This window comes from Pantoea sp., from assembly GCF_032114055.1.
In the GTDB taxonomy this organism is placed as follows: Bacteria; Pseudomonadota; Gammaproteobacteria; order Enterobacterales; family Enterobacteriaceae; genus Pantoea.
This window is the reverse complement of sequence record NZ_DAMCTB010000001.1, coordinates 652,590-883,275: the sequence shown is the minus strand read 5'-3', so window position 1 is coordinate 883,275 and position 230,686 is coordinate 652,590. Positions and strand designations below refer to the sequence as shown.

General features: G+C 57.5%; 199 protein-coding genes, 1 pseudogene and 1 riboswitch. Of the genes and pseudogenes, 116 read left to right on the top strand and 84 right to left on the bottom strand.

From position 1 onward, the window contains the following. Positions 1 to 62 precede the first annotated feature (62 nt). Complete coding sequence (aroG, locus tag RT657_RS04140) at positions 63 to 1,115, top strand: 3-deoxy-7-phosphoheptulonate synthase AroG (protein WP_313652660.1); 1,053 nt, start codon at positions 63 to 65, stop codon at positions 1,113 to 1,115. An 82-nt stretch (positions 1,116 to 1,197) separates the two neighbouring features. On the opposite strand, the gene gpmA is transcribed toward aroG, so the two are convergent. The 6 genes from gpmA to modE all read right to left on the bottom strand — a co-directional run bounded on the left by gpmA (position 1,198) and on the right by modE (position 7,876). After that, entirely contained in the window at positions 1,198 to 1,950 is a 753-nt protein-coding gene (gene gpmA / locus RT657_RS04135) for a 2,3-diphosphoglycerate-dependent phosphoglycerate mutase (RefSeq protein WP_009091367.1), read from the bottom strand. Positions 1,951 to 2,101: 151 nt separating this feature from the next. Further along, complete coding sequence (gene galM, locus RT657_RS04130) at positions 2,102 to 3,136, bottom strand: galactose-1-epimerase (RefSeq protein WP_313652659.1); 1,035 nt, start codon at positions 3,134 to 3,136, stop codon at positions 2,102 to 2,104. After that, a complete protein-coding gene (gene galK, locus RT657_RS04125) occupies positions 3,130 to 4,278 on the bottom strand; it encodes a galactokinase (RefSeq protein ID WP_313652658.1) in 1,149 nt (382 codons plus the stop codon). Before galK ends, galM begins: the two co-directional genes overlap by 7 nt. Continuing rightward, entirely contained in the window at positions 4,275 to 5,321 is a 1,047-nt protein-coding gene (gene galT, locus RT657_RS04120) for a galactose-1-phosphate uridylyltransferase (protein ID WP_313652657.1), read from the bottom strand. The genes galK and galT overlap by 4 nt, the downstream gene beginning before the upstream one ends. Before the next feature lie 230 nt (positions 5,322 to 5,551). Beyond that, a complete protein-coding gene (gene modF / locus RT657_RS04115; protein WP_313652656.1) occupies positions 5,552 to 7,024 on the bottom strand; it encodes a molybdate ABC transporter ATP-binding protein ModF in 1,473 nt (490 codons plus the stop codon). Between the two features lie 69 nt (positions 7,025 to 7,093). Then, positions 7,094 to 7,876 carry a molybdenum-dependent transcriptional regulator gene (gene modE / locus RT657_RS04110; RefSeq protein WP_313652655.1) on the bottom strand — a complete coding sequence of 261 codons (783 nt, stop codon included), beginning with the start codon at positions 7,874 to 7,876 and terminating at the stop codon, positions 7,094 to 7,096. Between the two features lie 136 nt (positions 7,877 to 8,012). Here modE and RT657_RS04105 point away from each other — a divergent pair, with 136 nt between their 5' ends. The 4 genes from RT657_RS04105 (at position 8,013) to modC (ending at position 10,831) form a co-directional block, all read left to right on the top strand. Further along, positions 8,013 to 8,168, top strand: coding sequence for an AcrZ family multidrug efflux pump-associated protein (locus RT657_RS04105; protein WP_098051177.1), 156 nt, complete (start codon positions 8,013 to 8,015; stop codon positions 8,166 to 8,168). A gap of 145 nt (positions 8,169 to 8,313) precedes the next feature. Continuing rightward, entirely contained in the window at positions 8,314 to 9,087 is a 774-nt protein-coding gene (gene modA / locus RT657_RS04100) for a molybdate ABC transporter substrate-binding protein (RefSeq protein WP_313652654.1), read from the top strand. Further along, positions 9,084 to 9,773 (top strand): molybdate ABC transporter permease subunit, encoded by a 690-nt coding sequence (gene modB / locus RT657_RS04095; protein WP_313652652.1) that lies wholly within the window; start codon positions 9,084 to 9,086, stop codon positions 9,771 to 9,773. The genes modA and modB overlap by 4 nt, the downstream gene beginning before the upstream one ends. Beyond that, entirely contained in the window at positions 9,773 to 10,831 is a 1,059-nt protein-coding gene (gene modC, locus RT657_RS04090; RefSeq protein ID WP_313652650.1) for a molybdenum ABC transporter ATP-binding protein ModC, read from the top strand. Before modB ends, modC begins: the two co-directional genes overlap by 1 nt. On the opposite strand, the gene RT657_RS04085 is transcribed toward modC, so the two are convergent. After that, entirely contained in the window at positions 10,832 to 11,650 is an 819-nt protein-coding gene (locus RT657_RS04085) for a pyridoxal phosphatase (RefSeq protein WP_313652648.1), read from the bottom strand. It abuts the gene before it with no gap. 155 nt (positions 11,651 to 11,805) lie between these two features. Here RT657_RS04085 and pgl point away from each other — a divergent pair, with 155 nt between their 5' ends. Beyond that, the gene (gene pgl, locus RT657_RS04080; protein ID WP_313652647.1) at positions 11,806 to 12,807 is read left to right on the top strand and encodes a 6-phosphogluconolactonase; all 1,002 of its coding nucleotides are present in this window, start codon (positions 11,806 to 11,808) and stop codon (positions 12,805 to 12,807) included. 141 nt (positions 12,808 to 12,948) lie between these two features. On the opposite strand, the gene RT657_RS04075 is transcribed toward pgl, so the two are convergent. Both RT657_RS04075 and bioA read right to left on the bottom strand, forming a co-directional pair. Continuing rightward, a complete protein-coding gene (locus tag RT657_RS04075; RefSeq protein ID WP_313652645.1) occupies positions 12,949 to 13,425 on the bottom strand; it encodes a kinase inhibitor in 477 nt (158 codons plus the stop codon). A 76-nt stretch (positions 13,426 to 13,501) separates the two neighbouring features. Next, positions 13,502 to 14,806, bottom strand: coding sequence for an adenosylmethionine--8-amino-7-oxononanoate transaminase (gene bioA / locus RT657_RS04070; protein WP_313652644.1), 1,305 nt, complete (start codon positions 14,804 to 14,806; stop codon positions 13,502 to 13,504). A gap of 86 nt (positions 14,807 to 14,892) precedes the next feature. Between bioA and bioB the strand changes: the two genes are divergently transcribed. Genes bioB through bioD form a run of 4 tightly spaced genes read left to right on the top strand, consistent with a single transcriptional unit; the run spans position 14,893 to position 18,482 of the window. Beyond that, positions 14,893 to 15,924, top strand: a complete 1,032-nt coding sequence (bioB, locus tag RT657_RS04065; RefSeq protein WP_313652643.1) for a biotin synthase BioB — start codon at positions 14,893 to 14,895, stop codon at positions 15,922 to 15,924. Then, entirely contained in the window at positions 15,924 to 17,075 is a 1,152-nt protein-coding gene (gene bioF, locus RT657_RS04060; protein WP_313652642.1) for an 8-amino-7-oxononanoate synthase, read from the top strand. Before bioB ends, bioF begins: the two co-directional genes overlap by 1 nt. Continuing rightward, positions 17,059 to 17,814 carry a malonyl-ACP O-methyltransferase BioC gene (gene bioC, locus RT657_RS04055; RefSeq protein ID WP_313652641.1) on the top strand — a complete coding sequence of 252 codons (756 nt, stop codon included), beginning with the start codon at positions 17,059 to 17,061 and terminating at the stop codon, positions 17,812 to 17,814. Before bioF ends, bioC begins: the two co-directional genes overlap by 17 nt. Further along, a complete protein-coding gene (gene bioD, locus RT657_RS04050) occupies positions 17,811 to 18,482 on the top strand; it encodes a dethiobiotin synthase (protein WP_313652640.1) in 672 nt (223 codons plus the stop codon). The genes bioC and bioD overlap by 4 nt, the downstream gene beginning before the upstream one ends. A 96-nt stretch (positions 18,483 to 18,578) precedes the next feature. Here bioD and RT657_RS04045 read toward each other — a convergent pair whose 3' ends face one another. Further along, entirely contained in the window at positions 18,579 to 19,301 is a 723-nt protein-coding gene (locus tag RT657_RS04045; RefSeq protein WP_313652639.1) for an ATP-binding cassette domain-containing protein, read from the bottom strand. 893 nt (positions 19,302 to 20,194) lie between these two features. Between RT657_RS04045 and uvrB the strand changes: the two genes are divergently transcribed. Beyond that, the gene (gene uvrB, locus RT657_RS04040) at positions 20,195 to 22,216 is read left to right on the top strand and encodes an excinuclease ABC subunit UvrB (RefSeq protein ID WP_313652638.1); all 2,022 of its coding nucleotides are present in this window, start codon (positions 20,195 to 20,197) and stop codon (positions 22,214 to 22,216) included. Between the two features lie 5 nt (positions 22,217 to 22,221). Here uvrB and yvcK read toward each other — a convergent pair whose 3' ends face one another. Then, entirely contained in the window at positions 22,222 to 23,124 is a 903-nt protein-coding gene (gene yvcK / locus RT657_RS04035; protein ID WP_313652637.1) for a uridine diphosphate-N-acetylglucosamine-binding protein YvcK, read from the bottom strand. Positions 23,125 to 23,328: 204 nt separating this feature from the next. Further along, positions 23,329 to 23,462: riboswitch (molybdenum cofactor riboswitch) on the top strand. Here yvcK and moaA point away from each other — a divergent pair. The 5 genes from moaA (at position 23,452) to moaE (ending at position 26,157) form a co-directional block, all read left to right on the top strand. Next, positions 23,452 to 24,438, top strand: coding sequence for a GTP 3',8-cyclase MoaA (gene moaA / locus RT657_RS04030; RefSeq protein WP_313652636.1), 987 nt, complete (start codon positions 23,452 to 23,454; stop codon positions 24,436 to 24,438). (Overlaps the previous riboswitch by 11 nt.) 14 nt (positions 24,439 to 24,452) lie before the next feature. Continuing rightward, on the top strand, positions 24,453 to 24,968 hold the full coding sequence (gene moaB / locus RT657_RS04025) for a molybdenum cofactor biosynthesis protein B (protein WP_313652634.1): 516 nt from the start codon (positions 24,453 to 24,455) through the stop codon (positions 24,966 to 24,968). An 11-nt stretch (positions 24,969 to 24,979) separates the two neighbouring features. Continuing rightward, positions 24,980 to 25,465, top strand: a complete 486-nt coding sequence (gene moaC, locus RT657_RS04020) for a cyclic pyranopterin monophosphate synthase MoaC (RefSeq protein ID WP_313652633.1) — start codon at positions 24,980 to 24,982, stop codon at positions 25,463 to 25,465. After that, positions 25,458 to 25,703, top strand: coding sequence for a molybdopterin synthase sulfur carrier subunit (gene moaD, locus RT657_RS04015; protein ID WP_313652631.1), 246 nt, complete (start codon positions 25,458 to 25,460; stop codon positions 25,701 to 25,703). The genes moaC and moaD overlap by 8 nt, the downstream gene beginning before the upstream one ends. A 1-nt stretch (position 25,704) precedes the next feature. Beyond that, complete coding sequence (gene moaE / locus RT657_RS04010) at positions 25,705 to 26,157, top strand: molybdopterin synthase catalytic subunit MoaE (protein WP_313652629.1); 453 nt, start codon at positions 25,705 to 25,707, stop codon at positions 26,155 to 26,157. Between the two features lie 66 nt (positions 26,158 to 26,223). Here the strand turns inward: moaE and RT657_RS04005 are convergent, their stop codons facing one another. Next, positions 26,224 to 27,009 carry an OBAP family protein gene (locus tag RT657_RS04005; RefSeq protein WP_313652628.1) on the bottom strand — a complete coding sequence of 262 codons (786 nt, stop codon included), beginning with the start codon at positions 27,007 to 27,009 and terminating at the stop codon, positions 26,224 to 26,226. 105 nt (positions 27,010 to 27,114) lie between these two features. On the opposite strand from RT657_RS04005, the gene RT657_RS04000 reads away from it, so the two are divergent. Together RT657_RS04000 and RT657_RS03995 are read left to right on the top strand one after the other, a co-directional pair. Continuing rightward, positions 27,115 to 28,209, top strand: coding sequence for a DUF1615 domain-containing protein (locus RT657_RS04000; RefSeq protein WP_313652627.1), 1,095 nt, complete (start codon positions 27,115 to 27,117; stop codon positions 28,207 to 28,209). Positions 28,210 to 28,401: 192 nt separating this feature from the next. Further along, positions 28,402 to 29,109, top strand: a complete 708-nt coding sequence (locus tag RT657_RS03995) for a Bax inhibitor-1 family protein (RefSeq protein WP_111139831.1) — start codon at positions 28,402 to 28,404, stop codon at positions 29,107 to 29,109. 47 nt (positions 29,110 to 29,156) lie between these two features. On the opposite strand, the gene RT657_RS03990 is transcribed toward RT657_RS03995, so the two are convergent. From RT657_RS03990 to RT657_RS03980, 3 genes are read right to left on the bottom strand one after another with little or no spacing between them, the layout of a single operon-like run. Continuing rightward, entirely contained in the window at positions 29,157 to 30,122 is a 966-nt protein-coding gene (locus tag RT657_RS03990; RefSeq protein ID WP_313652625.1) for a lysylphosphatidylglycerol synthase domain-containing protein, read from the bottom strand. Then, positions 30,122 to 31,366, bottom strand: coding sequence for a cardiolipin synthase ClsB (clsB, locus tag RT657_RS03985; protein WP_313652624.1), 1,245 nt, complete (start codon positions 31,364 to 31,366; stop codon positions 30,122 to 30,124). Before clsB ends, RT657_RS03990 begins: the two co-directional genes overlap by 1 nt. Further along, positions 31,363 to 32,124, bottom strand: a complete 762-nt coding sequence (locus RT657_RS03980) for an endonuclease/exonuclease/phosphatase family protein (RefSeq protein WP_313652623.1) — start codon at positions 32,122 to 32,124, stop codon at positions 31,363 to 31,365. Before RT657_RS03980 ends, clsB begins: the two co-directional genes overlap by 4 nt. 179 nt (positions 32,125 to 32,303) lie before the next feature. On the opposite strand from RT657_RS03980, the gene RT657_RS03975 reads away from it, so the two are divergent. The 4 genes from RT657_RS03975 to RT657_RS03960 all read left to right on the top strand — a co-directional run bounded on the left by RT657_RS03975 (position 32,304) and on the right by RT657_RS03960 (position 36,487). Further along, on the top strand, positions 32,304 to 32,696 hold the full coding sequence (locus tag RT657_RS03975; protein WP_313652622.1) for a YbhQ family protein: 393 nt from the start codon (positions 32,304 to 32,306) through the stop codon (positions 32,694 to 32,696). Between the two features lie 215 nt (positions 32,697 to 32,911). Continuing rightward, positions 32,912 to 34,273: an ATP-dependent RNA helicase RhlE gene (rhlE, locus tag RT657_RS03970; protein WP_313652621.1), complete on the top strand. Its 1,362-nt coding sequence runs from the start codon at positions 32,912 to 32,914 to the stop codon at positions 34,271 to 34,273. A gap of 2 nt (positions 34,274 to 34,275) precedes the next feature. After that, complete coding sequence (gene dusC / locus RT657_RS03965; RefSeq protein ID WP_313652619.1) at positions 34,276 to 35,226, top strand: tRNA dihydrouridine(16) synthase DusC; 951 nt, start codon at positions 34,276 to 34,278, stop codon at positions 35,224 to 35,226. A gap of 70 nt (positions 35,227 to 35,296) precedes the next feature. Then, positions 35,297 to 36,487, top strand: a complete 1,191-nt coding sequence (locus RT657_RS03960; RefSeq protein ID WP_313652617.1) for an MFS transporter — start codon at positions 35,297 to 35,299, stop codon at positions 36,485 to 36,487. A gap of 19 nt (positions 36,488 to 36,506) precedes the next feature. Here RT657_RS03960 and RT657_RS03955 read toward each other — a convergent pair whose 3' ends face one another. The 4 genes from RT657_RS03955 to RT657_RS03940 all read right to left on the bottom strand — a co-directional run bounded on the left by RT657_RS03955 (position 36,507) and on the right by RT657_RS03940 (position 42,188). Continuing rightward, complete coding sequence (locus tag RT657_RS03955) at positions 36,507 to 38,108, bottom strand: inorganic phosphate transporter (RefSeq protein ID WP_313652616.1); 1,602 nt, start codon at positions 38,106 to 38,108, stop codon at positions 36,507 to 36,509. 174 nt (positions 38,109 to 38,282) lie between these two features. Further along, positions 38,283 to 39,401, bottom strand: coding sequence for a L,D-transpeptidase family protein (locus RT657_RS03950; RefSeq protein ID WP_313652615.1), 1,119 nt, complete (start codon positions 39,399 to 39,401; stop codon positions 38,283 to 38,285). A gap of 214 nt (positions 39,402 to 39,615) precedes the next feature. Beyond that, positions 39,616 to 41,430 carry a glycoside hydrolase family 15 protein gene (locus tag RT657_RS03945; RefSeq protein WP_313652614.1) on the bottom strand — a complete coding sequence of 605 codons (1,815 nt, stop codon included), beginning with the start codon at positions 41,428 to 41,430 and terminating at the stop codon, positions 39,616 to 39,618. Between the two features lie 179 nt (positions 41,431 to 41,609). Beyond that, complete coding sequence (locus RT657_RS03940; protein ID WP_313652613.1) at positions 41,610 to 42,188, bottom strand: DedA family protein; 579 nt, start codon at positions 42,186 to 42,188, stop codon at positions 41,610 to 41,612. Between the two features lie 203 nt (positions 42,189 to 42,391). Between RT657_RS03940 and RT657_RS03935 the strand changes: the two genes are divergently transcribed. The 3 genes from RT657_RS03935 to RT657_RS03925 all read left to right on the top strand — a co-directional run bounded on the left by RT657_RS03935 (position 42,392) and on the right by RT657_RS03925 (position 46,761). Beyond that, on the top strand, positions 42,392 to 42,979 hold the full coding sequence (locus RT657_RS03935; protein ID WP_313652611.1) for a Yip1 family protein: 588 nt from the start codon (positions 42,392 to 42,394) through the stop codon (positions 42,977 to 42,979). Between the two features lie 178 nt (positions 42,980 to 43,157). Beyond that, positions 43,158 to 44,105 (top strand): D-alanyl-D-alanine endopeptidase, encoded by a 948-nt coding sequence (pbpG, locus tag RT657_RS03930; RefSeq protein ID WP_313652609.1) that lies wholly within the window; start codon positions 43,158 to 43,160, stop codon positions 44,103 to 44,105. Between the two features lie 220 nt (positions 44,106 to 44,325). Further along, positions 44,326 to 46,761: a DUF3772 domain-containing protein gene (locus tag RT657_RS03925; RefSeq protein WP_313652608.1), complete on the top strand. Its 2,436-nt coding sequence runs from the start codon at positions 44,326 to 44,328 to the stop codon at positions 46,759 to 46,761. Between the two features lie 34 nt (positions 46,762 to 46,795). Here the strand turns inward: RT657_RS03925 and RT657_RS03920 are convergent, their stop codons facing one another. From RT657_RS03920 to dld, 3 genes are all read right to left on the bottom strand, one after another. Then, the gene (locus tag RT657_RS03920) at positions 46,796 to 49,486 is read right to left on the bottom strand and encodes a beta-N-acetylhexosaminidase (protein WP_313652607.1); all 2,691 of its coding nucleotides are present in this window, start codon (positions 49,484 to 49,486) and stop codon (positions 46,796 to 46,798) included. 45 nt (positions 49,487 to 49,531) lie between these two features. After that, complete coding sequence (gene chiP / locus RT657_RS03915) at positions 49,532 to 50,899, bottom strand: chitoporin ChiP (protein WP_313652708.1); 1,368 nt, start codon at positions 50,897 to 50,899, stop codon at positions 49,532 to 49,534. A 323-nt stretch (positions 50,900 to 51,222) separates the two neighbouring features. Then, complete coding sequence (gene dld, locus RT657_RS03910) at positions 51,223 to 52,926, bottom strand: D-lactate dehydrogenase (RefSeq protein ID WP_313652606.1); 1,704 nt, start codon at positions 52,924 to 52,926, stop codon at positions 51,223 to 51,225. 155 nt (positions 52,927 to 53,081) lie between these two features. On the opposite strand from dld, the gene bglX reads away from it, so the two are divergent. From bglX to idi, 5 genes are all read left to right on the top strand, one after another. Continuing rightward, positions 53,082 to 55,379, top strand: a complete 2,298-nt coding sequence (gene bglX, locus RT657_RS03905) for a beta-glucosidase BglX (protein WP_313652605.1) — start codon at positions 53,082 to 53,084, stop codon at positions 55,377 to 55,379. A 96-nt stretch (positions 55,380 to 55,475) separates the two neighbouring features. Then, positions 55,476 to 56,348, top strand: a complete 873-nt coding sequence (locus RT657_RS03900; protein WP_313652603.1) for an oxygenase MpaB family protein — start codon at positions 55,476 to 55,478, stop codon at positions 56,346 to 56,348. A 666-nt stretch (positions 56,349 to 57,014) separates the two neighbouring features. Next, on the top strand, positions 57,015 to 58,124 hold the full coding sequence (locus RT657_RS03895) for a suppressor of fused domain protein (RefSeq protein ID WP_313652601.1): 1,110 nt from the start codon (positions 57,015 to 57,017) through the stop codon (positions 58,122 to 58,124). Between the two features lie 190 nt (positions 58,125 to 58,314). Continuing rightward, positions 58,315 to 60,210 carry a methyl-accepting chemotaxis protein gene (locus RT657_RS03890; RefSeq protein WP_313652599.1) on the top strand — a complete coding sequence of 632 codons (1,896 nt, stop codon included), beginning with the start codon at positions 58,315 to 58,317 and terminating at the stop codon, positions 60,208 to 60,210. Between the two features lie 145 nt (positions 60,211 to 60,355). Beyond that, positions 60,356 to 60,898, top strand: a complete 543-nt coding sequence (gene idi / locus RT657_RS03885) for an isopentenyl-diphosphate Delta-isomerase (protein ID WP_313652598.1) — start codon at positions 60,356 to 60,358, stop codon at positions 60,896 to 60,898. 102 nt (positions 60,899 to 61,000) lie between these two features. Here idi and RT657_RS03880 read toward each other — a convergent pair whose 3' ends face one another. Further along, a complete protein-coding gene (locus tag RT657_RS03880; protein ID WP_313652706.1) occupies positions 61,001 to 62,476 on the bottom strand; it encodes an MFS transporter in 1,476 nt (491 codons plus the stop codon). A 312-nt stretch (positions 62,477 to 62,788) separates the two neighbouring features. Between RT657_RS03880 and RT657_RS03875 the strand changes: the two genes are divergently transcribed. Genes RT657_RS03875 through RT657_RS03860 form a run of 4 tightly spaced genes read left to right on the top strand, consistent with a single transcriptional unit; the run spans position 62,789 to position 66,538 of the window. Then, positions 62,789 to 63,700 (top strand): ABC transporter substrate-binding protein, encoded by a 912-nt coding sequence (locus RT657_RS03875; protein WP_313652597.1) that lies wholly within the window; start codon positions 62,789 to 62,791, stop codon positions 63,698 to 63,700. A 3-nt stretch (positions 63,701 to 63,703) separates the two neighbouring features. Further along, positions 63,704 to 64,879 (top strand): ABC transporter permease, encoded by a 1,176-nt coding sequence (locus RT657_RS03870; protein ID WP_313652596.1) that lies wholly within the window; start codon positions 63,704 to 63,706, stop codon positions 64,877 to 64,879. Next, on the top strand, positions 64,872 to 65,819 hold the full coding sequence (locus tag RT657_RS03865; protein WP_313652595.1) for an ABC transporter ATP-binding protein: 948 nt from the start codon (positions 64,872 to 64,874) through the stop codon (positions 65,817 to 65,819). The genes RT657_RS03870 and RT657_RS03865 overlap by 8 nt, the downstream gene beginning before the upstream one ends. After that, the gene (locus tag RT657_RS03860; RefSeq protein ID WP_313652594.1) at positions 65,807 to 66,538 is read left to right on the top strand and encodes an ABC transporter permease; all 732 of its coding nucleotides are present in this window, start codon (positions 65,807 to 65,809) and stop codon (positions 66,536 to 66,538) included. Before RT657_RS03865 ends, RT657_RS03860 begins: the two co-directional genes overlap by 13 nt. A 175-nt stretch (positions 66,539 to 66,713) precedes the next feature. On the opposite strand, the gene RT657_RS03850 is transcribed toward RT657_RS03860, so the two are convergent. Then, positions 66,714 to 67,448, bottom strand: a complete 735-nt coding sequence (locus tag RT657_RS03850; RefSeq protein ID WP_313652592.1) for a MerR family transcriptional regulator — start codon at positions 67,446 to 67,448, stop codon at positions 66,714 to 66,716. Positions 67,449 to 67,597: 149 nt separating this feature from the next. Between RT657_RS03850 and RT657_RS03845 the strand changes: the two genes are divergently transcribed. From RT657_RS03845 to ybiB, 4 genes are all read left to right on the top strand, one after another. Next, positions 67,598 to 68,161, top strand: a complete 564-nt coding sequence (locus RT657_RS03845; protein WP_313652591.1) for an XRE family transcriptional regulator — start codon at positions 67,598 to 67,600, stop codon at positions 68,159 to 68,161. Further along, positions 68,158 to 68,676, top strand: a complete 519-nt coding sequence (locus RT657_RS03840) for a GNAT family N-acetyltransferase (protein WP_313652589.1) — start codon at positions 68,158 to 68,160, stop codon at positions 68,674 to 68,676. The genes RT657_RS03845 and RT657_RS03840 overlap by 4 nt, the downstream gene beginning before the upstream one ends. Before the next feature lie 141 nt (positions 68,677 to 68,817). After that, the gene (gene dinG / locus RT657_RS03835; protein ID WP_313652588.1) at positions 68,818 to 70,986 is read left to right on the top strand and encodes an ATP-dependent DNA helicase DinG; all 2,169 of its coding nucleotides are present in this window, start codon (positions 68,818 to 68,820) and stop codon (positions 70,984 to 70,986) included. A gap of 23 nt (positions 70,987 to 71,009) precedes the next feature. Next, positions 71,010 to 71,978, top strand: a complete 969-nt coding sequence (ybiB, locus tag RT657_RS03830; RefSeq protein ID WP_313652587.1) for a DNA-binding protein YbiB — start codon at positions 71,010 to 71,012, stop codon at positions 71,976 to 71,978. Position 71,979: 1 nt separating this feature from the next. Here the strand turns inward: ybiB and RT657_RS03825 are convergent, their stop codons facing one another. The 3 genes from RT657_RS03825 to hutH all read right to left on the bottom strand — a co-directional run bounded on the left by RT657_RS03825 (position 71,980) and on the right by hutH (position 76,586). Then, positions 71,980 to 73,137, bottom strand: a complete 1,158-nt coding sequence (locus RT657_RS03825; protein ID WP_313652586.1) for a M20 aminoacylase family protein — start codon at positions 73,135 to 73,137, stop codon at positions 71,980 to 71,982. 197 nt (positions 73,138 to 73,334) lie between these two features. Continuing rightward, positions 73,335 to 75,020: a urocanate hydratase gene (gene hutU / locus RT657_RS03820; protein ID WP_313652585.1), complete on the bottom strand. Its 1,686-nt coding sequence runs from the start codon at positions 75,018 to 75,020 to the stop codon at positions 73,335 to 73,337. A gap of 15 nt (positions 75,021 to 75,035) precedes the next feature. Further along, complete coding sequence (gene hutH, locus RT657_RS03815) at positions 75,036 to 76,586, bottom strand: histidine ammonia-lyase (RefSeq protein WP_313652584.1); 1,551 nt, start codon at positions 76,584 to 76,586, stop codon at positions 75,036 to 75,038. A 325-nt stretch (positions 76,587 to 76,911) separates the two neighbouring features. Between hutH and hutC the strand changes: the two genes are divergently transcribed. After that, positions 76,912 to 77,667, top strand: coding sequence for a histidine utilization repressor (gene hutC / locus RT657_RS03810; RefSeq protein WP_313652583.1), 756 nt, complete (start codon positions 76,912 to 76,914; stop codon positions 77,665 to 77,667). Here hutC and RT657_RS03805 read toward each other — a convergent pair. Beyond that, positions 77,651 to 78,193, bottom strand: coding sequence for a HutD family protein (locus tag RT657_RS03805; protein ID WP_313652581.1), 543 nt, complete (start codon positions 78,191 to 78,193; stop codon positions 77,651 to 77,653). The two genes, hutC and RT657_RS03805, sit on opposite strands and share 17 nt — an antisense overlap. Next, positions 78,190 to 79,545: a formimidoylglutamate deiminase gene (locus tag RT657_RS03800; RefSeq protein ID WP_313652580.1), complete on the bottom strand. Its 1,356-nt coding sequence runs from the start codon at positions 79,543 to 79,545 to the stop codon at positions 78,190 to 78,192. Before RT657_RS03800 ends, RT657_RS03805 begins: the two co-directional genes overlap by 4 nt. Before the next feature lie 81 nt (positions 79,546 to 79,626). Between RT657_RS03800 and hutI the strand changes: the two genes are divergently transcribed. Continuing rightward, entirely contained in the window at positions 79,627 to 80,844 is a 1,218-nt protein-coding gene (hutI, locus tag RT657_RS03795; RefSeq protein WP_313652579.1) for an imidazolonepropionase, read from the top strand. After that, positions 80,841 to 81,632, top strand: a complete 792-nt coding sequence (gene hutG, locus RT657_RS03790) for an N-formylglutamate deformylase (RefSeq protein ID WP_313652578.1) — start codon at positions 80,841 to 80,843, stop codon at positions 81,630 to 81,632. The genes hutI and hutG overlap by 4 nt, the downstream gene beginning before the upstream one ends. A gap of 131 nt (positions 81,633 to 81,763) precedes the next feature. On the opposite strand, the gene RT657_RS03785 is transcribed toward hutG, so the two are convergent. Continuing rightward, complete coding sequence (locus RT657_RS03785; protein WP_313652577.1) at positions 81,764 to 82,396, bottom strand: flavin reductase family protein; 633 nt, start codon at positions 82,394 to 82,396, stop codon at positions 81,764 to 81,766. A 140-nt stretch (positions 82,397 to 82,536) separates the two neighbouring features. On the opposite strand from RT657_RS03785, the gene rlmF reads away from it, so the two are divergent. Beyond that, complete coding sequence (rlmF, locus tag RT657_RS03780; RefSeq protein WP_313652576.1) at positions 82,537 to 83,496, top strand: 23S rRNA (adenine(1618)-N(6))-methyltransferase RlmF; 960 nt, start codon at positions 82,537 to 82,539, stop codon at positions 83,494 to 83,496. A 61-nt stretch (positions 83,497 to 83,557) separates the two neighbouring features. On the opposite strand, the gene glnQ is transcribed toward rlmF, so the two are convergent. The 5 genes from glnQ to rhtA all read right to left on the bottom strand — a co-directional run bounded on the left by glnQ (position 83,558) and on the right by rhtA (position 87,820). Beyond that, entirely contained in the window at positions 83,558 to 84,280 is a 723-nt protein-coding gene (glnQ, locus tag RT657_RS03775; protein ID WP_293773823.1) for a glutamine ABC transporter ATP-binding protein GlnQ, read from the bottom strand. Then, positions 84,277 to 84,936 carry a glutamine ABC transporter permease GlnP gene (gene glnP / locus RT657_RS03770; RefSeq protein ID WP_111140568.1) on the bottom strand — a complete coding sequence of 220 codons (660 nt, stop codon included), beginning with the start codon at positions 84,934 to 84,936 and terminating at the stop codon, positions 84,277 to 84,279. The genes glnQ and glnP overlap by 4 nt, the downstream gene beginning before the upstream one ends. Positions 84,937 to 85,013: 77 nt before the next feature. After that, positions 85,014 to 85,760: a glutamine ABC transporter substrate-binding protein GlnH gene (glnH, locus tag RT657_RS03765; protein WP_313652574.1), complete on the bottom strand. Its 747-nt coding sequence runs from the start codon at positions 85,758 to 85,760 to the stop codon at positions 85,014 to 85,016. Between the two features lie 317 nt (positions 85,761 to 86,077). Then, positions 86,078 to 86,581: a DNA starvation/stationary phase protection protein Dps gene (gene dps, locus RT657_RS03760; RefSeq protein WP_313652573.1), complete on the bottom strand. Its 504-nt coding sequence runs from the start codon at positions 86,579 to 86,581 to the stop codon at positions 86,078 to 86,080. Between the two features lie 324 nt (positions 86,582 to 86,905). Continuing rightward, complete coding sequence (rhtA, locus tag RT657_RS03755) at positions 86,906 to 87,820, bottom strand: threonine/homoserine exporter RhtA (RefSeq protein WP_313652572.1); 915 nt, start codon at positions 87,818 to 87,820, stop codon at positions 86,906 to 86,908. 366 nt (positions 87,821 to 88,186) lie between these two features. Between rhtA and ompX the strand changes: the two genes are divergently transcribed. Beyond that, entirely contained in the window at positions 88,187 to 88,699 is a 513-nt protein-coding gene (gene ompX / locus RT657_RS03750; RefSeq protein ID WP_313652571.1) for an outer membrane protein OmpX, read from the top strand. Between the two features lie 225 nt (positions 88,700 to 88,924). Here the strand turns inward: ompX and RT657_RS03745 are convergent, their stop codons facing one another. After that, positions 88,925 to 89,116, bottom strand: a complete 192-nt coding sequence (locus RT657_RS03745) for a hypothetical protein (protein WP_313652570.1) — start codon at positions 89,114 to 89,116, stop codon at positions 88,925 to 88,927. Between the two features lie 249 nt (positions 89,117 to 89,365). On the opposite strand from RT657_RS03745, the gene mntR reads away from it, so the two are divergent. The 7 genes from mntR (at position 89,366) to RT657_RS03710 (ending at position 98,387) form a co-directional block, all read left to right on the top strand. Further along, complete coding sequence (gene mntR / locus RT657_RS03740; RefSeq protein WP_313652569.1) at positions 89,366 to 89,824, top strand: manganese-binding transcriptional regulator MntR; 459 nt, start codon at positions 89,366 to 89,368, stop codon at positions 89,822 to 89,824. Positions 89,825 to 89,844: 20 nt separating this feature from the next. Beyond that, complete coding sequence (locus tag RT657_RS03735; RefSeq protein WP_313652568.1) at positions 89,845 to 90,954, top strand: SLC13 family permease; 1,110 nt, start codon at positions 89,845 to 89,847, stop codon at positions 90,952 to 90,954. Positions 90,955 to 91,103: 149 nt separating this feature from the next. Next, the gene (locus tag RT657_RS03730) at positions 91,104 to 92,249 is read left to right on the top strand and encodes an HlyD family secretion protein (RefSeq protein ID WP_313652567.1); all 1,146 of its coding nucleotides are present in this window, start codon (positions 91,104 to 91,106) and stop codon (positions 92,247 to 92,249) included. Continuing rightward, a complete protein-coding gene (locus RT657_RS03725; protein WP_313652566.1) occupies positions 92,246 to 93,814 on the top strand; it encodes a DHA2 family efflux MFS transporter permease subunit in 1,569 nt (522 codons plus the stop codon). The genes RT657_RS03730 and RT657_RS03725 overlap by 4 nt, the downstream gene beginning before the upstream one ends. A gap of 1 nt (position 93,815) precedes the next feature. Then, on the top strand, positions 93,816 to 95,345 hold the full coding sequence (locus tag RT657_RS03720; protein WP_313652565.1) for an efflux transporter outer membrane subunit: 1,530 nt from the start codon (positions 93,816 to 93,818) through the stop codon (positions 95,343 to 95,345). An 871-nt stretch (positions 95,346 to 96,216) separates the two neighbouring features. Continuing rightward, positions 96,217 to 96,618: an H-NS family nucleoid-associated regulatory protein gene (locus RT657_RS03715; protein ID WP_111140558.1), complete on the top strand. Its 402-nt coding sequence runs from the start codon at positions 96,217 to 96,219 to the stop codon at positions 96,616 to 96,618. 176 nt (positions 96,619 to 96,794) lie between these two features. After that, positions 96,795 to 98,387 carry an ABC-F family ATPase gene (locus tag RT657_RS03710; protein ID WP_313652564.1) on the top strand — a complete coding sequence of 531 codons (1,593 nt, stop codon included), beginning with the start codon at positions 96,795 to 96,797 and terminating at the stop codon, positions 98,385 to 98,387. 216 nt (positions 98,388 to 98,603) lie between these two features. Here RT657_RS03710 and moeB read toward each other — a convergent pair whose 3' ends face one another. Then, positions 98,604 to 99,362, bottom strand: coding sequence for a molybdopterin-synthase adenylyltransferase MoeB (gene moeB / locus RT657_RS03705; RefSeq protein ID WP_313652563.1), 759 nt, complete (start codon positions 99,360 to 99,362; stop codon positions 98,604 to 98,606). Continuing rightward, entirely contained in the window at positions 99,363 to 100,598 is a 1,236-nt protein-coding gene (gene moeA, locus RT657_RS03700) for a molybdopterin molybdotransferase MoeA (protein WP_313652562.1), read from the bottom strand. It lies immediately after the preceding gene. A 254-nt stretch (positions 100,599 to 100,852) separates the two neighbouring features. Here moeA and RT657_RS03695 point away from each other — a divergent pair, with 254 nt between their 5' ends. From RT657_RS03695 to RT657_RS03660, 8 genes are all read left to right on the top strand, one after another. Continuing rightward, entirely contained in the window at positions 100,853 to 101,812 is a 960-nt protein-coding gene (locus RT657_RS03695; protein WP_313652561.1) for an isoaspartyl peptidase/L-asparaginase, read from the top strand. Between the two features lie 9 nt (positions 101,813 to 101,821). After that, positions 101,822 to 103,678 (top strand): dipeptide ABC transporter ATP-binding protein, encoded by a 1,857-nt coding sequence (locus RT657_RS03690; RefSeq protein WP_313652560.1) that lies wholly within the window; start codon positions 101,822 to 101,824, stop codon positions 103,676 to 103,678. Positions 103,679 to 103,732: 54 nt separating this feature from the next. Then, on the top strand, positions 103,733 to 105,265 hold the full coding sequence (gene gsiB / locus RT657_RS03685; RefSeq protein ID WP_313652559.1) for a glutathione ABC transporter substrate-binding protein GsiB: 1,533 nt from the start codon (positions 103,733 to 103,735) through the stop codon (positions 105,263 to 105,265). A 46-nt stretch (positions 105,266 to 105,311) separates the two neighbouring features. Continuing rightward, the gene (gene gsiC / locus RT657_RS03680; RefSeq protein WP_313652557.1) at positions 105,312 to 106,241 is read left to right on the top strand and encodes a glutathione ABC transporter permease GsiC; all 930 of its coding nucleotides are present in this window, start codon (positions 105,312 to 105,314) and stop codon (positions 106,239 to 106,241) included. After that, positions 106,238 to 107,143 (top strand): glutathione ABC transporter permease GsiD, encoded by a 906-nt coding sequence (gsiD, locus tag RT657_RS03675; RefSeq protein ID WP_313652555.1) that lies wholly within the window; start codon positions 106,238 to 106,240, stop codon positions 107,141 to 107,143. The genes gsiC and gsiD overlap by 4 nt, the downstream gene beginning before the upstream one ends. A gap of 2 nt (positions 107,144 to 107,145) precedes the next feature. Continuing rightward, complete coding sequence (locus tag RT657_RS03670) at positions 107,146 to 107,595, top strand: DUF4385 domain-containing protein (RefSeq protein ID WP_313652704.1); 450 nt, start codon at positions 107,146 to 107,148, stop codon at positions 107,593 to 107,595. A 508-nt stretch (positions 107,596 to 108,103) separates the two neighbouring features. After that, positions 108,104 to 108,739 carry a carbonic anhydrase gene (locus RT657_RS03665; protein ID WP_003852320.1) on the top strand — a complete coding sequence of 212 codons (636 nt, stop codon included), beginning with the start codon at positions 108,104 to 108,106 and terminating at the stop codon, positions 108,737 to 108,739. A gap of 118 nt (positions 108,740 to 108,857) precedes the next feature. Continuing rightward, complete coding sequence (locus tag RT657_RS03660) at positions 108,858 to 109,994, top strand: PQQ-dependent sugar dehydrogenase (protein ID WP_313652554.1); 1,137 nt, start codon at positions 108,858 to 108,860, stop codon at positions 109,992 to 109,994. A 125-nt stretch (positions 109,995 to 110,119) separates the two neighbouring features. Here RT657_RS03660 and RT657_RS03655 read toward each other — a convergent pair whose 3' ends face one another. Continuing rightward, positions 110,120 to 110,776, bottom strand: a complete 657-nt coding sequence (locus tag RT657_RS03655; protein ID WP_313652552.1) for an HAD family hydrolase — start codon at positions 110,774 to 110,776, stop codon at positions 110,120 to 110,122. 271 nt (positions 110,777 to 111,047) lie between these two features. On the opposite strand from RT657_RS03655, the gene RT657_RS03650 reads away from it, so the two are divergent. Next, a complete protein-coding gene (locus RT657_RS03650) occupies positions 111,048 to 112,250 on the top strand; it encodes a serine hydrolase (RefSeq protein ID WP_313652551.1) in 1,203 nt (400 codons plus the stop codon). Positions 112,251 to 112,476: 226 nt separating this feature from the next. Here the strand turns inward: RT657_RS03650 and ybjG are convergent, their stop codons facing one another. Further along, entirely contained in the window at positions 112,477 to 113,082 is a 606-nt protein-coding gene (gene ybjG / locus RT657_RS03645) for an undecaprenyl-diphosphate phosphatase (protein WP_313652550.1), read from the bottom strand. A 413-nt stretch (positions 113,083 to 113,495) separates the two neighbouring features. Continuing rightward, positions 113,496 to 115,184 carry an aspartate:alanine antiporter gene (locus RT657_RS03640; protein WP_313652549.1) on the bottom strand — a complete coding sequence of 563 codons (1,689 nt, stop codon included), beginning with the start codon at positions 115,182 to 115,184 and terminating at the stop codon, positions 113,496 to 113,498. A gap of 258 nt (positions 115,185 to 115,442) precedes the next feature. Between RT657_RS03640 and ybjM the strand changes: the two genes are divergently transcribed. Further along, entirely contained in the window at positions 115,443 to 115,808 is a 366-nt protein-coding gene (gene ybjM / locus RT657_RS03635; RefSeq protein WP_313652548.1) for an inner membrane protein YbjM, read from the top strand. 74 nt (positions 115,809 to 115,882) lie between these two features. Here ybjM and RT657_RS03630 read toward each other — a convergent pair whose 3' ends face one another. Next, positions 115,883 to 116,146 (bottom strand): GrxA family glutaredoxin, encoded by a 264-nt coding sequence (locus RT657_RS03630; protein WP_111141213.1) that lies wholly within the window; start codon positions 116,144 to 116,146, stop codon positions 115,883 to 115,885. A gap of 254 nt (positions 116,147 to 116,400) precedes the next feature. Here RT657_RS03630 and RT657_RS03625 point away from each other — a divergent pair, with 254 nt between their 5' ends. The 10 genes from RT657_RS03625 to rlmC all read left to right on the top strand — a co-directional run bounded on the left by RT657_RS03625 (position 116,401) and on the right by rlmC (position 125,160). After that, entirely contained in the window at positions 116,401 to 116,652 is a 252-nt protein-coding gene (locus RT657_RS03625; RefSeq protein WP_313652546.1) for a DUF1418 family protein, read from the top strand. A gap of 16 nt (positions 116,653 to 116,668) precedes the next feature. Then, positions 116,669 to 117,391 carry an oxygen-insensitive NADPH nitroreductase gene (nfsA, locus tag RT657_RS03620; RefSeq protein ID WP_313652545.1) on the top strand — a complete coding sequence of 241 codons (723 nt, stop codon included), beginning with the start codon at positions 116,669 to 116,671 and terminating at the stop codon, positions 117,389 to 117,391. 20 nt (positions 117,392 to 117,411) lie between these two features. After that, positions 117,412 to 118,314 carry a 30S ribosomal protein S6--L-glutamate ligase gene (gene rimK / locus RT657_RS03615; RefSeq protein WP_313652543.1) on the top strand — a complete coding sequence of 301 codons (903 nt, stop codon included), beginning with the start codon at positions 117,412 to 117,414 and terminating at the stop codon, positions 118,312 to 118,314. Between the two features lie 87 nt (positions 118,315 to 118,401). Continuing rightward, the gene (locus tag RT657_RS03610) at positions 118,402 to 118,881 is read left to right on the top strand and encodes a YbjN domain-containing protein (protein ID WP_313652542.1); all 480 of its coding nucleotides are present in this window, start codon (positions 118,402 to 118,404) and stop codon (positions 118,879 to 118,881) included. Between the two features lie 383 nt (positions 118,882 to 119,264). Further along, positions 119,265 to 120,374 (top strand): spermidine/putrescine ABC transporter substrate-binding protein PotF, encoded by a 1,110-nt coding sequence (gene potF, locus RT657_RS03605; RefSeq protein WP_313652540.1) that lies wholly within the window; start codon positions 119,265 to 119,267, stop codon positions 120,372 to 120,374. A 123-nt stretch (positions 120,375 to 120,497) separates the two neighbouring features. Then, positions 120,498 to 121,631, top strand: coding sequence for a putrescine ABC transporter ATP-binding subunit PotG (potG, locus tag RT657_RS03600; protein WP_288475903.1), 1,134 nt, complete (start codon positions 120,498 to 120,500; stop codon positions 121,629 to 121,631). A 9-nt stretch (positions 121,632 to 121,640) separates the two neighbouring features. Next, positions 121,641 to 122,603: a putrescine ABC transporter permease PotH gene (gene potH / locus RT657_RS03595; protein WP_111141219.1), complete on the top strand. Its 963-nt coding sequence runs from the start codon at positions 121,641 to 121,643 to the stop codon at positions 122,601 to 122,603. Further along, the gene (gene potI / locus RT657_RS03590) at positions 122,600 to 123,445 is read left to right on the top strand and encodes a putrescine ABC transporter permease PotI (RefSeq protein WP_313652538.1); all 846 of its coding nucleotides are present in this window, start codon (positions 122,600 to 122,602) and stop codon (positions 123,443 to 123,445) included. Before potH ends, potI begins: the two co-directional genes overlap by 4 nt. 75 nt (positions 123,446 to 123,520) lie before the next feature. Next, complete coding sequence (locus RT657_RS03585) at positions 123,521 to 123,988, top strand: YbjO family protein (RefSeq protein WP_313652537.1); 468 nt, start codon at positions 123,521 to 123,523, stop codon at positions 123,986 to 123,988. A gap of 41 nt (positions 123,989 to 124,029) precedes the next feature. After that, positions 124,030 to 125,160 (top strand): 23S rRNA (uracil(747)-C(5))-methyltransferase RlmC, encoded by a 1,131-nt coding sequence (rlmC, locus tag RT657_RS03580; RefSeq protein ID WP_313652535.1) that lies wholly within the window; start codon positions 124,030 to 124,032, stop codon positions 125,158 to 125,160. Positions 125,161 to 125,197: 37 nt separating this feature from the next. Here rlmC and RT657_RS03575 read toward each other — a convergent pair whose 3' ends face one another. The 6 genes from RT657_RS03575 to RT657_RS03550 all read right to left on the bottom strand — a co-directional run bounded on the left by RT657_RS03575 (position 125,198) and on the right by RT657_RS03550 (position 129,673). Further along, complete coding sequence (locus tag RT657_RS03575; RefSeq protein WP_313652534.1) at positions 125,198 to 125,929, bottom strand: arginine ABC transporter substrate-binding protein; 732 nt, start codon at positions 125,927 to 125,929, stop codon at positions 125,198 to 125,200. A 116-nt stretch (positions 125,930 to 126,045) separates the two neighbouring features. Beyond that, complete coding sequence (artM, locus tag RT657_RS03570) at positions 126,046 to 126,714, bottom strand: arginine ABC transporter permease ArtM (protein ID WP_313652533.1); 669 nt, start codon at positions 126,712 to 126,714, stop codon at positions 126,046 to 126,048. After that, entirely contained in the window at positions 126,714 to 127,430 is a 717-nt protein-coding gene (gene artQ / locus RT657_RS03565; RefSeq protein ID WP_313652532.1) for an arginine ABC transporter permease ArtQ, read from the bottom strand. Before artQ ends, artM begins: the two co-directional genes overlap by 1 nt. Before the next feature lie 6 nt (positions 127,431 to 127,436). Beyond that, entirely contained in the window at positions 127,437 to 128,168 is a 732-nt protein-coding gene (artJ, locus tag RT657_RS03560; RefSeq protein ID WP_313652531.1) for an arginine ABC transporter substrate-binding protein, read from the bottom strand. Positions 128,169 to 128,183: 15 nt separating this feature from the next. Then, positions 128,184 to 128,912, bottom strand: coding sequence for an arginine ABC transporter ATP-binding protein ArtP (artP, locus tag RT657_RS03555; protein WP_313652530.1), 729 nt, complete (start codon positions 128,910 to 128,912; stop codon positions 128,184 to 128,186). A 221-nt stretch (positions 128,913 to 129,133) separates the two neighbouring features. Continuing rightward, a complete protein-coding gene (locus tag RT657_RS03550; protein ID WP_313652529.1) occupies positions 129,134 to 129,673 on the bottom strand; it encodes a lipoprotein in 540 nt (179 codons plus the stop codon). A gap of 106 nt (positions 129,674 to 129,779) precedes the next feature. On the opposite strand from RT657_RS03550, the gene RT657_RS03545 reads away from it, so the two are divergent. Continuing rightward, positions 129,780 to 130,100, top strand: a complete 321-nt coding sequence (locus RT657_RS03545; RefSeq protein WP_128085259.1) for a heavy metal-binding domain-containing protein — start codon at positions 129,780 to 129,782, stop codon at positions 130,098 to 130,100. Continuing rightward, entirely contained in the window at positions 130,097 to 130,921 is an 825-nt protein-coding gene (locus tag RT657_RS03540) for an N-acetylmuramoyl-L-alanine amidase (protein WP_313652528.1), read from the top strand. Before RT657_RS03545 ends, RT657_RS03540 begins: the two co-directional genes overlap by 4 nt. A 5-nt stretch (positions 130,922 to 130,926) precedes the next feature. Here the strand turns inward: RT657_RS03540 and ltaE are convergent, their stop codons facing one another. The 3 genes from ltaE to RT657_RS03525 all read right to left on the bottom strand — a co-directional run bounded on the left by ltaE (position 130,927) and on the right by RT657_RS03525 (position 134,896). Beyond that, complete coding sequence (gene ltaE / locus RT657_RS03535) at positions 130,927 to 131,931, bottom strand: low-specificity L-threonine aldolase (RefSeq protein ID WP_313652527.1); 1,005 nt, start codon at positions 131,929 to 131,931, stop codon at positions 130,927 to 130,929. A gap of 65 nt (positions 131,932 to 131,996) precedes the next feature. After that, entirely contained in the window at positions 131,997 to 133,718 is a 1,722-nt protein-coding gene (poxB, locus tag RT657_RS03530; RefSeq protein ID WP_313652526.1) for a ubiquinone-dependent pyruvate dehydrogenase, read from the bottom strand. A gap of 278 nt (positions 133,719 to 133,996) precedes the next feature. Next, on the bottom strand, positions 133,997 to 134,896 hold the full coding sequence (locus RT657_RS03525; protein ID WP_313652525.1) for a lysine exporter LysO family protein: 900 nt from the start codon (positions 134,894 to 134,896) through the stop codon (positions 133,997 to 133,999). A gap of 127 nt (positions 134,897 to 135,023) precedes the next feature. Here RT657_RS03525 and RT657_RS03520 point away from each other — a divergent pair. Beyond that, positions 135,024 to 136,661: pseudogene (locus tag RT657_RS03520) on the top strand (DUF2813 domain-containing protein). 71 nt (positions 136,662 to 136,732) lie between these two features. Here RT657_RS03520 and cspD read toward each other — a convergent pair. Beyond that, the gene (gene cspD / locus RT657_RS03515) at positions 136,733 to 136,957 is read right to left on the bottom strand and encodes a cold shock-like protein CspD (protein ID WP_313652524.1); all 225 of its coding nucleotides are present in this window, start codon (positions 136,955 to 136,957) and stop codon (positions 136,733 to 136,735) included. A gap of 311 nt (positions 136,958 to 137,268) precedes the next feature. On the opposite strand from cspD, the gene clpS reads away from it, so the two are divergent. Together clpS and clpA are read left to right on the top strand one after the other, a co-directional pair. Then, positions 137,269 to 137,589, top strand: a complete 321-nt coding sequence (gene clpS / locus RT657_RS03510) for an ATP-dependent Clp protease adapter ClpS (protein WP_313652523.1) — start codon at positions 137,269 to 137,271, stop codon at positions 137,587 to 137,589. Between the two features lie 51 nt (positions 137,590 to 137,640). Further along, positions 137,641 to 139,917, top strand: coding sequence for an ATP-dependent Clp protease ATP-binding subunit ClpA (gene clpA / locus RT657_RS03505; RefSeq protein ID WP_313652522.1), 2,277 nt, complete (start codon positions 137,641 to 137,643; stop codon positions 139,915 to 139,917). Positions 139,918 to 140,002: 85 nt separating this feature from the next. Here clpA and infA read toward each other — a convergent pair whose 3' ends face one another. From infA to trxB, 5 genes are all read right to left on the bottom strand, one after another. Continuing rightward, a complete protein-coding gene (gene infA, locus RT657_RS03500; RefSeq protein ID WP_002211347.1) occupies positions 140,003 to 140,221 on the bottom strand; it encodes a translation initiation factor IF-1 in 219 nt (72 codons plus the stop codon). Between the two features lie 343 nt (positions 140,222 to 140,564). Beyond that, complete coding sequence (gene aat, locus RT657_RS03495; protein ID WP_313652520.1) at positions 140,565 to 141,257, bottom strand: leucyl/phenylalanyl-tRNA--protein transferase; 693 nt, start codon at positions 141,255 to 141,257, stop codon at positions 140,565 to 140,567. Between the two features lie 33 nt (positions 141,258 to 141,290). After that, a complete protein-coding gene (cydC, locus tag RT657_RS03490; RefSeq protein ID WP_313652518.1) occupies positions 141,291 to 143,021 on the bottom strand; it encodes a heme ABC transporter ATP-binding protein/permease CydC in 1,731 nt (576 codons plus the stop codon). After that, entirely contained in the window at positions 143,021 to 144,790 is a 1,770-nt protein-coding gene (cydD, locus tag RT657_RS03485) for a heme ABC transporter permease/ATP-binding protein CydD (protein WP_313652516.1), read from the bottom strand. Before cydD ends, cydC begins: the two co-directional genes overlap by 1 nt. A gap of 143 nt (positions 144,791 to 144,933) precedes the next feature. Continuing rightward, the gene (gene trxB / locus RT657_RS03480) at positions 144,934 to 145,902 is read right to left on the bottom strand and encodes a thioredoxin-disulfide reductase (RefSeq protein ID WP_313652514.1); all 969 of its coding nucleotides are present in this window, start codon (positions 145,900 to 145,902) and stop codon (positions 144,934 to 144,936) included. Between the two features lie 520 nt (positions 145,903 to 146,422). Here trxB and lrp point away from each other — a divergent pair. The 6 genes from lrp (at position 146,423) to RT657_RS03450 (ending at position 155,768) form a co-directional block, all read left to right on the top strand. After that, a complete protein-coding gene (gene lrp / locus RT657_RS03475; RefSeq protein WP_006118610.1) occupies positions 146,423 to 146,917 on the top strand; it encodes a leucine-responsive transcriptional regulator Lrp in 495 nt (164 codons plus the stop codon). Between the two features lie 118 nt (positions 146,918 to 147,035). Further along, entirely contained in the window at positions 147,036 to 150,773 is a 3,738-nt protein-coding gene (locus RT657_RS03470) for a DNA translocase FtsK 4TM domain-containing protein (protein ID WP_313652512.1), read from the top strand. A gap of 178 nt (positions 150,774 to 150,951) precedes the next feature. After that, on the top strand, positions 150,952 to 151,563 hold the full coding sequence (lolA, locus tag RT657_RS03465) for an outer membrane lipoprotein chaperone LolA (RefSeq protein WP_313652511.1): 612 nt from the start codon (positions 150,952 to 150,954) through the stop codon (positions 151,561 to 151,563). A 7-nt stretch (positions 151,564 to 151,570) separates the two neighbouring features. Beyond that, a complete protein-coding gene (locus RT657_RS03460; protein WP_313652510.1) occupies positions 151,571 to 152,914 on the top strand; it encodes a replication-associated recombination protein A in 1,344 nt (447 codons plus the stop codon). A gap of 91 nt (positions 152,915 to 153,005) precedes the next feature. Further along, entirely contained in the window at positions 153,006 to 154,298 is a 1,293-nt protein-coding gene (serS, locus tag RT657_RS03455) for a serine--tRNA ligase (protein WP_313652508.1), read from the top strand. 318 nt (positions 154,299 to 154,616) lie between these two features. Continuing rightward, entirely contained in the window at positions 154,617 to 155,768 is a 1,152-nt protein-coding gene (locus RT657_RS03450; protein WP_313652507.1) for an MFS transporter, read from the top strand. Between the two features lie 51 nt (positions 155,769 to 155,819). Here RT657_RS03450 and pflA read toward each other — a convergent pair whose 3' ends face one another. The 4 genes from pflA to ycaO form a co-directional block, all read right to left on the bottom strand. Then, a complete protein-coding gene (gene pflA / locus RT657_RS03445) occupies positions 155,820 to 156,560 on the bottom strand; it encodes a pyruvate formate lyase 1-activating protein (protein WP_313652506.1) in 741 nt (246 codons plus the stop codon). A gap of 162 nt (positions 156,561 to 156,722) precedes the next feature. Further along, the gene (gene pflB / locus RT657_RS03440; protein WP_313652504.1) at positions 156,723 to 159,005 is read right to left on the bottom strand and encodes a formate C-acetyltransferase; all 2,283 of its coding nucleotides are present in this window, start codon (positions 159,003 to 159,005) and stop codon (positions 156,723 to 156,725) included. 71 nt (positions 159,006 to 159,076) lie between these two features. Continuing rightward, positions 159,077 to 159,937 (bottom strand): formate transporter FocA, encoded by an 861-nt coding sequence (gene focA, locus RT657_RS03435; RefSeq protein ID WP_313652503.1) that lies wholly within the window; start codon positions 159,935 to 159,937, stop codon positions 159,077 to 159,079. A 375-nt stretch (positions 159,938 to 160,312) separates the two neighbouring features. Next, positions 160,313 to 162,076, bottom strand: a complete 1,764-nt coding sequence (gene ycaO / locus RT657_RS03430) for a 30S ribosomal protein S12 methylthiotransferase accessory factor YcaO (RefSeq protein ID WP_313652502.1) — start codon at positions 162,074 to 162,076, stop codon at positions 160,313 to 160,315. A 312-nt stretch (positions 162,077 to 162,388) separates the two neighbouring features. On the opposite strand from ycaO, the gene serC reads away from it, so the two are divergent. From serC to RT657_RS03370, 12 genes are all read left to right on the top strand, one after another. Beyond that, positions 162,389 to 163,474 (top strand): 3-phosphoserine/phosphohydroxythreonine transaminase, encoded by a 1,086-nt coding sequence (gene serC, locus RT657_RS03425; protein ID WP_313652501.1) that lies wholly within the window; start codon positions 162,389 to 162,391, stop codon positions 163,472 to 163,474. A gap of 82 nt (positions 163,475 to 163,556) precedes the next feature. Next, a complete protein-coding gene (aroA, locus tag RT657_RS03420) occupies positions 163,557 to 164,843 on the top strand; it encodes a 3-phosphoshikimate 1-carboxyvinyltransferase (RefSeq protein WP_313652500.1) in 1,287 nt (428 codons plus the stop codon). A gap of 197 nt (positions 164,844 to 165,040) precedes the next feature. Then, positions 165,041 to 165,727, top strand: a complete 687-nt coding sequence (gene cmk, locus RT657_RS03415; RefSeq protein ID WP_313652499.1) for a (d)CMP kinase — start codon at positions 165,041 to 165,043, stop codon at positions 165,725 to 165,727. A 108-nt stretch (positions 165,728 to 165,835) separates the two neighbouring features. Further along, the gene (gene rpsA / locus RT657_RS03410; RefSeq protein WP_313652498.1) at positions 165,836 to 167,509 is read left to right on the top strand and encodes a 30S ribosomal protein S1; all 1,674 of its coding nucleotides are present in this window, start codon (positions 165,836 to 165,838) and stop codon (positions 167,507 to 167,509) included. Positions 167,510 to 167,591: 82 nt separating this feature from the next. Continuing rightward, complete coding sequence (ihfB, locus tag RT657_RS03405; protein WP_003849360.1) at positions 167,592 to 167,876, top strand: integration host factor subunit beta; 285 nt, start codon at positions 167,592 to 167,594, stop codon at positions 167,874 to 167,876. 204 nt (positions 167,877 to 168,080) lie between these two features. Beyond that, on the top strand, positions 168,081 to 170,336 hold the full coding sequence (locus RT657_RS03400) for a DNA internalization-related competence protein ComEC/Rec2 (protein WP_313652496.1): 2,256 nt from the start codon (positions 168,081 to 168,083) through the stop codon (positions 170,334 to 170,336). A 34-nt stretch (positions 170,337 to 170,370) separates the two neighbouring features. Beyond that, the gene (gene msbA, locus RT657_RS03395) at positions 170,371 to 172,119 is read left to right on the top strand and encodes a lipid A ABC transporter ATP-binding protein/permease MsbA (protein WP_313652495.1); all 1,749 of its coding nucleotides are present in this window, start codon (positions 170,371 to 170,373) and stop codon (positions 172,117 to 172,119) included. Continuing rightward, a complete protein-coding gene (gene lpxK, locus RT657_RS03390) occupies positions 172,116 to 173,102 on the top strand; it encodes a tetraacyldisaccharide 4'-kinase (protein WP_313652494.1) in 987 nt (328 codons plus the stop codon). Before msbA ends, lpxK begins: the two co-directional genes overlap by 4 nt. Before the next feature lie 39 nt (positions 173,103 to 173,141). After that, positions 173,142 to 174,356: a winged helix-turn-helix domain-containing protein gene (locus tag RT657_RS03385; protein WP_313652493.1), complete on the top strand. Its 1,215-nt coding sequence runs from the start codon at positions 173,142 to 173,144 to the stop codon at positions 174,354 to 174,356. A gap of 102 nt (positions 174,357 to 174,458) precedes the next feature. Next, positions 174,459 to 174,641: a Trm112 family protein gene (locus RT657_RS03380; protein WP_009091101.1), complete on the top strand. Its 183-nt coding sequence runs from the start codon at positions 174,459 to 174,461 to the stop codon at positions 174,639 to 174,641. Next, positions 174,638 to 175,387: a 3-deoxy-manno-octulosonate cytidylyltransferase gene (gene kdsB / locus RT657_RS03375; RefSeq protein WP_313652491.1), complete on the top strand. Its 750-nt coding sequence runs from the start codon at positions 174,638 to 174,640 to the stop codon at positions 175,385 to 175,387. The genes RT657_RS03380 and kdsB overlap by 4 nt, the downstream gene beginning before the upstream one ends. Before the next feature lie 106 nt (positions 175,388 to 175,493). Beyond that, complete coding sequence (locus RT657_RS03370) at positions 175,494 to 176,387, top strand: hypothetical protein (RefSeq protein WP_313652490.1); 894 nt, start codon at positions 175,494 to 175,496, stop codon at positions 176,385 to 176,387. Here RT657_RS03370 and elyC read toward each other — a convergent pair. After that, positions 176,367 to 177,152 (bottom strand): envelope biogenesis factor ElyC, encoded by a 786-nt coding sequence (elyC, locus tag RT657_RS03365; RefSeq protein ID WP_313652488.1) that lies wholly within the window; start codon positions 177,150 to 177,152, stop codon positions 176,367 to 176,369. The two genes, RT657_RS03370 and elyC, sit on opposite strands and share 21 nt — an antisense overlap. A gap of 125 nt (positions 177,153 to 177,277) precedes the next feature. Here elyC and cmoM point away from each other — a divergent pair, with 125 nt between their 5' ends. From cmoM to RT657_RS03330, 7 genes are all read left to right on the top strand, one after another. Beyond that, positions 177,278 to 178,063 carry a tRNA uridine 5-oxyacetic acid(34) methyltransferase CmoM gene (gene cmoM, locus RT657_RS03360; protein WP_313652487.1) on the top strand — a complete coding sequence of 262 codons (786 nt, stop codon included), beginning with the start codon at positions 177,278 to 177,280 and terminating at the stop codon, positions 178,061 to 178,063. Next, entirely contained in the window at positions 178,060 to 179,382 is a 1,323-nt protein-coding gene (gene mukF, locus RT657_RS03355; protein ID WP_313652486.1) for a chromosome partition protein MukF, read from the top strand. Before cmoM ends, mukF begins: the two co-directional genes overlap by 4 nt. Next, positions 179,363 to 180,088 (top strand): chromosome partition protein MukE, encoded by a 726-nt coding sequence (gene mukE / locus RT657_RS03350; RefSeq protein ID WP_313652485.1) that lies wholly within the window; start codon positions 179,363 to 179,365, stop codon positions 180,086 to 180,088. The genes mukF and mukE overlap by 20 nt, the downstream gene beginning before the upstream one ends. Beyond that, on the top strand, positions 180,085 to 184,572 hold the full coding sequence (mukB, locus tag RT657_RS03345; RefSeq protein WP_313652484.1) for a chromosome partition protein MukB: 4,488 nt from the start codon (positions 180,085 to 180,087) through the stop codon (positions 184,570 to 184,572). Before mukE ends, mukB begins: the two co-directional genes overlap by 4 nt. A gap of 149 nt (positions 184,573 to 184,721) precedes the next feature. Beyond that, the gene (ldtD, locus tag RT657_RS03340) at positions 184,722 to 186,533 is read left to right on the top strand and encodes a L,D-transpeptidase (RefSeq protein ID WP_313652483.1); all 1,812 of its coding nucleotides are present in this window, start codon (positions 184,722 to 184,724) and stop codon (positions 186,531 to 186,533) included. A 176-nt stretch (positions 186,534 to 186,709) separates the two neighbouring features. Further along, positions 186,710 to 187,258 carry a YcbK family protein gene (locus RT657_RS03335; protein ID WP_313652482.1) on the top strand — a complete coding sequence of 183 codons (549 nt, stop codon included), beginning with the start codon at positions 186,710 to 186,712 and terminating at the stop codon, positions 187,256 to 187,258. A gap of 39 nt (positions 187,259 to 187,297) precedes the next feature. Continuing rightward, positions 187,298 to 187,927, top strand: a complete 630-nt coding sequence (locus tag RT657_RS03330) for an MBL fold metallo-hydrolase (protein WP_313652481.1) — start codon at positions 187,298 to 187,300, stop codon at positions 187,925 to 187,927. Positions 187,928 to 187,994: 67 nt separating this feature from the next. Here the strand turns inward: RT657_RS03330 and RT657_RS03325 are convergent, their stop codons facing one another. From RT657_RS03325 to pncB, 4 genes are all read right to left on the bottom strand, one after another. Further along, positions 187,995 to 189,185 carry an amino acid aminotransferase gene (locus RT657_RS03325; RefSeq protein WP_313652480.1) on the bottom strand — a complete coding sequence of 397 codons (1,191 nt, stop codon included), beginning with the start codon at positions 189,183 to 189,185 and terminating at the stop codon, positions 187,995 to 187,997. 232 nt (positions 189,186 to 189,417) lie between these two features. Then, positions 189,418 to 190,587 (bottom strand): porin OmpF, encoded by a 1,170-nt coding sequence (gene ompF / locus RT657_RS03320; RefSeq protein WP_313652479.1) that lies wholly within the window; start codon positions 190,585 to 190,587, stop codon positions 189,418 to 189,420. Between the two features lie 300 nt (positions 190,588 to 190,887). After that, positions 190,888 to 192,288: an asparagine--tRNA ligase gene (asnS, locus tag RT657_RS03315; protein WP_313652478.1), complete on the bottom strand. Its 1,401-nt coding sequence runs from the start codon at positions 192,286 to 192,288 to the stop codon at positions 190,888 to 190,890. Between the two features lie 156 nt (positions 192,289 to 192,444). Further along, on the bottom strand, positions 192,445 to 193,650 hold the full coding sequence (pncB, locus tag RT657_RS03310; RefSeq protein ID WP_313652476.1) for a nicotinate phosphoribosyltransferase: 1,206 nt from the start codon (positions 193,648 to 193,650) through the stop codon (positions 192,445 to 192,447). Between the two features lie 243 nt (positions 193,651 to 193,893). On the opposite strand from pncB, the gene pepN reads away from it, so the two are divergent. Next, positions 193,894 to 196,509 carry an aminopeptidase N gene (gene pepN, locus RT657_RS03305; protein ID WP_313652474.1) on the top strand — a complete coding sequence of 872 codons (2,616 nt, stop codon included), beginning with the start codon at positions 193,894 to 193,896 and terminating at the stop codon, positions 196,507 to 196,509. A 47-nt stretch (positions 196,510 to 196,556) separates the two neighbouring features. Here pepN and ssuB read toward each other — a convergent pair whose 3' ends face one another. Genes ssuB through ssuE form a run of 5 tightly spaced genes read right to left on the bottom strand, consistent with a single transcriptional unit; the run spans position 196,557 to position 200,816 of the window. Further along, positions 196,557 to 197,345 carry an aliphatic sulfonates ABC transporter ATP-binding protein gene (ssuB, locus tag RT657_RS03300; RefSeq protein ID WP_313652472.1) on the bottom strand — a complete coding sequence of 263 codons (789 nt, stop codon included), beginning with the start codon at positions 197,343 to 197,345 and terminating at the stop codon, positions 196,557 to 196,559. Next, entirely contained in the window at positions 197,342 to 198,133 is a 792-nt protein-coding gene (gene ssuC / locus RT657_RS03295; RefSeq protein WP_313652471.1) for an aliphatic sulfonate ABC transporter permease SsuC, read from the bottom strand. The genes ssuB and ssuC overlap by 4 nt, the downstream gene beginning before the upstream one ends. A gap of 10 nt (positions 198,134 to 198,143) precedes the next feature. Then, complete coding sequence (gene ssuD, locus RT657_RS03290) at positions 198,144 to 199,292, bottom strand: FMNH2-dependent alkanesulfonate monooxygenase (protein WP_313652470.1); 1,149 nt, start codon at positions 199,290 to 199,292, stop codon at positions 198,144 to 198,146. Positions 199,293 to 199,301: 9 nt separating this feature from the next. Further along, positions 199,302 to 200,255 (bottom strand): sulfonate ABC transporter substrate-binding protein, encoded by a 954-nt coding sequence (locus RT657_RS03285; protein WP_313652469.1) that lies wholly within the window; start codon positions 200,253 to 200,255, stop codon positions 199,302 to 199,304. A 9-nt stretch (positions 200,256 to 200,264) separates the two neighbouring features. Then, positions 200,265 to 200,816, bottom strand: coding sequence for an NADPH-dependent FMN reductase (gene ssuE / locus RT657_RS03280; protein ID WP_313652468.1), 552 nt, complete (start codon positions 200,814 to 200,816; stop codon positions 200,265 to 200,267). Between the two features lie 747 nt (positions 200,817 to 201,563). Here ssuE and RT657_RS03275 point away from each other — a divergent pair. The 4 genes from RT657_RS03275 to RT657_RS03260 all read left to right on the top strand — a co-directional run bounded on the left by RT657_RS03275 (position 201,564) and on the right by RT657_RS03260 (position 205,788). After that, a complete protein-coding gene (locus RT657_RS03275; protein WP_313652467.1) occupies positions 201,564 to 202,544 on the top strand; it encodes a glycosyltransferase family 2 protein in 981 nt (326 codons plus the stop codon). A gap of 101 nt (positions 202,545 to 202,645) precedes the next feature. Further along, positions 202,646 to 203,947: a flippase gene (locus tag RT657_RS03270; protein ID WP_313652466.1), complete on the top strand. Its 1,302-nt coding sequence runs from the start codon at positions 202,646 to 202,648 to the stop codon at positions 203,945 to 203,947. A gap of 134 nt (positions 203,948 to 204,081) precedes the next feature. Beyond that, positions 204,082 to 205,092 carry a quinone-dependent dihydroorotate dehydrogenase gene (gene pyrD, locus RT657_RS03265; RefSeq protein WP_313652465.1) on the top strand — a complete coding sequence of 337 codons (1,011 nt, stop codon included), beginning with the start codon at positions 204,082 to 204,084 and terminating at the stop codon, positions 205,090 to 205,092. A gap of 153 nt (positions 205,093 to 205,245) precedes the next feature. Further along, a complete protein-coding gene (locus RT657_RS03260) occupies positions 205,246 to 205,788 on the top strand; it encodes a cell division protein ZapC (RefSeq protein ID WP_313652464.1) in 543 nt (180 codons plus the stop codon). Here RT657_RS03260 and RT657_RS03255 read toward each other — a convergent pair whose 3' ends face one another. After that, entirely contained in the window at positions 205,789 to 206,898 is a 1,110-nt protein-coding gene (locus tag RT657_RS03255; RefSeq protein ID WP_313652463.1) for a YcbX family protein, read from the bottom strand. It lies immediately after the preceding gene. 111 nt (positions 206,899 to 207,009) lie between these two features. Between RT657_RS03255 and rlmKL the strand changes: the two genes are divergently transcribed. The 6 genes from rlmKL to rmf all read left to right on the top strand — a co-directional run bounded on the left by rlmKL (position 207,010) and on the right by rmf (position 214,973). Continuing rightward, positions 207,010 to 209,124: a bifunctional 23S rRNA (guanine(2069)-N(7))-methyltransferase RlmK/23S rRNA (guanine(2445)-N(2))-methyltransferase RlmL gene (gene rlmKL, locus RT657_RS03250; RefSeq protein WP_313652462.1), complete on the top strand. Its 2,115-nt coding sequence runs from the start codon at positions 207,010 to 207,012 to the stop codon at positions 209,122 to 209,124. Positions 209,125 to 209,130: 6 nt separating this feature from the next. Beyond that, on the top strand, positions 209,131 to 211,047 hold the full coding sequence (locus tag RT657_RS03245) for an ABC transporter ATP-binding protein (RefSeq protein WP_313652461.1): 1,917 nt from the start codon (positions 209,131 to 209,133) through the stop codon (positions 211,045 to 211,047). Positions 211,048 to 211,061: 14 nt separating this feature from the next. Then, entirely contained in the window at positions 211,062 to 212,330 is a 1,269-nt protein-coding gene (pqiA, locus tag RT657_RS03240) for a membrane integrity-associated transporter subunit PqiA (protein ID WP_313652459.1), read from the top strand. Beyond that, a complete protein-coding gene (gene pqiB, locus RT657_RS03235) occupies positions 212,317 to 213,960 on the top strand; it encodes an intermembrane transport protein PqiB (protein WP_313652457.1) in 1,644 nt (547 codons plus the stop codon). Before pqiA ends, pqiB begins: the two co-directional genes overlap by 14 nt. Beyond that, positions 213,957 to 214,526, top strand: coding sequence for a membrane integrity-associated transporter subunit PqiC (gene pqiC / locus RT657_RS03230; RefSeq protein WP_313652455.1), 570 nt, complete (start codon positions 213,957 to 213,959; stop codon positions 214,524 to 214,526). Before pqiB ends, pqiC begins: the two co-directional genes overlap by 4 nt. 279 nt (positions 214,527 to 214,805) lie before the next feature. Next, the gene (gene rmf, locus RT657_RS03225) at positions 214,806 to 214,973 is read left to right on the top strand and encodes a ribosome modulation factor (RefSeq protein WP_008925875.1); all 168 of its coding nucleotides are present in this window, start codon (positions 214,806 to 214,808) and stop codon (positions 214,971 to 214,973) included. A gap of 66 nt (positions 214,974 to 215,039) precedes the next feature. Here rmf and fabA read toward each other — a convergent pair whose 3' ends face one another. Further along, on the bottom strand, positions 215,040 to 215,558 hold the full coding sequence (gene fabA, locus RT657_RS03220) for a bifunctional 3-hydroxydecanoyl-ACP dehydratase/trans-2-decenoyl-ACP isomerase (RefSeq protein WP_313652453.1): 519 nt from the start codon (positions 215,556 to 215,558) through the stop codon (positions 215,040 to 215,042). Positions 215,559 to 215,626: 68 nt separating this feature from the next. Beyond that, positions 215,627 to 217,495 (bottom strand): Lon protease family protein, encoded by a 1,869-nt coding sequence (locus tag RT657_RS03215; RefSeq protein WP_313652452.1) that lies wholly within the window; start codon positions 217,493 to 217,495, stop codon positions 215,627 to 215,629. A 53-nt stretch (positions 217,496 to 217,548) separates the two neighbouring features. Between RT657_RS03215 and matP the strand changes: the two genes are divergently transcribed. Further along, positions 217,549 to 218,016: a macrodomain Ter protein MatP gene (gene matP / locus RT657_RS03210; RefSeq protein ID WP_313652450.1), complete on the top strand. Its 468-nt coding sequence runs from the start codon at positions 217,549 to 217,551 to the stop codon at positions 218,014 to 218,016. A gap of 96 nt (positions 218,017 to 218,112) precedes the next feature. Here the strand turns inward: matP and ompA are convergent, their stop codons facing one another. Continuing rightward, on the bottom strand, positions 218,113 to 219,183 hold the full coding sequence (gene ompA, locus RT657_RS03205) for a porin OmpA (RefSeq protein ID WP_313652448.1): 1,071 nt from the start codon (positions 219,181 to 219,183) through the stop codon (positions 218,113 to 218,115). 351 nt (positions 219,184 to 219,534) lie between these two features. After that, positions 219,535 to 220,026, bottom strand: coding sequence for an SOS-induced cell division inhibitor SulA (sulA, locus tag RT657_RS03200; RefSeq protein WP_313652447.1), 492 nt, complete (start codon positions 220,024 to 220,026; stop codon positions 219,535 to 219,537). A 210-nt stretch (positions 220,027 to 220,236) separates the two neighbouring features. Here sulA and RT657_RS03195 point away from each other — a divergent pair, with 210 nt between their 5' ends. Then, the gene (locus tag RT657_RS03195; protein WP_313652446.1) at positions 220,237 to 220,866 is read left to right on the top strand and encodes a TfoX/Sxy family DNA transformation protein; all 630 of its coding nucleotides are present in this window, start codon (positions 220,237 to 220,239) and stop codon (positions 220,864 to 220,866) included. Here RT657_RS03195 and yccS read toward each other — a convergent pair. Beyond that, entirely contained in the window at positions 220,818 to 223,022 is a 2,205-nt protein-coding gene (gene yccS, locus RT657_RS03190) for a YccS family putative transporter (RefSeq protein WP_313652703.1), read from the bottom strand. The two genes, RT657_RS03195 and yccS, sit on opposite strands and share 49 nt — an antisense overlap. After that, positions 223,006 to 223,446 (bottom strand): YccF domain-containing protein, encoded by a 441-nt coding sequence (locus RT657_RS03185; RefSeq protein WP_313652445.1) that lies wholly within the window; start codon positions 223,444 to 223,446, stop codon positions 223,006 to 223,008. Before RT657_RS03185 ends, yccS begins: the two co-directional genes overlap by 17 nt. Positions 223,447 to 223,569: 123 nt before the next feature. Here RT657_RS03185 and helD point away from each other — a divergent pair, with 123 nt between their 5' ends. After that, positions 223,570 to 225,624, top strand: a complete 2,055-nt coding sequence (gene helD / locus RT657_RS03180) for a DNA helicase IV (RefSeq protein ID WP_313652444.1) — start codon at positions 223,570 to 223,572, stop codon at positions 225,622 to 225,624. Between the two features lies 1 nt (position 225,625). Here helD and mgsA read toward each other — a convergent pair whose 3' ends face one another. Together mgsA and RT657_RS03170 are read right to left on the bottom strand one after the other, a co-directional pair. Continuing rightward, positions 225,626 to 226,084 carry a methylglyoxal synthase gene (mgsA, locus tag RT657_RS03175; protein WP_313652443.1) on the bottom strand — a complete coding sequence of 153 codons (459 nt, stop codon included), beginning with the start codon at positions 226,082 to 226,084 and terminating at the stop codon, positions 225,626 to 225,628. A gap of 67 nt (positions 226,085 to 226,151) precedes the next feature. Next, a complete protein-coding gene (locus tag RT657_RS03170; protein ID WP_313652441.1) occupies positions 226,152 to 226,793 on the bottom strand; it encodes a DUF2057 family protein in 642 nt (213 codons plus the stop codon). A 175-nt stretch (positions 226,794 to 226,968) separates the two neighbouring features. On the opposite strand from RT657_RS03170, the gene RT657_RS03165 reads away from it, so the two are divergent. Further along, positions 226,969 to 227,382, top strand: a complete 414-nt coding sequence (locus tag RT657_RS03165) for a CoA-binding protein (protein WP_313652439.1) — start codon at positions 226,969 to 226,971, stop codon at positions 227,380 to 227,382. A gap of 35 nt (positions 227,383 to 227,417) precedes the next feature. Here the strand turns inward: RT657_RS03165 and hspQ are convergent, their stop codons facing one another. Next, positions 227,418 to 227,735 carry a heat shock protein HspQ gene (hspQ, locus tag RT657_RS03160; RefSeq protein WP_313652437.1) on the bottom strand — a complete coding sequence of 106 codons (318 nt, stop codon included), beginning with the start codon at positions 227,733 to 227,735 and terminating at the stop codon, positions 227,418 to 227,420. Between the two features lie 59 nt (positions 227,736 to 227,794). Beyond that, positions 227,795 to 228,985, bottom strand: coding sequence for a 23S rRNA (cytosine(1962)-C(5))-methyltransferase RlmI (gene rlmI / locus RT657_RS03155; RefSeq protein ID WP_313652436.1), 1,191 nt, complete (start codon positions 228,983 to 228,985; stop codon positions 227,795 to 227,797). Between the two features lie 85 nt (positions 228,986 to 229,070). Here rlmI and yccX point away from each other — a divergent pair, with 85 nt between their 5' ends. Next, on the top strand, positions 229,071 to 229,349 hold the full coding sequence (gene yccX / locus RT657_RS03150) for an acylphosphatase (protein ID WP_313652435.1): 279 nt from the start codon (positions 229,071 to 229,073) through the stop codon (positions 229,347 to 229,349). Here the strand turns inward: yccX and RT657_RS03145 are convergent, their stop codons facing one another. Together RT657_RS03145 and yccA are read right to left on the bottom strand one after the other, a co-directional pair. After that, a complete protein-coding gene (locus RT657_RS03145; RefSeq protein WP_111141657.1) occupies positions 229,350 to 229,676 on the bottom strand; it encodes a TusE/DsrC/DsvC family sulfur relay protein in 327 nt (108 codons plus the stop codon). A 103-nt stretch (positions 229,677 to 229,779) separates the two neighbouring features. Beyond that, positions 229,780 to 230,433, bottom strand: a complete 654-nt coding sequence (gene yccA, locus RT657_RS03140) for an FtsH protease modulator YccA (RefSeq protein WP_313652433.1) — start codon at positions 230,431 to 230,433, stop codon at positions 229,780 to 229,782. Positions 230,434 to 230,686: the final 253 nt, after the last annotated feature.

Here is a 230,686-nt window from a genome sequence, read left to right as displayed (position 1 = left end):
TCGGGCTACATTGGGCGGGTTGTGTCCGGCGGGCGCCGGGCCAGAAATAATATGGAATCAGTATGAATTACCAGAACGATGACTTACGCATCAAAGAAATTAAAGAGCTGTTACCTCCGGTTGCGCTGCTCGAAAAATTCCCGGCGACCGATCGTGCTGCACAGACCGTCTCACAGGCCCGTCAGGCGATTCACCAGATACTGCAGGGCAGGGATGATCGCCTGCTGGTGGTGATTGGCCCCTGTTCTATTCACGATCCTGACGCGGCCAAAGAGTATGCCGGTCGCCTGCTGGCGCTGCGCGATGAGCTGAAGGGCGAACTCGAAGTGGTGATGCGCGTCTATTTCGAGAAGCCACGCACCACCGTGGGCTGGAAAGGGCTGATCAACGATCCCTATATGGACAACAGCTATCAGCTTAACGATGGCCTGCGCCTGGCGCGCAAACTGCTGCTGGATATTAACGACAGCGGCTTACCGGCAGCGGGCGAGTTTCTGGATATGATTACCCCGCAGTATGTGGCTGACCTGATGAGCTGGGGCGCAATTGGTGCGCGAACCACTGAATCTCAGGTACACCGCGAGCTGGCTTCGGGTCTCTCCTGTCCGGTCGGTTTCAAAAACGGCACCGACGGCACGATCAAAGTGGCGATTGATGCGATAAACGCAGCGGGTTCGCCGCACTGCTTCCTCTCTGTAACCAAGTATGGCCACTCCGCAATTGTCGAAACCGGCGGTAACGGCGACTGCCATATCATCCTGCGCGGCGGCAAAGAGCCGAACTACAGCGCGCAGCATGTGGCCGCGGTGAAAGAGGGGCTGGCGAAAGCGGGTCTGCCTCAGCAGGTGATGATCGACTTCAGCCACGCTAACAGCAGCAAGCAGTTCAGGCGTCAGATGGATGTCGCAAATGATGTCGCGCAGCAGCTGAGTGGCGGAGAGCAGGCGATTATCGGTGTGATGATCGAGAGTCATCTGGTGGAAGGCAATCAGAGCCTGGAGAGCGGTGAGCCGCTGGTCTATGGCAAAAGCGTCACTGACGCCTGCATCGGCTGGGAAGACACAGACAACGTGCTGCGTCAGCTGGCGGCAGCGGTAAAACAGCGTCGCGGCTAGGCCATCGGCGTTCAGGCGCCTGCATGCTGCCCAATAAAAAAGGCCAGACGACAGTCTGGCCTTTTTGCCTTTCAGCGCAGAATTACTTCGCTTTACCCTGATTCGCAACGGCTGCGGCTTTTGCGGCAATCTCGTCCTGGTCGCCCAGATAGTAACGTTTCAGTGGTTTGAAGTTTTCATCGAACTCATACACCAGCGGAACGCCGGTCGGGATGTTCAGTTCGAGGATCTCATCTTCGCTCAGGTTATCCAGATATTTTACCAGCGCGCGCAGGGAGTTACCGTGTGCAGCGATAATCACTTTCTCACCGCTTTTGATGCGCGGCAGAATTGTGTCGTTCCAGTAAGGGATCACGCGGTCGATGGTCAGCGCCAGGCTCTCGGTAGTAGGCAGCTGCTCCGGCGTCAGTTTCGCATAACGCGGGTCATGGCCAGGGAAGCGCTCATCGGCACGATCCAGCTCTGGCGGAGTAACGGCAAAGCCGCGACGCCACTGCTTAACCTGCTCATCGCCATATTTCGCAGCGGTTTCCGCTTTGTCCAGACCCTGCAGCGCACCGTAGTGACGCTCGTTCAGACGCCAGGTTTTCTCAACCGGCAGCCAGGCCTGATCCAGCTCATCCAGCACGTTCCACAGCGTGTGAATTGCACGCTTCAGTACGGAAGTGTAAGCAAAATCAAAAACAAAGCCCTCTTTCTTCAGCAGCTGTCCCGCTGATTTGGCTTCGCCACGACCTTTCTCAGAAAGGTCAACATCATACCAACCGGTAAAGCGGTTTTCGTTGTTCCACTGGCTTTCGCCGTGTCGCACCAGAACCAGCTTAGTTACAGCCATAGCTTAACTCCTTAATACTGTGATGTTTCTGTGAGATTGGAAACCTGCTGCTGCCCGCCTGACACACGAGCTGATAGCGCCATACCATAACGGAAAAGCGGGCAGCGCGTAAGCCTGTGTGTGACGCACTGCGCGTTTTTCAGCCGGCCGCTCAGCGTGGCGTGAAGCGATAACGCGTCACGGATTCCCAGCGGTCTCCCGGCTGCAGCCAGCAATCGGGCTGAGGCCACTCAGTGTGATTGGGCGAATCCGGTAAAAATTCGCTCTCCAGCGCGATGCCCTGAAAGGCAGTATAGCGCCCCTGTTCGCGGGCACGCGTCCCGGCCAGATAGTTACCGGTGTAGAACTGCAATGCCGGCGCCGAGGTGGTCACGCTGAGCTGTAATCTGCCATCTTCCGACCAGAGTTCCGCTGCGGGCTGGGTGGCATCGCCTGCGCTGTTCAGCAGGAAGGCGTGATCGTAGCCCTTCACGGCCCGCTGATCTTCGTCTGCCAGGAAATCCTGCGCGACAACTTTGGCGTGGCGGAAATCGAAACTGGTGTCGGCAACCGCTTTCAGCGGCGCATTCGGAATGCCTTCGCTGTCGACCGGCAGATAATGGTCGGCGTGCAGTTGTAAGCGATGCTGGCGGGCGTCGCCATGATGCGCATCAAGGTTGAAGTAGGCATGGTTGGTCAGGTTGACCGGGCAGGGCTGATCGCAGCGCGCTGCATAGTGGATACTCAGGCAGTTCTGATCATCCAGCTGATAGCGTAAATCGGCAATCAGATTACCCGGATAGCCCTGATCGCCATCCGGCGAATCGAGGCGGTAGTGCACCTCGCTGTCGCTCTGACTGACGATCTGCCAGCGGCGCTTATCAAATCCCTCGGGGCCGCCATGCAGCTGATGCGCCCCCTGGTTTGGCACCAGCTGGCGATTCATTTTACTGAGCTTCGCCCCGGCGATACGGTTTGCATAGCGGCCCACCGTCGCGCCCAGATAGGCATCCTGATGAAGGTAGTCAGAAGGGGTGGCGCAGCCGAGCAGGGCTTCACGCACCGTGCCATCCTGCATCGGCACACGGGCAGAGAGCCAGGTGGCCCCCCAGTCCATAAAGGTCACGAGCATACCCTTGGCATTGCGCAGCACCGTGATACGCCACGGCTGACCGTCGGGCGCGTGGGAATTGACGTCATTCAGCATGGGCCAGCTCCTTCGGAGGCTTTACAGACGTAGAAGGTTTCTTTAATGCCGGTCTGCGCTTCATACTGCTCCGCCACGGCTGCTTTCACCTGCTCAACCCGATCCTGCGGCATCAGGGCAACGATACAGCCACCGAAACCGCCGCCGGTCATGCGGACGCCGCCATGCTCGCCGATCTGCGCCTTGACGATCGCGACCAGCGTATCGATTGGCGGCACGGTGATCTCAAAATCGTCACGCATTGAGGCGTGCGATTCAGCCATCAGCTCGCCCATGCGCGTCAGGTCGCCCCGGGTCAGCGCATCGGCCGCTTCCAGCGTGCGGGCGTTTTCGGTCAGGACGTGACGCACACGTTTTGCCACCTGTGGATCGAGCTGCGATTCTGCTGCCTCGAACTCCGCCAGCTCAACGTCACGCAGCGCCTTTTTATTAAAGAAACGCGCCCCCGCCTCGCACTGTTCACGGCGGGTGTTGTATTCGCTGCCGACCAGGGTACGACGGAAGTTAGAGTTGATAATCACCACGGCGACATCATCGGGCATCGAAACCGGACGGGTGCCGAGCGTGCGGCAGTCAAGCAGCATCGCATGATCTTTCTGGCCCAGTGCGGAGATCAGCTGATCCATGATGCCGCAGTTACAGCCCACGAACTGGTTCTCGGCTTCCTGGCCATTGACTGCGATTGCTGCGCCATCCAGCGGCAGGTTGTAGAGCTGCTGAACCACGGTGCCGACCGCCACTTCCAGCGAGGCGGAGGAGCTGAGGCCTGCACCCTGCGGGACATTGCCGCTGATCACCATATCGATGCCGCCAAAATCGGCATGACGCTGCTGCAGATGTTTCACCACGCCGCGAACATAGTTGGCCCACATTGGCGCCTGCACGCTGACGATCGGCTCATCCAGTGAGAAGGTGTCCTGCGCATTCTCATAGTCTGCGGCGACAACGCGGATCTGACGGTCGTCACGACGGGAGCAGGCGATCACGGTCTGATAGTCAATGGCGCACGGCAGCACAAAGCCATCGTTGTAGTCGGTATGCTCGCCAATCAGGTTAACGCGGCCCGGCGCCTGAATGGTGTGCGTGGCGGCGTAACCAAAGGTGTCAGAGAAAAGCTGCTGCGTGATGGTTTTTAAGCTCATTGTTGTGCCTCACGGAAGTGAACGTCGCTGACAGAACGCAGACGTTCCGCCGCCTGTTCCGCCGTTAAATCGCGTTGGGTTTCGGCCAGCATCTCATAGCCGACCATAAATTTACGCACCGTTGCTGAGCGCAGCAGCGGCGGATAGAAGTGCGCATGCAGCTGCCAGTGGTCGTTGGCTTCGCCGTTGAACGGCGCACCGTGCCAGCCCATGGAGTAGGGGAAGGAGCACTGGAACAGGTTGTCATAGCGGCTGGTCAGCTTCTTGAGTGCTAAAGCCAGGTCAGTGCGCTGCGCCTCGTTAAGGTCTGTCAGACGTCTGACGTGCGCTTTGGGCAGCAGCAGCGTTTCGAATGGCCAGGCGGCCCACCACGGTACCACGGCCAGCCAGTAGTCCGTTTCCACCACGGTGCGGCTGCCATCCCGCCGCTCACGCGCGAGATAATCGACCAGCATCGGTGAGCCTTTTTTAGCGAAGTAGTCGCGCTGGTGGTCATCTTCGCGCTGCGCTTCGTTCGGCAGGAAGCTATTGGCCCAGACCTGACCGTGTGGATGCGGGTTAGAGCAGCCCATCGCCGCGCCTTTGTTCTCGAAAACCTGCACCCACGGATAGTGCTGACCCAGTTCGGCGGTCTGCGTCTGCCAGGTGCGCACCACCTCTTCCAGCGCGCTCAGCGACATCTCCGGCAGGGTTTTGCTGTGATCGGGTGAGAAACAGATGACCCGACTGGTGCCACGGGCGCTTTCACAACGCATCAGCAGATCGTCGCTCTCCGGCGCGTCGGGCGTGTCGGTCATCAGCGCCGCAAAGTCATTGGTGAAGACATAGGTGCCAGAATAGTCCGGATTTTTGTCGCCGGTAATGCGGGTGTTGCCGGCACACAGGAAGCAGTCGGGATCGTGGCTCGGTAACGTATTCACCGCCGGCGTTTCCTGCGCACCCTGCCACGGACGTTTTGCCCGATGCGGTGAAACTAAAATCCATTGATCAGTCAATGGGTTGTAACGGCGATGCGGATGATCGACCGGGTTGAATTTGTCCATGTGAGATCCTGGTAAGCGTCAAAAGCCAAAAAAGCATCCATAAAAAATAACATATCAGCACGCCCGAAAGCGTGATCAAGTCTGGATAAATGGTATCGTTTACACAAGCTGACTATTCTTATTTTATGGCATTGCGCGGGTTTCTGGCACGCCAAAAGCGAGGCTCAATGGTAACGCTTACATTCAGGCGGGGCAGAACGCCGCTGCTGCGGCGCGCATAAGGCGGGGCGTTAGCGCAACGTCTCCTGCCGGTAGTGATAGCCCTCGTCGTGCGGCACAAAGCTCAGGCGATGGGTTATGCAGCCGGGCGCATCTTCGGCATGATGAGAAACAAACAGCAGTTGCGTGCGTCCTTCGCCAATCAGCACATCGACAAAGCGTCGCACCAGCTGGCGATTAAGCGGATCCAGCCCCTGCAGCGGCTCATCGAGAATCAGCAGCGTTGGATGTTTCACCAGCGCGCGGGCAATCAGCACCAGCCGCTGCTGTCCCCATGACAAAGAATGGAAAGGCGCATCGCCCAGACGGTCATCCATCCCCAGCAGCGTCAGCCACTGCTGCGCCAGCGCCTTCTGCCGGTCAGAGGCGGCCTGATAGAGGCCGATCGAGTCAAAAAAGCCTGACAGAATCACGGTCCGGACATTGGTGCTGACGCGGTAATCAAGATGCAGACTGCTGCTGACATAGCCAATATGCTGCTTAATCTCCCAGATGGTTTCGCCGCTGCCGCGACGGCGACCAAACAGCGTGAGATCGTTGCTATAACCCTGCGGATGATCGCCGGTGACCAGGCTTAACAGGGTTGATTTTCCGGCACCGTTCGGCCCAACGATCTGCCAGTGTTCACCTGCGCTGACCTGCCAGTTCAGCCCGCTGATGACGGGGATGTCGTGATAGGCGACGATGCCGTCGCGCAGGATCACGCGCGGCACCTCATCCCCCAGACCGGGCAGCTGATCCGGCACATCCGCCTCCGGCAACGCCATTCCCATCAGCTGTTCACTGTGTGCCAGCTGCGCCACCAGCGCCTCGGTGAGAATGGCCTGGCGCGGCCCGCTGTGGGTCAGCGTACACTCTGCCAGCACACCCACCTGCTGAATGAAGTCGGGGATGTCATCGAAGCGATTGAGCACCAACACCAGGGTAAAGTCAGGCTGTTGCAGGCTGCGCAGCGTGTCGGTCAGGCTGGCGCGCGACGTCACATCCAGACCGTCAAACGGCTCATCGAGGATCAGCAAATCGGGCTGGTTCATCAGCGCCTGACAGAGCAGGGTCTTGCGGGTTTCACCGGTTGAAAGGTATTTAAAGCGACGCGACAATAGCGGTCCGATACCAAACTGGTGGGCAAGCTGTTCGCACCGGCCTGGATCGCTGACCTCCGCCTGAATGACCTCTGCCACGGTCAGTCCGGTGTCCTCTTCTCCTTCACTGAGCATGTCGGTGTTGTTGCGCTGCCACTCCTGCGCCACCAGCGTCTGCAGCTGCTCCAGCGACAGCCGTACCGGCCGGACGAACGTACTGCGGACAGAACCGCTCAGCGGCGGAAGTTCACCGGAAAGAGCACGGGCCAGCGACGATTTGCCGCTGCCGTTGGCGCCGACAAACGCCCAGCTCTCGCCACGCTGGAGATTCAGCGTATCGAGACGCAGCACCCGGGTATCACTCAGACGAAACGTGCCTTGCGAAATGTGCAATGAAGCCATGATATGTTCCATTTTTTGCATCGTATGAGTGAGTTGTAACCATTGCCCGTGGTGAAGTCAAATCAGGCGTCAGAGCAGGGTGGCGACGATCGCCTCCTCCGCATTAAAACTGGCGAACACGGCGTCGCCAGGCTGCAGCGCCAGCTCATGAAGCCGGTCGTTGCTCAGGGTCGCACACAGGGTTTCGCCGCTGGCGAGCTGCATCAGCAGTTCGCTTCTCTGCTCACCAGGCTCAATGGCGGTCAGGGTGGCCGCCAGCTGATTATCCTGCTCTGTGGTGTCGCGACTGACCCGGATCCACGGGGCCTTGATCAGCACCAGCACTTCTTTACCCGTGGCCAGCTGCAGGCGATCGGCACTGCGCTGGGTCAGCGCCACGCTGAGTTGCGTCACGCCATCGGCCAGCTGAATGATCAGATGCTGCACGACCTGGCGGGCATCGTTGCTAATGACGGTACCAAAGAGCTGATTGCGGGCGCTGGTCTGCAGCGAGAAACGGGCGATGGCGGCCAGCATACTGTCAAGCGGCAGCGTATCCTGCTGCAGGGCATCGAAGGCTTTCTGCTGAATCTGCTCCATCAGCTGGAACAGCTGAATCAGACGCTCACCGTAGCGGGTCAGCGTGGCGCCGCCGCCGCCTTTACCGCCGGTGGCTCGCTCGACCAGGGTTTCATCCGCCATCTGGTTCATCTCATTGATCGCATCCCAGGCACTTTTGTAGCTGATGCCGGCCAGCTTTGCGCCCTGACTGATCGATCCTGTCTGCTGAATCCGTTTCAGCAGCGCAATACGTCGCGGATCGGCAAACAGTTTCTGGTGTAAACGGATATGAAGGGACAGTTCGGCTTCCATGACGGCTCCGGCAAAGGGTTAAGGCGAAGGCCGATGATAGCGGCGTTTTGTGACCAAAGTAAAAGCACGAAAAGGGCTGCGCAAAATTTTACTGACCCGTTACAATCACTTCTTTGTTCGCAGAGTGAGACTCTCCATGCTGGAATTACTGAAAAGCCTCGCCGTGGCGATCCTGATGGTCCCTGTGGTAATGGCGCTGATGCTGGGTATGATTTATGGCCTGGGTGAAGTGTTCAATATCTTCTCGAAAGTGGGTCATCGCGAAAAATCTTCCGCCCGTTCGCACAACTGATATCTGCCACGCCTGCCGTCTGTGCGGGCGTGGTCGTTTCTGCCTCGCTTCTGCTCAATCTTCTCTCTCTTTTGCCGATAATTGCATGACGCTGCCCGAACCGGCGTTGTATCATCCGCTACACAACGAATAGCCGGAGAGCATCATGTCATTATCGCTACATCGCTGGGGCCTGGCGGCGCTGGTCACCGTTTCGCTGGCCGGGCAGGCCGTGGCGGCCGATAACATTACCCTGTTTGCGGCGGCTTCCCTGACCAACGCCGTTCAGGACATTGCGACTCAGTATCAAAAGGAAAAAGGGGTGAAAGTCGTCGCCGCTTTTGCCTCCTCGTCAACGCTGGCGCGGCAGATTGAGCAGGGCGCGCCTGCCGATCTCTTTATCTCTGCCGATCAGCAGTGGATGGACGATGCGGTGGCGAAAAAAAGTGTCATTACCCGCAGCCGCGTTACCCTGCTGGGCAACGATCTGGTGCTGGTTGCGCCTCGCAGTGCTGAAGCCCGCGCGGTCACGCTGAACGCAAAGACCGACTGGAAAACGCTGCTGCACGGTGAACGGCTGGCGGTCGGTGATCCGGACCACGTTCCGGCGGGGATCTATGCGAAAGAGGCGCTGCAGTCGCTGGGGGCCTGGCCGGTGGTGGCGCCGCTGTTAGCGCCTGCCAGTAACGTACGGGCGGCGCTGGCGCTGGTCGAGCGTGATGAAACGCCTTACGGCATTGTCTACGGCTCCGACGCGGTCGTCAGTGATAAGGTTGCGGTCGTGGGGCGTTTTCCGGCCACCAGCCACAAGCCCGTGGAATATCCGCTGGCGATTGTGAAGGATCGCGACACGGCCAGCGTGAAAGCGTTTTATGATTATCTGAAAGGGCCGCAGGCTGCGGCGATCTTCAAACACTACGGGTTTACACCGACGAAATGATACTCAGCGATCCCGAATGGCAGGCGGTAGTGCTTAGCCTTAAAGTCTCTGGCATAGCCGTGCTTGGCAGTCTGCCGTTTGGCATCCTGATGGCGTGGATTCTGGTGCGCTGCCGTTTTCCCGGTAAGGCGCTGCTCGACAGCCTGATCCACCTGCCGCTGGTGCTGCCGCCGGTCGTGGTGGGCTATCTGCTGCTGATTACCCTTGGCCGCCGTGGCATCATCGGAGAAAAGCTGTTCGACTGGTTCGGGTTCAGCTTCGCATTCAGCTGGCGCGGGGCCGCACTGGCATCGGCTGTGATTGCGTTTCCGTTGATGGTGCGCGCCATCCGTCTGGCGCTGGAGGCGGTGGATATCCGGCTGGAGCAGGCGGCACGCACGCTGGGCGCTGGGCGCTGGCGGGTCTTTCTGACCATCACGCTGCCGCTGACCCTGCCGGGCGTAATCGTCGGCACGGTGCTGGCCTTTGCCCGCTCGCTGGGCGAGTTCGGCGCCACCATCACCTTTGTCTCAAATATTCCCGGCGAGACGCGCACGCTGCCGCTGGCGATGTATACCCTGATTGAAACGCCTGGCGCGGAAGGGGCGGCGGCGCGGCTCTGCGTTATCGCTATCGTGCTGGCGCTGGCCTCGCTGCTGGCGTCGGAATGGCTGGCACGGCAGGGCCGTAAGCGGATGGGGAACTGATGCTCTCACTTAACGTTATTCAGCAGCAGGGCGACCACCGGCTGGAGGTTGACCTGCAAATCCCGGCCAGGGGGATCACCGCCATCTTTGGCGTCTCCGGTGCCGGGAAAACCTCCCTGATCAACGCCATCAGCGGCCTGACGCAGCCGCAGCACGGACGCATTCAGTTAAACGACCGTCTGCTGTTTGACGCCGATCAGCACGTATCGCTGCCGCCGGAGAAGCGGCGCATCGGCTACGTGTTTCAGGATGCGCGGCTGTTTCCACACTATCGGGTGCGGGGCAACCTGCAATATGGTATGGCCCCGGCAATGAAAGCGCAGTTCGATAACCTGGTGTCGCTGCTGGGTCTGGAGGCGCTGCTGCCCCGTTTCCCCTCGTCGCTGTCGGGCGGTGAAAAACAGCGGGTGGCGATAGGCCGTGCGCTGCTGACCGCACCGGATATGCTGCTGCTGGATGAGCCGCTGGCGTCGCTGGATCTGCCACGCAAACGGGAACTGATGCCCTATCTGCAAAAGCTGGCGAAGCAGGTCGATATTCCCATGCTCTACGTTTCGCACAGCCTGGAGGAGATCCTGCAGCTGGCCGATAACGTGCTGGTGCTGGATGCGGGCAACGTTAAAGCTTTTGGTCCGCTGGAGCGGGTCTGGAGCAGCAGCGCGATGCGGCCGTGGCTGCCGGTAAGCGATCTGACCAGCGTGCTGCGGGTACAGGTGCTGGAACAGCATCCCGACTATCCGATGACTGCACTGTCGCTGGGCGATCAGCACATCTGGGTCAGCCGGGTGAATCAGCCGGTTAAAACCCCCCTGCGTATTCGCATCGCCTCGGCCGATGTCTCACTGGCACTGCAACCGCCGCAGCACAGCTCTATCCGCAATATCTTACCGGCACAGGTGGTGGAGCTGCTGGAGGTCGGGGATCAGGTCGAGGTAAAACTGCGTATCGGTATCAGCGAACTCTGGGCGCGCATCACGCCGTGGGCGCGTGATGAGCTGGGCATCCGGCCCGATCAGTGGCTGTATGCCCAGATAAAGAGCGTCTCGGTGACGCCCTGATTACAGCACGTACTGATAGAGGGTGTCGGCAATGCCGGGTTCCAGGTTGGTGCCGATAACCTTTTTCGCCCGTGCCCGGATGGCCTCATCAGCATTGCCCATCGCCACGCCGAGTCCGGCCGTTTCCAGCATGCTGAGGTCGTTATAGTTATCCCCGAACGCAATCACATCATCCATGGTGAGGCCCAGTGATTCGACCCACTGCGCCAGCCGTCTGCCTTTGCTGTTGCCGCCTCTGGCGATATCCACCTGATCATGCCAGGACCACTCACACGCCAGGCCCAGCTCCGCTTCAACCAGGCTGGCAAACTGCTGCAGTTCCGGAATATTTTGGTGTGACAGGGCAAACTTCCAGATCGCACCGGCGTCACGCGCGGCCTGCGCTAAGTCGGGCACCTGACGGAACAGCGGACGCTGGTGCGCAGGCAGCGATTCAGCCCATTTCAGCGTGCGCGTCACATGGCCGGTGGGCGTCTGATAGAGCATCGCATCATCCACATAGAGCAGCCCGTGGATCTGCTGACGGTCCAGCATCTCAATGACCTGTAAGGCCTGCGCCGGTTCCAGCGGGTCGGCGGCCAGCACCTTTTTCGCCTGATAATCATACAGGTAAGTACCATTACAGCAGATGGCGGGTGTATCCAGTTGTAATGCCTGATAAAAAGGGTGAATGGCGCAGTGATGGCGTCCGGTAACGATAGCCACATGCACACCCGCCTGGCGTGCCTGGTTCAGGGCGTCAACAGACTGTGGCAGAATCGTTTTAGCGGGGGTCAGCAGGGTGCCGTCGAGGTCGAGGGCAATGACACGGTAGCGCATTAATCCTTCCATTTTTCCAGGTTTGCAGGAGGCAGAGTCTACACCTGACTACGGCCCGGAGACAAAAAACCGGACACAAATGATTTCAGCGCAGGGTAGTAAAACACGCTACAGTGATTCACAGTTCATGATCAGGCAGCAAAAAAGGAGAATGCATGAAACAGGTTGTTTACACCGCCAGTCCCGAGAGCCAGCAGATTCACGTCTGGCAGATGAATGAAGAGGGCGGACTGACGTTGCTTCAGGTGACGGATGTCGCCGGCCAGGTTCAGCCGATGGTGGTGAGTCCGAAACGCGATTTTCTCTATGTCGGTGTACGTCCTAACTTCCGCGTGCTGGCGTTCCGTATCGCCGCCGATGGCACACTGACCGAGGCAGGCCAGGCGCCGCTGCCCGGCAGCCCAACCCACATCTCCACCGATCATCAGGGCCGGTTCCTGTTCTGCGGCTCTTACAATGATGCCTGCGTCAGCGTCAGCCCGATCGATGAAGCGGGCATCCCGCAGGCACCGCTGCAGGTCATTAACGGCCTGGACGGCTGTCACTCCGCCAATATTGATAATGACAACACGACGCTCTACGTTCCGGCACTGAAGCAGGACCGCATCTGCCTGTTTGCCCTGAGTGAAGCAGGTGAACTGACCCCGCGCCCGCAGGCACAGGTAACGACGGTGGAAGGCGCAGGCCCGCGCCACATGCAGTTCCATCCGGGCGGTCAGTACGCCTACTGCGTGAACGAGCTCGACAGCACGGTTGAGGTCTGGGCGCTAAATAACGGTGAAGGTGAAGCCGAAAGTGTGCAGACACTGGATATGATGCCGCCGGACTTTAGCGGCACGCGCTGGGCCGCCGATATTCATCTGACGCCTGATGGCCGCTTCCTCTACGCCTGCGATCGCACCAGCAGCACGCTGGCGATCTTCAGCGTCAGCGAAGTGGGGGACGAGCTGACCCTGGAAGGCTTCCAGCCAACTGAAACCCAGCCACGCGGCTTTAATATCGATCACAGCGGACGTTTTCTGGTGGCCGCAGGGCAGAAATCTCACCACATCGAAGTCTATGCGATTAGCGAACCGAAAGGGTTGCTGCAGCCGCTGGGACGCTATGCGGTAGGGCAGGGGCCGATGTGGGTGGTGATCCACGCGCTGCAGGCGTAAGCCGCCACAAAAAATGCCACTCCCGGCCGGGAGTGGCGTGAAGGTCTGCTGCAGACACCGCGAACAACGTCAGATTCAGACGTCCAAATCGCCATTTCTGGCTCGCGGTGCCTTCCTCCTCCAGCCCTGTTCCCGGCTCAATTACTGATAGTTCACGGTCAGCGAGGCGCTCGCCAGCGCGTGGAAATGCACATTAAAGCCGACCATCGCGCCGCTGGCACCCTCATCCACCTCAATCGTCTCCACATCCAGCGCATGTACGGTGAAGATGTAGCGATGGGTTTCGCCCTGTGGCGGCGCGGCGCCACCGTAGCCCGCCTGACCGAAATCGGTACGGGTCTGGATCGCCCCGGCAGGCAGGGAGGCCTTGCCGGAACCGGCGCCCTGCGGCAGCGTCGTGGTGCTGGCCGGAATATTGGCTACCACCCAGTGCCACCAGCCGGAGCCGGTCGGCGCATCAGGATCGTAGCAGGTCACCACAAAACTTTTGGTGCCTTCGGGTGCTTCTTCCCAGGCCAGATGGGGAGAGATATTCTCGCCCTGATACCCCATGCCATTGAAAACATGCTTTTCAGGCATCTTCTCGCCGTCATTAAAATCCTGACTCACAATGCGCATTACATCTCCTCAATTGTCGATGAATAGTCTTTCATCATAACCAAAAGCGCCATCTGTGCCAGGGGGACCACCCGCCTCAGCCGCTAAAATGTTGCGTATGCGCCAGCGCACCACCGATCGCCTGCACCAGCTGACTCAGCGCCTGCGGAGTAATGATGTAGGGCGGCATCAGGTAGATCAGTCGGCCAAACGGCCGGATCCAGACGCCCTGTTCCACAAAGAACTGCTGCAGCGCCGCCATATTGACCGGCTGATGCGTCTCCACCACGCCAATCGCGCCCAGTACGCGAACATCGGCCACCTGCGGTGAGCTGCGCAGCGGCAGCAGTTCAGCCCGCAGCTGCTGTTCGATACGCGCCACCTGCTGCTGCCAGTGCCCCTCCGCCAGCATGGTCAGACTCTCTGCCGCCACCGCGCAGGCCAGTGGATTGCCCATAAAAGTCGGGCCATGCATAAAGCACCCGGCCGCGCTGCGGCTGATGGTATCGGCCACCTCACGGGTGGTCAGCGTCGCGGAGAGCGTCATCATGCCGCCGGTCAGGGCTTTGCCGACGCAGAGAATATCCGGCGTGATGCCCGCATGTTCACAGGCAAACAGTTTGCCGGTGCGGCCAAAACCGGTGGCGATCTCATCAGCGATCAGCAGCACGCCGTAGCGGTCGCACGCCTCCCGCACCTGCTGCAGGTAGCGCGGATGATAGAGCCGCATGCCGCCTGCGCCCTGCACGATCGGCTCCAGGATCACCGCCGCCAGCTGCCGGTGATGCGTTTCGATAAGCCGGGCGAAATCGTCGAAATCAGCCGGATTCCACGCCTCATCAAAGCCGCAGGCCGGGGCCGTGGCAAAGTGATGCTCGGGCAGATAGCCGCGCCACAGACTGTGCATCGAGTTTTCGGGATCGCACACCGACATCGCGGCAAAGGTATCGCCGTGATAGCCGCGTTTCAGCGTCAGAAACTGCTGACGGGTCTCGCCCCGTCCCAGCCAGTACTGCAGCGCCATCTTCATCGAGACTTCCACCGCCACCGAGCCGGAGTCGGCCAGGAAAACGCATTCCAGCGGATCGGGCGTCATTGCCACCAGCTGGCGGCAGAGCGCCACCGCCGCCGGGTGGGTAATGCCGCCAAACATAACGTGCGACATCTGCGAAGCCTGCGCCGTCAGCGCCCGGTTCAGGCGCGGATGGTTGTAGCCGTGGATTGCCGCCCACCAGGAGGACATGCCGTCTACCAGCTCACGCCCATCGGCCAGCTGCAGCTGAAAACCGTGCGCGGCGACCACCGGAAAGCAGGGCAGCGGATCCTGCATCGAGGTGTAGGGATGCCAGATATGCTGGCGGTCAAAGCGGGCATCATCTGCCGAAAAAACGGGGATAGTCATCGGAGTTGTAAACCAAAATAAAAAAATATAGTTTACAAGTATAACCCTGCTTTTCGTCGGGATGACACCCTTTTCTGGAGTAAGTAATGGCCCAACGCTGGACAATTGCACAGGCGCAAGCCCTGTTTGACGCACCTTTTCTTGAACTGATGTTTAAAGCGCAGCAGGTGCATCGTGAGCACTTCGATCCGCGCCAGGTGCAGGTCAGCACCCTGCTGTCGATCAAAACCGGCGCCTGTCCGGAAGATTGCAAATATTGCCCGCAGAGCGCGCGCTACAAGACCGGTCTGGAGTCGGAACGTCTGATGGAAGTCGAGGAGGTTCTGACCTCTGCGCGTCAGGCGAAAGCCGCCGGATCCACCCGTTTCTGCATGGGCGCGGCGTGGAAAAATCCTCACGAGCGCGACATGCCCTATCTGGAAAAGATGGTGGAAGGCGTGAAAGCGATGGGGATGGAAACCTGCATGACGCTGGGCACGCTCAGCGAGCAGCAGGCGCAGCGGCTGGCGGGCGCGGGCCTGGATTTCTACAACCATAATCTCGACACCTCGCCGGAGTTCTATGGCTCCATCATCACCACCCGCAGCTATCAGGAGCGACTGGATACGCTGGGCAAAGTGCGCGATGCCGGAATTAAAGTCTGTTCAGGCGGCATCGTCGGCCTGGGCGAAACCGTAAACGACCGCGCCGGGCTGCTGGTGCAGTTAGCCAATCTGCCAACGCCGCCGGAGAGCGTGCCGATCAACATGCTGGTCAAGGTCAAAGGCACGCCGCTGGCTGATAACGACGATGTGGAGCCGTTCGATTTTATCCGCACCATCGCGGTGGCGCGCATCATGATGCCGACCTCGCACGTCCGTCTGTCGGCGGGTCGTGAGCAGATGAGCGAGCAGACCCAGGCGATGTGCTTTATGGCCGGGGCTAACTCGATTTTCTACGGCTGCAAACTGCTGACCACGCCGAATCCGGAAGAGGATAAAGACCGTGTGCTGTTCCGCAAGCTGGGGCTGAACCCGGAGCATACGCATACTCCGCACGGCGATCAGCAGCAGGCGCAGCAACTCAGCGAGCAACTCTCTCATGCCGACACCGAACAGTTCTACAACGCGGCGCTGTAATGAGCTGGCAGCAACGACTCCGGCAGGCGCTGGCGCAGCGCCGTGCGGCGGACGGCTGGCGGCAGCGTCAGGTCATTGAGCAGCAGTCGACCCGCACGCTGCGGAGCGGTGGCCGCGACTATCTCCACTTCTCCAGCAATGACTATCTTGGCTTAACCCGGCATCCGGCGGTGATTGCCGGCTGGCAGCAGGGCGCGGCGCTGGCAGGCGCAGGCGCGGGCGCCTCAGGGCATGTCACCGGCTATCACCGCCAGCATGCCGATCTGGAGGCGCAGCTGGCGGCGTGGCTCGGTTATGACCGGGCGCTGCTGTTCATCTCCGGTTTTGCAGCGAATCAGGCGGTGATCCATCTGCTGGGGGAGAAGGACGACCGTATCCTGGCAGATAAGCTCAGCCACGCCTCGCTGCTCGACGCCGCCAGCCACAGCCCGGCTCAGCTGCGCCGCTTCACCCATAACGCACCGGAGAGTCTGGCGGCCCGGCTCGCCGCCCCCTGCGCCGGTGAGACGCTGGTGGTGACGGAAGGGATCTTCAGCATGGATGGCGACAGCGCGCCGCTGGCCGCCCTGACGCAGTTGACGCAGCAGGCCGGAGGCTGGCTGCTGGTGGATGATGCGCACGGCATCGGCGTGGTGGGTGAGCAGGGGCGCGGGAGCTGCTGGCAGCAGGGCGTAAAACCGGCACTGCTGGTGGTCACCTTTGGCAAAGCGTTTGGCGTCAGTGGCGCCGCGCTGCTCTGTGATGCCGACACCGCCGACTACTTTTTACAGTTCAGCCGCCATCTTATCTACTCAACGGCGATGCCCGCAGCCCAGGCGGTCGCGCTGCAGGCGGCGCTGCGCGAAATTCAGCAGGGCGACGCGCTGCGTCAGCAGCTGCAGCAGAATATTGCGCATTTCCGGCGCGGGGCGGCGTCGCTGCCCTGGCAACTGATGCCGTCCGCCAGCGCGATTCAGCCGCTGCAGGTGGGGGAAAACAGCGAGGCGCTGGCGCTCTCCCGGCGACTGGCGGAGGCGGGCTGCTGGGTCAGTGCGATCCGGCCGCCGACTGTGCCGCCGGGCACGGCGCGGCTTCGTATCACCCTGACGGCGGCACATCGCCCGGACGATATCGATCGGTTACTGGAGGCGCTGCATGACGCTGCGGGTTGATAAGCAGGCGGTGGCGCGCGCCTTTGGCCGGGCGGCGGGCGGGTACGATGTCCATGCTGCGCTGCAGCGCCTTAGCGGGGATGCGCTGCTGGCGCGTGCGCCTGCACAGCGCGGTCTGCACCTGCTGGATGCCGGCTGCGGCACCGGCTGGTACAGCCGGCTGTGGCGTGAACGCGGCAAACAGGTGACGGCACTGGATCTCTCTGTTCAGATGCTGCAACAGGCCCGGGAAAACGATGCCGCGCAGCACTATCTGGTCGGAGACATCGACGCGCTGCCGCTCGCGGATAACACGATGGATCTGGTGTGGAGCAATCTGGCGGTGCAGTGGAGTGACGATCTGCCCGGCGCGCTGAGCCAGTTCCGGCGGGTAGTGCGGCCCGGCGGCACGCTGCTGTTCTCTACCCTTGGCGACGGTTCACTGCAGGAGGTGCATGAAGCCTGGTCGCATCTGGATGCCATGCCGCACGCCAACCGCTTTCTCAGCGAGCCGCAGGTTGCCGCAGCCTGTCACGCTCAGCAACTCTGCTGCTCCTCAGAGCGGGTGACGCTGCACTTTCCCGACGCGCTCAGCGCAATGCGCTCACTGAAGGGCATTGGGGCAACTCATCTGCATCAGGGGCGTAACGGACAGATCTTAACCCGACAACGGCTCAGCCAGCTTGAGGCGAACTGGCCGCGCGATCGGTACGGCTATCGCCTGAGTTACCATTTAATCTACGGAGTGAGTACATCATGAAACGCCTGTTTATTACCGGGACTGACACCGAAGTCGGTAAAACGGTCGCCAGCGGCGCTCTGCTGCAGGCCGCTGCCGCCGCAGGCTTCCGCTGCGCAGGCTATAAGCCGGTGGCTTCGGGCTGTGAACTGACGCCGGAGGGCATCCGCAACAGCGATGCGCTGGCGCTGCAACGCTACAGCAATGTGCCGCTGACCTATCAGCAGGTCAATCCGCTGGCGTTTATGGAGCCCACCTCGCCGCATATCGTCAGTGCCGAAGAGGAGAGGCCGATCACCCATCTGGCCATGTCGGCAGGTCTGGCGGCGCTGGAACCCCTGGCGGACTGGATTCTGGTTGAAGGCGCGGGTGGCTGGTATACGCCGCTGTCTGAAACGCACACCTATGCAGACTGGGTGGTCAGCGAACAGCTGCCGGTGGTGCTGGTGGTGGGGATTAAGCTGGGCTGCATCAACCACGCCCTGCTGACCGCAGAGGCGATACGGGCACGCGGTCTGCCGCTGGTGGGCTGGATTGCCAACACCGTCGAGCCGCCGGGCAAGCGTTATACGGAGTATCTTACCAGCCTGAAAAACCGCCTGCCTGCACCCTGCCTGGGCACACTTCCCTGGTTCACCAGGGCGGAACAGCAGGCCGACTGCGGTCACTATCTGACGCTGCCGGACTAAGCGTCAGGCCACGCTTTCCATCCTAATCCGGACCGCGCAGCACAGGCTGATGAACACACTGTCCGCCAGGGTGCTGCGCTGTCCGGCTCCCGCCTGTCAGGCTACGGTCAGCCATTTATCGACGGTATGATCATCGAGTTGCGCCATGCTGCCCTGCGCGACGTTGCGGCCACGGTGCAGCAGCAGAAAGTAGTCAGCCACCCGACGGATCAGCGACAGACGCTGCTCCAGCAGCAGGATGGTCAGCCCGTAGTCGAGGTTAAGCCGACGGATCAGGTTGCCCATCTCCTCTTCCAGCCATGGCGACATGCCGTCGGTTGGCTCATCCAGAATCAGCAGCTTGGGCTGCAGAACCAGCGCGCGCGCCAGGGCCAGTTGCTGCTGTTGATCGATAGGCAGATTGCCACTGCGCTGCTGACGCAGTGAGTAGAGCGCGGGAAAGAGGTCAAACACCATTTCAGGAATAGCGCGATGGCGTTCCTGCTGGCTGGCACCGGCCAGCAGTGCAATCAGGAGGTTATCTTCCACACTCATCTGGGTAAAAATGTGACGCCCCTGCGGAACATAGCCAATGCCCATCTGCGCCCGCTGTTCAGCAGGTTGCAGCAGCAGATCCTCTGGCGGTGAGCCATCCTCTTTCCAGGAGATGGAGCCGCTATTAATCGGCAGCCTGCCCATGATGCAGTTCACCAGCGTGGTTTTACCCATGCCGGGCCGACCCAGAATGCCGGTGCAGGTGCCAGGCGACAGATCCAGGTCCACATCCCACAGGATATGGTTCTGACCGTAAAATTGATTGACCGAACGTAAACTCAGCATCTGACACTCTCCTTCCCGATCATTAGCCTGATTGCTTCCGCTCTCTGTCGTCTGGCAACCCATTCATCGGCAATGGTCGTCTCGCCATTGCCTCTCAGTGCGCACAACATCCGGTGACGCAATGGAGTGCTGCAATTACCAGGCCAGATCCGAAAATGGTCCTGTTTTACGGCTGCAGTAACCTGCTACAGGTGAAAAAAGGTGAGAAAAACTTATCAATTCTCCACGGCAACTACGCACCTGCACTTTTGCAGTGCTGAGAAGCACTGTTTCTGGTGCAGGCGGGCAATAAGGAAGCAGGACAGCTGATTAAGAATTTTAGTGGATGGGTGAAATTTTGCGTGGCGGGGCAGGTGAGAGTCTGAAATTGCAGAATTATCCGTCATGCGCGGCCCGAAATTTAACGGAAAAAAAATTATTTTTAGCGCGACGAGAGAACAGGGAAAAATTATACACAGCTGATGGCGGCGGGGCTGCCATCACTTATCCACCATTCCTGTGGATAAACTTGTGCATTAGGTCATGAAAACCAGTTGGAAGCGAGGAAATACGGGGCCTGGTAACATAATGATGAGAATCTGGCCTTTCAGGCTTTTTCCATTAAAAACAACAGGTTATTAAAAAACAAGCCTGCGAATTCTCTGCCGGGTAACCAGACTGTAATTTTATGACGCTCTATTGACAAATGTTAAATCCGATCCTCGCCTGGGGATAACATTGCGCAATATCGTTAACACAAATTCAGAATGTCTGGCGAAGCGGCAGAGAGTACGCCTGCACACTCCACATTGCACCATTACTGTTTTTATATCCAGTATTTTTTTCTGGCAAAATCACCATAGCGGAGTAAAATAAGTGCCTGCCCGCCGATTTCTCCAGCAGGAACTGCATTCATGAGTAAAGTCTTTAAATTAAACTCCGCTTTTAAACCGTCAGGCGACCAGCCTGAGGCGATACGTCGTCTGGAAGAGGGGCTGGAGGATGGACTGGCCCATCAGACGCTGCTGGGCGTGACCGGCTCCGGTAAAACGTTTACCGTCGCCAACGTGATTGCCGACCTCAATCGCCCGACGATGGTGCTGGCGCCGAACAAGACGCTGGCGGCCCAGCTTTACGGCGAGATGAAAGAGTTTTTCCCGGATAATGCCGTGGAGTTTTTCGTTTCCTACTACGACTACTATCAGCCGGAGGCCTACGTTCCCAGCTCCGACACCTTTATCGAAAAAGATGCGTCGGTGAACGAGCATATCGAACAGATGCGTCTCTCGGCGACCAAGGCGCTGCTGGAACGGCGCGATGTCATCGTGGTGGCTTCAGTTTCAGCCATTTATGGTCTGGGCGATCCCGATCTCTATCTGAAAATGATGCTCCACCTGACACGCGGTATGATCATCGATCAACGCAGCATCCTGCGTCGCCTCTCTGAATTGCAGTACACCCGCAACGACCAGGCGTTTCAGCGCGGCACCTTCCGGGTGCGGGGCGAAGTGATTGACATTTTTCCGGCGGAATCGGACGACATTGCCCTGCGGGTTGAACTCTTTGATGAAGAGGTGGAGCGGCTTTCACTGTTTGATCCGCTGACGGGCCAGGTCGAATCGGTGGTGCCACGCTTCACGATTTATCCCAAGACGCACTATGTGACGCCGCGTGAACGCATCCTCCAGGCGATGGAAGAGATAAAGGTAGAACTGGCGGACCGTCGCCGGGTGCTGCTGGAGAACAACAAGCTGCTGGAAGAGCAGCGCATTACTCAGCGAACCCAGTTTGACCTGGAGATGATGAGCGAGCTGGGTTACTGCTCGGGCATTGAAAACTATTCGCGCTACCTGTCCGCGCGCGGACCGGGTGAAGCACCGCCGACGCTGTTTGATTACCTGCCTGCCGATGGCCTGCTGGTGGTGGATGAGTCCCACGTCACCATCCCGCAGATTGGCGGCATGTACAAAGGGGACCGTGCGCGTAAAGAAACACTGGTGGAGTATGGTTTCCGCCTGCCATCGGCGCTCGATAACCGTCCGATGAAGTTTGAAGAGTTTGAGGCGCTGGCTCCGCAGACCATCTATGTCTCGGCGACGCCGGGCAAATATGAGCTGGAGAAATCGGGCAACGAGGTGGTGGATCAGGTGGTACGTCCCACCGGCCTGCTGGATCCGATCATCGAAGTGCGTCCGGTGGGCACTCAGGTCGACGATCTGCTGTCAGAGATCCGCCAGCGCGTGGCCATCAACGAGCGTATTCTGGTAACGGTGCTGACCAAGCGCATGGCGGAAGATCTCACAGAGTATCTGACCGAGCACGGCGAGAAGGTGCGCTATCTGCACTCGGATATCGACACCGTCGAGCGTATGGAGATTATCCGCGACCTGCGTCTCGGGGAGTTTGATGTGCTGGTGGGCATCAACTTACTGCGTGAGGGACTGGATATGCCCGAAGTGTCGCTGGTGGCGATTCTGGATGCGGATAAAGAGGGCTTCCTGCGCTCTGAGCGCTCGCTGATCCAGACCATTGGTCGTGCGGCACGTAACATCAACGGTAAGGCGATTCTCTACGGCGATAAAATCACCCCGTCGATGGCGCGTGCGATTGAAGAAACCGAACGCCGCCGCGAGAAGCAGCAGCTGCACAACGAGAAAAATGGCATCGTGCCGCAGGGCCTGAATAAGAAGATCACGGATATTCTGGAACTCGGCAACAATGTGGTGAAAACCCGCGGCAAAGCGAAGCCGGCCCGTCCAGGCGAAGCACAGGCGCAGACCGATCTGCTGACGTTAACGCCGCAGGCGTTGCAGAAGAAGATCCACGAACTGGAAGGGCAGATGCAGCAGCATGCGCAGAACCTGGAGTTCGAGCAGGCGGCCAGCGTGCGCGATCAGCTGCATGAGCTGCGCACGCTGTTTATTGCCGCCTCGTAGCGGCGTTAAACGCCCTGAATGGCGTGTTCCAGCGCCACCCGTAACAGCTGGCGGTCGTGACGATAGCGAATGTCGGCGGCCTCCAGCGGTTCACGGACAATCAGGCGGTTTTCAATACCCTGGGTTGCCACCGCAGGCCCGACGACGACGGCATCAATGACCCGCTTACCGATATAACGCTCCATCATCTGCAGCTTGTCGGCGACCGTCAGGCTGGCAGCGGCCGGGCTCAGCTCGCGCCCCAGATTGCCGATAAACACCATGGTTGCAGGTGTGCGACGCAGCGCCTGCGCCATCTCCTCCATTAACAGGATCGGCATCAGGCTGGTGTAAAAGCTGCCAGGCCCGATCAGAATCAGATCCGCGTCACCAATCGCCTGCAGCGCCTCGCGCGTGGGCTGCACGTTAGGGTGCAGCATCAGTTCCTGCGGCGGCTGCTTCATCTCGTCGATCGCGGTTTCGCCGTAAACCATGTTGCCTTCGGCATCCATCGCCACCAGGTCAACCGGCTGCTCGGACATCGGGATCAAAAAAGCATCCACCTTCAGCAGATTACGGATGATATTTATCGCCTCCAGCGGACGCACGCTCAGCTGATCCAGCGCCCGCAGCATCAGGTTGCCGAGGTTATGTCCGGCCAGTTCGCCATTGCCCGAAAAACGGTATTCAAACATGGCCGATGCGACACTGGGTTCCGCAATCAGCTGATTGAGACAGTTGCGCATGTCGCCCCAGGCGATGCCGCCCTCGGCGCGCCGGATACGGCCGGTTGACCCGCCGTTGTCGGTGGTGGTGACGATCCCGGTCAGACGCGAGCCCAGCGGGGAGAGGGCAGACATGACGCGGCCTAAACCATGTCCGCCACCCAGTGCCACAACGCGATCAAGATCGGCCAGTGTGCGATTCATACTTCTCCTTAAAATCCGTTCGCGTGGCGAGGCTCTAAACGCTAAGCCCGCGCGAATGACTTGCGTCAAAATCTGGCGGGTATTTTAACGTATCCTGTCGTGAAAATGCGGTGAAAATTCGATATGTATAAGGTTATATAGCGAAAACAGCACATGGAAGAGTGGCGTAAATCACGCTACCATCATGGTTACCGCGCTGATCAACGGGTCAGCGTACACTCAAGCCTGAATGCCTACGTCTGCGGATAGGGGATTCAGGCCGTAGCCTTCGAGCTGCCAGGGTGCAGGAAGAAATGACTGCATCTCCCAATCTGGAAAGGTGTTCTGGTGTCACAATTTACTGATGCATACGCGCGTAAGTTCTATTACCTGCGCCTGTCGGTCACGGATGTCTGTAATTTCCGCTGTACCTATTGTCTTCCTGACGGCTACAAGCCGCAGGGAATTCGTAACAAAAGCTTTCTCTCACTGGATGAAATCCGTCGCGTCACGCGCGCCTTTGCTGCCGCCGGTACGGAAAAAGTGCGGCTCACTGGCGGCGAGCCGTCGCTGCGCCGCGACTTCACCGACATCATCGCTGCCGTGCGTGAAAATGCCGCGATTCGTCAGATTGCGGTGACCACCAACGGCTACCGGCTGGCACGTGATGTGAAGCAGTGGCGCGAGGCGGGGCTGACTGCGCTCAACGTCAGCGTCGACAGCCTGGATGCCCGTCAGTTTCACGCCATCACCGGCCAGGATAAATTCCATCAGGTGATGAGCGGCATTGATGCCGCGCTGAACGCTGGCTTCCGCCAGGTCAAAGTCAACAGCGTGCTGATGCGCGACCTCAACAGCCGTAATCTCGCCACCTTCCTGGACTGGATCCGCACCCGGCCGATCCAGCTGCGCTTTATTGAGCTGATGGAAACCGGCGATGGCGGCACGCTGTTCCGCGATCAGCATGTTTCCGGCACGGTCATCCGCGATCAGCTGATCGCCCAGGGCTGGCAGCGTCGCGAAAGCGGGCGGAGTGACGGTCCGGCGCAGGTCTTTTATCATCCCGACTATGTCGGTGAAATCGGCCTGATCATGCCTTACGCCAAAGATTTCTGTGCCAGCTGCAATCGCCTGCGGGTGTCGGCGCAGGGCAATCTGCACCTCTGTCTGTTTGGCGATGGTGGTGTGCCGCTGCGCGATCTGCTGGCATCGGACGATCAGCAGGCCGAACTGCAGGCGCGGATTGCCAGCAGCCTGGGACAGAAAAAGCAGACGCACTTCCTGCACCAGGGCAACACCGGCATCACACAGAATCTCTCTTATATTGGTGGCTAATTTCAGGAGGAAGTATGGGTAAATCCGCCAGCGAATTTCAGGCCGTGCAGATTGCGGTGATGACCGTGTCCGATCGTCGCGATGCCAGTAACGACACCTCCGGCGACTATCTGCGCGCCGCCGCCGCGGAAGCGGGCCATGAAGTGGTCGATCACGCCATCGTTCCGGAAAATCTTTATCGCATTCGCGCCACGGTGTCACGCTGGATCGCCAGTGACGATGTACAGGTGGTGATCATCAATGGCGGAACCGGCTTTAATCTGAAAAACAGCACACCGGAAGCGCTGCTGCCGCTGTTTGACCGCGAAATTGACGGGTTTGGCGAACTCTTCCGGATGATCTCCTATGAGGAGATTGGCGGTTCGACGCTGCAGTCGCGCGCCGTTGCCGGTCTGGCTAACGGGACGCTGATTCTGGCCGTGCCGGGATCCACCAGCGCCTGCCGCACGGCCTGGGAGCGGATTATCGCGGATCAGCTCGACGCGCGGACCGCGCCCTGCAATTTTGTCTCACATCTGAAGAAACGGTAAAAACGATAAGTATGTCTCAACTTACACACATTAACGCGGCGGGCGAAGCGCATATAGTGGATGTCTCCGCCAAAGCCGACACCGTGCGCGAAGCACGGGCTGAAGTGCTGGTGCTGATGCAGCCAAAGACGCTGCAGATGATTATTGAAGGCAGTCACCACAAAGGGGATGTGTTTGCCACCGCGCGCATCGCCGGTATCCAGGCCGCGAAACGTACCTGGGAGCTGATCCCGCTCTGCCATCCGCTGATGCTGAGCAAGGTGGAAGTCAATCTGGAGGCGGAACCGGCGCACAGCCGGGTGCGCATCACTTCACTCTGCCGTCTGACCGGTAAGACCGGCGTGGAGATGGAAGCCCTGACGGCCGCCTCGGTGGCTGCGCTGACCATCTACGACATGTGCAAAGCGGTGCAGAAGGACATCGTTATCGACCAGCTGCGTTTAATCAGTAAAAGCGGCGGCAAAAGCGGCGATTTTCAGGCGGTGACGCATGATTAACGTACTGTTCTTCGCGCAGGTGCGTGAGCTGACCGGCACCGCGTCGCTTGAGGTAGCTGCGGGCTATCCGGATGTGGCCTCGCTGCGCGCGGCGCTGGCCGATCGGGACGATCGCTGGGCGCTGGCACTGGAGTCGGGCAGACTGCTGGCTGCCGTGAATCAGACGCTGGTGCCGATGAGTCATCCATTACATGACGGGGATGAAGTCGCCTTTTTCCCGCCCGTGACCGGAGGCTGAGATGGAGACGCAGATTCGGGTTGGCCCCGCGCCTTTCGATATGGCGGAGGCTTACCGCTGGCTGGCGGCCTGTGATGAGGATGGGGCGGTCGTGACCTTTACCGGCAAAGTCCGCAACCATAATCTGGGCGATGACGTCGCCGCGCTGACGCTGGAGCACTATCCCGGCATGACCGAAAAAGCACTGCACGAGATCGTCGGGGCAGCGCGTGAACGCTGGCCGCTGCAGCGCGTCACGGTGATCCATCGCGTCGGTGAGCTGTTTCCTGGCGATGAGATCGTGCTGGTGGGCGTCACCAGCGCCCATCGCGGCAGCGCCTTTTCTGCCGCAGAGTTCATCATGGATTACCTGAAGACCCGCGCACCGTTCTGGAAGCGCGAAGCCACAGAGCAGGGCGACCGCTGGGTGGACGCCCGCGACAGCGACCATCAGGCTGCACAGCGCTGGGAGTAAAACGTCAGGTTCAGCGGGACGCGCACGCTGACCGCTGAGCGATCCCGCCAGCCTGTTATCTCCTCGTTAAGGCTGTTTCAGCTGCTCCGCCGGACCAAACCCTGTCTGACCGTGGCTGTGCTCACCGCCGCCCTCTGTGCGTTTCAGCTGAATCACCTGACCCTGCTGCCAGGCGTTGGCGCCTGCCGCCGCCGGATGCGCGACGATATCCGCCCGTCCGGCCCGGATCGCTTTGGTATCCACGTCAAAGCGGCGATCGCGATCGGCCAGCAGGCGCGAATCCATCTGACCATCCGCGGTAAAGCCCATCATCAGTGCCGGAATGCCGAGCGGCAGCGTTTTATCGCGATCGGTATGCCAGGTGTGCCAGGTTTTGCCGTAGGTGTTCACGATGCGCGTCATCAGGGCGTGGTCGGCGGCCTGTGGCAGGCCCGGTGCAATCAGCGTGCCCGATTTCACCTCATACTGGTGGCTGTGCCACAGCTTCTTCTCTTCAGGCGGAAGCGTTTTAAACAGCCGCTCGCTGATGATGTATTCAACCCCCATCAGCCGCGCGTCGCGCGTGTTGCCGTCGTAAATTACTGCCTGCATCACGTCGTCGTTCAGCACGGTGACATAGTGGTGCGCCTCCATCTGGCCGTTTTTATCGCCGTTGTAAAAATGGAAACCGTCGAGGTAGGTGTTAATGGCCTCAATCGGCGGGCGCGACTGCAGCACGCTGGCGCCGGTCTCCAGGACTTTAAGAGAGGAGGAGGTGGGCGCACCCGGTGAATGCACCTGCGCGGGGGTATTGTTGGCACCACAGCCGCTTAAAAGCAGGCTGAACGCCGCAACTGGCCAGAGTTTAAACATCGTAAGTTCCTTTACCGTTAAAAAAGCTAACCTTAGTTCAGTTCCTGTCTGTCTGCGCAGCGCGGCGATGATAGAGTAGGGTTTTCGTCAATTCTGAGGACAGGCATGTCATTTACTCCGATTCTGCAACGTCTGACACTGGTCGCCGCGCTGGTGCTGGCAGGCTGTAGCAGTAAGAAAACCCCTGAGGCGCCGGTCCGGCAGCCAGAAGATGTTAAAGCGCAAATCCAGCGGCTGCTGCCGCCGCACGTCAGCAATAAAGCGGCGTGGCGAGACGACATCTACACCGCCTTTCGCACGCAGCAGATCGATCCCAGCGCCAGCAATCTCTGTGCGGTAATCGCCGTCGCGGATCAGGAGAGCAACTTCAGCGCCGACGCCGCCGTGCCGGGCCTGTCAAAGATTGCCTGGGCGGAGATTGATCGCCGGGCGGCAAAAGTACACGTGCCTGCTTTTCTGGTGCGCACTGCGCTGCAGATTAAATCGCCTACCGGCGAGAGCTACGCCGCCCGGCTGGATAAAGTACGCAGTGAAAAAGAGCTGAGCGCCATTTTCGACGATCTGATCGATATGGTGCCGATGGGCCAGACGCTGTTTGGTCATCTCAACCCGATCCACACCGGCGGGCCGATGCAGGTCAGCATTGCCTTTGCCGAAGCCCATGCCAGAGGCTATCCGTGGCCCGTCGATGGCACTATCCGGCGTGAAGTCTTCACCCGCCACGGCGGGATCTACTTCGGCACGATGCATCTGCTCGGCTACCCGGCGGACTACACCCAGCCACTTTATCGCTTCGCCGATTTCAATGCGGGCTGGTATGCAAGCCGCAATGCAGCGTTCCAGGCGGCAGTGGCGCGCGCGACCGGCATGAAGCTGGCGCTGGATGGCGATCTGATTCTCTATGGGTCGGACGCGGCGGGCAGCACAGAGCTGGCGGTGCGAACCCTGTCCAGGCAGATTGATATGAGCAACAGCGCAATCCGTCGCGATCTGGAAAAGGGGGATAAGGAAAGTTTCAGCGACAGCACACTGTGGAAACAGGTCTTTACCCTGGCGGATAAGATGGCCGGTCGCCGGTTGCCGCGCGAAATGCTGCCGGGCATTAAGCTCGAAAGCCCAAAAATTACCCGTAATCTCACCACAGCGTGGTTTGCGCAGCGCGTCGACAGTCGCTATCAGCAGTGTCTGTCGCGGCGCTAAGCGGCAGGTTGTGGCGCAGTTGAGCTGAGCTGTGCCACACTTAGAGACGGTTCCGGCAGGCGCGGTGAACGGCTACCCAGCTCCGCGCTCAGCCTCTTCCGGTCGCGCAGACCATGGAGGATGATCCTGCCGGACCCGCAGTTAACCGGCTTCCTGCGGGAAGCGCGTTCTCATTTTAACAAGAGGTGCATCATGGACCGATATCCACGAAATGATTCTATCGTTCAACCCGCCTCGCGTGGGCTGCAGGCCTATATGGCGCAGGTCTATGGCTGGATGACGTGCGGTCTGTTACTGACGGCGTTTGTCTCCTGGTTTGCGGCTCGCACGCCAGCGGTGATGGAGCTGGTGTTTGCTAACCGCATCACCTTCTTCGGGCTGATTATCGCGCAGCTGGCGCTGGTGTTTGTTCTTTCCGGCATGGTTCATCGTCTGAGCGGGGCGGTGGCAACCGGGCTGTTTATGCTCTATTCGGCGCTGACTGGCCTGACGATGGCGAGCATCTTCCTCGTCTACACCTACTCCTCTATCGCCAGCACCTTCTTCGTCACGGCGGGGATGTTTGGTGCGATGACCTTCTACGGCTACACCACCAAACGCGACCTGACCCGTCTGGGCAGCCTGCTGTTTATGGCGCTGATTGGTATCCTGCTGGCGTCGCTGGTGAACTTCTGGCTGAAAAGCCCGGCGCTGATGTGGGCGATTACCTATATCGGGGTGGTGGTGTTTGTCGGTTTAACCGCCTATGACACGCAGAAGCTGAAAAACATCGGTGAGCAGATCGATGCCCGCGACACGGAAAACCTGCGTCGCTACTCGATTATGGGCGCGCTGACGCTCTACCTGGACTTTATCAACCTGTTCCTGATGCTGCTGCGGATCTTCGGCAACCGCCGTTAAGGGATAATGCAGAGAGGGAGGCGCACCGGCTGCGCCTCCCTTTTTTATTACGACTTCTGCAGCTTCTGTTCGTTCTTCTGACGCAGATGCTTTGCCCGGCTCTCCAGCCCCAGATAGAGCACCAGCGCCAGCAGCAGCGGCAGAATAAAGTAGAGCACACGATAGGCCAGCAGCGCCGCAATAATGGTGCCGTGCGAGGCGTGCTGACCGCTGAGCAGCGCAAGGAAGACCGCTTCCAGTACACCAATGCCAGCCGGGATATGAATGATCACGCCCGCGATACTGCTGATCAGCAGCACGCCCAGCACCATCGGATAACCGATGTCACGCCCCAGCAGCAGCCAGATAATCGCGCCCATTACCATCCAGTTGGCACAGGAGACGGCGAACTGCAGCAGCGCCATGCGCAGTGAAGGCAGCTGCAGCGTCTGGCCTTTTATCGTCCAGCGGCGCTGCTTCGAGAAGGCACAGGCCCAGAGATAGACCGCCACCAGCACCAGCAGGACGACACCAATCAGCCGCAGCGTGGTTTCACCGATAAACCAGCCACCGGGGATCGACACCATGCCCGCACTGAATACCACGCCCGCCAGCAGGATATAGCCCAGCCAGTTAGTGGCGATACTCAGGGAGAAGATGCGGGTGATGGTGCCGCTGTCGAGCCCCAGCCGGGAGTAGAGCCGGTAGCGCATGGCGACACCTCCCACCCAGGTACTCAGTGTCAGGTTAAAGGCGTAACAGATAAACGACACCAGCATCACCTGTCGCTTCGCCAGTTTGTGACCGCAGTAGGCGCGGCCAATCAGGTCATAGCAGCCATAAACCAGGTAACTCAGCACCACCAGTCCGGCGGCAGTCAGCACCACAAAGCGGTTATAGTTCACGACAACGTTATAAACATCTTCCCAGTTCACTTTGCGGGCGTAGACCACCAGCAGCACCACGACCGCGATGAAGAACAGCACGGTGAGGATTTTTTTGGCGAGTTGCCAGCGTGGATGTTTTTTTGCCATCAGGATTTCGCTCCCGGGTTGTCAGCTTCAATGCGATCCTGAGTTTCTATTTCAGGCTGAACCGGCGCGGCGACCTGCGCCAGACGTGGGGTATGGGCGGGCAGCCAGCCCGCAATGGCCGGGAAATGACGCAGAAAGTGGAATACCACCACGCTTTTACTCAGTTGCCACCAGTTGCGTGGCGGCAGGCGATCTTCCTGCACGCGCTGACAGTCGTTGGTCATCAGCGCATCCAGATTGTCACGCAGCGTCTGGTTAAAAGGACGGTCGTGGATGATCAGGTTTGCCTCCAGATTCAGCGACAGGCTGAGCGGGTCGAGATTGCTGGAGCCGACAGTGGCCCAGTGGTCATCGCAGACCGCCACTTTGCCATGCAGCGGACGACGGATATATTCATAGACCTCCACGCCGCCATCCACCAGATAGTTATAGAGCAGCTCTGCCCCGACTTTCACAATCGGCATATCCGGCTCGCCCTGAACGATCAGCTTCACGCGGACGCCGCGCTGCGCGGCATTGCGCATCTCACGCAGCAGCCGGTAGCCGGGGAAAAAGTAGGCGTTGGCGATAATCACCTCCCGTTTCGCCTTGCTCAGCATCTCCATGTAATGCTTTTCGATATCATCGCGATGATCGTCGTTGTCGCGGTAGACGTAGAGCACCTGCGCATCACCGGGCGTGGCGTTCACCGCCGGACGGTGAGAGCGTCCTCCCCACCAGCGGCGGGTAGGCTGTTCGCTGCCGATTGCCTGCTGCAGATAGCGGGCGATATCGCCCACCACCGGCCCCTTGACCTGCACCGCGTAATCCTGCTTCGCCTCCGGGCCATAATCGGTGTTGTGCTCGGCTGAGAAGTTGATGCCGCCGACAAAGGCTACCACGTCATCCACCACCACGGTTTTGCGGTGCAGACGGCGAAACACGTTGGTGCGCATCCCCATCACCAGCGGCCGCGGGTCGTAATAGATAAAGCGTACCCCTGCGCTGGTCAGGCTGCTGACAAACTGATCGGAGAGTTCGGCGGAGCCGTAACCATCGACCATCATCTCCACCCGGACACCTCGCTGGGCCGCCGCCAGCAGTTCGCGGTGCAGGGCATTACCCACCTCATCCTCGAACAGGATAAACGTTTCGAGCAGTACTGTGTGTTCCGCCCGCTGGATCGCGCCAAAGACCCGCGGGAAAAACGCTTCGCCATTTTCCAGCAACAGCAGTCGGTTGCCGTCCTGCCAGTTAAAATTCATAGGTGAATCTCCACCGCCAGCGGCGCGTGATCGGAAAGATGTGACCAGGGTTTACGCGGCAGTGCCCACGGATGACTGACGGTGGCGTTGCGGACATAAATGCGATCGAGCCGCAGGAGAGGGAAGCGTGCCGGGAAGGTACGCGCCGGGCGTCCGGTTTTCATGCTGAATACCTCTTTCAGACCTGCGCCCTGTTTTAAAATGGCGTTGGCGCGTCGCTGCCAGTCATTAAAGTCGCCTGCCACCACAACAGGGGCATCGGGCGGCAGCGAGGTCACCATTTCACATATTTTTTTCATCTGTGCATGACGATGGGCTTCCTTCAGACCCAGATGAACGCAGATAACATGCAGCGTACCGTGCGGCTCGGGCAGGGCGATCTGGCAGTGCAGCATGCCGCGATTCTCACTGCCCGCGACCGAAATATCGCGGTTCTCATAGTCGGTAATCGGGAAGCGCGACAGCACCGCATTGCCGTGATGGCCCTCCGGATAGACGGCATTGCGCCCGTAGGCATAATCGTTCCACATGGTGTCAGCCAGAAACTCGTAATGGGAGGAGGCGGGCCACGCTTCATGGTTAAGCGAATGAATGGCGTGGGTACCCATCACCTCCTGAAGAAAGACCACATCCGCCGCCGTTGCGCGAACGGCTTCGCGTAATTCAGGCAGGATGAAGCGGCGATTAAACGGGGCGAAACCCTTGTGTGTATTGATCGTCAGGACTTTTATTGAAAATCCTTGCTGGTTTTGTGGCATACTCGCGACGCGCTCCTTTTCATCATCAACAGAATCAAAGTGTAGTCTTTGTCACAAACGGATGGTGAAGGCGCGCGATAATTAGGGCGTTATCCGAAAATTGTTTTACATTGAGGAAACCGTTTCCGGCTTGTGCCGGTAGCACTTGGGCGACCTGTTGGGTCTGCCAGGAGAAATGAATGAAATGGTCTAATCGTATTCAAATCATGACGGGTCAGACGTTGATGCATAGTGTTATGCATCTGCTGGTCATTGCTGCACTCATCTGGGGCTGGAAGCATAAGGCGCTGGTGGATGTCTGTAGTGTACTGGTGACGATGTATGCACTGGTGTTTGTTGCCATGCTGGTAACACAGCGCATCGCACGTTTACGGACGCTGGGTGATTATCTTGAAGAAGCGACCACCACTTACTACTTTGGCGCCGCTATGATGACACTGTTCCTGGTGTCACGAATCTACCACAATAACCTGCTGCTGGCCTCTCTGGGCGTAGTGATGTTGCTGGGACCGGCGTTGGTTTCGCTGCTGGCGAAAGAGCCCGCGCGGCCAATCGAAAACAAACGTAGCTAAGCTGAAGGCCACCGCGAGGTGGCCTTCCTGTTTTCAGCGCGTTAAGTTGTCAGTAAATGTGAGCTATCTCGCACACTTCATTTAAAGCTGCTACACTCGGCCGCTTACGCATCGTAGTTTGTGCCCTTTTCACGCGTCAGCCCCAGCTGCCGTCACTATCCCTCTGAAAACTACACCGTGAATCACGGTCAGAGCGGACCGGAGTAAACCACGTAATGTCTTTTGACTCTCTCGGCCTGAGTGCCGATATTTTGCGCGCGGTTGCCGAACAAGGCTACAGCGAACCTACACCTATCCAGCGCCAGGCGATTCCTGTGGTGCTGGCTGGCCGCGATCTGCTGGCGAGTGCCCAGACCGGCACCGGCAAAACAGCCGGTTTTACCTTGCCGCTATTGCAGAAACTCTCTGCCAGTGCAAAACCCGTGCGTGGCCGTCGCCCGGTACGCGCCCTGATCCTGACCCCGACCCGTGAGCTGGCGGCGCAGGTTGGCGAAAACGTCAGCGACTACAGCAAATACCTGAGCCTGCGCTCGATGGTGGTGTTTGGCGGCGTCAGCATCAACCCGCAGATGGTAAAACTGCGTGGCGGCGTTGATGTGCTGGTGGCGACACCGGGCCGTCTGCTGGATCTGGCGCACCAGAATGCGGTTGACCTGTCACAGGTTGAAGTGCTGGTCCTGGATGAAGCGGACCGGATGCTCGACATGGGCTTTATCCACGATATCCGTCGCGTGCTGGCGCGCCTGCCGGCCAAACGTCAGAACCTGCTGTTCTCTGCCACCTTCTCCGATGAGATCAAAGGTCTGGCGGAAAAACTGCTGACCAACCCGGAGATGGTGGAAGTGGCCCGCCGCAACACCGCGTCTGAGCAGGTTGCCCAGCAGGTGCATTTCGTCGATAAGAAGCGTAAGCGGGAACTGCTGTCGCAACTGATCGGCGAAGGCAACTGGCAGCAGGTACTGGTCTTTACCCGTACCAAGCATGGCGCTAACCACCTTGCCGAGCAGCTGGGCAAAGATGGCATTACCGCTGCCGCCATCCACGGCAACAAGAGCCAGGGTGCCCGTACCCGTGCGCTGGCCGACTTTAAGTCAGGCGCCATCCGCGTCCTGGTGGCTACCGATATCGCGGCGCGCGGTCTGGATATCGAAGAGCTGCCGCACGTCGTGAACTACGAGCTGCCGAATGTCGCCGAAGATTACGTTCACCGTATTGGCCGTACCGGCCGTGCGGCAGCCACCGGGTCAGCCCTGTCGCTGGTCTGCGTGGATGAGCACAAACTGCTGCGTGACATCGAGCGTCTGCTGAAGCGCGAGATCCCGCGCCTGGCGATTGCCGGTTATGAGCCGGATCCGAGCATCAAAGCGGAACCGATCATCAACGGTCGTCAGCAGCAGTCACGCGGTGGTGCAGGCGGCGGCCGTGGTCGCGGCCAGGGTGGTCAGGGTGCAGGCGCACCCCGCTCATCCGGCGAACGCCGCCCACAGGCGCGTCGTCAGGGGCAGCCTGCTCCGCAGGGCGATAAGCCCGCGTCCCGTCCGCGTCGTCCTGCTCCGAAGCGCACCGGGAACGTCTGATAATGCGAGTTTTACTGGCACCGATGGAAGGCGTACTGGATTCACTGGTGCGCCAGCTGCTGTCGGAAGTAAACGACTACGACCTCTGTATCACAGAGTTTCTGCGCGTGGTCGACCAGCTGCTGCCGGTAAAATCCTTTTATCGCCTCTGCCCCGAACTGCATCACGCCAGCCGCACGCCCTCCGGCACGCGGGTGCGTATGCAGCTGCTGGGGCAGCATCCCGAATGGCTGGCCGAGAACGCCGCACGCGCGGTGGCGCTAGGCTCCTGGGGTGTCGATCTCAACTGCGGCTGTCCCTCTAAGCTGGTCAACGGCAGCGGAGGCGGTGCAACGCTGCTGAAAGATCCCGATCTGATTTATCGCGGTGCGAAAGCGATGCGTGAAGCGGTGCCTGCGGATTTACCGGTGACGGTGAAAGTGCGGCTCGGCTGGGACTCCAGCGCCCGCAGCCTGGAGATTGCCGATGCGGTTCAGCAGGCGGGTGCCAGCGAACTGACGGTGCATGGGCGAACCAAAGAAGAGGGCTATCGCGCAGAGGCGATTAACTGGCAGGCGATTGGCGAGATTCGTCAGCGGCTGCGTATTCCGGTGATTGCCAATGGCGAGATAGGGGACTGGCAGAGCGCGCAAAACTGTATGGCGGTGACCGGCTGCGATGCGGTGATGATTGGCCGTGGCGCACTGAACATCCCGAACCTGAGCCGGGTGGTCAAATATAACGAACCGCCGATGGCCTGGCCTGACGTGGTGCGTCTGTTGCAGAAATACAGCCGTCTGGAGAAGCAGGGTGACACCGGCCTCTACCATGTGGCACGCATCAAACAGTGGCTCGGCTATCTGCGCAAAGCCTATGGCGACGCCGACGGCTTGTTCATTGAAATCCGGGCGTTAAAAAACTCAGGCGACATCGCGCAGGCGATCGATCGTCACGCGAGCGTTCACGGTTTGTGATAAAAACCAGGCGACCCGCCGATCGCCTGACGGTATAGTGGGCCAAACTTCCTGACCCGCTAAACCTGCTATGTCTGATATCGCCGGGCTGAGCAACAGCCAGCTCAACAAACGTATCCTCTCTGTCGTCATCTTCACCTTCTTCTGCTATCTCTCTGTCGGACTGCCGCTGGCGGTGCTGCCAGGCTTCGTTAAAAATCATCTTGGCTTCAGCTCCTTTACCGCCGGACTGATTATCAGCATTCAATATTTTGCCACGCTGCTCAGCCGCCCCCAGTCGGGCCGCCTGGCCGATCGTCTGGGCCCAAAGCGGGTGGTGATGCTGGGGCTGCTCTGCTGCGGCATGAGCGGCGTGCTGACGATCCTGGCCGCGTTGATGAGCAGCTGGCCGTGGCTGAGTCTGGCGCTGCTGGCCACGGGCCGGCTGTTTCTCGGGGTAGGCGAGAGCTTCAGTAGTACCGGCTCCACGCTGTGGGGTATGAATATCGTTGGGCCGCTGCAGACGGCGCGCGTCATCTCCTGGAACGGCGTCGCCACGTATCTGGCGATGGCCGTGGGCGCGCCGCTGGGCGTGCTGCTGAACAGTGCCGCAGGCATGAGCGGGTTTGCCGGACTGATTGCGCTGATGGGGATAGGTGGCTATCTGATGGCCAGCCGCAAACCGGCGGTCACGGTCAGCGTTGGTGAGCGCATTCCGTTTCATCGCGTCTTCTCCCGCGTCTGGCTTTATGGCCTGGCGCTGGGGTTTGGCACGATCGGTTTTGGTGTGATCGCCACCTTTATCACGCTCTATTTCGCCAGCCGCGGCTGGCAGGGTGCCGCCTATGCGCTGACGCTCTTCAGTCTGGGGTTTGTGCTGGTGCGGCTGGGGTTTGGTCGCTTTATTACCCTTTTTGGCGGCCTGCGCGTCTCGCTCTGCTCTTTCCTGCTGGAGGCGCTGGGGCTGATGATGATCTGGCAGGCGGACAGCGCCTGGCTGGTGGGCGCAGGCGCGTTTCTCACCGGCAGCGGATTTTCGCTGGTCTTTCCTGCGCTGGGCGTGGAGGCGGTTAAGCGGGTCGAACGGCAGGATCAGGGCTCGGCGCTGGGCACCTATTCCGCCTTTCTCGATCTGGGTCTGGGATTAACCGGCCCGGTGGCGGGCCTGCTGATCGGGCACTGGGGAATGCAGTCGGTCTATCTGGCGGCCGCCATCATGGTGCTGGGCGCGCTGCTGATCACGCTGCGGCTCTGGCAGCAGCAGCGGCCCGCCACCGGCTAAGCAGCGAGCCAGCGGCCGGTCAGAAATGGGTAAAGAGCCCGTAGAGCAGGGCAGAGAGCAGCACAGAGACCGGCAGCGTTAAAACCCAGGCGACGGCCAGGTTACGCAGCGTCGAAAACTGCAGGCCGGAGCGGTTCGCCGCCATCGTTCCCGCCACGCCGGATGACAGCACATGGGTGGTGGAGACCGGCAGACCAAAGCCATCGGCTGCCCCGATGGTGGCCATCGCCACCAGCTCTGCACTGGCGCCCTGGGCATAGCTCAGATGGGTTTTTCCGATCCGTTCACCCACTGTGACCACAATCCGGCGCCAGCCCACCATCGTACCCAGTCCCAGCGCAATCGCCACCACCACTTTCACCCACATCGGGATAAAGCGGGTGGCGCTGTCGAGTTCCGTTTTTACCGCCTTGAGGTTCCGCTCAGTCTCCGGCGGCAGGGCCACCTTCGCCGTCTGCAGATGTTTGATCGACTCCGAGGCGAGATACATCTGGTTGCGGGTGTTGGTCACCGCCTGCGCCGGAATGTTATCCATGGAGCCGTAGCGACGGATCTGATCGCCCACTTCACTGAGTGTCTCTGCCAGCGCCGGTAGCACGCTGGCATTCATCCGGTTACTGCCGACAAAACCGGTCAGCACGTCGCGGGCCACTGGCGACGGTGTGGCAGCCGGCTGCAGCTGCAGCAGCTGATGGGCCGTGACTTCCGTCAGCGCGGCCACCCGCGGGATCTGATCGGTGGGCAGCGATCGGTTCAGGGCGTAAGCGATCGGCATGGTGCCAACCAGGATCAACATAATCAGCCCCATCCCTTTTTGCCCGTCGTTGGAGCCGTGCGCAAAGGACACTCCGGTACAGGTCAGGATCAGCAGCCCACGGATCCAGACCGGCGGTGGCTGATCGCTTTGCGGTGCCTGATAGAGCTGGCGATTGCGGATAAAGAGCTTCATGACCCAGAGCAGCAGCCCGGCGCAGACAAAACCGACCACCGGCGACAGCAGCAGGGCATAGCCGACCTTTAAGGCCTGATCCCAGTCCACGCCGCTCAGTCCGCTGCGCCCGTGCAGCATCGCGTTGGCAACCCCGACGCCGATAATCGAGCCAATCAGCGTATGTGAAGAGGAGGAGGGCAGGCCGAAATACCAGGTGCCGAGATTCCAGATAATGGCGGAAAAGAGCAACGCATAAACCATCGCGAAGCCGTTGCCGCTGCTGGCCTGCAGGATCAGCTCAACCGGCAGCAGCGAGATAATGCCGAACGCCACCACGCCGCTGGAGAGCAGCACCCCCATAAAGTTACAGAAACCGGACCAGACCACCGCCGCGCCCGGCGTCAGCGAATGGGTATAGATCACCGTGGCGACCGCGTTAGCGGTGTCGTGAAAACCGTTGACGGACTCAAAACCGAGCGCAATCAGCAGCGCCAGCCCCAGCAGAAAAAAGGGCAGGTAGCTGGTCACCGGCATATTGGTCTCTTCCACGTCATTGACCAGGTTCAGTCCGGCAAAGGCCAGGCCAGCGATCAGCAGAAGAAAAAACAGCGGTTTGCTGAAGCGGCTGTTTTTGCCGCTGAAGTCGGGTCGGCCCCGGGCAGATGAGGAGGAGAGACTGTTTTCGCTCATGGTGTACCTCAGGTCACTGATGCCGGATGCCGATTGCACCAGGTCAAAGCAGTGTGATACGCGCTTTATATGACAGAAAAATGATGGGTCGGCGGAGAAAATGCGCAGAAATTGCCTTAACCCAGGCAAAAAAAAGCCAGCGACGGGCGCTGGCTTCCGGAGGCAGAGAGGCGATTACGAGCTGCTGTTCGCCGGGATTGCCGGTGCGGCCTGGGTGACCGGGGCAGCCGGTGCCGCGGTGTCGGCGGGCTGCTGCGGCTGAGCCGCATCGCTGTCCGCGCCCTGCGGCGTCACCGGGGTCATCGGCTCTTCCTGTGGCTGAGCCTGTGAGTTTTCCGGAACCTGAACCGGCGCGGTCTGGATGTTGTTTTCCACACCGTTCACTTTCACCGGCATACCGGTACGGCTCTGAATCGCGCCGTTGACCTGATCCTGATTGACGCTGGCATCGACCAGCACTTTGCTCACGGCCTGAGTCAGCGTAATCGGTACCAGCTCACGGGAGTTGAACTGCTCTTCGGTGGTCGACAGCGGGTTATGCACTTCGAGATAACGCGAACCGTCTGGCTCTACCGTGGCTTTCACCGGCTGGTCAACGAACTGAACGCGCGTACCGACCGGCACGTTCTGGAACAGCCACTTAATGTCGTCGGCGCGCAGACGCACACAGCCGTGGCTGACGCGCAGGCCGATACCGAAGTTGGCGTTGGTGCCGTGAATCGCATAGAGACGGCCGATGTAGAGCGCGTAAAGGCCCATCGGGTTATCCGGACCTGCCGGGAAGACCGCAGGCAGCGTTTCACCGCGTGCTGCGTAGTCCGCGTGCATGCCTTTGGTTGGCGTCCAGGTCGGGCCATCTTTCTTGCGCTCTACTGTAGTGGTCCAGTTGATCGGGGTATCTTTACCCAGCTCACCGATACCAATCGGCAGAACCACAACGGTTTTGCTGCCTTTCGGATAGTAATAAAGACGCATCTCCGCGCTGTTAATCACGATACCTTCACGCGGTGCGTCAGGCAGGATCAGCTGCTGTGGAATGATCATTTTGCTGCCAGCTTTAGGCAGATAAACGTCAACGCCCGGATTGGCTTCCAGCATGTTGCTGAGGCCCATCTGGTATTGCGCCGCAAAAGCTTCCAGCGGCAGTTTGCTGTCTTCAGGGACAGTAATTTCAATATTTTCCCCGATCAGACGGCTGTTAGCCGGCGGTAACGGGTAAACCACAGCAAAGGCGGAGTGGCTGAACGCCGCCAGAGCCAGTGCGATTGAAGCGAAAGCGCGAATGATTTTCATATTTTACAATTCTTTATCGCCATATTTCAGGCTGTTCAGTGTATCGACTCTATGCCGGCCAATGTGACCTGCTGCGCATTATATGTTCATTAATCTGACGTTGTGAATCAAGATTTTAACCTGCCTGTAATACTTTACGTAAATTCACCGCGGATGTTAGCCCATTTCCGGAAAACGGCATGCATAAAATGGGGCTTTCCGGCGTGACTGACGGCTAAGGTTGCCACTGTGTCTGTTCACCGCTGAGTTTACGATTAAGGAAAAAGGCGGCACTGATTAACGCCAGATGGGTCAGCGCCTGCGGCGTATTACCCAGTGCATGACCGTGACTGTCGAACTCCTCTGCGTAGAGGCCCAGCGGATTGGCGTAGCTCAGCAGCTTCTCAAATTCAAAATGCGCTTCCTGCACCCGGCCTGCACGCGCCAGACACTCGACATACCAGAAGGAGCAGGCACCAAAGGAGCCTTCGGTGCCATTCAGGCCATCGGCGGGCGTCTCATGGATGTTGTAGCGCCGTACCATGCCGTCGCTGACCAGCTGGGTTTTAATCGCATCCAGGGTGGCAATCCAGTCCGGATCGGTGGCGCCGACGAAGCGCACCAGCGGCATCAGCAGCATGGAGGCGTCGAGATAGTCACCATGCCGGGTAGAAACGAAGTGGCCGCGTTCGGCGTTCCAGAAGTTTGCCCAGATATCTTCCCGGATTGCGCCGCGCGCCCGATCCCAGCGTTCATAAGGCATCGGCAGCGATCGCTTCATGCCCAGGCGCAGCGCGCGGTCCATCGCCACCCAGCACATCAGGCGCGAATGCAGGAAATGCTGCGGTTCGCCGCGCATCTCCCAGATCCCGGCGTCGGGCTGATCCCAGTTTTCGCTCAGCCAGTCGATCATGCTGACTACATGCTCCCAGCCGCGCTGAGAGATCGCCTCGCCATATTTGTTTGCCAGATAGATGGCATCCATCAGCTCGCCGTAGATATCGAGCTGTGTCTGCTGCCAGGCGTCATTGCCGATACGAACCGGCCGCGAATCGGCATAGCCGGAGAGATTGAGCAGCTCCATCTCATGCAGCTCCGTGCCGCTGTCGAGCCGGTACATCACCTGCAGGCGCATCTCGTCGTGATGGCTGTTTGCCACACAGCGGCCGACCCATTCGGTGAAATGTTTGGCTTCATCGACGTAGCCCAGCCGCATCAGGGCATACATGCTGAAGGAGGCGTCACGGATCCAGGAGGCACGATAGTCCCAGTTACGCTCACCGCCCAGCTCTTCCGGCAGGCCAAAAGTCGCGGCCGCTGCAATAGAACCATGCTGATGTGAGGTCAGAAGTTTCAGCACCAGCGCCGAACGCTGCACCATCTCGCGCCAGCGGCCCTGATAGGTACTCTGTCCGCTCCAGCGTCGCCAGTAGCTTAGCGTCTCTTCAAAACAGTGTTCGGTGGCCAGCGCTTCAATATGCGCATCGTCTACACTGCCAAACTCAAACTGCGCATGCTCGCCCGCCTGCAGCGTGAACAGGGCTGACGCGCCGTCATCCTCCAGCGTCATCACCACGCTGGCCGCCAGCCGCAGCGACGGCTGGCCTTCGGCATGAAAATCGATACAGCCGTTGTGCGCTTCCGCATGCGTCTCTGCACGGGCGTAGTCGTGGCGGGGTGAACAGCGCAGGCTAAAGGTCGCACTGCCGCGAACCATCTTCACCCGGCGGATCAGGCGCGGCAGCTTGCTTTTATCGTCGCAAATGGGCATGTAGTCGGTGATCTCGGCCACGCCTTTCTCATCAAGCCAGCGGGTCTGCAGAATATTGGTATCGGGCAGGTAGAGCTGCTGACGTCGCGCATCGGGCCAGTCGGGTGCCAGGGAGAAAAGTCCGGCATCATCGCCGTCGAGCAGGGCAGCGAAGACTGAGGGACTGTCCAGTTCCGGCCAGCAGAGATAGTCAATGGTGCCGTCACTGGCGACCAGCGCACAGGTACGCAAATCGCCGATCACGCCGTGCTCTTCAATCTTACGTTTTACCTTACTCATCCTTATCTCCCTGTCAGTGTCCCTTTAACTATAGCCGAGACGGCTGATGCGGCTTCGTCCGGGCACAGATGGTTAACGGCACAGGCGGCAAAACGCGAGGGGAGAGGGCAGGGCGGACGCCTGATGCGTCCGGCCCTGCAGCGGATGCGGTGAGATGAGGCGGGTAAGCCGCAGTCGCTTTACTGGTCGGCGCGACGGGTATGCCAGCGGCGAATCACCCAGCGCAGTACAAAGGCAAACACCACCGCCGCAACCAGCCAGAGCAGATGCTTCAGATGCTGGTCGAGCTTGTGCAGCCACGGCGCGATAATGCCGCCTGCAAAATAGCCCAGCGTTACAAAAATCAGCGCCCAGATAGCCGCACCAATGACGTTAAGAATAAAAAACTTCATCGGTTTGAGTCGGCTGGCACCGATGATGATGGGCCCGATGAGCCTGAATCCATACATAAAACGCACGCCAATCACAAACAGGCTGGGGCGGCGTTTAATCAGGCGGTTAGCCTTGACGACTTTATCCTGATGCTTTTTAAAACGGCGCAGGATTCGGGTGCCCCAGCGACGACCAATCCAGTAAAGCAGCTGATCGCCGATAATCCCGCCGCCCATTGCCGCCAGCACGACGCCCGTGTAATGCAGCAGCCCCTCATGTGCGGCAACGCCGCCCAGCAGCGTGAATGTTTCCCCCTCAGCAATACAGCCAATCAGCAGTGCCAGATAACCGTATTGCGTAATTAATGCGTTGATGTCCAGATGCAAAATGACACTCCCTGTTCAGTGACTGTTTGTTCAAGTCTATACGCGATTCTGTTTCGCTTCCGCCCGCACCTGCGGCTGCGTTTATTTATGCTGATTTTTTGTTCGTTCACCACGAAAATTTTACTGCCGATTATACTTGAGAAGACGCTGCCCTTAAGACGCATGCTTCATCGGGCGGCCCACTGCATCAGAGGAGTGACTGTATGAACCATGTCTGGGGACTTCTGGCGCATCCGAACCTGGAAATGCGTCAAATCAAACAAGAGAACGAAAGCGTTTCGCACCATTACACGCACCATGTCCTGCTGATGGCGGCGATCCCGGTGATCTGCGCCTTTATCGGCACCACCCAGCTGGGCTGGAACCTGGGCGATGGCCAGTATGTGCAACTGAATCTGGCCACCGGGATCGGGCTGGGCATCCTGTTCTATCTGATCATTCTGGGCGGCGTTGCCGTAATGGGACGCGTGATCCACTGGATGGCGCGCGACTATCCGCAGCGGCCAGGTATTCCGCGCTGTACGGTGTTTGCGGGCTATGTGGCGACACCTTTGTTTCTCAGCGGGCTGGTGGCGCTCTATCCGCTGGTGTGGCTCTGTGTGCTGGCCGGTGCGCTGGCGCTGCTCTATACCGGCTATCTGCTCTATGTGGGTATCCCACTGTTCCTGAATATCGACCGCGAAGAGAGCCTGCGTTTTTCCGGATCCACGCTGGCGATTGGTGTGCTGGTGTTTGAGGTTCTGCTGGCGCTGACCGTGGTGCTGTGGGGATATGGACCGCATCTTTTCTGACCAGCCGCTGCCGCCTTCCGGCGGCAGCGCGCTTTTTACGCCCGGAAACAATCTCGCCAGGAAATTTCTTAACCTTAAGCGTATGATATCGCCGCCAGCCCGCGCACTGACGTGACGGGAGCGGGCGGCCTGTGTCGGCCTGACACAGTACATAATCATAACCGGGTTTTTTTCTACGATGCCTGCAAAAATTCGTTCCACCCTGCTTTCGCTGGCGCTGCTCGCTTCCGGGCAGATTGTGTCACTTCCGGCGCAGGCGACCACGACGCTGTCGCAACTTGCGCCTATTGCTCAGCCGCAGATCGCTTCTGGCAGTGCGATGATTGTCGACCTCACTACCAATAAAGTGCTCTTTTCCAGCCACCCGGATCGGGTCAGGCCCATTGCGTCGATCACCAAACTGATGACGGCGATGGTGGTGCTGGATGCGCATTTGCCGATGAATGAGATGTTAACTGTCGATATCAGCCAGACGCCGGAAATGCGGGGCATCTTTTCGCGCGTGAAGCTCAACAGTCAGATCAGCCGCCGCAACATGCTGCTGCTGGCGCTGATGTCCTCTGAAAACCGCGCCGCCGCCAGCCTGGCGCACGCCTATCCGGGCGGCTACAACGCTTTTATCCGGGCGATGAACGCTAAAGCGCGTGCATTGGGGATGAAGCAGACCCGCTATGTCGAACCGACTGGGCTGTCGAAGCAGAACGTCTCCAGCGCCCAGGATCTGGTTAAACTGCTTAAGGCTACGCGGGAGTATCCGCTGCTCGGCGCGCTCAGCACCACCAAAGAGGAGACGGCGGTATTTGCCCATCCGAATTACGCGCTGCCGTTCCGCAACACCAACCATCTGGTCTATAAAAATGACTGGCATATTCAGCTGACCAAAACTGGCTACACCGATCAGGCGGGCCACTGTCTGGTCATGCGCACGATGATCAACAATCGTCCGGTGGCGCTGGTGGTACTGGATGCGTTTGGTAAATATACCCACTTTGCCGACGCCAGCCGTCTGCGCAGCTGGCTGGAAACAGGCAAAGCGGCACCGGTGCCCGCCGCCGCGCTGGCGTATAAAAAACAGAAGTCAGGTCAGGTAGCCAGCAACGGTGGCGGCACGCCCGACGTTGAATAACTGCCGGACAGCGGTGCCACGCGCACCGCGTTGGCTGGCTGAGCAGGCTAGCTGCCGGATCCAACCGGGCAGGGGAGAGTAAACCTTTTCAGGCCGCTGCCCGGCCGGAATTAGCCTGAAAAATACCCGTTATTCCTATATTGCCATCCCTTGCAAAGCCCTACACTACGCGCGAATGGCGAGGGACGATCGCCTGAATTACGTTGCCGGAATCTTACTCATGTCTATACGATCCTTTTTTGCATTGTTAATGCTGGCGCTGGTGGCGTTCACCCCGGCGCTGACGCTGGCCGCAGATGATACGGCCACTGCTGCTCAGGAACAGGATGCGACGCCGAAGCTGAATGCCGCCGTTGAACTGCCGAAGATGCAGAAAATTCTCGATAAAATTAAAAGCCAGGTGTCGGGCGATGCCGGTGAGAACAAGCTCACGCAGCTGAATGAAATGGCGCTGGAGCTGTCGGGTAATGCCGATACGCTGGGTCAGGCGCTGGTGCCGGACCGTCAGCAGGTGGATGCACAGTTGCAGGTGCTCGGCCCTGCGCCCAAAGCCGACAGCGGCGTTAAAGAGACGCCGGAAGTGACACGCAAGCGTAATGCGCTGGAAAGTCAGAAAAGTAAGCTCGACGACCAGATTAAGCAGGCGGAAGGCATCAAAAATGGCGCGCTGACCCTCTCTTCGCAGATCGTCAACCTGCGTCGTGACCAGCTGAAAAGCCAGCTGGCGCTTAACTCCGGCACAATTCTGGGCGCGCGCTTCTGGTCACCGCTGCTTAACAGTCAGGATCTCGACGGCGAAAAAATTGGTGAATTCCTGCAGGAGTTGCAGGATACCGCCGCGCTCTCTTGGGAGCCAGGCTGGCGCGTGGGCAGCATCATGTGGTTGCTGGCGGCGGTGCTGGTGATGACGGCGGGTCGCCGTTACGGGGAGGAGTTTCTCGCCTGGGTCAGTATCCACAAACTGCCAGAGGGGAAACTGCGCCGCAGCTTCCTGGCGGCGGCGATAGCCCTGACCACGCTGGTGGCCGTGGTGCTGACCTTTAACTTTATCGCGCTGGCCTTTACGCGTCGCGATGAGGTGTCGGAAAACGTGCAGGACTTTGTTGACCGGCTGGTGCAGCTCAGCGTCTTCTGTGGCCTGATTGCCGGACTGGGGCGCGCTTTACTCTCAACCCGCCGTCCCAGCTGGCGGCTGCCGACCATCTCCAATGAGGTGGCGATGGCATTAAAACCTTTCCCACCCATTACCGCCGTGCTGGTCTTTATTTTCCAGACGGTGGAAGCCTTTAACTACAGCGTTGGCACCAGTCTGAATACCACGATTTTTGCAAACGGTCTGACTGCACTGCTGATCGGCACCACTGCGCTGGCGATCAGCGTGCGGATTAATCGTGTACGACGCCGTATGACCCTGGCAGGTACCCCGCCAGAGGCGCGCTCTACGCTGGTTGGGCTGATTCAGATGGGCCTGACGCTGACGGCGGTGGCCATCCTGGTGTCATTGCTGATTGGCTATGTGACCCTGGCGCGCTTCCTGAGTTACGAGGTGATCTGGTGCGGCCTGCTGTTTGGTTCGTTCTACTTCCTCAGCCATCTGCTGAATGATGGCTGTGAGAGCTTCTTCTCAACCAGCAATGCGACCGGTCGTCGTATTCAGAACTCGCTGAACATCAATGAACGTCACCTGCAGCAGGCGGCCACGCTGCTGACAGCCATCGGCAAAACGTTTCTGGTGCTGGTGGTAGTGCTGGCGCTGATCAACGGGACTTTTGCCTCTTCCACGCCGATTGAACTGCTGCAGAAGGTGATTGAGTTCTGGGGCGGTAAAGGTCTGGAGTCGCTGAATATCGTCCCGGCTCACATGGTCAATGCGCTGATCTGCATGATCGTCGGCATCTATGTGCTGCGTTCGGTGCGCCGCTGGCTTGATAACGACTTCCTGCCGAAAACCACGATGGATGTGGGGATGCGGGTATCGCTGGTGACGCTGTTCAGCAATATCGGCTACGTGCTGATCATTCTGCTGACCCTGTCGATTATGGGGCTGCAGTGGAACAAGCTGGCCTGGATCGTCAGTGCGTTATCCGTCGGTATCGGTTTCGGCTTGCAGGAGATCGTAAAAAACTTCATCTCGGGGCTGATCCTGTTAACTGAGCGGCCGGTAAAAGTGGGCGATCTGGTCAGCATCAGCGGTATCGAAGGGGATATCCGGCGGATTAACGTGCGCGCCACGGAAATCCAGCTGGGTGATAAATCCACGGTCATCGTACCGAACTCGCAGCTTATCTCGCAGAACGTGCGCAACGCGACCATGGGTAACGCGCAGGGTGTGGTAACGATCACGCTGACCTTCCCGCTTAACATCGATCCGGTGAAAGTGCGCGAAATCCTGCTGGATGTCTACAACGAAAACGAACGCATTCTGGAGACGCCAGAACCCTCTGTGTCGTTTAAAGATCTGACACAGCAGGGGATTGTGCTAAGTGTCACCGGTAACGTCGCGGGGCAGCGGCAGATCTCGGGTGCCAAAAGTGACCTGCTGTTCGACATCCTGACGCGGTTGCGTAAAGAGGGCATCCTGCTCTCGACGCCGCAGACCATGATTATTGAACGTCGCCAGCAGCCGGATGCGGAACCCGAAGAGAAGCGGGTTTAAGGAATAAGGCCGGCATCTGTTGGCCTTATTTATGTTAATGCGCTGGCGCTTTGTTTAGTAGATTTGCGGCTTTCTGCAACGTTTCGACACGGCTGCTCCGCTGGCCGTCGCGACTCACTGAACGGACGGATACGCTGCCACTGACCTGCGGCGGTCGGCGTACATCGTACCGCTGCCAGGCCGCGCCGTTGTCCAGGCTGTACTCCAGCGCGACGCCAGGCAGGGCCACGTTCATTAACAAAACGCCATTGACGATTTTTGCACCCGGCAACGGCAGGCGATAGCCGATACCGGCTTTATCCAGCTTCATCAATTCGCGCTGACCCAGCAGATTAGCAAATCGCTGCCACTCATGCAGACGTGCCTGCTGGTCGACAAGTTGCGTGCTGCCGCCCGCATACGCCTCACCTGCCTGATAATCCCGCTCCCAGCTGGCACGATGCCAGCTGCGTTCCGCGACAGCAAAAAGGCGAGGATAGAGCATGTATTCCATTTGCGCATCCGTGCGCACGGTTTCGCTCCACAACTGCGCCGAAATACCATAAGCACCCGCCCAGGGTTTCTCTGATTTGGCGCTGAAAAAGTTGCCGTCGCGATCCACCGAGGTTTCAGCATTCTGCGGCAGGTTGTCCGGTGCGAAGCCAAAGATTTTACGCTCGTCGTTGAAACGCGTGCCCCAGTAATAGCCGCGTTCCAGCGGGTTAACTTCATACGGAAAGTCCAGATAGAGGTAGTCAGGGCTGGAGATCACCACGTCATAACCTTTCTGAGACCAGTCACTGGCGCTGTCGTAACCGCCCCAGTAGAGCGTATCCCAGAAATTGACTGCCACCCGCGGGGTCGCAAAGTCGCTGGCATGGCTGACATCTTTTAAGCCATCCTGCCAGGCCTGCATTTTGCCAATGCCGTGCCGGTTAACAATGTCACTGACGGTCAGGGCAAAATAGCTCGGCAGGTGCGCCAGATCTTCGACTTTGCCGCTTTTCACCAGCGCCTGACAGACCTGCGATTTCGCCCACGGCAGATCTTCACGGCTCCAGTCGCGCAGGCCGGTGCCCGGTTTTGGATCGCCTTTGTCAGAGTAGCCTGCGCCCAGCCGGATATTCTTCGCTTCGTCACCACCAAAATGCCAGATGCCGAGCGGCTGTCCCGCCTCCTGGTGCATCGCCTGGATTTCACCAATCACTTTGTCGACAAAGCGCTGTGAGCCCTCAATGCAGGGATTGAGATAGCTGGTGCGGTCGTAGAGTTGCACCGAGGTAGTATTGGAGTCGTCGGTAGGATCAATCAGGCGATACGCGCTGGCCTGTTCAGGCTCTCCCTCCTTCATCAGCCGCTGATAGCGCGCTTCCATAGCGATGACGGCCGCACGGGCATGGGCGGGCATGTCGATTTCCGGGATCACCTGAATGTGCCGGGCCTGCGCATACTTCACAATCGCTATGTAGTCGGCACGACTGAAATAGCCGCTGCCGTTGTTATCGCTGAACGGACCGGAACCGAGTTGCGGCAGCAGACAGCGCTGCTCGGTCAGGTCATGACAGCGTTTAGCCCCCACCTCCGTCAATTCCGGTAAGCCGGGAATTTCAATCCGCCAGCCCTCATCATCACTAAGATGAAAGTGGAAGCGGTTCATCTTCCACGCCGCCATCTGATCAAGTAGCCGCATGACCGCCTGTTTACTGTGAAAGTTACGGGCAACGTCAAGAAACGCGCCGCGATAAGCAAAGCGTGGCGCATCATGGGCTTCCAGGGCCGCAATACGCGGCATACCTTCACCCGGTATCAGCGAGAGAATCGACATCAGGCCGTAGAACGCACCGGCTGCATCGTAGCCCGTAATACTGGCGCGGCGGGGGGTGATATCCAGATCGTAGGCACCCGATTTCGCCTGATTACCACTGAAGTGGCCTGGTTTAACCTGTGTCGTGATGGCGAATCCATCAGGCGTTTCTTTCAGACCGGACAGGGTTAGTCGCTGTTTTACCGCCTCCACCGTTTCACTGCTTAGCCCATTCAGCGTCAGCCTGACGCCCCGGCTGAGATCGGCATCCTGCGGGCGCAGCTTTACCTCAAGCGGCGTAGGGGTAACCTGACCCCGCAGCGCGGAGGCGGGCAGGGGGAGGACATCGCTGTTTTTATCAAACCGGCTGACAGGCTGCATCAGGATATTGTGATCGTCGTCGCTGCGTCGCCAGTGGTCGCCCAGCGGCAACACAAAACGGCTGAGATCCTCATGATTGGTGCTGGCAATAATTTTGGGTGTGGCGTCGCCAGCCGTGACATACCAGCGCGGCATGACATCGGTGATGAACAGCTGCCAGTACTCATTAACGATGGGGATCTGCACTGATTCTCCCGCGCCGATGCCGGTAAACTCCTCTGTAGGCTCGAGCCGGGTCAGGTCACCGACAAGATGCGTCATTTTAAACTGCTCGTTGTCGACCCGCAGCGTCTGATGGACGTTGCTCATGTAGATCGCCCAGTGTCTGCTGTTCAGTGCGGGGCCGTAATTAGTCAGGGTAATCGTGGCACGGTTACAGGCGGCATAGTCGGCTCCCAGAGCGGCGCAGTCGGTGCCATGCAGAGCCGCCTGATTGTCATTGACCTGATAGGTCACGCCAAAGTTACTGATCTGATTCACCACCTGTTGATCGGACAGGCTGGCGTGGCCTGTGGCAGCGACGCCGAGCAGGCTTAACGCGATAAGGCTTAACTTAAACATAGTGATTCATCCTTGCTGCTGAAAAAGATCCGGATGTGCAGGGCGTCAGAACAGCGTAAAAGGCGCGATAACCATAAATTTGATGTCCTTTTCGTCCTGGAAAATATTGCCGTAGCCCCCGCTGTAGCTGGGCAGATTGCTGTGGTTGTTGTAACGGGTGTAGTGGAGTCTGAACTGCGTATCCTTCGCGCGGCCCTGCTGAATCTGATAGATAAGGTCGAGGTTCCAGGCGGACTCCTTCAGCCGCTGGCGCTGATCAACCGTGGGCAGCGTGGCGGGTCTGGCATCCCAGCCCCAGACATAAGAGGTTCCCACTTTCCAGCCCGGCAGCTGCCACGGGGTCAGGTCGAGCATCGCCCCGGCAAAGATGGCTTTCTCGCCGTTGGCGTTCCAGTCTGAGCGGGCATCCCACCAGATATCGAGTCGTCCGTTAGAGCTGGCGTAGCCCGGCGTCATACGCTGCAGAAAGTAACCCTGATTGCCTTCGGCTTTGACCCAGGTGCCTTCAAGGCGCAGATCAACCGGTCCGACGTTGTAACCCAGCGTGATCGCCTGTAACCAGGCCAGCCCATCATAGACATCACGGGGATTGGCCGCCCCGCCCGAGACTTTGTCATGCGCGCCATAGAACTGATAGCTGGTGGAAAAGGCATTGCCGCCCGGTGTAGCTGACCAGGATGCTTTAGCAAAATATTGATCCATGTAATCTGCGGCCTGGCCAAATGCGCCTTCCAGTATCAGATTATTTTTAAAATCATATTTCATGCCGAAGGAATGCAGATAACGGACAGGCGTTGTGCTATCTGCCTCGCGGAAATTATATAAATCACGATACCACGGCGCTTTATATTTATCGCTCCACATCCAGGAGAGTGATAATTCTCCCGCCGCCTGAAAATCATATCGCGCACCGGTTTCCACACCGCGATAGGTGCCCGGTAAAAAACTCCAGTGTGACGCAATCAGTGACTGACCGGTTGGCTGAATATAACCAGCACGTAACCAGTAATTGTTATAGTTAACTTTCAGCGCAGCTTTATAAACAGATGCGCCGCTACTGTCACCATTCCACTTTTCATCCCAGCGGGTTCGTGCCTTACTGAAGCCAATTTCGTTGGGGGCGGCAGGGCCGCTGTTGGAAAGCTCTGCTGCACCGTACAGGGCAAAGTCCAGTCCGATTAACCCGGCGGCATAGCCGGACGAATAGTCCAGATTACTGTTGAGCGAGGCGTGATGTAAATTGGCCCGATAGGTCCCGTGCGCATCGCTGGCAGGATCGACCTCTTTACGATCGCGCTGCCGCTGCCAGTAAAAAACATTTCCTTTCAGCGATGCGTCTTCAATGAATCCGGACGCGTAAACCGGTAATGAACTCATTGCCGTCAGCGCGAAGGTTGCCGCCGTTATTTCCATTAACGCGAACGCGTAATTAATGTTTCGCATCGTCATTCCTCCCTGAACGAAATAAAGCGTTATCGTCTGATGAATATCTGACCGCCGATAACGTATTTTTCGCGACGCGAATTATCAATTGCGAAGATGACGTTTTGTGAGGGGCTAAACAGAACCCGACAAGAGAAAATAAAGCAGGTGCAATCTGGGAAGAGGGATTAACTTTTTGGTGAAGATGTTATTAATGAACAACAGCTTCACGGGGGGCATCAAAAGGCGCGGACGGGTCACCCGGGTGTATCGCGGGCAGCCTGCTCAGATAAACAGGCTGCCCGATGACGCGATTAAATCTGTTTAACCGCCCATCCTTTTTGCTTGCTGGTTTTGCCGATGCCGGGGTTAAAGCTATTAGTCGGATCGAGCTGACGATAGAAAGCAGCCAGCTGCGGTTTCGCCTGATAGAGATGGCCCACATTGTGCTCGGCGGGGTATTCCGCGCCGCGCGCCTGAAGAATGTCCAGCATCTGCGCTTTCAGAGCATGCACATCGACCCCTTTTCTGACGATGTAATCCTGATGGAAGACGTGACAGAAGAAGTGACCGTAGTAAAGGCGATGGCTGAGTGAAGTGCGGATTTCATCAGGCAGCGTTTCAAACCAGTCAGCGTCGTTCCGGCGCAGGGCGATATCCAGAGCCAGAATATCCTCTACCTCATCGGCATGCACAGCGTGATAGCGCACAGCCGCGCCCGCCGCCGCGAAGCGATGCAGAAAGGCGTGCGCTCCCTCTTTACCTTCACACTCAAAGAACTCGCCGCCGCCCTCGCGGAAGTAGTCGCGCAGATAGTTTCGCGCTTCCGCCACCCCCTCGCCGGACATCTTCAGCATCAGGTGATGTTCATATTTATCACGATACTGCTTCATGCGTTTGGGCAGATGCGCCGGGAACAGCCGGCTCAGGCGCTGCAACACGCGGTCGGTGAAGTGCGGTTTAACGAAGGCGAGTTTGTTCAGCCAGGCATCGATCCGACCCTTGAGTGTGAAAAACAGCGGCATTTTATCGGTGCCCAGCCTGTCGATCATCAGGAAGGTATCTTTACCGTACACTTCTGCAATGTCGTAGCAGTCCCGATGCATATATTCACCGGCCACAGGCAGATCGGTAAAATGGGCCAGGATATGACGGCGGAGATCGGTGAGGACGCCGGGATCGTTGGTGCCGATGTAAAAGACCTGCTGCTGGGGTTCGCTGGCAAAGGTATCCAGTCGCACGGCAAAGACCGCCAGTTTTCCGGCACAGCCGGACGCCTCAAACAGACGTCGCGCATCCGCGTTGTAACGGGCGGGCGTATCGGCATCCACTTCCCGCACACGATCGGCGTAGTCGTGATCGGAGGCATGACGGCCATCATGCTGCACGTCGCCAGGCTGCCAGCGATCGTCATCCAGCCGTCCCAGAATCTCCTCCGGCGAGCTGCCCAGATCGATGCCGAGATGGTTCACCAGCTTCAGTTTTCCGCTGGCGTCGATCTGCGCAAACAGCGCCATTTCGCTGTAGGCCGGGCCGCGCTTAATCAGCGAGCCGCCGGAGTTATTGCAGATGCCACCCAGCACCGAGGCGCCAATGCAGGAGGAGCCAATGACCGAGTGCGGTTCACGCCCCAGCGGCTTCAGCACTTTTTCCAGCTGATAGAGCGTGCTGCCGGGAAACGCCAGCACCTGCTGGCCATTGTCGATCAGCTGCAGCTTGTCGAGCCGCAGGGTGCTGATAATCACCAGCGGACGATCGTAATCGTTGCCGTGCGGCGTTGAGCCTTCAGTCAGGCCGGTGTTTGCCGCCTGCATCAGAATAATTACATCAGCTTTCACCAGCGTCTGTAGTACCCGCCAGAGCTCCAGCAGGGTGCCGGGGAACACCACGGCCAGCGCGTCACCCTCGCCGGAGCGAAAGCCTTTACGATAGCGGGCGGTCTGTTCAGATTCCGTCAGCAGATGGGCAGGGCCGACCAGACGGCGCAGGTCAGAAAGCAGGGCAGAGGTTGATGTCATGAGCAATTCCCTTGTCTTATCAGTGCGCCTTAACTGTAGCACGGCAACTGACCTGAACGCAGTGTGACAGCGGCAGCTACCTGCTATTCTCATCTTGTGGCACACTGCCGCCTGTTTATTCGATATTGCGCAGTTACTTAAGAGAACCCAACCTGATGAAATGGATTTACTCTGTTAGTCTCGCTGTCACCCTCGCGATGCAACCCGCACTGGCTGAGACAGTGCCAGGTCACCACCCGATGACCGAACAGGCACGGGATGCCTTCGTCAATCAATTGCTAAAAAAAATGACGCTGGACGAAAAGATCGGCCAGCTGCGTTTAATCAGCGTCGGACCGGATAATCCGAAAGAAGCGATTCGCGACATGATTCAGAAGAGTCAGGTTGGTGCGATCTTTAATACGGTGACCCGCCCGGATATCCGCGCTATGCAGGATCAGGCCATGCAACTCAGCCGCCTGAAGATTCCGCTCTTTTTCGCTTTCGATGTCATTCACGGGCAGCGCACTATTTTTCCGATCCCGTTAGCCCTGGCCTCCAGCTGGGATCTGGACGCGGTGAAAGAGGTGGGTCGTGTTTCAGCTTATGAGGCGGCCGATGATGGTCTGAACATGACCTGGGCGCCGATGGTCGATGTCAGCCGTGAACCGCGCTGGGGTCGTGGCTCCGAAGGTTTCGGGGAGGATACGTATCTCACCAGCGAAATGGGCCGCAGCATGGTTCAGGCGATGCAGGGTAAAAGCGCGGCCGATCGCTACAATGTGATGACCAGCGTGAAGCACTTCGCGCTCTATGGTGCGGTCGAAGGCGGCCGGGATTACAACACCGTGGATATGAGTCCGCAGCGCATGTTTCAGGACTATCTGCCGCCTTACAAAGCCTCGCTGGATGCAGGCAGCGGCGGAGTGATGGTGGCGCTGAACTCCATCAATGGGGTGCCAGCCACGGCGGATAGCTGGTTGCTGAAAGATCTGCTGCGCGATAAGTGGAAGTTCAAGGGCATTACCATCAGCGACCACGGCGCCATCAAAGAGCTGATCAAGCACGGCGTCGCCAGCGATCCGCAGGATGCGGTGCGCATCGCCCTGAAGTCGGGTGTCGATATGAGCATGAGCGATGAATATTACAGCAAATATCTGCCGGATCTGGTGAAGCGCGGCGACGTCAGCATGGCGGAAATTGATGATGCGGCGCGCCATGTGCTTAACGTCAAATATGACATGGGCCTGTTCAACGATCCCTACAGCCATTTAGGGCCGAAAGAAAGCGACCCACAGGATACCAATGCGGAAAGCCGCCTGCACCGGGCCGAAGCGCGTGACGTTGCGCGTAAGAGTATCGTGCTGCTGAAAAACCGGCTGGAGACGCTGCCGCTGAAAAAATCGGGCACCATTGCACTGATTGGTCCGCTGGCAGACAGTCAGCGCGACATCATGGGCAGCTGGTCCGCTGCGGGCGTGGCGAAGCAGTCCGTTTCGCTGCTGCAGGGGATGCGCAACGCGACCGAAGGCAAAGCGACGTTACTCTATGAAAAAGGGGCTAACGTCTCTGATAATAAAGGGATTCAGGACTTCCTGAACCTCTATGAACCGGCCGTGTCGATCGACACCCGTTCGCCGCAGCAGATGATTGATGATGCGGTTGCCAAAGCGAAGCAGGCCGATGTGATCGTGGCTGCCGTGGGCGAAGCGCAGGGCATGGCGCACGAGGCTTCCAGCCGCAGCGATCTGATCATTCCGCCGAATCAACAGAAGCTGTTAGCTGCACTGAAAGCGACCGGCAAACCGCTGGTGATTGTGCTGATGAACGGACGCCCGCTGTCGATAGTCAATGAGGATCGGATGGCCGATGCCGTGCTGGAAACCTGGTTCAGCGGCACCGAAGGCGGTAACGCCATTGCCGATGTGCTGTTCGGCGACTACAACCCGTCGGGTAAACTGCCGGTCTCCTTCCCGCGTTCAGTGGGGCAGATCCCGATCTATTACAACCATCTGCCAACCGGCCGCCCTTATAACTTTGCTAAGCCGAACAAATACACATCGCACTACTATGACGCGGTCAACGGCCCGCTCTATCCGTTTGGTTACGGCCTGAGCTACACCACATTCACCGTCTCACCGGTGAAAATGTCGTCGCCGACCATGTCACGTGACGGCAGTATCGAGGCCAGCGTGACGGTGACCAACAGCGGTCAGCGTGACGGCGCGACGGTGGTGCAGATGTACCTCAACGATCCGGTTGCCTCGATCAGCCGTCCGGTGAAGGAGCTGCGTGGCTTTAAGCGCATCATGCTGAAAGCGGGTGAATCACAGACGGTCACCTTTAAGATTGATGTTGAGGCGCTGAAGTTCTGGAATCAGCAGATGCAGCATGTTGCTGAGCCCGGCAAATTTAACGTGATGATTGGACTGGATTCCGTTCGTACTGAGGATGCGCAGTTCAACTATTTATAACCATCAGCCCTTTCCCTGAATGCGGGGGAAGGTGATGCGGCGTGTCGTCAGCGTCCTGCTACGGCGCGCCGCATCATATCCACTATCAGAGCCGCCATGATTAATCTGCGTGACCGCATTCAGCAGCAGGTCTTCCGCCTTAATGGCCTGTCGATGAATGAATTTGACCTTTCTCAGCCGCCTGGCGATCCCGGTCTGTTTGGCCCGGACAGCGTGATCTGGCGCGTCCATGGTGACTTCACCTCCATGATGTGCGGCGGGATCAGCGCGCTGCTGTTGCAGATGCTGCATCCGGCTGCGCTGGCGGGCGTCTGGGATCACTCTAATTTCCGTGAAGATATGATGGGCCGCCTGCGGCGCACCAGTCAGTTTATCGCCGTCACCACCTACGGGAATTCGCAGGATGCGCAGACGCTGATCGAGCGGGTAAAACGTATCCATCTCAAAGTCAGCGGCGTTGACAGCATGGGAAAACCCTATGCCGCCAGCGATCCGCATCTGCTGACCTGGGTGCATGTGGCCGAGACCAGCCGTTTTCTGGCGGCTCATCTGCGCTACAAAAATCCGCAACTCACCCGCGCCGAACAGGATCAGTACTATCAGGAAGCGGCACTGATCGCCGAAGCCCTGGGGGCGGAGCGGGTGCCCAAAAGCGTCGCCGACGTGGTGGACTATCTGCAACAGATGCGGCCTGAGCTGCGCTTCGACGAGCGCACCGCAGAGGTGACGCGGCTGCTGATGAATGCCCCTGCGCCGAGCTGGCAGGCGAAACCGGTAATGAAAATCATGCTGAAGTCGGGGTTCGCGCTGATGCCCGCGTGGGCGCAGGCAATGTCCGGTCGCGAGACTGGCCGCCTGCAGCAGACGATCATCGATCAGAAGATCAATGCGATCGCGGTGGGATTACGCTGGTCGATTCAGCGTGGAGCCTGGTATCGCGCGATGGTGAGGATGGGGCGGTTAGTGTAAAAGTGCTGACCTGCAGGTAGCGGGGGGCTGGATGCGACAGCGATGGCACCACTCACGTCATGGAAACTAAAGCCTGAACAGACCGCTTTGTTCAGGCGGCTGACGGGTAAAACGTCTGCTGGAGCCCGGAACGTCCCGGCTTTTGGCATAAACACCTTACCCTGTAAGCTTTGCAAACGTTACCTGGGAAAGCCCTGTCCCGGCGACGTCTGTTTCCGGCTTCGTGATTAATAAGCGCTGTCTGGCCCTGCAGCAACGGGTAAGCTCTGCGGAAAGGCGATGTCAGAAAAATGCATATTGCCCGCACAACATCGCGGTAAAAAGTACCTGTGGCTGGAAGTGCCTGAGCAAAACGAGCGAGCTTACTGATTCTAAGTGAAACAGAGGTTGCGGCATATCAAAGCCAGCGTTGTCAGAACCGTGTCACACCAGAGTACGCTGAAGGTAATGGAAATGCCTCTCTGAATGGGTAACGGCATTGTCATGCTCAATGAAATAATCACACCCTGACGCTGTAATGCTACTTTCCATGTCCCGCTTACAGGACCTTCGGGAGACGCCGCCGACGCCAAACTTTGAGACTATTACCCTTGCCTCAGCGTGCGCCAGCCAGGATCCTGCTCTAATCTGGGGAAAATGGATTCCTCAAGGTTTTGTCGAGGCACTATGACGTACAAATCCCTGATTGCTGAAGTCCACAATCAGCAGCGCACCCTGACCGCTATCGTTGAGCAGGATGCGCGTACCGCCTATTTTTATATCTGGCCAACCGACCTGTTCCGCAGTCAGTATGCGGTGCGCGGCTGCTGGCTGCGCAATCTGCTGCCGGCTCCGGTGCAGGAAGATCGCGAGGCGATGGAGCAGGGCATTGCGCCGCTGCTCAGCGCCGAGTATTGCCGCAATCTGGAAGCGGAACCCGAGCTGGATCCGGCCGGTCTGCAGGTGCTGTGGGAGCCCAGCGATGATGGCGCGGCGCTATGGTACTACGGCCAGCTGCTGGCGGTGATTCCGGGCTGGAGCCTCTATCAGGAGAAACAGGTGAGCTTCTCCGCCGGCTGCATCAAAAAGAACCGCCTCACGGCGCCGCTGGGGTCGGCCTCTACGAATGACTATTACGCTCGTGCGGAGCATCAGCGCCAGTTCTGGCGCGAATGGCACGACGGCAGCGAGTGGGACAACGTTCAGCAGGATCTGATGTCCTGCTATCAGGCCCGCTTCGGCGAGCCGGTGAAGTATTACGCGATCGACCAGGGGAGCTGGCCGCCGATGGCGATCTCCCAGCACTGGCATCAGGGCGTCTGGTATTTTTTAACGATCGGCATGAGTATCCGGCCCATGCCGCAGGTGGACTACCTGTTTGATGAGCTGGCACCGCAGTATCGCCGTATTGAGCTGGGCATGGCGGTCGACGGCGAGGTCATGACCGAAAGCAACGCGGTGCAGATGGCGAGTGCGCTGGCGGAGTTTGTGCATCTGCCGTGGGCGCGTCTGACATGGCTTGGCGAGGGCCACACGCTGGCCTCGGAAGTGGCGCCCGTCGGCTTTGACAGCTTCCTGCTGGCAAATGAGCTGGCCAGCGAACAGGCGCAGTTTACCCTGCCCAAGCGCGATGGCGATCGACCCAGCTTACTCTGGGCAACCCCGATTACCGAAGCGGAACGACAGTTTGCCCAGGCGGAGGAACAGGGCGGCCAGAAGTTACGGGAACGGTTAACCGCAGAGGGTAGCAATCACGTTTTCCGCCCACGCCATCAGGTGGTCAATCCGGAAGAGTAAGCTCGTTACTGCGCGACATTTCGCCTGTTGCTGATGCCTGCCACGCCAGTGATAGTTGCGCAGTGAAATTAAATCCTTACGCAAATCAACCATTTCTGAAATATGTGATCCCGCTCATCTCAAGTTCCTCTTTAACAAGCCGTTAACCCGGATCAGGCAATTGCGCCACACCAGGTTCAGGGGAACAAAGATGTTTAAAACAACACAATCCCGTTTCACCGCAACAATGATCGCCTTCTTTGTTGCGCTTTTACTCGTTACAGTCTGGGTCATCAACCAGTTCGTCGCGCCGCAGCTGGTCGACAGCGAAAGCCGACTGGTTCGCTATCAGGTTGATTCCCTCGCGTCCGGCATCGTTGAACAGATGAACCGCGTTCAGGCGCAGCAGCGGGCCATCACCGAAGCCGCCTCGGTGATGGACAGCGCCACTATCGATACCCTGTTACCGACGCTGGTAAACCAGTATCAGGACAGCAATGTGTTTGGTGGCGGTATCTGGCCGCTGCCGAACCGTCGCGATCCGGCCAAAGAGAAAGACAGCAGCTTCTTTGCCCGTAATGCCAGCAACGAACTGCAGGTCAATACCTACTGGAACTCCGATGCCGCCGACAAATACTGGGAACAGCCCTGGTATAAAGATGGTCTGGCTGCGGCCAAAGGGCAGTGCGCCTGGGCCAAAGCCTATCAGGATGCCGCCAGCCCGCAGCCCCGCACCAACTGCGCCATGGCTATCTACCGCAACGGTACGGCCTGGGGTGTGGCGACCATCGACGTGACGCTGGGCTTCTTCAATCAGCTGGCGAAACAGATGGGCGAAACCATTCATGGCAACGTGCTGATCGTTGAGGCAGATGGCAAAGTGGTCGGGAACGGCGCGCTGGTGAATGCCACCCCGAAGCTGGAGAACCTGGCCGACGTACAGATGCCAATGGCGGCGCCGCTGAAAACCCTGCTGAATGGCGTCGGCAGCCAGCCGCTGGAAACCACCTTTGACAGCAGCGAAGGCGAGCAGACGCTGTTTGTACAGGCTATTCCTGGCAGCCCCTGGTATCTCGCCAGTAGCCTGCCGACCAGCCTGCTCAAAGCGCAGTCGCACAACATGCTGACCCGGCTGGGTCTGGTGCAGATCCCGCTGGCGGTGATCCTGCTGCTGGTTTCACTGGGCTTTGTCCGTGCAATGATGAAACGTCTTGGCGTGCTGAACCGTAACATTGAAGCGCTGTCGACCGGCGGGGCCGATCTGACCCAGCGTCTGCCCGCCAGCAACAGCCCGGAATTTAACGCCGTGGCGCAGAGCTTTAACCAGTTCATCAGTTATCTGCAGGGTCTGATTCAGCAGGTCGGTGACAGCGCGCTGGCGATCACCGCTGCGTCACGCGAGATTGCCAGCGGCAACGCCAATCTCTCCTCCCGTACAGAAGAACAGGCCAGCTCGATTGTGGAAACGGCGGCCTCGATGGAGCAGCTGACCGGCACCGTGCGTCAGAATGCCGACAATGCGACCCATGCTAACCAGCTGGCAGGTGATGCCTCACAGGTGGCGGCACGCGGCACCGAGGTCGTTCGTCAGGTGGTCACCACGATGGGCGAGATCCATCACTCGTCACGTAAAGTGGTCGATATCATCAGCGTCATCGACAGCATTGCGTTCCAGACCAATATCCTGGCGCTGAACGCCGCCGTTGAAGCCGCACGGGCCGGCGAGCAGGGACGCGGTTTTGCCGTTGTGGCATCCGAAGTGCGTAACCTGGCGCAGCGTTCAGCCAATTCAGCGCGGGAGATTAAAAAGTTAATCGAGGAGTCCGTAGCCAACATCGACACCGGCAGCGCGCTGGTTGAGCAGGCGGGTCAGACCATGGATGAGCTGATGCAGGGCGTGAGCAGTGTCACCACCCTGATGAGCGAAATTATGTCCGCCAGCCGCGAGCAGAGCATGGGGATCGAACAGGTTAACGTGGCGATTACGCAGCTTGATGGCACAACCCAGCAGAACGCCGTGCTGGTGGAGCAGGTTTCTGCTGCGGCACAGGCGATGGAAGCGCAGAGCACCCAGCTGGAGCAGGTTGTTCAGAGTTTCCGCCTCTAATCTTCCTCAGGCCAGCCTCGCTGGCCTGATTTTCATTGCGCTTCACCTGCTTACCTTCGTCCTTCCCAGGCAAAAAATCCTCTGCAGCACGCCCAAATGTCTAATCTTGTGCCAGAATAGATGGGAATAATCTCAAGGAAACGCCATGTCTGCTATTGAAGTTATCCTCGTTGACCACCTCGATCGTCCCACTGGCAAAATGGAAAAGCTGGAAGTGCATGAAAAAGGATTACTGCACCGTGCGGTGACGGTTTACGTCTTCAATTCCCGGCAGGAGCTCCTGCTGCAGCGGCGCGCCAGCGATAAATATCACTGTGGTGGCCTGTGGAGTAATACCTGCTGCGGGCATCCTTATCCCCATGAATCGACCCGTGACGCCGCCGAGCGCCGACTGCGGGAGGAGATGGGAATGGTCGTGACGCTGACGCCGGTATTTGAACTGAGCTATAACCTGAAGCTGAGCAATGGCCTGACCGAGCATGAATATGGTCACGTCTTTTTTGCGATCTGCGACAGCCTGCCTGAGCTGAATCCACAGGAGGCGGATGCCTGGGATTATCGCCCAATGGCGCTGATTGCACAGCAGATGCAGCAGCAGCCTCAGCAGTTTACGCCGTGGTTTATCCACACGTTTCCGCGCATCCCGGACTATCTGGCGCAGTTTCCCTTTCCGGCCGTGACGGCATAAACAAACCGCACTGCGGTGCGGTTTGTCGGCCTGCAGGCGCCGGAAACCTGTATTCTTCGTAAAAATGCCATTTCTGTACAGATGGCCACGCCCGGTGCCTGCTTATTGCGGCTGCTCAAAATCCTCCGCGTCCACATCATAGCCTGAAGGCTCCCAGCGAATCGCCAGCAGCGCCAGCAGACCGGCCAGCGGTGCCAGGAAGATGACCCAGAAGACGCCGGTGCCCAGTGCCGCCACCAGCACGGGAAACAGAAACAGTGAAACGGTCGAGCTGCCGCGCATCAGCGTCTGATTGAAGCCCACGCCCACGCCGCGCAGCGAGGTCGGGTAGCTCAGTGAGGCAAAGGTCATGGTGTGCGAGCCAGGTCCGAATCCCTGACCAAACAGGAACAGCGCCAGCATCGCGATAGCCAGCGCCGCCTCCTGTCCCTCTTCCGGGCGGCCAATCAGCGCCAGCCCCAGCAGCGCCACACACTGACAGCCATAACCCGCCACCGACATTTTCCATGCCCCCAGGCGCGGCACCAGACGCACGGCCAGAATGCCGCCGACAAAGGCAAACAGCAGATTCAGCGTCAGTGACACCAGAATCGTAGTCAGCATTGACTGCGCAAGGAAACTGGAGATGATGACCGGCAGGCCAAACGCGACAGCATTATAGGCAAATGAGGAGGCGATGGAGGTGATGGTCGCCAGCAGGGTCCGGCGGCGATACACCCCCTTCAGGAGCGCGACATAGTTACGCCAGCCCGCCTTGCGCACCGCCGTAGCAGGCGTCAGCCCGGCGTCAGAGGCTACCTGCGCGTTGATGTTCCAGGCACCGCGCAAAATGGCTGCGGCACCGTTGAGATCACCCTGGTTCGCGGCCCAGACCGGCGATTCACTCATATATCGACTGCGGATAGCGATGATGATGATCGCCGGTACGGCACCAAAGCCCAGGATCAGCCGCCAGAGCCAGTCAGTGTGACTTTCTGGCAGCACGGCATAGAGCAGCAGTACCAGCAGGTAGGAGATACTGATCGCTGCATACCAGGTCGGACACCACATCGCCACGCTGGCTGCTTTATTGCCTTTGCCGCGCAGCTTTGAAAATTCCGCCAGAAAGGCCATCGCCACCGGCAGATCAATGCCGACGCCCAGCCCCATAACAAAACGCGCACCCGCCAGCACATATTCATTGGGCGCGAGCGCACAGGCGAGCGCCGCCACGACAAAGAAGAACATATCGGCCATAAACACCCGATAGCGGCCGATCTTATCCGTGAGATAGCCGCCGATCAGGGCGCCAATAATCGCGCCAAAGGTAATGGCCGAGGCGACCATGCCGGTGCCGGAGGGAGTCAGGTTAAATTCGCGCGTGATGTCTTTCATGCCAAAGGCCAGCGCGCCCAGATCGTAGGCATCAAGAAATACGCCCCCCAGCGCAATCGCGATCACGATACGGGCGTTATTGCGGGCGCTGTCGCCACGGTTCACTAAACGTGAAACATCGGCTGCATTGCGGATCCAGTGTGTTTCACCCGCAGGCGCACGGCCTGCTGTTGCCACATGTGCGGAAGAGGTCAGGTCGGACATGTTGTTCTGCATCTTTTATTATTCATAACAGGTCTGGAAGGATAGCCGTTCAGACGTCCGGGCGTAAATTCATTTCCGCTATATGAAATAAGATTCTCATCTCAGATTGCGATCCTGCGGCGAGAAAGTCAGCGGCATCACCGCCATGCCAGGCTACGCTTTTAAGGCAGTGTCTCTCTTCAGCCTCGCCTGGCAGCCTGCTGCTGCGCGGCAGGCGAGCAGTCAGAGCGCCAGGGCGCATGACACCCTGTGAGGCATTGCATCCAGACAACGCACAAAAACAACACACGACAACGCGATAAGGAAAAGGTCATGATCAGAATTCGGGGCTGGATCGGTGTCAGCGCTTTGCTGCTCAGCATGGGAATGGCACAGGCAGCAGATCCTGTACGGGTCGGCTCAAAAATTGATACGGAAGGGTCACTGCTGGGCAATGTCATCCTGCAGGTGCTGGAGAAGCATGGGGTCAAAACCGTCAATAAAATTCAGCTGGGCACGACGCAGGTGGTGCGCGGTGCCATTACGGCGGGCGAAATCGATATCTATCCCGAATATACCGGCAACGGCGCATTTTTCTTCAATGATGAGAAAGACAGTGCCTGGAAAAATGCCACTGCAGGCTACGAGAAGGTGAAGAAGCTCGACGCAGAGAAGAATCACCTGGTGTGGCTGACGCCTGCACCTGCGAATAACACCTGGACCATCGCCGTGCGCAAAGAGCTGGCGGAAAAAAATCAGCTCACCTCGCTGGCCGATCTCAGTGCCTGGCTGAAAAAAGGCGGCACCTTCAAGCTGGCAGCCTCGGCAGAATTTATTGAACGCAGCGATGCTTTACCCGCCTTTGAAAAAGCGTACGGTTTTAACCTGAAACAGGATCAGCTGCTGTCGCTGGCGGGCGGTGACACCGCCGTCACCATCAGCGCAGCGGCGCAGCAGACATCCGGCGTCAATGCGGCGATGGCCTACGGTACGGACGGGCCGGTGGCGGCGCTGGGACTGCAGACGCTCAGCGATCCCAAAGGCGTTCAGCCCATTTATGCACCGACGCCGGTTATCCGTGAATCGGTCCTGAAAGCCTATCCCGGCATTGAGGCCTGGCTGAAGCCGGTGTTCAGCGCGCTGGACGAGAAGACGCTGCAACAGCTCAACGCGAAAATCGCGGTCGACGGTCAGGATGCCAGCAGTGTTGCGACCGAGTGGCTTCAGCAGCAGAAGCTGCTATAACCGATGCCGATATCGCGGGAAGCGATACGCCGTCCGGTGCAGCAGCCGGTGGCCTGGCTGCTACTGACTCTGCTGAGTCTGGCGCTGCTCGTTCTGCCCTTTCTGAATTTTGCGCCGAACCGGCTGGTGGCGGGCGAGCCGCTGATGCTCTGGCAGATCCGCTATTCCGGACTGCTGCTGGTGCCGCTGGCGACGCTCTGGCTGCTGCTGTGGCGTCGACCCGGCCGCAGCACGCTGATTCTGGCGCTGCTGACGGCGGAGCTGATGCTGGCGCTCACCCTCTGGCTGGGCGGACATCAGGCGACGCTGCTGAGTCAGCAGGGCAGTCGTCTGGCGCGCACCAGCTTCGCCAGCGGCCTCTGGTGTAGCGCCGCCGTCATACTGCTGCTGATCACCGATTGGGTGCGGCAGCTGACCCGTCACCGGCTGGCTCAGCTGCTGCTTAATCTGCAGGTCTGGCTGCTGCCGCTGCTGCTGCTATTCAGCGGGCAGCTGGGCGATCTTTCGCTGCTGAAGGAGTATGCCAACCGCCAGGCCGTGTTTGATGCGGCGCTCAGCCGCCATCTCACCCTGCTGGCCGGCACGGTGCTGCCTGCGCTGGTCATTGCGCTGCCGCTGGGCGTGACGCTGTTCCGGCGTCCGCGATGGCAGGGCAGCGTTTTTGGTGTACTGAATGTGATTCAGACGGTGCCTTCTGTTGCCCTGTTTGGTCTGCTGATTGCACCACTGGCCGGACTGGCTCAGCACTTTCCCTGGCTGGGCGCATGGGGCATTAGCGGCATCGGGATGGCCCCGGCGCTGATCGCGCTGGTGCTCTACGCGCTGTTGCCGCTGGTGCGCAGCGTGGTCGTCGGCCTGCAGCAGGTGCCGCACCAGGTGCGTGAGAGTGCGCGTGGGATGGGGATGAGCGGCTGGCAGCAGTTCCGGGCGGTAGACGTGCCGCTGGCGCTGCCGGTCTGGCTGGCGGGGCTGCGGGTGGTGATGGTGCAGACGCTGGGGATGGCCGTGGTAGCGGCGCTGATTGGCGCAGGCGGCTTCGGCGCGATTATTTTTCAGGGGCTGCTAAGCAGTGCGCTTGATCTGGTGTTGCTGGGTGTGATGCCGGTGATTGCGCTGGCGGTGACGATCGATGCCTTGTTCCGCCTGCTGATCTCACTGCTGGAGAGAAAAGATGATTGAATTTGATAGCGTATCACGCGCCTTTAACGGTAAAGCGGCGGTGAAAGATCTGTCGTTGCAGATAGCCGCCGGCGAATTCTGTGTGCTGCTTGGCACCTCTGGTTCCGGCAAATCGACCACCCTGAAGATGATTAACCGACTGGTGGAGTTTGACAGCGGGGATATCCGCTTTGCCGGTGAGTCGATTCGTCAGCTTGATGCCCGCGCGCTGCGCCGCCGTACAGGCTACGCCATCCAGTCAATCGGCCTGTTTCCGCACTGGACGGTGCGAAAGAATATCGCCACGGTGCCGGTCCTGCTGGGCTGGTCGCACACGCAGGTTGATGAGCGCATCGCGGCGCTGCTGGCCCTGCTGAGCCTCGACGCGCAGCTGCTTGATCGCTATCCGCATCAGCTCTCCGGCGGGCAACAGCAGCGGGTCGGCGTGGCGCGCGCGCTGGCTGCGGATCCGGACGTCCTGCTGATGGATGAGCCGTTCGGGGCGCTCGACCCGGTCACGCGCGGCATGCTGCAGCAGGAGATGCTGCGTATTCATCGCCTTTCGGGGCGGACGATTGTACTGGTGACTCATGATATCGACGAGGCACTGACGCTGGCCGACCGCCTGGTATTGATGGACAACGGCAGGATCGTTCAGCAGGGCAGGCCGGTGGAGCTACTGACGCAGCCAAAAACTGATTTTGTGCGCGACTTCTTTGGCCGCAGCGAAATTGGGGTGCGACTGCTGTCGCTGGAGCAGGTCAGCCAGGCCGTGCGACGCGGCGAGTGGCTGGCGGGCGAACCGATCAGTGCCGGGCTGACACTGCGGGAGGCGCTTTCTCAGTTTATCGCCCGGCAAACCGACAAACTGCCGGTAATCAATGCGCAGCTGCAACCGCTGGGCGTGCTCCACTTCAGTGACCTGCTGCAACGGCGCGAGACAGTCCCATGCGCGGGTTAAAGGATCCTTTGCTGTGGCTGGTGCTGCTCTATATCGCACTGCTGAGCCTGATGCCATGGAGCGGGCCGCTGTTTCACCACTGGTTTCCCGAGCTGGCGCGACCGCTCTATCAGCAGGAGAGCTTCTGGCAGCTCACCCTGGCGCACCTGTTTCTGGTGATCGCTGCCAGCCTGCTGGCGATTGTGACAGGCGTCGGCAGCGGTGTACTGGTGACGCGACGGGCAGGGCGCGCCTTCCGGCCGCTGACAGAGACGATCGTGGCCGCCGGACAGACGATCCCGCCAGTGGCGGTGCTGGCGATTGCGGTACCGGTGATGGGCTTTGGCGCGTGGCCAGCGGTGGTAGCACTCCTGCTCTATGGCCTGCTGCCGATTTTACAGGGTACGCTGGCCGGCATCGATAGTGTTCCGGAGAGCAGCCGGGAGATCGCGACAGGGGTCGGCATGACGCCCTGGCAGCGGCTGTGGCAGGTCGAGCTGGCGCTGGCTGCACCGGTTATCATCGCTGGCATCCGCACATCCGTCATCATTAACATCGGGACTGCGGCCATCGCCTCGACGGTGGGGGCTAAAAGTCTTGGCTCACCGGTAATCATCGGTTTAAGCGGGTTTAACACAGCCTATGTGATTCAGGGGGCGTTACTGGTGGCGCTACTGGCTATCGTCAGCGATCGGCTGTTTGAACGCCTGCAACGCTGGCTTAGCGTGAGTGAACGATAAGGGAGTATCCTACCAGCATCAGACCGCTGGTGCCGCCGACAGCCATGATAAAAAACAGCGTGGCGAAAAAGGCTTTTTTGACATTCATGGGGAAAACCTGAGCTTGTTAACAGTAAGGCGGGGATAATAGCGCGCGCAAGGCAGCAGGCAAAGCGCCCGGCGTGCGTTTTTGTTATCAGGCAGGGTCGTGCAGGCGTACAGAATAACCCTGTTCCTGCCAGTGAGTCAGCTGTTCCTGCTGGCGACGGGTCAGTTTTTTACCGGTAAAGACAAACATATTCATGCCGGGAAAAAGTTCGGGACGCGGCACATCCAGCGGTTCAGCCAGCACGTCGATCCGCCAGCCATGTTGAGACAGACGCCACCCTTCCAGCCAGATACGGGTGCGGTCTTCAATACCCCAGCCGATAATCAGCGCATCTTTGCCTGATTTTTTGCGGCTGCCGGTCAGGCAGAAAGCCACATAGTCAATCAGCAATCCATCCAGCAGACTGCACATAGTGCGGGCGGTATTCTGGTCCAGGCTCAGCTTCTGACGCACCGGCATAAAAACGTGATCGATTAGCGCATCTATCGGATGTTCGCGGCCAATGGCGGCAATCTTGTTACGGAGTTTAGCAGGCCTGACGTGCCGCAGGACGCTGATAAGCTCATCCTGCAATGTTGTCCAGCCATCATGCGCATCAACATCGCCTCCTTCCAGCAATGCCTTGACCTTTCCGACCGGCACGCCGCTTTCAATCCAGCGCATGATCTCTTCAATGCGCTGAACATCTTCTTCATCAAACTGACGATGTCCGCCTTCGGTCCGTTGCGGCTTCAGTAAGCCATAACGACGCTGCCAGGCGCGTAAGGTGACTGGGTTTATGCCACAGCGCTCGGCGACGTCACCGATACTGTATAAGGTCATAAAATCCTCTTTCGATTGGTCTGAGTACAATTACCATAACGAAGCAATTTAAGTTGTACAATACATTTCGCTATGTACAACTTGACTGATACGGTATTTCCAGGCTATATCTCAAAAATGAGAATATTTCCCTAATATGAGAATGCCCCATGTCTGAGCTGAATACTGAGCAGCGACTGGCAGTAAGACTGTCAGAATTACGACTGCAACGCGGCTGGTCGTTAGATGAACTTTCTGTCGCCACGGGCATCAGCCGCGCGTCATTATCGCGCATTGAGAGAAGCGAGACCAGCCCCACGGCGGCACTGCTCAATCGCCTGTGCGCGGCCTATGGACTCACCATGTCGCGTCTGCTCAGCGAAGTCGAAGAAGAATCCGATCTGCTGGTCAGGGCGGATCAGCAGCCGGTGTGGCAGGACGCCGCCAGCGGGTTTATCCGCCGCAATGTTTCACCACCCGCTCTTCATTTTAGATGCGAAGTGGTTGAGGGCAAGTTACAGCCTGGCGCGCGCATCGATTATGACATTCCCCCCGTTCAGGGACTGGAGCAGCATATCTGGTTGTGCGAGGGCGGCCTGACCATCGCGATGGGGATGCAGCAGTGGACATTACAACCCGGTGATTGTTTGCGCTTTCATCTGACGGGAAAATCTGCATTTGAGGCGCACCTCACCGACGGTGCCCGCTACCTGCTGGTGGTGGCCAAACCATGATCGATTACATCCTGTTCAGCGCCTCGCAGGCGCAGCAGCAGATGGAGTCACTCAGTGGACTTTTGCAGGCCTGCGTGGCAGATGGCGCCAGTGTCGGTTTCACGGATGCTGCCGATCGTGAAGCCATCAGGCACTTCTGGCAGCAGCGTATTCCCGGCCTGGCCGCCGGTGACAGCCAGCTATTCGTCGCCTGTCAGCAGGAAACGATTTTGGGTACGGTGATGATAAATTACAGTGCCATGCCGAATGGCCGTCACCGGGCAGAGATCAGCAAACTGCTGGTGCATCCTCAGGCGCGCCGTCAGGGCATTGCCCGGACGCTGATGCAGTGTGCCGAACAGCGGGCGCGCGCAGAGGGCAAAACGCTGCTGGTGCTCGATACCCGCAGCGGCGATGTCGCCCGCGATCTCTACCGTTCGCTGGACTGGCAGGTGGCGGGAGAGATTCCGTTTTATGCAGAATCCACTGCTGGGGTGCTGGACGCCACCACCCTGATGTACAAAGTGCTGGTATAACGTGCGGCGGGACGGCGCCGCAGCTCCCGGAACCGCCGCTGAAATTTCTGACGACGCACGAAAAATTCGGCGCGAAAGCTGACGCCGCCGGGATACTGTGTAAAAATACAGGCCATTTTTTCCGGTGTGGTAACGCTAATCATGGCTCTGACAGCCGCAATAAAAAGCCAGATAGCGGAGTGGTATAAAGCGCTTCAGCAGCAGGTGCCTGACTTCATTCCGCGCGCGCCGCAGCGGCAGATGATCGCCGAAGTGGCAAAATGTCTGTCAGGTGACGACGCGCGCCATCTGGCGGTTGAAGCGCCGACCGGCGTGGGAAAAACCCTCTCTTATCTGATTCCGGGCATTGCGGCCAGCCGTGCTCAGGAGAAGCAGCTGGTCATCAGCACCGCCAACGTGGCGCTGCAGGACCAGATCTTCACCAAAGATCTGCCGCTGCTGAAAAAAATCATTCCCGACCTGACCTTTACCGCCGCCTTTGGTCGCCGGCGCTACGTCTGCCCGCGTAATCTGGCCGCGCTGGCGGCAGATGATGACCAGCAGGGCGATCTGCTGCTCTGGCTGGACGATGACGCCGTCAGCAGCACCAAAGAGGAGCAGACCCAGTGTGGCCGGCTGCAGAAAGCGCTGGATCGCTATCAGTGGGATGGCCTGCGCGACCACAGCGACGAAAACGTCAGCGACAGCCTGTGGCAGCGGCTCTCGACCGATAAAGCGAGCTGCCTGGGTTCACACTGCCGCTGGTATCGCGAATGCCCGTTTTTCGTGGCGCGGCGCGAGATCGAGCAGGTGGATGTGGTGGTGGCGAACCATGCGCTGGTGATGGCGGCGATGGAGAATGAGTCGGTGCTGCCGCCCGCTAAAAATCTGATGCTGGTGCTGGATGAAGGGCATCATCTGCCCGAGGTGGCCCGCGATGCGCTTGAGATGAGCGCGGATATTACGCCCGGCTGGAGTAGCCTGCAGCTCGACCTCTTCGTGAAGCTGGTGGAAAGCATCATGACGCAGATGCGGCCCAAATCGCCCCCGCCGCTGGCTAACCCGGAGCGGCTGAAAGCGCATTGCGATGAGCTGCGTGAACTGATGACGCTCACCGCTCAGGCGCTGAACCCCTTACTGCCGCCGCATAACCAGCCGGGAGAGTTTCGCTTCGTGCTGGGTGCGCTGCCGCAGGAGCTTCTCGACCTCTGCGCCCGGCTGTTCAAACTCAGCGACGCGCTGCGTGGCCTGAGTGAAGGCCTGATCAATGCGCTGAGCGAGCAGACGGGCAAGGTGGATGTGGTCCGTCTGCATCGCAATCTGCTGCAGCTTAACCGCCAGTTTGGCTGGTTCGAGTCTGTCAGCAAGCTGTGGCGGCTGGCGTCGATGGAGAAAGCCTCCGGTGCGCCGGTGTCGAAATGGATTACCCGCGAACTGCGCGAAGGCCAGGCGCATCTGCTGTTTCACTGCGCCGGAATCCGCGTCAGCGACCAGCTTGAGAAGATGCTGTGGCGCAAAATCGCACACGTCGTGGTGACGTCCGCCACGCTGCGGTCGCTGAACAGTTTCAACCGGTTGCAGGAGATGTCGGGACTCAGCGAAAAGGCGGGCGACCGTTTTGTGGCGCTGGACTCCCCGTTTAATCACGTAGAGCAGGGCAGGCTGGTGATCCCGCAGATGCGCTATGAGCCGCTGATGAGCCATGAAGCGGAGCATATCGCCGAGATGGCCGCCTTCTTCCGCCAGCAGATGGCAGAGAAAAAGCACAAAGGGGTGCTGGTGCTGTTTGCCAGCAACCGGGCGATGCAGCAGTTTGTCGCCTGCCTGACCGATCTGCGGCTCTCGATGCTGGTGCAGGGCGATCAGCCGCGCAGCCGCCTGGTCGATCTGCACCGCCAGCGCGTCGCCAGCGGGCAAACCAGCATTCTGATTGGCCTGCAGTCCTTCGCGGAGGGGCTCGATCTGAAAGGCGATCTGCTGAGTCAGGTGCATATCCATAAAATCGCTTTTCCGCCGGTGGACAGTCCGGTAATTTTGACCGAAGGCGAGTGGCTGAAGAGTCTGAAGCGTTATCCGTTTGAGGTGCAGAGCTTACCCAGTGCCTCATTTACCCTGATCCAGCAGGTCGGACGCCTGATTCGCAGCCATCAGTGCTATGGCGAAATCGTGATTTATGACCGCCGGTTGCTGAGCAAACCCTATGGCAGCCGGTTGTTAGCCGCGCTGCCGGTCTTTCCGATTGAGCAGCCGGCCACGCCGGAGCCGGCAGCGATACCGGCCAGCGTGGTGCCAAAAAATACCGTGCGTAAACGACGTCCCACGCGGCGCTAAGCGCACTTAACCGGAAGCGAAAGATGGAACTGAATAAAATCATTAAAGAGGTGGGGCGCGGTAAAAATCATGCCCGCGATATCGACGCTGATACCGCTGTGGCGCTCTACAGCGCGATGCTGGCGGGCGAGGTGCCGGACCTGGAGCTGGGCGCTATCCTGATTGCGCTGCGCATCAAAGGCGAGGGCGAAGCGGAGATGCGCGGCTTTTACCAGGCGATGCAGGCGCAGATGATGTCGCTGCGGGCGCCGGAAAACCGGCCGATGCCGATTGTCATTCCCAGCTACAACGGCGCGCGCCGGCAGGGCAACCTGACGCCGCTGCTGGCACTGCTGCTGGCGAAACTCGGGTTCCCGGTGCTGGTGCACGGCGTCAGCGACGACGCGACGCGCATCACCAGCGAAGCAGTATTTGCGGCGCTGGGGATCGCTCCGGTGACCACGGCGGAGGCGGCGCAGGCAAAGCTGGATCAGGGCGAGCTGGCCTTTATCACCATCGATCACCTCTGTCCGCCGATGGCGAAGCAGCTGTCGCTGCGCTGGCGCATGGGGGTGCGCAACAGCGCGCATACGCTGGCAAAACTGGCGACCCCGTTTGCGGAGCGTGCGGCGCTGCGCCTGTCGAGCGTCTCACATCCTGAGTATGTGCCGCGCGTGGCAAAATTCTTCAGCGACATCGACGCTCCCGCGCTGTTACTCAACGGCACCGAAGGGGAGGTCTATGCTAATCCGCTGCGCTGCCCGGCGATCAGCATGATTCAGGGTGCAGGCGCGGAAGCGGAAGTGTGGGTGGAACGTCAGCCGGAGGTGAGCGTTGCGCTGCCGGCAGATAAAACGGCAGAAGTGACCGCGCGCTGGATTGAAGAGGTGCTGAATCAGCAGCGTCCGGTGCCTGCGTCGCTGCGACTGCAGCTTGCCTGCTGTCTGCGCGCCAGCGGTGAGTGTGACTCGCTGGACGCGGCAGAGCAGCGGATCGGCGCCGCTGGTTACTGAATCAGGCGACGGGCAGCGCCTGCTCGACCAGGTTCTGCCAGAACCGGATGCCAATCGGCAGCAGCGCGTCGTTGAAGTCATAGCGGGCGTTGTGCAGCGGTGCGGAGGGGGTATCGCCATCCGCACCCAGCCAGAAGTAGGCACCGGGACAGGCTTCCATCATGCAGGCAAAATCTTCCGACGCCATCGACGGGTTCACCTGCCAGTGCACCTGTTCCGCGCCCAGCGTTGCCAGGGCCACGTCGCGCACCTGCTCCGCCGGGGCGACGTGGTTGGCGGTGACCGGATAGCCCGGCAGCCAGTGAATGTCACCACTGACGCCAAACGGGCGCGGCAGAGTGGTCACAAACTCATCAATCAGCCCCCGCACGTTTTCACGTACGTTGTTCTGCAGACAGCGCACCGTGCCGCGCAGCACAATCTGTTCCGGGATCACGTTAATCGCTTCGCCGCCGTGGATCTGCGTCACGCTGACCACCGCCGAGGCCAGCGGTGACAGGCGGCGCGACGGAATGGTCTGCAGTGCCAGAATCAGTTCGGCCGCCACCACCATCGGATCGGCTCCGCTCTCCGGCATCGCCGCGTGGCAGCTTTTGCCGTGCAGGGTGATTTCAAATGAATCCAGCGACGCCATCATCGCGCCGGGATTGACCGCCAGCGATCCCAGCGGCAGCCCCGGCCAGTTGTGCATCGCATAGATGGCATCCATCGGGAAGCGCTGAAACAGGCCCTCTTCCACCATTTTACGTGCGCCACCCAGATTCTCTTCGGCGGGCTGAAAGATGAAATGCACCGTGCCGCTGAACTGGCGCGTGGCGGCCAGTTGCCGGGCGGCGGCCAGCAGAATGGCGCTGTGGCCGTCGTGTCCGCAGGCGTGCATCACGCCCGGCGTCGCGGAGCGCCATTCGGCGTCGCCTTTCTCCGTAATCGGCAGCGCATCCATATCCGCACGCAGCCCGATCACCGGGCCGGAACCGTTTTCCAGCGTGCCGATCACCCCGGTGCCCGCCAGACCGCGAAACACCTGCAATCCGGCCCTGGCCAGCTCTTCCGCAATAAACTGACTGGTTACCTGTTCCTGGTAACCGAGTTCGGGCTGGCGATGAAAATCATGGCGCCAGCGCAGGGCATCTTCAAGCAGGGCAGGGGAAAGGGTCATGCAGAGTCGCGCTCCATACAGAATGAGAAGATTTCACTTTAGTGATCGGGTGGCGCGACGTCTATCGCCGTCAGGACGAAATCGGACGACAGGCTAAATCAAAATGGAATAAGTAATAAGAAAGCGATGTCAGGCTACGGGAAAAACGGGGATAACAGCGCAGAAGCGGGGTAAGCGGCTGCTTACCCCGTAAACAGCTATTTCAGCATCGGCAGGTTCAGGCCATGCTCTGTTGCGCACTGCTGCGCCAGCGCATAGCCTGCGTCCGCGTGACGCATCACCCCGGTGGCCGGGTCGTTCCACAGCACGCGACCCAGACGTGCATCCGCCTCTTTGCTGCCGTCACAGACGATGACCACGCCGGAATGCTGCGAGAAGCCCATACCTACCCCGCCGCCATGATGCAGGCTGACCCAGGTCGCGCCGCCAGCGGTGTTCAGCAGCGCATTCAGCAGCGGCCAGTCAGAAACCGCATCCGAGCCATCTTTCATCGCTTCGGTTTCGCGGTTCGGTGAGGCGACAGAACCACAGTCGAGATGGTCGCGGCCAATCACTACCGGCGCTTTGAGTTCGCCGTTGCGCACCATTTCGTTAAAGGCCAGACCGGCCAGATGCCGCTCGCCCAGCCCCAGCCAGCAGATACGGGCAGGCAGCCCCTGGAAAGCGATTCGCTCCTGCGCCATATCGAGCCAGCGATGCAGCGTTTTGTGATGCGGGAACAGCGCCTTGAGTTTTGCATCGGTCTTATAGATATCTTCCGGGTCGCCCGACAGCGCCACCCAGCGGAACGGGCCTTTACCTTCACAGAACAGTGGGCGGATATAGGCCGGCACAAAGCCGGGGAAATCGAAGGCATTGCTGACACCCTCATCCAGCGCCACCTGCCGGATGTTGTTGCCATAATCCACGGTCGGGATGCCCATGTGACAGAAGTCGAGCATCGCCTGAACGTGGACCGCCATCGAGGCGCGCGCTGCTTTCTCGACCGCTTTCGGCTGCGAGACGCGCGCCTGCTGCCAGCACGCCAGATCCCAGCCAATCGGCAGATAGCCGTTGATCGGGTCGTGCGCCGAGGTCTGGTCGGTCACGATGTCCGGCTTCGGCCCGCCCGCCCGTGCGCGTTTAACCAGCTCCGGCAGGATCTCCGCCGCGTTCCCCAGCAGGCCGACCGAAATAGCTTTCTTCGCTGCGGTCGCCTCGCCGATCATCGCCAGCGCCTCGTCCAGCGTTGTGGCTTTGTAGTCGACATAGCGGGTACGCAGGCGGAAATCGATACGCGACTCCTGACACTCGATCGCCAGCACACAGGCGCCGGCCAGCACGCCCGCCAGCGGCTGCGCACCGCCCATGCCGCCCAGTCCGGCGGTGAGGATCCAGCGCCCGCTGAGGTCGTTGTCGTAGTGCTGACGTCCCGCCTCGACAAAGGTTTCATAGGTGCCCTGCACGATGCCCTGCGCGCCGATGTAGATCCAGGAACCCGCCGTCATCTGGCCATACATCATCAGGCCCGCTTTATCGAGCTCGTGGAAGTGATCCCAGGTCGCCCAGTGGGGCACCAGGTTGGAGTTGGCCAGCAGCACGCGCGGGGCATCCGCGTGGGTGCGGAAGATACCGACCGGCTTACCGCTCTGGATCAGCAGCGTCTCATCGGGCTGCAGAACCTGCAGCGAGCGCAGGATCTGTTCGAAACAGGCCTGGTTACGCGCCGCCTTACCGATGCCGCCATAGACCACCAGATCTTCCGGCCGCTCGGCGACGTCGGGATCGAGGTTGTTCTGAATCATGCGGTAAGCCGCTTCAATCAGCCAGTTGGCGCAGTGCAGCGTGGTGCCGTGCGGCGCACGAATCTCGCGCGCTACAGCCTGAGAAAGGGTTTCGCTCATGAAAGATTCCTTTATTTAAGAAGTCGTGCGCATGCTCGGCAGCAGCGCGGTCAGTGCCTGCGGCCAGTCAGCGCGGCTTGCCCACTGACGCATGGCCTCAATATCGGGTGCCATCAGGCGGTCCGCCTCAAGAAAGGCAACCTGCTCACGGAGGGTGGCCAGCGCCTGCTCAATCAGCGAGGAGCTCTGCAGCGGCCGGTTAAATTCGATGCCCTGTGCGGCGGCCATCGCCTCGATGCCGACGACCGCAGCACTGTTGAAACACATGCTGCCGAGACGACGCGCGGCGTAGGTGGCCATTGAAACGTGGTCCTCCTGGTTCGCAGAGGTAGGCAGGCTGTCGACGCTGCCGGGATGCGCCAGCGATTTGTTTTCCGAGGCCAGCGCGGCGGCGGTTACCTGCGCGATCATAAAGCCCGAATTGACGCCGCCATCCCGCACCAGGAAAGGCGGCAGACCCGACAGGCCGCTGTCCAGCAGCAGCGCCAGTCGCCGTTCTGAAATAGCGCCCACTTCGGCAATTGCCAGCGCCAGGATATCCGCGGCAAAGGCCACCGGCTCGGCATGGAAGTTGCCGCCGGAGATCACATCGCCGCTGTCGCTGAAGACCAGGGGATTATCCGAGGCGGCGTTGGCTTCGATTTCCAGGATCCGCGCCGCGTGGCGCATATTGTCCAGGCAGGCACCCATCACCTGCGGCACGCAGCGGATAGAGTAGGGATCCTGAACCCGGCCGCAATGAGTGTGTGAAGAGAGAATCTCACTGCCTTCGATCAGGGCGCTGACCGCCGCCGCCACGGCAATCTGCCCCTGCTGACCGCGTGCCTGATGGATGCGGGCATCGAACGGTTTCAGCGAGCCTTTAATCGCTTCCAGCGACAGAGCACCGGCCATCAGACCGGCGGCAAACAGATTTTCGCCCTCAAACAGGCCGCGCAGCGCCAGCGCGGTTGAGACCTGAGTGCCGTTAAGCAATGCCAGCCCCTCTTTCGGGCCGAGTACAAACGGCGACAGCCCGACGCTGGCCAGTCCCTGAGTTGCCGGGATCAGTTCACCATTATGGCGGACCTGACCTTCGCCCAGCAGCATCAGCGACATGTGCGCCAGCGGTGCCAGATCGCCGGATGCGCCCACCGATCCCTTCTCCGGGATGCAGGGCATCACGCCCGCGTTAAACAGTGCCAGCAGCGCCTCGACCAGCTCGATGCGCACGCCGGAATGGCCGCGCGCCAGACTGATAATTTTGGTCGCCACCACCAGACGGGTGACATTATCGGGCAGCAGGTCGCCCAGGCCGACGCTGTGTGACAGCACCAGATTACGCTGCAGATCCGCCAGCCGGCTGGCCGGGATCTGCGTCTGTGCCAGTTTGCCAAAACCCGTGTTGATGCCATATACCACGTTGCCGGAGGCAACAATCGTATCCACGGTCTGCTGGGCTGCGGCAATCGCCTGACGCGCTCCCTCATCGAGGGTCAGCGTGACCTGACCCTGATAGATAGCGCGTAATGTGGCGAGATCCACCTCGCCTGGCACCAGGCGTAATGCCTGAAACGAACCTGACATAGTCTGCTCCTGTCTGTACGAGTGTGCTGGCGTGACTGAGCTGCTCTTCTTGCCCTGACCAGCGGGATAATGCGAGTGAATCATAAGCTGCCACTCCTGTCTATGCTTGTCTATACAATTAAGCGGATGAAGCAAGAGGCATGCCAGAGCGATCACAAAAATGGATCGCCCGGCGGCGGCGGGGAAGAGGAGGATCGCTTTGCTGGCGCTGCACGGTAAGGGGGCAGACGCTGCCCTGAAAAGGCCCAGCGCCCGCTACTGGATGTATATACATTCATGCCGCGAGACAGTAAACTGACCCTATTATCAGCATAAGGAACAGCACATGGTTGAGCACACGGCACTGGCACAACTGGCGGCGGCGATGAGCGATGAGCCCGCGCCCATCTATCAGCGGGTCAAGCAGGCTATCATCAGTCAGATCCGCGAGGGATTATGGAAGGCGAATCAGCGCGTGCCGTCAGAGAGCGAACTGGTGAACGAGCTGGGCGTCAGCCGGATGACCATTAACCGGGCGCTGCGGGAACTCACCAGCGAAGGCTTTCTGGTGCGGATGCAGGGCGTGGGAACCTTTGTGGCGGAGATGAAGGGGTATACCGCGATGCTGGAGGTGCACAACATCGCCGATGAGATCGCCCAGCGCGGTCACCAGCACAGCTGTAAAATCCTCGCCATTGGCCAGACTAAAGCTGACCCTGAGCAGGCCGCCGTGCTGGGCCTGACCACCGGGCAGATGCTCTATCACTCGCTGATTGTGCACTATGAAAACGAGCTGCCGGTGCAGCTGGAGGATCGTCTGGTCAATCCGCTGGTCGCGCCTGACTACCTGACGCAGGATTATCAGCAGATGACCCCTTACACCTATCTGATGCAGGTCGCACCGCTGACTGCCGGCGAGCACATTGTTGAAGCCGTGCTGCCCGATGCGCGTCAGCGTAAACATCTGTCGCTGGATGAGCACGAACCCTGCCTGCTGATCCGGCGTCAGACCTGGAGCGACACCCGCATCGTGACCTATGCGCGGCTGCTCTATCCCGGCTCACGCTATAAGCTGCTGGGACGCTTCAGAGGACACGGCTGAGACAGGTAAACAGCAGTCTGGCATCCGCTTCGCACGGGCTGAGGCGGGTCTCTTCGTCCACCCACCATACGCCCTGCTGCGCAGTCAGTGTTTCCCCCTCCGCCGTCTGCCATGTGCCCGCCAGCACCCAGGCTACCCCGTGCAGACTGCCTGCAGAGGTAGTGACCACCTCCACGCTGGCCTGCCATGCATCCCGCCGCGTCATAATATTAAAATCTTCACTGACGCCGCCCTGCAGCTGAGCCATGACAGCCAGTTCACCGTCAAACGCCCAGGGCTGGTGAGGGGGCAGCCGCTGCTGCACGCCGGGTGCGGTCAGTAACACCGGGTCGCCGTGCAGCAGGGTAATGACCCGATCGATACCCGGAAAGGCGGAGAAGGGGCCATCCTGCGCGAGGGTTGCGATGCTGGCGCGCCAGCCGAAGCGTTCCTCACCCGGCGGAAAAGTGACGATTTCGCGGGTCTCGCCGCCGCCGTTGCGCCAGCGGCTGACCGTCAGCGCCGGATAGGCAAAGCGGGCCATCATCGCAGCACCGCCATCGCCTGAGCAAAACGCGCCGCACACGCCGCCTGCTGCGGATGGATACCCTCTTTGATTACCGCCTTGCCCGCCACATAGACATCCCGAATCTGGTCGCGCTGCCCGGCGAAGAGCCAGCGGTTCAGTAGCGCCCGGGAATCCACGCTGCCGAGCCAGGCCTCATCCCGCAGCACCAGCCAGTCGGCGCGCTGTCCCACCGCCAGCGTGCCCTGGCGGATACCACACGCCTGTGCACCGCCTGCGGCCGCCTGCTGCCAGAGCAGATCACCCACCGACGGCTGGCCGGGCCGGGTAATCCGGTTGCGGCGCTGGTCGCGCAGCCGCTGGGCATACTCCAGCCAGCGCAGCTCCTCCTGCGTACTCAGCGAGACGTGACTGTCGGAGCCGATGCCCCAGCGTCCGCCCTGCGCGATATACTCCACTGCCGGAAAGATGCCGTCACCGAGGTTGGCCTCGGTGGTCGGACAGAGACCCGCCACCGCGCCACTGCGGGCGAGGCGGGTGCGTTCGTCCTCATCCAGATGGGTGGCGTGGATCAGGCACCAGCGCGCATCCACCGCAAAGCGGTTCAGCAGCCAGGCAACCGGACGCTCGCCGCTCCACGCCAGCGAATCGCTGACCTCTTTCTGCTGTTCAGCCACATGAATATGCACCGGCAGCGTCGGGTCGCTGGCCGCCAGCACCGCCTGCATCTGGCTTTCGCTTACTGCCCGCAGCGAATGGAAACAGAGGCCGCGGTTCAGCAACGGCCGCTGCTGCTGCCACTTCTCCAGCCGCGCCTGCTGTTCCAGGTAGCGATCGGTCTGCTGGATAAAACGCTTCTGACCAGCTGTCGCAGGCTGGCTGCCAAAACCGCTGTAACTGTAGAGCACCGGCAGCAGCGTCTGGCCGATTCCGGCCATCTCTGCCGCGTCAATAAGCGTTTGCAGCATGCTGTCATCGCGGTAAGGCATACCGTCGGGGTCGTGATGCAGATAGTGAAATTCTGCCACCTGGGTGTAGCCGCCTTTCAGCATCTCGATGTAGAGCAGGGCGGCGATATCCCCCACCTGTTGTGGCGTCAGGCGCTGCACCATGCGGTACATCTGATCCCGCCAGGTCCAGAAACTGTCCTGCGGATCGCCTGCGACTTCCGTCAGGCCCGCCATGGCGCGCTGAAAGGCGTGAGAGTGCAGATTAGCGATCGCCGGGATCACTTCGCCGTCAAGCCGGACAGCCTGATCCGCGTGGCTGTCTGGTGTGATAGCGTCGATAAAACCGGTCTCGCTGACCCTGATCCGCACCTGCTGCTGCCACCCCGTCGCCAGCAGGGCGCGGGGAGCAAAAAAAGTCGCCATGGTTGATCCTCACTGGATGTAGTTGTATATACATATACATACTTTGAAGCAGCCTGTAAATGCCGGAGGCGGGAGAGCGCGATGGGAAAAGAGATGCACGTAGAGACGCTGTGGACCGGGGCCGACCTGGTCACCATGCGTGACGGGAAGTACCATCTGATACCGGCGGGGGCGCTGGCGGTGCGGGCAGGCAGGCTGATGTGGGTCGGGCCGGAGGCGGAGATGCCCGCCTTCGTCGCCGACCGGCACCATCGTCTGCCGGGCGGCATCGTGACGCCGGGGCTGGTGGATTGCCACACCCATCTGGTGTTTGGCGGTGACCGCAGCCAGGAGTTCGAACAGCGCCTGAATGGCGTCAGCTACGCGGAGATCGCCGCGCAGGGCGGCGGTATCCTCTCTACCGTGCGCGCCACCCGCGCTGCTACCGAGGAGGAACTGGTGGCGTCGGCCCGCTGGCGTCTTGCTCGCCTGCTGGCAGAGGGCGTCACCACCGTAGAGATCAAGTCCGGGTATGGGCTGGATGAGGAGAGCGAACTGCGGATGCTGCGGGCGATACGACAGCTTGGGGAGAGCGTGCCCGCCGATGTCCGGGCCACCTGTCTGGCTGCCCATGCCTTTCCGCCGGAGTTCAGACAGGATCCGGAGGGCTGGGTCGATATTATCTGCGACAGGCTGCTGCCGCGGGTGCAGGCACTGGGGCTGGCGGACGCCGTAGATGCGTTCTGTGAACACCTCGCTTTTTCGCCGCAGCAGGTGGCGCGGGTGTTTGATCGGGCGGTGGCGCTGGGGATGCCGGTGAAGCTCCATGCGGAACAACTCTCTGCGCTGGGCGGCGCGGCGCTGGCGGCCGGCTATGGCGCGCTCTCAGCGGACCATCTTGAATATGCCACGGAAGAGGATGCCCGGGCGATGGCGCAGCATGGCACCGTCGCGGTGCTGCTGCCCGGTGCCTTTTATCTGCTGCGCGAGACGCGGCGTCCGCCGGTCGATCTCTTCCGACGCCATGGCGTGCCGATGGCGCTGGCCAGCGATGCCAATCCCGGCACCTCACCTGCGCTGTCGCTGCGTCTGATGCTGAACATGGGCTGTACCCTGTTTGGCATGACGCCGGAGGAGGCGCTGGCGGGCGTGACTCTGTGGGGCGCAAAGGCGCTGGGACTGGCAGAAAGTCACGGCTCGCTGGAGACGGGCAAAGTGGCGAACTTTGTTCACTGGCCGCTGGCCCGCCCGGCGGAACTGGTTTACTGGCTGGGCGGTGAACTGCCCTGTACCGTTATCTATCGTGGAGAACCGCAATGAATCCTTTTGATTTTACCCAGGGCACGCTGCCGCTTCTGGTCAGCATTCCCCATGCCGGAACCCGCCTGACGCCAGAGGTGGAGGCCGGATTAAGTGAGGCCGCACGCGGTTTACCCGACACCGACTGGCATATTCCGCTGCTCTACGATTTTGTCCGCGACCTGGGCGCCAGCGTATTAATCGGCCATTACTCCCGCTTTGTGGTCGATCTTAACCGGCCGCCCGATAACCAGCCGCTCTACAGCAGTGCCACTACCGGCCTGTTTCCGGAGACACTGTTTGACGGCACACCGACCTTCTCACCGGGTAAAACGCCGGATGCCACCACGAGGCAGGGCTACATCGACGGGATCTGGCAGCCTTACCATCAGCAGATTCAGCAGGAGCTGGTGCGCCTTAAGGCGCAGCATGGCTACGCGCTGCTGTTTGATGCGCACTCCATCGCCAGCGAAATTCCCCGCCTGTTTGAGGGCCGTCTGCCCGACCTCAACATCGGCACCAACGACGGCGCCAGCTGCACGTCCGCTATGAGCACGGCCATTGAGGCGGTATGCGCAGCTCAGCAGGACTACAGCTGGGTGATCAACGGACGCTTTAAGGGGGGATATATCACCCGTGCTTACGGCCAGCCACAGCAGCAGGTCGAGGCCGTTCAGCTGGAGCTGGCGCAGCTCAACTATATGGATGAGACGCCGCCTTATGCCTGGCAGCAGGCGCGGGCTGGGGAACTGCAGAAAGTGCTGAAGGCGCTGATCCACGCCATGCTGGCAGAGGCTGAACCGCGCTGAATCGCGGCCGGTTCCACGTTTACGAGAAGCGTGCGGGGTGGCCGCCGGAAACGGGGCAGCCAGTGTCAGGCATCATAGTCAGAGACAGGACGGGAGAAGCGCACCGGGCCGATGCGCGTGTGGGGTGAGGGTTACTTAGCGCGCGCGTCCGGACGGACCAGATCAAAGCGCTGTGCCTCACTGATGCCGTAATAGGCGCTGGGGCCGCCCGCGCGCAGAACCGGCTCGGCTCTGGCCGTCTGATAGATACCCTCTTCCAGCAGCGACTCATCGATGTGGATCGCCACCGCTTCACCCAGCACCAGCCAGCTGTCGATCGGGTTGCCGCTGGCATCCTGCAGCTGAATCAGCTGTGTCAGCCGGCACTCGAAGTTAACCGGACTTTCTGCCACCAGACTGGCAGCGACCTGAGAAGCCGCCAGCGGCGTTAAGCCGGCAAAGGCAAACTCATCCTGATCGGCAGGCAGCGACGCTGAAGTTTCATTCATTGCTTCGGCCAGAGAGCGGGTTGCCAGGTTCCAGACGAACGCTTTCGTCTCTGCGATATTGCGGACGCTATCTTTCCAGCCGCTGCTGGCGAAGCCGATAATCGGCGGCTGATAGTTAAAACAGTTGAAGAAGCTGTAAGGAGCCAGGTTGCGCTGGCCGCTGGCGCTGACAGAACTGATCCAGCCTATGGGGCGCGGGCCGATGATCGCGTTCAGGGGATCGTGCGGCAGACCGTGACCGGCACGGGGTTGATAGGAATAGCGCTTAGTGGTCATAACGTCTCCGGAAGATGATTTTAATTATCTTAGCCCGACAGCATCGCCCACGAAAACAGAAAGCGGTTAGCGGATGGTGCGGGTTTATTTTCCGCAGCTTACAGCGTATTGTACGCGCGCCTGAATAACTGAGAAAACGTATGAAAAAGTCAGCCAGCACGTCGCCTTTCCACGCCCGCAATCGCCATCAGGGTGAATATGATTTTGCCGCGTTAACCGCTGCCCATCCGCCGCTGGCGGCGAAAGTGCGGCCCAACGGTTACGGCGTGCAGTCTGTGGATTTTGCGGATCCGGACGCGGTGATGCTGCTGAACCAGGCGCTGATTAAGCTGTTTTACGACATCGACTGGCAGCTCGCGCCCGGTTCACTCTGTCCGCCGGTGCCGGGGCGAGCCGACTATCTGCACTATCTTGCCGATCTGCTGGCGCTGGATAATCACGGGGCGATCCCGGCGGCAGACGTGCTGGATATCGGTTGCGGGGCCAACTGCATCTATCCGCTGATTGGCGCAGCGGAATATGGCTGGCGCTTCACCGGCACCGATATTGATGAGGCTGCTATCAAGGCTGCGAACCGCATTGTCGCGGCCAATCCGCGCCTGACACGTCAGATCCGTCTGCGCCGGCAGAAAAACAGCGACGCGATTCTGGCCGGGGTGGTCAGTAAGAATGAGTTTTTCAGCGCGGTGATGTGTAACCCGCCGTTCCATGCGTCAGCCGATGAGGCGGCGATGGGCACACAGCGTAAGGTTCGCAATCTCGGCCTGGATAAGAGCGCGCCGCTGAACTTTGGTGGCCAGCACAATGAGCTGTGGTATCCCGGTGGCGAAAAGGCGTTTATCGGTAAGATGATTGCCGAAAGCGTCGCGCTGGGTCGCCAGATCGGCTGGTTTACCTCGCTGGTGTCGCGCAAAGAGAACTTACCGGCCCTGGAGAAGCAGCTGCAGGCGCGCGATGTCGCTGACATGCGGGTGGTGAACATGGCGCAGGGACAGAAACAGAGCCGCTTCCTGGCATGGAGTTTTATGCCCGCCGCCGCGCGCAGCAAACTGCTGAGTCGCACGGGAAACCAGGGGCTGCCCGGAACAGGCAAGGTATAACCGCCACGCCGGGCAAATGTCGTCACTTAACAAAACGGGCCGCTAAGCGGCCCGTTTTTCATCAGGAGACGTGCTGCAGGAATTCGCGCAGACGCTCGCTGGGCGGGTTACTGATTAGACTGTCAGGATCGCCATCTTCCGCAATCCGTCCTTTGTCGATGAAGATCAGACGCGAGGCCACTTTCTGTGCAAAGCCCACTTCGTGCGTCACAATCACCATCGTCATGCCTTCTTCCGCCAGATCCTGCATCACCTTCAGCACTTCATGACGCAGCTCCGGGTCCAGCGCAGAAGTTGGCTCATCGAACAGCATCATCTTCGGCTTCACCGCCAGCGCGCGGGCAATTGCCACACGCTGCTGCTGGCCGCCAGAGAGTTCAGACGGGAAGTGATGCGCCCGTTCGGCCAGGCCCACTTTGCCCAGCAGCTCACGGGCCAGCTGGCGTGCCGCCTCTTTGCTGGCGCCGCGCACCCGAATCGGACCAAACGCGACGTTATCCAGTGCGCTCATCTGAGGGAAGAGGTGAAACTGCTGGAATACCATACCTGCTTCCTGACGGATCAGGCGATCGTCCACTTTTGGATCGTTCACGTGCAGGCCATCGACAATCAGGTCGCCGCTGGTGATCTCTTCCAGCTTGTTGATGCAGCGCAGCAGGGTCGATTTACCGGAACCCGATGGGCCGATAATCACTACCACTTCGCCCTGGTTAATCTTCAGATCGATATTGTGCAGCACCTGGGTCTGGCCAAAGTGCTTGGAAACATTTTTAAATTCAATCACAGGATTTTCACCCTTTTCTCAATGCGGCGCAGCACAAAGCTCAGCACCAGCGTAATCACCAGATAGATAATCGCCACGGCGCTCCAGATCTCCAGCGCACGGAAGTTGCCGGCAATGATCTCCTGACCCTGACGCGTCAGTTCAGCCACCCCGATAACGATAAACAGCGACGTATCTTTGATGCTGACGATCCACTGGTTGCCCAGCGGCGGCAGCATACGGCGCAGCGCCAGCGGCATAATCACGTAGCGCAGCGTTTCGCGGCCTGACAGGCCCAGCGCCAGTCCGGCCTCACGGAAGCCCTTGTTGATCGACAGCACCGCACCACGGGTAATCTCGGCGATATAGGCGCCGGAGTTAATCATGATGGTCACCACGGCCGCGGTGAACGGGTCAATACGCAGGTCAGGGAACGCCATCGGCAGCGCAAAGTAGATGAACATCACCTGCACGACAATAGGGGTACCGCGGATAATTTCGATAAAGACCAGGGCGATATTATTGGCGATCCAGCCACCGTAAGCGCGGGCAAAACCGGCGATCAATCCGATGATCAATCCACCAATCAGGCCAATGATTGAGATAATTAAGGTCAGTTTGGCGCCTTCAAGCAGCGCTGGCATGGCGGGCCAGATGACGCTCCAGTCAAACTCCATGGTGTGACTCCAGATAGGTTGCAATGGAAAAAAGCAGGGAAAAAGTTTCCCTGCCGAAAGCCGGATACAGAAATTTATTATTTAGGTTCAGTGCCGAACCATTTTTTATACAGCGTGTTATAGGTGCCGTTCTCTTTCAGGGTCTTCAGCGCGCCGTTGACCTTTTCACGTAAATCGTCGCTGCCTTTCGGGAAGGCGATACCGTACTGCTGCGCTTCGATCGACTCGCCTACTGCTTTAAAGCGACCTTTACCGGCAGTGTGGATGAAGTAAAGGATGTTTGGCGTGTCGTGCAGCACGGCGTCAGCACGGTTTGTACCCAGCTCCATGTAGGCGCTGTCGATGTTCGGGAACTGACGCAGATCTTTAGATTTGATGTGGGCTTTCGCGTATTCCACCGAGCCGGTACCGCTTTTCACGGCCACGACTTTACCATTGAGATCGCTGATGCTTTTGATGTCATTTTCGTTGTTACGCACCATCACCTGCAGACCACTTTTGTAGTAGCCGTCAGAGAACGCGATTGCTTTTTTACGCTCTTCGGTAATGGTGATGCCCGCCAGCGCCAGATCGACATTGCGCGTCTGCAGTGCAGGGATGATGCCGCTAAAATCCATCGGCTTCAGGGTGTAATCGAGCTTCAGCTCTTTCGCAATGGCGTCCCACAGATCCACATCGAAACCGACATATTTGTCACCCTGTTTAAATTCAAACGGAACAAAGGCGGTATCTGTCGCAACAACCAGCTTCTTTTCTGCGGCAGTCGAAGAGAGGGAGAAGGCCAGCGCCAGCGCGGCCACAGAAACTTTTAACAGTGACTTCATCATTTTTTCCTTATAAGGATCAGGCGACAGGGCCTGCGTTTGCGGCTTGTCGTATGAAAGAATTATGCCAACTTTGCAAAATCTGCGAAATCAGAGAGTTAAATAACACAGCTGACACGATTTTGCAGTTAAATCTGCCTTTGCACCATTATGGTGATCAGTTATGGTGCATGCGGCTGTTTTGGTGCAAGCGGTAGTTTGCCTGAGATGTTAAGGCTGTGAAGCGGAGGAGGGGAGAACTGTTAACAGGGTCATAAAAAGCGGTAGCGCAGACGTAAAAAAGGCGGGTTTCCCCGCCTGATAGCTTGTGCTTACGCTTATTCAATGTTGGCTTCGATGAACCACAGGAATTTGTCCAGGTCACGCGATGCCGCGGTGAAGATGTCGGCGGTATCTTCATCTTTGACTTCGTCGATAGCTTTACGGGTGTCGTTAGCGACAACGCTGTAGCGATCGGCCAGCGCCTTCAGGTGATCCTGAACGCTGTGAATATTCAGCGGATAGCTTTTCAGTGGCGTCTGGTCGTTGACCACCTGAGTGGTGCCCAGTGCCACGCCGCCCAGCTGAACAACACGCTCAGCGATAGTATCCTGGTGATCGGTGATGGCGGTGCGGAAACCATCCAGCATCTCATGCACACCGATAAAGTTAGCACCGCGCATGTTCCAGTGCGCCTGCTTGGTAATCAATGACAGATCGATAAATTCGACAACCAGACGGTTCAGCACCGCAATCGTGGCTTTCTTTTCTTCATCGCTCACGTCATTGCGGGTGTAAATCAGGTCGGAAGAGTTAGTTTTAACCAATTTAGCGGTACTCATCGTTTCAGTCCTCTCTTTGATGGTTGTCCTAATCAAGTACCGGATAAGTATAGCAGTGCTTTTCAGCTTTGCAGGAACGACTTTAACGATGAATGAAATAGCGTATTTCTTTATTGAAAACGGGGTGGAATCCGGAGGGTTAATCATTTGTTAAAATATAACCTCCCAATTTATCTATTTAAATCATGGTGTTAGACTTATTTGTCGCGTAAGGGTAAATGTCTGTTTCAAATAGAAAAATTCGCTAAGGGCGTGAGGGGGGAAATAATTCTCATGATGAGCATGATTTTTATTCAGCCCATCGACAGGATGGGCTGAAAGGGGTTATTCGGGCTTATCGTCAGCTAATTCAACGCTGTTTAACTGGCTCTTTTTGGGTCGCATCGTCAGGGTTGAGCCAGCCGATGCAACGATGATGGCCAGCAGGGCCAGCCACTGCAGCGCGGTAAGCGTCTCTCCCAGAAAGAGCATGCCTGAAAAAGCGGCCATCGCTGGCTCCAGGCTCATCAGCGTGCCAAAGATTCGTGCCGGTAAGCGGGTCAGTGCAATCATTTCGAGTGAATAGGGGATGGCACTGGAGAGCAGGGCAATGAGGAGGGCGAGCGGCATTACGCTCCACTGCCAGAGACCGCTTTCTGCGAAGGTCAGTCCCAGCGGCACAAAAATCACCGAGGCAATCAGTGAACCGATGGCGACCGTGGCGGGACCATGCTCTGCACCCGCCCGCTGGCCCGCCAGAATATACACAGCCCAGCAGGCCCCCGCACCGACCGCCAATGCCGCGCCAGTCGGATCGATGGCCGTCATATCAGAACCGAAAGGCAGCAGAAACCATAAGCCTGCCACGGCAAGTAACACCCAGATGAAATCCAGCGGCCGGCGCGAGCCAAACAGCGCCAGCGCCAGCGGACCGGTAAATTCCAGTCCGACAGCGACGCCCAGCGGCACGGTGCGGATTGCCAGATAGAACATAAAGTTCATGCCACCCAATGCCAGCCCATACATCAGCAGCGGCAGACGCTGCTCCCGCCGGAAGTGCAGGCGCCAGGGCTTAAAGATGACGCAGAGTATCAGGGTGCCAAAGGTCAGACGCAGTGCGGTTATGCCGGTCGCACCGACAGAAGGGAAGAGGCTTTTTGCCAGTGAAGCACCGCCCTGAAGCGACAGCATGGCAACCAGCAATACGGCAACGGGTAAAACGATGGGGGTAAGGTTTTTAGAAGCGGGAGAGGCAGACATCCTGTGTACTTTTCCTGTTCATCAGCGTTGTGAGAGCCAGTGTAAAGCAAATAGCGGGTTAAAAATCACAGTTTGACGTTTTAAATTTATGCGGGCTGCACAATTTTTAGCCAGAATCAGGGCCATTCAGGTAAAGAAATGTCAGGTTTTTTTAGGAATTTACTTAAAGCACGAAATGAGCACAAAAAGATTATGTCAGGAAGATGACATATTTTATAAGTAAAATGAATGACATAGGATATCGCATTAACTTCCTGTTACACCAAACATTCTCTTAGACAACAAAATCCGGGCAGAGTTTCTCGCTATTTTTTGTTATATTTTTAGCGTTGTCAGGAGAGAAGTATTTTCACATTTGAGGTGGTTATGAAAAAAATTGCATGTCTTTCAGCATTAGCCTGTGTACTGGCAGTATCTGCAGGTTCAGCAATGGCACAGAGCACCGTAACTGGTGGCTATGCTCAGAGCGACTATCAGGGCGTGGCTAACAAAGCTAACGGCTTCAACCTGAAATACCGCTACGAAGACGGTTCTAACCCACTGGGCTGGATCGGTTCATTCACCTACACCGAAAAAGATCGTACCGACGCTGGCGTCTACAACAAAGGTCAGTACTACGGTGTGACTGGTGGTCCTGCTTACCGTCTGAACGACTGGGCAAGCATCTACGGTGTTGTCGGTATTGGCTACGGTAAATACCAGCAGAACGATACTGATTCACGCGCTAAAACTGATTCAAGCGACGTAGGCTTCTCTTACGGCGCAGGCCTGCAGTTCAACCCAATCGAAAACGTTGCACTGGATGTGGGCTACGAGCAGAGCCGTATCCGCAGCGTCGATGTGGGTACCTGGATTGCTGGCGTAGGTTACAGCTTCTAAGCTTAGCTGACCTGCCAGAAAACGGCCCCTTGTGGGCCGTTTTTTATTGCCCGCATTTTATGCCCGTCGCTATCGCGCATCGCTTTTCCCTCTCGCAAGGTGACTGTACGTTTCCGGCATGACTATGCCGCCCGAACGCGTAACGTTTTGATCCGGTGAAAGAAAGCAAAGAATGGAAAAGAGGAGGGGCCCCTCAGCCAGAGGCTGAAAGGCACTGAATCGGGATTAGCCGCGCCAGATCAGGTTCTGACAGCGACGGTCAGCAGGCTTAGGGCCCAGCAGTTTTTCAATCAACATCAGACGCAGTGTAAACGGGGAACGCGTCAGCAGACACAGCCAGGATTTCATATCCGTGGTTGATTTTTTCTCTGTCTGGAAGCATTTGCTGCAATCTAAGCAACATTTCAGGGTGCTCATAGAATCACCTCCCAATCATTGTCGACGCGGTCGTCAGCAGCCGGGGTGAGAGACGTGCTCAACACCATCGTAAGAGGATCGCACGGGATCGTCATTTGCTGCTTACATTATCACCAAATATAGCACTGGCTATATCCCTTAGCCAAGGCTAATGACGAAAAATTTGAGCTTCTTTGCGGCTGGTTTACAATAAGCGCAGCTAAATCCGTATAGCCGTAATCGTACGGAACATAATAATGAGGAAACTTAATGAGTCGTCGTGCTAAAAGCGTGGTTTCTGCGCCGAAAGGGCCACTGAAAGATATTGAAGAGCATGTCGAAGGTTTTCGGCAGGTGCGCGAAGCGCATCGTCGCGAGTTAATTGATGACTACGTTGAGTTAATCTCGGATTTAATTGGCGAATTTGGTGAGGCGCGTCAGGTCGATATGGCGGCCCGTTTGGGCGTTTCGCAGCCTACTGTGGCAAAAATGCTGAAACGGCTTGGCAGTGCCGGGCTGGTTGAGCAGGTGCCCTATCGTGGCGTTTTTCTGACCAGCGAAGGCGAGAAGCTGGCGGAAGAGAGCCGCGCCCGTCACCATATTGTGGAAACTTTTCTGCTGGCGTTGGGCATCAGCCCCGAAACGGCCCGACGCGACTCAGAAGGTATTGAACATCACGTCAGTGATGAAACTCTGGCTGTATTTAAGAAGTTCTCCGAAACCCGCTAACGCTAAGGCGTACCCTCATCATGCCTCAACTGCTTCGATCTTTTTTGCATGACTCAATTCTGCATTTATTAATCGTGATTGGTGTTGTTCTGGCATGTCTGGCGGATTTCCGCTGGGCCGATCTGCCGGGGGCCGTAGACTGGCACACGATTATTACGCTCACAGGCTTATTAATTCTGACCAAAGGGCTGGAAACCAGTGGCTACTTTGACGTGCTGGGAAGCCGGCTGATTGCGCGTTTCCGCCACGAACGGGCGCTGGCACTGTTTATGGTGCTGGCGGCGGCGTTCCTTTCTACCTTCCTGACCAACGATGTGGCGCTGTTTATTCTGGTGCCGTTAACGCTCACGCTGCGGAAGTTCTCGCATCTGCCAATTTCACGCCTGATCATCTTTGAAGCGCTGGCGGTGAATGCCGGATCGCTGCTGACGCCGGTCGGCAATCCGCAGAACATCCTGTTATGGAGCCACGGTAAACTCAGCGTCATCGCGTTTATCGTGCAGATGCTGCCGCTGGCCGCCTGGCTGCTGCTGAGTCTGGTGGTGCTGACCTGGTTCAGCTTTTCAAAGCGTTCAATTGATAAACATGACAATCCGGAACAGCCGCAATGGCAAAAACCGCTGTTTATTGTCAGCGTGGTGCTCTATCTGCTGTTCATTGCCGGTCTGGAGCTGGAGATCACCGGCTGGATCCTGCTGCTGATTCTGGCCACCTTCCTGGTGATGGCCCGTCCGGTGCTGATGCGAATCGACTGGAGTCTGCTGGCTGTGTTTATCGCCATGTTTATTGACGTCTTCCTGCTGACGCGTCTGCCGGTGATGCAGGCGCATTTTGATGCGGTGTCACACTTTGGTCAGGGAGAGCTTTACCTGCTGGCGATAGGCCTGTCGCAGGTGATCAGTAATGTGCCCGCGACCATTCTGCTGCTGCAAAAAGTTCAGCCAACAGATGTGCTGGCCTGGGCGGTTAATATTGGCGGCTTTGGTCTGCTGCCGGGTTCACTCGCGAATCTGATCGCCTTGCGTATGGCGAAAGATCGGGCCGTCTGGTGGCGCTTCCATCTCTTTTCCCTTCCTCTGCTGGCCTGGTCGATGGCCTCCGGCTGGCTATTGCTCCAGTTGCTCCGCTAGTCCCGACACATCCCGCCACACTGTACAGGTGGCAGGATGTGCTCCATTTCTCAAGTTTCGTAAAGTTGCACTGGATTTTGTCAGTTTCCGATATAAGGTTAACAGGACCTTTATGCCCGGAATCAGGGCCTTAGCCAGTGATGGAAACTATGAGCGAGAACAAGCAACGCGATCCACACCAGCAGGACGCAGATAACGAGACGGAGAACAACTCTCAGTCAGATGATAATCAGGAGAACGACTCGCAGCCGGAGCGTAAACGCCCCGGTAAAAAGCCGCTGATTATTCTGGCAATAGTGGTGGTGATTATGCTGATTGTCGGCTTCTGGTTCTGGTTTGCTAACCGGAATCTGGAAACCACCGACGATGCGTTCACTGAGGGGGATGCGGTTACTATCGCACCAAAAGCCTCGGGCTATGTCGTGAAGCTCCTGGTGAAAGATAACCAGCGGGTGAAGAAGGGCGATCTGCTGGTCGAGATCGATCCCAGTGATAACCGCGCTCAGCGTGAACAGGCGCAGGCGCAGCTTGGCCTTGCCATCGCGCAGCTGCACCAGGCGCAGGCGCAACTCGCCCTGTCGCGGGTTCAGTATCCGGCACAGCGCGATCAGGCGCTGGCAGATCAGGCAAAAGCCGAGGCAAACCTGCTTAATGCGCAGGCGGACTATCGTCGCCAGCGCGGCGTCGACCCGCGGGCTACCAGCCAGCGCAATATTGACAGTGCCTCGGCACAGTTACGTTCAGCGCAGGCGCAGCTTCAGAGCGCCAAAGCGCAGGTCGAAGTTGCCTCTCAGGTTGCCCTGCAGATTCGCCAGCAGGAGACCAATGTTGAAGCGCGTCAGCAGCAGGTCGAGCAGGCAAAGGCCCAGCTCAGCACGGCCGATCTGAACCTCTCCTATACCCAGGTGCGTGCGCCCTATGACGGGTTTGTCACTAAACGTAACGTTCAGCTGGGCACCCTGGTACAGGCGGGATCCTCGCTGTTTTCACTGGTTTCACCTGATATCTGGGTCACCGCCAATTTCAAAGAGTCTCAGCTGGAACGCATGAATCCGGGCGACAAAGTGAAAATCAGCGTGGACGCCTGGCCGGATATGAAGCTGGAAGGGCATGTTGACAGTATCCAGATGGGCTCCGGCTCCCGCTTCTCGACCTTCCCCTCAGAAAACGCCACCGGCAACTACGTGAAAATCGTGCAGCGCGTGCCGGTGAAGATCGTCATCGACAAAGGGCTGGATCCTAACCATCCGCTGCCGCTGGGTCTTTCCGTTGAACCTGAGGTCACTGTGGAATGAGTACGGCGCAGAGCTGGAAACCCGCCAGCAATCCGTGGTTAGTGGCGATCACGGTGACGCTGGCGGTGTTTATGGAGATCCTCGACACCACCATCGTCAACGTGGCGCTGCCGCACATCGCCGGCTCGCTCTCCTCCAGTTACGATGAGTCAACCTGGGTGCTGACCTCCTATCTGGTGGCGAACGGCATTGTCCTGCCTATCTCTGCGTTCTTCAGCCGGCTTTTTGGCCGCAAACAGTTTTTCCTGATTTGCATTGTGATGTTCACCGTCTGTTCTTTCCTGTGCGGCATCGCGACTGAACTGTGGCAGATCATTCTGTTCCGCGTGCTGCAGGGCTTTTTCGGCGGCGGCCTGCAACCGGTTCAACAGTCCGTACTGCTGGATTACTTTAAAGCGGAAGATCGCGGTAAGGCCTTTGGTCTCTCCTCTATCGCCATTATTGTTGCGCCGGTCATTGGCCCGACGCTAGGGGGCTGGATTACCGACAACTACAGCTGGCGCTGGGTATTCTTTATCAACATTCCGGTGGGCGTGCTGACGGTTCTGGCCATCTATCAGCTGCTGGAAGATCCGCCGTGGGAGCGTAAATGGGCCAAAGGCAAACTGAATATTGATTACATCGGCATCGGTCTGATTACCTTAGGGCTGGGCTGTCTGCAGGTGATGCTGGACCGTGGCGAGGATGAGGACTGGTTCGCCTCTCACTTTATCGTCCTGTTCGCCGTGCTGGCGCTGGTGGGTATCGTCGGCGCGATCTACTGGCTGATGTATGCCCGTAAACCCGTAGTCGACATTCTGGTGATGAAAGACCGCAACTTCTGGGTCGCCGGGCTGCTGATGGCGGGCATGGCGATGATTCTCTACGGCAGCTCCGTGGTTCTGCCACAGCTGGCGCAGCAGGATCTGGGGTATACCGCCACCTGGTCAGGTCTGGTGCTTTCGCCTGGTGCGGTGCTAATCGTCCTGACCATTCCGCTGGTACTGAAACTGATGCCGATCGTGCAGACACGCTACATCATCGCCTTTGGCTTTAGCTGTCTGGCAATGGCGTTTTACTACTCCTCGTCTCTGACGCCGGATGTGGACTTTATGACGCTGGTGATGATGCGCAGCGCACAGTCTATCGGCCTGGGCTTCCTGTTTGTGCCGCTGACGACCATCGCCTTTATTACCATCCCGCAGCGGCTGAATGCTGACGCCTCGGCGCTGTTCACCATGTTTCGTAACGTGGCAGGGTCAATTGGGATCTCGCTCTCAACGGCGGCAATTACAGAGCGTGAACAGGTGCGGTCGGCGCACATGGTGCACAACATGACGCCGCTGAACGAGCCGTTCAACATTACGCTGCAGCACTGGGCACAGGCGATCCGCGACTTTACCTCAGCGGTAGGCGATCCGCTTACCCTGGCCACCGGTCAGCTCTATAAGGAGATGATCGTTCAGTCGCGCATCCTTGCTTATATCGATGTTTTCTCAGGCCTGAGTATTGTCGCCCTGATTTTGATTCCATTTTGTTGGCTGCTGTCGCCGATTAAGAGCGAAGGCAGTGCAGGAGCACACTAACATGAAGGTTTTTTACTCTCATCGCCTGAAATCGCTGAGCATCCTGCTGGCCCTGGGGCTGGCGGGGTGTGCTGTCGGGCCCGACTATCAGGCACCGAAGCCGGTGGTGCCAGGCAGTTATCACAGCCTGAATTCGCAGGAGGGATCGAAGCCACAGACCAGCGCGATCAACGCCCGCTGGTGGCGCAGTTTCAACGATCCGCAGCTCGACAGCCTGATTGACCGGGCCATCGCAGGCAACCTGAGTCTGCAACAGACGGTGCTGCGTATTGCCGGTGCGCGTGAACAGCTGACACAAGCTCAGGGCAGTCTGTTTCCCAGTCTGGGCGCCTCAGCGAAAGTCACGCGCCAGCAGCTCGGGCTGAAAGGGCTGCTGGAGGCCAATGGTGCTACCGACCAGCTCGACAGCAATGTGGCCAGCCAGCTCAACGGCTTAACCCAGCCGGTTAACCTCTATCAGGGCAGTTTTGATGCCAGCTGGGAGCTCGACCTGTGGGGCAAAGTACGCCGTCAGGTTGAAGCCGCCAATGCGCAGCAGCAGGCGGCAATTGAGCAGCGCAACGATGCGCTGGTTTCGCTGGAAGCCGAAGTGGCGCGGGCCTGGCTGCAGCTGCGTGGCGCACAGAGCACTATTCAGACGCTGCAGCAGCAGATTGATGTGGCGCAGCAGACGACCGAGCTGACCCGCAGCCAGCAGCAAAATGGCCTGGCGCCGCTGACTGATGTGGAGAATGCGCGTGCGCAGCTCAGTTCGCTGCAGGCACAGCTGCCGCAGTATCAGTCGCAGGCGCGGCAGGCGATGAATGGACTGGCGGTACTGCTCGGCAAAACGCCCGGCGCGCTGGATGCTGAACTCGCGACCCCAAAAGCGTTGCCGACGCTCCCGCAGTTTGTGCCGGTTGGCATTCCCGCCACCCTGGCTCGTCGCCGGCCCGATATTCGGCAGGCTGAAGCGATGTTGCACGCACAAACCGCAGAGATTGGCGTTTCCGTGGCACAACTTTTCCCGAGCCTGTCGCTGACCGGGCAGCTTGGCGTGCGCAACACCGATGTGAGCTATCTCGACAACTGGAGCAGCCATTTCTACAGTTATGGCCCATCGTTATCGATACCTGTTTTCCAGGGGGGGCAGTTGGTGTCGAGCGTCAGGCTGGCGCGGGCGCAGCAGGCGAGCGCTGCACTGGATTATCGTCAGACGGTGCTGACGGCGTTGCAGGACGTGGAGAATGCGCTGGTCAGCTACCGCGCCGATCAGCAGCGCGTTACCGCGCTGGATGAAACCACCGGCGCCCTGCAGCGTACCTTCGATCTCGCCAGTGACAGCTACCGGCAGGGACTCTCCACTTTCCTGGAGGTGCTGGATGCGCAGAGGCAGCTCGCCCAGGCGCAGGCGCAGGCGACCCAGGCACGGATGCAAAGTGCGCTTGACCTTGTGGCCCTCTATAAAGCGCTGGGCGGCGGCTGGGAAACGTATCAGAACGTTAATATGCCGCAATTTCCGATTTTTGGTCCGGCCACGCAGGTAAATTAATCTGCCGGCGGTCACGGCTGTAAAACCGTGACCGTCCAATACCCTTCTTTTCTTCACTTTCCCCGGTTATGTTCAGCGTAAAGCGCAGGACTGTTCCTGTAGGTGATTGCGCTAACCTGTTGAATAAATGGCTATCTCAGCGTAACGGCGCCTGCGGGAAGCGGATAATAATGCCGCCTCTGTCCCCCGATTATTATCCCTCTTCTCAGCCTGCGTTTATTTCATGGCGCTGGCCTGCGCCGATTCAGGATTCTGAACCCTGTCACTATTCTGATTTTATTTACCGGCTGATTTGTTCAGAGCGACTTAAGACTTCACAGAGGCGTCACCAGCTACTATTCCTGAAGCGGCCCCTGACAACGATTATTCTTCTGCTTAGTAAACTGCGAATAATCTGACCCTGCCGGAAACCGAAGCGGCAAAAAAAAGTTAACAGCCAGTAAGCGGTTTAATTAAAAGCGACGGCACCGCTCTGATTTTTTGCACTGTTGATCAGCAGTGGAGAGGGTTTTTTAAACAGAATCTGTAAGGTATTGTGACTGAGATCGCGATCGGAAAACTTTTTAATCAGTCTTCGCCGGGCCCGCTGTACGGAATAATGCGGGCATTCTACGCGTTTTTTGTCGCAACGATTTATGAACCGCTACCGGGATTAAAATGTTGAAATCGTTTTCAATCCGGGACCGGGGGCACATTCCGTTGTTAATTCACCGTTAATAAAACGTCAGACCAGCGTGATTTTATAAGCGCTGTTTCAGCGCAATTAATACTTAAGAATTATCTGTAGCGTAAAAATAATTTATTTTTTTATTTGAATTAGGTAGTCTTGGCGCTACAGTTTTATTAACCCCCCTTAATCAAGGACATTGTGATGAGTGACGCATTTAAGGTACTGAACAATATTCGCACATTACGTGCCCAGGCTCGTGAACTTCCACTGACCGATCTTGAAGAGATCCTGGAAAAATTAACTGTCGTTGTTACTGAACGTCGTGAAGAAGCAGAAGCGGAAGAGACGCAGAATCGCGAAAAAGAAGAAAAGCTGTCGAAATATCGCGAAATGCTGCTGGCTGACGGCATCGATCCTAATGAATTATTAGGTGCGCTGGAAAGCGGAAAAAAACGTACCAAGCGTGCGCCGCGTCCGGCTAAATATTCTTACACCGACGAAAACGGTGAACAGAAATCATGGACTGGCCAGGGCCGTACACCAGCAGCGATTAAAAAAGCGCTGGACTCCGGTAAAACGCTGGAAAGTTTCCTGATCGATTGATCGACACAATCCTTGTAAGTGGGAGCCGGGGGCCATAATGGCCTGCCGGCTTTTTTATTTCTGCTGGGATATCAATCACCGCGCGAGGAATCGCTGCCTGGCGCTGGCGTGCGCTACGTCACATCTGGCATAATAGCCGCCGTTTTTTCATCCATTTCTTCACAAAGGTCAATGCCGTGTTAGTTAGCAGCAATATCACCATGCAGTTTGGCAGTAAGCCACTGTTCGAAAATATCTCCGTTAAATTTGGCGGCGGTAATCGTTACGGTTTAATCGGTGCGAACGGCAGCGGAAAATCCACCTTCATGAAGATTTTGGGTGGCGATCTGGTGCCAACTGGCGGCAACGTCTCTTACGATCCCAATGAGCGCATTGGTAAGCTGCGTCAGGATCAGTTCGCCTTTGAAGAATTCAGCGTGCTCGATACCGTTATCATGGGTCATCATGAATTATGGGAAGTGAAGCAGGAACGTGACCGGATCTATTCTTTGCCGGAGATGAGCGAAGAAGAGGGATATAAGGTCGGCGATCTTGAGGCGCTTTACGGTGAGATGGATGGCTACAGTGCCGAGTCGCGCGCGGGTGAGTTATTACTGGGCGTGGGCATTCCGGTCGAGCAGCATTATGGCCCGATGAGCGAAATTGCGCCGGGTTTTAAATTACGTGTACTTCTGGCGCAGGCGCTGTTTTCGAATCCCGATATTTTGTTACTCGACGAACCGACAAACAACCTGGATATCGATACCATTCGCTGGCTGGAGCAGGTGCTGAACGAGCGCGACAGCACCATGATTATCATTTCGCACGACCGCCACTTCCTTAATATGGTCTGTACGCACATGGCCGATTTGGATTATGGCGAGCTGCGGGTCTATTCCGGTAATTATGACGAATATATGACCGCTGCGACCCAGGCGCGTGAACGCCTGTTAGCCGATAACGCCAAGAAAAAAGCGCAGATTGCCGACCTGCAATCGTTTGTCAGTCGCTTCAGCGCCAACGCCTCTAAATCGCGCCAGGCAACATCACGCGCTAAACAGATGGATAAAATTAAACTGGATGAAGTAAAAGCCTCCAGTCGTCAGAACCCGTTTATCCGTTTCGAACAGGATAAAAAGTTGTTCCGTAATGCGCTGGAAGTAGAGGGATTGACCAAAGGGTTTGATAACGGTCCTCTGTTTAAGAATTTAAATCTGCTGCTGGAAGTGGGTGAAAAGCTGGCGGTCATTGGGGCGAACGGTATTGGTAAATCGACGCTGCTGAAAACGCTGGTCGGTCAGCTTACGCCAGAGAATGGCAGCGTTAAATGGTCAGAGAATGCGCGTATTGGTTATTATGCGCAGGACCACGCTGACGATTTTGCCAATGATCTGACGGTATTTGACTGGATGAGTCAGTGGAAACAGCCTGGCGATGATGAGCAGACTATTCGCGGTATTCTGGGTCGTCTGCTCTTCTCTCAGGATGATATTAAGAAGCCGGCGAAAGTGCTGTCGGGTGGCGAAAAGGGTCGTATGCTGTTCGGTAAACTGATGATGGAAAAACCGAACATTCTGATTATGGATGAGCCGACCAACCACCTCGATATGGAGTCGATTGAATCACTCAATATGGCGCTGGAGATGTACGAAGGCACGCTGATCTTTGTTTCGCACGACCGCGAGTTTGTCAGCTCGCTGGCAACCCGTGTGATTGAACTGAAAGAGGACCGCGTGATTGACTTCACCGGTAATTATGAGGATTACCTGCGGAGTCAGGGCATCGTCTGATGAAAACGGGGTGGCGCAGGCCACCCCGTTTTTTTTGGGGTGCTGAGCGGATTGCTGGCTTTTTGTGGGTAAGCTGAGAGAGGGTGAGCGGTCAGAAAGCTTACTGTGCAGGCTTCGGGAAGCATACGCCTTCTGCAAAGAGGCAGGCACGCCATCCCTGGCCCGCGATGCGCTTAGCTGTTCTCATTGCTTTGCACAGCATGCGTAACGCTGACGTTAACCGCCATCGCCACACACTTCACAGTGCGGGTCCTGCGCGACTTTCATGTTGCGGAACTCTGCGCTCATCGCATCGTACATCAGTAACCGGCCAGTAGCGGGCGAGCCAAAGGCGGTCAGAACCTTAATCGCCTCCATTGCCTGCATCGCGCCGATGACGCCAACCAGCGGACCCATCACGCCAGCTTCCACGCAGCTCAGGGTTTGCTCTCCAAACAGGCGGCTGATACAGCGATAGCAGGGCGTACCGGGCTGCCAGTGAAATACGCTGATCTGGCCTTCCATCCGGATTGCCGCGCCGGAAACCAGCGGAACCCGCTGCTGACGACAGAGCCGGTTAAGCTGTTCACGCACCGCAACGTTGTCGGTGCAGTCCAGCACCACCTGCTGCCGGGCAATCAGCGCCAGCAGGGCCGCATCATCCAGTTTCCCGTTGACCGCATGTAACTGGCAGTGTGGATTGATGGCCGACAGACTCTGCGCGGCTGAATCCACTTTGGCACGGCCAATATCGGCATCATGGTGCAGAAGCTGCCGTTGCAGGTTAGAGTGCGACACGGTGTCAAAGTCGAGCAGCGTCAGGCTGCCGACACCGGCCGCCGCCAGCCAGGGCGCAGCGGCACAGCCCAGTCCGCCCAGTCCGACGATAAGCGCATGACTCGCTTTCAGCCGCTCCTGACCGTCAAAATCGAAGCCGCGCAGGACAATCTGCCGGTTGTAGCGCAGCATCTCCTCATCGCTTAATTCGGGCAGCATTTACGCCTCCAGCAGGCTATTGAAAGGTTCTACGTCCACCCATTCGCCCGGTTCCACGTTACCGCGATCCCGTTCCAGCACAATAAAGCAGTTAGCCTGCGCGAAAGAGCTGAAGACGTGGGAACCCTGCATCCCGGTGGTGACCACCTCCCGTTCACCCTGGTCATTCTGCCGCAGGATGCCGCGCTGAAAGTCGAGCCGGCCCGGTGACTTTTTCAGACGCGAGGCACAGCGCACTTTCTGACGCAGCGGCAGCGCCGGTTTTTGCTGGCCGGTGAGGGTGGCAAGCAGCGGCTGCACCAGCTGATAGAAGGTGACGGCGGCAGAGACCGGATTGCCCGGCAGCCCACAAAACCAGCTGCTACTGAGGCGACCAAAGGCAAAGGGCTTGCCGGGTTTGATCGCCAGCTTCCAGAAGCTGATAGCACCCAGCTCCTCCAGCATACTTTTGGTGAAATCCGCTTCCCCGACGGAGACGCCGCCGGTGCTGATCACCACATCCGCCTGCCGATCCGCCTCTGTAAATGCGTTGCGTAGCGCGGCGGGATCGTCTTTGATGATGCCCATGTCGATCACTTCACAACCCAGCTTTTGCAGCATCAGTGACACCGCAAAACGATTGGTGTCGTAGATCTCGCCTTCCGCCAGCGGCTCGCCGACCGGCCGGAGCTCATCGCCAGTGGAGAAAATCGCAACCCGCAGTTTTCGCAATACGCTGACCTGCGCAATACCGAGTGAGGCAAGAAGAGGCAGCTCTGCCGCGCCCAGACGGGTTCCTGCCGCCAGCACCACGTTGCCTTGCTTTATATCGTCGCCCGCCAGGCGGATATTTTGTCCCGGGCGCACCGGGGCGGTAATCACAATCGCGTCACCCTGAGTTTCGGTCTCCTCCTGCATCACCACCGCTTCACAGCCTGCGGGGACCGGCGCGCCGGTCATGATGCGGATTACGCTGCCCGCTGGCCATTCGCCACTGAAGGGGGCGCCGGCAAAGGCTTTTCCTGCTACAGGTAACGGCTGGCCGCTGCTGGCGTCGGCCAGCCGGACGGCATAGCCATCCATTGCGGAGTTATCAAAAGGCGGTACAGCAATCGGTGAGGTCACGGCGCTGGCCGTAATACGACCAGCCGCCCCGGCCAGCGTTACGCTGAGCGAGTCGGTGATGGGCGTCAGCTGTGACAGCATTTTTTGTTGCGCCTCCTCAAGGGAGATTAAACCTGCGGTAAAACTTTCCATGAACAGTCAAGCCTGGTTGTGTCAGATGCTGCCTATTATGGTGGGAATTGGCCGCTGAGTCACATCGCTGTCAGTCTGGCTGCAAGATGTTATGGCAAAAGTTATCCGTGTGGTAAGAAAAGGTTATAACCGCAGGAACAGTTTCCGCTTTACAACACTTAGCAGGCTTCCTATAGTCAAAATCCACCCAAAAAAGATGAAACTCATTTTAAATCAGTGTTTTTCGTCCGGATGCAACCACAGGACAGAGCCTTATGGTCAATGCAGTGATCGCCATTCATGGGGGCGCAGGTGCCATCACGCGTTCAGCAATGAGCGCCGAAAAGGAGCAGGCATTTCGCCAGGCGTTACAGGATATCGTCACACAGGGTCAGCAGATCCTGGCGCAGGGCGGCAGCGCGCTGGATGCAGTGACAGAGGCGGTGCGTCTGCTTGAAGAGTGTCCGCTGTTCAACGCCGGAAAAGGTGCGGTGTTCACGCATCAGGGTACGCACGAGCTGGATGCCTGTGTGATGGATGGCCGGACGCAGAACGCGGGCGCGGTCGCGGGCGTCACACGGGTACGTAACCCGGTGCTGGCGGCGCGCGCGGTGCTGGAACACAGCGAGCATGTGCTGTTTATCGGCGAAGGCGCTGAGCAGTTTGCCCTGGCACAGGGACTGACGCCGGTGGCGGCTGACTTTTTCTCGACGCCGGCGCGCCGGGAGCAGTTACAGCGCGCCCTGAACAGCGATGCCGCAGTGCTGGACCACGATGGAGCCGCCCAACGTGATGAGCCGCTCGATCCGGACCGCAAGTTTGGCACCGTCGGCGCGGTCGCGCTGGACCAGGCCGGCAATCTCGCCGCCGCCACCTCGACGGGGGGCATGACCAATAAGCAGGCCGGACGGGTCGGCGACTCGCCCCTGCCGGGGGCGGGCTGCTATGCCAGCAACGACAGCGTGGCCGTCTCCTGCACCGGCACGGGCGAAGTTTTTATGCGCACGCTGGCGGCCTACGATGTCGCCGCGCAGATGCGCTACGCCGGGCGCTCGCTGCAGCAGGCCAGCGTCAATGTCATTCATGACACGGTGCTGGAACTGGGCGGCAGCGGCGGACTGATCGCTGTGGATCGCGCAGGCAACGTGGCGCTGCCGTTCAATAGCGAAGGCATGTACCGGGCCGTGGCGCGGGTCGGTGAAGCGGCGGACGTCGCGATCTATCGCGAAAATTAAGGAGCTGAGATGAGCGACAGGCAAACGTTACCGCCGCTGGCCCCGGAACAGGTGCTATTGGTGCGCGATCTCAGTGTGCGTTTCCGGCACGAAGAGAGCGTGACGGAGGCGGTGCGTCATCTGTCACTCGATCTGTTTCGCGGCGAAACCCTGGCGCTGGTGGGGGAGTCCGGTTCCGGAAAATCGGTGACGTCGCTGGCGCTGATGCGGCTGATTGAGCAGGCGGGCGGAAGCGTCAGCGGCGATGTCCAGCTGCGTCGTCGTAACGGCGAGGTGCTGGATCTGATGCGCGCCTCCAGCGCGCAGATGCGGCGGGTGCGTGGCGCAGACATGGCAATGATTTTTCAGGAGCCGATGACCTCGCTGAATCCGGTTTTCTCTGTAGGCGAGCAGATCGCCGAATCAATCCGGCTGCATCAGGGGCTGGGCCACGCCGGGGCGCTGGCCGAGGCGCGCCGGATGCTGGATCTGGTGCGCATTCCCGACGCGCAGAATGTTTTATCCCGTTTTCCGCATCAGCTGTCGGGCGGAATGCGTCAGCGCGTAATGATCGCGATGGCGCTCTGCTGCAAACCGGCGCTGCTGATTGCCGATGAGCCGACTACCGCGCTCGACGTCACCATTCAGGCGCAGATCCTGCAGCTTATCCGCGTGCTGCAGAAAGAGATGCAGATGGGCGTGATTTTCATCACGCACGACATGGGCGTAGTGGCTGAAATGGCCGACCGGGTGCAGGTGATGTATCGCGGCGACGTGGTCGAGAGTGCCCCGGTCGCCGAACTGTTTAGTGCCCCGCAGCAGCCTTACACCCGGGCGCTGCTGGCAGCAGTACCAAAACTTGGCGCGATGCAGGGTCAGCCTCTGCCAGCGAAATTTCCGCTGCTGCACAGCGACGGGCCGGATGACACGCCGCAGGACACGGTCCGTCGCCAGCAGCCGCCCATTCTGCAGGTGCGCGATCTGGTGACCCGCTTCGATATCCGCGGCGGCCTGCTGAACCGCGTTAAAAGCCGGGTTCACGCCGTGGAAAAAGTCAGTTTTGATCTCTATGCCGGTGAAACCCTGGCGCTGGTGGGGGAGTCGGGCTGTGGCAAATCGACCACCGGACGTTCGTTGCTGAAACTGGTGGCCAGCCAGGGCGGCACCCTGACGTTCGATGGACAGCGGATAGATCATCTCTCGGGCGCGGCGCTGGCGCATCTGCGGCGAGACATTCAGTTTATCTTTCAGGATCCCTACGCCTCTCTCGATCCCCGGCTGACGGTGGGCTTCTCGATCATGGAGCCGCTGCTGGTACACAAGGTGATGCCGCGCCGGGAAGCAGAACAGCGCGTCGCCGCGCTGCTGGAGAAGGTCGGACTGCTGCCGGAACATGCTCAGCGCTACCCGCATGAATTCTCCGGCGGACAGCGCCAGCGCATCTGTATTGCCCGTGCGCTGGCGCTGAACCCCAAAGTGGTGATCGCCGACGAGTCTGTTTCCGCACTGGACGTGTCGATTCAGGCGCAGATCATCAATCTGATGCTTGATTTGCAGCGCGAACTGGGCATCGCCTTCCTGTTTATTTCTCACGATATGGCGGTGGTGGAGCGTATCAGCCATCGCGTGGCGGTGATGTATCTCGGTCAGATTGTCGAGATGGGGCCGCGTCAGGCGGTGTTTGAGCGGCCTCAGCACCCCTATACCCGAAAACTCATGGCGGCAGTGCCGGTAGCCGATCCGGCTCACCGGCGTCGTGAACGAGCCTTACTGGTCGATGAGATCCCCAGCCCGATTCATGCGTTAGGGGATGAACCTGAAGTGGCGCCGCTGATAGAGGTGGCTCCGGGCCATTTCGTCGCCCGCCATGTTATCAGCGCGACCTGAACAGTGACGATGTCGCTCCGGCGACCAACCCGACAGGGATTACAGGAGAACAAGATGCAGATGACGATGCGTAAAGGGGTACTGGCGGCTGGCGTGCTGAGTGCAATGACCCTGCCCGCCTGGGCAGCACAGGATGCGGTGATTGCGGTCGCCTCCAGCTTTACCACCCTTGACCCCTATGATGCCAACGACACGCTGTCGCAGGCGGTCGCGAAATCATTCTATCAGGGGCTGTTTGGTTTCGATAAAGAGATGAAGCTGACCAATGTGCTGGCAGAAAGCTATCAGGCCAGCCCTGATGGCCTGACCTACACCATCAAACTGCGGCCGGGCGTGAAATTCCAGGATGGCACCGACTTCAATGCGGAGGCGGTGAAGGTCAACCTCGACCGCGCCAGCAATCCGGATAATCATCTCAAACGCTACAACCTGTTTAAATATATCGCCAGCACGGAAGTGGTGGATCCGACGACGGTGAAAGTGACGCTGAAGACGCCGTTCTCCGCCTTTATCAATAACCTGGCGCATCCGGCGGCGGTGATGATTTCGCCCACCGCGCTGAAGAAATATGGCAAAGAGATCGGTTTCCACCCGGTGGGCACCGGTCCGTTTATTTTCGAGACCTGGAATCAGACCGATTTCGTCAAGGTGAAGAAGTGGGATGGCTACTGGAAGAAGGGCTATCCGAAGCTGGACAGCATCACCTGGCGTCCGGTGGTGGACAACAACACCCGTGCCGCGATGCTGCAGACCGGCGAGGCGAACTTCGCTTTCCCGGTGCCCTATGAGCAGGCGAAACGACTGGAGAAAAACAGCAAGCTTGATGTAGTGACCACGCCATCCATCATGCAGCGCTACATCAGCCTGAACGTGACGCAGAAGCCGTTTGACAACCCGAAAGTGCGTGAAGCGCTGGCGTACGCCATCAACCGTCAGGCGCTGGCGAAAGTGGCTTTCTCCGGTTATGCCACCCCCGCCACCGGCATCGTGCCGCCCGCCATCGACTTTGCACAGACCTATCCGGCCATCAGTTACGATCCGGCCAAAGCCCGGGCGCTGCTGAAAGAGGCAGGTTATCCGAACGGCTTTGAAACCACCCTCTGGTCGTCCCACAACCACAGTACCGCGCAGAAAGTGCTGCAGTTCACGCAGCAGCAGCTGGCGCAGATTGGTGTGAAGGTGAAAGTCACGGCGATGGATGCGGGTCAGCGTGCCGCCGAAGTAGAGGGCAAAGGCCAGAAAGAGAGCGGGGTACGGATGTTCTACACCGGCTGGTCTGCCTCCACCGGTGAGGCGGACTGGGCACTGACGCCGCTGTTTGCGACGGCAGCATGGCCACCGGCGATCTTCAACACCGCGTTTTACAGCAATCCAAAGGTCGACAAGGATCTGGCCGATGCGCTGAAAACCACCGATCGTGCAGAGAAAGCGCGGCTCTATAAAGACGCTCAGGACACCATCTGGCAGGACCATCCGTGGATCCCGCTGGTGGTCGAACAGCTGGTTTCTGCCAACAGCAAAAACCTCAGCGGTTTTTATGTGATGCCCGATACCTCATTCAATTTTGATGAGGCCACTCTGAAGTAACGGAGCCGGCCAGCCCACGTGGCTGGCCGAAGCTGCAGGATGTTACATGCTTAACTATTTTCTTAAACGGCTCTTAGGGCTGATCCCCACACTGCTGATTGTGGCGGTGCTGGTGTTCCTGTTTGTTCATTTGCTGCCGGGCGATCCGGCACGGCTGATTGCCGGACCAGAAGCCGATGCGTCGGTCGTGGCGCTGGTGCGTCAGGAGCTGGGGCTGGATCTGCCGCTGCCGCAGCAGTTCGGGCACTTTATGCTGAACGCGCTGCAGGGCGATTTTGGTCAGTCGATGGTGTCGAAGCGACCGGTCGCCGAAGAGATCGCCACGCGCTTTATGCCGACCCTGTGGCTGACGCTGGCCAGTATGATCTGGGCGGTGATTCTGGGCATGGCGATCGGCATCGTCTCCGCCGTCTGGCGTAACCGCTGGCCTGACCGGCTGGGCATGACGCTGGCCGTGTCAGGTATTTCTTTTCCCGCCTTTGCGCTGGGCATGCTCCTGATGCAGGTCTTCTCGGTGGAGCTGGGCTGGCTGCCCACGGTCGGAGCGGAGAGCTGGCAGCATTACATCCTGCCCTCCATTACCTTAGGCGCAGCGGTGGCGGCTGTCATGGCGCGCTTTACCCGCGCCGCCTTTGTCGAGGTGATGCAGGAAGATTATATGCGCACTGCCCGGGCCAAAGGGGTGCGGGAATCGCTGGTGGTGGTGAAACATGGCCTGCGCAACGCCATGATCCCGGTGGTGACCATGATGGGGCTGCAGTTTGGCTTTCTGCTGGGCGGTTCGATCGTTGTCGAAGTGGTATTCAACTGGCCGGGTCTGGGGCGTCTGCTGGTGGACTCGGTGGCGATGCGCGACTATCCGGTTATTCAGGCTGAAGTGCTGCTCTTTTCACTGGAATTTATTCTGATCAATCTGTTTGTCGACATGCTCTATGCGGTGATCAACCCCGCTATTCGCTTTAAGGAGTCGCGATGAAAAACTGGCGACGTGAAGCCGCACTGAAAACGATGCCGCTCATCGCGGAGAACCGGGTACGCACGCCGTGGCGTGAGTTCTGGCGACGCTTCAGGCGTCAGCCGGTGGCGATGCTGGCCGGGACGTTTGTGCTGCTGCTGATTGTGCTGGCCGTGGTGGCGCCGTGGATTGCACCGTTCGATGCAGAAAACTATTTCGATTATGACCGGCTTAACGACGGACCGTCGCTGGTACATCTGTTTGGCGTCGATTCGCTGGGCCGCGATATTTTCAGCCGGGTGCTGGTCGGCACGCGCATCTCCCTGATTGCCGGCTTCTTCTCGGTGGTGATCGGCGCGCTGATTGGCACGCTGTTCGGGCTGCTGGCAGGCTATTACGAAGGCTGGTGGGACCGCATCACCATGCGCATCTGCGACGTGTTGTTTGCCTTTCCCGGCATTCTGCTGGCGATTGCAGTGGTGGCCATTATGGGCAGCGGCATGAGCAATGTGATTGTGGCGGTCGCGATCTTCAGCATCCCGGCTTTTGCCCGCTTGGTACGCGGTAACACACTGGTACTGAAGCATCAGACCTATATCGAGTCGGCACGCAGCATCGGGGCTTCAGACTGGACGATTCTGATGCGCCATATCCTGCCCGGCACCGTCTCACCGATTGTGGTTTATTTCACCATGCGGGTAGGCACCTCGATCATCACCGCGGCCAGCCTGTCGTTTCTCGGCCTGGGGGCGCAGCCGCCCACGCCAGAGTGGGGCGCGATGCTCAACGAGGCGCGGGCTGACATGGTGATCGCCCCGCACGTCGCCATTTTCCCCAGCCTGGCGATCTTCCTCACTGTTCTGGCATTTAATTTACTCGGCGACGGGCTACGCGACGCGCTTGATCCTAAACTTAAACGATGACAATAAAACCTTTCGATTATGATCAGGACTTCAGCACAATCGACTTCCGCCAGCACCCTGAACGTTATCAGGTCGGGCGCGGCGAGCAGGGTGTGCTGATGGTCGAGCCTTATAAGAGCGAAATTCTGCCGTACTGGCGATTTCGTACTGTCCCCATTGCTGAAGAGTCGGCAGAGAAAATCATGGCGCTGTTTGAGGAGTACCGGCGTCAGGACGATTTCGTCGGCATGGATATGGCGCGCAAATTCATTCAGATGGGTTACACCCGGGCGCGCCGTTACAGCAATCATAAAGGGGGACGCAAATATGATGCTGACGGCAAGGAGCTGCCGCGCGGCATCAATGAAGAAAAAGCCGCAGCGGCGGCGATTTTTAAGGGCTACTGGGATAAATTGCGTGAGGACGAGGACTACCTGCGACGCAAGAAAGCGCATCAGCAGCAGTATGGCTAGCGGCTGAACCGTCGTGCATGACTGCGCAGACCGGTGTGCTGTTGCGCGATCCGGTCGGGCGCGACCATCCCGTCTCCTCCCTGCATCCTGTCTCTGCGAACCCCGGATCCTTCTGCGTCCCGCTGTGCGATACCGGGCGTTTCAGACGGCCGGCAGGGTCGCCTGACGCCGCCGCGCTATCGGGCTGGGACTGCGCACAAAATCGCGCTTCACGGTCGTCCCCGGCGTAAAGTAGTGAAAAAACGCGTAAAAGCGCGTCGCCTTTCTGATGGAAAAATGCAGCAGGATTGCATCCCCTCATTTCCAGTAACCTGCGGTGCTGTAAAAAGAAATTGGTGCTGAAACCGTCGAATCGCGGATAAGCGAAACGCTGGCCGTGGCGGGATTTCCGCGTCAGGTGAAAAACGTGGGTTGATATTGACTTGTTTTCATTAATAATAAACCCGCTAACCCCACTGAGGGGGCTATGCCCCTCAGGTAATGAAATGGATAATGTGAGAGCTAAATAATGAAAGAGATCATCAACGGATTTCTGAATTTCCAGCAGAATGTGTTTCCTGAAAGGAAGGATCTTTTCAAAAGCCTGGCGTCAAATCAAAATCCAAAAGCGCTGTTTATTTCCTGTTCAGACAGCCGTCTGGTGCCTGAACTGGTTACGCAGCAGGAGCCAGGAGAGCTGTTCGTTATCCGCAATGCGGGCAACATCGTGCCTTCTTTTGGTCCGGAGCCAGGTGGTGTCTCGGCCACAATCGAATATGCTGTGGTTGCGCTGGGTGTCTCTGACATCATCATCTGCGGTCACTCCAACTGCGGTGCAATGAATGCTATTGCTTCCTGCGCATGCATGGATACCATGCCTGCCGTTGAGCACTGGTTGCGCTATGCTGATGCGGCGAAAGCCGTGGTCGAGCAGCGTCAGTATGATTCACCCGAGAAGAAGCTGAACGAAATGGTTAAAGAGAACGTTATCGCTCAGCTTAACAACATGAAAACCCATCCTTCGGTTTCCGTGGCACTGCGCAACGGTAAGCTGCGCCTGCACGGCTGGGTTTACGATATCGAAAGCGGCACCATCATGGCGCTGACCCAGGGGGGCAAGCAGTTCATCACCCTGTCTGATAACCCTGATACCTGCTTCGAATAATGCCTTTCGCCCGCTGCAACCGGCAGCGGGCTTTCTGTTTAATCTTTTGTAAATCCTCAGGTTCACCGCGCGTCGTGTGACTACGCTTAAGGGCACGTTACCCCGCCAGGAGAACCCTATGTCCCGTCTTTCCACTGTCCTGCTGCTGAGCAGTACACTGTTCTGTGCCTCGCCGCTGTTTGCCGCCGACGTCAAGGTAGAGGTGTTACAGGATAAGTTACAACATCCATGGTCGGTTGCGTTTTTGCCCGACAATAAGACCCTGCTGATTACCGAACGCAGCGGCCAGCTTCGTAGCTGGAGCCCTCAGGAGGGATTGTCGCAGCCGATCGCCGGCGTGCCTGCGGTCTGGGCAGAGCGGCAGAGCGGCCTGCTGGATGTCGTGCTGGCGCCGGATTTCGCCACCAGTCGTCATGTCTGGCTCAGCTATACCAAAGCGAACAGCGACGGCAAAGCGGGCGCAGTGGTGGGCGTGGGCACGCTGAGCCAGGACAACCGCAGGCTTACTGATTTCCGTGAAGTTATTCGTCAGACGCCGCAGCTCTCCAGCGGCAACAACATCGGCACCCGGCTGGCGTTTGATACGCAGGGCTACCTCTGGATCGCCTTCGGCGATAACTTCGTCAGTGGCGCAGCGCAGGATCTTGATAAGCTGCAGGGCAAACTACTGCGGCTCAATGCGGATGGCAGCCTGCCGGACGATAACCCGTTTGCGAAACAGCGCGGCGCACGACCCGAAATCTGGGCCTATGGCCTGCGTAATCCGCAGGGGCTGGCGCTTAATCCCTGGACCGGCATTATATGGGAGAGTGAACACGGCCCGCGCGGCGGCGATGAAGTGAATATCATGAGCCGCGGGAAAAATTACGGCTGGCCGCTGGCAACCTACGGCATCGATTACAGCGGTGACAAGGTGCCGGAGTCGCAGGGCACCCACGTTGCGGGCACTGAACAGCCTCTCTGGCACTGGAAGGTTTCGCCCGCGATCAGCGGCATGGCCTTTTACAACAGCGCCCGTTTTCCGCAGTGGAAAAACTCGCTGTTTATCGGTGCGTTAAAAGAGAAAAACCTGATCAGGCTGACGCTCAACGGCGAAAAAGTGGTGGAGGAGCAGCGCCTGCTGGACGATCAGAAAGCCCGGATCCGCGATGTGCGGCAGGGGCCGGATGGGTATCTCTATGTGCTGACCGATGAGGCCAACGGTAAGCTGCTGAAGGTGGGCTTAGCGCAGGATGCTGGTGCGTCCCGCGGCTAAACGTCCGGTTTATCTGCCTGTCCGGGCCGGGCACAGTTCCCCCTCACGGTGAGCAGGGCGGGGTGTTCCGCACTCTCCGGTCCGGACTGCCCGCCATGCTGGCACCTGCGGGCAGAGGCGCGAAGTCAGCGCGCCCAGTGACAGACCTGCCATCCGCGGTTAACCGCTTCCCGATGCAGTTGTTCATCCGGGTTGATGACATAGGCATGATCGGCCTGCTCCAGCAGCGGCAGATCGTTCATCGAGTCGCTGTAGGCCCAGGTGCGATCAAAGGTTTCATCCTGCTGCAGCGCTTTCCAGTCCCCCAGCCGGGTCACTTTGCCCTGTTTATAGGTCATGGTGCCGTAGGTGTTACCGCTGTAGCGTTCATCGACAATCTCCACGCCAATCGCCAGCGCGCCGCAGGCACCCAGTTTTTCCGCAATCGGCACCACCAGATGTTCACCGCTGGCGGAGATGATCATGACTCTGTCGCCGCGCGCCCGATGCCACTCGATCCGTTCACGGGCGGCAGGGAAGACGCGGGGCAGGATGTCGCGATGAATAAAGCGGCGCACCCAGCCCTCGACGGTCAGCGTAGCCATACCAGCCAGCGGGGAGAGGGTTTTGTTCATATACTCTTCAATCGACAGCGTGCCGGCATAATAGTGACTCATTAATGCCTGTTCCTGATCGATCAGTTCGCTGGGGGCGAATCCCTGTGAAACCAGCCAGCGCAGCCACAGGCTGGTACTGTCTTCACAAATCAGTGTTTCATCGAGATCAAAAAGGGCTAAGTCCATGGTCGGTCTCCTCGGCTGAGTGGCTTTCAGGTTAGCCGAAAATTGTGACGGGCTTAACTTTTCTGCGAAAAATCGGAATTTCACGCAGTTCGGATGGCGCTACTAAGGTGGCAGAATGCCCTGAGGCGGCGACCCGTCCGGGCTGATTCGACTAAACTTTAAAAAACTTTACGATTCGACGGTTTTTTTCGCCGCCGCCAACGGTTAGCGTTTGAGTGAGAATTTTCTGCCTCGGGAATTTCGTTTCAACAAGGACAATCCGGCCAAGCCCATGACAAACACTCGCTTTACATCTCGCCTTCGGCACCTCGCTGCCACCTCAATACTGATTCTTGCCCCCGTCAGCGTCTTTGCTGAGCAGGCCCCCGCCGCGCCGGGCATCGACGCGAAGGCGTGGATCCTGATGGACTACGCCAGCGGCAAAGTGTTAACCGAATCGAGCGCCGATCAGCGCCTCGATCCCGCCAGCCTGACGAAAATGATGACCAGCTACGTCGTCGGTCAGGCGATCAAGGCGGGTAAAATCAAGCCGGATGATATGGTCACCGTTGGTCAGGATGCCTGGGCCACCGGCAACCCTAAGCTGCGCGGCTCTTCGCTGATGTTCCTCAAGCCGGGCGATCGCATCCCGGTACACGAGCTGAACAAAGGTATCGTGATTCAGTCCGGCAATGACGCCTGTATCGCGCTGGCGGACTATGTCGCGGGCAGCCAGGACGCCTTTATCGGCCTGATGAACAACTACGTGAAGGCGATGGGCCTGCAGAATACCCACTTTATGACGGTGCACGGTCTGGATGCCGAGGGGCAATACAGCACCGCGCGCGACATGGCGCTGATTGCGCAGGCGCTGATCCGCGATGTGCCCGAAGAGTATGCGCTGAACAAAGAGAAAGAGTTTACCTTTAACAAAATCCGCCAGATTAACCGTAACCGCTTGCTGTGGAGCACCAACCTCAAGGTGGATGGTGTTAAAACCGGGCATACCTCCGGCGCGGGCAATAACCTGGTGGCGTCGGCGACCGAAGGCGACATGCGTCTGATCTCCGTGGTGCTGGGCACCGCCAGCGATGCGATCCGCTTCCGCGAGAGCGAAAAGCTGCTGACATGGGGCTTCCGGTTCTTTGAGACCGTCACGCCGATTAAGGCCGATGCACCTTTTGCGCAGCAGCGGGTCTGGTTCGGCGATCGCAGTCAGGTCAACCTGGGCGTGGCGAAAGATGCCGCGCTGACCATCCCGAAAGGGCAGATGAAGAACCTCAAGGCAAGCTACAAACTCACTACGCCACAGCTGGAAGCGCCGCTGAAGAAAAATCAGGTGGTCGGCACCATCGATTTCCAGCTGGATGGGAAGACGATTGAACAGCGGCCGCTGGTGGTGATGCAGGATGTGCAGGAAGGGGGCTTCTTCAGCCGCATGTTTGACTTCGTGATGATGAAGTTCAACGGCTGGTTCGGGAAGTGGTTCTCATAAGCGGGCGGGGTGCGCTGAGATCTCCCTGAGAGCGTTGATTCATGTGCCCCGAGCGGCAGAACAGAGTCTGCTCCCGGAACCGATCAGCGTGGTAAAACGCAACATTGTTTCTCCCTGAGATGCCCGTCCCGCGCCGTTCATGGCGCGGGACGCTCTGTTTCACTTTTCCTGTTTCGCTCGCGTTCGCTTATCCATTGCGATCAGATCCTGACCCCGACTCTCTTTCTTAGTCCTGTGTCCAGCCTTTGCGAATCGGCACCGCAAACAGCGCGCGATAAAGCGGATTAATGACCGCCAGCAGCCGTTCGCCGTAGAACTGCCATGCCAGATGCGAAGCCAGGCAGCTTAACAGCCCCACCAGGAAGCCGCCCAGCATATCCATTGGCCAGTGCACACCCAGATAGACCCGGGACCAGGCGATAGCGCAACCCACCACCATCAGCACCACACCCGACCAGAGGCGATGCCAGAAGATAAAGGCCAGCGCAAAGGTAAATATGGTGGTGCCGTGATCGCTGGGATAGGAGTCATCGGCCGCATGATGCAGGAACTGATAACCTAAACCAATGGCGAAAGGGCGGGGATGCGGTAACAGCTGGCCGACACACCAGGAGATCGCCAGCGCATAGATCAGCGCCATGCCGGTTTTCAGAACCAGCACCCGCTGTGAAGAGACCTGATCGCGCGGTCCCCAGAGCCACATCGCCACAATTAACAGCGGCACAATGGCGATAAGATCTTTGGCAATAAAGGTCGCCAGTTGCAGTAACCAGGCGGGCGATGCCGGTGTGGCGTTGATAGCAGTAAATAAGGCGTGATTCAGCTCTTCCATTTCGGGATAAATTCCTCAGCAGGCAGCAGGGTTAACGGCAGCGGATGACATAGCGTCAGGCCGTCAGATAACCGCGGCAAAAAACGATCGGCGACAGTGCGCTCCCCCAATTAATCAGCACAAATTGCTAATCAAACAGCGGTCTATCCTGCTTTTTACAACGCAGTCCGTCTATAGAAAGGCTCTTAATCTGGGGGGAAGTTGTGGAATGGTTTAAGTTTTATGACAATTCAGAGACGGTAAGTTGCCGATTCGGCAGGCATCCTGCGGGCCGGAGAGCGATAAAAGCCATAAAAAAACCCGCCGGGAAAAAGACCAGCGGGCTCCACAATTTGGGGATTTTCAAAGAAAAGCAGTGGCACTTATTAGGACTGCGGCTTAACAATAAAGTTCTGGACGCAGTCAAAAAAATTTTATAAAGGCAATATCGGCCAGATAATCACAATCAGCGTGCCGGCCAGCGTCAGTAAAACGTTGGCGATAGCATAGGTGCCGGCATAGCCCAGCGCCGGAATATTGCTGCGTGCCGTGTCGCTGATGATCTCCATGGCAGGCGCACAGGTGCGTGCGCCCATGATGGCGCCAAACAGCAGGGCGCGGTTCATCCGTAGCACGTAGGCACCAAACAGATAGCAGAGGATCACCGGCACCAGGCTGACCAGCAGGCCGCACAGCAGCATCAGCGCACCGTCGCTGCTGACGCCGTGATTAATGCCGCTGCCGGCACTTAATCCCACGCCCGCCATAAACACCATCAGACCGAACTCTTTGACCATCGTCAGGGCGCCCTGCGGGATATAGCCAAAGGTCGGATGGTTGGCTCGCAGGAAGCCGAGCATGATCCCGGCGAACAGCAGACCCGCCGCGTTACCGATACCAAAACTGAAGTTGCTGAACTGGAACGTGATCAGCCCGATCATCAGCCCCACAATAAAGAAAGCACAGAATGCCAGCAGATCGGTCATCTGACTGTGAATGGCGATAAAGCCAATGCGATCCGCCACGCTTTTTACCCGACGCGCCTCGCCACTGACCTGCAGCACATCCCCTTTATTGAGCATGATGCTGTCGTCAATCGGCATCTCAATCTGGCTGCGGATAACCCGGTTCAGGAAGCAGCCGTGATCGGTAAGGTTTAATTTGCTCAGGCGTTTATTAACCGCATTATGGTTCTTCACCACGATCTCTTCGGTGACGATACGCATATCCAGCAGATCGCGATCGAAGACCTCTTTGCCGTTGCGAAAGCTGGGGTCAAGCCGGGCGTGAGCATCGGGATAACCCACCAGTGAAATATCATCGCCGAGCTGCAACACCGCATCGCCATCGGGACTGGCAAGAATACCGTTGCGGCGGATGCGTTCAATATAGCAACCGGTCTGACGGTAGATGCCCAGTTCGCGCAGATTTTTACCCCCGCTCCACGCAACCAGCTCCGGACCGACACGGTAGGCGCGGATCACCGGCAGGAAGACTTTGCGCTGGCTGTCGGCGTCCAGTCCGCGCTCACGGGCAATCTGCTGGGCGCAGGTCGGAAGATCCTGATGTTGCAACCGGGGCAGATAGCGCGCGCCAAATATCAGGCTGACCAGACCGATCAGATAGGTCACGGCATAGCCGAGACTCAGCTGATCCTGCATCATGGCAAGCTGCTTTGGATCGCCGATGCTTTGCCGCAGCGTGTCGCCTGCCCCGACCAGAACCGGCGTGGAGGTCATTGACCCAGCCAGCATGCCCGCAGTAAGACCGATATCCCAGCCAAAGAGTTTGCCCAGCCCGAGTGCCAGCGCCAGCGCGCTGACCACCATGACGATGGCGAGCATGAAATAGTTTTTTCCGTCGCGGAAGAAAATAGAAAAAAAGTTGGGACCGGCTTCCACACCCACACAAAAAATAAATAGCATAAAGCCCAGGCTCAGGGCATCCGTATTAATCGTGAAGTGCTGCTGGCCTAACAGGAGAGAAACAACCAATACGCCAATTGAATTTCCCAGCTGAACCGAACCAAGGCGTAACTTACCCAGACAGAGGCCGAGCGCCAAAACGACAAATAATAACAAAATGTCATTTCCGCTTAACAATCCTGCGACGTTAATATTCACTGTTTAACTTCTTGTTTACATGTAACCTGTTGAAGAGTGGCCTGTTTTTCGCTATCGTGAGCAGGCCGTTGAAAAACCGTTGTATCAACACTGCCAATGGAACCTTTAGTGCGGCGCTATTCTAATCACAAATATCATCCTCAGCCATTGGCACGTTGTTTTCATTGCCACGGCGAACTGTTTCTTTTTATTTCCATCAGAACGCATCAGGGTTAACAGCAGGTTATTGTCAGAATTACTTTTCATCAGTGGGGTGATATGCCGCAGCGTTCTTATCTCTGGAGTACCCGCCTGTGCGGCGTGGTGCTGTACAGTCTGGTGTTTGTCTTTACCTGTCATTTCTGGCAGGTCGGTCCCGGTCCGCTTCGTGGCCAGCCCGAACTCTTGCTGTTTATGTTGCCCGGCATCGTGATGGCCCTGTTGCAGGTGGAAAGCCCGTTAAAAAGCACGCTAATGATGGGATTATGGGGAACATTACTGGGCGCAATCCTGTTAAATAACAGCCTGTTTGTTTACAGCAGCACACTCTTCGTGCTTGCCTGGTGCCTGAGCGCACTTTTCTGGGCGGGCTGCGGGGCGCTGCTGGTACGGCTGATGCAGATTGTGATGGCGTCACTTCAGTAGCGGCTGACGGGCAGGCAATAAAAAGGCGAGACAGGAATATCCTGCCTCGCCTTTTCTGCTTCTGACCTCACTGCTTACGCAACAAAGCCCAGATTTTCTTTGGTCCAGGCGGCAAACTCGGTATAGCCACCGATATGTTTCTCATCCACAAAAATCTGCGGCACGGTGCTGACCGGCTTGCCAGCGCTGGCTTCCAGGTCGGCTTTGGTGATGCCTTCAGCCTGGATATCCACATACTGGTAGCTGAAGTCATCGCGTTCAGCCGTCAGTTTGTCGGCCAGTTCATGAGCACGGACACAATAGGGACAGCCTGGGCGACCAAAAATTACAGCAATCATTGAGAACTCCTTACGGCGACTATTGTGTGATGGATGTCACACAACAAAACAGGGAAGGGGATCCATGATGCCCGCTCGTATCGCTTAAGGAAAGCAGGATTTGCCTGTTAGTCTGATGCCCGCTCGCTATAGCCGCACGGTCAGGAAGCGTCTGAATCTGATGCTTTTTCGCCCGCGGTGCAGCGTATCCCGCGCAATTTTGGGGTTGTTGACCATAATTGACGCTCAGTCATCCGCAAAGGCAGGAGGATGTGATGCAAAGTATGGCCCGATTACCGCGAGTGGTTGTGCTGCTTGAAGCGGCGGGTGGCCTGCTCATTCTGGGCGCGCTGTTGCTGATAAATCACTGGCTGCCGCTGCCCGGTCAGATGGATGCCAGCACACCGGCCACGGTGCTGTTTATCACGGGTGTGCTCCTGATGCTGCCTGCGGCCTGGCTGTTAATGTGGCGTACCGCGAAAGCGATCGCGCCACAGTTGTTTAATCAGATTGATAAAAAAAGATAATATTGCTGGAGACTTTATGACACCGACCATTGATTTACTGTGTAGCCACCGTTCCATTCGCGCGTTTACTGACCAGCCCGTCAGCGATGAGCAACGCGAGGCGATTATTACTGCGGCGCAATCGGCCTCCACCTCCAGTTTTTTACAGTGCTCATCGATCGTGCGTATTACTGATAAAGCATTGCGCGACAAGCTGGTTCCCCTGACAGGCGGGCAGACCTGGGTGGCGGATGCAGCGGAATTCTGGGTCTTCTGCGCTGACTTTAATCGCCATCTGCAGATTTGTCCGGATGCGCAGCTGGGCCGTGCCGAGCAGCTGTTGCTGGGCTGCGTGGACACCGCGCTGATGGCGCAGAATGCGATGGTCGCTGCCGAATCCCTTGAGCTGGGTGGCGTTTTTATCGGCGGCATCCGTAACAGTATTGCGGAAGTGACCGAACTGCTGGGTCTGCCAAAATTTGTTCTGCCGCTGTTCGGATTCTGCCTGGGGCATCCGGAGTCAAAACCGGACGTGAAACCGCGTATGCCGCACGCGATGCTGGTGCATGAGAACCGCTACCATCCGCTGGATCCGGCCGTACTGAAAGAATACGATAGCCGCACCGAACTTTATTATCAGCAGCGCGACAGCAACCAGCGTAGCGAAACCTGGAGCGAGCTGATTCAGCGCCTGATCATCAAAGAGACACGCCCGTTCATGCTGGATTATCTGCATCAGCAGGGCTGGGCTACGCGGTAAACCTGAAACAGGGAGCTGAAATGAAGATAGCCATTCTGTCACGCGATGAGACGCTCTACTCCAGTCAGCGACTGCGTGACGAGGCAGCTGCACGTGGCCATGCTGTGCAGATCATCGATCCGCTCTCCTGTTATATGAATATCAACCCGGCCTCTCCGGCGGTTCACTATCGGGGTGAACCGCTGGCGCATTTTGATGCCGTGATCCCGCGTATCGGCAACGCCATTACCTTTTATGGCACGGCGGTGCTGCGGCAGTTTGAGATGTGCGGCAGCTATCCGCTCAATGAGTCCGCCGCCATTACCCGTACCCGTGACAAGCTGCGCTCGCTGCAGCTGCTGGCGCGGGAGGGGATCGACATGCCGGTCACCGGCTTTGCCTCTTCACCCGATGACACCCAGGATCTGATGGCGATGGTAGGCGGGGCGCCGCTGGTGGTAAAGCTGGTCGAAGGCACGCAGGGTATCGGCGTCGTGCTGGCAGAGACCCGTCAGGCAGCGGAAAGTGTCATCGATGCCTTTCGTGGCCTGAATGCGCATATCCTGGTGCAGGAGTTTATTAAAGAAGCCGAAGGGCGCGATATCCGCTGTCTGGTGATTGGCGATCAGGTGGTGGCCGCCATTGAGCGGGTGGCGAAAGAGGGCGATTTTCGCTCTAATCTGCACCGTGGTGGTAAAGCGTATCCGGTGGCGATCACGCAGCAGGAGCGGCAGATCGCCGTGCAGGCAGCGGCGACGCTCGGCCTGGACGTGGCGGGCGTTGATATTCTGCGCGCCCATCGTGGTCCGCTGGTGATGGAAGTCAACGCCTCACCCGGTCTGGAAGGTATTGAGCGCTGCTGCGAGCTCAACATCGCCGGCCTGATGATCGCGCATATCGAGCAGCAGGCTACCCCCGGGCGCCGTCCTAAAACCGCTGGCTGATCCGCGCTTTTCAGTAGTTTTCGTGGCATCGTCGCGCATTTTTCCGTAAGCTAAGTCGCCTGTTTATCACCCCACAGAGATTTTACGATGGATTCTCTTGTCGTTCCGGATATCGACCTGTTGCGTCGCTGGCTGGATCAGCAAAATATCACCTGGTTCGAATGCGATGCCTGTCAGGCACTTCATCTGCCACACATGCAAAACTTCGATGGGGTGTTTGACGCCAAAATCGATCTGGTCGACAACGTCATTCTCTTTTCGGCACTGGCTGAAGTGAAGCCGACGGCACTGATCCCCCTGGTCGGTGATTTGTCGCAAATCAATGCAAGTTCACTGACCGTGAAAGCCTTTGTCGACATTCAGGATGATAATCTGCCGAAGCTCATTGTCTGTCAGTCTATGGTCACGACCGCCGGATTAACCTTTGGTCAGTTCTCGCACTTTATGAAACAGAGCGAGGAGCAGATCTCCATGGTGATCCTGGAAGCCTTCGCCAACAATCTGCTGATTGTCGGCGAAGAAGAAGAGCACGTTCCGGTGACCAGCGTCCATTCCGTGCTGCACTAAGCCTGACAGGGTCACCCACTGAGCCGTCCATGAGACGGCTTTTTTATGCCCGCCGCCTGCCGTCGCCTTTTTTTATTCTGCATTTTGCCCTTTAACGCCAGATATTTGTCGTGGTTTATGCCATCAAAGCCGAACCTCATAGCTCAAACATGCATAAAATATCGGTTTCAGGCGTTTTTTACGCTGGGGTCTGGTACAGCCTGACCGGGGGGGCTATGCTTGCGGGGCTGTAACAGGCGCGTAACTTCGCCCCGGCTATAGGTTTTTGCTATTAAACTCCCGCTGAATAATGATTCATTGTGTCACTGACGTCTTGTACAGAACGCAATGCAGGGATCTCTGATTTGCAGCGTTGTAATGACCCGCTCAGGAGGATGGAAAATATGTTCAACTCACGTCAGAAATGGCTGTCAGCTGTGGTAGCTGCTGCGCTGATGGCCACCTCGGCCAGCAGCATGGCGGAAGATAAAACGCTGCATGTCTACAACTGGTCCGACTATATCTCGCCAGACACGGTGCCGAACTTCGAAAAGCAGTCCGGTATTAAAGTGGTCTACGATGTGTTTGACTCCAACGAAGTGCTGGAAGGCAAACTCATGGCGGGCAGCACCGGCTACGATGTGGTGGTGCCATCTTCCAGCTTCCTGGCGCGTCAGCTGCAGTCCGGCGTCTTCCAGCCGCTGGATAAGAGCAAACTGCCTAACTACAAGAATCTCGATCCGGCGCTGATGGAAAAGGTGGCCCAGCACGATCCGGGTAACAAATATGCCATTCCTTATCTGTGGGGCACCACCGGCATCGGCTACAACATCGACAAGGTGAAAGCCGCGCTGGGTGCGGATGCACCGGTCAACAGCTGGGATCTGGTGCTGAAGCCAGAAAACCTGGAGAAGCTGAAAAGCTGTGGCGTCTCTTTCCTGGATGCGCCAGAGGAGATCTTCGCCACGGTGCTTAACTATCTCGGCAAAGATCCGAACAGCACCGATGCGAAAGATTACTCTGGTGCGGCCACGGATCTGCTGCTGAAGCTGCGCCCGAACATCCGCTATTTCCATTCGTCCCAGTACATCAACGATCTGGCGAACGGCAACACCTGCGTGGCGATCGGCTGGTCAGGCGATATTCTGCAGGCGAAAAACCGTGCCGATGCCGCGAAAAACGGCGTGCATCTGGGCTACAGCGTGCCGAAAGAGGGGGCGCTGGCGTTCTTCGACATGATGGCGATCCCGAAAGATGCGAAAAATCTGGACGGTGCCTACGCCTGGCTCAACTACATCATGGATCCGAAAGTGATCGCTGATGTCTCTAACAAAATGAACTATGCCAACGGCAACAAAGCGTCGCTGCCGCTGATCAACGCCGACATCCGCAACAATCCGGGTATCTTCCCGACGCCGGAAGCGATGTCGAAATTGTTTGTGCTGAAAGTCCAGGATCCGAAACTGGATCGTGTGCGTACGCGTGCATGGACTAAAGTAAAAAGTGGTAAGTAGTTCGTCCCGAGCGGATTGACCTGTCACGCATCAGCAACAGAGGCGCAGTGTCGGCCTCTGTTGTGCCATTTTTAGCGGCGGATTTTGCCGCCATGTTCCGCCTGGCTCCGGAGAGAACCCTTTGTGAACGATGCTATTCCCCGCCCTCAACATAAAACCGCAAAGGCATTAACGCCCCTGCTGGAAATTCGCAACCTGACCAAATCCTTTGACGGCCAGCACGCTGTGGATGATGTCAGCCTGACCATTTATAAAGGCGAAATTTTCGCGCTGCTGGGTGCCTCAGGCTGCGGCAAGTCAACGCTGCTGCGCATGCTGGCCGGTTTTGAGCCGCCCACCAGCGGTCAGATTGTGCTGGATGGTCAGGATCTGTCGCACGTGGCGCCCTATCAGCGCCCGATTAACATGATGTTTCAGTCCTACGCGCTGTTTCCCCACATGACGGTGGAGCAGAACATCGCCTTTGGTCTGAAGCAGGATCGGCTGCCAAAAGGGGAGATTGCCAGTCGTGTCGCCGAGATGCTGGCACTGGTGCACATGCAGGAGTTTGCGAAACGCAAACCGCATCAGCTCTCCGGCGGCCAGCGTCAGCGCGTGGCGCTGGCCCGCAGCCTGGCGAAACGCCCCAAGCTGCTGCTGCTGGACGAGCCGATGGGCGCGCTGGATAAAAAACTGCGCGACCGGATGCAGCTGGAAGTGGTCGATATTCTGGAGCGCGTTGGCGCCACCTGTGTGATGGTGACTCACGATCAGGAAGAGGCGATGACCATGGCAGGCCGCATCGCGATCATGAACCGCGGCAAGTTCGTGCAGATTGGCGAGCCGGAGGAGATCTACGAGCATCCGACCAGCCGTTACAGTGCGGAGTTCATCGGCTCCGTGAACGTCTTCGAAGGCTTACTGCGCGAACGTCAGGCGGACGGTCTGGTGATCGACAGTCCCGGCCTGATGCATCCGCTGAAGGTCGACTCCGATGTTTCCGTGGTGGATAACGTGCCGGTGCACGTCGCGCTGCGGCCGGAAAAAGTGATGCTGTGCGATGAGGTGCCGGCCGACGGCTGTAACTTCGCGGTGGGTGAAGTGGTGCATATCGCCTATCTCGGCGATCTCTCCATCTTCCATGTCCGTCTGCACAGCGGACAGATGATCAGCGCACAGCTGCAGAACGCGCATCGCTATCGCAAAGGGTTGCCGACCTGGGGAGATGAAGTGCGTCTCTGCTGGGAAAGCGACAGCTGTGTGGTGTTGACGGTTTAAGGAGCGACGATGAGCCAGATTTTTCAACGCGCTAAAGCGCCTGCCCGCCTGGTCGGCACGCCGCTGCAGCGCTGGGCCACGCGGGTTAAAATGCAGCATGGCCGCAAACTGGTCATCGCCTTGCCTTATGTCTGGCTGGTGCTGCTGTTTCTGCTGCCGTTTCTGACGGTACTGAAAATCAGCTTCGCCGACATTGCGCGCGCGATCCCCCCGTACACCGAGCTGGTGAGCTGGGCCGATGACCAGTTCAGCATCGTGCTGAATTTCGGCAACTACCTGACGCTGACTGACGATCCGCTCTATATTGACGCCTATCTGCAGTCGCTGAAAGTGGCAGCGATCTCCACCGTGATCTGTCTGCTGATTGGTTATCCGCTGGCCTGGGCGGTGGCGCACAGCAAACCGTCGATGCGGACCATCCTGCTGCTGCTGGTGATCCTGCCGTCATGGACCTCCTTCCTGGTGCGCGTCTATGCCTGGATGGGGCTGCTGAACAACAATGGCATTCTGAACCGTTTCCTGATGTGGCTTGGTGTGATCGATCATCCGCTGGTGATCCTCTATACCAATACCGCGGTCTATATCGGTATCGTCTACTGCTATCTGCCGTTTATGGTGCTGCCGATCTACACCGCGCTGACCCGCATTGACTACTCGCTGGTGGAGGCGTCGCTGGATCTGGGGGCGCGCCCGCTGAAGACCTTTTTCAGCGTGATCGTGCCGCTGACAAAAGGCGGCATTATTGCCGGATCGATGCTGGTGTTTATTCCGGCGGTCGGGGAGTACGTCATCCCGGAACTGCTTGGCGGGCCGGACAGCATCATGATTGGCCGTATCCTGTGGCAGGAGTTCTTTAATAACCGCGACTGGCCGGTAGCCTCGGCGCTGGCGGTGATTATCCTGCTGATCCTGATTCTGCCGATTATCTGGTTCCATAAGCATCAAAACCGTGAAATGGGAGAGAAGGCATGAATAATCTGCCCACCATCCGCTCACCCTGGCGGACCGCCATTCTGGTCTGCTGTTTTCTGTTTCTCTATGCGCCGATGCTGCTGCTGGTGGTTTACTCCTTCAACAGCTCCCCGCTGGTAACCGTATGGGAGAGCTTCTCATTCCACTGGTATAAGGTGCTGTTTCAGGACAGTGCGATGATAGATGCGGTCGTGCTGAGCCTGAGCATTGCCGGGCTTTCTGCGACGATGGCGGTGGTGCTGGGCACGCTGGCGGCGGTCATTATCGTGCGCTTCGGGCGCTTTCGCGGGCACAATGGCTTTGCCTTTATGCTGACGGCCCCGCTGGTGATGCCCGACGTGATCACCGGCCTGTCGCTGCTGCTGCTGTTTGTTGCAATGGGTAATGCCATCGGCTGGCCGTCTGAGCGTGGCATGCTGACCATCTGGCTGGCGCATGTCACCTTCTGTACGGCGTATGTGGCGGTGGTGATCAACTCGCGTCTGCGTGAACTGGACCGCTCAATTGAAGAGGCGGCGATGGATCTGGGTGCCACGCCTCTGAAGGTTTTTTTCGTGATAACCGTCCCCATGATTGTGCCAGCGATTGTGACCGGCTGGCTGCTGGCCTTTACCCTGTCACTCGACGATCTGGTTATCGCCAGCTTTGTTACCGGACCAGGCGCAACCACGCTGCCGATGGCAATCTTCGCTACCGTGCGACGCGGCGTTAACCCGGAAATCAATGCGCTGGCTTCCCTGATTCTGTTTGTGGTCGGCCTTGTCGGTTTTATCGCCTGGCGGTTCATGGCACACGAAGAAAAACAGCGTTTAAGTGATATTCAGAAAGCTAAACGTGGCTGAAATCGCTAACCTTTGCCACTATATGAACGGGCCGGTTTATCCGGCCCGTTTTTTGATCCGGTGGAGTCAGGGACTATGTCAGACATCTTCAAAAGCAGTATTACGCTGGACAGCGCGCCGGTGCCGGTGACGGTGGCAGGTATTGCGATTATTGCAACCCGCTGTCTGAGCGTTCTGATGCTGGCAAACGAGCTGGGCTACAGCGAACTCGCTAACTTTGTTCACCGCAGCGCCCAGTCCTGGGACGCAACGCTGATTTTCATTGCCAGCCAGCTGATCTTCCTGTTCGAGCTGCGTTGCGCCTTTATCCTGATGCGCGGCAGTAACCGGGGACGCTGGGGCTATGTCGCGACACAAATCATTGTGCTGACCTATATGCTGTTCGCCTCGCTGGGCTGGATTTATCCGGAGATTTTCAGTATCGATGGCGACAATAACGTCCAGATCATCCATCACACGCTGGCGCAGAAAATCCCCGACCTGCTGGTGCTGATGCTGCTGTTTCTGCCCGCCAGCAGTCGCGCATTTTTCAGGAAGCGGTGATACAATCGCGCTCCGCCCGACCCGATCTTTAAGGCTTTACCATGCACTGCGCGCTTTATGACGCTGACCGCTGCCGCTCCTGTCAGTGGCTCGAAAAACCCTATCCCATGCAGCTGGACGACAAACAGGCGAGACTGGCGCAGTTACTGGCCGAACGGCCGGTAGCTCACTGGCTGCCGCCGGTGGCGTCTCCGCAGCAGGCGTTTCGCAATAAAGCCAAGATGGTGGTCAGCGGCAGCGTTGAACGTCCGCTGCTGGGGCTGGTCAGGCCGGATGGCGAGGCTGTCGATCTCTGCGCATGCCCGCTCTATCCTGCCTCTTTCCAGCCGCTTTTTGCGGCTCTGAAACCGTTCATCGCCCGGGCCGGGCTGACCCCCTATAACGTGGCGCGCAGACGCGGCGAACTGAAATTTCTGCTGATAACCGAAAGTCAGCAGGGGGAAGTAATGCTGCGCTTCGTTCTGCGTTCAGCCGCCAAAGTGGAACAGCTGCGCGCCGCGCTGCCGTGGCTGCAGCAGCAGCTGCCGCAGCTGGCGGTGATCTCGGCCAATATTCAGCCCGTGCACATGGCGATTCTGGAAGGGGATGAGGAGATTGCGCTGACGCCCGCGCAGGCGCTGCCGGAGCGTTTTAACGGCGTGCCACTCTGGATCCGGCCGCAGAGCTTCTTTCAGACCAACCCGCAGGTGGCGAGCGCCCTCTATGCCACCGCGCGCGACTGGGTCAGGGCGTTGCCGGTCAACAGCATGTGGGATCTGTTCTGTGGCGTGGGCGGTTTTGGCCTGCACTGCGCAACACCGGAGATGACGCTGACCGGTATCGAAATCAGCGCCGAGGCGATCAAATGCGCCCAGCGTTCCGCTGAGATGCTGGGGCTGGAAAAGGTGCAGTTTGCGGCGCTGGACTCCACGGCGTTTGCTACCACGCGTGATGCAGTGCCTGAGCTGGTGCTGGTGAATCCGCCTCGCCGCGGGATTGGCAAGGCGCTGTGTGACTACCTCAGCCAGATGGCGCCGGATTATCTGCTCTATTCGAGCTGCAATCCGCAGACGATGGCGCAGGACATTGCCCGGCTGGACGAGTATGAGATAACGAAGGTGCAGCTGTTCGATATGTTTCCGCATACCGCCCATTTTGAAGTGCTGACGCTGTTAACCCGCCGTCAGCAGTGAGCCGGACATGCGCCCCACCGCGGGGCGCCGCCTGAAATTACTCCGGGAACCACTTCTGATTAAGCTGCTGCCAGCGGCCGCTGGTTTTCAGCTCAGCCAGCGCCTGATTGAACTCATTAAGCAGCGCGGTGTTGCCTTTTCGCACGGCAATGCCCAGGCCGGTGCCGAAATAGTCGGCATCGGTGACATGATCGCCGACCGTGGCGAGTTGCGGATTGCTCTTCAGCCACTGGTTTACGACTGCGCTGTCGCCAAATACGCCATCCAGCCGGCCACTTTTTATATCCAGAATCGCATTCTGATAGCTGTCATAGGCCACCACTTTCACTTCCGGATGCTTATCCTGCAGATATTTCTGGTGGGTAGTGCCGTTCTCAACGCCAATACGCTTGCCTTTCAGGTCGTTAAAGCTACTGAATTTGTCTTTAGGCGCAATCACGATAGCGGAGTTCGCGTAATAGGGTTGGGTGAAATCAACCTGCTTACTGCGCTCGGCAGTAATATCCATGCCGGAGATCACCGCGTCGTAACGGCGGAACTTCAGTGACGGGATCAGGCTGTCGAAGGCGTTGTTGGTAAAGGTGCACTCCGCTTTCATCTGCTGGCACAGCGCTTTGGCCAGATCGATATCAAATCCCACCAGGTTGTTTTCCTGATCCAGTGATTCAAACGGCGGATAGGTCGCTGAAGCGGCAAAACGAATCTTTTCGGCGGCCTGGGTGCTCATAGCAAGCGAAACCAGCGCGGCGGCGATAATCCATTTTTTCATTTTATGAGTCCTGTGATGTGGTCAGCCAGAGAAGGCGATACCCTGCCATAAAATGAATTTTTATGCAATTGGTGTGATTTTTCAGGCGAAAAGGGCGGGAGGAACCCGCCCGTCTGTCAGGAACGTCGTTCAAATGCCAGGGCGCGCTTCTCGATCAGTCGCATCATCAGCGTCAGCAGGCCATTAACGCAGAGATAGATCAGCCCTGCTGCAGCATAGACCGTGATGTCATAGGTGCGGCCATAAAGCAGCTGACCGTGGCCCATGACTTCCATCAGGGTAATAGTGTAGGCCAGCGAGGTGCCTTTAAACACCAGCACCACCTCATTAGAGTAAGAGGAGAGGGCGCGTTTAAATGCATAGGGCAGCAGAATGCGCAGGGTATCTTTGCGGCTCATGCCGAGCGCCGCGCACGACTGCCACTGTCCGGCCGGAATGGCGCGCACGGCCCCATAAAAGAGCTGCGTGGTGTAGGCGGCGCTGTTGAGCGACAGGGCCAGCATCGCACAGAGCCATGGCTGCGACAGTAAGTGCCACAGCCACGGCACCTGCTGCAGGGAAGGAAACTGTCCCGGCCCGTAGTAGATCAGGAAGATCTGTACCAGCAGCGGGGTGCCGGTAAACAGCGTAATAAAGCCTTTGACCAGCGGCGAAAACAGCGGCGTTTTCAGAGAGAGCACAACGGTGAAAAGCAGCGCAAGCAGCAGAGCGACGATCAACGAGGCGGCCGTCAGCGTCAGACTGGTGTGCAGCCCTTTCAGAAGTTCAGGTAAATAGGCGAGCATCAGCTGTTCCCCCGTTCAAAGCGTGTCGTGCGCAGCTCGATGCGACGCAGCACTGCCTGGCTTAACAGGGTAATCACTAAATAGATTGCGGCGGCCACCAGGAACCAGGTAAAGGGCTCCTGAGTGCGGGTCGCGATACTTTTGGTCTGCAGCATCAGGTCATTCACGCTGATCAGCGACACCAGCGCCGTATCCTTGAGCAGCACCAGCCACTGGTTTCCCAGACCGGGCAGGGCGTGACGCCACATCTGCGGCATAATCAGTCGCAGAAAGATGGCCGACTTCTTCATGCCCAGCGCCTGACCCGACTCCCACTGACCCACCGGCACCGCTTTCAGGGCGCCGCGGAGGGTTTGCGAAGCATAGGCCGCGTAGAGCATCGCCAGCGCAATTACACCGCACAGGAAGGGACTGACATCGAAGTTTTCGATCTGCATCTGAACCGGCAGCTGAAACAGCCCGAAGTTGAGCGTGAAGCCGTCAGAGAGGGTGAGCAGGAGCTGAGAGGCACCGAAATAGATAAAAAGCACCACCAGGATTTCCGGCAGGCCGCGAATCAGCGTCACCAGGCCGGTGCCAATCCACGCCAGCGGTTTCAGGCGCAGCGACTCCCAGCCAGCGAAAATCATCGCCAGTACCAGGCCAGCGATGAGAGCACAAACAGCAAGGCCGACGGTCATACCGGCGGCGCTTGCGAGGGTCATCATTTCATTCATCAGAAATTACTGCTGGAACCATTTGCTGTAGATGGTTTTGTAAGTTCCGTCGGCTTTGATCTTATCCAGCGCACCATTGAATTTCGTCTGCAGATCGGTGTTACCGGTGCGGACCGCAATGCCCAGGCCGGTACCAAAGTAAGCTTTATCTGTCACTTTGTCGCCGACGGCAGCCAGCGCAGGGTTCTTCTTCAGCCACTCGTTGACCACAGCGGTGTCACCAAATACCGCGTCGATACGGCCATTTTTCAGATCCAGCACTGCGTTCTGATAGCTGTCGTAAGGCACGACGGTGATCTCGCTGTGTTTGTCCGTCAGGTATTTCTGATGGGTGGTGCCGTTCTGCACACCGACACGCTTGCCTTTCAGCGCGTCAACGCTGGCGACTTTGCCTTTCTGCGCTACAAACAGCGCCGAGTTGTCGTAATAAGGTTTAGTGAACAGCACCTGCTTTTCACGATCCGGCGTGATATCCATGCCCGCCATCACCGCATCGAAGCGGCGGAATTTCAGGCTCGGGATCAGGCTGTCAAACGCCTGATTGGTGAAAGTGCAGGTGGCGTCGATCTCTTTACAGAGCGCATTGGCCAGATCGACATCAAACCCCTGAATCTTGTTGTCAGCGTCCACGAACTCGAAAGGAGGGTAGGAAGCTTCGGTCGCAAAACGAATCGTCTGCGCCGCCGTGGCGCTCAGGCTAAAACCAGCAAGCAGTGCAGCAAGTACCATTTTTTTCATTTTTAGCATCCTGACTTAGTGCGAAAGATAGTGAGCAAACGCCTCGGTTTGCGGCTGTGTAAAACGGCTGGCATCGCCCTGTTCCACAATATGACCATTCTCCATATAGACGACGCGGCTGGCGGTTTTACGGGCCACTTCCACTTCATGGGTCACAATCACCTGGGTGATACGGGTCTGTGCCAGCTCGCGAATGATACTGACAATCTGTGCGGTAATTTCAGGGTCCAGCGCGGCGGTTGGCTCATCGAAAAGCAGCACCTGCGGCTCCATCATCAGCGCGCGGGCAATCGCCACACGCTGTTGCTGACCACCTGAGAGGTGCAGCGGAAAACGGTCGCTGTAAGGCGTGAGGCGCAGTCGATCGAGCAGCTTGTCGGCACGGGCGCGGGCCTCACTTTTACTGAGACCTAATACCCGGCAGGGCGCTTCCATCAGATTCTGCAGCACGGTGAGATGCGGCCAGAGATTATATTGCTGAAACACCATACCCACATTCTGCCGCAGTTCGCGGATCGCGGCATCAGAGGGCTTCTGGCTGAAATCAAACTGATTGCCGGCAATCTGCAACTGACCTGAACGGGGCTGCTCCAGCAGGTTAAGTACCCGCAGCAGAGAGCTTTTCCCGGCACCGCTGGGACCCAGCAGCACAAGGGTTTCGCCTTGCGGACATTCAAGATTGATGTCGAACAGCGCCTGATGAGCACCGTAGAAGCAGTTTATTGCGTTTAGTTGAATACTCATGCGCCAGATTTGAATAGCTATTAGTATCGCGGATTTTAACGTCACCAGAATAGTTATGCAAATAAGGTGGGTTAAATTTTGTAAAACAGGCCTGAACACGCAAAGTTTAGCACAATATCATGTGCTGTCTGGCATCACATCAGGCCCGGGGATGAACAGCAGACATGAAAAAAGCGCAGTGCCGGGCGGCGACTGCGCTTCTCTGCTTTGCAATAACAGGATTATTTTTTCGCCTGCTCAAGGACCTGGCTCAGGGTGCCACCGGGCGTATGCGCAGGGGTCGCCATATAGCGCACGTCATCCACGACCCAGCAGCTGCCCTGGTGGATCATCAGCACCTCATCCTGCCACTTTTTATCGCCGCGGCTCAGATCGACCCGCAGCGGAATATTGCGCGCGTCGCGGTTTGGGATGGTGGAAGCGTCAGCTACGCTGGCCGCTGTCGGACCCTGAGAGAGACTGGAAAAGAGATCGTTGTTGCGCCACTGAGTGCCTGCACCGCTGCTGCTGGCCATCTGCAGCGAGTGATAAAGGGCATCACTCAGGTAAGGGCGGTATTTTGCCAGTGTGTTACTGTCAGGCAGCCCCTGAACAGGCTGCGCGATACGCAGGTCGTAAAACTGCTGGGCCACCTGGTCAGGACCGCCTTCGATGCAGGGTGCGGTACGCGGGCCATTATCCTTTGTCACGGGCTCAACGGTCGTACAGGCGCTGAGCAGCAGCGCCGCTGGGAGCAGGAGCGCAAACGCATTGTTTCTCATCTCGATTTCCTTATGGTTCTCTGGCAAGGTGCCCTTTTTAGCATAGAGTATAGTCGTGCTTTTTAGTCGAAAGAGCCCTGGCCCGGTTTTCAACAAGGAGAATGCGATGAAATTTTCAACAACCCCCACACTGGAAGGTCACAGCATTAGCGAATATTGCGGTGTGGTCACCGGTGAAGCGATTCTGGGTGCCAACATCTTCCGCGATTTCTTCGCGGGCATCCGTGACGTGGTCGGTGGCCGTTCCGGCGCCTATGAGAAAGAGCTGCGCAAAGCGCGGGAGATCGCCTTTGAAGAGCTGGAGCAGCAGGCTAAATCGCTGGGCGCAAACGCGGTGGTCGGTATCGATATCGACTACGAAACGGTCGGCAAAGAGAGCAGCATGCTGATGGTCAGCGTTACCGGAACGGCGGTCATTATCCGGTGAAACGTGGCCTGCTGCTGATGCTGGCACTGCTGCTGGCAGGCTGCCACGCCGGAATCGAATCCCGTGAGGGCTACTGGGCCGATCAGCGTCATCCGGCCCAGGGGGCGCGGCCGCGGGTGAAGGTCATCGTGGTTCACTACACCGCTGAGGATTTCTCCTCATCGCTGGCGACCCTCACCGATCGTGAGGTCAGCGCCCACTATCTGATCCCGCGTCAGCCACCGCAGCGCGCCGGAAAGGGGATCATCTGGCAGCTGGTGCCGGAGCAGCAGCTTGCATGGCATGCCGGTCCCAGCTTCTGGCGCGGGGCCACCCGCATTAATGACACCTCGATTGGCATTGAGCTGGTCAATCGGGGCTATCGCCGGACCCTGACGGGTCTCGACTGGCAGCCGTTTACCGCCGCGCAGATCGCCGCGCTGACGGCGCTGCTGCGTGACATTACGCAGCGTTACGGCATCGCAGCGGAAAACATCGTCGGTCACAGTGATATTGCGCCGCAGCGCAAGCAGGATCCGGGGCCGCTGTTTCCCTGGCAGCAGCTGGCGCAGCACGGCATCGGAGCCTGGCCCGACGCCGGCCGGGTTGCCTTTTATCTGGCCGGGCAGGATCCGCATGCTGTGGTGCCTGCCGAATCCCTGCTGGCGAGCCTGCAACGCTATGGCTATCCGGCTTCCGCCGGAATGAACACCCGCGAGGCGCAGAAGGTGATCGCTGCGTTTCAGATGCACTTCCGACCTGCGGATTATCGCGGTCTGCCGGACGCAGAAACCGCCGCGATCGCCGCCGCACTGCTGGAGAAGTATGGCGCGGCGGAGTAGCGCGGTTAGCGCTGTTGCAGAAAGGCCTTCCAGTGGGCGATGACCTGCGTCAGCGCCGCCCGGTCCGCATCAAGATGGGTGACCAGCCGGGTACGGGGTCCGACACTAATTAACACGCCGTGCGCCTTCATCCAGTCACCCAGAGCGGTGACCTGCTCTTCCGGCACCGCCACAAACAGCATATTGGTCTGCTGATCGATAACGCTGACGCCCAGTGCCTGCAACTGCTCGCCCAGCCAGGCGGCATTGTCATGATCCTCCTGCAGGCGCGCCACGTTGTGCTCTAACGCGTAGAGACCAGCCGCCGCCAGAATACCCGCCTGGCGCATGCCGCCGCCGGTCATTTTACGCCAGCGACGCGCGCGCGCGATCAGCGCCGTGTCGCCACACAGCAGGGAGCCTACCGGCGTACCGAGCCCTTTGGAGAGACAGATGGTCAGGGTGTCGCAGTAGCGTGCGATTGCCGCCAGCATAGTCTGCTGGGCGACCACTGCATTGAAAATGCGGGCACCATCGATGTGCAGCGCCAGCTGATGCTGGCGGGTAAAGGCCCAGGCCTGCTCCAGATAGTCCAGCGGCAGAACCTTACCGTGATGGGTGTTCTCCAGGCTCAGCAGGCGGGTGCGGGCAAAGTGAATATCGTCCGGCTTGATGGCGGCTGCCACCACGTCAAGCGGCAGGGTGCCATCCTCTGCGGCCAGAACAGGCTGTGGCTGAATGCTCCCCAGCACCGCCGCACCGCCCGCCTCATATTTGTAGTTGTGCGCCTGCTGGCCCACGATATATTCATCACCACGTTCACAGTGACTGAGCAGCGCCACCAGGTTGGCCTGGGTACCGGTCGGGAAAAACAGCGCCGCGGCTTTGCCGCTCAGCCGCGCTGCTTCCGCCCCCAGCGCATTGACGGTCGGGTCGTCGCGATAGACGTCATCACCGGTTTCGGCAGACATCATCGCGCTTAACATGGCGGCGCTGGGCCGGGTTACGGTATCACTGCGTAAATCGATCACCTTATGCTCCTGAACGTGGCGGAAAAAAAGGCGGGCCTTGCGCCCGCCCTGATGGCCTCTCTGTTTTACCGCAGCCAGTTGGTTTTCGCCAGTTCTACCACCTCGTCGCCGCGACCATTCATAATGGCGCGCAGCATATAGAGGCTGAAGCCTTTAGCCTGCTCCAGCTTGATCTGCGGCGGCATCGCCAGCTCCTCTTTAGCGGTAATGACATCCACCAGCACCGGGCCGTCATGGGCAAACGCCGCTTCCAGCGCGCCATTGAGATCCGACGCCTTTTCCACGCGGATCCCCCGGATGCCACACGCCTCGGCAATCGCGGCGAAATCGGGGTTATTCAGCGCCGTGCCGTCGGTCAGATAGCCGCCTGCCTTCATCTCCATCGCCACGAAGCCCAGTACACTGTTGTTGAAAATCACGATTTTCACCGGCATTTTCAGCTGCGCCAGTGAGATAAAATCGCCCATCAGCATGCTGAAGCCGCCGTCGCCGCACAGCGCAACGACCTGACGATGACGATCGATCGACTGCGCGCCCAGCGCCTGCGGCATCGCATTCGCCATTGAGCCGTGGTTAAACGAACCCAGCAGGCGGCGTCTGCCGTTCATCTTCAGATAGCGCGCCGCCCAGACGGTCGGCGTGCCGACATCGCAGGTAAAAATAGCGTCGTCGCTGGCAAAATGGCTGATCTGCTGCGCCAGATATTGCGGATGGATCGCCTGCTTATCATTGGGCTGCGCCAGCTCGTCCAGACTTTTACGCGCCCCGGCGTAGTGCTTTACCGCGCTGTCGAGATGGCGGCTGTCGCTTTTCGGCGTCAGCTGAGGGAGCAGCGCCTGCAGCGTACTTTTCACATCACCCACATAGGCCTGGTCGACGTGACAGTGTGAACCCAGGCTGCCGGGATTAATATCGATCTGGATAATCCGGGCTTTTTCCGGGTAGAAAGCGCGATAAGGAAACTGGGTGCCCAGCAACACCAGCGTTCCGGCGTTCATCATGGCGTGAAAGCCGGAGGAGAAACCGATCAGGCCTGTCATGCCAACGTCATAAGGGTTGTCGTATTCGATATGCTCTTTTCCGCGCAGCGCATGCACTATAGGTGCCTTCAGCGCCTCAGCCAGCGCGACCACCTCCTGATGCGCCCCGGCACAGCCACTGCCGCACAGAAGCGTAATGTCTGAGGCTTCGTTCAGCGTCTGTGCCAGCTGCGCCAGTTCGGCGGGCTGGGGCAGGACCTGCGGCAACTGCGGCGGATACCACTCCGCGCGGGCGCTTTCCGGTGCCAGCTGCAGGGCGATATCCCCTGGCAGTACCACCACCGAGACCCCGCGATTCAGAATCGCCTTTCGCATCGCGATACCCAGCACCTGCGGTAGCTGCTCCGGATTCGACACCAGTTCGCAGTAGTGGCTGCATTCGCGGAACAACTCCTGCGGATGCGTTTCCTGAAAATAGCCGCTGCCGATTTCGCTGGAGGGGATGTGTGCCGCAATCGCCAGAACCGGCACGCGGTTGCGATGGCAGTCGAACAAACCGTTGATCAGATGCAGGTTACCGGGCCCGCAGGAACCGGCACAGACCGCCAGTTCTCCGCTGATGTGCGCTTCCGCTCCGGCCGCAAAGGCAGCGACCTCTTCATGGCGCGTGGGCATCCACTCGATAGTGCCCATGCGATTCAGGCTGTCACTCAGGCCGTTCAGGGAATCCCCGGTGACGCCCCAGATGCGTTTTACCCCTGCGCTTTCCAGCGTTTTAGCGACCAGTGCCGCTACGGTTTGTTTCATGCGCTTCTCCTTTATCGATCCATCCAGCAACGTGACGTGACCAGAACTGAAAAAAGAAGCGTAGACGACACGGCAGAAAAGCAGGCGTGAAAAAATGCGCTGGCAGAGTCGCGGCGTGGAGAGGGCGGATAGCCGCAGGCGCGGCTGACGGTCCGCCATTTGATGGTGAAGAGAGGCGGATCAGCGCGAAACGGCTGATCCTGACCGCACGATGGCGATCCCTGTTTTCAGGCAGTGTCCGTAGCGGGGCTGGGCGCTACGGACGGGCCCATACAATGTCAGGCAGAGAAGAGGGCGATAAGAATCGGCGCCAGCAGACTCATTACAAAGCCATGCACGATGGCGGCCGGGACAATCTCATTGCCACCTGCCCGCTGCAGTACCGGCAGAGTAAAGTCCATTGAGGTCGCACCGCACAGACCCAGTGCGCTGGAGCGATGGCTGCCAATCAGTACCGGAATCAGCATGATAGCGACCAGTTCACGAATCAGATCGTTAAAGAAGGCGGCGCTGCCGATGACCGGGCCAAAGGCTTCGGTCATCAGGATCCCGGAGAGCGAGTACCAGCCAAAGCCGCTGGATAATGCCAGACCGGTTTTCACCGGCATGTCCAGCAGCAGCGCCGCGATCACGCCGCCGATAAGCGCACTGACCAGCACCACGCTGGCGACCAGCATACCGCGACGATTAAGGATGATCTGGCGCAGCGTCATGCCGCTGCCGCGCAGCTGAATCCCCACCAGAAACAGCAGAAAGATCAGCGCATATTCGCTGGCTGTGGCGGCGTGGTGCAGGAGGGGCCACTGGGTCAGGCCAAGCAGAAAACCGATGACTACGACGCCGCAGAGTTTCAGGGAGTCCAGCGCCATATTGAGCCGCGAAGGCAGCTTCTCCTGCCGGTGGCGATGCTGCCAGGGGGCAAACTTTTCCAGACCGCGCAGCGCCAGCAGGTTACAAAGCAGAATGCAGAAGGCCGCCACCAGCGCGGTATGAAAGATCGCCAGCAGATTACTGCCGAGGTTATCCAGGAACGCCAGGCTGATCCCCATAAAGAACAGGATCACATAGACCATCCAGCCCAGTAGCTGATTGACGCGGCGCAGCATGGCCGTCTGACGAAAGGGTAACAGCCAGCCCGCGATCAGGGGCAGCAGAATAATCAGGAGTCCGGAATACATAGCAGAGGCCATCCATGGAGGAAAGAGGCCACACGCTAGCGAAAAAGCGTAACGGAGTAAACCCCATTGCGGCTTGACCGGCTGGCTGACGGCAACCATGCTCATTATAACCGGAGGAGGGACGCCTATGATTCTGGAACATATCGACATTCGCGGTTTCCGCGGCATCAATAAGCTCTCACTGCCCTTAACCCGGACCACTCTGCTGATTGGTGAAAACGCCTAGGGGAAATCCAGCCTGCTGGATGCCCTGAGCCTGCTGCTTTCGCCCCATGAACCGGCCTACGTCTTTACTCAGGGCGATTTTCACTTCACGCCGGGCGACGTCACCGACGCCATGCGGCGCCTGTCGGTGGTGTTTCACTATCGGGACGATGGTCGCGATCCGGACGCGATCTTCTCCCCCTTCTGGCAGCAGGATGCGCAGGGCCAGCGCTGGATCTGTTACAGCGTCAGTGCGACCTGGCGGGAGAGCGGCATCGAATCCCGTCGCCGTTTTGTGGACGAGAAGGGGCAGCTCTTAACGGAGCAGAACTGCGCGGCGGCGATTACGCTGTTGCTGAAGCGCTATCCGGTGCTGCGCCTGCGCGATGCCCGCTTCAGTAAACGGACGCGGAATCGTGCGCCTGTCACCTCCGCGCATCCGGAGCTGCTGGCGGGCATGGAGAGTCTGGCACGTGACCTGGAGCGCCATCCACAACAGCTCAGTGACGAGGTCCTGCGGCAGGGGCTGAAAACCATGCAGCAGCTGATGCAGCACTACTTTCTGGTGCAGCCGCCGGTGCCCATTAACGTGCCGCGCGACCGGGAATCGCACACGCGCGACGGCATGCATGGCTGGCGAGCACTGGATCACCTGAATCAGCTGATTGCCGGCACCGATTCCCGCAGCCGCCAGCTGATCCTGCTGCAGATGTTTACCCTGCTGATAGCGGCGCGGGGAGAGGTGTCGCTGGCCGCCGATGCGCGGCCATTGCTGCTGATTGAAGATCCGGAAACCCGGCTCCATCCGATAATGCTGTCAGTGGCCTGGAACCTGCTAAGGCTCTTGCCCCTGCAGAAAATCGCCACCACCAATTCCGCCGAGCTGCTGTCGCAGGTGCCGATGGAGCACGTCTGCCGGCTGGTGCGCGGTCCGTCACGTGTTGCGGCCTGGCACATCGGCCCGGAAGGGCTGAGTGCCGAGGAGAGCCGGCGCATCGGCTTTCATATCCGGGTGAACCGGCCAGCCGCGCTGTTTGCCCGCTGCTGGTTACTGGTGGAGGGCGAAACCGAGGTCTGGATCATGCATGAGCTGGCGCAGCAGTGCGGCTACAACTTCGCGGCCGAAGGGGTAAAAGTGATTGAGTTTGCGCAGTCGGGCTTAAAGCCGCTGCTGAAGTTCGCCCGGCGGATGGGCATAGCCTGGCATGTCCTGACGGATGGCGATCAGGCGGGTAATAAATATGCCAGCACGGCGCGCGCGCAGCTGCAGCCGGGTGAGCCCGAACCCCGTTTTCTCACGCAGCTGCCCGCCCTTGATATGGAGAATTTTCTCTATCACCAGGGGTTTCAGGCTGTCTATCATGAGATGGCGCACCTGCCGTTAAACGTTCCGATGAGTTCCAGGCGTATTATTACCAAAGCCATCCATCAGAGTTCGAAGCCAGAACTGGCGATCGCCGTCGCCAGCGCCGCCGCCGAACGGGGCACGCAGGCTATTCCGGCGCTGCTGCGACAGATGTTTGATCGGGTCGTCGGGCTGGCGCAGGGACAGGCAGATTAACGTTTCGCGCAAAGGAAAATGCCAGCGGCACTGGCTGGCATTTGTGGATCGGGTTCAGCGGCAGACAGCAGTCAGGCAACGGCCTGCGGCGCCTCGACCGGCACGATGAGGCTGGCGTGATTGCCTTTCGGGCCTTCATGCACATCAAACTGAACCTGCTGGCCTGCCTTAAGCGTCCGGTAGCCCTCCATCTGGATGGTGGAGTAGTGCGCGAAAATATCTTCGCCACCACCGACCGGACAGATAAAGCCAAAGCCTTTGGAATTGTTGAACCATTTAACTGTGCCCGTTTCCATGCTTTTACTTCCCTCGCAAGACATTTTATAAGTAGGTGAGGTCTTAGCGCTGTGAGTTGCATTTGATTAAAACTCAATCAGCAGCAGGTAGAATGTAGAGAAAGCGCCGCTGGCGTCAAGCAAACCACCGGGCCAGGTGGGGAAAAATTCATCAAAATTTGAGGCAGTTAACGCTATTACGAATTTTGTGATGCAGGTCGCGCAGGGAAATTTCTGAATAAATTTTCAGCAGCGATCTGCCGCTTGACAGACATGTTAAACTTTCAACATGAAGCCCCAGAAAGGCTAAAGCACAATCTCAACGGAACACTATGGCAAACACAAACGACTGGCTTAACTTTGAACATCTGGCCGAAGACAAAGTACGTGAAGGGTTAAAGCCACCTTCAATGTATAAAGTCATTCTGAATAATGACGATTATACACCTATGGAATTTGTTATTGACGTTGTACAAAAGTTCTTTTCTTATGATGTTGAACGTGCAACGCAACTGATGTTGAAAGTTCACTATCACGGCAAAGCGATCTGTGGTGTATATACTGCAGAAGTCGCGGAAACAAAAGCGGCCCAGGTGAACAACTATGCGCGGGAAAACCATCATCCGTTGCTGTGTACGCTGGAAAAAGCCTGAACCCGTCTCCATATAGGAACAGGTAAGGGCGATAATTGGGGGAGGTGCCTAATGCTCAATCAAGAACTGGAACTCAGTTTAAATATGGCTTTCGCCAGAGCGCGTGAGCACCGTCATGAGTTTATGACCGTCGAGCATCTGTTACTGGCGTTGCTCAGTAACCCGTCGGCCAGAGAGGCACTGGAAGCCTGTACGGTGGACATGGTGGCTCTGCGGCAGGAACTCGAAGCCTTCATCGAACAGACCACGCCGGTGCTGCCCGCCAGCGAAGAGGAGCGCGACACACAGCCGACGCTCAGCTTCCAGCGCGTCCTGCAGCGTGCGGTTTTCCATGTCCAGTCATCTGGTCGCAGCGAAGTGTCCGGGGCTAATGTGCTGGTCGCCATTTTCAGCGAGCAGGAGTCGCAAGCCGCCTATCTGTTACGCAAACATGAAGTGAGCCGCCTTGATGTGGTGAACTTTATCTCTCACGGTACACGCAAAGACGAGCCGGGCCAGGCGCCTGGCACGGAAAATCAGGTTAACGAAGAGCAAGCAGGCGGGGAGGAGCGTATGGAAAACTTCACCACCAATCTTAATCAGCTTGCTCGCGTCGGTGGGATCGATCCACTGATTGGTCGCGATAAAGAGCTGGAACGTACCATTCAGGTATTGTGCCGTCGTCGTAAAAATAACCCGCTGCTGGTGGGCGAATCGGGCGTGGGTAAAACCGCCATTGCAGAAGGTCTCGCCTGGCGTATCGAGCAGGGCGACGTACCGGAAGTGATGAAAGAGTGCACCATTTACTCGCTGGATATCGGTTCGCTGCTGGCGGGCACCAAATACCGTGGTGACTTTGAGAAACGCTTCAAAGCGCTGCTGAAGCAGCTGGAGCAGGACGAACACAGCATCCTGTTTATCGATGAGATCCATACCATTATCGGTGCAGGTGCGGCGTCGGGCGGCCAGGTCGATGCGGCTAACCTGATCAAACCGCTGCTCTCTTCGGGCAAAATTCGGGTGATGGGCTCCACCACCTATCAGGAGTTTAGCAACATCTTTGAAAAAGATCGTGCGCTGGCCCGTCGTTTCCAGAAGATCGATATCACGGAACCTTCTGTCGAAGAGACCGTGCAGATCCTCAATGGCCTGAAGACCAAGTACGAAGCGCATCACGATGTGCGTTATACCGCGAAAGCGGTGCGCGCCGCCGTGGAGCTGGCGGTGAAATATATCAACGATCGTCATCTGCCCGATAAGGCGATTGATGTGATTGATGAGGCGGGCGCCCGTGCACGCCTGATGCCAGCCAGCAAGCGTAAGAAAACCATCAATGTCTCTGACATTGAAACGGTCGTGGCGCGTATTGCCCGTATTCCGGAGCAGAGCGTGTCGGCAACCGACCGCGATACGCTGAAAAATCTGGGTGATCGCCTGAAAATGCTGGTGTTTGGTCAGGACAACGCTATTGAGGCGCTGACCGAAGCGATCAAGATGAGCCGCGCCGGTCTGGGTCAGGATCGTAAGCCGGTCGGTTCCTTCCTGTTCGCCGGTCCGACCGGTGTCGGTAAAACGGAAGTCACCGTGCAGCTGGCGAAAGCACTGGGTATTGAGCTGCTGCGTTTCGATATGTCCGAGTACATGGAGCGTCACACCGTCAGCCGTCTGATCGGTGCGCCTCCGGGTTACGTCGGCTTTGATCAGGGCGGTCTGCTGACCGATGCCGTGATTAAGCATCCCCATGCGGTCGTGCTGCTGGATGAGATCGAGAAAGCACATCCGGATGTCTTCAACCTGCTGCTGCAGGTGATGGATAACGGGATGCTGACCGACAACAACGGTCGCAAAGCGGACTTCCGTAATGTGGTGCTGGTCATGACCACGAACGCTGGTGTACGCGAGACCGAACGTAAATCCATCGGTCTGATTCATCAGGACAACAGCAGCGATGCGATGGAAGAGATCAAAAAGATCTTTACGCCAGAGTTCCGTAACCGTCTCGATAACATCATCTGGTTCAGTCATCTGTCAACAGAGGTGATCCATCAGGTGGTCGACAAGTTTATTGTCGAACTGCAGGCGCAGCTGGATGCTAAAGGCGTGTCGCTGGAAGTCAGCGATGAAGCGCGCGACTGGCTGGCTGAGAAGGGCTATGACAAAGCGATGGGCGCCCGTCCAATGGCGCGTACCGTGCAGGACAGCCTGAAAAAACCGTTAGCCAATGAACTCCTGTTTGGTTCACTGGTGGATGGTGGCTCAGTGTCGGTGGCGCTGGATCGTGAGAAGGGTGAACTTACCTATCACTTCCTGAGCGCAGAAAAACGCAAAACGGAAGGCACGGTGCACTAAGCCCTGCTGCAGAAATGAAAAAGGCCGGATGATTATCCGGCCTTTTTTTTCGCTGCTTAACGCAAGGCGATAAAATTACTGCAATCTAGCGACTACGGAAGACAATGCGGCCTTTGCTCAGGTCGTACGGCGTCAGCTCAACGGTCACTTTGTCACCCGTCAGGATACGGATGTAGTTTTTGCGCATTTTACCGGAGATGTGAGCAGTAACCACGTGTCCGTTCTCAAGTTCTACGCGGAACATGGTGTTAGGTAACGTATCCAGTACGGTACCTTGCATTTCAATATTGTCTTCTTTGGCCATCGAATCCTCTGGGTGTACTACCTTTCAGTTGAATCGGCAAGATAATGCCCAATTCAACGATTTATGTAAAGAACCGTCGGCGATTTTGCCAACGCTTTGCTGGGGTGCACGGCAGGGCGTGCATCCGGTAAAATTAGGGTGTTTATGTGGCGTCTGCAGGGGATTAGCGGGCTAAGAATCTGTATCAACCGGTTATACGCGCACGATTGAAAACAGTTCCGAGAGTGCGTTGAGATTCCCAGCCTGGCAATTCCGGCTCAGGCTTGCGAAGCGCGGACGACATACCAAACCCGGCTATTATACCACTTAACCGCCTTTATGTGTGCAAAACATCTCAACATGGCTAAAAAAGGGTTTGTGTCTGCCAGCACCCTTCGCTGACTGACTGGCTCACCAGGCGTTGTACATACTGCAGATAGTCAGCCCGCGGAATCTCCTGTGCACCCAGCGAAGCAGTATGAGAATTAAGAACCTGGCAGTCAATTAACTGCCCCCGATGCCTGATGAAGTGCTGGCAGAATACCCAGAGTGCAGTTTTTGAGGCATTCTCCTGACGGCTGAACATCGACTCGCCACAGAAGATTTGTCCCAGCGCGAGTCCATACAGACCACCGACCAGCTGCTGCTCGTTCCATACCTCTACGGAGTGCGCGTGGCCCAGCTCATAGAGTTGCAACCAGGCGCGTTTCATCTCAAAGGTGATCCAGGTGCCTTCATCGCGGCCGCTGGCACAGCCCTCGATCACCGCAGCAAACGACTGATTCATCGTGACGCGATAGGGCGATCGGCTGTGGAAACGTTTCATGCTGCGGCTGAGATGAAACTGCTCAGGCAGCAGCACCGCTCGGGGATCGGGCGACCACCAGAGAATCGGGTCACCGGACGAAAACCACGGAAAAATGCCGTGCTGATACGCGTTAAGTAACCGGGCAGGAGAAAGATCGCCTCCCATGGCAAGCAGACCATTAGGTTCGCGCAGGGCCATTTCAGGTGGCGGAAAGTTCAGAGAGTCCCGTGACAGTTGTACCAGTCTCATTGCGTTATGTTACTCATCAGCGTTTCGCTATGACTATAACGCAATACGCTGCCGGAAACGCCAGTAGCGGCCTGATTTTGAGATTAATTCGGCATGACTGCCCTGTTCAATAATTTCGCCATTATCCATTACGCAGATGCGATCCATCTGTTCGAGACCGCTGAGCCGATGGGTAACCATTATCACGGTCTTATCTGCGGTTAACTGCTGCAGCAGCGCGAGGATATGCTGCTCAGTGGTGGCATCCAGGCCTTCAGTCGGCTCATCCAGCAGCCAGAGATCGCCATCATGCAGAAGCGCGCGCGCCAGCGCGAGTCGGCGCAGTTCGCCACCTGAAAGCGGACGGCCGCCTTCGCCCATCCAGGCGTTGAGCCCTTCGGGGTTCTCGGACAGCCGCTGCAGACCGACATCGTTCAGGGCGCGGATAAGCCGCTCGTCACTGGCGTCGGGACAGGCCAGCAGGAGGTTATCGCGCAGGCTCTGACTGAAAAGATGAACACGCTGCGTGACCACGCTGATGCGCTGGCGCAGTTCAGACTCTGACCAATCATTAATGAGTCGATCGTTGAGGCTGATCGTCCCGTGCTGGCTCTCCCAGCCGCGGGTTAACAGGGCCAGCAGCGTAGATTTTCCGCAGCCGGTCGGCCCCAGAAGCGCTATGCGCTCGCCCGCCGCCACCGCCAGATGACAGCCATTCAGCACCTTTTCCGGACGCCCGGGATAGTTGAAATCAAGCTGGTCGATACGGACGGCCAGGCTGCCAGGCCGCGCCGCCGACGCTGCCGGAAAAGCGATCGCGGGAGGCTGATCGATCACCTCACTGACGCGCTGAGCGGCCGCTATCACCTGCGACATCGGCAGAAATGCCCCGGCGATCGGGGCCAGCGCTTCAAAGGCCGCCAGTGAGCAAAATACGACCAGCGCAATCAGCGAACCGGGCAGTTGATGGTCGCTGATGGTCGCGGCGCTGAGCCAGAGCAGCAGGGTGACCGTCATGCCGCTGATCAGCAGCAGCAGGCTCTGCGCCGCCGCCTGCAGATGCTGTTGCTGGCGCTGAGCCTGCTGCCAGCGCTGTTCATCCGCATCAAGCTGCCGACGCCACTGCTTCGACGCGCCATATAGCGTGAGTTCCGCCTGCGCCGACAGCCACTGCGTCAGCTGTGAACGCCAGCGGGCACGGCCCCGGGCAATCGCGATACCGGCAGGCGAGCCGAGGCGATAAAACAGCGCGGGCATCAGTACCAGGGTGCCCAGCATGATCCCGCCCAGCGTCAATGCCAGCGGAACAGCGATCAGGCTCAGCCCCAGCGTCACCACTACAATCACCACAAAGGCGCCCGTCAGCGGCGAGATGACACGCAGATAAAGATGATCCAGCGTATCGACATCGGCGACAAAGCGGTTAAGCAGGTCTGCCTGACGGAACAGCGACAGCTGGCCCGGCGAGAGCGCCATCAGACGACCAAACGTATGAACACGCAGATGCTGCAGGACTCTGAACGTTGCGTCGTGACTCACCAGGCGTTCGGCATAGCGAGCGGCCGTGCGAATGATCGCGGCCCCGCGTACGCCTGCCGCAGGCAGCATATAGTTGAAGGTATAGAGTCCGGCGACGCCTGCCACGGACGAGGCGGCAAGGAACCAGCCGGAAAGGGTGAGCAGGCTGATACTGGCCAGCAGGGTTACGATCGCCAGTACGACACCCAGCGTCAGGCGAAAAGGGTGGCGCTGCCAGAGACGAAGAAAAGGACGCAGGGCGGACATCAGTAGATCTCCTGTTGGCGATGCTTCAGCATCTCACTGAAGGCACCCGGCTGTTGTGAGAGTTGCGCCCAGCTTCCCTGCTGTACCAGTTTACCCGCTTCCATCACCCAGAGGGTCGGCCAGCGGCTCAGTGTGTCGATCTGATGGGTAATCATCAGCGTGGTCTGACGGGTCGCGGCCTGGTTCAATGCCACCATCACATGACGTTCACTCAGCGCATCCAGGCTGGCGGCGGGTTCATCGAGCAGTAAAAGATGGGCAGGCTTGCAGAGTGCGCGCGCGACCGCGATGCGCTGCGCCTGGCCCACGGAGAGCAGACTGCTCCCTTCCCCTGGCGGCGTATCAATGCCCTGCGGCAGACGGGGCAGAAACTCGGTAATACCGCACGAGTCGAGCAGCGCGTCAAAACGGTCGGCTTCACAGGTGGCTCCCATCAGAATGTTGTCGCGCAGGGTGGCAGCCGGTAACTGAGGATTCTGTCCTACCCAGCTAAGCTGCTGATGCCAGTCCGTTCGCCGTATCTCACGCAGTTCTGTGCCGTTGACCGTCAGGGATCCCCGGTAGGGCAGGAAACCGAGCAGGGCGTTCATCAGGGCGGTTTTACCGGCCCCGCTCTGGCCGACCAGCGCAATCTGTTCGCCCGGCGCGATGCTGAAGGTGAGGGGCCCGCAGAGCACCTGGCCATCGGGCGCGCAGACGCACAGATCCGTAGCGATCACCGAAACTGCGCCACTGGCGGTGAAAGGTTGCTGGCCCGCCTGCGGCGCGACGTCGGGCGTAGCCTGCATAAAAGCCTCAAGCGCATCGGCTCCACCGACCGCCTGCGCTTTAGCATGATAGAACGCGCCAAGATCGCGCAGCGGCTGGAAAAATTCCGGGGCGAGGATCAGCACCAGAAAACCGGCAAACAGCGTGACGCCCTGGCCGTAATCGCCGAAATGGAGTTCGCCCAGATAGGAGAAGCCAAAGTAGACGGCCACTACCGCAATCGCGAGTGAGGCAAAGAACTCCAGCACCGCGGAGGAGAGGAAGGCGAGGCGCAGCACCTCCATCGTCCGCTGGCGGAAATCAGTCGTGGCGGCGGCCACGGCCTGCTGCTCGGCTGCACCGCGATGAAAGAGCCGCAGCGTTTCCCGGCCACGCAGGCGATCCAGGAAGTTCCCACTCAGTCGGGCCAGCACCAGGAAGTTGCGGCGATTAGCCTCGGCTGCCCCCATTCCGACCAGCGCCATGAATAACGGAATCAGGGGGGCGGTGGCAAACAGGATCAGACCAGCTGTCCAGTTGAGCGGAAAAATGGTCAGCAGGATGCAGCAGGGGATCAGCGCCGCCAGGGTCATCTGCGGCAGATAGCGCGCGTAATACTCCTGCATCTCTTCAATCTGCTCCAGCAGCAGCGTCGCCCAGCTTCCGGCAGGTTTTCCCTGAATCCAGGCCGGGCCCAGTTCAGCTAACCGGTCCAGCACCTGCTGGCGTAACGCCTGCCGGATGGCCTGCCCGGCACGAAATCCGGTCAGTTCCCGGGCATAGTTAATCAGGGCGCGCAGCACAAAGCAGAGCAGCAGCAACATGATGCTAAACGTCAGGGTTTCATGCGGCTGCCGGTCAATAATCAGGGCCTGCAGCAGCGAGGCGAGCAGGGCCGACTGGGCGATAATCAGCAGGGCACCTGCCGTGCCCAGCAGCGTGTTGAGCCGCAACCAGCGACCGGCGAAACGACGTTGCTGACGAAGCCAGCGGGTAAGATGCTGCTGCCGCGATTTGTCCATGCGAGACCATGCTAAATGTCGATGAGGGGGAAAACAGGAAACGCGTTTTGCGCGCTTCAGAGGCAAGAATCTAGCATGAGGGCAATAAAAAAGGCGACTGAAAAACCGTCGCCTGGAACATTTGAGATCAGAGAGTTAACAACTTACCGATCGTTTTTAACCAGCCCGTCAAGAAAACGCTCAGCGTCTAACGCAGCCATACAACCGGTGCCTGCTGACGTGATCGCCTGGCGGTAAATATGGTCCATGACATCGCCTGCCGCGAAGACGCCAGGGATGCTGGTCTGGGTAGCATTGCCGTGCAGGCCTGACTGCACTTTAATGTAACCATTCTCCAGCGCCAGCTGGCCCTCAAAGATGGCCGTGTTCGGGCTGTGTCCAATCGCGACAAAGAGGCCCGCGACGTCCAGCGTTTCCGTTTCATCGCTGTTCTGGGTAGAGCGCAGCGTCAGACCGGTTACACCCATCTGATCGCCAGTCACCTCTTCCAGTGTGCGATGAGTGTGCAGCACGATATTGCCGTTGCGCACTTTTTCCATCAGACGGTCAATTAGGATCTTCTCAGCGCGGAAGCTGTCGCGACGGTGAATAAGATGCACTTCGGCAGCGATGTTCGCCAGATAAAGCGCCTCTTCAACCGCTGTGTTGCCGCCACCGATGACGGCCACTTTCTGGTTGCGGTAGAAGAATCCGTCACAGGTCGCGCAGGCAGAGACACCTTTGCCTTTAAACGCCTCTTCTGAGGGCAGGCCCAGATAGCGCGCTGACGCACCGGTCGCGATGATCAGCGCGTCCGAGGTGTACTCGCCGCTGTCGCCCGTCAGGCGGAACGGACGGTTCTGCAGATCCACGGTATGGATATGATCAAAAATGATCTCAGTATTAAATTTTTCGGCATGCTCATGCATGCGCTCCATCAGCGATGGGCCTGTCAGATCGTGCGGGTCGCCCGGCCAGTTTTCCACCTCAGTGGTAGTGGTCAGCTGTCCGCCTTTTTCCAGACCGGTAATCAGCACCGGATTCAGGTTGGCGCGTGCAGCATAAACGGCTGCGGTATAACCCGCTGGGCCAGAGCCCAGAATGAGTAACTTACTGTGTTTGGCCGTACTCATGCGTTCCTCAGTTTCATTCGGCTGACATAGCCTGCGATTGTAGGGAATATCCGGCAGCAATGACAAGGCTTAGCCAATTTTGTTAACGATAGCTGCAAACGGCGTAGACGATGAGTGGCAGTTTTGCCTGCCCGATGCGCCAGAAGGGGGCAAAACTCGGGTTAAACCGGTGCATGAGCGGAAAAATATTCATTTAAAAACAGATACCCAGCGGTCTGTCTGGCATCTTGTCCTGAATTTGGTGATTTTACTTTGACAATCGCCTGCGCATTTGCGAAAACATTATCAGAAGTGAATAACATTTATCGGCACAAAACAGGTTTTCATCGCCTGTTTTGCACGTAACGCCGGATAAAAGCAGTCTGATATGGATAATGACGCATGATGTGGACAGACAACATGCGTCATATCGATAAGTCTTATTACTCAGGCTCCGTTAGCTCACTTCAGAAATGCCCCGAACAATGAGCGTTTTCAGGGCGTGGCAGGTAAAGGGAAGGAATGAAGAGAGACAATAATAATGGTAGACAATAAGAAACGCCCCGGGAAAGACCTCGACAGAATTGACAGGAATATTCTGAACGAACTTCAGAAAGATGGTCGCATTTCAAATGTAGAGCTTTCCAAACGCGTAGGCTTATCACCTACGCCATGCCTTGAGCGCGTGCGCCGCCTCGAACGTCAGGGTTTTATCCTTGGCTATACCGCGCAGCTGAACCCGCACTATCTGGATGCCTCTCTGCTGGTATTTGTTGAGATTACTCTGAATCGTGGCGCGCCGGATGTATTTGAACAATTTAACGCCGCCGTGCAAAAACTTGAGGAAACTCAAGAGTGTCACCTCGTTTCTGGTGATTTTGACTACCTGCTGAAAACCCGCGTTCCTGATATGTCTGCCTATCGTAAGCTGCTCGGTGAAACCCTGCTGCGCCTGCCGGGCGTAAACGACACGCGAACCTATGTGGTGATGGAAGAGGTCAAACAGAGCAACCGGCTGGTGATCAAAACCCGCTGATGCGGCGCAGGTGCAAAACCTGTGAGATTTCGGTACACTCCTGTGCATTCATACAGGATCAGCGTCGGGCTTGCCCGACGCTGTTGCTTCTTACTTTACAGGCACCTGGAGAGTCCTCTTGAGCCAGGAATACACAGAAGATAAAGACGTTTCGTTACAGTCGCTGAGCAGTGGACGTCGTCTGCTGGAAGCGATGCTCATTCTGGTGGCGCTGTTTGCCATCTACCTGATGGTTTCTCTGGTCAGCTTTAATCCTTCCGACCCGAGCTGGTCGCAGACGGCCTGGCATGAACCCATTCACAATCTCGGCGGCAGCCCCGGTGCCTGGCTGGCCGATACCTTACTCTTCATCTTTGGGGTGATGGCGTATGCCATTCCGCCCGTCATCCTGGGGCTGTGCTGGATTGCTTTCCGGCAGCGCGATAATCAGGACTATTTCGACTACTTTGCGGTCGGGCTGCGCTTAATTGGCGTGCTTGCGCTGGTGGTGACGACCTGTGGTATGGCGGCGCTGAATGCCGACGATATCTGGTACTTCGCCTCCGGCGGCGTCATTGGCAGCCTGGTCAGTAATGCGATCGCCCCGTGGTTCAGTCCGGCGGGTGGCACGCTGATGCTGCTCTGCGTCTGGGCGGCGGGCATCACGCTCTATACCGGCTGGTCGTGGCTGACCATCGCAGAGCGGATTGGTGGTGTGGTGATGGGTGTACTGACGTTTGCCAGTAACCGCTCACGTCACGATGAGCCGTGGCTGGAAGAGGATGACGAGCGCGATACGCGCGAATATGCCGATCTGCCTGAGATGAGCGGGGCGGATCAGGACGACGATGTGCTGCTCTCTTCGCCGCGTGCGGCGTCCGCGCCGTCACAGCCCGATCCGCTGCTGGCGAAAGCTGCCGCAGCAACCAGCGCTGCCGTCGCGGCGACCACCGAAGCGGCTGGCGTCACGCCTGCCGTGGTCGCATCGGCTGCTGCGGGCACACCTGCGCCTGCAGCAGCAGGCACTGCGCCAGCGCCAGTTGCACCGGCCGCCACCATTCCGGCATCGCAGCCTGGGGCTACGCCTGCGCAGAGCGCCCCTGCATCGTACAGTGCCCCAGCGGCTGCGCAGAGCGCCATTGACCCTCACCGTGCTCCGGCAACCGGGCAGAGCGCCCCTGCGTCTTACACTGCCCCGCCAGCTGCGCAAATCGCCCCGGAATCCTACCGTGCTTCGGCCGCCGCGCAGACTACGCCCGAGCCTTACTCCACTCCGGCAGCGGCGCCGTCTGCGTCTGCTCCGGCGGCCTCTCCGCCGCTCTATCATTTCGAAATGCCGGACGAGGCGCCAGCCGCGCCATCGTTCAGCGCTTATGATGATGATGAGCCCAGAATGGGCAACTGGCGGGATGCGGCAGCGGTGCCTGCCACCACCGCTGCGGCCGCAACGGCAGCGACAGCCGCCGCGGCATCGGCTACGCGTACCACGCCTGTGTTCGACATAGCACCGGAAACTTCGCCAAATCCGCAGGTTAAACAGGGCATCGGACCGGCGTTACCACGTCCTAATCCGGTTAAACTGCCGACCCGCCGCGAGCTGGCTTCTTACGGTATCAAGTTGCCGTCTCAGCGCATGGCTGAAGAGAAAGCCCGTGCGGAAGAGCGTGAAACGGCCCCGGCTCAGAGTCAGGCGTCTGTGGCGGAGGCTGAAGAGGCGCAACAGCAGGCTGAACTGCGCCAGGCCTTCCAGTCTGAGCAGCAGCAGCGCTACGGCACCAGCTGGCAGCAGGATGAAGAAGAGGAACAGGATGCACAGCAGCAGGCTGCGCTGGCGCGTCAGTTCGCCGAACAGCAACAGCAGCGTTACCAGTCTGACGTAAAGAAAGAGCCGGTACTGAATATCGATACCGCCTCTGCGTTTGATTTTTCACCGATGAAAGATCTGGTGGATGATGGCCCGACCGAGCCGCTGTTTACCATTGCGGCGACGCCGGAACCGGAAGCGCCCGCGGTTTCACATGAGCCCTGGCAGCAGGTGAGCGAGGTTGCAGAGCCGCAGGCTGCGGCTCAGGTACCTGCACCGGCCGAACCGGCTTACAGTGCCCCGGCCAAACCTGCTTACAGTGGCCCGGACGCCCCGGCCGAACCGGCTTACAGTGCCCCGGCCAAACCTGCTTACAGTGGCCCGGACGCCCCGGCCGAACCGGCCTATACCACGCCTGCCGCGACGTCTGCCTACAGCGCACCCGCGTCTCCTGCGGCACCGGCTTACCCGTCAGCGGTCTATGGTACACCCGCTGCCGCGCCTGAACCTGTTGAAGAGGCGAAACCGTCACTGCATGACAGCCTGATTCACCCGTTCCTGATGCGTCATGAACAGCCGCTGGAGAAACCTTCTACACCTCTGCCTTCCATGGATCTGCTGACCGCTCCTCCGGCCGAGGAAGAGCCGGTAGATATGTTCTCGCTGGAGCAGACCGCCCGTCTGGTCGAAGCGCGTCTCGGCGATTATCGCGTGAAGGCGGAAGTCGTCGGCATCTCGCCTGGCCCGGTGATCACCCGGTTCGAGCTCGATCTGGCGCCTGGCGTTAAAGCGGCGCGAATCTCCAACCTGTCGCGTGACCTGGCGCGTTCACTCTCTACCGTCGCGGTGCGTGTCGTGGAGGTGATCCCCGGGAAACCTTACGTGGGTCTGGAACTGCCGAACAAGCATCGTCAGACCGTTTACCTGCGTGAAGTTCTGGACTGCCCTAAATTCCGCGATAACCCGTCACCGCTCTCTGTGGTGCTGGGTAAAGACATTGCCGGACAGCCGGTGGTCGCCGATCTGGCCAAAATGCCTCACCTGCTGGTCGCCGGTACCACCGGTTCCGGTAAGTCTGTCGGCGTGAATGCCATGATTATCAGCATGCTCTATAAGGCGACGCCTGAAGAAGTACGCTTCATCATGATTGACCCGAAAATGCTGGAGCTGTCGGTCTATGAAGGCATTCCGCATCTGCTGACCGAAGTCGTCACGGATATGAAGGATGCGGCCAATGCGCTGCGCTGGAGTGTGGGTGAGATGGAGCGTCGCTATAAGCTGATGTCGGCGCTGGGCGTGCGTAACCTTGCGGGTTATAACGAAAAAGTGGAGCAGGCCGAGGCGATGGGTCGTCCGATCCCCGATCCGTTCTGGAAGCCGGGCGACAGCATGGATATGACGCCGCCGGTTCTGGAAAAACTGCCTTACATCGTGGTGATGGTCGATGAGTTTGCCGACCTGATCATGGCCGTGGGCAAAAAGGTGGAAGAGCTGATTGCGCGTCTGGCACAGAAAGCCCGTGCCGCCGGTATTCACCTTGTGCTGGCGACCCAGCGTCCTTCAGTGGATGTCATTACCGGGTTGATCAAAGCGAACATCCCGACACGTATCGCTTTTACCGTGTCCAGCAAAATTGACTCCCGTACTATTCTCGATCAGGGCGGTGCAGAGTCCCTGCTGGGCATGGGTGACATGCTCTATATGCCGCCTAACTCTTCGCTGCCGATTCGTGTACACGGTGCGTTTGTGCGTGACCAGGAAGTGCATGCGGTGGTGCAGGACTGGAAAGCCCGCGGTCGTCCGCAATATATCGACAGCATTACCGCTGGCGAAGAGAGCGAAAGCGCGGGCGGAATGGACAGTGATGAGGAGCTGGATCCGCTGTTTGATCAGGCCGTGAGCTTTGTCATCGACAAGCGCCGGGCGTCAATTTCAGGCGTTCAGCGTCAGTTCCGCATTGGTTATAACCGCGCGGCGCGTATCATTGAACAGATGGAAGCACAGGGCATCGTCTCCGCACCCGGACACAACGGCAACCGTGAAGTGCTGTCGCCGCCGCCGCACGATATGTAGCCAGCGATATGTTTTGAAACATGATTCAATGAGCCAGTTTATACTGGCTCATTGTTTTTAGGGGGCTTACCCCCATATCTTAGTCAGGTTTCGGTTTTTTCCTCTGTTCTGATGACGGAACGGCGACCAGGCTTAATGCAGTAATCGACGGGAACATTTAAATAAGGAATTGCAGCAGATGAAACTACGCGTAATCGCTCTGGGCCTGTTGGCCACCTTTTCTTCAGCCAGTGTTCTGGCTGATGCTTCCAGTGACCTGCAACAGCGCCTGAACAAGGTCAACAGCTTCCATGCCAGCTTCACGCAAAAAGTGACCGACAGCAGCGGCGCTAACGTTCAGGATGGCGAAGGCGAACTGTGGGTAAAACGCCCCAGCCTGTTTAACTGGCACATGACCGCGCCGGATGAAAGCATCATTATCTCCGACGGCAAATCGCTGTGGTTCTACAATCCGTTTGTTGAGCAGGCGACCGTCAGCCTGTTGCAGAATGCGACCAGCAACACGCCGTTTATGCTGATTGCCCGCAACCAGTCAAACGACTGGAAGCAGTACAACATTAAACAGCAGGGTGACAACTTCGAGCTGACGCCGAAAAACAGCGACGGCAATCTGAAGCAGTTCACCATTCAGGTCACGCCTGGCGGTACTATCAATCGCTTCAGCGCGATTGAGCAGGATGGTCAGCGCAGCGACTACCAGCTGAAGAGCCAGCAGAATGGGGCGATCAGCCCGGATAAATTCACGTTCACACCGCCTAAAGGCGTAACGGTGGACGACCAACGTCAGTGAGGTCATGGTGAGTAACCTGTCCCTGGATTTTTCCACCGAAAATTTCAAACCTCTGGCCGCGCGTATGCGGCCAGAAACATTGAAACAGTACATTGGTCAGCAGCATCTGCTGGGCGCGGGCAAACCTCTGCCGCGCGCGATTGAAGCAGGGCACCTGCATTCAATGATCCTGTGGGGGCCGCCCGGGACCGGCAAGACCACGCTGGCTGAGATTATCGCGCATTACGGTAACGCCGATGTGGAGCGCATCTCGGCGGTGACCTCAGGCGTAAAAGAGATCCGGGAGGCGATCGAGCGTGCGCGGCAGAACAAACATGCCGGGCGGCGCACCATCCTGTTTGTGGACGAGGTGCATCGCTTTAACAAAAGCCAGCAGGATGCATTTTTACCGCACATTGAAGATGGCACTATCACTTTTATTGGTGCGACCACCGAAAACCCCTCGTTTGAACTTAACTCGGCGTTGCTGTCGCGCGCCCGCGTTTACCTGCTGAAATCCCTGACGCAGGCGGATATTGAACAGGTGCTGGATCAGGCGATGCAGGATAAAGCCCGGGGTTATGGTGACAGTGACATCGTGCTGCCGGACAATACGCGCCGGATGATTGCTGAACTGGTCAACGGCGATGCCCGCCGGGCGCTGAACACGCTGGAGATGATGGCGGACATGGCGGAAGCCGACGCGTCAGGTCAGCGGCAGCTGACGCCGCAACTGCTCAATGAAGTGTCGGGTGAGCGCTCTGCGCGCTTTGATAACAAGGGCGATCGTTTCTACGATCTTATCTCGGCGCTGCACAAGTCGGTGCGCGGATCCGCACCCGACGCGGCGCTCTACTGGTATGCGCGTATCATTACCGCAGGCGGCGACCCGCTCTATGTCGCGCGGCGGTTGCTGGCTATCGCTTCGGAAGATGTCGGCAATGCCGATCCACGCGGGATGCAGGTGGCGATTGCCGCCTGGGACTGCTTTACGCGCGTGGGGCCGGCCGAAGGGGAGCGCGCGATAGCTCAGGCGATCGTCTATCTGGCCTGCGCGCCGAAAAGTAACGCCGTCTACACCGCCTTCAAGGCCGCGATGCGCGATGCCCGCGACCATCCCGACTACGATGTGCCGGAACATCTGCGTAATGCGCCGACTAAGCTCATGAAAGAGATGGGGCTGGGTAAAGAGTACCGTTACGCGCATGACGAAACGCACGCCTATGCCGCAGGTGAAGTCTATTTTCCCGAGGCGCTGGCCGGTGCACGCTATTACACCCCGACCACGCGCGGACTGGAGGGTAAGATTGGCGAAAAGCTAAGCTGGCTGGCTGAGCAGGATCAAAATAGCCCGACAAAACGCTACCGCTGAAACAGACGTTACGGTAATGTGAGCAATGTTTTCAACGCATTCCACGGGGTGCGTCCCTTCTTTTAACCAACTTTTAATACACAGGATAAGCATGCTCGATCCCAATCTGCTGCGTAATGAGCCAGACGCAGTCGCAGAAAAACTGGCACGCCGGGGATACAAACTGGATGTGGACACGCTGCGTTCGCTCGAAGAGCGTCGCAAGGTGTTGCAGGTAGAAACAGAAAATCTGCAGGCTGAGCGTAATGCCCGATCCAAATCCATCGGTCAGGCCAAAGCACGTGGGGAAGACATCGAGCCGCTGCGTCAGGAAGTGAACGTACTGGGCGAACGCCTGGATAGCGCAAAAGCAGAACTGGATGAACTGCAGAATCAAATCCGTGACTTCGCGCTGGCGCTGCCGAACATTCCGGCAGATGAAGTGCCGCTGGGCAAAGATGACAGTGAAAACCAGGAAGTGAGCCGCTGGGGCACTCCGCGTGAGTTCAGCTTTCCGGTGAAAGATCATGTTGAACTGGGCGAAGCAGCCAAAGGTCTGGATTTTGCGGCTGCCGTGAAGCTGACCGGCTCGCGCTTTGTGGTGATGCAGGGGCAGATTGCCCGTCTGCATCGCGCACTGAGCCAGTTCATGATCGACCTGCACACCGAGCAGCATGGCTACCTCGAAACCTATGTGCCCTATCTGGTTAACCATGAAACGCTGTATGGCACCGGCCAGTTGCCGAAGTTTGGTGAGGACCTGTTCCATACCCGTCCGCTGGAAGAAGAGTCAGACAGCAGCCACTATGCGCTGATCCCTACCGCAGAAGTGCCGCTGACCAACCTGGCGCGTGACGAGATCCTCGAAGAGGAGAGTCTGCCGGTTAAGCTGACCGCACATACCCCATGCTTCCGTTCTGAAGCGGGATCCTACGGTCGTGACACGCGCGGCCTGATCCGTATGCATCAGTTCGACAAGGTGGAAATGGTGCAGATCGTCAGCCCGGAGCACTCTATGGAGGCGCTGGAAGAGCTGACCGGTCACGCTGAGAAGGTATTGCAGCTGCTGAACCTGCCATATCGTAAGGTGCTGCTCTGCACCGGCGACATGGGCTTCGGGTCAACTAAAACCTACGATCTGGAAGTCTGGCTCCCGGCGCAGAATACCTATCGTGAAATCTCATCCTGCTCCAATATGGGTGATTTCCAGGCACGTCGCATGCAGGCGCGCTGCCGCAGCAAGCAGGATAAGAAGCCACGTCTGGTGCATACCCTGAACGGTTCAGGTCTGGCTGTCGGCCGTACCCTGGTTGCAGTGCTGGAAAACTACCAGCAGGAAGATGGTCGTATCGCGGTGCCAGAAGTTTTACGCCCTTATATGAACGGCGTCGAAATGATCGGTTAAGTGCTACTGATACACTAAACCCGGCTCCGGCCGGGTTTTTTTATGCCGCCGTATCATCATGTCCCATACAGACAGGCCAGAATTTATCACAAATAAACGTTATCGACATCAGACCTGCCGAAACGCCTAAAAATCTCATTTTTCATAGAGATAGCTATTAACCTCCCGCCAGTTATAACGTTTGTAACCCACTGAAGATTAGTAAATTAAATTGTCGGCCAGCAAAATGTGCTGCGGTCATTTCTCGCCCATTGACTTTATACTAGCGGATGGCAAACTGCGCGCAATTTCCTTCTTCTATTCTGGTTTTTATCCCCTATGTCCACCTGGTCACGCCCTGTGATATTGCTGCTATGCGGCCTGATGTTAATGACTGTCGCCATCGCCGTGCTGAATACGCTGGTTCCCCTGTGGCTGACTCATGATCTCCTCACCACCTGGCAGGTGGGCATTGTCAGTTCCGCTTATTACACCGGAAATCTTGCCGGCACGCTGCTGGCGGGCTGGCTGATCGGCCAGTATGGTTTCAATCGTAGCTACTACCTGGCGACCGGACTCTTTGCGCTGGCGACGGTGTGTCTGGCGATGATGCAGGGATTCTGGCTATGGAGCGCGCTGCGTTTTATGGCAGGCGCAGGCTGTGCGCTGATGTGGGTGGTGGTCGAGAGCGCGCTGCTCTGTAGCGGCACCGTGCGTAACCGCGGACGGCTGCTTGCAGCCTATATGATTGTCTATTATCTGGGCACCGTTGCCGGGCAGCTGCTGGTCAGCAGGCTTTCCACGGAGCTGCTCAGCGTCATCCCCTGGGTCACTTCGCTGGTGCTGTGCGCGGTCTTACCGCTGGCCTTTACCCGCGTTTCCGCCCGTGCGGAAGCGGCGGAAACGGCTCAGCCGCGTATCTGGCCGATGCTGCGTCGCCGGAGTTCACGCCTGGGTATCAATGGCTGCATTATTTCCGGCATCGTTCTCGGCTCGCTCTATGGTCTGATGCCGCTCTACCTGTCACATCAGGGCATGAGCGACGCCAATGTCGGTTACTGGATGGCATTGCTGGTGAGCGCAGGGATTGTCGGGCAGTGGCCGGTGGGGCGTCTGGCCGATCGCTTTGGCCGGCTGCTGGTGCTGCGTGTGCAGGTCTTTGTCGTCATCCTCGGCGCTATGGCGATGTTAAGCAATGCCGCGATGGCACCTGCACTGTTTGTTCTGGGGCTGGCGGGCTTTACGCTCTATCCGGTGGCGATGTCCTGGGCGTGTGAGACCGTCGCACATCACGAGCTGGTTGCGATGAATCAGGCGCTACTGATGAGCTATACCGTTGGCAGTCTGCTTGGCCCGGCCATGACCTCAATGCTGATGCAGAACTATTCTGACCGCCTGCTGTTTGTGATGATCGCCGCCGTGTCGCTGATCTATCTGGTGATGCTGCTGCGCAAAGCCGATCAGCATGCCACACCGGTGGCGCACGCCTGAGGGCGGAAACGCAAAAAGGGAGCACAGGCTCCCTTTTTGCTGTTATCACATTTAATACATTACTTCATGGCCGTAACTGGCAAGAATGTTTTTCACCCGTTCCATTGTCTCTTTGGTGGGCGGTTTGACGCCCTCCAGTTTGTACGCTTCACCCATCGCGATCCATTTGTGTTTACCCAGCTCGTGGTAGGGCAGCAGCTCAATCTTCTCCACGTTCTCCATGTCCCGTGTAAACTCACCCAGCCGGTGCGCCGTGTCATCATCATCGGAGTAGCCGGGCACCACGACAAACCGGATCCAGGTGCGTTTTCCCTTCTTCTGCAGGTAACGGGCAAAGTCCAGCGTCCGGTGGTTGGATACGCCAACCAGAATCTGATGGACTTCATCATTCATCTGTTTCAGATCGAGCATCACCAAATCCGTTACGTCGAGCAGCTCATCGATCACCGGATCGTAACGGCGGACAAACCCGTTTGTGTCGAGACAGGTATGGATGCCTTCTGCTTTGCAGGCGCGGAACCAGTCGCGGACGAATTCAGCCTGAAGAATCGCTTCGCCTCCTGATGCCGTTACGCCGCCGCCCGAAGCGTTCATAAAGTGGCGATAGGAGAGCACATCAGCCATCAGCGCGTCGACGCTGATCTCTTTGCCGCCGTGGGTATCCCAGGTATCGCGATTGTGGCAGTAGAGGCAGCGCATCAGACAGCCCTGAAAGAAAGTGATGAAACGGATGCCGGGACCATCAACGGTTCCGCAGGATTCAAATGAGTGGATACGACCGTTAACTGACATTGCGATGTTTTCTCCAGTAAGTCTGCCGGGACAGACGGCGCAATCTCTGTTGCGCTCAGGGCAGGAAATCGGTTCTGGCAGGCACCCTGACAGGATGACGACCAGAACAGACTTTTGAGTAAAAGGCTCCGCGAGGAGCCTTTTTATTACTCAGAACGGCGATTACAGGGATTGTGTGAAGGTACGTGTAATCACATCCTGCTGCTGCTCTTTGGTCAGCGAGTTAAAGCGTACCGCGTAACCAGAGACGCGAATGGTCAGCTGCGGATATTTTTCCGGATGCGCCATCGCGTCCAGCAGCATGTCACGGTTCATAACGTTGACATTAAGGTGCTGACCGCCTTCGATACTGGCTTCGTGATGGAAATAGCCATCCATCAGACCAGCAAGATTGGTTTTACGCACGTTATCATCTTTACCCAGTGCGTTTGGCACGATGGAGAAGGTATAGGAGATACCATCTTTCGCGTAAGCAAACGGCAGTCTGGCAACGGATGTCAGCGAGGCAACGGCACCTTTCTGGTCGCGGCCATGCATCGGGTTGGCACCCGGGCCAAACGGCGCCCCTGCGCGGCGTCCATCCGGTGTGTTACCGGTTTTCTTACCGTAAACCACGTTAGAGGTAATGGTCAGAACAGACTGTGTTGGGACGGCATTACGATAGGTGGCCAGCTGCTGAATTTTCTTCATGAAGCGTTCAACCAGATCGCAGGCCAGGTCATCCACCCGGGGGTCGTTGTTACCGAACTGCGGATATTCGCCTTCAATATTAAAGTCGATAGCCAGACCATCTTCATCACGCACCGGTTTCACCCGGGCATATTTAATGGCAGAGAGTGAGTCGGCAGCCACGGAAAGCCCGGCGATACCACAGGCCATGGTGCGGTAGACATCGCGATCGTGTAAGGCCATCAGTGCCGCTTCATAGCTGTATTTATCATGCATGTAGTGAATGATATTCAGTGAGGTTACATACTGTTTGGCCAGCCAGTCCATGAAGTGGTCCATACGCGCCATGACGGTATCAAAATCCAGCACGTCGTCGCTGATTTTGTCACCTTTCGGTCCAACCTGCATTTTCAGCTTCTCATCCACGCCGCCGTTAATGGCGTAAAGCAGCGTTTTCGCCAGGTTGGCACGGGCGCCAAAGAACTGCATCTGTTTGCCGACCACCATCGGGCTCACGCAGCAGGCGATGGCATAGTCATCGTTATCAAAATCAGGACGCATCAGGTCATCGTTCTCATACTGCAGGGATGAGGTGTCGATAGAGACTTTAGCGGCATATTTTTTGAAATTAACCGGCAGTTTTTCTGACCACAGAATGGTCATGTTCGGCTCAGGTGAAGGACCCATGGTGTAGAGGGTGTTCAGGAAGCGGAACGTACTTTTTGATACCAGGGTTCGGCCATCGACGCCCATACCGGCCAGGGATTCTGTCGCCCAGATAGGATCGCCGGAGAACAGCTCATCATATTCCGGTGTACGCAGGAAACGTACCATGCGCAGCTTCATGACCAGATGGTCAATCAGTTCCTGTGCCTGCTCTTCAGTCAGTTTACCGGCTTTGAGGTCACGTTCGATGTAAACATCGAGGAAGGTCGAGACGCGGCCAAAAGACATCGCCGCACCGTTCTGTGATTTCACGGCGGCCAGGTAGCCATAGTAAGTCCACTGCACCGCTTCTGTCGCATTGGTCGCCGGGCCGGAAATATCATGGCCATATTTCGCCGCCATCTCTTTGATCTGCGCCAGCGCACGATGCTGATCGGCGATCTCTTCACGCAGACGGATAGTAGCTTCCAGGTTCACGCCATTCTCTAAATCCTGCTGCAGTGAGGTGAACTGAGCGAATTTATCGGCCATCAGGAAGTCGATGCCGTATAACGCTACACGACGATAGTCGCCGATAATACGGCCACGGCCATAGGCGTCAGGCAGACCGGTCAGGATACCCGATTTACGGCAGCGCAGAATATCAGGGGTGTAGACATCGAATACGCCCTGATTGTGGGTTTTGCGGTATTCGGTGAAGATTTTTTTCAGTGAAGGATCGAGTTCACGGCCATAGACTTTGCAGGAACCTTCAACCATCTTGATGCCACCGAAAGGAATGATGGCACGTTTTAATGGCGCTTCAGTCTGCAGACCAACGATTTTTTCCAGTGACTTATTGATATAACCGGCGTCGTGGGACGTGATGGTTGAGGCGAGGTCGGTGTCGAAGTCGACAGGGGCGTGGGTGCGGTTCTCAATTTTGATGCCTTCCAGCACGCTTTCCCACAGTCGGGTGGTCGCTTCGGTCGCGCCCGCCAGAAATGATTCATCACCTTCATAAGGGGTGTAGTTTTTCTGAATGAAGTCGCGCACGTTGACGCTATTCTGCCATTCGCCTTCAGCAAATCCTTCCCATGCTGAAGCCAGTTTTGCATTAAGTTCGGTCATAATATACCTGCCTTATATGAGGAGACTTTACGGTCAGGCACAGCTCTGATGCTGTGCCGTCAGATTCAGAATCAGTGTGTCTGGCTTCCTTTGCGCAGATAGATAACCCAGTAGGTCAGCCCGACCAGCACGCCGCCGCCGATGATGTTACCGAGCGTCACAGGGATCAGGTTGTCGAGAATAAAGTGACTGACGGTAAGCGATGGAAACTGGGCTGCCGACGAGCCCACACTCTGCCAGAATGCCGGTGTCGCGAAGTCGCGGAGCGTAATGGCGTAAGGGATAAGAAACATATTGGCAATACTGTGTTCGAACCCACTGGCGACAAACATCCCAACAGGCAGAATCATTACGACCAGCTTATCGGTCAGTGTACGGCCTGAATAACTCATCCAGACGGCGAGGCAGACCAGCAAATTAGCCAGCGTGCCCAGACATACCGCTTCCAGAAAAGTGTGATGCATCTTGTGATCGGCGGTCTCCAGCACGTTCAGACCCCATGCGCCGTTTGCCACTGTATGCTGACCGGCGAACCACATCAGGGCCATAAAGAAGAGGGCGCCTGCCAGATTACCGGCGTAGACGTTGATCCAGTTGCGGGCCAGCTGTCCCCAGCTGATGCGTCCGCTGGCTTTAGCAACGACAATTAGCACTGTGGAGGTAAAGAGATCGGCACCGCAAACCACCACCAGCATCAGGCCAAGGGAGAAACAGACACCCCCAATCAGTCTGGTCAGGCCGTAGGGCATCGCACCGCTGCCGGTGGTCGCCGTAATGTAAAAAACGAACGCAATTGAGATAAATACGCCAGCGTTAATCGCCAGAAAGAAAGTGGTAAAGGGAGATTTGGTGGCTTTATAAACACCGGCCTCTTCGGCGACTTTCGCCATTGCGGCAGGTAATAAAAGATTAAAAGGGTTGTCAGTTTTCACACTAACTTACTCCTGAACTGGTCTGAAAAAATGGTAACAAAGGCGCAGATGGCGGGGGTTGATATAGATCATATTTGCCAGAACGATTGGCAGCGGGTATCGGGTGATTAAGAGATAATTTCTCTATAAGATATTGAAATTCATTAATTAAATAAATTTTAAAAATACAAAAAATATTTTAATCGCTGAGGGGATGCATTTTTTTAAAGGCGGGCATCGGGAGTAAACCGATAGAATGTTAAATCAAAGGATGCAATGTAATAGAAAAGGATTTTAATGCAGCGAATATTTTATCTGAACATGGGGCGGGAATGATGGCACCAGAAAAATCCAGTGCCACAAAGTACGGATGGTGTGAAATTATCCCGTCGGATGTTACACGTTTTTCCAGAACTGACGCTTAGCCGCTTGCAGTTTTTCGTAGGCAGCAAGCAGGGACTGATGCGCCGGGAATGCCTGCAGCGTTTCATCTACGGGCTGGAGGCCATAGAATGGACTCTCACCACTGATAGCGGCTGAAGCCGCCTCCATCGCACTCTCGCCATACATTCGCAGGAAAGCATGATGATACTGCACCGGATCGCGCTCATCTTCCATTGCCAGTAACAACAGTGTCTGCAGGCAACGATAGTAGTTTGCCCGCTCTGGCGTAAAGATTGAGCTGTTGAACTCCATTGTCCATTCAGTCCAGATCAGTGCCTGATCCAGATCGCCGCCCGCCAGTGCCAGCATGGCTTTTAACTCGCCCACGCGCAGCGTATACCAGCCATTGTCTTTTCCGGTGGCCAGACCCAGCAGCTCACGAACACGTGTGAAGTCATCAAAGCCTTCATCGTCGAGCTGGCCGATCAGGTCCAGATACTCTTCCGGATTCCAGTTGCTGTCAGGCAGGGAGAGCAGGGTTTCACGGATGCCTGCGCCCATGCTGTTGTTCGCCAGGACGAGATCTTCCGCCGGATAGATGTCGGACATGCCCGGTACGATAATGCGGCAGGCGTATACGCCCAGATGCTCGTAGTCGGCAATGTAGACGTCCTGATCTTCGGCGGCAAAGATCGCCATCAGTGTGGCAAATTCCTGTTCGGTGCTGCCCGCAAATGACCAGTCAACAAAGTCATAATCAGCCGTCTCTTTAAACAGATCCCAGGAGATCAGACCGCTTGAATCGATGAAATGCGTTTCGAGATTGGCATGTTCAGCGACTTCCTCGTCGTCAAAGGTCGGTGGCGTAAAGACATCCAGATCTTTGAGGCTGCGGCCCTGCAGCAGTTCCGTCACGGTACGCTCCAGTGCCACACCGAAGTCCGGGTGCGCACCAAAGGAGGCAAAGCAGGTGCCATTGGCAGGATTGAACAGCACCACGCAGATAACCGGGTATTTACCGCCAAGTGAGGCGTCATAGGCAAAAATCGGGAAGCCTTCTGCTTCCAGACGTGCAATCGCTTCTGTCACATCAGGATAGCGTTGCATGACGGTATCAGGAATCGCAGGCAGGCTGATGGCTTCAGCAATAATGCGATTTTTAATATAACGCTCGAACACTTCAGACAGGCCCTGAACGCGCGCTTCATTCGCCGTGTTGCCTGCCGACATGCCGTTTGAAACGTAGAGATTGCCGATAATGTTCATCGGAATGTAAACCGTCTGCTGGTCAGACTGACGGGTAAAGGGCAGGGCGCAGATCCCGCGCTCGGTATGACCGGACTGCAGGTCGATCAGGCCGGACGCCGTCAGCGCCTGGTCAGGATCGTAAAACGCACGCAGGCGCGGGTCCAGAATCCCTTCAGGCAGTGACTCATCGTCAGGGACTGCAAACCATTTTTCATTGGGATAGTGCACGAAATCGCCGCTGGCGATCTCTTTGCCCAGCCAGAAGTCAGCAAAAAAGTAGTTAGTTGAGAGACGCTCAAAGTATTCGCCCAGCGCAGACGCCAGCGCTGCTTTTTTGCTGGCCCCTTTACCGTTGGTAAAACAGAGCGGGCAATCGCGGTCGCGGATATGCACTGACCAGACATGGGGAACAGGATTAAGCCAGGAAGCTTCTTCAATATTAAAGCCAAGATCCTGCAGCTTGTTCTGGAAACGCGCAATGGAGTCTTCCAGTGCGGCATCTTTGCCCGGGATAAATGTTTGCGTCATTGTGGCGCTCTCTCAGTTGTCATAGGGTGCGTAAAGCGCGCCATGATACGGACTTTGCTGACCGACCGCTATCAGGGCAGATAATTTTACCGGCGTAGTTTTCATCAGACCGGTACGCCAGCCAGATGCAGATGGGTGAGACCGGATGAAACCTCACAAAATTCCGTGCCGATTTGCATTGGTAACATAACCTCCGGCTGGCCGGATTCAGAAAATGTGACCGCGCCCTGATTTATGATTGCAGCTATCAGATTGCAGTGATAAAACCGGATGATTATTCATAACCGTTCGATATGACAGTGGTGAGGGGAAATGACGCAAGTTTATAATTTTAGCTCTGGCCCGGCGATGCTCCCGGTTGAAGTCCTTCGTCGTGCAGAACAGGAACTGACGAACTGGCGCGGTCTGGGTACCTCTGTAATGGAGATCAGTCACCGCAGCAAAGAGTTTATCCAGGTGGCTGAAGAAGCCGAGCAGGACTTCCGTGATCTGCTAAAAATACCGTCCAATTACAAAGTTTTATTCTGTCATGGCGGCGCGCGTGCGCAGTTTGCCGCTGTGCCGGGTAACCTGCTGGGAAGTGCGACCAGCGCCGACTACGTTGATGGCGGTTACTGGGCCCATAGTGCAATTAAAGAAGCGGAAAAATATTGCTCTCCACGCACGCTGGATGTCAAAACTACCCGCGATGGCAAACGTGCCATTCTGCCAATGCGCGAGTGGGCAATCAGTGAAGACTCCGCTTACCTGCATTTCTGCCCGAACGAAACCATTGATGGCATCGCTATTGATGAGCAGCCCGATTTTGGCAGCAAAACGGTTGTCGCTGACTTCTCCTCGACCATTCTGTCACGCCCTGTCGACGTCAGCCGCTATGGCGTCATCTATGCAGGTGCGCAGAAAAACGTGGGGCCAGCCGGATTAACACTGGTGATCGTGCGTGAAGACCTGTTAGGTCAGGCGCATGCCTCTGTGCCTTCCATTCTTGATTACAAAGTGCTGGCCGATAACGACTCGATGTTTAACACCCCGCCAACCTTTGCATGGTATCTCTCCGGGCTGGTGTTTAAATGGCTGAAAGAGAAGGGGGGTGTGGCCGAAATTGATCGCATCAACCAGGCAAAATCTGACCTGCTGTACGGCGTCATCGACCACAGTGGCTTCTATCGCAATGATGTGGCAACAGAGAACCGTTCCCGCATGAATATTCCTTTCCAGCTGGCTGATGCTTCCCTGGATGCGCGCTTCCTGGAAGAGTCGTTCAAGGCGGGTCTGCATGCACTGAAAGGGCACCGTGTTGTAGGCGGAATGCGTGCTTCTATTTATAATGCGATGCCGCTTGAAGGCGTAAAAGCACTGACTGATTTCATGGTCGATTTTGAACGCCGTCACGGCTGATTATTAAGCTCTCAGCAATTATGCTGATGCCAGACCTCGTTATATAGCGAGGTCTCTGTATTTTTTGAGGATTTCGTTTCACATGCAGGACTCCCTGACTCTCCAGCCCATTGCCCGCGTCAATGGCACCGTAAATCTGCCAGGCTCAAAGAGCGTTTCCAATCGTGCTTTGCTGCTGGCTGCGCTGGCTAAAGGCACCACGCGTCTCACCAACTTACTCGACAGCGATGATGTCAGGCACATGCTGAATGCGCTGACCGCGCTGGGCGTGAGCTATACGCTTTCCAGCGATCGCACGGTGTGTGAAGTCACCGGTAACGCCGGGCCGTTGCATGCTGCGCAGCCGCTGTCACTGTTCCTTGGCAATGCCGGCACCGCGATGCGTCCGCTGGCTGCGGCGCTCTGCCTGGGCGAGCACGATCTGGAGCTGACAGGCGAACCGCGCATGAAAGAGCGTCCTATCGGACATCTGGTTGATGCACTGCGTCAGGGCGGCGCGACTATTGAGTACCTGGAAAACGAAAACTATCCGCCGCTGCGTTTACGGGGTGGTTTCACCGGCGGTGACGTTAGCGTGGACGGCAGTGTTTCCAGCCAGTTCCTGACCGCACTGCTGATGACTGCACCGCTGGCGCAGCAGGATACCTGCATCACGATTAAAGGCGATCTGGTTTCCAAACCTTACATCGACATCACCCTGAACCTGATGCAGTGCTTCGGCGTCGCTGTGGAAAATCAGAACTACCAGCGCTTCCTGATTAAGGGACAGCAGCAGTATCAGTCGCCGGGTGACTATCTGGTTGAAGGCGATGCCTCTTCCGCCTCCTATTTTCTGGCGGCTGCCGCTATCAAAGGCGGCACGGTTAGGGTCACCGGGATTGGTCGCCAGAGTGTGCAGGGCGATATCCGGTTCGCAGACGTGCTGGAAAAGATGGGCGCAACCGTCGAGTGGGGCGATGATTACATTGCCTGCACAGCAGGAAAGCTGCAGGCGATCGATATGGACATGAACCATATTCCGGATGCCGCCATGACTATTGCCACCACGGCTCTGTTTGCCGAGGGGACGACCCAGCTCCGTAACATTTATAACTGGCGGGTAAAAGAGACCGACCGCCTGAGCGCCATGGCCACTGAGCTGCGCAAAGTCGGCGCAGAGGTTGAAGAGGGACATGACTACATTCGTATCACGCCGCCCGCTACGCTGATCCATGCTGATATCGGCACCTATAACGATCACCGTATGGCAATGTGTTTTTCTCTGGTTGCACTCTCTGATACGCCGGTGACTATTCTGGATCCGGGTTGTACCGCAAAAACGTTCCCGGACTATTTTGTTCAACTGGCCAAAATCAGCCAGCCTGCCTGATCCCTCCTCTCCGGTGCGATTTCGCACCGGATATCCCCGGTTTAATCTGGCTGCAATGACGCAAAGATCCTCTGATTTAACTAAGATTTCGAACCCTGTCAGTGCGAAAGGGTAACCAAGCCGTGCTATGCAGCGTATAATGCTATGCATTATTGGTGACCAGATGGTCATAAGGCACGCAGCAACAGGAGGGAATAATGACAGTAACTGCCCCGGTCATAACTATTGATGGGCCTAGTGGAGCGGGAAAAGGAACCCTGTGCAAAGCCATGGCGGAATCGCTGCAGTGGCATCTGCTGGACTCCGGTGCGATTTACCGCGTGCTGGCGTTAGCTGCACTGCATCATCAGGTAGATATTGAGTCTGAAGAAGCACTGGTGCCGATTGCAGCGCATCTTGATGTGCGTTTCTTATCACAAAACGGTGAAATGCAGGTCATTCTTGAAGGTGAAGATGTTACCGGTGAAATCCGCACGCAGGAGGTAAGTAATACTGCTTCCCGCGTAGCCGCTTTTCCGCGGGTGCGTGAAGCACTGTTGCGCCGCCAGCGCGGTTTCCGCGAAATGCCGGGCCTGATTGCTGACGGTCGTGATATGGGCACCGTCGTTTTTCCGGATGCGCCGGTGAAAATTTTCCTTGATGCCAGTCCGGAAGAGCGTGCTCAGCGCCGTATGCTACAGTTGCAGGATAATGGCTTTAATGTTAACTTTGACCGCCTTTTAGCCGAGATAAAAGAACGCGACGACCGCGATCGCAACCGCGCAATTGCGCCTTTAGTTGCTGCTGACGATGCCCTGGTGCTGGACTCTACCGAAATGTCTATCGACCAGGTCATTGAAAAAGCACTACATTATGCCCGCGAAAAGCTGGGCATTCCGGCTTAACTGAATTTATCACCCCGTACCACGGATCCGGTGTAGGGCATGTGAAACAACCCCATCCGACATGAAGTCAGATGGACGTTAAATTGAAGAATCCTGAAGATTATCAATATGACTGAATCTTTTGCTCAACTATTTGAAGAATCCTTAAAATCAATCGAAACCCGCCCGGGTTCTATCGTTCGTGGCATCGTCGTTTCTATCGACAAAGATGTCGTTCTGGTTGATGCGGGTCTGAAATCTGAATCTGCAATTCCTGCAGAGCAGTTCAAGAACGCAGCCGGCGAACTGGAAATCCAGGTTGGCGACGAAGTTGATGTTGCTCTGGATGCAGTGGAAGACGGCTTCGGTGAAACCCTGCTGTCCCGTGAGAAAGCTAAGCGCCATGAAGCATGGATCACGCTGGAGAAAGCTTACGAAGACGCTGAAACTGTTACCGGTGTTATCAACGGCAAAGTTAAAGGCGGCTTCACAGTTGAGCTCAACGGTATCCGTGCGTTCCTGCCAGGTTCACTGGTAGATGTGCGCCCGGTGCGCGATACGCTGCACCTGGAAGGCAAAGAGCTTGAGTTCAAAGTAATCAAGCTGGATCAGAAACGCAACAACGTCGTGGTTTCACGTCGTGCGGTTATCGAATCCGAAAACAGCGCAGAGCGCGATCAGCTGCTGGAAAACCTGCAGGAAGGCATGGAAGTTAAAGGTATCGTTAAGAACCTCACTGACTACGGTGCATTCGTCGATCTGGGCGGCGTTGATGGCCTGCTGCACATCACTGACATGGCGTGGAAGCGCGTTAAGCATCCTAGCGAAATCGTCAACGTGGGCGACGAAATCACCGTTAAGGTGCTGAAGTTCGACCGCGAGCGTACCCGTGTTTCTCTGGGTCTGAAGCAGCTGGGCGAAGATCCATGGGTTGCTATCGCTAAACGCTATCCGGAAGGCACCCGCCTGACCGGCCGTGTGACCAACCTGACTGATTACGGCTGCTTCGTAGAAATCGAAGAAGGCGTTGAAGGTCTGGTACACGTTTCTGAAATGGATTGGACCAACAAAAACATCCATCCGTCTAAAGTTGTCAACGTAGGCGATGTGGTTGAAGTTATGGTTCTGGACATCGACGAAGAGCGTCGTCGTATCTCCCTGGGTCTGAAGCAGTGCAAATCTAACCCATGGCAGCTGTTCGCTGAGACGCACAACAAAGGCGATCGCGTTGAAGGTAAAATCAAGTCAATCACTGACTTCGGTATCTTCATCGGCCTGGACGGCGGCATCGACGGTCTGGTTCACCTGTCTGACATCTCCTGGAACGCGACCGGCGAAGAAGCCGTTCGTGAGTACAAAAAAGGCGACGAAATCGCTGCCGTTGTACTGCAGGTCGATGCAGAGCGTGAGCGTATCTCTCTGGGCGTTAAACAGCTGGCAGAAGATCCGTTCAACAACTACATCACTCTGAACAAGAAAGGTGCCATCGTCACCGGTAAAGTGACTGCAGTTGACGCTAAAGGTGCTACAGTTGAATTAGCAGACGGCGTTGAGGGTTACCTGCGCGCGTCTGAAGCTTCACTGGATCGCATTGAAGATGCCACTCTGGTTCTGAACGTTGGCGACGACGTTGAAGCTAAGTTCACCGGCGTAGATCGCAAAAACCGTGTCGTAAGCCTGTCTGTCCGTGCGAAAGACCAGGCTGACGAGAAAGAAGCCATCAATACTGTTAACACCAAACAGGAAGAAGGCAATTTCTCCAGCGCCATGGCTGAAGCATTCAAAGCGGCTAAAGGCGAGTAATCGACCTGAAGCACCGGGTGGGCAACCACCCGGTTTCGGTAAAAGCTGTCATTCATTCCAACAGGGATAAACCGGAGGTTACATGACCAAGTCAGAACTGATTGAAAGACTGGCGGGACAGCATACTCATATACCGGCGAAAGTCGTTGAGGATGCAGTAAAAGAGATGCTTGAGCACATGGCCACTACGCTGGCACAGGGCGAACGTATCGAAATCCGGGGATTCGGCAGCTTTTCTTTGCACTATCGCGCTCCGCGTACTGGACGTAACCCGAAAACGGGTGACAAAGTGGATCTGGAAGGGAAATACGTTCCCCACTTTAAACCAGGCAAAGAGCTGCGCGATCGCGCAAATATCTACGGCTAAGCTGATACCGAACCAGATAAACGACATCTCCGGATGTCGTTTTTTTTTGCCTGCCATTCACGCGTCGGCCTGAGATCCATCACACTGTCATCTGCGGGGTAATGCCACATTTTTTTTGCGAGGCATCCCGAACCTGTTCAATCCTCTCCTGTTTCTTTTTCGCCCTTTGCTCAGAATAGCCGGACTAAATGACGGGACGCGATTATGCTGACATGGACTGTTCTGGCGCGACTGGCAATCATTGCCACACTACCTTTACTGCTGATGCCCCAGCTGCCTTCAGGCGCAGTGACAGGATGTCTGCTGCTTGCCGGCCTGCTTCTGCAGCACAGCGAATATCCTTACGTCCGTCTGGTCGCTATCACACTGCTGCTGCTGGCGTGGGTCTGCAACGATGCCCGCCTGATGGTGCGGGATATTGAACAGCTCTCCGCACGACCTGCAGCCTTCACTGTTCAAATCAGTGAGGTTCGCGGGGAGCGAAAACAGATGCGGGTTCGTCTGTTAACCCGGCAGGACAGGATGATCTTTCCGCCTCGCTTTGCCTGGATTGGGTTCGACGCTGACCCGGAGATGTACTGCCCAGGTCAGCGCTGGACGATGCAGCTCCGTCTCCGTCCGGTTCATGCCCGTCTCAATGAGGGCGATTTCGATGCGCAGCGTTTTGCCCTGGCGAATACTACGCCGCTACAGGGCCATATCCTCAGTCAGAGTGCGGAGGACAGGCGTTGCGATGCCCGCTGGCAGTTTATTCTGAAACAGCGTGAGAGAAACCGCGCAATGTCTACCCGGGCCACGCTCGAAGCGCTGGCGTTTGGCATCAGGGATGAGATGAGTCCCCGGATACGTCAGCTACTGCGGGACACCGGCACCGCACATCTGATGGCGATATCCGGCATGCACATCGCACTGGCCGCCAGCACCGGCTGGCTGATGGCGCGTGGCGTGCAATTTATTCTGCCTGGCCGCGCTGTCAGCTACCTTTTTCCTCTCATCGTCAGCTGGCTTTTTGCGGCCCTCTACACCTGGCTTTCCGGTGCGCAGCCTCCCGCAGCACGTTCGCTGCTGGCCCTGACGCTGTGGGCAGCCACCCGGTTTGCCGGTATACAGCTGAACAGCTGGCAGGTCTGGACGTTCTGTGGTGCGCTGCTGCTGGTGACGGATCCATTAACCGTGCTTTCTGACAGCTTCTGGCTATCGTTCCTGGCGGTCGGCATGCTGCTGGTCTGGTACCACTGGTTTCCACTACCGGTGGCGTTCCGTTATCAGCGGCGCTGGATCCCCTTACAGCTGCTGCATCTGCAGGCAGGCATGATGATTTTAATGGTGCCATTACAGGTGGCGATTTTTAACGGCATCAGCCTTACCGCACTGCTGGCAAATATTGTCGCGATTCCGGTCGTCTCATTTCTGACCATGCCGCTGGTCACGCTCGCCATGCTGTTGCCGATCACCGCGCTGTCGGCCTTCTTCTGGCAGGCAGCCGATCTCTCGCTGCGCGCGCTGTTGTATTGTCTGACGCTGCTGCCCGCCGGATGGTGGCCACTGGATGACACGACCTGGTTTTCCGTTATGGTATGGGGCGGTCTGATTCTCTGGCGTACGCAGCTCTTCTTCGCTTTGCCGTTCAGCAGTTGTGCGCTGGCGCTGGCGATGATACTGAACCGCCAGCCCTCGCCAGAACAGGGCTGGCGAATTGATATGCTGGATATCGGCCACGGTCTCAGCGTGGTGATCAGCCAGGGTAGTGAGGCGATAATGTATGATACCGGACCACGCTGGCAGCACGATGATGCAGGTAGCCGGATTATCATTCCATGGCTGGAGCGCAGGCAGTTACAGTTAAAACAGATCATTCTGAGTCATAAGCATCTGGATCATACCGGTGGACTGGCAGCCATCACGCAACGCTGGCCAGCAGTGCCGGTCAGAAGCGCGTTGGGAGTAAAGGCGCATCTGCCCTGTGTACGCGGGACAGAGTGGCGCTGGCAGCAGCTCAGCTTCCGGGTAGTCTGGCCGCTGACGGCGCCTGTGCCGGGGGATAACAATGACTCCTGTGTCATTATCGTTGATGATGGTCGGGTCCGGCTGATGCTGACCGGGGATATCGAAGCGAAAGCGGAACGTCAGCTGGTAGCGCTGGAGAAGCAGGCGTTAAAGATCGATATCCTGCAGGTACCGCATCATGGCAGCCGGACTTCATCAACCTCGCTGCTGCTGCGCAGGGCGGCAGGTCATACCGCTATCGCCTCTCTGGCACGTTACAATGCCTGGCGAATGCCGGCGAAAAGCGTGCTGGAAAACTACCGGATAGCCGGGTTTCGCTGGCTGGATACAGGGCAGTCAGGACAAATCACGCTGCGGATAACACAGGGCAGGGTGCAGGTTTCTGGCCTGCGTGAGCAATTAATGCCCCGCTGGTATCATCAGTGGTTTGGCGTCAAACGCGAATCCAGGTAGAATGGCCGGCTATTTCCAACAGCGTGAATAAATAATGCATCAAGATAAAGATCTCTCTACGTGGCAGACGTTTCGCCGACTCTGGCCGATGATCGCGCCTAATAAAGCGGGATTAATTGTGGCCTCAGTCGCCCTGATTATTAATGCTGCGGGCGACGCCTTAATGCTCTCCCTGTTGAAACCGTTGCTGGACGACGGCTTTGGTAAAGCTGACCGTTCAGTGATGCTGTGGATGCCGTTAGTGGTCATTGGCCTGATGCTGGTGCGCGGCGTAACCAGTTATGTCTCCAGCTACTGCATCTCCTGGGTTTCTGGCAATGTTGTGATGAACATCCGTCGTCGGCTGTTCAGCCACATGATGGGCATGCCGGTGTCATTTTTTGATCAGCAGTCGACCGGTACCCTGCTGTCGCGCATTACGTACGACTCTGAGCAGGTCGCCTCTTCCTCTTCCGGCGCACTGGTCACCGTGGTGCGCGAAGGGGCCTCCATCATTGGTCTGTTTATCATGATGTTCTACTACAGCTGGCAGCTGTCGTTGATCCTGATTGTACTGGCCCCCATCGTCTCCTTTGCGATCCGTACCGTCTCTAAACGCTTCCGCTCAATCAGCAAAAGCATGCAGAACACCATGGGGCAGGTCACGACCAGCGCCGAGCAGATGCTGAAAGGGCATAAAGAGGTACTGATCTTTGGCGGGCAGGAAATTGAGACGGAACGTTTTTCCCGCGTCAGTAACCGTATGCGTCAGCAGGGGATGAAGCTGGTTTCGGCCTCCTCCATCTCCGATCCGGTTATTCAGCTGATTGCTTCGCTGGCCCTGGCGTTTGTCCTCTATGCCGCCAGCTTCCCCAGCGTCATGGATACCCTGACCGCCGGTACGATCACCGTCGTCTTCTCCTCAATGATTGCGCTGATGCGACCGCTGAAATCCCTGACCAACGTCAATGCTCAGTTCCAGCGTGGCATGGCGGCCTGTCAGACCCTGTTCTCTATTCTGGACAGCGAGCAGGAAGCGGATAACGGTACACGCGAAATAACCCGCGCAAAAGGGGATATCGAATTCCGGGATGTGACCTTCACCTACCCGGGTCGTGACATCCCGGCGCTGCGTCATATCAATCTGTCGCTGCCAGCCGGCAAGACGGTGGCGCTGGTGGGACGTTCCGGTTCCGGTAAATCGACGATGGCAAGCCTGCTCACCCGTTTTTACGACATTCAGGAAGGTGAAATCCTTCTGGATGGTCACGATCTGCGTGAGTACACTCTCCGTTCGCTGCGTAATCAGGTCGCGCTGGTGTCGCAGAATGTGCATCTCTTCAACGATACCATCGCCAATAACATCGCTTATGCGCGCAGTGAGCAATACAGTCGTGAAGAGATTGAGCGGGCGGCCACCATGGCACATGCGATGGACTTCATCAATAAGATGGATAAAGGCCTGGACACCGTGATCGGTGAGAATGGCGTTCTGTTGTCCGGTGGGCAGCGTCAGCGTATTGCGATTGCTCGTGCGCTGCTGCGTGATTGCCCTATCCTGATCCTCGATGAAGCGACCTCTGCCCTGGATACCGAGTCGGAACGCGCTATCCAGTCGGCGCTGGACGAGTTGCAGAAGAACCGGACCTCGCTGGTGATTGCGCACCGGCTCTCTACGATTGAAAAAGCGGATGAGATTGTCGTCATCGAAGAGGGTCAGATTGTGGAACGCGGAACGCATCAGGCGCTGCTGGAAGAGCGCGGTGCCTATGCCCAGCTGCATAAGATGCAATTCGGCCAATGATTGAACGCATCTGGAGCGGGCGCTCACCACTGTGGCTGCTGCTGTGGCCCTTCAGCCTGCTGTATGGGGCGGTCACGGCGCTGATACGCCTGAGTTACCGGCGTGGCTGGCGTAAAAGCTGGCGCGCGCCGCTACCGGTGGTGGTGGTCGGAAATTTAACGGCGGGCGGTAATGGTAAAACGCCGGTCGTGATCTGGCTGGTCGATGCGTTGCAACAGCGCGGTTTGCGGGTGGGCGTCGTCTCAAGAGGCTATGGCGGCAAGGCGGAACGCTATCCTTTGCGGGTTACCGCGCAGACCAGCACGGAACAGGCCGGTGATGAACCGGTGCTGATTGCTAAGCGCACCGCAGCCCCGGTTGCGGTTGCGCCGAAACGGCGACAGGCGATAGAAGCCTTACTGGCCCAGGGCCCGCTGGATGTGATCATCACGGACGATGGCCTGCAGCATTATGCGCTGCAGCGCGATCGGGAAATTGTGGTGGTGGATGGCGTGCGCCGCTTCGGAAACGGCTGGTGGTTGCCTGCCGGTCCGATGCGCGAACGGGCTGACCGGCTGCATCAGGTCGATGCCGTGATCGTCAACGGCGGCGAAGCCCAGCCTGGCGAGATCGCCATGCAGCTCCAGCCCGGCCTGGCGACCAACCTGCTCACCGGTGAAACCCGCCCGCCTGAACAGCTGGGTGAGGTTGTGGCAATGGCCGGCATCGGCCATCCTCCCCGTTTTTTCACCACGCTGAAACAGCAGGGCATCACGCCAGTGGCTGAGATCGCCTTTGCCGATCATCACGCCTACAGTAAAGAAGAGCTGACCCGACTGCTTCAGGCCAGTCAGCAGTTACTGATGACCGAAAAAGATGCGGTGAAATGCCGCGACTTTGCTCAGCCTGCGTGGTGGTATCTGCCGGTTGATGCCCGTCTGACCGGCCACGCTGTTACACCGCTGCTGGACGATATCGAGCAACTCTGCCGCCGTCCGTCCTGAAAGCGGCACACAATCAGGTGAAACCTGATAAGGAAGAGAATGAACACGCCCCATTCACTTTCATTACAACAGGTACGTCATCTTCATCTTGCCGCACAGGGCCTGCTGCGAGCCCCGGCAAAACGCGCGGTTTATCAGGATCTGCTTGACTGTATCTCCCGCATGTCGCTGCTGCAAATCGACTCCATTCACGTCGTGGCCCGCAGTCCTTATCTGGTTCTGTTCAGTCGTCTGGGTCACTATCCTCAGATCTGGCTCGAGCAGGCGCTGGCCCAGGGCGAAATTTTTGAGTACTGGGCACATGAAGCCTGCTTTATTCCGCGAGCTGATTACAGGCTGCTCCGACATCGCATGCTGTCGCCGGAACGGCTGGGCTGGAAATATAACGCGCAGTGGGTCGCTGAACATCAGCAGGAGATAGTGGAATTACTGCAACTGATACGGGAAAACGGCCCGGTGCGCGCCGCCGATTTTACCCCTTCCGTTAAGACACCCTCGGGCTGGTGGGCATGGAAACCTCACAAACGCCATCTGGAAAATCTGTTCAGCGCCGGTGAGCTGATGGTCGCTGAACGCCGTAATTTCCAGCGCGTTTACGATCTGCGCAGCCGCGTGATGCCAGAGTGGCAGGATGCGCAGCATGGCATCAGCGAGGCGGAAGCCACCCGCCAGATGCTGCTGAACAGCGCCCGCAGCTTAGGCGTTTTCCGCGCGGCCTGGCTGGCCGACTACTATCGTCTGAAGCGGGCGCCCGTGAACGCCTTTGTTGCGAAGGCCGAAGCGGCGGGCGATCTGATCGCCGTTCATTCTGAAGCGTTGGGCGCGATGTGGCTGCATCGTGACCTTTTGCCGCTGCTGGAGACACCTCTTCAGGCCACGCACAGCGCGCTGCTGTCGCCGTTTGATCCGGTGGTGTGGGATCGCAAACGCGCGCTGGAACTGTTCGGCTTTGACTACCGTATCGAATGTTACACCCCGGCGGAAAAGCGCAAATTTGGCTATTTCGTGTTGCCCATCCTTCATCGCGGCGAGATAAAAGGGCGGCTCGATGCCCGCATGCTGCGGCAGGCCAGACAGCTGGAGATTAAAAACATCTGGCTCGAAGAGGGGACCCGCGTCACGGCGCGTTTCGTCACCGACATCCGGCGCGCCATCGAACGCTTTGCGGCCTGGCAGGGAGCAGAGAGCGTCACTCTCCTGCAGGCACCCGATTCACTCAGGGATCAATGGCCCGCGCACTGGACGCTGACGTGATTGATGTTACGGCTGACCGCCGAAGACGTTTTACCCCATCCCGCCTGCGTCACGCTATGGTATGCTTGACCCCTCAAGCATTCGCTTCCTGACGGAGGATATATGGATCATCGTTTACTCGAAATCGTGGCCTGCCCGGTTTGTAATGGCAAACTCTACTTTAACAATGCTCAGCAGGAGCTCATCTGTAAACCTGACGGCCTGGCTTTCCCGGTCAGAGAGGGTATTCCGGTGCTGCTGGAAACGGAAGCGCGCACGCTCTCTGTTGAAGAGATTCATCCATGAGTTTCACCGCCATCATCCCGGCGCGTTATGCCTCAACCCGCCTGCCCGGAAAGCCCCTGCTCGATATTCACGGTAAGCCGATGGTCGTGCATGTGATGGAGCGTGCCCGCGAATCGGGTGCCAGCCGGGTCATTATTGCTACCGATCATCCTGACGTGGCGCTGGCGGTGGAAGCGGCAGGCGGCGAAGTCTGCATGACGCGCGTCGATCACCAGTCCGGCACGGAGCGGCTGGCAGAAGTGGTCGAAAAATATCAGTTTGCCGACGATGAAATCATCGTCAACGTGCAGGGCGATGAGCCCATGATCCCGGCTGAGATTGTGCGTCAGGTGGCCACGAATCTGGCAGGATCGTTAGCCGGAATGGCGACGCTGGCCGTGCCCATCACCGATGCCGACGAGGCCTTTAATCCGAATGCGGTAAAGGTCGTGATGGATGAGAAAGGTTACGCACTTTACTTCTCACGGGCGACCATACCCTGGGATCGTGAGCGTTATGCCAGCTCGCGCGACCTGATCGGCGATACCCTGCTGCGTCACATTGGCATCTACGCCTATCGTGCTGGTTTTATCCGGCGCTACGTCGCCTGGGCACCCTGTCCTCTGGAGCAGATTGAGCTGCTGGAGCAGTTGCGTGTGCTGTGGTACGGCGAGAAAATTCACGTTGCCGTAGCGAAAGCGATCCCCAGCGTTGGCGTCGATACGCCAGAGGATTTACAACGCGTCCGCAAGGCGATGCTCGCCTGAAAAAAATCGGGGAGCCTGTCTCCCCGCTTCAGCGTAAATTTGATCCGCCGCTAAACGCCCGGACTTCCTTCAGGATAGTGTGATCTTCATCTGAGGAGGATGCCCTATGGAACAGCTCAAATCGGAACTCACGCTGGCGCTGGGTGAAACCATCAGCCGCCTCGAAATCATCAGCGAACATCCGCCGACCCGGCTTTATGCGCTCTACGATCGGGAAGGGCGACCGATGCCTGTGGTGGCCCGATATTTTCGTCATCAGGGCCGGGCAGCGATGGAAGCCAGAAAGCTGACGTTGCTGGGTCAGGGCGGACTGATCGCCGTGCCTGCTGTCTATGGTCTGGTGATGAGTCAGCACCCTCCCGCGCATGAAATGTTGCTGCTGGCACGACTGAATGGCGTGACGGCGGAGGCCCCTGCGCGGGATGCCGGACGCTGGAATCAGTTCTGCGGACAGGTGGTCGAAGGGCTGCTGGCCTGGCACCGGCTCGACAGTCACGGCCTGGTGGGAACGGTCGACAGCACCCAGCAGAATCGCTGGCCCGCCTGGTACGCGCAGCGGGTGGAGGTGTTATGGGCCACACTGGGCTACCTGCGACCGCCAGCCTTTACGCTGGACGATCGGCAGGTGCTGTTTCGCTGCCGGGCGCGGCTGGCGCATCTGTTCCGCGACTTCGACGATCCCTGTGTGATGGTTCACGGTAATGTGCGGCTGCAGAGTATGCTGAAAAACAGCCGCAGCGATCAGCTGATTGCGATGACGCAGCCGGGCACGATTCTCTGGGCCCCACGTGAATACGATCTGATTCACCTGAACGGTTCGCCCGCAGAAACAGAGCTGCTGCGCGCTTATCTGCAGCGGGCACCGGTTTCCGAGGGGTTTCTCTGGCGGCGATGGGTCTACCAGCTCTGGGACTGCATCGATCAGCTGGTTCAGACCGGCCTTTTCAACCGGGCCCGTTTTGATCACGCGCGGGCGCAGCTACTGCCCTGGCTCGGCTGAGCTGACGTTCCCGCCCCTGAGCCGCTGCAGCACTGTACCCAGCGTTTCATAGATGGCCCGTTCACTGTGACTCAGCCAGATTGAAGAGGGGATAGCCCGTTCCCATCCATTTAGGGGAGAGGTGATCGCCAGCTGATTCGCGGGCGCGGCGATCGGTTTCAGCCCGACCGCGTGGAAAAAGCGAATGGCGCGCGGCAGATGGTTTGCGGAGGTGACCAGCAGGAAGGGATGTTCGCCCACAACCTCTTTCACCGCCAGAGCTTCTTCCGACGTGTCGCGCGGCCGATCGAGAATCTGAATATGTTCACGGGTGACGCCCAGACTCTCCGCTACCTGCGCGGCTACCCAGGCGCTGCTTCTGGGGTTGGAGCCTCCGGCCGCGCCGGTAAAAATCAGAGTGGCCTGTGGATTCCGCTGCCACTGGCGGATGCCCTCCGCCACGCGCGGCAGGCTGTTATTAAGCAGGTTTGAGCTCGGTGCCCAGTCCGGATTAAATGTATAACCGCCGCCCAGTACCACAATGTAATCTACTTTCTCCGTGCCGTTCCAGGTCGGATAGCGGCTGTCCAGCGGCAGCAGCAGACGATCGGCCAGCGGTTGCAGGCTCAGCAGCAGCAGAAGCAGCCAGCTGACAGAGATCACGCTTTTGCCGCTTTTCTGCCATTCAGTAAACCAAAGCAGTAAAATGCCCAGCGCCATCAGCGAAAGCAGCAGCGGCAAGGGCAAAAGCAGCCCGCCAATGACTTTTTTCAGGGTAAATAACATTAAAAATGCGTCCTGTTGTCCGAAAATAGAGCACCCGGAAGGGAAGATGGGGATGAAAGGTTCATTCTTCTGGTGCCTGTGACAAAATAGCACAAGTCTCACCGCAGCATACCGGAGCGCACGCCATGCAGGATCGTAACTTTGACGATCTCGCGGATAAATTTTCGCAAAATATTTACGGCACCACGAAAGGGCAAATACGCCAGGCCATTCTCTGGGATGAGCTGGAAACGATCGTACCCAGCCTGTCGTCCTCCCCGCTCTCCGTGCTGGACGCAGGCGGTGGTGTGGGGCAAATCTCCAGCGGACTCGCTGCGCAGGGCCATCAGGTTCTGCTGTGCGATCTGTCGGGTGAGATGCTGCGTCGGGCCGAAGAAAATGCGGCAGCACAGGGTGTGAGCCACAACATGCAGTTCAGACAAATTAGCGCTCAGCAGGTGGGCGAACATTTGGATAAGCCGGTGGATCTGGTATTGTTCCACGCTGTGCTTGAGTGGGTCGCTGAGCCGGAGACGGTACTGCAGGCGTTGTTTGATCTGCTGCGTCCGGGCGGCGTCATGTCGCTGATGTTTTACAATCTGCACGGCCTGACACTGCGTACCCTGACGCTGGGAAACTTCGGCTATCTGCGCACGAATCTGACCAAACGCAAAAAGCGTACGCTGTCGCCTGACTATCCGCGCGACCCTGAACAGGTCTACCGCTGGCTTGAAGCCTGTGGCTTTGTGATTGAGCAGCGTGCCGGTATCCGGGTGTTCAGCGACTACATGAAGCCGCCTAAGGGCGAGCCTAAAAGCGACGATGAAATTATTGAGATGGAGCGGCGTTACTGCCGTCAGGAACCCTTTTTGAGCTTAGGGCGTTACATTCACGTAACCGCGCGTAAACCCGGGCAGAAGGATGAATTATGAGTGAATTTTCCCAGACGGTACCTGAACTGGTCTCCTGGGCACGCAAAAATGATTTTTCCCTTGCGCTGCCAGTGGAACGTCTGGCCTTTTTGCTGGCTATCGCCACCCTTAACGGTGAGCGAATGGATGGCGAAATGAGCGAGGGCGATCTGATTGATGCTTTTCGCCATGTCAGTAAAGCTTTCGAACAAACCCATGAAACTGTACTGGTTCGTGCCAACAACGCCATCAACGATATGGTACGGCAGCGCCTGCTCAATCGTTTTACCAGCGAGCTGACCGAAGGCAACGCCATCTATCGACTGACGCCGCTGGCGATCGGCATCACTGACTACTACATCCGCCAGCGTGAGTTTTCGACGCTGCGCCTGTCAATGCAGCTTTCGATTGTCGCCAGTGAACTGAAACGGGCTGCCGATGCTGCTCAGGAAAATGGCGATGAGTTTCACTGGCACCGCAACGTTTTTGCGCCGCTGAAATATTCGGTGGCGGAGATCTTCGACAGCATCGATATGACCCAGCGCCTGATGGATGAACAGCAACAGGCGGTGAAAAACGACATCGCCGAACTGCTGAACAAAGACTGGCGAGCGGCGATCTCCAGCTGTGAAATGCTGCTCTCTGAAACCTCCGGCACGCTGCGTGAACTGCAGGATACACTGGAGGCGGCGGGGGACAAACTCCAGGAAAATCTGCTGCGTATTCAGGATGCCACGCTGGACAGCCCCGATCTGGGCTTCGTCGATAAGCTGGTATTTGATCTGCAAAGCAAGCTCGACCGCATTACCAGCTGGGGCCAGCAGGCCATCGACCTGTGGATCGGCTATGACCGCCATGTCCACAAATTTATCCGTACCGCCATCGACATGGATAAAAACCGCGTCTTTGCGCAGCGCCTGCGGGTGTCAGTGCAGAACTACTTCGACTCCCCCTGGGCACTGACCTACGCCAACGCCGACCGCCTGTATGACATGCGCGATGAGGCGCTGACGTTACGGAATGACGAAGTCATGGGCGAACTGCCGCCGGAGATGGAGTACGAAGAGATCAATGAAATTCGCGAACAGCTGGCAGCGATGATTGAAGAGGCGCTGCAGGTCTATAAAGCGCAACAGAAACCGCTTAACCTCGCGTCAGTGATGCGCGACTACCTGGCTCAGTACCCCCGCGCCCGTCATTTCGATCTGGCGCGCATCGTGGTCGACCAGGCGGTATGCCTCGGCGTAGCGGAAGCTGATTTAGCCGGTTTGCCTGTGGAATGGCAAGCCATCAATGATTACGGAGCCAAGGTGCAGGCACATGTCATCGACAAATATTGAACAAGTGATGCCGGTTAAGCTGGCACAGGCACTGGCCAATCCGATTTTTCCTGCGCTGGACAGCCAGTTACGCGCCGGACGCCATATCGGTATCGAAGAGCTGGATAACCACGCTTTTCTGATGGACTACCAGTCTTTCCTCGAAGAGTTTTACACCCGCTATCACGTGGAGTTAATTCGTGCGCCGGAAGGGTTTTTCTATCTGCGTCCGCGTTCAACCACCCTGATCCCGCGTTCTGTCCTGTCTGAGCTGGATATGATGGTCGGCAAGATCCTCTGCTATCTCTATCTCAGCCCGGAAAGGCTGGCCAATGAAGGGATCTTTACCCAGCAGGAGCTGTATGACGAGCTGCTCTCCCTGGCGGACGAGAACCGTCTGCTGAAGCTGGTTAACCAGCGTTCAACCGGCTCCGATCTGGACCGCACCAAACTGCAGGAGAAAGTGCGTGCCTCACTGAGCCGTCTGCGTCGCCTGGGCATGGTGTGGTTTTTCGGCAACGACAGCAGCAAATTTCGTATCACTGAATCGGTGTTCCGTTTTGGTGCCGATGTACGCGGCGGCGATGATGCCCGCGAAGCGCAGCTTCGCCTGATTCGGGATGGCGAAGCCATGCTACTGGAAAATGCAACAGCACCGGTCGACACCGACGAAGGTGAAGGGCAGGAAAGCGACGCGAGTGAGAACGCAGAGGAAGAACAGGCATGATTGAGCGCGGAAAATTTCGTTCGCTTACGCTGATCAACTGGAACGGCTTTTTTGCCCGTACCTTTGATCTTGATGAGTTAGTTACCACGCTGTCAGGCGGTAACGGCGCAGGTAAGTCCACCACGATGGCGGCCTTCGTCACGGCGCTGATCCCCGACTTAACGCTACTGCACTTCCGTAATACCACCGAAGCGGGTGCCACCTCCGGCTCCCGCGACAAAGGTCTGCACGGTAAACTGCGCGCCGGGGTCTGCTACTCGATGCTGGATGTGGTGAACTCACGTCATCAGCGCGTGGTGGTCGGCGTCCGCCTGCAGCAGGTCGCGGGACGCGATAAAAAAGTCGATATTAAGCCGTTCAGTATTCACGGCCTGCCAACCGACACCAATCCAACCGACATGCTGACGGAAGTGCTGAACAGCCGTCAGGCGCGCGTACTGCCGCTGAACGAAGTCAAAGAGCGCGTCGAGGCGCAGGAGGGCGTGCAGTTCCGCGCCTATAACTCGGTCACCGACTATCACGCCATGATGTTTGATCTTGGCGTGGTGCCGCGTCGTCTGCGCTCAGCCAGCGATCGCAGCAAGTTCTATCGCCTGATTGAGGCCTCGCTCTATGGCGGGATCTCCAGCGCCATCACCCGATCGCTGCGTGACTACCTGCTGCCTGAAAACAGCGGGGTGCGGAAGGCGTTTCAGGATATGGAAGCCGCGCTGCGCGAGAACCGCATGACGCTGGAAGCGATTCGCGTGACCCAGTCTGACCGCGATCTCTTCAAGCACCTGATCTCCGAGGCGACCAGCTACGTCTCTGCGGACTACATGCGCCACGCCAATGAACGCCGGGGACACCTCGACAGCGCGCTGCAGCTGCGCAACGAGCTGTTCAGCAGCCGTAAGCAGCTCGCGACCGAACAGTATCGTCACGTTGAAATGGCGCGCGAACTGGCTGAACACAGCGGTGCGGAAAACGATCTCGAAGTCGATTATCAGGCCGCCAGCGATCACCTGAACCTGGTGCAGACCGCGATGCGTCAGCAGGAGAAGATCGAACGCTACGATGCGGATATCGAAGATCTGACGCTGCGGCTGGAAGAGCAGACCGAAGTGGTCGCCGAAGCGCGCGAAATTCAGGAAGAGAACGAAGCGCGTGCCGAAGCGGCCGAACTGGAAGTGGATGAGCTGAAGAGCCAGCTGGCCGATTTCCAGCAGGCGCTCGACGTGCAGCAGACCCGCGCCATCCAGTATCAGCAGGCGCTGCAGGCGCTGGAGCGCGCCCGGACGCTCTGCCAGCTGCCCGAGCTGAACATCGATAATGCGACTGAATGGCAGGAGAGCTTCCAGGCGAAAGAGGAAGAGGCGACGGAACGTCTGCTGCATCTGGAACAGAAGCTGAGCGTGGCGGAAGCGGCGCACAGCCAGTTTGAACAGGCACTGGCGCTGGTGACCAGCATTGCCGGTAACGTGACGCGGCAGGATGCGTGGCAGACCGGCCGTGAACTGCTGCGTGACGCCAGCAACCAGCGTCATCACGCTGAGCAGCTCTCGTCGCTGCGTCTGCGTCTTAACGAGCTGGAACAGCGTCTGCGTGAGCAGCATGAGGCGGAGCGCCTGCTGGCCGAATTCTGCAAGCGTCAGGGGCAGCACTACGAAGCCGATGCGCTGGCAGGCCTGCAGCAGGAGCTGGAAGCTCAGATCGAACAGCTTAACAGCAGCGTGTCGGACGCCGGTGAGCAGCGCATGAAGATGCGTCAGGAGCTGGAGCAGCTGCGTGAGCGCATCACCAGTCTGACGGCGCGTGCACCCCACTGGCTGGCGGCCCAGGAGATCCTGACGCAGCTCAGCGAGCAGACTGGCCAGGCGCTCAGCAGCAGCCAGGATGTCACCGAATATATGCAGCAGCTGCTGGAGCGTGAGCGCGAAACGACCGTCGAGCGCGACGAAGTGGCCGCCAGTAAACGCGATATTGAGCAGCAGATCGAGCGACTGAGCCAGCCTGGTGGGGCGGAAGATGCGCGTCTGACCCAGCTGGCCGAACGCTTTGGCGGCGTCCTGCTCGCTGAAATTTATGATGATGTGACCCTGGATGATGCGCCTTACTTCTCGGCGCTCTACGGTCCGTCGCGTCATGCGATTGTGGTACCTGATCTCTCGCAGGTGCGCGAGATGCTGGACGGGCTGGAAGAGTGCCCGGAAGATCTCTATCTGATCGAAGGGGATCCGCAGTCCTTCGATGACAGCGTCTTCAGCGTCGATGAGCTGCAGAATGCCGTTGTCGTGAAAGTCGCGGATCGTCAGTGGCGCTACTCACGCTTCCCAAAAATACCGCTGTTTGGTCGTGCGGCGCGTGAGAATCAGCTTGAGCAGCTGCATCTCGAACGCGACAGACTGGCGGAACGCTATGCGACGCTGTCGTTCGATGTGCAAAAAACCCAGCGTCTGCATCAATCCTTCAGCCGCTTTATCGGTTCACACCTGGCCGTCGCTTTTGATGACGATCCGGAAGCGCAAATCCGTCAGCTGGGTGCGCGCCGGGGTGAGCTGGAGCGGGCGCTGAATCAGCATGAAAGCAACAATCAGCAGCAGCGTCAGCAGTATGAGCTGGCGAAAGAGGGCGTGTCGCAGTTAAACCGCCTGCTGCCTCGCGTCAATCTGCTGCTGGATGATACCCTGGCCGATCGCTGCGAAGAGATTCGTGAACAGGTCGATGCCGCACAGGACGCAGCGCGCTTCCTGCATCAGCATGGCGCTAAGCTGGCGAAGCTCGAACCCATCCTTGCAGTGTTGCAAAGCGATCCGGAACAGCATGAGCAGCTTCAGGCGGATTATCAGCAGGCGCAGCAGCAGCAGCGCAGCGCACGTCAGCAGGCCTTTGCTCTGACCGAAGTGGTTCAGCGCCGCGCGCACTTCAGCTATGAAGACTCTGCGGGCATGCTCAACGGCAACAACGATCTCAGTGATAAGCTGCGCCAGCGTCTGGAACAGGCAGAAAGCGAACGCAGCCGCTGTCGCGATCGCCTGCGTGAACATCAGGCCCAGCTGACACAGTACAACCAGGTGCTCGCTTCGCTGAAGAGTGCCTGGGATGCCAAACGTGACATGCTGAAAGAGTTGCAGCAGGAGATGCAGGCTATCGGCGTTCAGGCCGATAGCAGTGCAGAAGCCCGCGCACGCGTGCGTCGCGATGAGCTTTACACAGCCCTGAGCCACAACCGCGCCCGCCGCAATCAGCTGGAAAAACAGCTGACCTTCTGTGAAGCGGAGATGGACAACCTGCAGAAGCGCCTGCGCCAGCTGGAGCGAAATTATCATCAGGTGCGTGAACAGGTGGTCAGCGCGAAAGCGGGCTGGTGTACCGTGCTGCGTCTGGTGAAAGAGAATGGTGTGGAGCGCCGTCTGCATCGACGCGAGCTGGCCTACCTGAGTGGCGATGAGCTGCGTTCAATGTCCGATAAAGCGCTGGGTGCGCTGCGTCTGGCGGTGGCGGACAACGAACATCTGCGCGACGTGCTGCGGTTGTCGGAAGATCCAAAGCGTCCGGAACGGAAAATTCAGTTCTTCATTGCGGTCTACCAGCATCTGCGCGAACGTATCCGTCAGGATATCATTCGCACGGACGATCCGGTGGAAGCCATCGAGCAGATGGAAATCGAGCTGAACCGACTGACCGAAGAGCTGACAGCGCGTGAACAAACGCTGGCGATCAGCTCCCGCAGTGCGGCGAATATCATCCGTAAAACCATTCAGCGCGAGCAGAACCGTATCCGCCAGCTTAACCAGGGCCTGCAGACCGTCAGCTTCGGTCAGGTCCGCAGCGTGCGGCTTAACGTAAACGTGCGTGAAACCCACGCAATGCTGCTGGATACCCTGTCGGAAGAGCATGAACAGCATCAGGATCTGTTTAACAGCAACCGCCTCACTTTCTCAGAGGCGCTGGCGAAGCTCTATCAGCGGCTGAACCCCCATATCGACATGGGGCAGCGCACGCCGCAGACTATCGGTGAAGAGCTGCTGGACTACCGCAACTATCTGGAGATGGAAGTAGAAGTTAACCGTGGATCAGATGGCTGGCTGCGGGCAGAGAGCGGTGCGCTGTCAACCGGTGAAGCGATCGGTACCGGTATGTCTATCCTGGTGATGGTGGTACAGAGCTGGGAAGAGGAGTCACGTCGTCTGCGCGGTAAAGACATTTCACCATGCCGCCTGCTGTTCCTTGATGAGGCGGCCCGTCTGGATGCCCGCTCAATCGCCACGCTGTTTGAACTGTGTGAGCGACTGGAGATGCAGCTGGTGATTGCCGCGCCGGAAAATATCAGTCCGGAGAAAGGCACAACCTACAAACTGGTGCGTAAAGTGTTCAATAACACTGAGCACGTCCATGTGGTCGGGTTGCGTGGTTTTGCCGCCGATCCCTCACCGGTACGGCCGGGAAGCGACGCAGAGGCGTTACCCGATTTAACCGCTGAAAATTCCGGGGCAGAAACGTAGTCAAAAACTGAACCATTGGTTAATCTGGTCACGGCATTTGTCACAGGAGGCAAATGCCGTTTTTGTTTGTATACTCAACATTATGAGTAGCAGCCCGAACGCAGTCGTTACAGGGAGCGCTGCGGAGTTGAGAAGATAAGGGGGCAGGGATGTTGCTGGTAAAAAAGGTTAATCATCATCGCGTTGTATCATTGTTAGCGCTGGCGCTAACTGCTGTTCCATTTACGCTACCACAGGCCGCGATTATCGCTGCGCTGCCCGGTAAAACGCATGCGGCGCTCTCCGTCTCTGAAAGTCAGCAACGTATCCGCCAGGCTTTTTCCAGCGCCGACCAGCCTTTCTACCAGGCGCCACTGGCGACGCTTTATGCGTCCCGCAATATGCAGCCGCTCTGGCAGGATACGCAGGCAGTGGAGAAGTTCCAGCAGCAGCTGGCTGAGGTAGCGCTTTCCGGCGTGCAGCCACAGTTCACGCGCTGGGTTGAGCGTCTGACAAATCCGTCGATTACCGGTTTTGCACGGGATGTCACCCTCTCTGATGCGATGCTCGGCTATCTGCAGTTCGTCTCCAGTGTCCCGACCCAGGGGGAAACCTGGCTCTACAGCAACGTGCCTTACAGGCTCACGCAACCCTCGGTCGCGGTTGTCAATCAATGGCAGAATGCAGTGAACGCCGGGGCGGCCAGCCACTTTGTCTCCTCGCTCCAGCCGCAGCATCCACAGTATAAACTGATGCATGCCGCCCTGAAGCAGCTGCTCAGCGACAGACAACCCTGGCCCCAGCTGAAAAGCAGTGAAACGCTGCGTCCAGGTCAGGTCAGCGAGGATGTGCCGGCACTGCGTGAAATATTGCAGCGCAGCGGCATGTTAACGGCGCAGGTGAATGCACCCGCACCTGATGACGATGCGGTGCCCGTGGCACCTTCACCGGTGACGCACAGTGACCAGCCGGTGACGGTCAGCCCTTCTGCTGCGCCAATTACCCATCTGATTGCGCCAGTGCCGCAGGCGCCTGGCAACGTCCGGAGTCAGACGCTGGAAGGCAACACGGCCAATATCTATGACGAATCGCTGGTGGCGGCGGTGAAGCGTTTCCAGCAGTGGCAGGGACTGGACGGCGATGGGGCTATCGGGACCAGAACACGGCAGTGGCTCAATGTCTCTCCGCAGATGCGTGCCTCGCTGCTGGCGCTGAATATTCAGCGGCTGCGTCTGCTGCCGGACGACATGCACAATGGCATCATGGTTAACATCGCCAACTACTCGCTCATCTATTACAACAACGGCAACAAGATTCTCTCCTCACGGGTGATTGTCGGCCGCCCCGATCGCAAAACGCCTTTGATGCGCAGTGCGCTGAATAATGTGGTGCTGAATCCGCCGTGGAACGTGCCGACGACGCTGGTGCGCAAAGATATCATTCCCAAAGTGAAGCAGGACCCGACCTATCTCTACAAGCATGGCTACACTCTGCTGTCGGGCTGGAGCGCGGATGCCGAAGTGATCGATCCCAGCATGATCGACTGGCGCATGGTGTCCGCCTCCTCGTTTCCTTACCGGCTGATTCAGGCACCGGGTGAAGCCAACGCGCTGGGTCGTTATAAATTCAACATGCCCAGTTCCGATGCGATCTATCTGCACGACACGCCTAATCACAATCTGTTCCAGCGCGATATTCGTGCGCTCAGCTCAGGCTGTGTCAGGGTGAATAAGGCCTCTGAACTGGCAGGTCTGTTACTGCAGGATGCGGGCTGGAACGACTCCCGTATTTCCAGCACGCTGAAAGAGGGCGATACCCGCTATGTGCCGATCCGCCATCGCATTCCGGTTAATCTTTACTATCTGACGGCATGGGTTGCGGATGATGGCAAACCGCAGTTCCGTACAGATATTTACAATTATGATGACACCGCGCGTTCAGGCAGTCAGGCACTGAGCCGGGCAGAGCAATTGCTGCTCTAGTGATTGATTTTGCATCGTTAGCAGTGCACACACAAAAGCGCGTCAGCGGCGATCCCGGTGCGGGTCGCCTCGCAGACGGCTTGCGGGTGGGTTGACGCTCACCTGAGAGAAAGTTATGGTTCGGCCTGTGCGCTTTTTGCACATGACTATGGCTTGACTCTCAGGTAATCCGCTACATGTCTACTATTGATTCTTTTCGTCGCAAACTACTGCTCTGCGGTAGCGCCGCCGCCGGACTGGCACTTCTGCCAGCTTCTGCCAGGGCCTCGCTTTCAACCTCTCGTCCGCGTGTGTTGATGCTCAATAACCTTCATACCGGTGAAACCCTTAAAACTGAGTTTTTTAATGGTAAGAGTTACGACAAGGATGAGTTGTCACGATTAAATCACTTCTTCCGGGATTATCGCGCTAACAAAGTCAAAAGCATCGACCCCCATCTGTTTGACCAAATCTTCCGTCTCCAGGCCCTGCTGGGCGTGCGCAAGCCGATACAGCTGGTGTCAGGTTATCGCTCTCTGGCCACCAATAATATGCTGCGGGAAAGCGGTTCCGGGGTAGCCAGGCACAGCTATCACACCAAAGGTCAGGCGATGGATTTTCATATCGAAGGGGTTTCGTTAGCGAATGTACGCAAAGCGGCGTTATCTCTGCGCGCCGGTGGTGTAGGATATTACCCCCGCAGTAACTTTGTACACATTGACACCGGGCCGGTCAGGCACTGGTAACGACACCGGCAACGCTGCGTGAGCCGGTCATGGAGCGTTATGAACTACCACATTATTCCTGTTACAGCCTTTGCTCAAAACTGTTCTGTTATCTGGTGTGAAACCACGCGCGAAGCCGCGCTGGTCGACCCCGGCGGCGATGCTGAACTGATTAAGCAAACGCTGGAGCAGCTCAGCCTTAAACCGGCTCAGATCCTGCTGACGCATGGCCATCTGGATCATGTCGGGGCCGCCGTGGAACTGGCCGCCTTCTATGATATTCAGATTGTGGGGCCGCAAAAGCGCGATGCTTTCTGGCTGGAGGCGTTGCCCACGCAAAGCCGGATGTTCGGACTGGAAGAGTGCGCGCCTTTTACTCCCGACCGCTGGCTGGAAGAGGGCGAGAGTGTGCAGGTTGGCCTGACCACGCTGGAGGTGCTGCACTGTCCGGGACACTCGCCCGGGCATGTCGTGTTCTTTGATCGTCCGGGGCGCTTGCTGGTTTCAGGTGACGTCATTTTCAATGGCGGCGTCGGGCGTACTGACTTCCCGCAGGGCGATCATCAGCAGTTAATCGCGGCTATCCGCAGCAAACTGCTGCCGCTGGGCGATGATGTGACGTTTCTGCCCGGTCACGGCCCGATCTCCACGCTGGGTCATGAACGCATCAGCAACCCTTTCCTGCAGTAAAACCTCAGCGGTTTTCCTGCCATAAAAAAATGGGCCATCCGGCCCATTTTTTGTTTCGTCGTCTGCATTACAGCACAGCGACAATCGCTTCACACAGCGCCGACATATTGTCTGGCGTCATGCCTGCCACGTTCACGCGGCCTGAGTTGACGGCATAAACCCCGAACTCTTCCCGCAGGCGGATCACCTGCTCTTTGGTTAAGCCGCTGAACGAGAACATACCGTTCTGCCTGATAATAAAGCTGAAGTCGCGCTGTGCGCCTTTTTCCGCCAGGGTATTTACAAACAACTGGCGCATGCGCTGGATGCGCTCACGCATATCCGACAGCTCCTGCTCCCAGATCGTGCGCAGCGTGTCATTGCCCAGGATCGTGGCGACCACAGCTGCACCATGAGCCGGCGGGTTGGAGTAGTTGGAGCGGATAGTATATTTCACCTGGCTGAATGCGGCATCGGCTACACCGGCATCCGCCGCAACCAGCGTAATTGCACCCACGCGCTCATTGTAAAGACCAAAGTTTTTGGAGTAAGAGCTGGCGACGATCAGCTCCTGATGTGAGGCGGCAAAGATGCGCAGACCCTCAGCATCTTCCTCCAGACCGCGGGCAAAGCCCTGGTAGGCGAAGTCGAATAACGGCAGCCAGCCATTGGCCTGTGAGAGCTGCGCCAGCTGCTGCCACTGCTCCGCCGTCGGGTCAATCCCGGTCGGATTATGGCAGCAGCCGTGGAACAGCACCACATCACCCGGCTGAACCTGCTGCAGTGACGCGATCATCCCTTCAAAGTCCAGCGAATGGGTCTCTGCGTCGTAATAGTGATAGTCACACACTTCAAGACCGGCGGCGTGAAACACATTGTGATGATTAGGCCAGGTCGGATTGCTGATCCAGACCCGCTTCACCGCAGTCTGCGTGGCAAGAAAATCGGCTGCAACACGCAGTGCGCCTGTACCGCCTGGGGTCTGCGCGGTGCGCGCGCGGCTGGCGGTGATAAGTGGGCTCTGGTTACCGAACAGCAGGGCCTGCGTGCAGCGGGCGAAATCTGCCAGACCATCAATGCTGAGATAGTTTTTTGTGGTTTCGTTTTCCAGCAGGTATTGCTCAGCCTTTTTAACACTGGTCAGCACCGGGGTCTTGCCGGTTTCGTCTTTATAAACGCCGATACCCAGATTGATTTTTTCAGGGCGGTCATCGGCACGAAACAGATCGGCCAGCCCAAGAATAGGATCGGCGGGTGCAGCAGAGATCGATTCAAACATGTGTCAGGTCCATTAGCGTGAACTTTAGCAAGAGGGCTATCAGGTTAACGTCCGGCCAGATAAATGCCAACCGTTTGCGAGACAAATTCCTCTATTTTGCGGTGCGAATAGCGCGATGGGGAAATGAAGAGGTTCAGGCAGAGTAACAGAGCGGGAGGAAGCGCGATGCAGGGAAAGAGCAGCCATAAAAAAACGGGGCCAGAGCCCCGTTTTTCAACATGCTGAAGCAGGATTAGAACTGGTAAACGATACCAACACCAACCACGTCGTCTGTGTTCAGATTCAGGCGGTTGTTGTCATCCAGCTGGTTGATTTTGTAATCAACATAGGTAGACATGTTTTTGTTGAAGTAGTAAGTCGCGCCAACGTCGAAGTATTTAACCAGGTCAGCATCGCCCACGCCTTCGATATCTTTGCCTTTAGACTGTACATAGGCCAGAGATGGACGCAGACCGAAGTCAAACTGATACTGTGCAACCAGTTCGATGTTCTGAGCTTTGTTTGCAAAACCCCTAACAGAGAACGCGTTACCGTTAGCCAGAGTACCTGAAGTACTGATCGGCGTAGAGTTACGGGTTTCACCGTACATTGCGGCCAGGTAAACGTTATTTGCATCATACTTCAGAGCGGTTGCCCAGTTTTCAGCACGTTTACCCGCACCCTGACCGGTCACAGTGGTAACTGCCGCACCGCCGCCATTCGCTGCGCTAGGTGTGATAGTGGTCTGTGCGCCTGCTGCCTGCGCATCAGTACGGTCGCTGTTGCTATATGCCGCTGCGAAGCCTACACCGATTGGCGAAACGTAGCTGGTTGACACACCGTAGCCATCGCCATTAGAGCGACGCAGGCCGTCGGTACCGGTACGTTCGTTTTTACCCTGATACTGAACAGCGAAGTCCCAGCCATCAACCAGGCCGAAGAAGTTGGTGTTGCGGTAAGTCAGCAGACCGGTGCTACGACCGTTCATGAAGTTATCTGAGTATCCTGAATCACCACCGAACTCTGGCAGCATATCGGTCCAGCCGATTGCATCATAAACCACACCGTAGTTACGGCCGTAGTCGATTGAGCCCGCATCACCAAACTTCAGACCGGCAAAGCCCAGACGGGTTTTGTTGCCATTCTGTGCGTCAGAACCTTCAGAATTGTTTGCCTGAATGTTGTATTCCCACTGGCCGTAACCGGTCAGCTGGTCATTGATCTGTGTTTCGCCTTTGAAGCCGAAGCGAGCATAAGACTGGTCACCATCGTTGTCTGCATCGTCAGAGAAGTAGTGCAGGCCGACAGCTTTACCGTACAGGTCCAGTTTGTTGCCGTCTTTGTTATAGATTTCGGCAGCATTGGCTGCGCCGGCGGCTAACAGAGCAGGGATAACCACTGCAAGAATATTGCGCTTCATCATTATTCATTACCCTCATTGGAGTTATTTGTACACCTGCCACTGCCGTCAGGAAATCTTTACGGAACCCTGAACGAAGTTTGGTGTCTTCCTGTGTCTGCACGCATCTTTCCATCCCCCCCGCCGTAATTCTAGCGCGAAAATGCTACTAAACTCGTAATCTGGTTTCTAAAGGAAAATATGTATTACAAAATGTAAAAAATACGGAACTTTGTGAGACATCTCAAAATTTACAAAAATAAAAAAAGGCCGGCAGTGCCGACCTCTTTATATATATGAATTTCTTATATTTAATGCTGAATATCAGAAACTCGCGTTGCGTGGCGTACGCGGGAAGGGAATAACGTCCCTGACATTCTGTACGCCGGTGACATAGGCGATTAAACGTTCAAAGCCCAGACCGAAACCAGAATGTGGCACGGTACCGTAGCGACGCAGGTCACGATACCACCAGTAGTCTTCTTTATTCAGGCCCATCTCTTCCAGGCGCGCATCCAGTACATCCAGACGCTCTTCACGTTGCGAACCGCCGATGATTTCACCGATGCCTGGCGCCAGAACATCCATCGCCGCCACGGTTTTACCATCGTCGTTGAGGCGCATGTAGAACGCTTTGATCTCTTTCGGGTAGTTTTTCACTACCACCGGTGCTTTGAAGTGTTTCTCTGCCAGATAGCGTTCATGCTCAGAAGAGAGGTCGATGCCCCAGGAAACCGGGTTTTCAAAGCTCTGATCGCAGTTCATCAGGATCTCAACCGCATCGGTGTAGTCGACCTGCGCGAAATCGGTGGTGATAAAGCGCTGCAGACGTTCTACCGCATCTTTGTCTACGCGCTCTGCGAAGAAGGCCATATCATCGGCGCGCTCTTCCAGTACCGCGTTAAAGACATACTTCAGCATGGCCTCCGCCAGGTCAGCCGCATCATCCAGTGAAGCAAAGGCAATTTCCGGCTCCAGCATCCAGAATTCCGCCAGGTGACGGCTGGTGTTGGAGTTCTCCGCACGGAACGTCGGGCCAAAGGTGTAGATTTTCGACAGGGCGCTGGCGTAGGTCTCGCCATTCAGCTGACCCGATACGGTCAGGAACGCCTCTTTACCAAAGAAATCTTCGCTGAAGTCAACTTTGCCCTGGTCGTTACGCGGCAGGTTTTCCAGATCCAGCGTGGAAACACGGAACATTTCGCCGGCGCCTTCGGTATCGGAGGCGGTAATCAGCGGGGTAGAGACCCAGAAATAGCCGTTCTCATGGAAGAAGCGATGCAGCGCCTGCGCCAGCGTATGACGGACGCGGGCGACCGCACCAATCAGGTTGGTGCGGGGACGCAGGTGCGCCACTTCACGCAGATATTCGATGCTGTGGCGTTTCGCTGCCATTGGATAGCTATCGGGATCTTCGACCCAGCCCACCACTTCCAGGCCGGTCGCCTGAATTTCAAAAGCCTGGCCCTGACCTGGCGAGGCCACCACTTTACCGGTGACGATAACGGAACAGCCCGTGGTCAGACGCAGCACTTCATCCTGATAATTATTCAGAGAATTATTGACGACAGCCTGAACGGGATTAAAGCAGGAGCCATCATAGACGGCGATGAAGGAAAGACCGGCTTTTGAATCTCTTCGGGTACGCACCCAACCACGTACGGTGACTTCACTGTCAACCGCGACGCGACCGTGCAGTACATCCGCTACAGGCACTACGCTCATAAATATCTCTCTATATAGAAGAAGTGAGTAAAAAGTTGCCCCATCCGGGGTTTTGCTATGTTACTTGCGAGTCTTCAGGAAACAAGCAAAATTCAGGGGGAATGCGGATTTATTACAGCAGAGGCGGGGCGTATCAACGCCCCGATTAAGCGGGATTCAGCTCGCTTTTTTCACCAGAGGCAGATCAAAGGCTTTGCGCAGGGCGCGGACAAAGGCCTTGTCCTGGCAGATTGTTTTACCCGGGCTGTCGGAGAGTTTCGCGACCGGCTTGCCGTTGCACTGCACCAGTTTGATCACGATATTCAGCGGCGTCACGCCCGGAATGTCGCAGGTCAGGCGGGTCCCGATGCCAAAGACCACGTTAGTGCGCTGACCAAAATGACGATAGAGCGCCAGCGCTTTGTCGAGGTTCAGGTTGTCAGAAAAAACCAGGTTTTTGCTGAGGGGATCGATACCGAGTTTCTGATAGTGGGCAAGCGCTTTCTCTCCCCATTCGACCGGATCGCCCGAGTCGTGGCGCAGTCCCTGATAGCGACTGGCGAAGACAGGCCCGAAATCGCGCAGGAACGCATCCATTGCAATACAGTCCGTCAGGGCAATGCCCAGCTGGTCATCATACTCATCCAGCCAGGCCTGCAGCGCCGCACGCTGGCTGTTAGCCAGCACCGGGCTGATCTGCTGAAACGCCTGGAACCACTCATGCGCCTGGGTGCCCACCGGCGTCAGTGAGAGACGCCGGGCCAGATCATAGTTACTGGTGCCAATCAGCCATGGAAAATCCTGCTTCAGCGTAGAGACAATTGCCTCCTGCACATCCTGTGAATAGCGGCGACGGGTACCGAAATCCATCAGGCGGAAGCGTGACATATCAAGGTCAGCGACCTCCGTTTTAAAGGCGCTGAGTTTCTGGTGCAGATGGTCGACCGCCTGCTGGGTAGTAACCTGCGGCGTGCGATGACGGTGCACGATCTCGCTGATCAGCGCCAGTAACGGCACTTCCCACATAATCACTTCACGCCAGGGCCCCTGAATGCGGATATCCAGCATGCCGTGATGATTACGGACTTCAACCTGATGCGGGTTATAGCGAAACTGGCGCAGCCAGTGGAGATAGTCCTGACGGAAAAAGGGAAGATGAGACAACCATGTCGCTTCTTCATCAGAGAGCGCCAGATCCTGCATGGTAGCGATCGCGTCACGAATTTCGTCAGCGTAGAGACCCAGCTGTTCGTCGCCGCGGCAGCGAAACTCCGCCTTCACCGTGACGTCATGATAGCGGTGGAAAACGGCCTGCTGCATATGGAGCTTATAGGCGTCCGTATCCAGCAGCGAGGTCAGTATCGGGGAAGCATGTCCTGTCATGGCGCGTTTCAGCATCCTGTTCGGTGGCGCAGAGCCCGGTGTTGTACACAGTCATAAAGACGCAAAAGTATAATTCACTATCTGAAGCCGATCACAGCATATTTCAGTCGGTCGGGTCGAGGCCAATCTGTGCCTTTGTTAACAAACTGTAGCCATTTAATCATTCCGGTGTTTTGTGCGTGGCAAGCTTGTAGTAACCAGCTTAGACTTTGCCGGTAAACTTATAACAACGCGAGACGCAATATGACGCAACAGCCCCAAATCAAGTATCGCCACGACTATCGTGCGCCCGATTACACCATTACTGACATTGATTTAACCTTTGAGCTGGATGCGTCGACCACGCGGGTCACGGCCATCAGCCAGGTTAAACGACAGGGCGACAGCCAGGCAGAGCTGCGTCTGGACGGCGAAGATTTAACGCTGATTGCGCTGGAGGTCGACGGGCAGCCCTGGACCGCTTTCCGGGAAGAAGAGGGCGCGCTGATCGTCAGTCAGCTGCCGGACAGCTTCACCCTGAAAATCGTCAACGAAATTCATCCGGATCAGAACACCGCGCTGGAAGGACTCTATAAATCGGGCGAGGCGCTCTGCACCCAGTGTGAGGCAGAGGGCTTCCGTCATATTACCTGGTATCTCGATCGGCCGGATGTTCTGGCCCGCTTTACCACCACCATTTATGCCGACGGTGAACGCTATCCGTTCCTGCTCTCCAACGGTAACCGGATTGATAGCGGCCGCGATGATCAGGGGCGCAGCTGGGTAAAATGGGAAGATCCCTTCCCGAAACCCTGCTACCTGTTTGCGCTGGTGGCGGGCGACTTTGACGTCCTGCGCGACAGCTTCACCACGCGTTCAGGTCGTGATGTGGCCCTGGAGATTTTCGTCGATCGCGGCAATCTGGATCGTGCGGACTGGGCGATGACCTCACTGAAAAACAGTATGAAGTGGGATGAAGAGCGTTTCGGCCTGGAGTATGACCTCGACATCTTTATGATTGTGGCCGTTGACTTCTTCAATATGGGCGCGATGGAGAACAAAGGGCTGAACGTCTTCAACGCCAAATATGTGCTGGCGAAAGCGGAAACGGCGACGGATAAAGATTATCTGGGGATTGAAGCGGTCATCGGCCATGAATATTTCCATAACTGGACCGGTAATCGTGTGACCTGCCGCGACTGGTTCCAGCTCAGCCTGAAAGAGGGGCTGACGGTGTTCCGCGATCAGGAGTTCAGTTCCGATCTGGGTTCGCGCGCGGTAAACCGCATTGACAACGTGCGTATCGTGCGCGGTGCGCAGTTTGCCGAAGATGCCAGCCCGATGGCACACCCGATCCGCCCGGATCAGGTCATGGAGATGAATAACTTCTACACCCTGACGGTGTATGAGAAAGGATCGGAAGTGATCCGCATGATGCACACCCTGCTGGGCGAAGAGAACTTCCAGAAAGGCATGAAACTCTACTTTGATCGTCATGACGGCAGTGCCGCCACCTGTGACGACTTCGTGCAGGCGATGGAAGATGCCTCAAACGTTGATCTCTCGCAGTTCCGCCGCTGGTACAGCCAGTCGGGCACGCCTGTGCTGACGGTGCGCGATGATTATAATCCGGAGCTGGAGCAGTATACGCTGCACGTCACGCAGCACACCCCGGCGACTGCCGATCAGAAAGAGAAGCTGCCGCTGCATATTCCGCTGGATATCGAACTCTATGACGGCGAAGGCAAGGTGATCCCACTGCAGAACAATGGTCATCCGGTCTCTTCGGTGCTGAATGTCACCGAGGAGTTCCAGACCTTTATCTTCGACAATGTCTACTTCCAGCCGGTGCCGTCGCTGCTGCGTGAATTCTCTGCGCCGGTGAAGCTCGACTATAAATGGAGTGATGCGCAGCTGACCTTCCTGATGCGTCACGCCCGCAACGACTTCTCCCGCTGGGATGCGGCGCAGAGCCTGCTGGCAACCTATATCCGGCTGAACGTCGCCCGCTATCAGCAGGGCCAGCATCTGTCGCTGCCGCTGCATGTGGCCGACGCCTTCCGTGCGGTGCTGCTCGATACCGACAGCGACCCGGCGCTGACCGCGCTGATCCTGACGCTGCCGTCAGAGAATGAGATTGCCGAACTGTTTGATACCATCGATCCGCAGGCGATTGCGCTGGTGCGCGATGCGCTGCAGCGTACGCTGGCCCGCGAACTCGCCGATGAGTTCTTTGCCATCTACAACGCCAATCAGCAACCTGAATACCGCGTGGAACATCACGCGATCGGCAAGCGCAGCCTGAAAAATGTCTGCCTGACCTATCTTGCCTTCAGCGATGCGCAGCTGGCGGATAAGCTGGTGCAGACGCAGTATGAGCAGGCGACTAACATGACCGATGCGCTGGCGGCGCTTTCTGCCGCCGTGGCGGCCCAGCTGCCGTGTCGGGATACGCTGCTGGCGGCGTATGATGAGCGCTGGCATCAGGATGGTCTTGTGATGGATAAGTGGTTTGTGCTGCAGGCAACCAGTCCGGCCGCGAACGTGATGCGCAACGTGCATAACCTGCTGAACCACCGCTCTTTCTCCATGAGCAACCCGAACCGCGTTCGCTCGCTGATTGGTGCGTTTGCCTCCGCTAACCCGGCCGCGTTCCACGCTCCGGATGGCAGCGGCTATAAGTTCCTGGTCGAGATGCTCACCGATCTGAACAGCCGCAACCCGCAGGTCGCGGCGCGGATGGTGGAGCCGCTGATTCGTCTGAAACGGTACGACGAAGAGCGTCAGGCGCTGATGCGTCAGGCACTTGAGCAGCTACTGGAGCTGGATAACCTCTCGGGTGACCTCTACGAGAAAATCAGCCGCGCCCTGAACGCCTGATAGCAAAAGCAAAAAGGCGGAGCGTCCGGAACGATCTCCGCCTTTTTTTAGCGATGCTGCGCGTAACGTAACGGCTGAGGTTGTTCTGTGCGCTGCATCACCCGCTCCAGTACCTCCGCCTCCAGCTCGGCCAGCCGCGCCGATCCACGCCGCCGTGGACGTGGCAGATCGATCAGCAGGTCCAGCCCGATTTTACCCTCTTCGATCAACAGGACGCGATCCGCCATTATAACGGCTTCACTGACATCGTGCGTGACCAGCAGCACAGTAAAATGGTGCTGCTGCCACAGCGATGCTATCAGGTCCTGCATTTCAATGCGGGTGAGGGCATCCAGAGCGCCTAATGGTTCATCCAGCAGCAGCAGACCAGGCCGGTGGATTAATGCTCTGGCCAGGGCCACACGCTGTTTCTGGCCGCCGGAGAGGGCGGCGGGCCACTCCTCTGCCCGGTCCGCCAGTCCTACCGCCGACAGTGCCTCCCTCGCCGCGCTGCGCCATTCGCGCCCGCGCAGGCCAAGCCCGACGTTGTCGATCACCTTTTTCCACGGCAGCAGCCGTGCATCCTGAAACATCAGGCGGGTTTCATCACGCGCCGACGCCAGCGGCGCATTGCCCGCCAGCAGTTCACCGCGGGTGTTCTGCTCCAGTCCGGCCAGAAGACGCAGCAGGGTACTTTTACCACAACCACTGCGGCCCACCACGGCCACAAACTGACCCGCGGGGATATGCAGATCGATTTCGTTGAGAATGGTGCGATTGCCATAGCCTTTACTGACGCCGTTTATGCCAACCGGCGTGCCGCTGTTCAGGCGGGCTGGTGAAAAAGTCTGGCTCATGCGTTCTCCTCCTTCAGTTGATAAGCGGGATGCCAGCGCAGCCAGAGACGTTCCAGCAGCAGCGCGGCAACATCCGCCAGTTTGCCAAGCAGGGCGTACAGAATGATGGCGACCATCACCACGTCGGTCTGCAGAAACTCACGGGCGTTCATAGCCAGATAGCCGATCCCGGCGTTGGCTGAAATCGTCTCGGCAACAATCAGCGTCAGCCACATCAGCCCCAGCGCGAAACGCACCCCCACCATGATGTTCGGCAGCGCACCGGGCAGGATCACCTGGATAAACAGGCTCCAGCCGGAAAGCCCGTAGCTGCGTGCCATCTCCACCAGCCCGCGGTCGATATTACGGATGCCGTGATAGGTATTGAGGTAGACAGGGAACAGGGTGCCCAGCGCCACCAGAAAGATTTTTGCCGACTCATCAATGCCGAACCAGAGGATCACCAGTGGGATCAGAGCCAGATGCGGCACATTGCGCAGCATCTGTAACGAGGTATCCAGCAGGCGTTCACCGGTTCTGGAGGTGCCGGTTATCAACCCGAGCGCCAGACCGATGGAACCGCCGATGCTGAAACCGATCAATGCCCGCCAGCTGCTGATCGCCAGATGCTGCCAGAGTTCGCCGCTGGCGGTGAGTTGCCAGAAGGTGGTCACAATTTTCTCAGGCGCGGGCAGAATGCGGGTCGATAACCAGCCGGTTTGCGAGGCAATCTGCCACACCACGATCAGCAGCGTCGGCAGCAGCCACGGCACCAGCGTATCCGCAAGGCGTTTTCGGGTTCTGGCCATCATCCTCTCCTCAGCCGCGGGCGGCTTTTTTCTCAGGGGTAAAATCGTTGGCGACCGCTTCACCATGTGCCTGCACCACGCGCGGCTGAGGCACCAGCGGAACCTGCAGATCAAGATGCGGGAACAGCAGTTCGCCAACGCGATAAGCTTCTTCCAGATGCGGATAGCCGGAGAGAATAAAGGTTTCAATGCCCAGCGCTTCATACTCTTTAATACGGGCGGCGACGGTCGGACCATCGCCAACCAGTGCGGTTCCGGCACCGCTGCGCACCAGACCGACGCCAGCCCAGAGGTTAGGGCTGATTTCGAGCTTGTCGCGACGACCGCCATGCAGCGCAGCCATCCGGCGCTGGCCCACAGAGTCTGCCCGCTGGAACGCCGCCTGCGCCTTCGCGATCGTGGCATCATCGACATGGGCAATCAGCCGGTCGGCAGCCTGCCAGGCCTCTTCGGTGGTTTCCCGCACAATCACATGCAGCCGGATGCCAAAGCGTACTGTCCGACCCTGCGCAGCCGCTTTCGCGCGCACCTGATCAATCTTCTCTTTGACCAGAGCTGGAGGTTCACCCCAGGTGAGATAAACATCGACCTGTTCCGCCGCCAGCGCCTGCGCCGGTTCAGACGATCCGCCAAACCAGAGCGGCGGGCGAGGCTGCTGCACCGGTCTGAACATCAGGCGCGCACCACGCACCTTCACATGTTTGCCTTCGTAATCGACGGTTTCGCCTTCCAGCACCCGACGCCAGACGCGGGTAAATTCCGCTGATTCCGCATAACGTTCGCGGTGATCGAGGAACACGCCATCGCCCGCCAGCTCTTCGGGATCGCCGCCAGTGACCAGGTTGAACAACGCCCGACCGTTCGAGAGGCGATCCAGGGTCGCGGCCTGGCGTGCGGCCTGGGTCGGTGAAATCACGCCGGGACGAAGAGCCACCAGAAATCGCAGACGCTGTGTCACAGGGATTAGCGAGGCGGCAACCAGCCACGCATCTTCGCAGGAGCGACCGGTGGGGATCAGGACGCCACCAAAACCAAGACGGTCAGCGGCCTGGGCCACCTGTTGCAGATAGGCGTGGTCAACCGGACGGGCGCCTTCAGCGGTGCCAAGATAGTGACCGTCGCCATGGGTCGGCAGAAACCAGAAAACAGATACGCTCATTGTTGCTCCTTATTGCGTCAGGGTATGCGGTTGCCAGAGTCGATCCTGGATCGTCACTTTTACGGGCAACAGATGATTGGCATAGAAGAGGTCAGCGGTACGCTGCTGCGCCGCAGCGGTTTCGGCACTGACCGGCGAAATCCGGGTAGGTGGCCGGTGACTGAGGTAGCTGGCGATGACCGGTTCGGGCAGGCCCATCGCCTGTGCCAGCAGCGTGATGCTCTGCTGTGGCTGGCTGATGGTCAGCGCATCGGCCTCGCTGAAGGTGTTGAGCACCTTCTGAATAAACGCGCCATGCGCTTCGGCATAGCTGCGGGTCGCCAGATAGAAGGAGCCGGTCAGGTTAAGTGAACTGCCATCCGTCAGCAGGCGCGAATTGCCCTGCAGCAGCACTGAGGAGTAGTAGGGGTCCCAGATTGCCCAGGCATCCACGTTACCCTGCTGGAAGGCGGCACGTGCATCGGCAGGCGTCAGATAGACCGGCGTAATGTCTTTAATACTCAGGCCAGCCTGCTGCAGGGCGCGCAGCAGTAAATTGTGGGAGCTGGAGCCCTTCTGAAACGCCACTTTTTTCCCTTTCAGATCGGCGACCTGTTTCAGTGGACTGCTTTTGGGCACCAGGATCACTTCCGCTTTAGGTTTTGGCGGTTCCGCGCCCACATAGAGCAGATCCGCGCCCGCAGCCTGCGCAAACAGCGGCGGTAAATCGCCGGTGCTGCCGAGATCGATACTGTTGACGTTCAGCGCTTCCAGCATCTGCGGCCCCGCCGGGAACTCTATCCATTTAATCTGCGTATCGGGAAAACGTGTCTCCAGCAGATGGTGCGATTTCGCCAGCACCATGCTCACCGATCCCTTCTGATAGCCGATGCGAATCTCTGCCGGATCGGATTCGGCAGCCTTAACCTGAAGGCTGGTCAGTAGCAGTGATGCGACCAGCCATATTCCTGATCTTAGTTTCATAACGCTTCCTTATACCGCCTGCGCGACGGGGTGGTGGTGGCGCGTCAGTGCCAGCCAGAAAGCGGCAACGGCTTCATCCAGACGCTGAGACAGAGCGTCCTGCAGTTCCGGCTGACGGTCATAGTGATTAATCTGGTGGTCCCCGGCGTAGACGCCATGCAGGATCTCCTGTGCCTTTAAGGCGTTCAGTACCGGCTTCAGGGCATAGTCCATTGCCAGCAGATGACCCGCACTGCCGCCGCTGGCCAGCGGTAACACCACTTTATGTTCCAGGGCGCGCTCAGGCAGCAGGTCAAGCAGCGTCTTCAGTGCGCCTGAAAATGAGGCTTTGTAGATCGGGGTCGCGACGATCAGGCCATCTGCCGACGCCAGATCTTCACGCAGTGCCAGCAGCGCAGGCGCATCGAACCGTGCATTAATCAGATCGTCTGGCTGGAAGTTGTGAATATTCCAGGGAATGACTTCAACCCCACGGGCCTCAAGCTTGTGCTGACAGATTGTCAACAGTGAGGTTGAGCGGGAGGGGAAGCGTGGGCTGCCTGCCAGCGTAATGACGCGCATGATCACTCCTTATAATTAAAAGTTATTAATTTTCGAATATTGAGAACTAATGTCCTCATACTGTCAGAACCGGGGAATGGGCTTAAATGATTTATCCGGCAAAGCAAGGGCGAAATCTGCAAATAGATGCGGCAACAGCTGCAAGTCAGTCTGCGCTTCCGATTATTCTTAAATCGGGCACAGACAGGTGAAAGATTCATTAAAAGAAATGATATAAGAAGGGCAGAATCAGCCGCTGGCGAAAAAAACGCGTTTTCGTCTGATTGCTTAATGTTTTATTTTGGGGTCAGAAAAAAATTAAAACGAAGCGGCAGAGAAAACAGGCCGGTTAAGTAGCCAGAAATCAGCGTCGGTGTGAAGAGAGCGGCAGAATATTAAGATAAATCGCAGATCGCATAGTGTAATAAAAATGAAGGAATGGTGTTTTTTTTCACTCTTTCAGATATTCGTTTACGCTTTTCGCCACCTGGTTACATCTGCCTGGTCAGGCTATTTTAAATCGAACCTCAACGCTTTTAACATCATTATGCGTTATAGATGCACTTTGGTTAACAGTGATATGCGCAAGAGGGATTGAGAGATTTTTTTACGACTGGTCTTTTTTTGGATAACCGGTTTAAGATAATCAGGCTCAACTCCGTCAATCATAATAACAGAGCCCTACTCTTTTCGACGTTTCGCCCTGGGTCAGGTCCTGCATCTGGCAGGTGAATCGTATTGTTATTTTCTAACAGCAGAGAATTGCACATGTCTGACATCCTGTTATCCGTTATTATTCCCACTTACAATGTTGAGAAATATATTGTTGAGTGCGTGGATTCTTTATTACGCCAGGTTAAATCGCCCAATGAAATCCTCATTGTGAATGATGGTTCAACCGACAGAACGCTGGCTTTGCTTGAACAGAATTATGCACATCTGCCGCAGGTGAAAATAATTACAACGGAAAACGCCGGTGCCGGTCACGCCCGGGATGTGGGGATTGAGGCGGCTCGCGGCCAGTTCCTGTTCTTCTGCGACCCGGATGATGTGGTGACGGATGGACTGGTCACTGAACTGGCGATTGTCGCGGAAAAGCATCCGGAAACGGACCTGTTCTGCTTTAACTCTTCTGTCTACCGCGATGGTCAGATCGATGTCACCTCGCCAAAAGTGCGTCACGACATCTTTGGACAGCAAAAGCCGCAGGAGGTCCTGTTACACCTGCTGCGAAATGGCCGATATACCTCGGCCGCCTGGAGTTATATCGTCAGCAGACGGGTTGTTGAGCAACACAAATTGCGGTTCGTGAAACGCGTTCATGAAGATCATAACTTTACCCTCTCTGCGTTTATCAAAAGTCAGCAGGCCTGGGTCAGCCGCCACGTCTATTATAAACAGCGCATTCGTCACGGTTCACTGACCAACAGTACCAAGAGTAACGAGTTTTTTTATCAGCGCTACGATGCCTTTATGCATGCCTGGAATACCTTAACCGGTTCGCAGGTCAAATCTGCGTGGCGCAGTCAGCTGGAAAAAGCCTATTTAGTGCACTCGTTTCGCCTGATGATCTATTTATCGCTCTATAACGGTACGCCGGTCCCGGAATATGTGATTAATGCCATCCGCTTTATGGGTCAGAATGTGAAAACAGAGAATTTCAAAGAGTGGCTACTGTTCAACCGGCCTGAACTGTTTATTACGCTGCAGCACTACAAGGTTAAAAAAGAGCTGAAGCGCGCCGCCTGAATCTGAAAATTAGCCTGATTCTGAAAAGTGTGAAGCAATATTGTTTATGCCTTTGCGAAATGAGAAGGTGAGACATGCAATGTGTATAAGGTTGTTGCGTCATGGCAAAAGTTCTTGATAAAAGTCTGGTAATTAATATTTTCTCGCTGCTGGCATATCGCGGTGCGTCGTTCCTGTTTCCGCTGGCTACGCTGCCTTATCTGGCCCGTGTTCTGGGGGTAGAGCAGATGGGTACGCTGGCGCTGGCTATCGCCTGCGTCCTCTATTGCAGTACCATTTCAGACTGGGGGTTCAATGTCTTTACGACCAAAGATATTGCTCACCATCGTGATGACAAAGAGCGTGTCAGTCAGCTCTTCTGGTCAACGTTTAATGCCAAGCTGATGCTGCTGGTGCTCACCAGCGGCACATTACTGACGGCGACCTGGTTCAATCCTGCCTGGCATCCGCTGTTCTTTATCATCCTGGCGAACTGCACCACGCTGATTGGTTCACTTTTCTCCTTCGGCTGGCTGATGCAGGGTTTTGAGAAGCTGGGCAAGACAGCAATGATCGCCACTTTTGGTAACTTCTGCGCGATTCCACTGACCTTTCTGCTGGTGAAGTCCCCGCAGGATACCTGGCTGGCCGCCCTGATACCGGGCACGGTCTCGATCATCAGCGCAGCGATTACCCTGAAGTTCGTGCTGGAGATGAAGGTCATTGGCCGTTATCGCTTTGAACCGCGTGAAATCAAACAGCGCATCACCGACAGCCTGGATGTGTTTATCGCGATTGCTGGTGCTAACCTGTTTAACAGCGTCAACGTGGTGATTCTTGCATCCTTTACGTCGACCTACATGGTCGGGATCTACAATGGTGCAGATCGCCTGCGCAAAGCGGCGAACTCCGTACCTGAGCAAATTGGCAGCGCCTTTTTCCCGCGTGTCAGTCATCTTTTTGGCCGGGATAAACGTGCCGCGATAGCGGCGACGCGCAAAAGTCTGCTGCTCTCATTTGGGCTGAGTCTGTCGATCGTTATCTTTACCTGGGCTTTTGCCGATCTCGTCGTTTCTATTCTGCTGGGTAAAGACTTTATTCCGTCGGCAGATGTGCTGCGCGTCTTTGTGCTCTGCTTCCTGTTCGGTAACGTCGCTTATCCGGCTGGCTTACAGATCCTGATCCCGCATGGGCTGGCTCGCCAGCGTATGTGGGTCATGATGGCCGCAGGCGTAATCAACGTGCCGCTATGCTGTTTCCTGGCGTGGAAGTTCGGGGCGATCGGTGCGGCATGGTCGATGGTCGGCGCGGAAGCCTTTGTCTGCTTTGGTATCTTTGCCATCATGCATCGTCACGGCATCCTGCGGGAATATCTGTTTCCCTCTGAGGTAAAAAGCCAGCCGGTAAACGATTCCGCCGCGTGAGATCAACGTAATTTACGTTAAGTTTCACGCTCCCCGCCGTTCGATTTACTTTTGCGCCAGAGCACTTTACCATTCTGGCGCACAATTTCCCGTGCACCGACTTTAACGATTGCTTCCGTCTTTCAGGAGAGTGCATGTTTTATCCTATTGTCCGACCGGCGCTGTTCAGACTCGACCCCGAGCGCGCGCACGAACTTACCTTTCAGCAACTGCGCTTCATGAACGGCACGCCGCTGGATCTCTTCTACCGCCAGAATCTTCCGTCGCGCCCCGTCACCTGTATGGGTCTGACCTTTAAAAATGCGCTTGGCCTGGCTGCGGGTCTGGATAAGAATGCCGAATGCATTGATGCCTTTGCGGCGATGGGCTTTGGTTTTGTTGAAGTCGGCACCGTTACGCCACGCGCGCAGGCGGGAAATGACAAGCCACGAATGTTTCGGCTGGTCGAAGCGGGCGGCATTATCAACCGGATGGGGTTTAATAATCTCGGCGTCGATCATCTGGTCGAAAATGTGAAGAAAGCGCGTTTTGACGGCGTGCTGGGTATCAATATTGGCAAAAATAAAGACACGCCGGTCGAGCAGGGAAAAGAGGATTACCTGATCTGTATGGAGAAGGTCTATGCCCACGCCGGTTATATCGCCATCAATATCTCCTCGCCCAACACGCCAGGCCTGCGTTCGCTGCAATATGGCGAGGCACTCGACGATCTGCTCGCATCCATTAAAAAGAAACAAAAAGAGCTGGAGCAGCGTCATCTTAAATATGTGCCGGTGGCCGTAAAAATTGCGCCCGATCTTTCGGAAGAGGAGTTAATTCAGGTGGCGGACAGCTTAGTCCGTCATCAGATCGACGGCGTGATTGCCTGTAACACCACGCTGGACCGTTCGCTGGTGAGCGGTCTCAGATATGCGCAGGAAGAGGGGGGGCTGAGCGGACGGCCAGTCCAGTCGCGCAGCACCGCGGTCATTCAGCGCCTCTCGCAGGAACTGCAGGGCCGTCTGCCGATTATCGGCGTGGGAGGTATTGACTCGCTGACCGCCGCGCGGGAAAAAATTGCCGCAGGCGCAACGCTGGTTCAGGTTTATTCAGGCTTTATTTATCAGGGGCCAGGATTAATTAAAGACATCGTGACTCATCTCTAAGACAATTCTCACAATGACCGGCCAGGGGGTTTATTTCTCCCCCTGGCTCGTTTATATTTTGTCCTGCTGCACGCTTTTTCAGCTTTTTCCTTATATTTCTTTTTCGCTGAATTCTGCGCGATGTCTGGCGCAGCCGTAAATACAGGGCACAGGATGAACATTAAACCCGACGATAACTGGCGCTGGTATTATGACAGTGGTCACGACCGAATGATGCTCGATCTGGCTGACGGAATGCTTTTTCGTTCCCGTTATTCCCGCAAGATGCTGACGCCGGATGCTTTCAGTGACACCGGTTTTTGTGTTGATGATGCCGCCCTCTACTACACCTTTGACGAAACCTGCCGGCAGTGCAGACTCAGTGGCAGCCATCGTGCAGAGCTGGTGCTGAATGCGCTGGTCGCCGCCCGCTTCCTGAAACCGCTGATGCCAAAAAGCTGGCACTTTGCCGCGTACGCTCCGGCAATGCAGCCGTGTGCCGGTGAAATGGTGCAGGTCACGCTGGCCGACGAGGGCGAGCAGGTCCGTTTGCTGGTGGTGGAAAGCGGCAATAACGCCGCGCTCTGTCTGCTGGCGCAGCCAGGGTTAACGCTGGCGGGAAAAAACATGGTGCTCGGCGATGCCATTAAGGTAATGAACGATCGCCTGCAGCCCTGGTATGAGGATGCCGCGCCGCGCTACGCCCGGGCGGTCTGATTATCGCAGTTCGATGTCGCCCGCCGGAATGCAGCTACAGCTCAGCAGCGTGCCATCCGGACGCACGACGCCCTGTTTTAATGCTTTCACTTCACCTGCCTCAAGATTCAGCCGGCAACTGCCGCAGATTCCCGCCCGACAGGAGTAGGGGATGCGGAAGCCCTGCATTTCCAGCTGATCCAGCAGCACCTGCTGATTATCGCCGGTAAACGACTGCCCCTGAAAGGTGATGGTCACGGCGTGAAGTGCCTGACGTTCGGGTTGTAACTTTTCCACCACATCGCCCGCGCCGTATGCGCGCGGCGCGCAGCGTTTCAGGATCTGCATTTTATCACCGGCACGTACCACACCGCTGTTACGTGCCACCAGGTTAAGACCAAAATCGATATCACCGCTGCCATCCTGAGCGGTACGAAACGTCTGCAGCGTCGCCAGCGGATAACTGTCAGGATGTTTGCGTCCACTTTCAGGACTCACTGTTGTCAGCACACAGCGGCTGCAGGGTTTCGTTACCTCAAAGACCACGTCGCCAATCTGTATCTCCGCCCAGCTGTCTTCGTCCCAGGCGGGCGCGCCGCTGACGACCAGATTCGGCCGGAACTGCTCAATGCGCACGCTGGCCGGACAGCGCTGCTGCAGATCGTGCAGCGAGGCGTTGTTGACCAGCAAAAACGGGAAGCCATCGGCGAAGCTGAGCGGAATATGTTCCCAGGCTTTTACCCGGCGGGTAGGTTGCGGGCCGATCCAGCGCAGCTCGACTGCGCGTGGAAAGAACTGACTCAGCCACTGATTAATCGCCGCCGGGGCGATGCGCGCGGTAAAACGGTTACCCCAGACTTCAGTAGGCTGCGCCTGATCGGCAAAATCGCTGAAGCGGATGAGAGCGTGACTGCCATCGGGAGCGGTCAGCGACAGGCCATCCGGTAACAGTGCGGGCGTAAAGCGCACCATCTCCGGATACTGTCGCGCAGTAATAAAGGTGCCGTCGGTTTCTGTCACCATAAACAACCGATCAAAGGCCAGCCCGCTGTCAGAGACCTGTGCATGCGACAGTGCCAGCCCCCGCATCGATTTTACCGGGTGAATGAATAAGCGGGAAAGCGTGATCATGGTGTTCTCCTTGAAACCCGACGCGCAACACAAAAGAAGCTAACTTTATGACATAGGTCTCCGATTCGCTATAATGCGCGACAATTTTCTCAAGAGTTAAAAAGTGACGATATGAATTCTCTGTTTGCCAGCACGGCGCGTGGGCTCGAAGAGCTGTTAAAAAGTGAGCTGGACGCGCTGGGCGCGCAGGATTTGCACGTGGTGCAGGGCGGCGTTCACTACGAAGCCGACGATCGCGTCATGTACCAGAGCCTGATGTGGAGCCGTTTAGCATCACGCATCCTGTTGCCGCTGGGAGAGTTCGGCGTCTACAGCGATCTCGATCTCTATCTGGGTGTGCAGAGCGTGGACTGGCCAGCCCTGTTCAGCAATGACAAAACCTTTGTCGTGCATTTCAGTGGCACCAACGAATCTATCCGTAACAGCCAGTTTGGTGCGCTGAAAGTAAAAGATGCGATTGTGGACAGCTTTACCCGTCAGAATCTTGAACGACCCGACGTCGACCGCGAGCAGGCTGATATCCGTATCAATGTCTGGCTGAACGGTGACCGCGCCAGCCTCGCGCTGGATCTTAGCGGCAGCTCACTGCATCAGCGTGGCTATCGTCAGCAGACCGGCCAGGCGCCGCTGAAAGAGAACCTGGCGGCGGCGATTGTCCTGCGTTCCGGCTGGGAACCTTCCACGCCGCTGATCGACCCGATGTGTGGTTCGGGTACGCTGCTGATTGAAGCCGCGCTGATCGCCAGCGATCGCGCACCGGGCCTGCTGCGCAAACACTGGGGCTTCACCGCCTGGAACCGCTTCGATGCGGCGCTGTGGCAGGCGGTCAAAACCGAGGCGCAGAGCCGTGCGCGGGCTGGTACCGCCGCCACCCAGGCGCGCTTCTTCGGCTATGACAATAATGGCCGAGTGCTGGAGTGGGCGCAGGCGAACGCCCGCCGTGCCGGCGTCTTTGACCTGTTCACGTTCGCGCAGCAGGATCTGCTGAAGCTGACCAATCCGGTCGATGCCTCCGTTCACGGCACGGTGCTGAGCAACCCGCCTTACGGTGAACGTCTGGAAAGCGAGCCTGCTCTGATAGCCCTGCATAGCCAGCTCGGACGTCTGATGAAGCAGCACTTCGGCGGCTGGAATCTCTCCCTGTTCAGCGCCTCACCAGAGCTGCTGAGCTGCCTGCAACTGCGTGCCGACCGCCAGTTTAAAGCGAAAAACGGCCCGCTGGATTGCGTGCAGAAAAATTATCAGCTGGCGGTTAACAGCAGCGAGAATGCCGGACAAATTGCGGAAGACTACGCTAACCGTCTGCGTAAAAATGTTAAGAAGCTGGAGAAGTGGGCGCGACAGGAAGGCATTGATTGTTACCGTATTTACGATGCCGATCTGCCAGACTACAACGTTGCGGTTGACCGCTATGCGGACTGGGTGGTAATTCAGGAGTACGCGCCACCGAAAACCATCGACCCCAATAAAGCGCGTCAGCGTCTGTTCGACGTGATCAGCGCGACGCTGAGCGTGCTGCAGCTGCCTGCCGATCGTCTGATTATGAAAACGCGCGAACGTCAGAAAGGCAAAGCGCAGTATCAGAAGCTCAACGAGAAAGGCGACTACTTTGAAGTTAAAGAGTTTAATGCGCGCTTCTGGGTGAACCTGACCGATTATCTCGACACCGGTCTGTTCCTCGATCATCGCATCGCCCGTAAAATGCTCGGTCAGATGAGCAAGGGCAAAGATTTCCTCAACCTGTTTGCCTACACCGGCTCCGCCAGCGTGCACGCTGGTCTGGGTGGTGCGCGGTCGACCACTACCGTCGATATGTCGCGAACCTATCTGGAGTGGGCGGAGCGCAACCTGCGCCTCAATGGCCTGACCGGGCGTCAGCACCGTCTGATGCAGGCAGACTGTCTGAGCTGGCTGAACGAAAGTGACGAGAACTTTGACCTGATCTTTATTGATCCGCCAACCTTCTCCAACTCAAAACGTATGGAAGAGAGCTTCGACGTCCAGCGCGATCATCTCATGCTGATGCGTAACCTGAAGCGTCTGCTGCGTCGCGGCGGCACCATCATGTTCTCCAACAACAAACGCGGTTTTAAAATGGACATGGATGGCCTGAAAGCTCTGGGCCTGCAGGCGCAGGATATTACCCAGAAAACACAGTCGCAGGACTTCGCACGTAACCGTCAGATTCACAACTGCTGGCTCATCACCCATGCCGGTAAGGAATAAGATTACATGTCATTAATCAGTATACACGGTGCCTATCTCTCGTTCAGCGATGCGCCGCTGTTAGACAACACCGAACTGCATATCGAAGAGAACGAGCGCGTCTGTCTGGTAGGCCGTAACGGTGCGGGAAAATCCACGCTGATGAAAATCATCAATGGCGAACAGCCGCTGGATGATGGCCGCATTATTTATGAAACCGATCTGGTGGTGGCGCGTCTGCAGCAGGATCCGCCGCGCAATATTACCGGTTCGGTCTATGACTTCGTGGCCGAGGGCGTGGAAGAGCAGGCTGAGCATCTTAAAGCCTATCACGCCATTTCCCATGTGGTAATGGAAGATCCCAGCGATAAAAATCTCAATGAGATGGCGCGCCTGCAGAGCATTCTCGACCATCATAATCTGTGGCAGCTGGAGAGCCGCATCAACGATGTGCTGGAGCAGATTGGCCTGAAGCCCGATACTGAGCTGTCGTCGCTCTCTGGCGGCTGGCTGCGTAAAGCGGCGCTGGGCCGGGCGCTGGTGAGTAACCCGCGCGTCCTGATGCTGGATGAACCGACTAACCACCTGGATATCGAAACCATCAACTGGCTGGAGACCTTCCTGAAGAGCTTCAGCGGCAGCATCGTCTTTATTTCGCATGACCGTTCATTCATTCGCAATATGGCGACGCGCATTGTTGATCTCGACCGTGGCAAGCTGGTCTCGTGGCCGGGTAATTACGACCTCTATCTGGAAGGCAAAGAGGAAGCGCTGCGCGTTGAAGAGATGCAGAACGCGGAGTTTGACCGCAAGCTGGCGCAGGAAGAGGTCTGGATCCGTCAGGGCATCAAAGCGCGCCGTACCCGTAATGAAGGTCGGGTGCGTGCGCTGAAAGCGTTGCGTCGTGAGCACTCCGAACGTCGCGAAGTGATGGGTAAAGCCAACATGCAGGTGGGTGAAGCCTCCCGCTCCGGTAAGATCGTCTTTGAACTGGAAAATGTCGACTACGCGGTAGAGGGTAAAACGCTGGTGAAGGATTTCTCTGCGCAGGTGCTGCGTGGCGACAAGATAGCGTTGATCGGTCCTAACGGCTGCGGTAAAACCACGCTGCTGCGACTGATGCTGCAGCAGCTGAAAGCCGATCATGGACGCGTGCACGCCGGCACCAAACTGGAAGTGGCCTACTTCGACCAGCATCGCGCCGAACTGGACCCGGATCGCACCGTGATGGACAACCTGGCAGAAGGCAAGCAGGAGGTCATGGTCAACGGTAAGCCGCGCCACGTGCTGGGCTATCTGCAGGACTTCCTGTTCCATCCCAAGCGTGCCATGACGCCGGTGCGTGCTCTTTCGGGCGGCGAGCGTAACCGCCTGCTGCTGGCGCGTCTGTTCCTGCGTCCCAGCAACCTGATGATTCTGGATGAACCGACCAACGACCTTGACGTTGAAACGCTGGAGCTGCTGGAAGAGCTGATCGCCGGCTATCAGGGCACTGTGTTGCTGGTCAGCCACGACCGTCAGTTTGTCGATAACACGGTCACCGAGTGCTGGATTTTCGAAGGCAACGGTGAGATCGGCACCTTCGTTGGCGGCTATCACGATGCGCAGCAGCAGCGCGCCGCTTACCAGCAGCACCGCACTGTGGCACCGGCTAAAGCCGCTGCATCCTCCGCTAAGCCCGCTGCTGAAAAAAGTGAAGTTAAGCGTAGCGCGAATAAACTCAGCTACAATCTGACGCGTGAGTTGGAACAGTTGCCGCAAAAACTGGAGCAGCTGGAAGCCCGCATCGGTGAACTGCAGACGAAAATGAGTCATCCGGACTTCTTCAGTCAGGCACACGATCAGACACAACCAGTGCTGGATGAGCTGGCTCAGACCGAGCAGGAGCTGGAAACCGCTTTTGCACGCTGGGAAGAGCTGGAATCGCTGAAAAACGGCGCGTAAGGCGGGGTGAACGGATGTGTTCAGCAGTGAAAAATAACGCGTGGATGCTCTGTCCACAGTGCGATTTAATGATTAAGCTGCCGGATATTCCCGTCGGCAGCCGTGCCTCATGCCCGCGCTGCCACACCACGCTGACGGCCAGCTGGCACGAACCGCGTAAACGGCCCACGGGCTATGCGCTGGCGGCGCTGTTTATGCTGCTGCTGGCGAATCTGTTTCCTTTTATCTCCATGAAAGTGGCGGGCCTGACCAGTCAGATTACGCTGGCGCAGATCCCCAAAGTCATGGTGTCAGAGGATTACAGTAGCCTGGCGACGCTTTTCCTGCTGTTTGTGCAGGCGGTACCGGCCTTTTGCATGATCACCATTATCCTGCTGGTTAACCCGATTCCGCTGCCTGTCTCCCTCAGGGTCGGGCTGGCACGCATTCTGTTCCGGTTGCGAAACTGGGGCATGGCAGAAATTTTTATGGCTGGCGTGCTGGTCAGTTTCGTCAAGCTGATGGCCTACGGCGAGATCGGCCTGGAAACCAGTTTCTGGCCCTGGGTGCTGTTCTGCCTGCTGCAGCTGCGGGCTTTCCAGTGCGTTGACCGCCGCGAGTTGTGGGACAGGCTTTTACCTCAGCCCGCCTTGCCCCATCTGCCTGAAGCGGGCATCAGCGGACTGGAGCAGGGGCTGCGCTCCTGTCCCTGCTGTACGGCTATCCAGCCCGCTGAAGCGCCTGTCTGTACGCGCTGCGGCGTCACTGCTCAGGCGCGCCGCAAGCATAGTCTGCAGTGGACGCTGGCGCTGCTGATGACATCCGTCTTGATCTATATCCCGGCGAACCTGATGCCGATCATGGTGACGGAAACGCTCGGCACCGCCTATCCTTCCAATATTATGGCGGGCGTCATTCTGCTATGGGGGGAGGGCTCCTATCCGGTGGCGCTGGTCATCTTTATTGCCAGCATCATGGTGCCCTCACTAAAAATGGTGGCGATCGGCTGGCTCTGCTGGGATGCCAGTGGGCGAGGCCGGCGCGACAGTCACAGAATGCACAAAATTTATGAGGTGGTGGAGTTTGTTGGCCGCTGGTCGATGATCGACGTGTTTGTGATTGCCGTGCTCTCTGCGCTGGTGCGTATGGGGCAGTTAATGAATGTGTATCCCGCGTGGGGAGCGGTGCTGTTTGCGATGGTCGTGATAATCACTATGATCGCGGCCATGACCTTTGACCCGCGATTGCTCTGGGATCGTGTACGCGAAAATAACAGGAAGGAGTCGCGCCTTGACGGAAACTAATCACGGCCATGCAAAGGTGGAGCAGATCAAACGCTGGTCTCCAGTCTGGATTGTCCCCATCGTTACCTTATTAATCGGCGGATGGATCCTCTTCTATCATTTCAGCCATCAGGGCCCGGAAGTGACCTTAATCACTGAAAACGCTGAGGGCATCGTAGCCGGCAAAACTACGATCAAAAGCCGCAGTGTGGATGTGGGTGTGGTGGAAAGCGCGGTGTTAAGCGACGACCTTCACCATGTGGAAATTAAAGCGCGCCTGAATGCGGGCATGGAAAAACTGCTGCACAGCGACAGCGTTTTCTGGGTAGTCAAACCGCAGGTGGGGCGTGAAGGCATCAGCGGTCTGGGTACGCTGTTGTCAGGTGCCTATATCGAACTTCAGCCAGGCACTAAAGCGCAGGCACCGGAGCAGTTTAAACTGCTGGATTCGCCGCCGTTAGCGCCACCGGATGCCAAAGGGATCCGCATCGTGCTCGACAGCAAAAAAGCCGGTCAGCTCAATCCGGGTGACCCGGTACTCTTCCGCGGCTATCGCGTCGGCACGGTTGAAACCAGCGTTTTCGACACCGATAAACGCATGATGACTTATCAGCTGTTTGTTGCGGCGCCTTACGATCGACTGATTACCACCAATGTGCGTTTCTGGAAGGACAGCGGTATCGCTGTGGATATGTCCGCTTCCGGCATGCGGGTAGAGATGGGCTCGCTGACGACGCTGTTCAGCGGCGGCGTCAGTTTTGACGTACCGGATGGCTGGGAACTGGGTGAGCCTGCGCAGAATAAGTCAGATTATCATCTCTTTGACGATCAGCGCAGCATCCAGGAATCGCTTTATACCAACCATGTCGACTACGTGATGTTCTTCTCGGACTCCATCCGTGGCCTGCAGGCCGGCGCACCGGTTGAGTTCCGCGGCATTCGTCTGGGTACGGTCGCAGAGGCACCGCTGAGAAAGGCGGGGCTGGACCAGGCGCTGAACAACGACTATCGCGTACCGGTGCTGATCCGTATTGAGCCGGATCGCTTTATCAACCGGCTGGGTGAGAATTTCAATCTGCAACAGCATCTGCAGGATGGTAAGAAGCGTGGCCTGCGCGGCACGCTGAAAACCGGTAACCTGCTCTCGGGTGCGCTCTATGTCGACCTTGACTTCTATGATAATGCACCAGCCTATAAAGGGCCGCAGAAAGTGTCAGGCTATGAGGTGATCCCAACGGTCAGCGGTGGCCTGAGCCAGATTCAGCAGAAACTGATGGCGGCGCTGGATAAGATCAACAGCCTGCCGCTGAACGGCATGGTCAATGAAGCGACGGGTACGCTGAAAGAGAGCCAGAAAACGATGCGCGATCTGCAGCGCACCATCGACAACATCAATAAAGTGACCGGCAGCCCGGCCATGAAAACGTTGCCTGACGATCTGCAGCAGACGCTGCGTGAACTGAATCGCAGCATGAAAGGTCTGCAACCCGGCTCACCGGCTTACACTAAGCTGGTCGGCGATATGCAGCGACTGGATCAGGTACTGCGTGAGCTGCAGCCGGTATTGAGAACGCTTAACACCAAGAGCAACGCGCTGGTATTCGAGGCGAAACCGGGACAGGATCCCCAGCCGAAGAGGGCAAAACAGTGAAGAAAGGATTGATACTTTCTGCGGCGCTGGTGTTGAGCGCGTGCAGCAGCAGCGTTAAAGATACCTGGTATCAGCTGCCCTCCGGGGCGGCCTCCATGCAGGTCAGCAGCAGTCAGCTGACCGAAGCCGAGCCGATGCTGTGGGTGCAGCAGGTGACGGTGCCGGACTACCTGGCCGGTAACGGCCTGGTTTATCAGACCAGCGACGTTAAATATGTCATCGCCGCCAACAATCTCTGGGCCAGCCCGCTCGACCAGCAGCTCCAGCAGACGCTGATTACTAACCTCAGTAAGGCGCTGCCGGGCCGGCTGGTGGCAGGGTCGCCATTAGGTGCGCAACACGACACGCTGAACGTGACCGTGACCGGTTTCCAGGGACGCTACGATGGCAAAGCGATTGTCAGCGGCGAATGGACGCTGGAACATCAGGGCAGGCTGACCAAACAGGCCTTTAACGTGGTACTGCCGCAGACCGAAGATGGCTATGACGCAATGGTCAGAACACTGGCCGTCGGCTGGCAGCAGACGGCACAGAAAATTGCCAACAGTGTGGCTGCGTTAAATTAAGATTAATGTGAATAAATAAGCTAAGCCCCTGAGCGATGGTCGCGATTTAACGACCAGGCTCAGGGGCTTTTTTATTAGCTTAATCAGAAGGATACTGCTGTCGGTCACATCACAATCTGCCAATAATTTTACCGAATAAGGTCACATTTATGACAGGTGGATGAAGATTGGGCATTGATCTTTGCGTGCGCAGGGGGTAGAACATAAAGGTGGTTGAACATTAATTCACCACTTTTCTTTCCACCAGATTCCACAGACCTTACATGAGGGACACGGAGTATGAAGAGACAGAAACGAGACCGCCTCGAACGCGCCCATTCACGTGGTTATCAGGCAGGCATTACTGGACGCTCAAAAGAGATGTGTCCGTATCAGTTGATTGACGCTAAGTCTCACTGGTTGGGAGGTTGGCGACAGGCCATGGAGGACAGGTCGGTCGCTGCATAACCGGCTGTCACTGAAAAGGGAAATAACCTCCGCCATGCGCGGAGGTTTTTGTTTCCGGGGAAACGCTTAGAAAGCCGATGCGTCTTTGAACAGGCCGACTTTAAGATCGCTGGCGGTGTAGATCAGATTGCCGTCAACCAGTACTTCGCCATCTGCCACGCCCATCACCAGTTTACGGTTGATAACGCGTTTGAAGTGAATGCGATAGGTGACTTTCTTCGCATCCGGCAGAACCTGACCGGTGAATTTTACTTCGCCCACGCCCAGCGCACGGCCTTTACCTTCGCCGCCCAGCCAGCCAAGATAGAAACCGACCAGCTGCCACATTGCATCCAGGCCCAGACAGCCTGGCATCACCGGGTCGCCGATAAAGTGGCAGCCGAAGAACCAGAGATCAGGATTGATATCCAGCTCCGCTTCAACAAAGCCTTTGTCATATTTGCCGCCGTCTTCGGTCATTTTGACCACGCGGTCCATCATCAGCATGTTGCCAGATGGAAGCGGCGGACCATTTTCGCCAAACAGTTCACCACGACCTGACAGGATCAGATCTTCTTTGGTATAGGATTCGCGTTTATCTACCATGTTTTCAATAAGCCTTGTTTTAGTGAATCACGAATATTAGCGAACAGTTGTACGCTGAGCAAATCAGATTACCGGTGGTTAAACCAGTTAAGCCAGCGCAGCGCCCAGGGACGTGGCGGAACTTCCGGCTGATTGAACTGGCTGATGCGTTCCTGGATGCTATTCAGCAGGCAATCGCCCAGGCCATCTTCGGTACTCCAGATTTTACCGGTGAGCAGCGGCAGCGCCTCGTCGGCGCGATCGATCGCCCAGATATGGAAACGCCCCTGTTCAACCGCACTGACCACCGCCTGGTTCAGACTGAGATGGCGCACATTGCACGCGGGAATAATGACACCCTGCTGACCCGTCAGTTCCCGCTGGTGGCAGATATCGAAGAAACCTTCGATCTTCTCGTTCAGGCCGCCGACCGGCTGGACGTTGCCAAACTGATCGACCGATCCGGTCACGGCAATCTGCTGATTGATCGGCTGGTTAGCCAGCGCGCTGATCAGGGCACAGAGTTCTGCCAGTGATGCACTGTCACCATCCACCTCGGAATAGGACTGCTCGAAAACCATTGAGGCTGAGAAGGGGAGTTGCTGATCAAGTTCCAGCTCAGCGATCAGGTAAGCCTGCATAATCATCATGCCTTTCGCATGAATGTTACCGCCCAGCTCAGCCTTTCGCTCGATGTCCATGAATTCACCATCGCCGGGGTGCACCACGCAGGTAATCCGCGAAGGATCGCCCCACGCACGGGGATGGCCAGGATATTCGACAACCGACAGACCATTAATCTGGCCGACCACTTCGCCTTCAGTTTCTATCAGAACCTGGCGCAGCAGGATCTCATCACGCATCCGCTCATTGAGATAGTTCTCGCGCCACAGGCGTGCTTCCAGCGCATCACGCAGCGCTTCACCATTCAGTGCATCGCCCATTAGCGCAGACTCACGCATCTGCCGTTGCAGCCAGCGGGGACAGAGTGGCAGCGTTTCCTGGTCGCCGCTGTAGCGAACGCCCTCTTTGATCAGCTCCGGCCAGAAGTCCGCCTCCGGCTGGGGCAGACCCGCCTGCTGCGCCAGGTCAGCATTCCAGCGACACCAGGCCAGCATGTCATCCTCATCCAGAATCTGAATGTTCTCTTCAAATTCAGTATAGATAGCCATCTCATGCGCTTCAGGATCAAGTTCCTGAAACGCGGCCAGCGTCTCACGGTCGCCACACAGGACCAGATTGAGTCTGAGGGGTAAAGGTGGAATCGACACCGGCAGCGGCCGGCGTTCATCCTGAGAGGTCCACTCAGCATAACCCTGTTCAATACACTTTTTCAGGCGTAACCAGAGAATCGGCTGCGCGATCAGGCTCTGCAGTGACAGCAGCAGCGTGCCACCATTTGCCTGATGAATCAGTCCCGGCTCCAGCTGAATCCGATCTTTATACTGGCGCACGCAGCCAAACAACTGCTCCATTTCAACCCACTCGGCAAAATGAATGCCGCCCTGGCTGGTGAAGGGACGCTGGGGATCGGAAGGAGGCTGAAGCGTGACATTGTCTGCCATGATATGGTAGTCACCGCCCCACAGCGTGCTGCTGTCGGTCATGACCCGCTGTGCGGCCTGGGCAATGAGTGCCAGATAATCGCGATTCTCCTGGCTGCGCACCAGCAGCAACGGGAATCCCTGTGTCTGGTGATGTAAATGCGCCAGCGCATTCAGCAACCGGGGCTGCACCGTTGCCAGAGCATCAGTTTCTTCATCAGCAATTCGGGAGAAAACGGATTGGTACTGCGCGCTATCCGGCTGTAAGGTCTGCCACGTAAGTTGGGTGCTGGTCAAAATAATCGCATTTGTCTGTTTGAAGAAAAGCGGGATTATACAGGATTCACCTTTGTTAAGCACTGCAGACTTCCCGTCGGAGATGTGATGACGACAGCATGTTTTTCGTTGCTGCATCCGGGAAAAAAGCTGTTATTCTTAGCTCGTTACGTGATCACGATGAGATTCCGATGAAATACCAGCAACTCGAAAATCTTGAAAGTGGATGGAAGTGGAAATACCTGGTGAAAAAACATCGGGAAGGTGAACTGATCACGCGTCACCTTGAATTGAGTGCGGCGCAGGCAGCGGTCGATAAACTGCTGGCGATGGAGAACAATCCGGTATCGGTGAATGACTGGATTGCGGAACATATTCACGCCGATCTCGATAACCGGCTTAAGCAGACCATACGTGCCCGGCGTAAACGTCATTTTAACGCTGAACATCAGCATACCCGTAAAAAGTCGATCGACCTGGAGTACCTGGTCTGGCAGCGACTGGCGGGATTGGCGCAACGGCGCGGCTGTACCCTTTCGGAAACGATCGTTCAGCTGATTGAAGATGCCGAACGCAAAGAGAAGTATGCCACACAGATGTCGAGTCTGAAGCAGGATTTGCAGGCTATCCTGGGTAAATCGGGAACGGAAAACGACTGACCGGGCAGGGCATCAACCTGAACCTGAACCCTGAACAACGTTGATATCAGACATAAAAAAACCCCGCCGTGGCGGGGTTTTTTATGACGCTTTAGCTTAAGCCTGTGGCTGAGTTACAACGTCTTTGATGCCTTTAACATCGATTTCTACGCGACGGTCCGGAGACAGGCAGTCGATCAGGGCGTTACGGCCTTTCACGCTGTCACAGGTGTTGCCGGTAACTGGGTTAGATTTACCCATGCCACGTGCAGAGATCTTGTTAGAAGGGATGCCTTTAGAAACCAGGTAATCTACGACTGACTGAGCACGTTTCTCAGACAGTTTCTGGTTGTACTGCTCTGAACCGATACGGTCGGTGAAGCCCAGTACGACAACGGAACCATCTTTAGGATCCATTGAGCTCAGCTGGCTGTACAGCTGATCCAGAGCCTGCTGGCCTTCTGGCTTCAGGGTAGATTTGTTGAAGGTGAACAGAACGTCAGACTTCAGAGTGAAACGCTTAGTTTCAACAACTGGAGCTGGTGCTGGAGCCGGAGCTGGAGCTGGCGCCGCGACGTCATCCTGACCGAAGCGGTATGAAACGCCTACGCTCAGCATGCCGTTGTCTGGACGTGTACCAACGGTCTGTGCATCACCGATGTTGTTAACCCACTGGTAGTCCAGACGGGTAGCCCAGTTTTTGGTCAGCGCATATTCAACACCAACAGCTGCCAGCGGAGAAACGCCGGTGTCGTGGTCGCTGATGCGGCCAGTAGTTGGGTTGGTCTGCGTTGAATCTGCACGCCATACCATGCCGCCCAGACGGGTGTAAACGTCCAGATCGTCATAAATTGGGTAGCTCAGTTTAGCAGCCAGCTGGATGCCCTGTGCTTTGAACGCGCCGTTGGTCACATTGCCTTTGTTTGGCATGCGGCCCAGCCAGTCATAGCCCATCTCGAAGCCCAAGTATGGGTTTGCCTGATAACCAACGAACGCACCTGCGCCCAGCTGGCTTTCATGAGTTGGACCGTCATTGTTTTCGTAACCATTACCGTAGTAGCCAGTGTCGTGATACTGAGACCAGCCCAGTTTAGCACCGGTGTACCAGGTGTCATCTTTAGGGGCGGCCTGCGCTACGGTAGCGAAGCCAGCCAGTGCCACTGCAATTGCGATAGCTGTCTTTTTCATTTTGCGCCTCGTTATCATCCAAATAGGCAATGAGCAAAAAGGTTGCTCTTGGTTTAAATCCTTCGCCGGGTCAAAACGCTCGCTTATGACTCTACCGCAAAAAAACGGAGGTTATTGAGCACCCTGGCGAGATAAAGTCTACAACGAGATTGGAAACTTACAAGTATGATGTGAGGCACGACTGTAAAAAAACAGCGGTTTATACACAAATTCTAACAATTAGCCTGGTAGTATTGTCGCGGCAAAAAGCCCTGAAAACATGCTAAACCATTGTCAATACTCGAACTAACAGAATCAGTGGTTTAGCGGCGACAGATAAGAAAAATAGCTTGAGAAACTTCTGATTTTTACTTAATGAAACAAATCCGACTGAATTTTTATGGCTGATTGCGGTCTGAGTGGCGCTTCATGCGTTCCACTTGCACGCAAAATCAACCCCATCGCTTCACCCTCCGCCGCCGCATTTTCGAGTTGACGACGCTCATCTTCATCAAGCTCGTAAGGAATCCAGGCCAGAACGACACTGTAATTTCCTGTTCGCAGCGCCTTGACCATCGCTTCCACCGCATTCAGGCGTTCAGAATCAGCAATATGCATGCTTTTATCGAGCGGCAGTCCCGATGCCTGAAGCCAGCTGCGATTCAGTTTATGTGCCGGTGTTAACCAGAGCTGCCAGCGTGATTGCTGACTCAGTTGCTGTAACAAAGGCAGCAGTAACATCTGCATCATTCCAGGCTGCTCGCTATAGCGTAGTTCAGTGATGCCACCGGGCTGAGAAGCCGACAGAGATGAGGAGGCATAATGATGAGCATAGCGTGCATTATCAGGATGTTGTGTTCGCATAAGGTAATCACCAGCAGTGGACTGTATGAATATACAGTACTGTCATCCTGGATAAAGATCAACCCAAATTTCTGAAAACGCCTCGCAAAAACGCGACAACCTGCGGTGAAGCCCTATTTATTCATTGAACCTGTAGTCGCTTTTTTCTATCTTCTAATTGCCTGATACCCAAAGCAATTTACAAGATATCCCTGACATGGAGGTGGTGTGATGAAAAAGGTGAATCCGGTTGTAGAGCGCTCCTGTGCGCACCTGGCGCCTTTGGGCGCGATAGAGTCCCGTACCCAGTTCGGTGGCTATGCGCTGGCGGTTGAAAATGTGGTCTTCGCCCTGATCAATAAAGATGAGCTTTACCTGCGTGCCAGTGAGTCTCTGCGGCAATATCTCACTGAGCGTCCCCTTCAGCCCCTGATCTTTCGCAAGCGCGGTAAGCTGGTCAGCCTTAATTATTTTCGGGTCGATGAAACGTTATGGCACGATGCTGAACATCTGCTGGCGCTCTCGGCTGCCTCATTAGAAACGGCGCAACTGGAGCTGGAAGATCGGCAGGCTTCTCCGCGATTAAAAGACCTGCCTAATCTCAGCGTGCGTATGGAGATGATGCTCTATGAGGCGGGTGTTCTGAGTGTTGATCATCTCTATCAGATGGGAGCCAAACGCTGCTGGCTGAAGCTTAAAGCGATCAATCAGCACGTTGGTTTCCAGACCCTGCTGGCGCTGCAGGGGGCCATTACGGGGCATCATGCCGCTGCGCTACCGCAGGCTACCCGGGCCGAGCTGAACGCCTGGTTTCAGCGCACACTGTTATCCAGCGCCGATCCCAGAAGCGGCGAAGGCTGATCGGTAATCAGCGTGCGGCGCAGGCGAGCGATCTCAGGCATCAATGCTACCAGTAAACCGAGTTGCTGGAGCACCAGCGGCGCACGCATATCCGCATGTGCGGCCAGCTGGCTGATTCGCTGAGCCAGCTGATGACGCATTGTTTCAGCCTGTTCATCACTGACCACATCCGTCTGAAGGACATCTTCAACATAGCAGACGGTGTCATCCAGTAATGTCAGCAACTCCGGCGCCGTAATTCTATCGCGATGTGCGCCCAGCGCCGAGATGTAACTCAGGAAAGAGTGATTAGAGCAGAGCAGCTGAAAAGCTGATTCGCGCATCTTCTGGCTGGTGCGACTCTCGCTGCTCATGTTTGACACCACCGAGGCCAGTTCAGCATCTGCATTATGGGCGTCACGCCGGGCGATGCGATAAGCCAGCCGGTTGTCTTTGCCCTGATGGTATTGCTCCATAATCGCGTCCAGATAGCGGCAGTTGGCTTTCAGCGTCCGTTCTGCCACTGCCGGTAGCTGACGAAAACGCCAATCTGGCCAGATGAACGCGACCGCCAGCCAGGCGAGACCACAGCCGAGTAATGTATCCACGACCCGGGGCAGCGCGACTTCAAATCCTTCCCCCAGAAGGTTAAAGCAGAGCAGAACCAGCAGGGTAATAAACAGGGTGGCTTGGGCATACTGGACCTGACGGAAAGCAAAAAAGAGGACGCCGGAAATCACCACCAGAATTAATTGGCCCTCAGTAGAGGGGACCAGCCATAGCACGGGGAGACCAATCGCAATTCCGGCCAGCGTTCCGCCAATACGTAATGCCAGCCTTCGCTGCGTGGCATTGTAGTTGGGCTGGCAGACAAACAGGCTGGTCAGCAGAATCCAGTATCCCCGTTCCAAACCAGTGAGTTGAATAAAACCGTAGCCGATGCAGAGCACGACTGACATACGCACCGCATGCCGGAATAGCGCAGAGGTGGGGGAGAGATGGCGGCTGAAGCGCAGCCGGATATCACTCCAGCCGCTCAAACCCTCCCGTGACAGCAGATTATCACTGTGCTGGGGATCGTCACCGGCCAGCGTCTGCTCTGATTCAATCGACGCCAGCTGTGCATCAATGGCGCGCAGATTGCGCAACAGCCAGAACAGCGCTCCCGTATGGGCGGCTTCAGGTTCATGCTGTGCCAGACGTTCAATCGCCTTTTGCAGACGTTCAAAGGCGCGCTCAAACCGGCTGTCATGGACCCATCGTTCGCGCATCAGAATGCAGTGCGCCAGCTGACGGCAGGCCTGAGCCTGCATATTGAGGAGGCGCTGAAAGCGAAACAGAATTTCGTTATAGCGCCAGTCGCCGCGCAGCAGATGATACTGCAGATGAGAAGAGCTGGCTCGCTCGTGAATATCCTGCGCGACAAAGTAGTAGTGCAGGCTGCGGCGGGTGCCGCGCGAACCGCGATCGCCACGCAGACGGCTCTGCAATGTGGTTTTGGTCAGGTTAAGCTGGGCCACAAGCTGGCTGTTAACCATCGCCGCATCAATAAACGCAGCATCATCCTGATCGCCGGCATCCGGATCGAACAGGTTTGCCTTGGCATCCAGATAACGTGCCAGTTGTGAAAAACTGCCCGCCAGCTGCTCCTGGACCGGCCGGACAGGAAACATCAGATGACCCAGCAACGTCAGCAGGTTGTACCACAGCGCGCCCAGCAGCAGCAGCATCGGCTGCATATACCACTGGCTGAACAGGCCGATCCCGAGCATGGTATAGACAGCAATCAGCAGCGCACCGAAGGCGATGGTGGCGTAGCGCTGGCCAAGCGCACCCAGCAGAATAAAGCCCCAGGTGGAGATCGCCAGACCGGCAATAAACGCCAGGGGATAAGGAAAAAGCAACTCGACAGACACTGAGGCGATGCAGAAGCAGAGCAACGTAATCAGCAGATTTTTCAGGCGGCCGGTCAGCCGATCGTCGAGATCGGCCAGTGCCGCCGCGACGACTCCCAGCGTCAGCGGAATAGTCCATTCGATCTGCTGCAGCCACCAGGGGATTGCTGCACAGCCGCTCAGCGCGAACAAAATCCGCAGCAGATATCGCCAGGTACTGTTAAAGAGATACTTCCGCCAGCCCGGCAGGGTCGATGACATCATATTAATAGCGGCGGGCATTGGCTTCGCGCGCTGCACGTGCCTCTTCCACCGACACCACCCGGCGGCCGACCGGCCAGAGCGCGATGGCGGCGATCTTAAAGTTAGCAATCCCAACCGGAATGCCGATGATGCTGAGACATTGCACGATGCCCACAGAAATATGAGAAAGACAGAGCCACCAGCCGAAGAAAATCAGCCAGAAAATATTCAGAAAGGTACCGCCGGTGTTCATGATGGCGCTTTTACTCTCGGGACGCAGCACATCAACATGCACCGCCTCGTTACCAAACGGCAGCAGCGAGATTTTGGTGATTTCCCAACAGGAGCGCGTCAGCGGCAGGGTAAAGACCAGCACGATGCTGACCAGGGTGGCAAACAGCCAGCTCAGGGTGGTGAAAAAGCCACCCAGAACAAAATTCAGGATATTTAAAACGGTGCGCATGATCTTCTTTTCCTTTTGCATTCCGCAAGATGTGACGCCAAGTTTAGCCTGTTTTAAGGCTGGAGCGCCAAGAGTCTGGCAGGTAAACTCCCCTGAATCCTATTCTCTGACGTTGGTGTCGGCGTGGAACTGAAAGCAACTTCAATGGGCAAAAGGCTTGCCCAGCATCCTTATAATCGTGTCCGTCTGCTGACGGCGGGCGTCGAAGTCAGTGGCGATAAGCACGAGTATCTGATCCCCTTTAACCAGCTACTGGATATCGCCTGCAAGCGCGGACTGGTATGGGGCGAGCTGGAGTTTTTACTGGCGGATGAAAAAGTGGTGCGGCTGCACGGAACGGAATGGCAGGAGACGCAGCGTTTTCACCACTATCTGATGCAGGCCTGGCAGCGCTGGAGTCTGGAGATGAGCGCGGTGTGCCGTGAGGTGCTTCAGGCCCTGAGCGATGAGATTCGGCTCTTCAGCGGGCAGGACCGCTGGCTGAATCGCCACGAGCTGCGGGGGCTGAAAAGCCGCATCCTCAACCAGTTCGATGCTTTGCCCCTGCCGCTTGCCCGCCTCAACGCGTTTGCTGACTGCCGTGATAACCTGGCGTTCTGTCAGCAGTGGCTGGAGCAGGGCGAGGCGGCCCTGCTCCGGCGTAATCGCGACTGGACTTCGGCCATGCTGAGCCGCTATCAGAGCTTCTTCGCCAGCGTCGAAAGCACGCCACTCAATCCGTCACAGTGTGAGGCGGTCGTGAATGGTGAGGATTCCCTGCTGGTGCTGGCGGGCGCAGGCAGCGGAAAAACCTCGGTGCTGGTCGCGCGGGCGGGCTGGCTGATGCAGCGTAATCTGGCCAGCGCCGGACAGATCCTGCTGCTGGCCTTTGGCCGGGAAGCCGCCGAAGAGATGAATGCACGTATTCAGTCGCGGCTGTCGGCCAGTGAGATTCAGGCGAGAACCTTTCATTCGCTGGCCTTGCACATTATTCGCGAAGGCAGCAGCAAACAGCCGGTTGTCAGCCAGCTGGAGAGTGATGCCGATGCGCGTCGAGCCCTGCTGATTGAGACGTGGCGGCAGCAATGCCACGAGAAAAAGTCTCAGGCCAACGGCTGGCGTCAGTGGCTGCGCGACGAACTGGCGTGGGAGGTGCCGGAGGGCGCTTTCTGGGAGGATGACAGGCTGGCAAAACGCCTGTCATCGCGGCTGGAACGCTGGCTTGGCCTGATGCGCATGCATGGCGGTGCCCAGGCCGCCATGATTGCAGAGGTGCCGGAGGCGATCCGGGAGCAATTCAGCAAACGGATTAAACTGATGGCGCCGTTGCTGAAAGCCTGGAAAAACGCGCTGAAAGAGGAAGGGGCAGTTGATTTTTCCGGCCTGATTCATCAGGCGATCGCCATTCTGGACAAAGGGCGATTCATCAGCCCGTGGAAACACATTCTGGTGGATGAGTTCCAGGATATTTCGCCTCAGCGCGCCGCACTGCTCAGCGCCCTGCGCCAGCAAAATAAGCGCACTGCACTCTTTGCGGTCGGCGACGACTGGCAGGCCATCTACCGCTTCAGCGGTGCAGAGATGACGCTGACCACAGCGTTTCACCACTATTTTGGTGAGGGCGATCGCTGTGTGCTGGATACAACTTATCGGTTTAACGATCGCATCGGTGATATCGCCAACCGGTTTATCCAGCAGAACCCCCAGCAGCTGGCAAAACCGCTCAACAGCATTACAAAAGGCAATAAAAAGTCGATTGCATTGCTGGCAGAGGATCAGCTGGAAGCGTTGCTGAATAAACTCAGCGGCTACGCGAAGCCGGATGAACGGATCCTGCTGCTGGCGCGTTATCACTATCTGCGTCCTGACTTACTGGATAAAGCCCGGACCCGCTGGCCAAAACTCAATCTGACCTTTATGACAATTCATGCCAGCAAAGGTCAGCAGGCGGACTACGTCATTCTGCTGGGACTGAGACAGGGTAAAGAGGGGTTTCCGGCAGAGGTGCGCGAGTCCGTGATCGAACAGGGTCTGTTGCCGCAGCCTGAGGCGTTTCCGGATGCGGAAGAGCGCCGTCTGGCTTATGTGGCGCTGACGCGCGCGCGCCAGCAGGTCTTTCTGATGTTCGATAAAGCCGCGCCGTCACCCTTTGCTGACCATTTCCGCGAGCTGGGTGTGCCGGTGCTGCGTAAAGCCTGAGTTACTTCAGACGATCGGCCAGATAGCGCGCATAGTCCGGAATCTGGATGTCGACGGATTGTGCAAAGAGAGGGGACCGGATAATAAAGTCAGCCGTGGAGCGGTTCGTGGCGACAGGTATATTCCAGACCGTCGCCAGACGCAGCAGGGCTTTCACATCCGGATCGTGAGGCACCGCATTCAGCGGGTCCCAGAAAAAAATCAGCGCATCGATCTTTCCTTCTGAAATCAGCGCGCCAACCTGCTGGTCGCCGCCCATCGGGCCGCTCAGCATGGCGGTCACATTCAGACCGGTATCGCGGTTGATCAGATTTCCAGTCGTGCCGGTAGCATAAAGGTGATGAGGTTCCAGCGCAGGCTGATTCTGTTTTACCCAGTCCAGCAGAGCGGCTTTGCAGTGGTCATGGGCGACCAGGGCGATATGTTTTTTGATGCCAAGAGTGCGAATAGTCTGTTCCATCGAAGCGTCCTCATACGCCTGTCTGCAGGCGGAAAATCATGAGTTTACCTCTGGTTTTTCAGCACTATCAACTCGTACGTAACATTTTGACCAGCGCCAGGAATTGCTGACGGGTAGCTTCGTCAAAGCGCTGGAACCAGCGGTGCAGCGAAGGCAGTTCTGCCTGGGTTGTCCAGTCCAGATCGGCGGTGTACTGCACGGAAGAGGGGGTATCAACGGCGGTGTGTGCAAAACGGGGCACTGAGGCGATCTGACGGGTGCGATTGTAGTTCAGCATCGCCTTTTCCATATCCGGGAGGGCCGTTGCGGGCAGATGATCACGCACGCTGCTGATCTCGAGGCCTTTTTCATCGACCAGCTGAAAATTCAGGCTGCGATCGAAATGAACACGCTCGCGCTTTGTTTCCAGAGCCGGCAGCCGGATAGTCAGGGTTTTGGCAGCGGCGGTGAAAGTGACGATCATCGGCAGCGACTGCCAGGCGATCAGGTGATCTTTATGGCCTTTGTGCTGCTGCTCGATCCGAAACAGAAACTGATGCTGACCGCGTTCCAGCTCCAGGCTGTCTGCACCTTTAAGCAGTGAACCTGAAATTTTTCGGCCATCCAGCACCAGCAGATCAATCTGAGGATCAAGCTTCAATGTGATGGCAGAACAGGACGCCGACACGAGGATAGACAGTAACCCCGTGACAGCCAGCGACAGCTTCATTTCAACTCCGATAACCAGTAACAGAAAGAATATGTGTAGCAAATTTTTACATTATGGCAGTTAATTTACATTTAAACATATTTATTCGTGCGCGAGCTCAATAAATTTTGAGAGCGCCTTACCCGACAGGAGGCGCACGCATCTACACTCAACTCTGGCCTGAAAGGAGATAAACATGAACGACCAGACCATTCGTGATGTGCTGACGCGCACGCAACGTATCGCCTTAGTCGGGGCAAGCGATCGTCCCGAGCGTCCCAGCTTTGGTGTAATGAAATATCTGCTCGATCAGGGCTATGAGGTCATTCCGGTCAGTCCAAAACTGGCTGGCAAAACGCTGCTGGGACAGCAGGCCTACGCCACGCTGGCGGATGTGCCAGGCGAGATTGATATGGTGGATGTGTTTCGCAACGCTGAAGCCGCGTGGGGGGTGGCGCAGGATGCCATTGCGGCCGGGGCAAAAACATTGTGGCTGCAACTGGGTGTGATCAATGAGCAGGCGGCAGTGCTGGCTCAGGATGCCGGGCTGACGGTGATTATGGATCGCTGTCCGAAAATTGAAATCCCGCGTCTGGGGATCACGCGCTAAAAAGCAGATGTGGCGGCAGAGGGTGCCGCCACAGATTAGTGCCGCAGATGCGGCGCCTGAAGCTGCTGTCGCACTGACGCGGCCAGCTCATCCATCGAAGGCTGTTCGGGATGTTCCACGCTGGTTTCGCCTGAAAGCTGAATCTCAGCCACATAGGTATGCACCTGATCGCCTTCTTCATCTTCCATCACGACGTGATACCAGGGCGCAGTTCGCATCTTCTCTTCCGCACCCACGTCTTCGATTTTAGGCTCATCCAGTGAGTATTCAGCATCGACATCGACAATAACGCCCAGTACGCCGGACAGACGATGACGAACCTGCTGACCAATACCAAATTTACTGGCAATCATAGTGACCTCCGAAAAAAACATGCTCCTTTCAATATGGGGGCAGGCGCTGATTTTTCAAGTCACATCACACGACAGGCAAAACCTTTCAGGTAAAGGCCTTCCGGATAGCTGGCGATCACCGGGTGATCGGCGGCCTGACGGAACTGTTCGATGAACTGAATATCACGACCGGCATCGAGCGCAGCATCGGCAATAATTTTCTGGAACAGTTCGGTCGCCATCAGACCAGAGCAGGAGAACGTCATCAAAATACCGCCCGGATTCAGCAACTGGATGGCCAGCATATTGATATCTTTATAGCCGCGGCAGGCACCCATTAACTGGCTTTTGTTTTCAACGAACTTAGGCGGATCCATGATGATCAGATCAAATTTTTCACCGCTGTCCCGATAACGGCGCAGCAGCTTGAAGACGTCATCACGCTCAAAGCGCGCGCGGGAGAGATCCAGCTCGTTCAGCTCTACGTTCTGGCGTGCAACGTCCAGCGCTTCCTGAGAGGTGTCGACGCTGATCACTTCTTTGCAGCCGCCCATCAGGGCAGAAACAGCGAATCCACCAGTATAAGAGAAGCAGTTCAGCACACGAGCATCCTGCGCATAGCGGCGCGTGGCCAGACGGCTGTCCCGCTGATCCAGGTAATAACCGGTTTTATGTCCGCCCTGGATATCGACCAGCAGCTTCATGCCATGTTCGGTAATCGGCAGCAGCGGCGGCGGCAATTCACCCGTTACCGTACCCTGCGCCAGCGCCAGACCCTCTTTCTTACGCACGGCGACGTCAGAACGGTCATAGATGGCGCAACCCGGGAAACAGTGCTGCAGGGCGGTGATAATGGCCGCTCGCTGATATTCTGCGCCTGCGGAGAGCAGCTGCAGGACTAAAAAGTTGCCAAAGCGGTCGATCGTGACGCCCGGTAAACCGTCAGACTCTCCGGCGATCAGGCGATAGCTGTCCAGACCATCACGGGCCGCCAGCCAGGTGCGCCACTGCTGTGCCTGCTCAAAACGGCGGACAAAGAAGGCGATATCGATGGATTCATCGGCCTGCCAGCTCCAGACGCGGGCGCGAATCTGCGACGCGGGTGAATACGCGGCGCGTGCCAGCCACTTACCGTTGCTGTCACAGACATCGATGGTTTCACCCAGTTGCGCTTTGCCTTCCAGCCGCGCAACGGCGCCGGAAAAGACCCATGGATGGCGACGGAGCAGGGACTTTTCACGTCCCTTTGCGAGAATCAATCTGACTGTCATAGTTTGCTATGCTTACCTGAAAAAAAGAGGCGCCATTGTCCGGTGGATAACGGGAAATTGCAACGAACAGCAGCAGGAGAGAATCATGTCAGCTACCGGTTTTAAGGCCTGGGTGCATGGCCGCGTGCAGGGTGTCGGGTTCCGTTACAGCACCCAGGCGGAAGCGAGAACGCTGGGGGTACTGGGTTATGCCCGGAATCTGGACGATGGCAGCGTGGAGGTCATGGCCTGGGGTGAGGCAGAGCAGGTTGATGCACTGCTCGCCTGGCTTAAAGCGGGCGGGCCCCGCAGTGCGCGGGTCGATCAGGTGCTGGTAGAGCCGCATCAGCCTGCGGAGCCGCCGCGCGATTTCCGCATCAGTTAACTACAGACATTTAGCCGGTTTAGGCAGGCCGGCAATTTTGGTTGCCTGCTTAGCCGGTCCCTCTGGAAACAGACGGAACAGATAGCGACTGTTGCCTTTCTCCTCGCCATATTTCTGTGCCATCGCTTTCACCAGCATCCGCACGGCCGGCGACGTATTGTATTCAAGATAAAACGCGCGCACAAAATGAACCACTTCCCAGTGCGCCTCCGTCATGGCGAGACCTTCCTGTTGGGCGATCTGCGCCGCCAGCGCTTCACTCCAGTCGCCGGGATGCTTCAGGTAGCCTTCGGCATCGACGGCGATTTCGTTACCGTTAAAATTCACGTGACATCCTCTTGGTTGATGACGGCGCAGTTTATCAAACCTTACGGTCAGAAAAAGCAAAAACCCCGCCGGAGCGGGGTTTTGTCGTGTAGCAAAGCGCGCATCAGTTACTGCGGGCGAATCCCAGCAGGCTAAGCAGGCTGACAAAGATGTTGTAGAGCGAAACATAGAGGCTGACCGTTGCACGGATATAGTTAGTTTCACCCCCGTGAATGATATTGCTGGTTTCCCACAGAATCGCACCGGCTGAAAAGAGGATAAACAAGGCGCTGATTGCCAGATGTAACGCAGGCAGCTGCAGGAAGATATTTGCGATCACTGCGACCAGCAGCACGACAAAGCCAGCCATCATCATGCCGCCCAGGAAAGACATGTCACGACGGGTTGTCAGCACATAGGCTGAACAGCAGAAGAAGACCAGGGCCGTTCCACCCAGCGCCAGCGCGATGACATCACCCATGCCCGCGGTTAAGAATGCGCTGAGGATAGGGCCCAGGCAGTAACCCAGAAAACCGGTGAAAGCAAAGGCGGCCAGAATGCCCATCGGGCTGTTAGCAAGACGGTAAGTTAAGAACATCAGTCCATAAAAGCCGACCAGCATCAGGATCAGTCCTGGTGCTGGCAGGGCGAGCAGGGTGCTGGCGGTTGCCGTCACCGCTGAAAAGGCCAGCGTCAGGCCAAGCAGAAAATAGGTATTGCGCAGAACCCGATGCGTTGACAGCAGTGAGGACTGCGATGAGGTGACAATTCTTTCCATGTTGCGCTCCTTTAAGCAGAACAGCAGTTATGCGCTGAGAATACGCAGGCCATAAAAGCGGGAAAAGGCGTTTTACCCTTCTTTACGCGTTAAACTGCTAATTGTTTGAGCGGAGTGGCGATTTTCGCAGCGAAAAATCACAATCTGACTGTTTTTCAGGCGAACAGACAGAATCATGCTTTACATCGCGAAACGGGGTGTTTATAGTGCGCGTCATTGCGGAGGGGTGGCCGAGTGGCTTAAGGCAGCGGTC

What these genes read in the sequence shown, in the direction of transcription:
- aroG (WP_313652660.1), top strand. Translation starts at nt 63, where the DNA reads ATGAATTACCAGAACGATGACTTACGCATCAAAGAAATTAAAGAGCTG.
- gpmA (WP_009091367.1), bottom strand. Translation starts at nt 1,950, where the DNA reads ATGGCTGTAACTAAGCTGGTTCTGGTGCGACACGGCGAAAGCCAGTGG.
- galM (WP_313652659.1), bottom strand. Translation starts at nt 3,136, where the DNA reads ATGCTGAATGACGTCAATTCCCACGCGCCCGACGGTCAGCCGTGGCGT.
- galK (WP_313652658.1), bottom strand. Translation starts at nt 4,278, where the DNA reads ATGAGCTTAAAAACCATCACGCAGCAGCTTTTCTCTGACACCTTTGGT.
- galT (WP_313652657.1), bottom strand. Translation starts at nt 5,321, where the DNA reads ATGGACAAATTCAACCCGGTCGATCATCCGCATCGCCGTTACAACCCA.
- modF (WP_313652656.1), bottom strand. Translation starts at nt 7,024, where the DNA reads ATGGCTTCATTGCACATTTCGCAAGGCACGTTTCGTCTGAGTGATACC.
- modE (WP_313652655.1), bottom strand. Translation starts at nt 7,876, where the DNA reads ATGGAAGCCGAACTGTCCCTTCATATCCGTTTACACCAGAAACTGTTT.
- RT657_RS04105 (WP_098051177.1), top strand. Translation starts at nt 8,013, where the DNA reads ATGCTGGAATTACTGAAAAGCCTCGCCGTGGCGATCCTGATGGTCCCT.
- modA (WP_313652654.1), top strand. Translation starts at nt 8,314, where the DNA reads ATGTCATTATCGCTACATCGCTGGGGCCTGGCGGCGCTGGTCACCGTT.
- modB (WP_313652652.1), top strand. Translation starts at nt 9,084, where the DNA reads ATGATACTCAGCGATCCCGAATGGCAGGCGGTAGTGCTTAGCCTTAAA.
- modC (WP_313652650.1), top strand. Translation starts at nt 9,773, where the DNA reads ATGCTCTCACTTAACGTTATTCAGCAGCAGGGCGACCACCGGCTGGAG.
- RT657_RS04085 (WP_313652648.1), bottom strand. Translation starts at nt 11,650, where the DNA reads ATGCGCTACCGTGTCATTGCCCTCGACCTCGACGGCACCCTGCTGACC.
- pgl (WP_313652647.1), top strand. Translation starts at nt 11,806, where the DNA reads ATGAAACAGGTTGTTTACACCGCCAGTCCCGAGAGCCAGCAGATTCAC.
- RT657_RS04075 (WP_313652645.1), bottom strand. Translation starts at nt 13,425, where the DNA reads ATGCGCATTGTGAGTCAGGATTTTAATGACGGCGAGAAGATGCCTGAA.
- bioA (WP_313652644.1), bottom strand. Translation starts at nt 14,806, where the DNA reads ATGACTATCCCCGTTTTTTCGGCAGATGATGCCCGCTTTGACCGCCAG.
- bioB (WP_313652643.1), top strand. Translation starts at nt 14,893, where the DNA reads ATGGCCCAACGCTGGACAATTGCACAGGCGCAAGCCCTGTTTGACGCA.
- bioF (WP_313652642.1), top strand. Translation starts at nt 15,924, where the DNA reads ATGAGCTGGCAGCAACGACTCCGGCAGGCGCTGGCGCAGCGCCGTGCG.
- bioC (WP_313652641.1), top strand. Translation starts at nt 17,059, where the DNA reads ATGACGCTGCGGGTTGATAAGCAGGCGGTGGCGCGCGCCTTTGGCCGG.
- bioD (WP_313652640.1), top strand. Translation starts at nt 17,811, where the DNA reads ATGAAACGCCTGTTTATTACCGGGACTGACACCGAAGTCGGTAAAACG.
- RT657_RS04045 (WP_313652639.1), bottom strand. Translation starts at nt 19,301, where the DNA reads ATGCTGAGTTTACGTTCGGTCAATCAATTTTACGGTCAGAACCATATC.
- uvrB (WP_313652638.1), top strand. Translation starts at nt 20,195, where the DNA reads ATGAGTAAAGTCTTTAAATTAAACTCCGCTTTTAAACCGTCAGGCGAC.
- yvcK (WP_313652637.1), bottom strand. Translation starts at nt 23,124, where the DNA reads ATGAATCGCACACTGGCCGATCTTGATCGCGTTGTGGCACTGGGTGGC.
- moaB (WP_313652634.1), top strand. Translation starts at nt 24,453, where the DNA reads ATGGGTAAATCCGCCAGCGAATTTCAGGCCGTGCAGATTGCGGTGATG.
- moaC (WP_313652633.1), top strand. Translation starts at nt 24,980, where the DNA reads ATGTCTCAACTTACACACATTAACGCGGCGGGCGAAGCGCATATAGTG.
- moaD (WP_313652631.1), top strand. Translation starts at nt 25,458, where the DNA reads ATGATTAACGTACTGTTCTTCGCGCAGGTGCGTGAGCTGACCGGCACC.
- moaE (WP_313652629.1), top strand. Translation starts at nt 25,705, where the DNA reads ATGGAGACGCAGATTCGGGTTGGCCCCGCGCCTTTCGATATGGCGGAG.
- RT657_RS04005 (WP_313652628.1), bottom strand. Translation starts at nt 27,009, where the DNA reads ATGTTTAAACTCTGGCCAGTTGCGGCGTTCAGCCTGCTTTTAAGCGGC.
- RT657_RS04000 (WP_313652627.1), top strand. Translation starts at nt 27,115, where the DNA reads ATGTCATTTACTCCGATTCTGCAACGTCTGACACTGGTCGCCGCGCTG.
- RT657_RS03995 (WP_111139831.1), top strand. Translation starts at nt 28,402, where the DNA reads ATGGACCGATATCCACGAAATGATTCTATCGTTCAACCCGCCTCGCGT.
- RT657_RS03990 (WP_313652625.1), bottom strand. Translation starts at nt 30,122, where the DNA reads ATGGCAAAAAAACATCCACGCTGGCAACTCGCCAAAAAAATCCTCACC.
- clsB (WP_313652624.1), bottom strand. Translation starts at nt 31,366, where the DNA reads ATGAATTTTAACTGGCAGGACGGCAACCGACTGCTGTTGCTGGAAAAT.
- RT657_RS03980 (WP_313652623.1), bottom strand. Translation starts at nt 32,124, where the DNA reads ATGCCACAAAACCAGCAAGGATTTTCAATAAAAGTCCTGACGATCAAT.
- RT657_RS03975 (WP_313652622.1), top strand. Translation starts at nt 32,304, where the DNA reads ATGAAATGGTCTAATCGTATTCAAATCATGACGGGTCAGACGTTGATG.
- rhlE (WP_313652621.1), top strand. Translation starts at nt 32,912, where the DNA reads ATGTCTTTTGACTCTCTCGGCCTGAGTGCCGATATTTTGCGCGCGGTT.
- dusC (WP_313652619.1), top strand. Translation starts at nt 34,276, where the DNA reads ATGCGAGTTTTACTGGCACCGATGGAAGGCGTACTGGATTCACTGGTG.
- RT657_RS03960 (WP_313652617.1), top strand. Translation starts at nt 35,297, where the DNA reads ATGTCTGATATCGCCGGGCTGAGCAACAGCCAGCTCAACAAACGTATC.
- RT657_RS03955 (WP_313652616.1), bottom strand. Translation starts at nt 38,108, where the DNA reads ATGAGCGAAAACAGTCTCTCCTCCTCATCTGCCCGGGGCCGACCCGAC.
- RT657_RS03950 (WP_313652615.1), bottom strand. Translation starts at nt 39,401, where the DNA reads ATGAAAATCATTCGCGCTTTCGCTTCAATCGCACTGGCTCTGGCGGCG.
- RT657_RS03945 (WP_313652614.1), bottom strand. Translation starts at nt 41,430, where the DNA reads ATGAGTAAGGTAAAACGTAAGATTGAAGAGCACGGCGTGATCGGCGAT.
- RT657_RS03935 (WP_313652611.1), top strand. Translation starts at nt 42,392, where the DNA reads ATGAACCATGTCTGGGGACTTCTGGCGCATCCGAACCTGGAAATGCGT.
- pbpG (WP_313652609.1), top strand. Translation starts at nt 43,158, where the DNA reads ATGCCTGCAAAAATTCGTTCCACCCTGCTTTCGCTGGCGCTGCTCGCT.
- RT657_RS03925 (WP_313652608.1), top strand. Translation starts at nt 44,326, where the DNA reads ATGTCTATACGATCCTTTTTTGCATTGTTAATGCTGGCGCTGGTGGCG.
- RT657_RS03920 (WP_313652607.1), bottom strand. Translation starts at nt 49,486, where the DNA reads ATGTTTAAGTTAAGCCTTATCGCGTTAAGCCTGCTCGGCGTCGCTGCC.
- chiP (WP_313652708.1), bottom strand. Translation starts at nt 50,899, where the DNA reads ATGGAAATAACGGCGGCAACCTTCGCGCTGACGGCAATGAGTTCATTA.
- dld (WP_313652606.1), bottom strand. Translation starts at nt 52,926, where the DNA reads ATGACATCAACCTCTGCCCTGCTTTCTGACCTGCGCCGTCTGGTCGGC.
- bglX (WP_313652605.1), top strand. Translation starts at nt 53,082, where the DNA reads ATGAAATGGATTTACTCTGTTAGTCTCGCTGTCACCCTCGCGATGCAA.
- RT657_RS03900 (WP_313652603.1), top strand. Translation starts at nt 55,476, where the DNA reads ATGATTAATCTGCGTGACCGCATTCAGCAGCAGGTCTTCCGCCTTAAT.
- RT657_RS03895 (WP_313652601.1), top strand. Translation starts at nt 57,015, where the DNA reads ATGACGTACAAATCCCTGATTGCTGAAGTCCACAATCAGCAGCGCACC.
- RT657_RS03890 (WP_313652599.1), top strand. Translation starts at nt 58,315, where the DNA reads ATGTTTAAAACAACACAATCCCGTTTCACCGCAACAATGATCGCCTTC.
- idi (WP_313652598.1), top strand. Translation starts at nt 60,356, where the DNA reads ATGTCTGCTATTGAAGTTATCCTCGTTGACCACCTCGATCGTCCCACT.
- RT657_RS03880 (WP_313652706.1), bottom strand. Translation starts at nt 62,476, where the DNA reads ATGTCCGACCTGACCTCTTCCGCACATGTGGCAACAGCAGGCCGTGCG.
- RT657_RS03875 (WP_313652597.1), top strand. Translation starts at nt 62,789, where the DNA reads ATGATCAGAATTCGGGGCTGGATCGGTGTCAGCGCTTTGCTGCTCAGC.
- RT657_RS03870 (WP_313652596.1), top strand. Translation starts at nt 63,704, where the DNA reads ATGCCGATATCGCGGGAAGCGATACGCCGTCCGGTGCAGCAGCCGGTG.
- RT657_RS03865 (WP_313652595.1), top strand. Translation starts at nt 64,872, where the DNA reads ATGATTGAATTTGATAGCGTATCACGCGCCTTTAACGGTAAAGCGGCG.
- RT657_RS03860 (WP_313652594.1), top strand. Translation starts at nt 65,807, where the DNA reads ATGCGCGGGTTAAAGGATCCTTTGCTGTGGCTGGTGCTGCTCTATATC.
- RT657_RS03850 (WP_313652592.1), bottom strand. Translation starts at nt 67,448, where the DNA reads ATGACCTTATACAGTATCGGTGACGTCGCCGAGCGCTGTGGCATAAAC.
- RT657_RS03845 (WP_313652591.1), top strand. Translation starts at nt 67,598, where the DNA reads ATGTCTGAGCTGAATACTGAGCAGCGACTGGCAGTAAGACTGTCAGAA.
- RT657_RS03840 (WP_313652589.1), top strand. Translation starts at nt 68,158, where the DNA reads ATGATCGATTACATCCTGTTCAGCGCCTCGCAGGCGCAGCAGCAGATG.
- dinG (WP_313652588.1), top strand. Translation starts at nt 68,818, where the DNA reads ATGGCTCTGACAGCCGCAATAAAAAGCCAGATAGCGGAGTGGTATAAA.
- ybiB (WP_313652587.1), top strand. Translation starts at nt 71,010, where the DNA reads ATGGAACTGAATAAAATCATTAAAGAGGTGGGGCGCGGTAAAAATCAT.
- RT657_RS03825 (WP_313652586.1), bottom strand. Translation starts at nt 73,137, where the DNA reads ATGACCCTTTCCCCTGCCCTGCTTGAAGATGCCCTGCGCTGGCGCCAT.
- hutU (WP_313652585.1), bottom strand. Translation starts at nt 75,020, where the DNA reads ATGAGCGAAACCCTTTCTCAGGCTGTAGCGCGCGAGATTCGTGCGCCG.
- hutH (WP_313652584.1), bottom strand. Translation starts at nt 76,586, where the DNA reads ATGTCAGGTTCGTTTCAGGCATTACGCCTGGTGCCAGGCGAGGTGGAT.
- hutC (WP_313652583.1), top strand. Translation starts at nt 76,912, where the DNA reads ATGGTTGAGCACACGGCACTGGCACAACTGGCGGCGGCGATGAGCGAT.
- RT657_RS03805 (WP_313652581.1), bottom strand. Translation starts at nt 78,193, where the DNA reads ATGATGGCCCGCTTTGCCTATCCGGCGCTGACGGTCAGCCGCTGGCGC.
- RT657_RS03800 (WP_313652580.1), bottom strand. Translation starts at nt 79,545, where the DNA reads ATGGCGACTTTTTTTGCTCCCCGCGCCCTGCTGGCGACGGGGTGGCAG.
- hutI (WP_313652579.1), top strand. Translation starts at nt 79,627, where the DNA reads ATGGGAAAAGAGATGCACGTAGAGACGCTGTGGACCGGGGCCGACCTG.
- hutG (WP_313652578.1), top strand. Translation starts at nt 80,841, where the DNA reads ATGAATCCTTTTGATTTTACCCAGGGCACGCTGCCGCTTCTGGTCAGC.
- RT657_RS03785 (WP_313652577.1), bottom strand. Translation starts at nt 82,396, where the DNA reads ATGACCACTAAGCGCTATTCCTATCAACCCCGTGCCGGTCACGGTCTG.
- rlmF (WP_313652576.1), top strand. Translation starts at nt 82,537, where the DNA reads ATGAAAAAGTCAGCCAGCACGTCGCCTTTCCACGCCCGCAATCGCCAT.
- glnP (WP_111140568.1), bottom strand. Translation starts at nt 84,936, where the DNA reads ATGGAGTTTGACTGGAGCGTCATCTGGCCCGCCATGCCAGCGCTGCTT.
- glnH (WP_313652574.1), bottom strand. Translation starts at nt 85,760, where the DNA reads ATGAAGTCACTGTTAAAAGTTTCTGTGGCCGCGCTGGCGCTGGCCTTC.
- dps (WP_313652573.1), bottom strand. Translation starts at nt 86,581, where the DNA reads ATGAGTACCGCTAAATTGGTTAAAACTAACTCTTCCGACCTGATTTAC.
- rhtA (WP_313652572.1), bottom strand. Translation starts at nt 87,820, where the DNA reads ATGTCTGCCTCTCCCGCTTCTAAAAACCTTACCCCCATCGTTTTACCC.
- ompX (WP_313652571.1), top strand. Translation starts at nt 88,187, where the DNA reads ATGAAAAAAATTGCATGTCTTTCAGCATTAGCCTGTGTACTGGCAGTA.
- RT657_RS03745 (WP_313652570.1), bottom strand. Translation starts at nt 89,116, where the DNA reads ATGAGCACCCTGAAATGTTGCTTAGATTGCAGCAAATGCTTCCAGACA.
- mntR (WP_313652569.1), top strand. Translation starts at nt 89,366, where the DNA reads ATGAGTCGTCGTGCTAAAAGCGTGGTTTCTGCGCCGAAAGGGCCACTG.
- RT657_RS03735 (WP_313652568.1), top strand. Translation starts at nt 89,845, where the DNA reads ATGCCTCAACTGCTTCGATCTTTTTTGCATGACTCAATTCTGCATTTA.
- RT657_RS03730 (WP_313652567.1), top strand. Translation starts at nt 91,104, where the DNA reads ATGAGCGAGAACAAGCAACGCGATCCACACCAGCAGGACGCAGATAAC.
- RT657_RS03725 (WP_313652566.1), top strand. Translation starts at nt 92,246, where the DNA reads ATGAGTACGGCGCAGAGCTGGAAACCCGCCAGCAATCCGTGGTTAGTG.
- RT657_RS03720 (WP_313652565.1), top strand. Translation starts at nt 93,816, where the DNA reads ATGAAGGTTTTTTACTCTCATCGCCTGAAATCGCTGAGCATCCTGCTG.
- RT657_RS03715 (WP_111140558.1), top strand. Translation starts at nt 96,217, where the DNA reads ATGAGTGACGCATTTAAGGTACTGAACAATATTCGCACATTACGTGCC.
- moeB (WP_313652563.1), bottom strand. Translation starts at nt 99,362, where the DNA reads ATGCTGCCCGAATTAAGCGATGAGGAGATGCTGCGCTACAACCGGCAG.
- moeA (WP_313652562.1), bottom strand. Translation starts at nt 100,598, where the DNA reads ATGGAAAGTTTTACCGCAGGTTTAATCTCCCTTGAGGAGGCGCAACAA.
- RT657_RS03695 (WP_313652561.1), top strand. Translation starts at nt 100,853, where the DNA reads ATGGTCAATGCAGTGATCGCCATTCATGGGGGCGCAGGTGCCATCACG.
- RT657_RS03690 (WP_313652560.1), top strand. Translation starts at nt 101,822, where the DNA reads ATGAGCGACAGGCAAACGTTACCGCCGCTGGCCCCGGAACAGGTGCTA.
- gsiB (WP_313652559.1), top strand. Translation starts at nt 103,733, where the DNA reads ATGCAGATGACGATGCGTAAAGGGGTACTGGCGGCTGGCGTGCTGAGT.
- gsiC (WP_313652557.1), top strand. Translation starts at nt 105,312, where the DNA reads ATGCTTAACTATTTTCTTAAACGGCTCTTAGGGCTGATCCCCACACTG.
- gsiD (WP_313652555.1), top strand. Translation starts at nt 106,238, where the DNA reads ATGAAAAACTGGCGACGTGAAGCCGCACTGAAAACGATGCCGCTCATC.
- RT657_RS03665 (WP_003852320.1), top strand. Translation starts at nt 108,104, where the DNA reads ATGAAAGAGATCATCAACGGATTTCTGAATTTCCAGCAGAATGTGTTT.
- RT657_RS03660 (WP_313652554.1), top strand. Translation starts at nt 108,858, where the DNA reads ATGTCCCGTCTTTCCACTGTCCTGCTGCTGAGCAGTACACTGTTCTGT.
- RT657_RS03655 (WP_313652552.1), bottom strand. Translation starts at nt 110,776, where the DNA reads ATGGACTTAGCCCTTTTTGATCTCGATGAAACACTGATTTGTGAAGAC.
- RT657_RS03650 (WP_313652551.1), top strand. Translation starts at nt 111,048, where the DNA reads ATGACAAACACTCGCTTTACATCTCGCCTTCGGCACCTCGCTGCCACC.
- ybjG (WP_313652550.1), bottom strand. Translation starts at nt 113,082, where the DNA reads ATGGAAGAGCTGAATCACGCCTTATTTACTGCTATCAACGCCACACCG.
- ybjM (WP_313652548.1), top strand. Translation starts at nt 115,443, where the DNA reads ATGCCGCAGCGTTCTTATCTCTGGAGTACCCGCCTGTGCGGCGTGGTG.
- RT657_RS03630 (WP_111141213.1), bottom strand. Translation starts at nt 116,146, where the DNA reads ATGATTGCTGTAATTTTTGGTCGCCCAGGCTGTCCCTATTGTGTCCGT.
- RT657_RS03625 (WP_313652546.1), top strand. Translation starts at nt 116,401, where the DNA reads ATGCAAAGTATGGCCCGATTACCGCGAGTGGTTGTGCTGCTTGAAGCG.
- nfsA (WP_313652545.1), top strand. Translation starts at nt 116,669, where the DNA reads ATGACACCGACCATTGATTTACTGTGTAGCCACCGTTCCATTCGCGCG.
- rimK (WP_313652543.1), top strand. Translation starts at nt 117,412, where the DNA reads ATGAAGATAGCCATTCTGTCACGCGATGAGACGCTCTACTCCAGTCAG.
- RT657_RS03610 (WP_313652542.1), top strand. Translation starts at nt 118,402, where the DNA reads ATGGATTCTCTTGTCGTTCCGGATATCGACCTGTTGCGTCGCTGGCTG.
- potF (WP_313652540.1), top strand. Translation starts at nt 119,265, where the DNA reads ATGTTCAACTCACGTCAGAAATGGCTGTCAGCTGTGGTAGCTGCTGCG.
- potH (WP_111141219.1), top strand. Translation starts at nt 121,641, where the DNA reads ATGAGCCAGATTTTTCAACGCGCTAAAGCGCCTGCCCGCCTGGTCGGC.
- potI (WP_313652538.1), top strand. Translation starts at nt 122,600, where the DNA reads ATGAATAATCTGCCCACCATCCGCTCACCCTGGCGGACCGCCATTCTG.
- RT657_RS03585 (WP_313652537.1), top strand. Translation starts at nt 123,521, where the DNA reads ATGTCAGACATCTTCAAAAGCAGTATTACGCTGGACAGCGCGCCGGTG.
- rlmC (WP_313652535.1), top strand. Translation starts at nt 124,030, where the DNA reads ATGCACTGCGCGCTTTATGACGCTGACCGCTGCCGCTCCTGTCAGTGG.
- RT657_RS03575 (WP_313652534.1), bottom strand. Translation starts at nt 125,929, where the DNA reads ATGAAAAAATGGATTATCGCCGCCGCGCTGGTTTCGCTTGCTATGAGC.
- artM (WP_313652533.1), bottom strand. Translation starts at nt 126,714, where the DNA reads ATGCTCGCCTATTTACCTGAACTTCTGAAAGGGCTGCACACCAGTCTG.
- artQ (WP_313652532.1), bottom strand. Translation starts at nt 127,430, where the DNA reads ATGAATGAAATGATGACCCTCGCAAGCGCCGCCGGTATGACCGTCGGC.
- artJ (WP_313652531.1), bottom strand. Translation starts at nt 128,168, where the DNA reads ATGAAAAAAATGGTACTTGCTGCACTGCTTGCTGGTTTTAGCCTGAGC.
- artP (WP_313652530.1), bottom strand. Translation starts at nt 128,912, where the DNA reads ATGAGTATTCAACTAAACGCAATAAACTGCTTCTACGGTGCTCATCAG.
- RT657_RS03550 (WP_313652529.1), bottom strand. Translation starts at nt 129,673, where the DNA reads ATGAGAAACAATGCGTTTGCGCTCCTGCTCCCAGCGGCGCTGCTGCTC.
- RT657_RS03545 (WP_128085259.1), top strand. Translation starts at nt 129,780, where the DNA reads ATGAAATTTTCAACAACCCCCACACTGGAAGGTCACAGCATTAGCGAA.
- poxB (WP_313652526.1), bottom strand. Translation starts at nt 133,718, where the DNA reads ATGAAACAAACCGTAGCGGCACTGGTCGCTAAAACGCTGGAAAGCGCA.
- RT657_RS03525 (WP_313652525.1), bottom strand. Translation starts at nt 134,896, where the DNA reads ATGTATTCCGGACTCCTGATTATTCTGCTGCCCCTGATCGCGGGCTGG.
- cspD (WP_313652524.1), bottom strand. Translation starts at nt 136,957, where the DNA reads ATGGAAACGGGCACAGTTAAATGGTTCAACAATTCCAAAGGCTTTGGC.
- clpS (WP_313652523.1), top strand. Translation starts at nt 137,269, where the DNA reads ATGGCAAACACAAACGACTGGCTTAACTTTGAACATCTGGCCGAAGAC.
- clpA (WP_313652522.1), top strand. Translation starts at nt 137,641, where the DNA reads ATGCTCAATCAAGAACTGGAACTCAGTTTAAATATGGCTTTCGCCAGA.
- infA (WP_002211347.1), bottom strand. Translation starts at nt 140,221, where the DNA reads ATGGCCAAAGAAGACAATATTGAAATGCAAGGTACCGTACTGGATACG.
- aat (WP_313652520.1), bottom strand. Translation starts at nt 141,257, where the DNA reads ATGAGACTGGTACAACTGTCACGGGACTCTCTGAACTTTCCGCCACCT.
- cydC (WP_313652518.1), bottom strand. Translation starts at nt 143,021, where the DNA reads ATGTCCGCCCTGCGTCCTTTTCTTCGTCTCTGGCAGCGCCACCCTTTT.
- cydD (WP_313652516.1), bottom strand. Translation starts at nt 144,790, where the DNA reads ATGGACAAATCGCGGCAGCAGCATCTTACCCGCTGGCTTCGTCAGCAA.
- trxB (WP_313652514.1), bottom strand. Translation starts at nt 145,902, where the DNA reads ATGAGTACGGCCAAACACAGTAAGTTACTCATTCTGGGCTCTGGCCCA.
- lrp (WP_006118610.1), top strand. Translation starts at nt 146,423, where the DNA reads ATGGTAGACAATAAGAAACGCCCCGGGAAAGACCTCGACAGAATTGAC.
- lolA (WP_313652511.1), top strand. Translation starts at nt 150,952, where the DNA reads ATGAAACTACGCGTAATCGCTCTGGGCCTGTTGGCCACCTTTTCTTCA.
- serS (WP_313652508.1), top strand. Translation starts at nt 153,006, where the DNA reads ATGCTCGATCCCAATCTGCTGCGTAATGAGCCAGACGCAGTCGCAGAA.
- RT657_RS03450 (WP_313652507.1), top strand. Translation starts at nt 154,617, where the DNA reads ATGTCCACCTGGTCACGCCCTGTGATATTGCTGCTATGCGGCCTGATG.
- pflA (WP_313652506.1), bottom strand. Translation starts at nt 156,560, where the DNA reads ATGTCAGTTAACGGTCGTATCCACTCATTTGAATCCTGCGGAACCGTT.
- pflB (WP_313652504.1), bottom strand. Translation starts at nt 159,005, where the DNA reads ATGACCGAACTTAATGCAAAACTGGCTTCAGCATGGGAAGGATTTGCT.
- ycaO (WP_313652502.1), bottom strand. Translation starts at nt 162,076, where the DNA reads ATGACGCAAACATTTATCCCGGGCAAAGATGCCGCACTGGAAGACTCC.
- serC (WP_313652501.1), top strand. Translation starts at nt 162,389, where the DNA reads ATGACGCAAGTTTATAATTTTAGCTCTGGCCCGGCGATGCTCCCGGTT.
- aroA (WP_313652500.1), top strand. Translation starts at nt 163,557, where the DNA reads ATGCAGGACTCCCTGACTCTCCAGCCCATTGCCCGCGTCAATGGCACC.
- cmk (WP_313652499.1), top strand. Translation starts at nt 165,041, where the DNA reads ATGACAGTAACTGCCCCGGTCATAACTATTGATGGGCCTAGTGGAGCG.
- rpsA (WP_313652498.1), top strand. Translation starts at nt 165,836, where the DNA reads ATGACTGAATCTTTTGCTCAACTATTTGAAGAATCCTTAAAATCAATC.
- ihfB (WP_003849360.1), top strand. Translation starts at nt 167,592, where the DNA reads ATGACCAAGTCAGAACTGATTGAAAGACTGGCGGGACAGCATACTCAT.
- RT657_RS03400 (WP_313652496.1), top strand. Translation starts at nt 168,081, where the DNA reads ATGCTGACATGGACTGTTCTGGCGCGACTGGCAATCATTGCCACACTA.
- msbA (WP_313652495.1), top strand. Translation starts at nt 170,371, where the DNA reads ATGCATCAAGATAAAGATCTCTCTACGTGGCAGACGTTTCGCCGACTC.
- lpxK (WP_313652494.1), top strand. Translation starts at nt 172,116, where the DNA reads ATGATTGAACGCATCTGGAGCGGGCGCTCACCACTGTGGCTGCTGCTG.
- RT657_RS03385 (WP_313652493.1), top strand. Translation starts at nt 173,142, where the DNA reads ATGAACACGCCCCATTCACTTTCATTACAACAGGTACGTCATCTTCAT.
- RT657_RS03380 (WP_009091101.1), top strand. Translation starts at nt 174,459, where the DNA reads ATGGATCATCGTTTACTCGAAATCGTGGCCTGCCCGGTTTGTAATGGC.
- kdsB (WP_313652491.1), top strand. Translation starts at nt 174,638, where the DNA reads ATGAGTTTCACCGCCATCATCCCGGCGCGTTATGCCTCAACCCGCCTG.
- RT657_RS03370 (WP_313652490.1), top strand. Translation starts at nt 175,494, where the DNA reads ATGGAACAGCTCAAATCGGAACTCACGCTGGCGCTGGGTGAAACCATC.
- elyC (WP_313652488.1), bottom strand. Translation starts at nt 177,152, where the DNA reads ATGTTATTTACCCTGAAAAAAGTCATTGGCGGGCTGCTTTTGCCCTTG.
- cmoM (WP_313652487.1), top strand. Translation starts at nt 177,278, where the DNA reads ATGCAGGATCGTAACTTTGACGATCTCGCGGATAAATTTTCGCAAAAT.
- mukF (WP_313652486.1), top strand. Translation starts at nt 178,060, where the DNA reads ATGAGTGAATTTTCCCAGACGGTACCTGAACTGGTCTCCTGGGCACGC.
- mukE (WP_313652485.1), top strand. Translation starts at nt 179,363, where the DNA reads ATGTCATCGACAAATATTGAACAAGTGATGCCGGTTAAGCTGGCACAG.
- mukB (WP_313652484.1), top strand. Translation starts at nt 180,085, where the DNA reads ATGATTGAGCGCGGAAAATTTCGTTCGCTTACGCTGATCAACTGGAAC.
- ldtD (WP_313652483.1), top strand. Translation starts at nt 184,722, where the DNA reads ATGTTGCTGGTAAAAAAGGTTAATCATCATCGCGTTGTATCATTGTTA.
- RT657_RS03335 (WP_313652482.1), top strand. Translation starts at nt 186,710, where the DNA reads ATGTCTACTATTGATTCTTTTCGTCGCAAACTACTGCTCTGCGGTAGC.
- RT657_RS03330 (WP_313652481.1), top strand. Translation starts at nt 187,298, where the DNA reads ATGAACTACCACATTATTCCTGTTACAGCCTTTGCTCAAAACTGTTCT.
- RT657_RS03325 (WP_313652480.1), bottom strand. Translation starts at nt 189,185, where the DNA reads ATGTTTGAATCGATCTCTGCTGCACCCGCCGATCCTATTCTTGGGCTG.
- ompF (WP_313652479.1), bottom strand. Translation starts at nt 190,587, where the DNA reads ATGATGAAGCGCAATATTCTTGCAGTGGTTATCCCTGCTCTGTTAGCC.
- asnS (WP_313652478.1), bottom strand. Translation starts at nt 192,288, where the DNA reads ATGAGCGTAGTGCCTGTAGCGGATGTACTGCACGGTCGCGTCGCGGTT.
- pncB (WP_313652476.1), bottom strand. Translation starts at nt 193,650, where the DNA reads ATGACAGGACATGCTTCCCCGATACTGACCTCGCTGCTGGATACGGAC.
- pepN (WP_313652474.1), top strand. Translation starts at nt 193,894, where the DNA reads ATGACGCAACAGCCCCAAATCAAGTATCGCCACGACTATCGTGCGCCC.
- ssuB (WP_313652472.1), bottom strand. Translation starts at nt 197,345, where the DNA reads ATGAGCCAGACTTTTTCACCAGCCCGCCTGAACAGCGGCACGCCGGTT.
- ssuC (WP_313652471.1), bottom strand. Translation starts at nt 198,133, where the DNA reads ATGGCCAGAACCCGAAAACGCCTTGCGGATACGCTGGTGCCGTGGCTG.
- ssuD (WP_313652470.1), bottom strand. Translation starts at nt 199,292, where the DNA reads ATGAGCGTATCTGTTTTCTGGTTTCTGCCGACCCATGGCGACGGTCAC.
- RT657_RS03285 (WP_313652469.1), bottom strand. Translation starts at nt 200,255, where the DNA reads ATGAAACTAAGATCAGGAATATGGCTGGTCGCATCACTGCTACTGACC.
- ssuE (WP_313652468.1), bottom strand. Translation starts at nt 200,816, where the DNA reads ATGCGCGTCATTACGCTGGCAGGCAGCCCACGCTTCCCCTCCCGCTCA.
- RT657_RS03275 (WP_313652467.1), top strand. Translation starts at nt 201,564, where the DNA reads ATGTCTGACATCCTGTTATCCGTTATTATTCCCACTTACAATGTTGAG.
- RT657_RS03270 (WP_313652466.1), top strand. Translation starts at nt 202,646, where the DNA reads ATGGCAAAAGTTCTTGATAAAAGTCTGGTAATTAATATTTTCTCGCTG.
- pyrD (WP_313652465.1), top strand. Translation starts at nt 204,082, where the DNA reads ATGTTTTATCCTATTGTCCGACCGGCGCTGTTCAGACTCGACCCCGAG.
- RT657_RS03260 (WP_313652464.1), top strand. Translation starts at nt 205,246, where the DNA reads ATGAACATTAAACCCGACGATAACTGGCGCTGGTATTATGACAGTGGT.
- RT657_RS03255 (WP_313652463.1), bottom strand. Translation starts at nt 206,898, where the DNA reads ATGATCACGCTTTCCCGCTTATTCATTCACCCGGTAAAATCGATGCGG.
- rlmKL (WP_313652462.1), top strand. Translation starts at nt 207,010, where the DNA reads ATGAATTCTCTGTTTGCCAGCACGGCGCGTGGGCTCGAAGAGCTGTTA.
- RT657_RS03245 (WP_313652461.1), top strand. Translation starts at nt 209,131, where the DNA reads ATGTCATTAATCAGTATACACGGTGCCTATCTCTCGTTCAGCGATGCG.
- pqiA (WP_313652459.1), top strand. Translation starts at nt 211,062, where the DNA reads ATGTGTTCAGCAGTGAAAAATAACGCGTGGATGCTCTGTCCACAGTGC.
- rmf (WP_008925875.1), top strand. Translation starts at nt 214,806, where the DNA reads ATGAAGAGACAGAAACGAGACCGCCTCGAACGCGCCCATTCACGTGGT.
- fabA (WP_313652453.1), bottom strand. Translation starts at nt 215,558, where the DNA reads ATGGTAGATAAACGCGAATCCTATACCAAAGAAGATCTGATCCTGTCA.
- RT657_RS03215 (WP_313652452.1), bottom strand. Translation starts at nt 217,495, where the DNA reads ATGCAGCAACGAAAAACATGCTGTCGTCATCACATCTCCGACGGGAAG.
- matP (WP_313652450.1), top strand. Translation starts at nt 217,549, where the DNA reads ATGAAATACCAGCAACTCGAAAATCTTGAAAGTGGATGGAAGTGGAAA.
- ompA (WP_313652448.1), bottom strand. Translation starts at nt 219,183, where the DNA reads ATGAAAAAGACAGCTATCGCAATTGCAGTGGCACTGGCTGGCTTCGCT.
- sulA (WP_313652447.1), bottom strand. Translation starts at nt 220,026, where the DNA reads ATGCGAACACAACATCCTGATAATGCACGCTATGCTCATCATTATGCC.
- RT657_RS03195 (WP_313652446.1), top strand. Translation starts at nt 220,237, where the DNA reads ATGAAAAAGGTGAATCCGGTTGTAGAGCGCTCCTGTGCGCACCTGGCG.
- yccS (WP_313652703.1), bottom strand. Translation starts at nt 223,022, where the DNA reads ATGCCCGCCGCTATTAATATGATGTCATCGACCCTGCCGGGCTGGCGG.
- RT657_RS03185 (WP_313652445.1), bottom strand. Translation starts at nt 223,446, where the DNA reads ATGCGCACCGTTTTAAATATCCTGAATTTTGTTCTGGGTGGCTTTTTC.
- mgsA (WP_313652443.1), bottom strand. Translation starts at nt 226,084, where the DNA reads ATGGAACAGACTATTCGCACTCTTGGCATCAAAAAACATATCGCCCTG.
- RT657_RS03170 (WP_313652441.1), bottom strand. Translation starts at nt 226,793, where the DNA reads ATGAAGCTGTCGCTGGCTGTCACGGGGTTACTGTCTATCCTCGTGTCG.
- RT657_RS03165 (WP_313652439.1), top strand. Translation starts at nt 226,969, where the DNA reads ATGAACGACCAGACCATTCGTGATGTGCTGACGCGCACGCAACGTATC.
- hspQ (WP_313652437.1), bottom strand. Translation starts at nt 227,735, where the DNA reads ATGATTGCCAGTAAATTTGGTATTGGTCAGCAGGTTCGTCATCGTCTG.
- rlmI (WP_313652436.1), bottom strand. Translation starts at nt 228,985, where the DNA reads ATGACAGTCAGATTGATTCTCGCAAAGGGACGTGAAAAGTCCCTGCTC.
- yccX (WP_313652435.1), top strand. Translation starts at nt 229,071, where the DNA reads ATGTCAGCTACCGGTTTTAAGGCCTGGGTGCATGGCCGCGTGCAGGGT.
- yccA (WP_313652433.1), bottom strand. Translation starts at nt 230,433, where the DNA reads ATGGAAAGAATTGTCACCTCATCGCAGTCCTCACTGCTGTCAACGCAT.